This is a genomic window from Streptomyces sp. BK79, assembly GCF_044142145.1.
GTDB lineage: Bacteria > Actinomycetota > Actinomycetes > Streptomycetales > Streptomycetaceae > Streptomyces.
Window position 1 is genome coordinate 1 of record NZ_JBHVOC010000003.1, and the last position, 230,686, is coordinate 230,686.

Here is a 230,686-nt window from a genome sequence, read left to right on the forward strand (position 1 = left end):
GGGCGTGGGGGGGGGGGGGGCGGGCGGGGCGCCGCCCCCCCCCCCCCCCCCCCCCCCCTGGACAGGCACCTGAGGGGTACTCAGGACATCAGGGAAGCCGTCGGTTCGGGACTGGCACGGGTGGGCCCGGACATGAGTCATCTCCTCAGGGGTTGCCGGTGGGGGGTCGCACGGGCGTGGGGGGCACGGGGGTCTCGGGACAGATCCCCGTGTGCCCGGGCGAGCGGCACGTGCTCACGCTAGAACCGGCGGCGGGGAGCGCCCAATGAGGGGAGACCCTAAGGGAGCCGGGCAGGGAAAACCCTCGGTTTCCGCTCGGTAAACCCCGTGCTTCTCAGCCGGGTGGCCGGCCCGCCGCCAGCCGGACGAGGTCGACCCGGGAGCGGATCCCGAGCTTGCGGTAGACCCTGGTCAGGGTCGCCTCGACGGTCTTGACGCTGACGAACAGGCGGGCGGCCGCCTCCCGGTTGGTCGCGCCGTCCATGACCAGCGCGGCCACCTGACGCTCCATCGAGGCGAGCCCCGCCAGCCCGTCGGGCACGGCGGCCGGCCCGGGCCGGGGTCCGGCGGCCCGCGCCACGGCGGCCGCCTCCACCTGCCGCAGCCAGGGCAGTGCCCGGCAGCGCCGGAACAGCCGCGCCGCCTCGTCGTACGACGCCGCACCCGGCGCCGCTCCCGCACGTCCGGCGTGCAGCGCCGCCAGCGCGAACGCGGCCCGCGCCTCCTCCAGGCCGAAGCCGAGCCCGGCGAGGCGGTCCCGCGCCGACGCCAACCGGGTGACGGCGGCCCGGTGTTCGCCGCGCGCCGCCCGCAGCTGCGCCTCCGCGCGGTCCAGTACGGCGAGCACGCTCTCCCGCCCGAGCCGCAGCGCGTGCGCCCGGGTGGCCTGGATGACGTCCTGGGCCTCGGCCGCCTCCCCGGTGCGCACCAGCGCCTCGGCGAGGTCGCCCTGCCACCGGCCGCGCGCCGGGTCGGTGATGCCCGCGCCGGTCTCCAGCTCCCGCACCCGGCGCAGCGCGCCCACCGCGGCCGGCGCGTCGCCCGCCACCAGGCTCGCGTGGCCGAGCGCGGCCAGGGCCCGCGACAGGTACACGGCGTCGCCGTCCTCCTCGGCCCGCCGCACCGCCTCCCGCGCCAGCGCCAGCGCGCGTTCCACGTCGCCGCCGGCGGCCTCGGCGAGCGCGGCCTGCATCGCGCCCGCGCCCTCCCCGATGCCCGCGTCCCGGGCCAGCGTCAGGCTCTCCCGGGCCAGTTCCAGCGCCCGGCCGCAGTGCCCGGAGTGCAGTTCGGTCTCGGCGAGGAAGCGCAGGTAGTGGACCTCGCTCTCGGCCATGCCGCGCCGGCGCGCCTCGCGCAGCAGCGCCGTGGCGGTGGTCCGCGCCTCGGCCAGCCGGTCGCTCATCACCAGCCACCGGAACCGGGAGGATCCGGCCCCGTTGTGATGGCACGCGACCCGCGCGTCCTGCGGCTCCTCCAGGGCCCGCCGGATGGTCGCCGGGGCGTCCGGGTGCCCCATCAGCGTCTCGGCCTGCGCCTGGAAGGCGAGCGCGAGCAGTTCGGTGCGCCGGTCCCCGGCCCGCGCCGCCAGCCGGGCCGCGTGCGCGGCCTCCTCGCGGCCCTGCGCGAAGTCGCCCTGCACCACCAGCCCGCGCCAGGCCAGCTGGTAGTGGACGAGGGCGAGCAGCCGCGGGTCGTCGCCGGCGTCGGCCAGGGCCTGCGGGAAGACCGCGTCGACCTCGCCGATGGCCTGCCCGGCCGCCTCGATCACCACCATCCAGGCCCGCACGCGTTCGCCCGGTGAGGCGGCCCGGGTCAGCACCTCGCGGGCGATGTCCCGGGCGAGGTCGGGCTCGCCCGCGGTGATCGCGTCCTCGGCGGCCGTCAGCCGGCGCTCGTCCGGGGCGGGTGTGCCGTCCGCCGGGGTGTGCCGGGCGGCGAGCAGCCCCAGCGACGCCGCCACCGAGGGCGCCCCGCGGTCCCGGGCCAGCGCGGCCGCTCCGGCCAGCCGGGCCGCCACCTCGGGGTCGGTGCCGGTGGAGGCGAGGGCCAGGTGGCGGGCGCGCTCGATCGGGTCGCTCGCCGCCGTGGACAGCGCGGCGTGCGCGGCCCGCCGCTCCGGCGCGGGGGCCTCGGCGTACAGCGCGGCCGAGATCAGCGGATGCGCGAACCGTACGGCCGGACCCTCCGGGTCGGGCGCGAGCAGTCCCAGCGCCATCGCCTGGGCGGTCTCGGCCTCGGCGTTATCCCGGCCGGCCGCGTGCAGGAGGGCGGGGGTGGGGCGGGCGCCGGCGCTCGCGACCAGCAGGGTGCGGCGGGCCTCGTCCGACAACATCTCCAGGCGGGTCAGGACCAGGGCGCGCAGCGAGGTCGGCACCGGCAGGGGCTCGCCCGGCCGGGGCGGTGTGGGGCCCTCGGCGAGGGCCCGGCCCAGCTCCAGCGCGAACAGCGGGTTGCCGCCGCTGGTGCGGTGGATCTCGCGGACCGTGGGGCGGGGCAGGCCCGCGTAGCCGCGTTCGTCGAGCAGCGCCGCGACCTGCGGCCGGGTCAGCGGGCCGAGCCGGACCGCGCGGGTGTCCGGCGGGGACGCGCGCAACTGGCGGTCGTACGCCGCGTCCCGCCCCTGCGGTTCCCCGGTCCGCACCGCGCACAGCAGCCGTACCGGGGTGTCGCCCAGGCGCCGCGCGGCGAAGCCGAGCAGCTCCGCGCTGGCCGGATCGAGCCACTGGAGGTCGTCGGCGACGACGAGGACGGGTCCCTCGGCGGCGAGCGCGCGCAGCGCGCCGAGCACGGCCAGGCGCAGCGCGAGGCCGTCGCGCTGGAGCGTGGACTCGCCGCGGCCGGTGAGCGCCGACTCCAGGGCGGTGCTCTGCGCGCCGGGCAGGGCCGGCGCCACCTCGCCCAGGACCGGGCCCAGGAGGTCGGCGAGGGCGAGGAAGGGGAGGTGGGACTCGGACTCGGTGGCCGAGCAGCGCAGCACGGTGCGTGCCGTTGGGGCCTGCTCGGCGGCCAGGGTCCGCAGCACGGTCGACTTCCCGATCCCGGCGGGTCCGTGCAGCAGCACGCTCCCGCCCCGGGCGAGCTGTTCCCGCGCCGCGTGGAACGTCTCCTCCCGCCCGATGACCAGGTCGGAACGGCACCCGGCAGACTCCGCGAAGTCCCGTCGCACGGTGACCGCTCCCCTCCGCATGTCGTGTCCCGGCCAATATTAGGCACCCACCGACCACCCCCACCCCGCCGCTGCCCGGCCGGTCCTCCGGCCGCATCTCATCCCGCCCACCTCGACGCCACCCGCCCCACCCCCGGGCCGCCGGGCCGCCCCGCCCCCGGGCCGCCGGGCCGCCCCGCCCCCGGGCCGCCGGGCCCAGCTCGCCCCGCACCGGCCGCCCCGCTCCCGGCCGCCGGGCCCAGCCCGCCCCGCCCGTCCCACCACCCGCATCGGTGCCGCCCGGCCGTCCCGTCGCAACCTGGCATGCCGAGCCCGCCTCGCCACAACCCGCCCCGCACCGGCCGCCCGCACTCAGCCGCCGGGCCCAGCCCGCCCGGTCCCAGTACGCCACTCGCCTCGCCGCCCGGTCCGCACCGGTCGAGTCGTTCCCGGTCGGCGCGCCCGGCGAGTGCCTCGGCACTCCGTCCCACCGCCCGCCTCGCCGCAGCCCGGCCCGCACCGGCCGACTCGCACCCAGCCGCCGGGCCCAGCCCGGCCCCCGCAGCCCGTACCGACCGCCTCAACCCGACCCACTCACCCAGGCCACCCGACCCACTCACCCAGGCGCGACCGACCCACTCACCCAGGCCACCGACCCGCCCCCGCCCTGCGCCCGGCCCCGTGTCCCGGCGTACGGGCTACGGCAGCCAGCCCGCTCGGCGGGCCGCGGCGACGGCCTCCCCGCGGGTGTGGGCGCCGAGCTTGCGCATGGCCGAGCGGAGGTAGCTCTTGACGGTCTCCGGCCGCACGGCCAGCCGTTCCGCCGCCGCCGCGTTCGTCGCGCCCGCCGCCACGCAGGCCAGGACATCCAGCTCGCGGGGGGCCGGCCGGGCCTGGTGGGCGGGGCCGCCGTCCGCCGCCAGCAGCCCGCACGCGCGCAGCACCTCGTCCCGCAGCGCGGGGTCCGCGATCCTGGGCGCCAGGGCCCGCAGCGCCGCGTGCGCCTCGCGCACCCGTTCCCACGCCGCGTTGTCCGCCGGGTCGCCCGCCGGCCGGGGCCGGGCCGCCGCCGGCGGCTCGCCCGCCCGCTCCCACAGAACCAGCGCCTGTTCCCGCAGCGTCCGCGCCTGCTCGCGCAGCACCAGCGCCTGCTCCACGTCCCGCGCCGCCGCCACCGCCGCGTCCAGCGTGCGGTCGCCCAGTGGCTGGGCCGTGCGCAGGGCGCCGTAGAGCACTCCGCGCACCCGGCGCCGTACGACCACCGGGACCGCCAGCACAGAGCGCAGCCCCTCGGCGGCGACGGGCAGGTCGTACTCGTGGCTGATCTGCCGGGAGACGGAGTAGTCGGTCACCGCGCACGGCCGCGACAGCGCGACCGCCTTGCCGCCCAGGCCGTTGCCGGAGGTCACCGCGAGGGCGCTCAGCGCGGCCGTGGCGGTGCCGCTCAGCTCGCTGATGCGCACCTGGTGCCGCCCGGACTCCACCAGCCCGCCGAAGGCGACCGGCAGCCCGGTCGTCCGCCGCAGCCGCGCCAGCGCGCCGCGGATCTCCACGCCGTCGGCCGCGTCCACCACCACTCGTCCGCCCTCCTTCGCGCCCGTCCGCGGGGCGCACACCCCCGTTCGGGGGTAGTGAGACCTCCGTCACGGATTAGACGATGGCACCGAGCCGCCCGGCAAGGTCCGGCACGAAGGAGGACGGATGACGACGGCCACGGAGCTGTTCCGCAGCGCACGGGACTTCCTGCTGGAACACCGTGAGGACTACACCGCCGCGTACGAGGGATTCCGGTGGCCCCGGCCCGAGTACTTCAACTGGGCGCTGGACTGGTTCGACGCCATCGCCGACGGCAACGGACGCACCGCCCTGCACATCGTCGAGGAGGACGGCTCCGAGGTCCGCGTCTCCTTCGCCGAGATGTCCGCCCGCTCGAACCGGGTGGCGAACCGGCTGCGCGCCTGGGGCGTCGGCCCCGAGGACCGCATCCTCGTCATGCTCGGCAACCAGGCCGAACTGTGGGAGACCGCGCTCGCCGCCATGAAGCTGCGCGCCGTCGTCATCCCGGCCACCCCATTGCTCGGCCCCGCCGACCTGCGCGACCGTGTCGACCGCGGCCGGGTCAAGCATGTGATCGTCCGCTCCGAGGACACCGGCAAGTTCGCCGACGTGCCCGGCGACTACACCCGTATCGCGGTCGGCGGCACCACGGCCCCCGGCTGGCAGCCCTACGAGGACGCGTACACCGCCTCCGACGCCTTCACCCCGGACGGCCCGACCGCCGCCGACGACCCGCTGATGCTGTACTTCACCTCGGGCACCACCGCCCGCCCGAAGCTGGTGGAGCACACCCACACCTCGTACCCGGTCGGGCACCTGGCGACCATGTACTGGATCGGCCTGAAGCCCGGCGACGTCCACCTGAACATCTCCTCGCCCGGCTGGGCCAAGCACGCCTGGTCGAACCTGTTCGCGCCGTGGAACGCCGAGGCGACCGTCTTCCTGCACAACTACACCCGGTTCGACGCGGCCCGCCTGATGGCCGAGATGGACCGGGCCCGGGTGACCACCTTCTGCGCCCCGCCGACCGTGTGGCGCATGCTCATCCAGGCCGACCTGACGCAGCTCGCCACCCCGCCGCGCGAGGTCGTCGCCGCCGGCGAGCCGCTCAACCCCGAGGTGATCGAACAGGTCCGCCGCTCCTGGGGCCGCACCGTCCGGGACGGCTTCGGGCAGACCGAGACCGCCGTCCAGGTCTCCAACAGCCCCGGCCAGGTGCTGAAGACCGGCTCGATGGGCCGCCCCAGCCCCGGCTACCGCGTCGAACTCCTCGACCCGGTCACCGGCGCGCCCGGCGCCGACGAGGGCGAGATCGCCCTGGACCTGTCCGAGCGCCCCGTCGGCCTGATGACCGGCTACCACGGCGACCCCGACCGCACGGCGGAGGCGATGGCGGGCGGCTACTACCGCACCGGCGACATCGGCGCCCGCGACGCCGACGGCCACCTCACCTACGTCGGCCGCGCCGACGACGTCTTCAAGGCGTCCGACTACAAGATCTCCCCCTTCGAGCTGGAGAGCGCCCTGCTGGAGCACGAGGCGGTCGCCGAGGCGGCGGTCGTCCCGGCCCCGGACGCCCTGCGCCTGGCCGTGCCCAAGGCGTACGTCGTGCTGGCGGCGGGCTGGGAGCCGGGCGCGGACACCGCGAAGGTGCTGTTCGAGCACTCCCGCGAGGCCCTCGCCCCCTACAAGCGCATCCGGCGCCTGGAGTTCGGCGACCTGCCCAAGACCGTCTCCGGCAAGATCCGCCGCATCGAGCTGCGCGAGGCCACGGCGGCGGGCTCCGACGCCGAGTACCGCGAGGAGGACTTCCGGTGAACTCGTACACCCACGGGACCGGCGACACGCCTCTGCTCGGCGACACCATCGGCGCCAACCTGGACCGCGCCGTCGCGGCCTGGCCGGATCGCGAGGCGCTGGTCGACGTGCCGTCCGGGCGGCGCTGGACGTACGCCCAGTTCGCCGCCGACGTCGACGAGTTGGCGTACGCGCTGCTCGCGAGCGGGGTCGCCCGGGGTGACCGGGTGGGCATCTGGGCGGTCAACTGCCCCGAGTGGGTGCTCGTCCAGTACGCGACCGCCCGGATCGGCGCGGTCATGGTGAACATCAACCCGGCCTACCGCACCCACGAGGTCGAGTACGTCCTCAACCAGGCCGGTGTCTCGCTCCTGATCGCCTCCCTCAGCCACCGGACCAGCGACTACCGGGCGATGGTCGGCCAAGTGCGCGGCAGGTGCCCGCGACTGCGGGAGACGGTGTTCATCGGGGACCCGAGCTGGGAGGCGCTGATCGCGCGCGGGACGCCGGTGCCGTTCGAGGAGCTGTCCTGCGACGACCCCGTCAACATCCAGTACACCTCCGGGACGACGGGCTTCCCGAAGGGGGCGACGCTCTCCCACCACAACATCCTCAACAACGGTTACTTCGTCGGGGAGTCGATCGCGTACAGCGAACAGGACCGGGTGTGCATCCCGGTGCCGTTCTACCACTGCTTCGGCATGGTGATGGGCAATCTCGCCGCCACGTCCCACGGCGCCTGCATGGTGATCCCGGCCCCCTCGTTCGACCCGAGGGCCACACTGGAGGCCGTCCAGCGGGAGCGCTGCACGTCCCTGTACGGCGTCCCCACCATGTTCATCGCGGAGCTGAACCTCCCCGACTTCGCCTCCTACGATCTCACCTCCCTGCGCACCGGCATCATGGCGGGCTCGCCCTGCCCGGTGGAGGTGATGAAGCGGGTGGTCGCGGAAATGCACATGCGCGAGGTCTCCATCTGCTACGGCATGACCGAGACGTCGCCCGTCTCCCTCCAGACCCGGATCGACGACGACCTCGAACACCGCACCGGCACCGTCGGCCGGGTCCTGCCCCACATCGAGGTGAAGGTCGCCGACCCGGTGACCGGGGTGACCGTGCCGCGCGGCGAGGCCGGGGAACTGCGCACCCGGGGCTACAGCGTGATGCTCGGCTACTGGGACGAGCCCGAGAAGACCGCCGAGGCGATCGACCGGGGCCGCTGGATGCACACCGGTGACCTCGCGGTGATGCGCGAGGACGGGTACGTGGAGATCGTCGGCCGCATCAAGGACATGATCATCCGAGGTGGCGAGAACGTCTACCCGCGCGAGATCGAGGAGTTCCTCTACGCCCACCCGAAGATCGCGGACGTCCAGGTGGTCGGCGTCCCGCACGAGCGCTACGGCGAGGAGGTCCTCGCCTGCGTCATCCCGCGCGACGCGGCCGACCCGCTCACCCTGGAGGAACTGCGCGCCCACTGCGAGGGGCGGCTGGCCCACTACAAGGTGCCCAGCCGCCTGCAAATCCTCGACTCCTTCCCGATGACCGTCTCCGGGAAGGTCCGCAAGATCGAGCTGCGGGAGCGGTACGGCGCGTAGCCGTACGGAGGTGACACGTCAGCCGGCCGTGGCGTCCAGCGCCACGGCCGGTGCGTTGACCGGGCGCGGCACGCCCGTCGGCTCGAGGACGAAGAGCGGGACGCCCAGCAGGTCGGCGCGGGCGCGCGCCTGTTCGGCGTACCCGGTCAGGGAGAAGTAGACGCAGCTCGCGGACTCCGCCATGGCCGTCAGCCACAGGCACTCCACGTCCCGCGCCGAGGCCGGGCCCGCCGTCGGGTCGACCTGGACCACGATGCCGGGTGCGGCCAGCCCGACGCCCGCCACGGGCCGCTGGTCGGCGCGGCGCACGTCCCGGTGGCCGAGCCCGCGCAGGTACAGGACGGCGGCGGTGACCGCGTCGCGGGCGGTGCGGATCGGCACGGCCCGGTGAGCGGGCACCCGTGAGCCCGGCGTACGTCCCGAGCGGCCCGTGGCCGCGCGGTCCACCGGCACGCACAGCACCGTCCCGCACGGGCAGCCCACCTCCGGCCGCGGCCACCGGCTCTCGGTCCCGCAGGCCGCGCAGCGCACGCCGATCCACTCCTCGTCCCACGCGCGGTGGGTGACCGCGGTGACGGTCCCGCGCGGATCGAGCGCGGGGGCGACGGACGCCCCGCAGGCGCAGGGGTACGACGGTGCCGTGTAGCGGTGCCGGCGCCCGCAGGCGGTGCAGCACACCGGGACGGTCTCGGACATGACCCCCATCGTCCTCTCTTGACGGCCCTCGGCCACCCCCTTACATTACTTCCAGATCGTAGAAAACAAATTTCGCTATACGGAAGTTGCTACGGAAGAAGCTCACCGCGGGGCGCGACGGGAGTGCGAATCCGACAGCCGACAGCAGGAGTACTCGATGGCTCGTATGACCGCTGCCCGAGCGGCAGTTGAGATTCTCAAGCGCGAGGGCGTCACGGACGCGTTCGGCGTGCCGGGCGCGGCGATCAACCCCTTCTACGCCGCCCTCAAGGCATCCGGCGGCGTGCAGCACACCCTCGCCCGGCACGTCGAGGGCGCCTCGCACATGGCCGAGGGCTACACCCGCACGCACGCCGGCAACATCGGTGTCTGCATCGGCACCTCGGGACCGGCCGGCACCGACATGATCACCGGCCTGTACTCGGCGATCGGCGACTCGATCCCGATCCTGTGCATCACCGGCCAGGCGCCGACCGCGGTGATCCACAAGGAGGACTTCCAGGCCGTCGACATCGCCTCGATCGCCAAGCCGGTCACCAAGATGGCCGTCACCGTCCTGGAGGCGGCGCAGGTCCCCGGCGTCTTCCAGCAGGCGTTCCACCTGATGCGCTCCGGCCGTCCCGGCCCGGTCCTCATCGACCTGCCGATCGACGTCCAGCTCACCGAGATCGAGTTCGACCCGGAGACCTACGAGCCGCTGCCGGTCTACAAGCCGGCCGCGAGCCGCGCCCAGATCGAGAAGGCCATCGGCATGCTCAACGCCGCCGAGCGCCCGCTGATCGTGGCCGGCGGCGGGATCATCAACGCCGACGCCGCCGACCTCCTGGTCGAGTTCGCCGAGCTGACCGGCACCCCGGTCGTCCCGACCCTGATGGGCTGGGGCCTGCTCCCCGACGACCACGAGCTGAACGCCGGCATGGTCGGCCTGCAGACCTCGCACCGCTACGGCAACGCGACCTTCCTGGAGTCGGACTTCGTCCTCGGCATCGGCAACCGCTGGGCCAACCGCCACACCGGCAAGCTCGACGTCTACACCGCCGGCCGGAAGTTCGTCCACGTCGACGTCGAGCCGACCCAGATCGGCAAGATCTTCGCCCCGGACTACGGCATCGCGTCCGACGCCAAGGCCGCCCTGGAGCTGTTCGTCGAGGTCGCGAAGGAGCTGAAGGCGGCCGGCAAGCTGCCCGACCGCTCCGACTGGGCCGCCTCCGCGCAGGAGCGCAAGGCCGCCCTCCAGCGCCGTACGCACTTCGACGACATCCCGATCAAGCCGCAGCGCGTCTACGAGGAGATGAACAAGGCCTTCGGCCCGGAGACCCGGTACGTCTCCACCATCGGCCTCTCGCAGATCGCCGGCGCCCAGATGCTGCACGTCTACCGCCCGCGGCACTGGATCAACTGCGGCCAGGCCGGCCCGCTGGGCTGGACCGTCCCGGCCGCGCTCGGCGTCGCCAAGGCCGACCCGGACGCCCAGGTCGTGGCGCTCTCCGGCGACTACGACTTCCAGTTCATGATCGAGGAACTGGCCGTCGGCGCGCAGCACAAGATCCCGTACGTGCACGTCCTGGTCAACAACTCCTACCTGGGCCTGATCCGCCAGGCCCAGCGGGCGTTCGAGATCGACTTCCAGGTCAACCTGGAGTTCGAGAACATCAACTCGCCCGAGCTGGGCGTCTACGGCGTCGACCACGTCAAGGTCGCCGAGGGCCTGGGCTGCAAGGCGATCCGGGTCACCGACCCGGGCGAGCTGGGCGCCGCCCTGGAGCAGGCCAAGAAGCTGGCCGCCGAGTTCCGGGTGCCGGTGATCGTGGAGGCGATCCTGGAGCGCGTCACCAACATCTCCATGTCGGGCACCAACGACATCAGCAACGTCGTGGAGTTCGAGGAGGTCGCGACCGAGCCCGGACACGCCCCGACGGCGATCCGGACCCTGAAGGTCTGACCCGCACAGGACGTAACGAGGGCGGTCCGTCACCGACGGGCCGCCCTCGCGCGTGTCCGGGGCCGCTCAGTCCCCGCCACCCCCGCCACCCCCGCCGCCCCCCGAGCCGCCGGTGCCCGCGTGGCCCCCGTGACCGGCGCCCCAGTCGCCCGAGACCGAGTCCTCGTACTCGTCGCGCCACCTCAGGAACCTGCCCCGGCCCAGGGAGAAGCGCCCTGCCCCGGCCGGGGCACCCGGCTCCGTCAGCCCGGCGCGCAGCGCGAAGCGCGGCAGGAGCACGCGCAGCGCGGCATCGCCGTGCAGGGCGACCGCGAGCAGCGTGCCGTCGTCCGACAGCCCGTGCCCGACCGCCGGCAACGGGTACCGCGCCCGCCAGAACTCCACCTGCCTGCGGGCGCCGCGGGTCGGCCCCAGACGGGGATAGCGCAGCAACCCCTCCTCCGCGAGCGGGATGCGCGTCAGGGCCACCGCCAGGCGCACGTCGGGATGCCGGACCAGCTCCCGGGCGGTGCGCGGCTCGCGCAGACAGTCCAGGACGGTCCCCTCGAAGGGATGCAGTCCGTCCGGCTCCGGCCCCGTCGCGCACAGCGTCCTGCGCGGACCGGTCTCGACGGCGCCCTTCAGATGCAGGGCGACCACCGCCACCGTGACCGCGCCCCGTGGCCCGCCGCCCAGCAGCGCGACCTCGTGCGGCTCCCGTCCGGTCTCCGTGCCGGCGTCCATGGCCTCACCCCCGTGTGCCTGGGGATGTGCCCGCCGACGGGGGCGCCTACGCCCGCTCGTCAGCGCTCGTGGTGCTCGTGCAGTCCCGGCCAGTCGTCCGGCCCGCCGCCCTGCCACTCGACCAGGTCGCTCTCCTCGACGTCGGTCACGTAGAGGTCGGCCAGGCGCAGCAGCTCGGCGACGTCGTCGACGTGCGAGGCGACGCCGAGCGTCTCGTCGCCCGAGGTGACCCGGCGGGAGCCGTCCAAGGCGGGGGAGTGGACCACGATGTGCGGGTGCTCGGGTGGGTGTGCCGTTGCCATGCCTCCAGGCTGCTGCGCGGGCGGCGGATCCGCACCCCGTGCGGGCCGGGGGATGCCGGTGGACGCCGAAGAGCGCCGGATGCGGGACCGTCCGCATCCGGCGCTCTCCGGCCGGTGAAGGTTCTTCACATGGTGCCCGTCCGGCGGCGCGAGGCTGGGCGCGACAGGTCGTTCGCGCCGCCGGACGGAGTTCTGGGGCCCCCGGGAAAGGGGGGCGGGTGATGGCTGGGACCGCGGCGGTGCGACGGGTCCGGAACGGCTCCTCCCCTCAGGTCGTAGGAGAAGCCTCCGGGCCCTTCACCACCGCACTGGCTCGCAGGCCGCCGCGGTCCTCGCCCTGCCCGCGCCTGCTCCGTGCGGTCACCCCTCATCCGGGCCGCTCCGGTGCCTGCGCGGGCCGCGCACACGGTCCCGGCCTCCCCGCCGGGGCCCGTGCGCGAGCTTTCTCGCCGGTCAGTCCTCGCGCAGGGCGCGGACCGCCTCCTCCACGCGCTTGCCGTACTCCGTGTCGGCGGCGTGGAAGTGCGCGAGGTTCCTCTCGACCACGTCATTGCGGGAGACCTGGGACAGGCCGCCGGCGATGTTCGCGATCAGGCGCTTCTTCTCGTCCTCGGACATCAGGCGGAACAGCTCACCGGCCTGGAAGAAGTCGTCGTCCTTGGTGTGCTGCGGCGCCTCGTGGGTGCCGGTGTGGCCGGACACCGCGAGCGGGGCGGCCAGCGGGCGGCCGGTCTCGACCGGGCCGTCGTACGAGTTCGGCTCGTAGTTCTTGGCGTCCCGGCCCTGCCCGTTGGAGGCCATGAAGCCGTCCCGGCCGTAGTTGGCGGCGCCGCCGGGAACCGCCTTCGGGGCGTTCACCGCGAGCAGGGTGTGGTTGACGCCCAGGCGGTAGCGGTGCGCGTCCGCGTAGGCGAACAGACGGCCCTGGAGCATCTTGTCGGGGGAGGGGCCGATGCCCGGAACGAAGTTGTTCGGGGAGAACGCGGCCTGCTCGACCTCGGCGAAGACGTTGTCCGGGTTGCGGTCCAGCACCAGCCGGCCCACGCGCTTGAGCGGGTAGTCGGCGTGCGGCCACACCTTGGTCACGTCGAACGGGTTGAAGCGGTAGTTCGCCGCCTCGGCCACCGGCATCAGCTGCACGTGCAGCGTCCAGGACGGGTGCACGCCCCGCTCGATGGCCTGCACCAGGTCCGTCTGGTGCGAGGTCGGGTCCTCGCCCGCGAGCTTGGCCGCCTCCTCGGCGGTCAGGCAGCGGATGCCCTGGTCCGTCTTGAAGTGGTACTTGACGAAGAACGACTCGCCCTTGGCGTTCGTCCACTGGTAGGTGTGCGAGCCGAAGCCGTCCATGTGGCGGTACGACGCCGGGATGCCGCGGTCGCCCATCAGCCAGGTCACCTGGTGCGTGGCCTCGGGGGAGTGCCCCCAGAAGTCCCAGACGTTGTCCGGCTCCTGGCGGCCCGAGAACGGGTCGCGCTTCTGCGAGTGGATGAAGTCGGGGAACTTGATCGGGTCCTTGATGAAGAACACCGGGGTGTTGTTGCCGACGAGGTCGTAGTTGCCCTCCTCGGTGTAGAACTTCACCGCGAAGCCGCGCGGGTCGCGGACCGCGTCCGCGCCGCCGAGGGAGTCGGCCACGGTGGAGAAGCGCAGGAAGACCTCGGTGCGCTTGCCGACGGTGCTCAGGAAGTCGGCGTGCGTGAAGCCGGTGACGTCGTCGGTCACCTCGAAGTGGCCGTAGGCGCCGGAGCCGCGCGCGTGCACCACGCGCTCCGGGATGCGCTCGCGGTTGAAGCGGGCGAGCTTCTCCAGCAGGTGCTGGTCCTGGATGAGGAGGGGGCCGCCGATGCCGGCGGAGGCGGAGTTCTGGTTGTCTGCGACCGGGGCGCCGGACTCCGTGGTGAGAGTCCGCGTCGTGAGCACGCGCTGCGACATCGGGGACCTTCCGTGCGAGGGGTCAGCGGAAAACCATTTCCGCTTCGTGGAGCCTAAGTTCGGGTGACGAGCACGTCAACAGTTTGTTGAAGTGGTTCCGGGCGACGCCGCCGCTCGGGCGCGACAGGACAGGTGTCAGCGGCGGTGCCGCCCGGAGGTCTCGGGGGGTGCCTGCGGTCAGACCTGGGCGCCGGACAGGCGCTCCACGGCCCGCAGCAGGGCCGAGTGGTCCAGGCCGCCGTCGCCCTGGGCGCGCAGCGAGGCGACCAGCTGGGCGACCACGGCGCCGACCGGAAGCGCGGCGCCGACGTTGCGGGCGGCGTCGGTGACGATGCCCATGTCCTTGTGGTGCAGGTCGATGCGGAAGCCCGGCTTGAAGTCGCGGGCCAGGAAGTTGTCCTTCTTCCGCGTCAGGACGGTCGAGCCCGCCAGGCCGCCGTTGAGCACGTCCAGGGCGGCCTTCAGGTCCACGCCCGACTTCTCCAGGAAGACCACGGCCTCGGCGCACGCCTGGATGTTCACGGCGACGATGAGCTGGTTGGCGGCCTTCACGGTCTGGCCCGAGCCGTGCGGACCGCACAGCACGATGGTCTTGCCGAGCGCCTCCAGGAGCGGCTTGGCCTCGTCGAAGTCGGCCTGCTCGCCGCCGACCATGATGGACAGCACGGCCTCGATCGCGCCGGCCTCGCCGCCGGAGACGGGGGCGTCCAGGACGCGGATGCCCTTGTCCTCGGCGGCCTTCGCGAGGTCCACCGAGGTCTGCGGGGTGATCGAGGACATGTCGACCAGCAGGGCGCCGGACCTCGCGTTCTCCAGGATGCCGTCGGGGCCGTAGGCGATCGCCTCGACCTGCGGCGACGCGGGCACCATGGTCACGACGACGTCGGCGTCGCGCACGGCCTCGGCGATCGAGCCGGCCACGGTGCCGCCGGCGGCGGACAGGCGGTCCAGCTTCTCCTGCTCCAGCGTGTAACCGGTGACCTGGTAACCCGCCTTGATCAGGTTCTCCGACATGGGGGAGCCCATGATGCCGAGACCGATCCAGGCGACCTTGGGAAGCGTGCTCATGATGGGTACCTCTCTGAAAATCTCTGGGACGTTCCTGCGGTGCGGCGCTCAGCGGGCCGCGCGGGCCTCGGCCGGCAGCCAGGAGAAGGACTCGGCGCTGGGGGCGTCGCCCGGCTTGTACTCCAGGCCGACCCAGCCGTCGTAACCGGCCTTCCTCAGGCGGTCGAGCAGGTCCTCCAGGGGGAGGGAGCCCGTGCCGGGGGCGCCGCGGCCGGGGTTGTCGGCGATCTGCACGTGGCCGGTCTTCGCGGCGTACGCGTCGATCACCTGCTGCAGGTCCTCGCCGTTCATGGACAGGTGGTAGAGGTCCATGAGGAACTTGGCGTTGCCCAGCCCTGTGGCCTCGTTGACCTTGTCGACGACCTCGATCGCGGCCGGCGCCGACACCAGCGGGTACCGCGGCGACTCGGGCTCGTTGAGCGCCTCGACCAGCAGGACCGCGCCGATGCGGTCGGCCGCGCGGGCGGCGAGGACCAGGTTCTCCAGCGCGAGCCGGTCCTGCTCGGCGGGGTCCACGCCCTCGACGCGGTTGCCGTACAGGGCGTTGAGCGCCGTGCAGCCCAGGGACTTCGCGAAGTCGGCGGCCACGTCGACGTTGGCGCGGAACCGGTCCGACTCCTCGCCCGGGACCGACAGGGCGCCGCGGTCGGGGCCCGGCAGCTGTCCGGCGTAGAAGTTCAGCCCGGTGAGCTGGACGCCCGCGTCCTCGATGGCCTGCTTCAGGGCGTCGAGCTCGGACCGCTCGGGGGTGGGGGAGTCGATCCAGGGCCACCACAGCTCGACCGCGGTGAAGCCGGCCGCGGCGGCGGCCGCGGGACGCTCCAGGAGCGGGAGTTCCGTGAAGAGGATCGACAGGTTGACGTTGAAGCGCTGATCTGCGAAGCCCATCGGGTGCCGCGCTCCCTTCCGTTTCGATCGATGTTCCGCATTACGGAAGTTCGTTTCTGCGTAATGGAAGATTGCCGTCGGCCGGTGGAGCTTGTCAAGAGGGGGCGGCGGAAAACGGTCACCGCGCGTTAGGTTGACCGGGTGCGATTGAGAGTGGAGTTCACGACCGAGCCCTTCGACCTGGACGAGGCCCCCGCGCACGCGGTGGTCGCCCGGGAGGTCGTCGAGGCCGCCGCGCTGGACGAGGTGGACGTCGGCCCGTTCGGCAACACCGCCGAGGGCGGCGCCGACGCGGTGCTCGCCGCCGTGGACGCCCTCCTGCGCCGGTCCCTCCAGGCGGGCGCCACCCGGATCTCCCTCCAGGTGAACGTGGTCGAGGCGGGCGAGCGGTGACCGGCCCGGGGGAGGAACCCTTCATCGCGGCCGTGAAGCCCCTGGTCGACGCCATCGGCGGCGAGATGCTCCCGCCGGACGAGGCGGACCAGGACGACGTCGTGCTCTCCTGGGAGGGCGCCGACGTGGTCGCCGTACGCCTGCCGCAGCTCGCCGACTCCCTGGACCACATCCTGGCCGCCCTGGAGCGCCGGCGGGGCAGGCCGCTGGCGGAGCTGGACCGCAGGGCCAAGCAGGAGGTGGTGCGCATGCTGGAGGCGCGCGGCGCCTTCTCGGTGCGGCACGGAGTGGAGACCGTGGCGAGCGCGCTGGGCGTCAGCCGCTTCACCGTCTACAACTACCTCAACCGCGAGAAGGGCACCTGACCCGGGACCGCCTCCCTGACCAGGCACGACTCCCTGAACAGCAAGCCGCCGTCCGGTGACCGGACGGCGGCTTTCGTTACCCCGAATTTTCAACAAAGTGTTGACGCGTTGTTTCCGAGGGCGTTAGCTATCGGCACGCCCGTTCAGCACAAGGCCACGGAGGCTCCCGTGACGTCCACTTCCGCGTCGGGCCTGGCCCGTTTCAACGCATCCGAGGAGTCCGCGGCGCTCGCCGAACTCCACAAGGCGTGTGCCTCCACGGCGTGGGCCCGGCGACTGCTCGAAGCCCGCCCCTTCGCCACTGCCGAGGACCTGTACGCCGCCAGCGACGCCGCCATGGCCGAGCTGACGGCGGACGACCTCGCCGAGGCGATGGCCGGGCATCCGCCGATCGGCCGCCCAAAGCCGGGCGACCCGACCTCCTCCCGCGAGCAGGCGGGCATGGCCGGCGCCTCGGAGGACCTCAAGGCGGAGATGCTCGAACTCAACCTGGCCTACCAGGACAAGTTCGGCCACGTCTTCCTCATCTGCGCCACCGGCCGGACCGGCGAGCAGATGCGGGACGCGGTCAAGGAGCGGATCGGGAACTCGCCCGAGCAGGAGCGGGAGATCGTCCGCACCGAACTGGGGAAGATCAACCGCATCCGCCTGAACCGACTCGTCGAACAGGACGCCTGACCATGAGCACCAGCACCACCGCCTCCGTGTCCACGCACATCCTGGACACCAGCGTCGGCCGTCCCGCCGAGGGCGTCGCCGTCCACCTCGCCGCCCGCTCGGGCGGCGATGCGGACTGGCAGAAGCTCGGCGGCTCCGCGACCGACGCGGACGGCCGGTGCAAGGACCTCCCGGCACTGCCGGAGGGCACCACCCACGTACGGCTCGACTTCGACACCGAGACGTACTTCGCCAAGAAACAAGCCGCGGCCCAGCAGGACGCCCCCGCGCTCCGGGACAGCGAGAACGGCCGGCCGGTGTTCTTCCCCGAGGTCACCATCACCTTCGCGGTGGTGCCCGGGGAGCACTACCACGTTCCGCTGCTGCTCAACCCGTTCGGCTACTCCGTTTACCGAGGGAGCTGACCGACACATGACCCGCTTCGTCCTGGGACAGAACCAGTACGGCAAGGCAGAGAACCGCGTTGTCAAGATCACGCGTGACGGCGACACGCACCACATCAAGGACCTGAACGTCTCCGTCGCCCTCTCCGGCGAGATGGAGGAGGTCCACCGCAGCGGCTCCAACGCCAACGTCCTGCCGACCGACACCACCAAGAACACGGTGTTCGCCTTCGCCAAGGAGCACGGCATCGAGAGCGCCGAGGACCTCGGCGTCAAGCTCGCCCGCCACTTCGTGGACAACAACGAGCCGATCCACCGCGCCCGCATCCGCATCGAGGAGTACGGCTGGGAGCGGATCGAGACCTCGAAGGGCGGCGCCCGCTTCGTCGGCTCCGACGAGATCGCCCACTCCTTCGTCCGCAAGGGCCAGGAGACCCGCGTCGCGCAGATCACCTACGACGGCCACGGCATCCAGGTGCTCTCCGGGTTCAAGGACCTGACCGTCCTGAACTCCACCAACTCCGAGTTCTTCGGCTTCCTGAAGGACAAGTACACCACCCTCCAGGAAGACTACGACCGCATCCTCGCCACCACCGTCTCCACCTGGTGGCGGCACAACTGGGACGGCGTCGACTCGCACGCCCCCGACTGGGACCGCTCCTACAGCGGGGTGCGCAAGCACGCGCTCCAGGCGTTCGCCGAGACCTACTCGTACTCGCTCCAGCAGACCCTCTTCGAGATGGGTGTGCGGGTGCTGAACTCCCGCGACGAGGTCGACGAGATCCGCTTCTCGATGCCCAACAAGCACCACTTCCGCTCGGACCTGTCGCCCTTCGGGATGGACAACGAGGCCAAGGACGGCGCCGTGTACTACGCCGCCGACCGCCCCTACGGCCTGATCGAGGCCACCATCCTGCGCGACGGCGCCGAGCAACTCATCCCGGTCGACATGACCAACCTCTGACGCGGAACGCGCGCCACCGGCCCGGCCCCACGGGCCGGCGGCGCGCCACACCGGAGGAAACACCATGGCACTGCCTGCGAAAGGGCCCGCCGACGGCCTGGGTTCCACCCCGCCGGTGCACACCGAGGACGCCGTCACGTCCGTGCATCCGGTCGACGAGAAGCTCCACCCCTCGCGGCTCGTCCCCGCCGCGCTCCAGCACATCGCCGCCATGTACGCGGGCGTCGTCACTCCTCCGCTCATCATCGGCCAGGCCGTCGGCCTCGACATCGAGGGCCGCACCCGGCTGATCGCCGCGAGCCTGCTCATCGCCGGCATCGCCACCCTGATCCAGACCATCGGCGTCAAGGGCTTCGTCGGCAACCGCCTGCCCTTCGTCAACGCCGCCTCCTCGGCCGGCATCGCCCCCATCCTCGCCATCGCCGAGACCAACGGCGACGGCAGCCAACTCCCCGCCATCTACGGCGCGGTGATGGTCGCCGGCGTCTTCTGCCTCGCCGTCGGCCCCTTCTTCGGCCGGCTCCTGCGCTTCTTCCCACCCCTGGTCACCGGCGTGGTCATCACCCTCATCGGCGTCACCCTGATGCCGGTCCCAGTCGGCTGGGCCCAGGGCGGCGACAAGACCGCCGCGGACTTCGGCTCGATGCGCAACCTCGCGCTCGCCGCGTTCACCCTCGGCGTCATCCTCGTCATCCAGCGCTTCGGCAAGGGCTTCCTCAAGCAGGTCGCCCTCCTCTTCGGCCTGCTCATCGGCACCCTGGTCGCCATCCCCTTCGGCATGGCCGACTTCAGCGGCCTGAAGTCCGCGCCGGTCGCGGCCCTGCCCACGCCGTTCGCCTTCGGCGCCCCCGAGTTCCAGCCCGCCGCGATCCTCTCCCTGTGCATCGTGATGCTGGTCCTGATGACCGAGTCGGCCGCAGGCATGCTCGCCCTCGGCGAGATCTGCGACCGCCGCGCCGACTCCAAGGTCATCACCCGCGGCCTGCGCACCGACGGCCTCGCCACCCTGGTCGGCCCCGTCTTCGGAGGCTTCCCCACCTCCGCCTTCGCCCAGAACGTGGGCGTCGTCTCCCTCACCCGGGTGCGCAGCCGCTACGTCGTCGCCGTCGCCGGCGCCACCCTGCTGGTCCTCGGCGCCTTCCCGGTCCTCGGCGCGGTCGTCTCCCTGGTCCCGATGCCGGTCCTCGGCGGCGCGGGCATCGTCCTGTTCGGCTCCATCGCCGTCAGCGGCATCCGTACGCTGTCCGAGGCCGGCCTGGACGACAGCTCCAACATCATCCTGGTGGCCGTGGCGCTCGGTGCGGGCATCATCCCGCTGGCCGCGCCCACCTTCTACGCCGAGTTCCCGGCCTGGGCGCAGACCGTCCTCGGCTCCGGCATCAGCGCCGGGGCGCTCGTCGCGGTCACGCTCAACCTGTTCTTCCACCATCTCGGCACCCGGAGCCGCCCGACGGCCCCGGCACTCAAATCCTCCTAGGGTCCTGCCGTGCCCTCCCCGTGGGTACTCACCCCCGCCCACGGGCCGAACTGAAAGACAAGGAAGCAGCATGGCAGCATCATCGGCAGCCGAGCGCATCGTCATCGAGAACTGTGCCGTCGCGACCGTCGACGCGGGAGACACCGAGTACGCCTCGGGCCACGTCGTGATCGCCGGCAACCGGATCGAGTCCGTCGGCGCGGGGCAGGCACCCGAGGGCCTGGAGAACGTCGTACGCCGGATCGACGCGACCGGTCACCTGGTCACCCCCGGCCTGGTCAACACCCACCACCACTTCTACCAGTGGATCACCCGGGGCCTGGCCACCGACCACAACCTGTTCAACTGGCTGGTCGCGCTGTACCCGACCTGGGCGCGCATCGACGAGCCCATGGCGTACGCGGCCGCCCAGGGCTCCCTCGCCATGATGGCCCGCGGCGGCGTCACCACCGCCATGGACCACCACTACGTCTTCCCCCGGGGCTCCGGCGACCTGTCCGGCGCGATCATCCGCGCCGCCCGCGAGATGGGCGTCCGCTTCACCCTCGCCCGCGGTTCCATGGACCGCGGCGAGTCCGACGGCGGGCTGCCGCCGGACTTCGCGGTGGAGAGCCTGGACGGCGCGCTCGCCGCCACCGAGGCCACCGTCAAGGAGCACCACGACTCCTCCTTCGACGCCATGACCCAGGTCGCCGTCGCCCCCTGCTCGCCCTTCTCCGTCTCCACCGAACTGATGCGCCAGGGCGCCGAACTGGCCCGCCGGCTGGGTGTGCGGCTGCACACCCACGGCTCGGAGACGGTGGAGGAGGAGAAGTTCTGCCACGAGCTGTTCGGCATGGGCCCCACCGACTACTTCGAGTCCACCGGCTGGCTCGGCGAGGACGTGTGGATGGCGCACTGCGTCCACATGAACGACTCCGACATCGCCGCGTTCGCCCGCACGAGGACCGGCGTCGCCCACTGCCCGTCCTCCAACGCCCGGCTGGCAGCCGGAATCGCCCGCGTCCCCGACATGCTCGCCGCCGGCGTCCCGGTCGGTCTCGGCGTGGACGGCACCGCCTCCAACGAGTCCGGCGAACTCCACACCGAACTGCGCAACGCCCTCCTCGTCAACCGCCTCGGCGCCCACCGCGAGGCCGCGCTGAACGCCCGCAAGGCGCTGCGCCTGGGCACCTACGGCGGTGCGCAGGTCCTCGGCCGGGCCGCCGAGACCGGCTCCCTGGAGGCGGGCAAGCTCGCCGACCTGGTGCTGTGGCGGATGGACACCCTCGCCCACTCCTCCATCGCCGACCCGGTGACCGCCCTGGTCTTCGGCGCCGCCGCCCCGGTCACGGCATCGTTCGTGAACGGCCGGCAGATCGTCGAGGACGGCAGGCTGCTCACGGCCGACGAGGACGCCATCGCCCGCTCCACCCGCGACGAGGCGCAGCGGCTGGCGAGGATCGCCGCGCAGGCCTGAACGACCTACGACCGCAACGACGTACGACCGAACACCACTTGATCTCCGGCCGAGAGGGACGGCTTTCGGCCGGTAGCCGTGGACCCGAGCGGGGTCCATGGCGGCCGTCTCCGGGGGCGTGCGTCCATACGCACGCCCCGGGAGCGGTCACCGTTTCCCCAGAACGGTCCGTCACGGTCCCGCACGACCGTCACCACCAGCACCACCTCCCTGACACCCACGTCAGAGCTGACGTGTACCCGACCGGAGGAACGCCGCCGTGGCCGACCACCCTGTAGACGAGAAACTCCCGCCCCTCAAGATGGCGACGACCGGCCTGCAGCACGTGGCCGCCATGTACGCCGGAGTAGTCGCACCACCCCTGATAGTCGGCGCGGCCATCGGGCTGTCCGCCACCGAACTCACCTTCCTCACCGGCGCCTGCCTGTTCACCGCGGGCCTGGCGACCTTCCTGCAGACCCTGGGCATCTGGAAGATCGGCGCCCGCCTGCCGTTCGTCAACGGCGTCACCTTCGCCGGCGTCGCCCCCATGACCGCGATCGTCGCCTCCACCGAGGACAAGGACGACGCGTTGCCGATCATCTTCGGCGCCGTCATCGTCGCCGGACTCCTCGGCTTCCTGTTCTCCCCCGTCTTCTGCAAGGCGATCCGCTTCTTCCCGCCGGTCGTCACCGGCACGGTCATCACCCTCATCGGCATCTCCCTGCTGCCCGTCGCCTTCGGGTGGGCACAGGGCTCCAGCCCGGCGGCGGACGACTTCGGCTCGGCGACCAACCTGGGCCTGGCCGCGATCACCCTGGTGATCGTGCTCCTCCTGCGCCGCTTCACCCGCGGGTTCGTCAAGCAGATCGCCGTGCTGCTCGGCCTGGTCGCGGGCACGATCATCGCGATCCCGTTCGGTGTGACCGACTTCGGACCGGTCACGGAGGCGAGCGTCGTCGGCTTCCCGACCCCGTTCCACTTCGGCGCCCCGCAGTTCCAGCTCGCCGCGATCCTCTCCATGTGCGTGGTGATGGTGGTCTCCATGACCGAGTCCACCGCCGACATGCTCGCGCTCGGCGAGATCGTGGACCGCAAGGCCGACGAGAAGACCATCGCGGCCGGTCTGCGCGCCGACACCCTGGGCTCGGCGATCAGCCCGATCTTCAACGGCTTCATGTGCAGCGCCTTCGCGCAGAACATCGGCCTGGTCGCGATGACCAAGATCCGCAGCCGCTACGTCGTCGCCGCGGGCGGCGGCTTCCTGGTGCTGATGGGCCTGTGTCCGATGGCCGCCTCGCTCATCGCCGTCGTGCCCCGCCCCGTGCTCGGCGGCGCCGGCGTCGTGCTGTTCGGCTCGGTCGCGGCCAGCGGCATCCAGACCCTGGTCCGGGCGAGCCTGGACAAGGACAACAACGTCCTGATCGTGGCGGTGTCCCTGGCCGTCGGCATCATCCCGATCGCGGCGCCGGAGTTCTACCACTCGTTCCCGGAGAACGCGAAGATCATCCTGGACTCGGGCATCTCGACCGGCTGTGTGGCCGCCGTCCTGCTCAACCTGGTCTTCAACCACATCGGCAAGGGACAGGACGCGGAGGACGTGACCCATCCGATGGAGGCCGGGGAGGAGATCACCGGGGCGTCCCGCGCCCCGGCCACCCCGTGAGTCCGGCACCGGGTGAACCCCGGGCGTTACCGGGGCCGGCGCCTCCACCACAGGCGCCGGCCCCACATGTGTCCGGCGCGGAGCCGGGACGTCGGCGTCACGCGTCGAGCAGCGCCGGGTCCGTGGCCAGTTCCTTGAAGCGCTGCCGCGGATCGGCCACCAGCCGGCGGGCCGTCAGGTCCATCAGCCCGCCCACCGCCTCGATCTCGGCCGCGACCGTGCCGTCCGCCTTGCGGACGGTCTGCCGGATCCGGAACGTCTTGCCCTCGCCCCACTCGAACGCGCAGCTCACCTCGACCTCGTCACCGGCGAGCAGCTCCCGCCGGTAACGGATCGTCGTCTCCAGGGCGACGGGGCCCACGCCCCGGGACACGAGGTCGGCCTGGCGGATGCCGGCCGCGCGGAGCAGCGACCAGCGGGCGTGCTCGGCGTAGTTGAGGTAGACGGACTGGTTCAGATGGCCCTGCGTATCGGTCTCGTACCCGCGGACCGTCACGGGTACGGAAAACGGCTCGCTCACCGCTGCTGCCTCTCCTCGTGGACGTACGGACCCCTCGATCCTGGCACGGGGCGTCACACCTTCCGCGGGGAGGCCAGCAGGTAACGGGCCCGGGTACGCGGCTCGGTGTGCTCCCCGACCTGCCAGCCCGCCCGCTCCAGCGTCGCCGCGCAGGCCCGCAGCGCGGTGCCGTCCGGCTCGTACACGGCGACGGCCTCCGGCTGCGGTGTCGCCCGCACCCGGTACCCGTCCGTGCCGGCCGGGCCCGCCGGACGATGCCCGGCCGCCTCCAGGGCGAGCGCGGCGGCCCGCACGAGATGCGTCCGCTCCCACCCGCAGGGCCGGTCCGTGCTCCCGTCGGGATGCGTCATCCGGCGCAGCTCCAACAGCCCCTGCCAGGCGCCGCGCACCTCACGCAGCCGCGCCGGTCCGGCCTCGCCGGGCACCGGCTCCTCCCCGCCCACGCGAGCGGCGAAGACGCCCCCGTCGGCCGGTGCGGAGGTCCCACCGGCCGGTGCGGAGGTCCCGTCGCCCGACGGGCGGGTGCTGGCGGAGGCCGTCGGGGCCTGCCCGGCGGGGGCCTCCCGTATCCGGTGCCCGGCCGGGGTGAGGAAGTGGTCGTGCGGCGGACGGTGGTGCCGGAAGGCGAGCCCGCGCTTCACCAGCGCGGTGAGCTGGGCCTCCGTGCCCTTCAGCCGGCCGGTCACGGGGTCGGCGGCGGCGATGAGGCGCCGCTGCGCCGCGGTCGGCGACAGTGCCACGGCGTCCTCCTTCCGTCGGCCCGCACGCCCTCGAAGACAGCTCTGCGAGACTGCCCTCGAAGACTACGACGGAGGTCTGACATTCCACGCGGCGATCACCGGCCGCCCGTGCTCCGTGCCCAGCCGGCACAGCGTCCCCGTGCCCAGCTGGAACAGCGCGCCGTGCGACGGCGGCAGCCCCAGGTGCCGTGCGGTCAGCACCCGCAGGAAGTGTCCGTGCGCCACCAGCACCACGCACCCCTCGGTGTCGGCGAACGCGGCCTCCACCCGGGCCAGCACCCGGTCGGCCCGCTCGCCGACCTGCTCCGGCGTCTCCCCGGGGTGGTCCGGCGGCCCGGGCTCGACCCCGTCCGTGAACAGGAACCAGTCGGGCCTGGTCCGGTGGATCTCGACCGTCGTGATCCCCTCGTACCCGCCGTAGTCCCACTCGTGCAGGTCCGGATCGATCCGGACCCCGTGCAGTCCGATCAGCTCGGCCGTCTCCCTGGCCCGCTGGAACGGACTGACGAACGCGGCCCCGATCCGGTGCGAACGGATCAGCGGCACCAGACTCCGCGCCTGCTCCCGCCCGTTGTCGGTCAGCGGCACGTCCGTCAGCCCGGTGTGCCGCCCGGACCGCGACCACTCGGTCTCCCCGTGCCGCACCAGAAAAAGATCACCCATGCCCCCAGACTACGGCCGGGGTTCGCCCCGGGCCGATTGTCAGTGGCGTCTGCTTCAGTGATCCGTATGAGCGACCACTACCTGACGGTGATCCCGACCGACCCCTGGTGGCAGCCCGGCGAGGAGGCCGCCGGCCGTGCCGCCGCGGTTTTGGCCGGATTCCTGCCGGACCACGACCGCCTGGGGGAGGACGAGGTCAAGTGGCACGACATACCCCGGGTCGTCGTCTGCGGGGAGAATTTGCAGGGGATCAGGTGCCCGCGGTGCGGGGCGGACCTGTACACCGGCGAGTGGTTCGGGAAGGAGGTGACGGCCCGGCATGAGGAGGGTTTCGCCACCCTGGGGACCACGACGCCCTGCTGCGGTGCGCGGACCTCCCTCAACGACCTGGTCTACGACTGGCCGTGCGGCTTCGCCCGGTTCGAGATCGACGTGCTGTACCCGGAGCGGGACTGGCTCTCCGAGGAGGAACTCGCCCGCGTGGCCGAGGCGCTCGGCCACCCGGTCCGCCAGATCCTTTCCCACTGGTAGGCCGAAGCCCTCCGGGAGAGCCGGGCCGGGACTACTGCCGGTACCCGCCGAGGAACCGTCCGATCCGCCCCATCGCCGCCTCCAGGTCGTCCGCGTGGGGCAGGGTCAGGATGCGGAAGTGGTCGGGGGCGGGCCAGTTGAAGCCGGTGCCCTGGACGACCTGGATCTTCTCCCGCAGCAGCAGGTCCAGGACGAACTTCTCGTCGTCGTGGATCCTGTGCACCGCCGGGTCGAGGCGCGCGAACGCGTACAGCGCGCCCTTGGGCTTCACGCAGGACACGCCGGGGATCTCGTTCAGCTTCTCCCAGGCCACGTCCCGCTGTTCGCGCAGCCTGCCGCCCGGGGCCGTCAGCTCGCGGATCGACTGCCGGCCGCCGAGCGCGGCCTGGATGGCGTACTGGGCGGGCGCGTTGGCGCACAGCCGCATGGAGGCCAGCATGGTCAGGCCCTCCAGGTAGTCGCGCGCGTGCTGCCGCGGCCCCGTGACGACCAGCCAGCCGGAGCGGAAGCCCGCCACCCGGTACGTCTTGGACAGGCCGCAGAAGGTGAGGACCACCAGGTCGGGGGCGAGGGCTGCGGCCGAGTGGTGCACGGCGTCGTCGTACAGGATCTGGTCGTAGATCTCGTCGGCGAAGACCATCAGACCGTGCCGGCGGGCGAGGTCGAGGATGCCCTCGACGATCTCCTTGGGATAGACGGCGCCCGTGGGGTTGTTGGGGTTGATGATGACGACCGCCTTGGTGCGGTCGGTGATCTTCGACTCCATGTCGGCCAGGTCCGGGTACCACTCCGCCTGCTCGTCGCACAGGTAGTGCACCGCCTTGCCGCCCGCGAGGGTGGTCACCGCCGTCCAGAGGGGGAAGTCGGGGGCGGGGATCAGGACTTCGTCGCCGTCCTCCAGCAGGGCCTGTACGGCCATGGAGACCAGCTCGGAGACGCCGTTGCCGAGGAAGACGTCGTCCACGCCCACCTCCAGGCCGAGGGCCTGGTAGCGCTGGGCGACGGCACGGCGGGCGGAGAGGACGCCGCGCGAGTCCGTGTAGCCGTGCGCCTGGGGGAGCATGCGGATCATGTCCTGGAGGATCTCCTCCGGCGCCTCGAAACCGAAGAGCGCCGGGTTGCCCGTGTTCAGGCGCAGCACGCTGTGCCCGGCCTCCTCCAGCGCGTTGGCGTGCTCGATGACCGGGCCGCGGATCTCGTAACAGACCTCGCTGAGTTTGTTCGACTGCCGGAACTCCATGCGGCGCTTCCCCTCCGGTGATCTGGTGATGCTTGGTTTTACCAAGTAGGAGCTTGGAAAGTCCAACAACTTGTCTACACTGCGTCGCATGTCACCTCGCCGAAGCTACGACCAGTACTGTTCCGCCGCCCGCGCGCTCGACTCCGTCGGCGACCGCTGGACCCTGCTGATCGTCCGGGAGCTGCTGGCCGGCCCGCGGCGCTACACCGACCTGCACGCCGACCTGCCCGGCGTCAGCACGGACGTCCTCGCCTCGCGGCTGAAGGACATGGAGCGCGACGGGCTGACGAACCGGCGCCGCCTGCCCCCGCCGGGAGCGGCGTACGTCTATGAACTCACCCCGCGAGGCCGCGCGTTGCTGCCGGTGCTGGAGGCGCTCGGCGCGTGGGGCGCCGGTGAGCTGGGGGAACGGCGGCCCACCGACGCCGTACGGGCGCACTGGTTCGCGCTGCCCCTGCGGCGCGCGCTGCGGGAGGCCGGAGCGGGCGAGGGGGTCGTGGAGGTCCGGCTGGAGGAGGGGGAGTTCCACCTGCACGCCGGTGCGGACGGCGGGGACGCGGTGTACGGCGACGGTCCCGCGCCGGGGGAACCCGACGCCCGCCTGGTGCTGGACGCCGGGACGTGCGCGGCGCTCAGCCGCGGCGAACTGGGCCTGCGGGAGGCGGTGCGCGACGGCCGCGTCGAGGTGACCGGCGAGGGCGCGGCGGCCAAGGAGCTCAGGGAGGTGTGAAACATCAGGAGGCCCGCCGTCGGCGGGCCTCCTGACCGGTGCTCAGGCGCCCGGCGGCACCCGCGACGGGCGTCCGGAACCGCGCGTCAGCGCGTACCCGCCGATGCCCGCGAGCGCGGCCAGCACGGCACCGATCCCGGTCCACACCCACCGGTCGGACCACCAGCCCGACGACCAGCCGTCCTCGGGCTCGATCTCGGACAGCACCGCGGCGCGCTCCGCGTCGTCGTCCTGTCCGGACGTCATCGCGACGCCCGGCACCAGCGGCTCGGACAGCGAGCCGTCCACGGCGGCCGCTCCGCCCATGTCCTTGGAGTCGACCCGCACCTCGGCGCCGACCGGCACGCCGAGGTCGGACGTCGGCAGGCCCACCACCGTCAGCCGGACGTAGTACGTGCCGGGCAGCGGGTCGTTGGCCCACGGCTCGGACCAGGCGCGGACCGTGCGCAGCACGCACGCCAGCTCCACGGAGGGCGTGCCCTCGGCCGCCGTGCGCGTCTGGGCGCCCCACTGGCAGGCCTGGCGGCGGCGCAGACCGTCGTACACGTCGATCCGCCACGTCTGGGAGGCGTGCGCCCCGGGCAGCTTCACCGTGGCCTTCACGGTCGGCCGCTGCTCCGCGTCCGCGGGGAACGACCAGTACAGGTAGTCGCCCGCGGAGCCGCTCGCCGTGGCCCGCTGACCCTGCTCGATCTCCGTCGCCGTACGGAAGGACGTGCCCGCACTGGTCGGCGCGCCGCCGTCCTCCGACGGGCTCGCGGAGGGCGTGCCCTCGGCCGCCGCGGGTGCGGCGGCGAGACCGAGCAGCAGCAGCGCGGTACTCAGCACTCGGGTGATACGCATCAGTGGGTCCTCCAGACCGCGAACCGCCAGCGCGACAGCCAGCCCCACAGCAGACCGGCGAGGAAACCGACGAGCACCAGCACGCCCAGCAGCCACCAGCCGCGTCCGAGGCCGAAGGCGGCCACGTCGTCGGCCTGGTTCGGTCCGTCCACGACGTCGACCGTCAGCTCCAGCGGCAGACCGGGGGTGGTCTTCACGCCGGGCGCGGCGGAGAAGGAGTTGGTGACCTGGAGGCAGACGGGCTCCGCGGCCGGCTTGCCCGCGTCCGCGTCGTCGATCTCCGGCTTCGGGTAGCGCAGACCGGTCGAGACCACGTCCGTGCGGCCGTTGCCCGCCGCCTCGCCGCGCACGATCTCCCGGCCGTGCGCCGTGACCGCCCGCAGCAGCACCCCGTAGGACGGGCTCACGGCACGGTCGGCGCCCACGCTCACCGAGGCGCGCAGTTCCTGTCCCGGCAGCACGTCCACCCGGTACCAGCGCTGCTGCCCGAACTCCTCGCGGTCCGTGTACAGCCCCGACTCCAGCGTCGGCGCCTTCGCGCACGCGTCGGCGCCCTCGGTGGCGACCGGCGTCACCACCGGGTCGGCCGCCCGGTCCACCAACTGGTTGACGCGGTCGGTGAGTTCGTCGGTGTGCTCGATGGAGGTGTAGGTCCCGCCGGTCGCCTCGGCGATGCAGCTCAGCTGCTGCCGCATCGTGGCGTTGGGGACCAGGCCCAGCGTGTCGATGGTCAGCCCGATGCCCTTGGCCGCGATCTCGCGGGCCACCTCGCACGGGTCGAGCGGCGCGCAGGTGTCCTCGCCGTCGCTGATCAGGACGATGCGCTTGGAGCCGTTCCCGCCGTCGAGGTCGTCGGCGGCCTTGAGCAGTGCGGGCCCGATCGGCGTCCAGCCGGTGGGCGCCAGCGTCGCCACCGCCGTCTTGGCCTCGGTGCGGTCCAGCGGGCCGACCGGATAGAGCTGCGCGGTGTCCTCGCAGCCCCTCCTGCGGTCGTCACCCGGGTAGTTCGCGCCCAGGGTGCGGATGCCGAGCCGTACTTCCTCCGGCGTCGCGTCGAGCACCTCGTTGAACGCCTGCTTCGCCGCGGCCATCCGGGTACCGCCGTCGATGTCCCGCGTCCGCATCGAACCGCTGACGTCGAGCACCAGGTCGACCTTCGGCGCGTCCTGGCCCGTGGGTTCGCCGGCGGTCGCCGGGGCCGGGAAGGCTATCCCGGCCGCCAGCGCGGCGAGCAGGGCACAGGCACCCGCCGCCAGCCGTGTTCTTGTGATCATCGGCGGATCTTATGGATCACTGGTGCCGGGCTCCAAAACGAGACCCCGCGCCGCGCGAACCTCACGCCCACCGCAGTGGGTTGGGCAGCCGGGCCCACTGGTCCCCGGTGCCCTCCGGTGAGGTGCGCATCAGCGTGAGCGCCTTCACCGGCAGCGGCTGTTCGCACAGATCCACCAGGTCGGGTGAGCGCGGCAGTTCCCGTACGGCCGCCCCCAGCGCGTCCCGCAACGCCGCCCCCGTGCCCGCGGTGGCCGCCAGCGCACCCCCCACCAGCGAGCCGAACAGCTTCCGGCGCAGCACCGCGGGGTCGTCGGTGAGCATCCGCGCGGGCAGCTCCGGAGCCGCGATGCCGTACCGGGCCAGCCGTGCCGGACTCACCCGGATGTCGGCGAGGTCGCGGTAGACCAGGCGCACGGGATCGCCGGCCGGGGACAGCACCACGAGGAGGTTCTGGCCGTGCGCCTCCAAGGCCACCCCCCGCTCCAGCGCGCGCAGTCCGACACCGAGCGCGAGCCGGGCGAAGGCCGCCAGCCACTTCGGGGACCGGGGCAGCGGGGTGGTCGCCAGCGCCGCCACCGGCACGACGTGCTCGCCGGCCGAGCCGTGGGCGCCCGGCGACTCGCGCAGTACGGCGGCCAGGTCGGGCGAGTGGGCGGTGGCCGCGCCCAGCGCGCGGGTCACGTGCAGCAGGCCCCCCATGCGGGCCGCCAGCTCCTCGCCGAACGACGAGAGGGCCGCCGACGCGGCGACCGACGCGACCGAGATGTCCCGCACCGACGACGTCAGCCGGGCGCTCAGCGCGGTCTTGACGTGCGGGCCGCCGGGCACGGCGAGCGTCCGCAGGGACATCAGCGGGTGCGCGGCGATCCGCTCCTCGCACGGCCGCTTGAGCACGTGCGCGGCCTGCCACGGATGCACCGGGAGCAGGATCCGCGTCCCGTCCCGCAGGTCCCCGGGCCACACCCCCGACACCAGGCACCCGTCGGCCGGTACCGGCACCAGGCCCAGCCCCACCACCGGTCCGTGCTCGGGCCCGTAGGCGAGCTGCTCCGCCACGGAGAAACCCGGCCGGGAACGGCAGTTGGGGTGGTACGGGTGCCCGTCGACCACCCGCCGCTCCCACGCCCAGTCGCTGTCCGGCCACTCGTCCGGGTGATTCTCCCGCGCCCCCGCTTCCCGTGCCCTCTCTTCCCACGCGGCGCGCGACAGCGCCAACGATGCCACGCTGTGCCCGAGTTCCGCGGCGAACCCCGCCGAGTGCGGCACGGCGAGGTCGCCCACCAGGCGCGCCGGGTCGTCGTACCCGGCCCCGTCGAGCCGTACCCCGCGCACATACCCGTCCGTGCGGTACGGGTCGGCCGCCGGGCCCGCCAGGGTGCGCCCGTCCCGCAGGCGCAGGACGAGTCCGTCCCGCACGGCTTCCCGGCCCGCGATCCACGGCAGGGGTTCGTACGCGAACGCGCGCCACAACCGGGACAGCACGGCCGCGCGGGCGCCGGGCAGCTCCCGCGCGAACCGGGCCACGAGACCGGGCCGGACGGCCGCCAGCTCCTCGGCGACCTCGGCCTCTGCACTGGGGGAACGATGCACGGGCGGGCTCCTCGGGTACGAGTAGGACGTCACGGCTCGGGCGCGACGACAGACATACTGATCGTCCCCGCCGACTCCGCCATGGACAGACCGTAGGGAACGAGTGGAACGCGTGGATTTCCTGCCCCCGCCCACCGGCGCCGACGCCGCAGAACCGGACGACATCGCCCCGCGGGACGAGGCACGCCGGGACGACGCACGCCGAGATGACGCACGCCGGGACGACGCACGCCGGGACGGCATCGCCGAACGCGCCGACGCCTGCGCGGCGGTGCCGCTGCTGAACTGCCTGCTGCGCGAGGTCGCCGAACCCGTGCCGCACCCCGGGACCCGGCCGGTGTACCGCCTGCCCGGCGGCAGACTGCTGCGCGTGCGCGCGGGCCGCCGGCCCGCCGAACCGGAGGTCCGCGCGGCGGACGGCTGGCACCGCCTCGGCCACCCCGAGCTGGTCGAACTCGTCGCGGAGGAGCTGCGCCGGCACACCGGCCTGCCCAACCACGAACTGCCCACGGAGATGACCGACAGCCGGGACGCGGTGGCCGCGCTGCTGGCGGCGCGCGCCCGGGCGACCCGGCCCGACGACCCCTACCTCCGCTCCGAGCAGTCCCTCCTCACCGGCCACACCCACCACCCCGCCCCCAAGGCGCGCGGCGGTGGCCCCCAGGCGGGCTGGCTGCCGTACGCGCCCGAGGCGCACGCCCGCTTCCCGCTGACGCTGCTGGCCGTGCGGGAGGACACGGTCGTCGACGAGGGCGACACCACCGCGCTGGACGCCCTCGGCCAGGCCCCGCCCGGCTACCGGCTGCTCCCCGCCCACCCCTGGCAGCTCGGCCTGACCGCCGCCGCCCTGGCCCCGGCCTTCGCCGACGGCCGGCTCCTGAGGCTCGGCGAGACCGGCTTCCTCGCCTGGCCGACGGCCGCGATCCGCACGCTGTACGCGCCCGCGTACCTCCCGGGCCGCGACCTGTTCCTCAAGTTCAGCCTCGACGTGCGCGTCACCAACGACATCCGGCGCCTGTGGCGCCACGACCTGATGCGGCTGCGCCGCACCGACACGGCGGTCACCGAGGCCTTCGACGCGCTCGGGTCCCCGGCGGCCTGGCTCTCCGACCGCGGTCACCGCACCGCCGACTTCGCCTTCGAGGAACTGGCCGTGGTCGTCCGCGACGGTCTGCGCGGCCGGGTCCTGCCCGGCGCCACCCCGCTGCTCGCCGCCGCCCTGGTGGAGGGCTTCCCGGGCAACCCGCTGGCGGGCACCGGGGATCCGGCCGCCTGGTGGGAGGCGTACCTCGCCGCCGTCGTCCCGCCCGTGCTGACCGCCTTCGCCGACGACGGCGTCGTCCTGGAGGCACACCTCCAGAACACCCTGGTCGCCGTGGACGCCGCCGGGACGCCGGTCCAGGCCCTGTTCCGGGACGCGGAGGGCGTGAAGCTGCTGCCGGAGACCTCCCGGCCGGCGGGCTGGGAGCGCCTGGTGTACTGCCTGGTCGTCAACCACCTCTGCGAGATCGCCGCCGCCCTGGCCGAGCACCACCCCGGCCTCGACCCCTGGCCCGCCGCCCGCCGCGCCCTGGCCCGCCACGACCTGCCCGAGATCCCGGCCCTGCTCGCCTCGCCCACCCTCCCCGCCAAGACCAACCTCCTGCTCCGCTGGACGGGCGCCGACGGCGCCGACGCCCGCTACCGTCCGCTGCCCAACCCGCTGCGCGCGACCTGATCCGCGCCGGGCGGGCCGATATTCGGTGCCGCCCCCGGCGGTGAGGGTGCACACTCGCTGCATGGCGGACATGGAGGCGTTCCGGGACGAGGTCACCCGCTGGGCGGCCGGCGGCCCCGGCGCCGCGGCGGGGGAACTGGCCACGCGCCTCGGAGTGCGTACGGCGGTGCTGCTGGAGGGGGCCAGCGACCTCGCGGCGGTCGAGGCGCTGGCCGCGCGGCGCGGCCGGGACCTGGCCGCCGAAGGCGTGGCCGTCGTGTCGATGGGCGGCGCGATGAGCGTCGGACGCTACGCCGGCCTGCTCGGCCCGCCCGGTCTGGGCCTCGGCCTGACGGGCCTGTGCGACGTGCGGGAGCAGCCGTTCTACGAGCGCGCCTGGCAGCGGGCCGGGGCGCCGCGGGCGTTCTTCGTGTGCGTGGCGGACCTGGAGGACGAACTCATCCGCGCGCTCGGCCCGCAACGGGTGGAGGAGATCATCCGGTCCGAGGGGGAGCTGCGTCCCTGGCAGACCTTCCTGGGCCAGCGGGCCCAGCACGGCCGGCCCCGGCAGCAGCAGCTGCGGCGCTTCCTCGGCACCAAGAAGGGCCGCAAGATCCGCTACGGCCGTCTCCTGGTCGAGGCCCTCGGCCCCGACGAGGTACCGGCCCCGCTCGGCGCGCTCGTCGCGAGCCTGTGACCGGCAGGTCCGGTTACCATGTGTTCTTCGTACCGGAGCCTTGAGGGGGCTGGAGAACCGGATGCCAGGGACATGCTGACCGAGGTCACCGCCACCCGCTACGTCGAAGCCCTCACCTCCGGAGGGTCCGTCCCCGCCGTCGTCGAGGCGGACGACCTGGGTACGTACGTCGTGAAGTTCACCGGCTCCGCGCAGGGCCGCAAGGCGCTGGTCGCCGAGGTGATCGTCGGTGAGCTGGCCCGCGCGCTCGGACTGCGCGTCCCCGAGCTGGTCCTCACCCACTTCGACCCGTCGATCGGCGCCGGGGAACCGCACCAGGAGGTGCGGGACCTGATGAACGCCAGCGCGGGGCTGAACCTGGGCATGGACTACCTGCCGGGCGCCGCCGACTTCACCCCCGAGGTGGCCCGGACGTTCCCCGTGGACTCCCTGGAGGCCGGCCGGGTCGTCTGGCTGGACGCCCTCACCGCGAACGTCGACCGCACGGTGCACAGCTCCAACCTGATGGTCTGGCCCACCTTCGGCGCCGTGCCACCGAGGCTGTGGCTCATCGACCACGGGGCGGCCCTGGTCTTCCACCACCGCTGGGACACCTCCGCGCCGGAGCGCGCCTACGACTTCCGCCACCACGCCCTCGGTCACCACGCGCCCGACGTCCGCGCCGCCGACGCGGAGCTGGCGCCGCGGGTGACACAGGAGCTGCTGCGCGAGGTGGTGGCGCTGGTGCCGGACGCCTGGCTGACCCTCGAGGCCGGCTTCGACACCCCGGACGAGGTGCGGGCCGCCTACGCCGGCTACCTGCACGCCCGGGTACGGGCCTCCCGGCACTGGCTGCCCACCGACTTCCCGACCCGCGAGGAACTCGCCGCCGAGCACGCCGCCCGCGCGGAACGCACCCGGCGCGGCCGGCCCGACTGGCTCAAGCGCGTCCCCGACCTGCACGGCAAGCCGCCCGCCGCACAGGACTGGTCCGCGCACCTGGGCTGACGCGCCCCGCCCGGCGTACCCGGCCCGGCGCACGACCGCGTCCCCGGTGCTGTGCGGTACCGGGGACGCGGACGCCTCTGCGCGGGGCGGGGCTCAGCCCTTGAGCTGCTCGTACGCCGGCAGCGTCAGGAAGTCGGCGTAGTCCTCGTCGAGCGACACCGTCAGCAGCAGGTCGTGCGCCTGCTGCCAGTTGCCGGCCGCGAAGGCCTCGTCGCCGATCTCCGCGCGGATGTTCGCCAGCTCCTCGGCGGCGACCTTGCGGGCCAGCTCGGCGGTGACCGGCTCGCCGTTGTCGAGGACGACACCGGCGTTGATCCACTGCCAGATCTGCGAGCGCGAGATCTCCGCGGTGGCCGCGTCCTCCATGAGGTTGAAGATCGCGACCGCGCCGAGACCGCGCAGCCAGGCCTCGATGTAGCGGATGCCGACCTGGACGGCGTTGACCAGGCCCGCGTACGTCGGCTTGGCGTCCAGGGAGTCGATGGCGATCAGGTCGGCCGCCTCGACGTCGACGTCCTCGCGCAGGCGGTCCTTCTGGTTCGGCTTGTCGCCGAGGACCTTGTCGAAGGACTCCATGGCGATCGGGACCAGGTCGGGGTGGGCGACCCAGGAGCCGTCGAAGCCGTCGCCGGCCTCGCGGTCCTTGTCGGCGCGGACCTTCTCGAAGGCGACCTTGTTGACCTCGGCGTCCCGGCGCGAGGGGATGAAGGCCGCCATGCCGCCGATCGCGTGCGCGCCGCGCTTGTGGCAGGTGCGGACGAGGAGTTCGGTGTACGCGCGCATGAACGGGGCGGTCATGGTGACCGCGTTGCGGTCCGGCAGCACGAACTTCTCGCCGCCGTCACGGAAGTTCTTGACGATGGAGAAGAGGTAGTCCCAGCGTCCGGCGTTCAGCCCGGCGGCGTGGTCGCGCAGTTCGTAGAGGATCTCCTCCATCTCGTACGCGGCCGTGATCGTCTCGATCAGGACGGTGGCGCGGACGGTGCCCTGTGGGATGCCGACGTAGTCCTGCGCGAAGACGAACACCTCGTTCCAGAGGCGGGCCTCCAGGTGCGACTCCGTCTTGGGCAGGTAGAAGTACGGGCCCTTGCCGAGGTCGATCAGGCGCTGGGCGTTGTGGAAGAAGTACAGGCCGAAGTCGACCAGGGCGCCGGGGACGGGGCGGCCGTCGACCTGGAGGTGGCGCTCGTCGAGGTGCCAGCCGCGCGGGCGCATGACGACCGTCGCCAGCTCCTCGTCGGGACGCAGGGCGTACGACTTGCCGGTGCGCTCGTCGGTGAAGTCGATGGTGCGGGTGTAGGCGGCCATCAGGTTGAGCTGGCCCAGGACGACGTTCTCCCAGGTCGGCGCGGAGGCGTCCTCGAAGTCCGCGAGCCAGACCTTCGCGCCCGAGTTGAGGGCGTTGATGGTCATCTTGCGGTCGGTCGGGCCGGTGATCTCGACCCGGCGGTCGTTCAGCGCGGCCGGAGCGGGGGCCACCTTCCACGAGTCGTCCGCGCGGATCGCGGCGGTCTGGGGAAGGAAGTCGAGCGTGGAGGTGCGGGCGATCTCGGCGCGGCGCTCCGCACGGCGGGCGAGGAGCTCGTCACGCCGGGGCGTGAACCGCCGGTGCAGCTCGGCCACGAAGGCGAGCGCCGCATCGGTGAGGACCTCCTCCTGCCGGGGCAGGGGCTCGGCGTCGACGATGGCCAGCGGGGACGGCGCTGGTGCGGACATGAGCTGTCACTTCCTTCAGCGGTGGCACCGGGTGCCAACGGGCACGTATGGGGCATAGCGCACTCGCTGTGCGGTCGAGTGCTTCTGGTCAGTGGATAGTAGTTTCCTCATCGTGGAACTTCAATGGTTTGTTGATGTCGAGATTCTCTGAGTCGAGGGACAGTGGCGCCCAGTGCCACGGCCCTCACTCAAGGTGGCGCAGGTCGGCCACGGTGTCGATGTCGTACGGCTGTGCCACGTCGGCGCATTCCACGAGGTCGATCTCCGCCTCGTGGTCCCTCAGGTAGGCGCGTGCCCCCCGGTCCCCGGTGGCAGTCACGCTCACGCCCGCCCAGTGGGCGGCGCCGAGCAGGACGGGGTGCCCGCGCACGCCCGCGTACGCCGCCGAGGCGAGCGTCGTCTCGTCGCGGTAGGCGCCCCGTACCCGCGCCAGCGCCCGCCCCCCGATGCCGGGCTGGTCCACCAGCGAGACCAGCGCGGCGCCCGCCCCCGTACCGGTCAGCGAATCCAGCCCGGCGCGCAGGGAGGACCCCATGCCCCGCTCCCAGTCGGGGTTCTCCACGAGGACGCACCCGTCGAGGGACGCCCGCGCCCGTACGGCCTCCGCGCGCGCCCCCAGGACGACGTGCACGCGGGCGCAGCCGGCGGCGCGCAACGCGTCGACCGCGTGTTCGACGAGTGGATGTCCGCGATGTTCGAGCAGTGCCTTGGGGCGTCCGCCGAGCCGCCGCCCGCCCCCGGCGGCGAGCAGCAGTCCCGCCACCTGGTCTTCGGTGTCCGTCATGCGTCCTGCATACCCGACCGCCCGCCGAACGCTCCGGCGTGCGCGGGGTTTCGGGAGGCTGAATTTCGGTCCGCGCGGTGGCGCGTGGCGTCCGGGGTGGCGTTTACTGGCCCGCGTCCCCGGCGCCCGGCCAGCGCCTCGGGGGCGCTCGGCGCGTTCGCCACGCAGGGGCGCACGACGGGGTGCGAGGGGGAGGGCTGTGGTGCGGAGCTTGGGGCAGAGGCGAGTGACGGTCGGCGACGAGGACGTGAGGGTGGCCGCACTGCGGACCGCGGTGGCCCGCCTGCGCCGCCAACTGGCCGTGCTGCCCGCCGACTTCCCGGACCGGGCGATCGCGGAGGACGAACTGGCCGACCTCGCCGCGATGACGGGTCACGGTGTCCCCGAGGTGCCGCGGCTGCACCGCTCGCTGCTGCTGATAGCCGGCGCGATCGGATCCGTCAGCGCCCTGTCGCCCGGCCTGACGGACGTCCGCCACGCGGTGGAGCTGTTCGGCGACCCTCCGGGCCGCTGAGCCCCGGCCGGGGGCGGGTGGGGCGCGCGCCCCACGCACCGCCGGGGCGCGACCTCAGGCGGCCGGGGTGCCGTTCGAGGTGAGCAGGGCCTGGGAGAGTTCCGCCGCCACCTGCTGGAGCAGCGGCACCATCCGCTCGGTCGCGGCCTCCGTGACCCGGCCGGCCGGGCCGGAGATCGAGATCGCCGCCGCGGTGGGGGAGTTCGGCACCGAGACGGCCAGGCAGCGCACCCCGATCTCCTGCTCGTTGTCGTCGATCGCGTAGCCCTGGCGCCGCACGTCCTCCAGCGCCGCGATGAAGCCGTCCGCCGTGGTGATCGTCTTCTCGGTCGCCGCCGGCATGCCGGTGCGGCCCAGCAGCGCCCGCACCTCCTCCGCCGGGAAGTCCGCGAGCAGCGCCTTGCCGACGCCGGTCGAGTGCGGCAGGACGCGCCGGCCGACCTCGGTGAACATGCGCATCGAGTGCTTGGACGGCACCTGGGCGACGTACACGATCTCGTCCCCGTCGAGCAGTGCCATGTTCGCCGTCTCGCCGGTCTCCTCGACCAGGCGGGCCAGGTGCGGGCGGGCCCAGGTGCCGAGCAGGCGCGAGGCGGACTCGCCGAGCCGGATCAGGCGCGGGCCGAGGGCGTAGCGGCGGTTGGGCTGCTGGCGTACGTAGCCGCAGGCCACGAGCGTGCGCATCAGGCGGTGGATGGTCGGCAGCGGCAGCCCGCTGCTCGCGGAGAGCTCGCTGAGGCCGACCTCGCCGCCCGCGTCCGCCATCCGTTCGAGCAGGTCGAAGGCGCGCTCCAGGGACTGGACGCCGCCTGTGGCGGACCTGGCGGAGTCGGTGGTGCTGGCGCTGGACGTCGGCACGGCACGTTCCTTTCGGGGCTGGCGGGAGGAAAGAAGCGTACCCGGCAGCCGGTTGACTACCGGCTTGTACGTAGCTACGTTCTGCTTGCTGGAATTCTAATTCCGCTTTGTGGAAACGTCCAGGGTGGACCGGAGGGCATGCCCGCACAAAGGGTGCCTCTTGACGGCCCGGAAGCGGGAGTGAAGACTCCTTCAACAGAACGTTGAATTCGGTGGAAGAGAGGGGTTCGGGTGTCCGAGGCTGAACTGGTGCTGCGCTCGACGCGCGTCGTCACTCCCGAGGGGACACGCGCCGCGTCCATCGCGGTGACCGGGGAGAGGATCACGGCCGTCCTGCCATACGACGCCCCCGTCCCGGCGGGCGCGCGGCTGGAGGACGTCGGCGACCACGTCGTCCTGCCCGGCCTGGTCGACACCCACGTCCACGTGAACGACCCCGGCCGCACCGAGTGGGAGGGCTTCTGGACCGCCACCCGCGCCGCGGCGGCCGGCGGCATCACCACCCTGGTCGACATGCCGCTCAACTCCATCCCGCCGACCACCACGGTCGACAACCTGCGCACCAAGCGCGAGGTCGCCGCCGACAAGGCCCACATCGACGTCGGCTTCTGGGGCGGCGCCCTGCCCGACAACGTCAAGGACCTGCGCCCGCTGCACGAGGCCGGGGTCTTCGGCTTCAAGGCGTTCCTGTCGCCGTCGGGCGTGGACGAGTTCCCGCCCCTCGACCAGGAGCAGCTCGCCCGGTCCCTGGCGGAGATCGCCGCCTTCGACGGCCTGCTCATCGTGCACGCCGAGGACCCGCACCACCTGGCCGCCGCCCCGCAGCAGGGCGGCCCCAAGTACGCCCACTTCCTCGCCAGCCGCCCGCGCGACGCCGAGGACACCGCGATCGCGGGCCTCCTGGCGCAGGCGAAGCGGTTCAACGCCCGCGTGCACGTCCTGCACCTCTCCTCCAGCGACGCCCTGCCGCTGATCGCCGAGGCCCGCGCGGACGGCGTCCGGGTGACGGTGGAGACCTGCCCGCACTACCTCACCCTCACCGCCGAGGAAGTGCCGGACGGGGCCAGCGAGTTCAAGTGCTGCCCGCCCATCCGCGAGGCCGCCAACCAGGACCTGCTGTGGCGGGCGCTGACGGACGGCACCATCGACTGCGTGGTCACCGACCACTCGCCGTCCACCGCCGACCTCAAGACCGACGACTTCGCCACCGCCTGGGGCGGCATCGCCGGCCTCCAGCTCAGCCTGCCGGCGATGTGGACCAAGGCCCGCGAGCGGGGCCTCGGCCTGGAGGACATCGTGCGCTGGATGTCCGCGAACACGGCCCGCCAGGTGGGACTCGACGGCCGCAAGGGCGCCATCGCCGCCGGCCACGACGCCGACTTCGCGGTCCTCGCCCCCGACGAGACGTTCACCGTCGACCCGGCCGCCCTCCAGCACCGCAACCGCGTCACCGCGTATGCGGGCAAGACCCTGTACGGCGTCGTGAAGTCCACCTGGCTGCGCGGAGCGCGCGTCGTGGCGGACGGCGCGTTCACCGAGCCGAAGGGACAGCTCCTCACCCGGACCTGAACCGTCCGGACCTCCTGAATCCAGACATCACCTCGAACGACCCGGAAGGAACACCTGATCACCGTGACGGCCCAGCAGAACCCCTCGTTGGCCAGCTTCACCGGAGACGCGAACCCCTACGGAGGCGGCGACCCGTACGCGGACTACCGCACCGCCGACCTCCCCTTCACCCAGTACGCCAACCTTGCCGACCGGCAGCTCGGCGCGGGTGTCGTCGCCGCCAACGACGAGTTCTTCGCCCAGCGCGAGAACCTGCTGGTGCCCGGGCCCGCCGAGTTCGACCCCGAGCACTTCGGGCACAAGGGCAAGGTCATGGACGGCTGGGAGACCCGCCGCCGCCGTGGCGCCTCCGCCGAGCACCCCTGGCCCACCGAGGACGACCACGACTGGGCGCTGATCCGCCTCGGCGCCCCCGGCGTCATCCGCGGCATCGTCGTCGACACGGCCCACTTCCGCGGCAACTACCCCCAGGCCGTCTCCGTCGAGGCCACCTCGGTCGCCGGCTCCCCGTCGCCCGAGGAACTCCTCGCGGACGACGTGAAGTGGACGACCCTCGTCCCGCGCACGGCGGTCGGCGGTCACGCGGCCAACGGGTTCGCCGTCTCGGCCGAGCAGCGCTTCACCCACCTGCGCCTCAAGCAGCACCCCGACGGCGGCATCGCCCGCCTGCGCGTGTACGGCGAGGTCGTCCCGGACCCGGCGTGGCTCGCCGCGCTCGGCACCTTCGACGTGGTCGCCCTGGAGAACGGCGGCCAGGTCGAGGACGCCTCCAACCTCTTCTACTCGCCGGCCACCAACACCATCCAGCCGGGCCGCTCCCGCAAGATGGACGACGGCTGGGAGACCCGCCGCCGCCGCGACCAGGGCAACGACTGGATCAGCTACCGCCTGGTGGACCGCGTCCAGATCCGCGCGATCGAGATCGACACGGCCTACCTGAAGGGCAACTCGGCCGGCTGGGCCTCGGTGTCCGTGAAGGACGGCGAGACGGGCGAGTGGCGAGAGATCCTGCCGCGCACCCGGATGCAGCCCGACACCAACCACCGCTTCGTCCTGCCCGAGGCGGCCGTCGGCACCCACGCGCGCGTGGACATCTTCCCCGACGGCGGCATCTCCCGGCTGCGCCTGTTCGGTTCCCTGACGGAGGACGGCGCGGCCCACCTCGCCGCCCGCCACCAGGAACTCGGCGGCTGACCCACCGAACGGACCGCCGGCCACCAGGAGTCCGGTGGCCGGCCCGCGAACGGACCGGCCGCCCCACCGGAACGGGGTGGCCGGTCCTCCAGGACCCGCGGGGCGCGCCGGCCGGACAGCACCGGCGCGCCCCGCGCTCACGCACGGGGGCGGGCGCGGCGCCTACGCCGCGTGCCCGCCGTCCACCGCGAACTCCGCTCCCGTCACGTACGAGGCGCTCGCCAGGTAGGCCACCGTCGACGCCACCTCGTCCGCCGTGCCGAAGCGGCCCAGCGCGGTCATGGCCGCCTGCCCCTCGGCGTAGGGGCCGTCCGCCGGGTTCATGTCGGTGTCGATCGGCCCCGGGTGGACGATGTTGGCGGTGATGCCGCGCGGCCCCAGCTCCCTGGCCAGCGCCTTGGTCAGCCCGATCAGCGCCGACTTGCTCATCGCGTACAGCGTCCCGCCCGGGCCGGGCACCCGCTGGGTCATGCAGGTGCCGACCGTGATGATCCGCCCGCCCTCGGTCATCCGGGACGCGGCGGCCTGGGAGGTCAGGAAGACGCCCCGGACGTTCACGGCCAGCAGCCGGTCGACGTCGGGGCGCGACAGACTCTCCAGCGGTCCGAGCAGGCCCAGTCCCACGTTGTTCACCAGTACGTCGAGGCCGCCGAGCGCCTGTGCCGCGCGCTCCACCGCCCCCGCCGCCTCGTCCGCGTCGCCGGAGTCCGCCCGCAGGGCCACCGCCCGGCGCCCCAGTGCCTCGACGGCCCGTACGACGTCCTCGGCCGCGTCCTTTCCGTTCACGTAGGTCAGCGCCACGTCCGCGCCCTCCCGTGCCAGCCGCAGCGCGGTCGCCGCGCCGATGCCGCGGCTGCCGCCGGTCACGAGGGCCCTCCGGCCGGACAGGGGGGCCGGGGAAGGGGTGGGGGAGTGGGTGAAGGAATTCGTCTCCGTGTTCATGGGTCCATCCCAGCGGGCCGGGGCCCCGCACGCTGGCGGTGAACGGACCCCGACCTGCCCGGCGGGGCACCGGGTGGCGCGTGAACGCGCGGAAAACACACGGGACGTCCCGGGGAACTCCATCGTCTTGTCATTGACATGCCACTGTCTACGCGCGTCATCATGAGGTCATGCGATTCCCCCCACGCGTCGCTCGGTTCGGCGCAGCCACCGCAGTCCTGTCCGCCCTCCTCGTGGGCGGCACCGTCTCCGCGACCACGGCGGGCGCCGCGCCCGCGGCGGTCGGCGACATCTGCTACAGCGCCCTGCCCCCACAGGCCCACGACACGCTCGACCTGATCGAGCAGGGCGGTCCCTATCCCTTCGAGCAGGACGGGACCGTCTTCCAGAACCGGGAGGGCATCCTCCCCAGCCGGTCCACCGGGTACTACCACGAGTACACGGTCATCACCCCCGGCGCGGACACGCGCGGTGCCCGCCGCATCGTCACCGGGGAGGGCCACCAGGAGGACTACTACACGGCCGACCACTACGCCTCGTTCGACCTCGTCGACCACGGCTGCTGAGGACGGCCGCCGCCGGCCGGAGGCCCGGGACACCCGGGCCTCCGGCTCCGCGTGGTCCGGGCCTCCGGCTCCGGGCGGCGGCCGCCGGTGGGCGGGGCGGACCGCTCACACCGCCGCGGACGCCCCGCCCCCCGGGATCTCCGCCAGCCGCACCGGTCTGCGCTCGCGCCGGGAGACCTCGCACGCCTCGGCGATCCGCAGGGCCTGGAGCGCCTCGCGTCCGTCGCACGGGTTGGCCCGCTCGCCGCGCACCACCTCGACGAAGGCGGCCAGCTCCGCCTCGTAGGCGGGCCCGAACCGCTCCACGAACCCGGTCCACGGCTTGTCCGCGGCCGGCGGTCCGGTCGGTTCCGTCGAGGCGATCGGCGTACGGTCGTCCAGGCCGACGACGATCTGGTCCAGCTCCCCGGCCAGTTCCATGCGCACGTCGTACCCCGCGCCGTTCAGCCGCGTCGCGGTCACCGTGGCCAGCGTGCCGTCGTCCAGCGTGAGCAGCGCCGCGCCGGTGTCCACGTCGTCCGCCGCGCGGAACATCGGCGGCCCGGCGTCGGACCCGGCGGCGTACACGTCGGTGATCTCCCGGCCGGTCACCCAGCGCAGCACGTCGAAGTCGTGGATCAGCGTGTCCCGGTAGAGCCCGCCGGACTGCGGCAGGTACGCGGCGGGCGGCGGCGCCTGGTCGCTGGTCACCGCCCGGACGGTGTGCAGCCGCCCGAGCCGCCCGGACCGCACCGCCTCACGGGCGCCCGTGTAGCCGGCGTCGAAGCGGCGCTGGAACCCCATCTGCAGAATCGTCCCGGCCGTCTCCACCTCGGCGATCGCCTGGAGCGTGCCGGGCAGGTCAAGGGCGATCGGCTTCTCGCAGAACACCGGCAGCCCCGAACGGGCCGCCCGGCCGATCAGTTCGGCATGGGCCGACGTCGCGGTCGTGATCACCACGGCGTCCACGCCCCACCGGAAGATCTCGTCCACTCCCGGCGCCGCCGTCTCGCCCAGCCGGTGGGCCAGATCCTGCGCCCGCGCGAGGTCGGAGTCCGTGAGGATCAGGGACCCGACGTCGCGATGGCGGCTGAGTGTGTTGGCGTGAACGGTGCCGATGCGGCCCGTACCGATGACCCCGATGCGCATGGAATCAAAGTGGGCTCACAGTCCGCACCCTGTCAATGCGTATGTCCGGACAATCGGACTACACAACTTCCCGTCATCAGCGCACGGAGCTACGCTCGCCCCGTGCCGAAACCAGAAGTGGACCCGACCGTGGCGCTGGACCTCAGCGTGGATCGCAGCAGCCCCGTGCCGCTGTACTTCCAGCTGTCGCAGCAGCTGGAGGCGGCGATCGAGCACGGCGGACTCACCCCCGGCAGCCTGCTCGGCAACGAGATCGAGCTCGCCGCGCGGCTCGGTCTGTCCCGGCCCACCGTCCGCCAGGCCATCCAGTCGCTCGTCGACAAGGGCCTGCTCGTGCGCCGCCGGGGCGTGGGCACCCAGGTCGTGCACAGCAAGGTCAGGCGCCCGCTGGAGCTGAGCAGCCTCTACGACGACCTGGAGGCCGCGGGCCAGCGACCCGCCACGAAGGTCCTGGTCAACACCCTCGTCCCGGCGACCGCGGAGGTCGCCGCCGCCCTCGGCGTCGCCGAGGAGAGCGACGTGCACCGCGTGGAGCGGCTGCGGCTGGCGCACGGCGAGCCGATGGCGTACCTGTGCAACCACCTGCCGCCGGGTCTCGTCGACCTGGACACCGGCCGGCTGGAGGCCACCGGGCTGTACCGGCTGATGCGCTCCGCCGGGATCACCCTGCACAGCGCCCGCCAGTCCATCGGGGCCCGGGCCGCCACCGCGGCCGAGGCCGAGCGGCTCGGCGAGGACGCGGGCGCCCCCCTGCTCACCATGGAGCGCACGACGTTCGACGACACCGGGCGCGCGGTCGAGTTCGGCACCCACACCTACCGGCCGTCCCGCTACTCCTTCGAGTTCCAGCTGCTCGTACGCTCCTGACCCGCGCCCGCCGCGCCCGCCGCGCCCGCCGCCGGGCCGCGGTCCGCCGTCGCGCTCGCCGTGCGGGCCGCGCCCCTTGTCCGGACAATGTGACCGGCGTCTGCTCCCCGGCGCCGAGTGATCGTTCGCCATGTCGGACAATGGAGCGTTTGGGGTTTCGAGAACCCGGCTCGGGTTCCGCGGAGCCCCGGCACGCACAGCACAGCACGGCACAGCAAGAAGGGCACGGCCTCGTGGCACGGTTTCGGACATGGGTGGGCATCGCGCTGGCGGGGGCACTGTCGCTGTCCCTGGCCGGGTGCAGCAGTACCGGGGGCAAGCGCGCCGAGGACGCCCGCAAGGCCGCGTCGGCCCAGGGGAAGGCCGCGGTGAACACGCCCCGCTGGACCTTCGCGATGATCACGCACTCGGGTGACGGCGACACCTTCTGGGACATCGTCCAGAGCGGCGCCGAACAGGCAGCGGTCAAGGACAACATCAACTTCCTGTACTCCCACGACGACGAGGCCCAGCAGCAGGCGCAGCTCGTGGACGCGGCCGTCGACAAGAAGGTCGACGGGATCATCGTCACGCTCGCCAAGCCCGACGCGATGAAGTCCGCCCTGGCCCGCGCCCGGAAGGCGGGCATCCCGGTGATCACCGTGAACTCCGGCTCGCAGGAGTCCAAGAAGTTCGGCGCCCTCAGCCACATCGGCCAGGACGAGACCATCGCCGGCGAGGCGGTCGGCGACGAGCTGAACGAGCGGGGGCGCGAGAAGGCGGTCTGCGTCCTGCACGAGCAGGGCAACGTCGGCCACGAGCAGCGCTGCGACGGCGTGGAGAAGACCTTCGACGGCACGGTCCAGCGGCTCTACGTGAACGGCACCAGCATGCCGGACGTGCAGTCCGCCCTGGAGGCCAAGCTCCAGACGGACAAGTCCGTCGACGCCGTCGTCACCCTCGGCGCGCCCTACGCCGACACCGCCGTGAAGGCCAGGCAGGGCGCCGGCAGCAAGGCCGAGATCGACACCTTCGACCTCAACGCCAAGGTGGCCGCCGGGCTGGAGGACGGCACCCTCGGCTTCGCCGTCGACCAGCAGCCCTACCTCCAGGGCTACGAGGCGGTCGACCTGCTGTGGCTGTACAAGTACAACGCCGACGTCCTCGGCGGTGGCCGCCCGGTGCTCACCGGGCCGCAGATCATCACCGAGGACGACGCCGCCGAGCTGGCCGAGTACACCAAGAGGGGCACCCGATGAGCGCCGGCACGGACGCGGCGACCGCCGACGAGAGGCTGCTGCGGACCTCGCCGTTGCGGAAACTCCTCGGCCGGCCCGAGCTGGGCTCCGTCGTCGGGGCGATCGCGGTCTTCGTGTTCTTCGCGTTCTTCGCCGACAGCTTCCTGCGCGCCTCCAGCCTCAGCACGGTGCTCTACGCCGCCTCCACGATCGGCATCATGGCCGTCCCCGTGGCGCTGCTGATGATCGGCGGCGAGTTCGACCTGTCCGCCGGTGTCATGGTGACCTCGTCGGCCCTGGTGTCGTCGATGTTCAGCTACCAGATGACCGCCAACGTCTGGGTCGGCGTCGGCGTCTCCCTGCTGGTCACCCTGGCGATCGGCGCCTTCAACGGCTTCATGCTCACCCGCACCAGGCTGCCCAGCTTCATCATCACGCTCGGCACCTTCCTGATGCTGACCGGCATGAACCTGGGCTTCACCAAGCTGATCGGCGGCACCGTCTCCACCAAGACGATCGCCGACATGGAGGGCTTCGGCTCCGCCCGGGAGGTCTTCGCCTCCACGCTCACCGTCGGCGGCGTCGGCTTCAAGGTCACCATCCTGTGGTGGCTCGCCCTGGTCGCCGTCGCCAGCTGGATCCTGCTGCGCACCCGCGCGGGCAACTGGATCTTCGCGGTCGGCGGCAACAAGGACGCCGCCCGCGCGGTGGGCGTCCCGGTGACGAAGACCAAGATCGGCCTCTACATGGGCGTGGGCCTCGGCGCCTGGATCTCGGGCCAGCACCTGCTCTTCTCGTACGACGTCGTCCAGTCCGGCGAGGGCGTGGGCAACGAGCTGATCTACATCATCGCGGCCGTCATCGGCGGCTGCCTGATCACCGGCGGCTACGGCAGTGCCGTCGGCTCGGCGGTCGGCGCGTTCATCTTCGGCATGACCAGCAAGGGCATCGTCTTCGCCGAGTGGAACCCCGACTGGTTCAAGTTCTTCCTCGGAGCGATGCTGCTCCTCGCGACCCTGCTCAACGCCTGGGTCCGCAAGCGCGCGGAGGCCACCAAGTGACCGGGACCCCAGCACGTACGGCGCTCGTCGAGCTGTCCGGCGTCAGCAAGAACTACGGGAACGTGCGCGCCCTGGAGGGCGTGTCGCTCCAGGTGCACGCGGGCGAGATCACCTGCGTGCTCGGCGACAACGGCGCCGGCAAGTCCACGCTGATCAAGATCATCTCCGGGCTGCACCAGCACGACGGCGGCACCCTCGCCCTCGACGGCGAGGAGACCCGCCTCGCCTCCCCGCGCGAGGCCCTGGACCGCGGCATCGCCACCGTCTACCAGGACCTGGCCGTCGTCCCCCTCATGCCGGTCTGGCGCAACTTCTTCCTCGGCTCCGAGCCGCGCAAGGGCGTCGCCCCCTTCAAGCGCATGGACGTCGACCACATGCGCCGCACCACCCGCGCGGAACTCCTGCGCATGGGCATCGACCTGCGCGACGTCGACCAGCCCATCGGCACCCTCTCCGGCGGCGAGCGCCAGTGCGTGGCGATCGCCCGCGCGGTGCACTTCGGCGCGAAGGTCCTGGTGCTGGACGAGCCCACCGCCGCGCTCGGCGTGAAGCAGTCCGGCGTCGTCCTCAAGTACGTGGCGGCGGCCCGCGACCAGGGCCTGGGTGTTGTTCTCATCACCCACAACCCGCACCACGCGTACCTGGTCGGAGACAGGTTCGTGCTCCTGAAGAGGGGCACGATGGTGGGCAACCACGAGCGCGAGGACATCACCCTCGACGAGCTGACGAGGCAGATGGCGGGCGGGAACGAGCTGGACGATCTCCGCCACGAACTGCAGCGCACCCCGGGGCGCGGGACCGAGTGAGGTGCGCCTCCGTCGCCTGGGCGCGGGGAACCACGCCGCGCCCGCACCCGGCGACGAACCGTCCATGCCACCCTCCGTCCCATTCGGCACCCGGCACAGCCGTGCGGCACAATCGCACCCGATGAGCACCTACCGCGACTTCACCGCCCCCATCGGATCCCGCCGCGCCCCGGTCCTGCGCACCGTGGGCACGAGGGAACGCCGCTCGCACCTGACGGCGCCCCGCGTGCCCACGGTCGGCATCGACATCGGCGGCACGAAGGTCATGGCGGGCGTGGTCGACGCCGACGGCAACATCCTGGAGAAGCTCCGCACGGAGACCCCGGACAAGTCCAAGAGCCCCAAGGTCGTCGAGGACACCATCGTCGAGCTGGTGCTCGACCTGTCCGACCGGCACGACGTGCACGCCGTCGGCATCGGCGCGGCCGGCTGGGTCGACGCCGACCGCAACCGGGTGCTGTTCGCCCCCCACCTGTCCTGGCGCAACGAACCGCTGCGCGACCGCATCGCCGGCCGCCTCGCGGTCCCCGTCCTGGTGGACAACGACGCCAACACCGCCGCCTGGGCCGAGTGGCGCTTCGGCGCCGGCCGCGGCGAGGACCACCTCGTCATGATCACGCTCGGCACCGGCATCGGCGGCGCGATCCTGGAGGACGGCCAGGTCAAGCGGGGCAAGTACGGGGTCGCCGGCGAGTTCGGGCACATGCAGGTCGTCCCCGGCGGCCACCGCTGCCCCTGCGGCAACCGCGGCTGCTGGGAGCAGTACAGCTCGGGCAACGCCCTGGTCCGCGAGGCCCGCGAGCTGGCCGCCGCCGACTCGCCGGTGGCGTACGGGATCATCGAGCACGTCAAGGGCAGCATCGGCGACATCACCGGCCCGATGATCACCGAGCTGGCCCGCGACGGCGACGCCATGTGCGTCGAGCTGCTCCAGGACATCGGCCAGTGGCTCGGCGTCGGCATCGCCAACCTCGCCGCGGCCCTCGACCCGTCCTGCTTCGTGATCGGCGGCGGGGTCAGCGCCGCCGACGACCTGCTGATCGGCCCCGCGCGGGACGCCTTCAAGCGCCAGCTCACGGGCCGCGGCTACCGCCCCGAGGCCCGCATCGTCCGCGCCCAGCTGGGACCCGAGGCCGGCATGGTGGGCGCCGCCGACCTGGCCCGCCTGGTCGCCCGCCGGTTCCGCCGCGCCAAGCGGCGCCGGGTCGAGCGGTACGAGCGCTACGAGCGGTACGCCGAGGCCCGTCGCACGTCCGGGGAGTCGCTGTGACGGACACGCTGCCCCAGCAGGCCGGCTCCCCGGAGCAGCCCGGCGAGGACCGCCGGCACATGATCCGCCGCCGGTCGCTCACCCTGCTCATCATCGTGCTGCTCATCGGCATCCCGGCCGGCTACCTCATGATCTCCGCCAACCAGAGCCGCGACAGCGGCCGGGAGAAGGAGGCGAAGTACGCGGCGACGGGCATGACCGAGGGCTGGCCGTCCAAACTCCAGCGCCGCATCTACGAGGTGCCCGTCCCGGTCCCGTCCGAAGAGGTCGCGTACTACGAGACGAACAACTGGAAGACCAGCCGCCTCTACGTCCAGTTCGAGACCACCGGCGCGGGCCTGGACGCCTTCCTGGCGGGACTGGGCGTCGACCGCGACGCGCTGAAGCGGGACAAGGTCGCCATCAGCGACCGGGCCCAGCGGGTCACCGGCTGGGAGTTCAGCGGGCCCGGACCCTGGTGGGGGCTGGTCAACGAGCAGCGGAACCCGGCGCCCACCCAGGACGTGATGGTGGACATGGAGAACCCGGACTACCCGATGGTGTACGTCGTCTCCCGCACGGTTCCCTGACCGGTTCCCTGACCGCGCCGCGCCGCGCCCGTGCTCGTGCCCGTGGCCGCGCCCGCGCCCGTGCGGCGAGCGGGCCCGGGCAGGCCGCCGGGGCCGATTGTCAGACCCCGCCCTTAGAGTCGAAGACAGCTGATCCGACGGACGGGGCGGGAGGTGACAGAACGTATGCGTGACGTGGCCGTGCTGGGGCCGAGGGACGCCGGACGAGTGGAGCGGCGCGGGCCGGTGAGCGGGCCGGCGACCGGCCCCGGGGAAGCCGTCGCGCCCGTGCCCGTCGGGCTCGCGGCCGTTTTCCTGCCCGCGCCGCTCCCGCGCGACGGACGGATCGCCTTCTGGGACCCCGACGGAGGCCCCGTCGCCACCGTTCTTCCTCCCGGGCACGGGGTGCCCACCGCGTCGGCGGAGGGCGAAGCCGCCACACCCCAGGACCCCTCGGCCGTCGCCGTTCCGGGAGACGGTGGTGGGAGCACCCCCTCCTCGCCTCCCGGACGGAGCGCCGGTCCCCCCGAGGCCACGGAGCTGACCGTCGTACGGCGGCATGGTGCCGGTGTGCGGCGCCGGACGACACCGGCGCTGTCGCTGCCGCTCGCCGAGGCGTTGCCCCTGCTGGTGCGCGCCCGGCACGACCCCGCCGCCCACCCGGCGACCGCCTGCTGGGGCGCCGCCGCCCTGCACGCCCTGCGGCTCACCGCGCGCGGCCGGCTGCTGCCCGGCCTGACCGCGACCGGACACGACGCCTGGCGGGCCGGCCCGCTCGACCCCGACGACATCGCGCACCTGCGGGCCGTGGCCGCCGCCCTGCCCCCGGAGGGCCACGCCGTCCCGCTGGACGGCCCCGGTCCGATCCGGCTGCCCGAGCCGGAAGCACTGGTCCGCGCCTTCCTGGACGCGGTCGCCGACACCCTGCCCCGCACCCCGGCCGCGCCCCACGCCTCGGGCCGCCCCTTCGCGGCGCGCGGCGCGCAGCACCTGCCCGACGCCCACGACTGGGCCGCGGAGGTCGCCGCCGGCATGGACGCGGGCCTGCGGATCTCGCTCCGCCTGGACCTGTCGGCGTTCGACCTCTTCGACGGCGACACGGACGAGGGCGGCGGCACGCGCAGCGCGGGGGCGGCGATCGTGCAGGTGCACAGTCTCGCCGACCCCACCCTCGTGGCCGACGCGGCGGACCTGTGGTCCGGGGCGGCCGACGCCGCCTTCGGACCCCGCGCGCGCGTGGACGCCGCGCTCGCGGTGCGGCGCGCGGCGCGGGTCTGGACGCCGCTCGACCGGCTCACCGAGCAGGACGTGCCCGACGTGCTCAGCCTGTCCGAGGAGGAGGTCACCGACCTGCTCGGCGTGGCGGCCGGCCGGCTCGCCGCCGCCGGGGTCGCCGTGCACTGGCCGCGCGACCTCGCCCAGGACCTCACCGCGACCGCCGTGGTCCGGCCCGCGCCCGGCTCGGCGACGGACGGCACGGGCTTCTTCGAGAGCGAGGACCTCCTCCAGTTCCGCTGGCAGCTGGCCATCGGCGGCGATCCGCTCACCGAGGCCGAGATGGACACCCTCGCCGAGGCCCACCGTCCCGTCGTCCGGCTGCGCGACCGCTGGGTCCTGGTCGACCCGGCCCTCGTCCGCCGCGCCCGCCAGCGCGACCTGGGCCTGCTCGACCCGGTCGACGCCCTGTCCGCCGCCCTCACCGGCAGCGCGGAGGCCGACGGCGAGACGGTCGAGGTGGTGCCGGCCGGCGCCCTGGCCGCCCTGCGCGACCGCCTCACGGCAGGGGTGCGGCCCACCGAACCGCCGCCCGGCCTGCACGCCACCCTCCGCGAGTACCAGCTGCGCGGCCTGGCCTGGCTCGACCTCATGACCTCCCTCGGCCTCGGCGGCTGCCTCGCCGACGACATGGGCCTCGGCAAGACGGTCACGGTCATCGCCCTGCACCTCAAGCGGGCCCGCACCGCGCCGACCCTGGTCGTCTGCCCGGCCTCCCTGCTGGGCAACTGGCAGCGGGAGATCACCCGCTTCGCCCCCGGCGTCCCCGTCCGCCGCTTCCACGGGCCCGACCGCACCCTGGACGACCTGACCGGCGGCTTCGTCCTCACCACGTACGGCACGATGCGGTCCGCCGCGGCGACCCTGGCCGAGCAGGAGTGGGGCATGGTCGTCGCGGACGAGGCGCAGCACGTCAAGAACCCGTACTCGGCGACGGCCAAGGCCCTGCGCACGATTCCGTCCCCCGCGCGCGTGGCGCTGACCGGCACACCGGTGGAGAACAACCTCTCCGAGCTGTGGGCGCTGCTCGACTGGACCACCCCCGGTCTTCTCGGCCCCCTGAAGTCCTTCCGCGCCCGGCACGCCCGCGCGGTGGAGAACGGCGAGGACGAGGAGGCCGCGCAGCGCCTCGCCCGGCTGATCCGCCCCTTCCTGCTGCGCCGCAGGAAGTCCGACCCGGGCATCGTTCCGGAGCTGCCGCCGAAGACCGAGACCGACCACCCCGTCCCGCTCACCCGCGAACAGGCCGCGCTGTACGAGGCGGTGGTGCGCGAGTCGATGCTCGCCATCGAGACGGCCGAGGGCATCGGCCGCCGGGGGCTGGTGCTCAAGCTCCTCACCTCGCTGAAGCAGATCTGCGACCACCCCGCGCTGTTCCTGAAGGAGGACCACCCGCCGGCCGGGCCCGACCGGCTGACCGCGCGCTCCGGCAAACTCGCCCTGCTGGACGAACTGCTGGACACCGTGCTCGCGGAGGACGGCTCGGCACTCGTCTTCACCCAGTACGTCGGCATGGCCCGCCTCATCACCTCCCACCTGGCCGCCCGCGCCGTCCCCGTCGAACTGCTCCACGGCGGCACACCGGTCCCGGAGCGCGAGCGCATGGTGGACCGCTTCCAGAGCGGCGCGACCCCGGTTCTCGTCCTGTCGCTCAAGGCCGCCGGAACCGGCCTGAACCTCACCCGCGCCGGCCACGTCGTGCACTTCGACCGCTGGTGGAACCCGGCCGTCGAGGAGCAGGCCACCGACCGCGCCTACCGCATCGGCCAGACCCAGCCGGTCCAGGTCCACCGCCTCATCACCGAGGGCACGGTCGAGGACCGCATCGCCGAGATGCTCGAGTCCAAGCGCGCCCTGGCTGACGCGATCCTCGGCGCAGGGGAGTCGGCCCTCACCGAGCTCACGGCGCGCGAACTGTCCGACCTGGTGTCCCTGCGGAGGCCGTCATGACCCCCCGCCCCGCCGACGAGGCCCGCCGCGCCCTGCGCGAGGCGCGCGAGCGCGGTGAGGGGCTGCCGGGCCGCCCCCGCGATGCCGACGGGGCCGCCGACCCCGGGGCGGACACACGTGCCTCCACCGGCCGGGACCCCGCTGAACACGACGCGGGGCGTGAGGAGCATGGCCGGGGCCCGGAGCACGGCCGGGGGGAGGAGACGGGCCGGGATCAGGAGAGCGGCCAGGACCAGGAGAGGGGCCAGGACCAGGAGAGCGGCCAGGCACCGGATCAGGGCGGGGGCCGGGACCAGGACCGAGGCCGGGATCAGGACCAGGACCAGGACCAGGTACAAGACGGAGGCCGGAGCGCGGGCCGGGACCAGGGCGGGGGCCAGGACCAGCGTCGCGAAGGGGGCAGGGCCAAGGCCCAGGAGCCGGCCGGAAGGGAGTCCACCGGAGCGCGCCCCGGAGACATCGCACGGGCGGCACTGCGCCGTGCCCGGACCGCACGGCCCACGGGGGCAGACGAGGACGCGTCGGACACCGCGACGGACACCTCGTCGGACACCGCGACGGGCACCTCGTCGGGCACGCCGGGAGGCCCGGACGCGGAAGCGGACCGGTCCGTGGAACCCTCTCGTCTCCCACCGCCGGTCATCGCCGACGGCGCGGCGGCCGGCCCGACGCCCTCTTCGTCCGACGTGACGAGCCCGGCCGTCCGTCCCGGGGCCGTCGACGCCGAGGAGAGCCGGCCCGCGGACGTGGCACGCGAGGCGCTGCGGGCGGCACGTCGGCAGGCGTCGAGGGACACGGCGGCCACGGGAGCGGCGAAGATCCGTCCGTCCCGCCCGGCCCGAGGCACACGCGGACCCGCCGGTTCACCCACCGCCGACGCCCGCGCCCGCCTCGTACGGGACTTCGCCGCGGACGCGTTCCGTCTCCCCCCGGACGCGGACCTTGACGAGGAGACCGCGCCCGCCGGGGCCGAGGAGACCGAACCCCTCGTCGGGCCGGCGCCCTCGCCCACCCCGGCGTACGAACCCGCGCCGCCTCGGCACCGGGCGGCACCGTTCCACGCCGCTCCCCGCACGGCTGCCCGCTCGGCCCCGTACCAAGAGGCGTACGGCGAGGCGACCGCCGGACCGCGCGCGGCCGCCACCTCCTCCGCCCCGCACGACGGACCCCGCACCCCCCGTTCCATGGCCGACCCCGGCCGGGACGGTGAGCTGCGGCGGACCTTCCCCGCCCTCCCGCCCCGCTCGACGGGGGACCAGGGCTTCGCCGGGACGTGGTGGGGGAACGCGTGGGTGACCGCGTTGGAGGAGGGGGCCCTGGACGCCGCGCGACTGGCGCGGGGGCGCGGGTATGCCGAGCGGGGCCACGTCGACGCCATCACCGTGACGCCCGGCCAGGTCCTCGCCTACGTACAGGGCGGCAGACCCCGGCCGTACCGCGTGCAGGTGCGACTGCGCACCCTCGACGACGCCGACTGGGAGCGGTTCCTGGACGCCGCCGTGGAGCGGCCCGGACACATCGCCGCCCTGCTCGACAAGGAGCTGCCCCACTCCCTCGCCGACTGCGGCGTCCCGCTCCTGCCGGGCCCCGGCGACCTCGCACCGCGGTGCAGCTGCCCCGACTCCGGGCACCCCTGCAAGCACGCCGCCGCTCTCTGCTACCAGACGGCGCGCCTGCTCGACGCCGACCCCTTCGTGCTGCTGCTGTTGCGCGGCCGGGGCGAGCGGGAGCTGCTCGACACCCTGTCCCGGCTGAGCGCGGCCCGCGCCGCCCGCGCCGCCCAGGACAGAGGGCCCGCGCCCCTGCCCGGCGTCCGGGCCGGTGAGGCTCTGGCTCGGCGTACGCTGCCGCCCCTCCCGGCGCCGCTGCCCGCGCCCCCGCACCCCGAGCAGCCGCCGGCCTACCCGGCGGCACCGGGCGGTCCCGACCCGTTCGCGCTGGACCAGCTGGCCACCGACGCCGCCGCCCGCGCCCACGCACTGCTCACCACGGGCCGCGATCCGGTGGGCGGGCTGACCCTGTGGCAGGACGCCGTCCGCCACGCCGCGGCCCGCCTCGGCTCCGGGCTCACCGCGGGCACGCGCGCGCTGTACGCGTCACTCGCCGGGGCCACCGGCCGCGGCACGGGGGAGCTGGCGCGCGCGGTGGCCGCCTGGCGTCAGGGCGGGCCGGCGGGGCTCGAGGTACTGGAGGAGCCCTGGGACCCGCCGGCCGGCCGCTTCGACCGTGCCCGCCCCCTGCTGCTCGCCGCCGACCTGCCCGCGTTCCGGCCCTGGCGCAACCGCCTCACGCACCCCCAGGGCCACGTCCAGCTCCGTCTCGGCCGGGCCGGGCTCTGGTACGCGTACGAGTCGGAGCCCGGCCGCGACGACTGGTGGCCGCGCGGCACCCCCGACCTGGACCCGGTCGGCGCCCTGACGGGCCTGGCCGGCACCGGCGACCTCTGACCCGCCGGCGCGGCGGGCTTGTCATCGGCGGACCGGGGCGTGCCACCCACGGCCCGGCGGGGCGAGAACCCCGGCGCCCGCACGGCACAGGGCCCGCACGGCACAGGGGCCACACGGCCCGGCGCCCGCACACCCGTGCCCTCACGGCCCGGTGTCTTCCGCACCGTGCGTCGAGGCTCGCGATGGGTACCCGTGCCCGCGTCCCGGTACCCCGCACGAAAGGGGAGGGAGATGAGGGCCCATGGCTCCCCGGACCGCCTCGGACACCGTGAGGATCCCGTCGGGTCAGGCGGCGCTCGACGGCGACCTGACGCTTCCCGCCGACGCGCGGGGCGTGGTCCTGTTCGCGCACGGCAGCGGCAGCTCACGCCTCAGCCCCCGCAACCGCGCGGTCGCCGCCGGGCTGTGCCGCGCCGGGTTCGGCACCCTGCTGCCGGACCTGCTGACCGAGGACGAGGAGCGCGAGGACGTCGTCACGGCCCGGCACCGCTTCGACATCTCCCTGCTGACCCGGCGTCTGACCGACGCCATCGACTGGCTGGAGCGGCGCCCGGACACCGCACCGCTCGCTCTGGGCCTGTTCGGGGCGAGCACGGGAGCGGCCGCCGCGCTGGCGGCGGCGGCCGAGCGCCCGTCGCGGGTCCGCGCGGTGGTGTCGCGCGGAGGGCGGCCGGACCTGGCCGGCGGAGCGCTGCCACTGGTCATGGCCCCGGTGCTGCTCGTCGTCGGCGGCGCCGACACGACGGTGCTCACTCTCAACCGTGAGGCCGCCGAACGCCTGACGGCACCCCACCGGATCCACGTCGTGCGCGGCGCCACGCACCTCTTCCCGGAGCCCGGCGCCCTGGAGCAGGTCACCGATGCCGCCGCCGACTGGTTCCGCGACCACCTGCCCGCCGGGCGGACGGACGGCGGACGGGCGGACGGCGGACGAGCGGACGGCGGACCCACCGGCTGACGAACGCCGGAGTCCGGGGGGTCGGCGCGGGTGTCGCTGTTTCACCGGCGGCCGGCGGGAAACCCCGGACATGAGCGGCAGCTCTCCGCCCCGCGTGAGGAAGGCGGCATCCAGGCCATGCGTTTTCGTGATCGCGTCGAAGCCGGCCAGCAACTCGCCCTCCGGCTCATGGAATGGGCGTCCGACGGCGAGCTTCCCGACGCCGTCGTGATCGCGTTGCCCCGCGGCGGCGTTCCGGTGGCGGCCCAGGTGGCACGGGCGCTCGGCACGCGGCTGGACGTGCTGGTGGTCCGCAAGATCGGTGTGCCCGGCCGGCCGGAGGCGGGCATCGGCGCGATCGTGGGCGACGATCCGCCCCTGTTCGACTCGCGCGCCCTCCAGATGCTGGGCCTGAGCGAGGACCGCCTCGCCCCGGACGTGGAACGCGAGCGGGCCGAACTCCGCCGCCGCGCCCTGCTGTACCGGGGCGACCCGTCCACGCCCGACGTCGAGCAGCGGACCGTCATCCTCGTCGACGACGGTCTGGCCACCGGCGCGAGCGCCCGTGCGGCCCTGCGGCACCTGCGCCGCCGGCATCCCGCCAGGCTGATCCTCGCCGTTCCGGTCGGCGCGCCCGAGTCCTGCGTCGAGATGCGTGCGGAGGCCGACGACGTCGTCTGCCTGTACCAGCCGCGGGACTTCCAGGCGGTCGGCCTCTGGTACGAGGACTTCGAACAGGTGGGTGACGACGAGGTCAGGGGAATCCTCCGCGAGCACAGCGCCGCGATGCACGGCGGGTGAGGGAGGCAGGGCGCCCCGGGCGCGAGGGGAGGCCGCCCGCGCCCGGAGTCGCGCCCCCTGGATCTTGTCCGCACGAGGGCTCCGAGATCCGTTCGGCAGGGCAGAGAGGTGACGCTCCGGCGGCTCAGGAGCCCATGAGGGCGTCCACCACCGCTCGGGCGACCCTTTCGGCCCGCTCCGGCGTCCAGTGGGCCGGCTCCTCCATGGAGGAGATGTAGTAGCCGCGGGTCAGCAGGGACAGGACGTCGGCGGCGAGGCCGGCGTCGGGCACTCCCGCGGCGGCGGACGCGTCGAGGAACTCCTGGCGTGACTCGCGCGGTTCCTGGCGGTCGATGCCTCCCGGGTCGACGTGCGCCGACGAGAGCATCTCCACCCAGAGCGTGCGCAGCAGCAGGTCCTCGGGCTCCGTGCTGAGGTGCCACTCCACCGTGGCGCGCAGCCGGTCCGCGCCGATCAGGTCACCCAGGCGTGCTTCCAGATCGGTCCGCCACCGGGACTCGGCGGCCCGGACGGCGTTGGTGATCAGGGCCGTCCGCGTCGGCACGTAGTTCGTGACCATCGCCGTGGACCCGCCGAGCTCCTTGGCCACGGCACGGATGGTGACGGCCCGCGCACCGTCCCGGGCGGCGACAGCGAGGGTCGCCTGGGCGATTGCCTCGCGGCGCTGGACTTCGTCGACGTCGATCGGCATGGCAGCAACCTAGCTCAGAGGGGGGTTGACGTGGGACACAGGCGGATGCAACGCTGTTATATCACGTTGTTTTCTAAAGATTCGCCCCCGTGGAGGGCCGCATGAGCCTTGCCGTCCATCGCGTCACCCCGGAACCGGTCCCGCCCCACGCGCGGCAGCACATGGTGCGCATGCGCGACGGAGTGCGCCTGGCCACCGACGTGTACGGCGTCGGCGCCGACGCCGACCAGGGGGAGCCGGCACCGGCCGTCCTGGTCCGCCTCCCGTACGACAAGAACAGCCGGTACGCGTTCGCCGACCGATTGGCGGAAAGATTCACCGCGCGCGGCTACGTCGTGGTCGTCCAGGACGTCCGCGGCAAGTTCCGGTCGGAGGGGCGGACCCTGGGCTGGACCGGTGAGGTAGACGACGGTTACGACACCCTGGAGTGGATCACCCGCCAGCCCTGGTCCGACGGGATCGTGGGCATGTTCGGCGACTCGTACTACGGGTTCACCCAGTGGTCCGCGGTCTCCAGCCAGCACCCCGCCCTGCGCGCCATCGTCCCCCGCGTGACCTGCACGACGAACGCCCCCGGCATCGCCGCCCACGACCCCGGCTCCGGGCGGCAGCCCGTGTGGCTGGAGGGGACCACGTACCAGGCACAGGTGTGGACGGACCGCGACAGCTACGAGTTCCACGTCGACCTCACCCGGCGCCCGGTCGTCGCCGCCTACGAGGAGGCGTTCGACGCGATCGGCAAGCGCTCGCCGGGCTTCGACCTCGTCGTCGGGGGCATCCCCCTCGACGCGTACAACGGGCCGCATCCCTACGACGCGCGCCCCGTGCCGGTGCTGCACTGCGTGGGCTGGTTCGACAACCTCAACACCGCCCACATGCGCGACTACACGGAGCTGGCCGGGCGCCCCGGGTGGGCGGCCGTGCAGTACCTGGTCGCCGACGCGACCGACCACGAGAACTACGTCCTGGAGGACGCCCCGGCGACCCCCGCCACCGACCACCTGACCGACGACGCCGCCCTGGAGCGCATGCTGGACTCCTACACCGGTCCCGCGATCGAGTTCTTCGACGTCTTCCTCAAGGGGACCGCCCGGCCCGACGCACTGCCCCGGGTGCGCTGGAAGCTCGGCCACGACGGCTGGCGCACCTCCGCCGTCTGGCCGCCGCCCGAAGCCACGGCTACCGATCTGTACCTGGCGCGGCCGACCGCCGCGGCCGGCCCGGTCCCCGGCGGAACCCTCGCACCGCACCCGTCCGGTGTCCCGGAATCGGCGCGGTGGCGGTACGACCCGGACGACCTGGTGCCGTCCGCCGCGGCCGACACCTTCCTCCTGTTGCGCGACCACGCCGACGAGCGCCCCACCCTCGACCGGGACGACGTCCTCGTGTTCACGCACCCCGCCTCCGACCGTCCCCTCGACCTCGCCGGGCCGGTGCACGCGGTGCTGCACGTGGAGAGCACGGCGCCCACGTTCGACGTCTTCGTCCGCCTCCTCGACCTGGCGCCGGACGGCACGGCGCGCCTGGTCCTGCGGGGCTGCGCCCAGGCCGACGCGCCCGGCGAGGTGGAGATCGCCCTGGGACACACCGGCTACCGGGTGCGCCCGGGACACCGTCTCGCGCTGATGGTCGCCGGCAGCGACTTCCCGAACCACCTGCCCAACTCCGGCTCGCTGGAGAGCCCGTGGCTGACGACCTCGCCCAAGGCCAGCCTGCAGACGCTCCGGACCGGTCCCGGCCACCCCTCCCGCCTGCGCCTGACCGTCCTGCCCGAGAGCGGCGACCCGAGATGAGCGCGCGCTTCGCCGCCACGCGTCTCGGCATGCTCGTCGTCACCGTGCTGGTCTCCAGCCTGGCCATCTACGGGGCGATGTTCCTCACCCCGGGGGACCCCGCCACGCTGCTCGTCGGCGGCAGCCGCGACCCCGACCCGGCCGTGCTGGCGCAGATCCACCGCGAGTACCACCTCGACGACCCGTTCCTCCAGGGCTACTGGCACTGGCTGGGCAACTGCCTGCAGGGCGACTTCGGGAAGTCCCTCGTCTACCGCGACTCCGTCGCCGGGCTCATCGGCGCACGCGCCGGGGACACCCTGGCGCTCGTCGCCTACGCGGCCGTCCTCGTCCTCGCCGTCGGCACCCTCGTCGGCACCGTCGCCGCACTGCGCGGCGGCCGCACGGAGACGCTCGCGACGACCCTGACGGCGGGCGCGATGGCGGTACCGACCTTCGTGATGTCCGTCCTGCTGATCTGGCTCTTCGCCGTCCAGCTCCCCTGGTTCCCCGTCTACGGTTCCGGCGAGGGCTTCACCGGCACCCTGACGCACCTGACGCTGCCCGCCGTCGCGCTGGCGATGACCTGGATCGGCTACGTCGCCCAGGTGACGCGGACCACCGTCCGCGCGGAGATGCGCGCGGAGCACGTGGAGACCGCCCGCAGCCGCGGCGTCCCCGAGCGCACGGTGATCCGCCGCCACGTGCTGCGCAACGCCTCCGGACCCGTCTTCGCCGTCTCGGGTGTCGGCATCGCCGGCATCATCGCCACCGCGGCCGTCGCCGAGCAGGCCTTCGGCACCGGAGGGCTCGGAGCACTCATGATCGAGGCCGCCTCCAAGCAGGACATGGCCGTCGTACAGGCCGTGTCGCTGATCTTCGTGGTCGTGTTCGTCGTCATCAACACCACCGTCGACCTGGTCAGCGCGGCCCTCGACCCCCGGGCCGCGCGGAAGGGGGCCCGATGACCACCGCCCCGCTCCACCGCACCGCGCCCAAGGGGCGGGCCGTGCGCTCACGCGACTGGCTGACGCTCGGCTCCGGCTGCGTCGTCGCCCTGTTCGTCCTGCTGGCCGTGTTCGGTCCGCTGCTCGCCCCGCACGACCCTAACGCCGTCGACCCCATGAACGTCCACGCCGGACCGTCCGCCACCCACCTCCTGGGAACGGACGACACCGGGCGCGACCTCCTCTCCCGGCTGATGGCCGCGGCCCGCGCCAGCCTCGCCGCCCCCGCCGTGATCATCGCCGTCTCCACCACCCTCGGCACCCTCCTCGCGCTGACGGCCGCCTGGTACGGAGGATGGCTGGACCGGTTCGTCTCGGGCGCCCTGGACATCGTCTTCGGCTTCCCGGGGCTCATCATGGCCGTCCTCGTCGCCGCGGTCTTCGGCGCCGGACTCGCCGCCCCCGTCATCGCCCTGTCGGTCGCCTACCTCCCCCTGATCACCCGCGTCGTACGCTCCGCCGCGCTCAAGGAACGCCACCTGCCCTACGTCTCGGCGCTCCAGCTCCTCGGCGCCCCCACCGCCCGCATCTGGCTGCGGCACCTGCTGCCCAACCTGCTGCCGCTCGTCCTCGTCCAGGCCGCCATCGGCTTCGGCTACGCCCTCCTCGACGTGGCCGCGATCTCCTTCCTCGGCCTCGGCAGCCGGCCCCCGGACCCGGAATGGGGGCTGATGGTGGCCAACGGGGCTCCGTCCATCCTCGCCGGCCGGCCACAGCAGTCGCTGTTCGCGGGCGTCACCATCCTGGTCGTCGTCATCGCGTTCAACCTGCTGGGGACGGGACTGTCCCGACGGCTGCCCGGAGAGCGCGCATGAGCCCCTCACCCCTGCTCCAGATCAAGGCGCTCGGCATCGACCTGCCCCTGCGAGGGGAGCCGCGTGCCGTCGTCCACCGCGCCGACCTCGCCGTTCCCGAGGGGGCGGCGGTCGCCCTCGTGGGAGAGTCCGGGTCCGGCAAGTCGCTGACGGCCCGCTCCGTCCTCGGACTGCTGCCCCCGGGCGCCCGCGTCCGCGGAGACGTGCTGTTCGCGGGGGAGTCCGTCGCGCGGATGAGGCCCGAGCGCCTGCGCGCGTTCCGGGCGAGCGAGGTCGCCATGGTGTTCCAGGACCCGAGGGCCCACATCAACCCGGCCCGCGGCATAGGCGACTTCCTCGTCGAAGGGCTGACCACCGCACGTGGTGTCCCGGCCGCCGAGGCCGTCAGGAGGGTCACCGCCATCCTGCGGGAGGTCGGCATCGCCGACGCCGAGCGGCGCATGCGCCAACGGCCCCACGAACTGTCGGGGGGCCTGCTCCAACGCGTCATGATCGCCGCCGCGTTGGCGGCCGAGCCACGCCTGCTCCTGGCCGACGAGCCGTCCACCGCCCTCGACGTGACCACGCAGGAGGAGGTGATGGCCATCATCGGGGAGGCCCGCGAAGCCCGCGGGCTCGCCCTGCTGTTCATCACCCACGACCTGGAACTCGCGGCCGCCGTGACCGACCGGGTGGTGGTGATGTACGCGGGCACGACCGTGGAGGAACTCCCCGCCGCACTTCTGCGCGGGCGGGCCGCCCACCCGTATACGCGCGCCCTGCTCGCCTCGCGCCCTTCGGTCTCCGACCCCGGCGCGGAACTCCGCTCGATCCCCGGCAGACCCCTGTCCGGGTTCGAGATACCCGGCGGATGCGCCTTCGGTGACCGGTGCCCGTACGTCCAGGACCGGTGCCGCGCCGACCGGCCGGCCCCGGTCCCCGCCGGTGACTCCACGGTCGCCTGCCACTACCCTCGCACGTCCGCTCCCGAGGAGGCCGGCCCCCATGCTTGAGGTACGCGGTCTGCGCAAGACCTTCGGTGACTTCGTCGCCGTGGACGGGGTGAGCTTCTCGCTCCCGGAGCGGGGGTCGCTGGCGATCGTCGGCGAGTCGGGATCGGGCAAGACGACCACCGCCCGCATGATCGCCGGACTCGAGACACCCAGCGGGGGAGACGTCACGGTCACGGTCGCGGGCGACGAACGCGGGGAGGGCCGGCCGCGTTCACGGGCACGCCGTGCCCGGAGCCGGCGGATCCAGATGGTCTTCCAGGATCCCTACTCGTCCCTCGACCGTCGGCAGCGCGCCGGTGACGCCGTCGCCGAGGCCGTCGCGCTGCGCCGGCGCCTGCCCTCGCCCGCGCTGCGCGCCCGCGTGGCCGACCTGCTCGACATGGTGGGCCTCGACGACCGGCAGGCGCGTGCGCTGCCCAGGGCGCTCTCCGGCGGACAGCGCCAGCGCGTCGCCATCGCCCGCGCCCTGGCCGCCGAACCGCGCGTACTGATCCTGGACGAGGCCATCGCGGCCCTGGACGTGTCGATCCAGGCGCAGATCCTGACCCTGCTGTCCCGCGTCCGCGCGGAGACCGGAACCGCCCTGCTGTTCATCACGCACGACCTCGGCGCCGTCCGGCACATCAGCGACGACGTCCTGGTGATGCGGGCGGGGAAGGCCGTCGAGCACGGCCCGGTCGCGACCGTCCTCGACGACCCGCGGGACCCGTACACCCGGCGTCTCATCGCCTCCATCCCGAAGCCGGGTTGGAAGCCCAGGAGAAGAGCGGACAGGGACGCCCCCTGACGGGGCCGGCACGGCGTAGCGGCCGCCCCTGACGCGAGGACGCCTGACCGGCGAGCGGCCGGTCAGGCGTCCTCGCCTCATGCGTCGGCCACCGCCGCGTCGACTCCCGGCGCCCGGCTCTGAGGAGTACCGCCGCACCGCGGAAGGACCGGAACACCCCGGCGCCTTGACGGGCCGTGGGGCCGCGCGGCCACACGCGTCCGCGTGGGCGTGCGGGCGGACGGCGGCACGTGCGCGTGGTAGCCCGTCCGTCGCCCGTCGTCCGTCCGTCGCCCGTCGCCCGCCGCCCGTCCCCCCTCATGCCGCTTGCCCGGCCGTCCTCCGCGCGTCGCCCGCGCGTGCCGGGCCGGTCCCCGAGGGGGCGCCCGCCGCCCGGAAACGGCGTGCCCCTGGTGGTCGGTGGAGACCGCCGGGGGCACGCCGTCGGGGGTGGTGCGGGGGACGGTCAGCCGCTTCGCGGCCAGGAGAGGGCGGGCCGGCTGCGTGGCGCCCGGGCCTCGACGGCCGAGGCGACGTGCAGGAGCAGGTCCTCCTGGAAGCGTCCGCCGATCAACTGGACGCCGGAGGGCAGGCCGTCGCGCAGGCCGGTGGGCACCGACACGGCGGGGAGACCGAGCACCGGGACCACCTGCATCGGCCACTGCGCGGCCAGCAGTTCACCCATCCGGACATCGCCGGCGAGGTCGGCGTCCTGCTCGAACGGCGGCTCGGCGGCGACCGGCGTCAGCACGATCCGGTCCCGGCCCAGGAACCGCTGGAGCCGGCCGATCAGGGTGCCGCGGCGGGCGTAGCCCCGGATGTAGTCGGTGAGGGTGGGCTGCTCGCCCCATATCTGCGCGGCGGCCCGGAAGGAGGACGCCAGCGAGTCACGGACCGCGTCGTCACCGAACATCTCGATCTCGGACATCATCGTCCGCAGCTCCTGGTAGAGCAGGAGCGACCACAGCCGGGCGGCTTCGCCGAGCTGGGGGAGTTCGACCTCCTCCACCTCGTGGCCGGCCTCGGCGAGCCAGCGGGCGGCGTCGTCCACGGCGGCGTTCACGGAAGGGTGGGGCTTGACCACTCCCGCGTCGCGGACGACGGCGACCCTGACCCGTCCGGGCTCGCCCAGGGGCGGCCGCACCGGCAGACCGACGGGGTCGTCGAGGTCCGGCGTCACCATGGCGTGCAGTCCGCGCCGGACGTCGTCGACGGTCCAGCCGAGCGGCCCGTGGACCGCCATGGTCTGGAACGACAGAGGACTGTCGAACTCCTCCGCGCCTCGCGGTTCCACGCCGGACACCAGGCCCACGGTGGGGCGCAGGCCGACGGCGCCGCAGCAGTACGCGGGGAAGCGGACGGAACCGCCGATGTCGTTGCCCTGCGCGATCGGGGTCATGCCGGCGGCGACCGCCGCGGCCGCGCCCCCCGAGGAGCCGCCGGGGGTGTGGCCGGGGTGCCAGGGGTTGAGCGTCCTGCCGTGCAGGTCGTTGGCGGTGAACCACCGTACGGCGAAGGCCGGGCTGTTGCTGCGGCCCAGCAGGGTCGCGCCCGCCTCGCGCAGGCCCGCGACGCAGACGGCGTCGTCCGCCGCGACGGCGCCGGCCCAGGCGGCCACGCCGTGCGAGCTGGCGTACCCGCGCTGCGAAGTGTTGATCTTGGTGGACACCGGGACGCCGAGCAGCGGGGGAAGGTCCCCGCCCGCGGCGACCGCCACGTCGGCGTCGGCGGCCTGGGCGAGCACCTCCTCGGGCCGGACGTCCACGAGGGCGTTGAGCGCCGGGTTGGCCGCCTCGACGCGGGCCAGGAACGCCCGGGCCACCTCGGTCGCCGAGAAGTCCTTGGCGCGGATGCCGGCGGCCAGTTCGCCGGCCGAGTGGTCCCACAGGGGCCTGTCGCCCGTGGTGTCGGTCATCGTCGTCTCCAGAGGTGGGGAAGGGAGGTCACTTGCCGGTACCGCCGAGGTGGGCGGCCCACGGCATGCCCATGTAGGCGAAGGAGGCCGGTGCGCCGCTGATCCGCTCGTTCATGAACATGCGCTCGTGCGGGCCGGCCAGGAACACCGCCGGGGTGGCGGGGGTGAAGACGGCCTGGGCGTCGGCGTACGCCTTGGCCGACGCCGCCGGGTCGGTGGTGGTGCGGGCCCGGTCGAGCAGCCGGGTGACCTCGGGGTCCTCGTAGCCCGTCCAGTTGAAGATGCCGCGGGGCGTGACGCTCTCGGCCACGTAGGAGACCGGGTCGGGCATGGAGACGTAGCCGAAGGTGAGGACGAGGTCGAGGCCCTCGCGCACCGACGGGTCGTAGAAGAGCGACGACATCTCGGTGGGCTGGAGCTGCTTGATCTCGATGCCGACACCGATCTTCTCGGCGGCGGCCTGGATGAAGGTCATGGCCTGGAGGGAGCGCTGGTCACCGGCGGGAATGGCGGCCACCAGCGGACGCGGGACCGGACCGGCCCCGGCGACCAGTTCCTTCGCCTTCCCCGCGTCCGGCTCGGGTACGTCGGGCAGCGCGGCGTAGGCGGCGTCGAACCGGTCGGCCGCCGGGTCCCCGCGCCAGGTGAGCGGTGGGACGAGGGACTTGAGGGGGGTGGCGGCACCGCCGAAGACGTTCCTGATCAGCGCCTCCCGGTCGATGACCAGGGACAGGGCGTCCAGCACCCTGCGGTCGGCCGCGGGCGAGTCGGCGTTCGCGGGGATCAGCAGCACGTTCTGGGTCGAGGGGCCGAGGTGCACGGCGCCGTTGTCGGCCTTGGCGAGCGCGGTGGCACTGCTGGGCGGCAGCTCGTAGGTGCCGTCCACCTCGCCCGACAGCAGCGCACTGGTCAACGTGTTGTTGTCGGTGATGAACCGGAACTCGACCTGCCGGACCTTCGGCCTGAGCGCGGTGTCCCAGTAGGCGTCGTTGCGCTCCAGGGTGATGCCGCCGCCGGATTCCCAGGAGTCCAGCTTGAACGGACCCGTGCACATCAGGCCGCCCTTGGCCGTCCCGTAGGCGGGGCCGGCCTTCTCGGCGTACGCCTTCTGGCTGACCGCGCCGAAGGACGTGGACAGCGCCTTGGTCAGCGTCTGGTCGAACCCCTTGGTCCGCAGCGTCACCTGGTGCGGGCCGGTGACCTCGATGGACGTCACGGCGGCGAGGAAGTTCCCGTAGAGGGCCTGGTTCCGGGGATCGCGCTGGCGCTCCAGGCTGTGGACGACGTCCTCGGGCGTCATGGGGGAGCCGTCCCAGAACCTCACCCCGGAGCGCAGGTCGAGCACCAGGGCCCTGTCGTCGCTCCAGGTGGCCTTCTCGGCGAGTCCGGGACTCAGGGAGAAGTCGGCGTTCATGCGCGTCAGCGTGTCGCAGAGGTTCGCCTCGACCGTCTGCGGCGAGTAGTCGCCCACCTTCGCCGGGTCCAGGGTCGTCGGCTCACCGTAGGGAAGCGCCCAGGTCACGCGCTCGACCTCGGCGGTGCCGGGCACCGTGGTGGTGGTCAGGCGCTGAGGCTCGGCGCTCTCGCCGTTTCCGTCCGACGGGCCGCCGCACGCCGTGGCGGCCAGCAGCCCCACGCCGGTGAGCACCGTCAGCACCGTCTTCTTCACAGCCATGGCCGAGGCTCCTTGCCGAGAGAGGGGAGAGAGGAGAGTGGAGGCGCTCGCCATGGGGGGAGGAGGCGGGAACGTCGACGAGCCGTCGTAAACGAGTGTCATATAACGCTGTTGCATGTCACGCTTGCATCTGATGAGCTAAGGCGTCAAGAGCAGGACGCGACCATCTCGCGTCGTGCCCTCCCCGCTCGTCCCTCGCAGCGCTCCCAAAGGCCCTCCCTCACAGCACTCCCTCACGGAAGCGGAGAACCGCCCATGTCCTTCACCCCAGCCCTCGACTTCGCGTTCGAGATCCGCGCCGAGGTCTCCGACACGCTCCACATCGGCCACGGTGACGGAGAGGTCACCGAGTTCACCCCCATCACCGGAGGCAGCGTGGACGGCCCCCGGCTGCGCGGAACGGTCCTGCCCGGCGGAGGCGACTGGAGCAGCACCCGCGGGCCGGTGTGCGAGCTGGACGCGCGCTATCTCATCCAGGCCGAGGACGGCTCCGTGATCGACATCGCCAACCGCGGCTACTACCGGCCGAAGGCCGACGCCCCGGACCAGTTCGACGGCGACCTGCGGGTCTCCGAGACCGGCCACTACTACCGCACCTCACCGGTCTTCCGTACGGACGCCGCCGCGCACCGCTGGCTCGCGGAGACCGTCTTCGTCGGCCTCGCCCGCCCGGACGGCGACAACGCCGTACTCATCCGCATGTACGCGCTCAGGTGAGGGGGGCTGCGGAGTGGTGTGATGCCATGCTGCGGCAGACTGCCCGCCCGTTCGTCCAGGGGGACACGACATGATGAAGCCACCTCTACCTGCAGGGCCGCCTGGACCTCGACGCCTTCGTCGGCGGGACCGTCACCCTGGACGAAGTGGAGGACGCCTTCGCCGCTATGCGCAAGGGCGACGTTCCGCGCTCGGTGGTGCTCCTCGGATGACCCGCCGAGGCGTCACGCGGCTGCCTTGACGAGGTCGGCCGCCTTCTCCGCCGCCATGATCGTGGGCGCGTTGGTGTTGCCGCGCGGCACCGTCGGGAAGACGGAGGCGTCGACCACCCGCAGTCCCGGAACGTCGTAGACCCGCAGCTCGGGGTCGACCACCGCGCCGATCGCGCACGTCGATGTCGGGTGGTACAGCGTCTGCCCGGACCGCTGCGCCCAGGCGAGCAGGTCCGCGTCCGTGTGCGAGGCCGGCACGTCGAAGGGGCCCGTGACCAGGTCGGTCACCGCCGGCTGGGCGGCGATCTCCAGGGCGATCCGGATGCCCGCGACGATGACCGCCCGGTCCTGCGGGGTCGTCAGGTAGTTGTGCACGATCCGGGGAGCCGCGTCCGGGCGCGGGGAACGCAGCGTCACCGCACCCCGGCTCGTCGGGGCGACCACGCACGGGCCGAAGGAGAAGCCGTGCCCGGTCGGCGCGCCGAGCCCTTCCTGGTGGAAGAGCACGGGCGCGGCGTGGAACTGCACGTCCGGGGCGTCGAGTTCGGGTCGGCTGCGGAAGAAGCCGCCGGTCTCGCCGATGTTGGAGGACAGGGGGCCGCGCCCCTCGTTCTGCAACAGGGCCGCGTTCTCGGGACTCGCGGCGTTCATGAGTGACTCGGTGTCGGTGAAGAAGTTGAGCAGCGTCATGTAGTGGTCCTGGAGGCCCTGCCCGACCGGGAGGTCGCGTACGACCTCGATGCCGAAGGCGGACAGGGCGGGAGCGGGGCCGATGCCGGACAGCATCAGCAGCTTCGGGGACTCGTAGGCTCCCGCGGACAGGATCACCTCCCGCTCGGCCCGTACGACCTCGGTACCGCCGCCCCGCTCGACCTCGACACCCGTCGCGCGGCCGCCGTCGAGTATCACGCGGTGGGCGCGGGCCGAGGGGAGCACGGTGAGGTTCGGCCGGTCGAGGGCGGGGTGCAGGTAGGCGACGGCGGCGCTGCAGCGCAGACCGCCGCGCTGCGTCACCTGGTAGCGGCCGACGCCGAACTGCGTCTCGCCGTTGAAGTCGTCGTTGGCCTTGTGCCCGGCCTGTTCGGCGGCCCGCACGAACGCCGAGGCCAGCGGGTGTTCGGACCTGCCGTCGCTGACCGTCAGCGGACCGCCCGCCCCGTGGAAGAGGTCCGCGCCGCGCTCGTTGTCCTCCGCGCGCCGGAAGTACGGCAGCACGTCGGCGTACGACCAGCCGGTCGCCCCGGCCGCGGCCCAGCCGTCGTAGTCGGCGTGGCTGCCGCGGATGTAGATCATCGCGTTGATCGAGCTGGAGCCGCCGAAGACCTTGCCGCGGGGCAGGTAGGCGCGTCGCCCGCCGATGCCCGGTTCCGGCTCGGAGTCGAGGTCCCAGTCCAGTGCGGACTTGAGCAGTTGCGGGAAGGCGGCGGGGATGTGGATCTCCTGCGCGGTGTCGGGGCCGCCGGCCTCGATCAGCGCGACCCGCACGTCGGGGTCCTCCGAGAGTCGCGCCGCGAGGACACAGCCCGCGGATCCGGCGCCGACGATGACGTAGTCGTACATGCTCATCCCGTCCCTCGAACGAATACAGCGGTGAACGAATACAGCGGTGAACGAATACAGCGGTGAACGAATACAGCGGTGAACGAATACAGCCGTGAACGAATACAGCGGTGAACGAACGCGGCGGTGAACCGATGCAGCGTGGCCGGCGATCGAACAGAGGTCACTCTGCCCGGGGAGTCCGGCGTCGTCCCGGAAGTCGCGGAGAACGTCTTGGATCGAGGACGCCAAAGAGCAAAACAAGCCGATGGGCCGGACCGCGTGCCCGGTGCGAAACCGGTGGAACGCGTGGTGACGTGCCGCAGACGGCCGGCACCAGCGCCCGGCACGGCATGCGGCGTGCGGCAGTCGGCCGCGCGGTGGTTTCGCCCGGGGCGACGGGGAGCGTGAGGCGACGGGAAGCGGGAGCGTGCCGCGCTGGAACGCCTCGACCGGAGTGCGGCCGACCTGGAAACCGCGCAGGACGACGAACGGGCCGGCGTGCGCGGCGGCCGGCAGCACGCCTGGCAGGACCGCTTCGAGCAGGCGTGGGAGAACCTGAGCGACTCCGAGCGCGAGGAGGCCGCCGAGATCCTGCGGGCCCTGATGCGGACGCACGCCCCGGCCGCCGGAGCGGAGGCGCCCGCCGACGGCCCCACGACCGGCGGCAACGTGGACATCCCGGCCGATCACGGTTCCGCGGCGGCCGTGCGGATGGGGAGGTCGTCGAGCGCGTCTGCCACCGGGTGGCCGCCGGCGGCAAGCTCGCGGTGTGCGACGTCGCCGAGCTGAACTCTGAGTTCGACGTCGACTGGCGCACCGCCCGCGCGGGCGCCCGCCTGGTCCACCGGATGGCGACCGCCCTGACATGACCTGGGCGGGCCGGCCCGCCCAGCCCGCCTCCGGACAGCCGCCAGGCCATGCGGAGCCGGTCAGTGACCGGGCACGGGCTCCAGATGTACGACGGCCAGGACCCCGTCGACATCGAAGGTGCCGTCGTCACCCTTCGCCAGCAGGACCGCGTCGAGGTGGCCGAGGCGGACCTGCGCGGGCCGGAGGACGGCCGAACCGGCCAGGACGGCCGCCACGACGACCGTTCCGGCGGTCGGCCGCACCACGGTGGTGGAGCGCACGACGCGGACCGTGGCCGTCATCACGGAGCGCCGTACCATCACGTTGAAGTCGACGATCGGTCCACCGAGCAGCCGGCATCCCGTGACCGCGTCACCGGAGAAGGCGAACGGTTCGTACAGCGTGTCCAGACGGTGCGGGACGCCGTCCACGGTGAGTTCCATGCCCGGCCCGTCGACGACGGTGATGATCCTGTCGACTCCCGGGAACGCGGAGAACGGGCCCGCGCCGCCCACGTCGGCCACGCTGATCCGCCACAGGAAGTCTCCGGTTCCGGCGCCGGGCGGATCAGCTGCCACCTCCGAGGTCACGCCGCCGCCGTTTCTCCACGGTGCGGGCGTCCTGTCCTCGGCGCGCAGAATCTGGGGTGCCATGTCCGCTCCTTTCGGTCCCGGCACGAGGACCGGGAAGTCCGGAGGGTACGGGGTGACGAAGGTGGCGGCGACGACCGTCCGCCCTTCGGGCCACCGCTTCGGCTGTCTCCCGTGCGGTCCGGTACTCGCACGCCGTGTCGTCGTAAGCGAGGAGAAACGCCGTCCGTCCTACCAGGGCCGGATCGGCCGGACGCCGGTGCGCCGCCCGGCGCCGTCCAGCAGGTGCCCCATCCGTTTCACGGTGCGGGTGCCGAGGGCGCGCTCGGTGATGTGGAGGGCGGGCAGCTGGGCGCAGGCCGCCGTCTCGCGCTGCTGCACCGAGCCGATGTCGCGGAGCCAGTAGGTGGCGAGCACGTTGGCGCCTCCGGTGACCGCCGCCAGCAGCCGGCACTCGGGCAGTGTCGCGAGAGTGCGGTGCAGGCGGTTGACGTCGCCGACCGGGGCGTGGCCGCGGAAGGTGACGGACACGGGCAGCCCCGTGACCGCCGGAGCCACGTCGCAGCGAAACCCCACCACGCCACCGGCGGTGAGGCGGTGCAGGCGTCTGCGCACGGTGGCGGCGCTGGTACCGGTGAGGTCGGCCAGCTCCGTCAGCCGGGTCCGGCCGTCCGCCGCCAGCGTGTCGAGCAGAGCGTGGTCCAGGGCGTTCAGGACGAGGGGCCCGCCCGGACCGTCCGGAGTGCCGGCCCGGCCGAGCACGGAGAGCTGGGCGGCATCGAGCGAGCCGAGCCGCCATCGGGAGCCCTCCGCGTACAGCGATGTGGCGAAGACGCATTCGACGTCGAGGACGTCGGGCAGGGCGGCCAGTTCCCCGTCGACGAAACTCTGCACACTCGTGAGGTCGGGTGCCAGTACGTCCAGCATGAGGTCGGCGCGTCCCGGGGCGAGCAGTTCGACCGTCACGGCCTCCGGCAGCTCCGCGATGTGCGACGCCAGTCGCTCCCGGGCCGACGGGACGCAGCGAAGGAAGACGAAGGCGGTGCAGCCGCTGGAGGAGAACGCAGGTCCGGGGACCGCCGAAACCCAGGCCAGCCCCTCCTCGGTGAGCCGCTCCCAGCGGCGGGCCAGGGTCACCGCCGTCGCGCCGAGCAAAGGGGCCAGATCCGTCCACGCGGCGCGAGGCCGGACCTGGAGGGCGTGCACGAGGGCGAGATCCAGCTCGCTCACCGTGACCGAATCCAACACCGCAGCCCCGCTCCGCGCCGATTCTCTTCGTTTTTCGGCTCAGTTCCCTCAGTGGTCGCACTCTAGCCACCAGTCGCGTTCCAGCCAAGGGAAAGAGGGTGAGGCCATGACGAACGCCATCAGCCGGGGCCGGGGACTGATCGCGGTGATGATCGTGATCGTGGTCTGCAGCGGTGTCGTCCAGGGGTATCTCACACCGCTGCTGCCGGTCGTCGGCGCTCACGTCGGCATTGGCGGGGTGGGCCAGAACAACCTGTACCTGCTGTCGCAGATCGCCTTCACCGTGCTGACGCCGCTGCTGTCGCGCTGGGGCGACATGTGGGGGCACCGACGGCTGCTGCTCGTCGCCGTGACGATGGTCGCCACCGGCTCGCTGCTCATCGCGGCGCGGCCCACCACCGCCACGCTCGCGGTCGGCATGGTGCTCCAGAGCGCCGTGGTCGGCTTCTTCCCGCTGCTCGCCGGCATCCTGCGCTCACGCTCCCCCGAACACGGCCGGATCGGCATGTCGGTACTGGTCGGCGCGCTGCTCCTGTCCATCGGCACCGGCGGCTTCGTGGCCGGCACGCTCAGCGACGAACACGCCCTCGCCGGGCTGTGGACCGCGGTCCCCTTCGGCGCCCTGGCAGTCGCCGCCGCGATAGCCCTGCCGGCCAGCACGGCCCCACGCGCGGGCCGCTTCAACCTGCCCGCCGCCCTGCTGCTGACGAGCGGACTCGGCATGCTGATGCTGGTCCTGACCAGGGGCAAGTCCTGGGGCTGGACCTCGGCTTCGTCCCTGCTGACGGCGGTGGCGGCGGTGGTGCTGCTGGCCGCCTGGGTACAGGTCGAACAGCGCTCGTCGCATCCGCTGGTCAACCTGAGGATGCTGCGCGACCCCCGACTCGCGGCGGTCAGCGCGCACACCTTCTGCGTCGCCTTCGGCACGATCGGGTTCCTCGGCGCCAACGCCGTCTACCTCGGTACCGAGCCGGACGGCGACGGGTTCGGACTCGGACTCGGCGCACAGGCCATTTCCCTGGTGTCCCTGGCCATGGTCGCCGCCGGCTTCCTCGGCTCCACCCTGACTCCAGGGCTGGCCCGTCTGATCGGCGACCGGGCCGTGCTCGCGGCCGGCGGATGCGCCGGTGCGGCCGGCTTCCTGTGCCTGGTCCTCTTCCACTCCTCCGTGCCCCAGTACCTGGTGGGCGCCCTTGTCGTCGGCCTGGCCACCGGAATGTTCGAAGCGGCCACCCGGACCTTGTCGGTCGAGGTGGTGGACGAGGCTGAGACAGCGCTGTCCGTCGGGGTCAACGAGATGGCGCTCTCCCTCGGTGCCGCGATCGGCGCGGCCGTGATCGGCGCCCTTTGGACCTCCCACTCCACCGCCCAGGGAGCCGTCACCGGCACGGGTTATCAGTGGGCGTGGGCCGCGTGCGCGATGGTGGCGCTCGGCGGGGCCGGGGTCGCCGTCCTCTTCCGCTCCCCGCCCACCGCCCCCTCGCCCGAAGTCGCCGCCCCTGCCGGGAGGACCGCGTGACCAGCCTCGCCGCGCGCACCAGGGAGTGCGCCCGCACCGCCGCCACGGACGCCGTACGCGCCCACGCACGCGACCTCGTCGCACTGAGCCACAGCCTGCACGCAGAACCGGAAACGGCCCTGCGTGAGCACAGGTCGGCCGCCAAGATCACCCTTCTCGCCGAGGACGCCGGCTTCGACGTCACCCGCGGGGTCGCCGGCCTGCCAACGGCCTTCGTCGCCACCCACGGCAGCGGCGACCTGGTGGTCGCGCTGTGCGCCGAGTACGACGCGCTGCCCGGCATCGGCCACGCCTGCGGGCACAACGTCAACGGCGCCGCCTCGGTCGGCGCTGCCCTCGGCCTCGCCGCCGTCGCCGAGCGACTCGGCATCACCGTCAAGCTCATCGGCACTCCCGCCGAGGAGGACATCGGCGGCAAGGCGCTGCTGCTGGACGCCGGCGCCTTCGACGACGTGGCCGCCGCCTTCATGGTCCACGCCGCCCCGGAGGACTCGGTCGGCGCGGCTTCCCTCGCCGTCGGCGCCTGGGACGTCGTCTACACCGGCAAGCCCTCCCATGCCGCACTCGCGCCCTGGGAAGGCGTCAACGCCCTGGACGCCATCGCCCTCGCGCACACGGCCGTGGGCCTGCTGCGCCAGCAACTGCCCCCGGGCGTCCTGGTCCACGACGTCGTCTTCGAAGCCGGCCACGCCGTCAACGTCATCCCCGAAACCGCCCGCGCCCGCTACGAACTGCGCGCCCGCACCACGGAGGACCTCGCCCACGCCCGCCGCCGGGTCCAGGCGTGCCTGGAGGCAGCGGCCCTGGCCACGGGCGCCGAGCTGGAACTCACCGAGCACGGCGCCGACTTCGCCGACCTGCGCCAGGACGAGTTCCTCACCGCCGCCTACACCCGCGCGGCCCGAGCCCTGGGCCGCGACCCCGTGGACCGCCGAGGCGAGGTCATGGCCTCCACCGACATGGGCAACGTCTCCCACGTCCTGCCCGCACTCCACCCGACCATCGGCTACGACACCGAAGGCGCCCGACACCACACCGCGCCCTTCGCCCGCTACGGCAATTCACCGGGAGCCGACCGCGCAGTGATCGACGCCGCGATCGCCCTCGCTCACGTCGGCGTCGACCTCGCGACGGATCCGGCACAGCGCAGACGCTGCCTCGACCAACTCGCCGACAGGCGAGCAGCAACCGTGTCCCCTTGCGTGAACAGCCGACCGCAGCCCTGACGTTCTGCGGGGGCACCTTGAGAGGAGCCGTCCGCGAGCCGGGAGATGATGGACGGGTCAGCGCACAGCGGGAGCAGACCGACGGTCATGGTGGCCTTCATCCCGCCCCACGACACCGGGTGCGGGTCACCGGGACGGTGCTCCTCACGCTCGGACTGCGCGTGGCCTTGAGGGCGTCGCCTGAGGAGAGGTATTGCGGTGGGCTGAGTTTCTTGCCCGGTGGGGTGCCGGTGTGTGTCAGGTCCCCGGGCTCAACGAACGTCAGGCCTGGGGCATGGTTCCTCGTTCGTGGGGGAACGGCGGGAGCCCTCGGCACTTCCGGCGTCGCCGTGCAGCCGCGCGAGGTCCATCTCGTCGAGGGCGGCGACCGGATGGTCTGCCGGTACCAGGACGGTGGGGCGCGGGTCGGCGTACGACGACCCGCCATGCCATCCCATCGCCCCCGAGGGACAACCGCCACCTCCATCAACAGGCTCGGACGGCATACTGGCTGCCCTCAGTGGCATCCACGGCGGCCTACTGAGCGGATCCGTGAGACGGCGAAGCCGTACCGGAGCACTGTGGTGCGGCTTGGCCTGGAGATCGAACGCGCTGGCGTGCACGGTGCGATCGGTGCCTCGTTCGGTCCGTGCGCCTGTGACTCTCTCGCGGTGGGGGCGGGAAGTGGCGATCTTCGACCGAGGTGGTTTCTGACCGCTGCCTTTCTGAACCGGGATCGGGTAATCCGGCTGCTCAGCCCTGTGTGCGAAGAGACATGAAAAAGTCGTCGATATCCATGATCTCTTCGTCTGTGAGGGAGGGTGCGTGCCAATTCGTTCTCGCGCCGTGTTCCATGAACGCGGAAGGAAGGCGCGTGCCGTAGGTTTCCACGTACTCGGCTGTGTCGCGCCGCCAGTAATAGGTGCCGTCACTGTGAAGGGCGGATCCGCCCACGACCGAGAATTTCTGATCCACGACATCTTCCGTGTGTCCCATGAGCGCGATGATGCGTACGACGTGGTGTGGTCGGCCGGATCGGCGCCGGTGGCGTTGCCGCGCGGGTCCGTCTTCGTCAGGATCCGGCCGGCCTTGTCGTGAAGTCGCACAGGACAACGTGGATGTACCGGTTGTCGCCAGGCGTCTCTCGACCTGGTTTCCCATTTCCTGACGTCCGACGTCCGACGTCGTGCGGTGGGGCGAATCGCGCTCCGCAAGCGGTGTCCGCTCCGTGAATGCAGCCGGGCAGACCTCTCCCGCTCCCGGCCCAGACGATCACGGAGGCCGTGGCGCTGGTCATTGCAGCATTTTCAGCACGGACCGGGAGAGTCTGTCCGCGGTGGAGTGGGCATCCGCGCCAGGGAGGAGCAGGTGACTGATGGTCATCCGGACGGTGACGTCCGCCGCCATGTCGAGGAGTTCACCGTCCTGCTCGGGAAAGCGTTCGGCGAGCCACGCGCGCAGCAGACTCTGAGCCGTGTCGAAGACCGGGTCCGCCCGTGCGGTGAGGTAGGGCAACAGGCTGTCGGATCCCTGCCTGGACGCCAGGACCACAGCCCGTATGAGCGGATTGCGGTGGGCCTCGGTCAAAGCGAAGTGGACGGCCGCCTTCAGGGACGCGCCCGTGTCCGGAAGTCCCGGATACAGGGTCCGAGCCACGCTCTCCAGGAACTCGCGTGTCTCCCTGACGACCAGGGCGCGTCCGAGGCCCGCACGGTTGCCGAACTCCTTGTACACCGAAGGCCGTGACACTTCGGCGGCCTCGGCGACGGCCGACAGGCTCACACGGTCCCAGCCCGAGTCGCAGGCCAGCTCACGTGCGGCGTCCAGTACGCGCTGCCTCATGTGCTTTCGCCATGCGACGCGTGGTGGATCGGGTGCCGCTTCGCCGGTGTCATGGGAGTCCGTCCAGTTCGAGTGTGTGGGCATGCCACGAGTCTGGCAGGAGCGCCGTCGGGCCGCGGTCACACCGGTGGCGTGACCGGCCCGACGGCGCTCGGGGGACCGCTACCCGGGCGAGGGGCTGGGGGGCATGCCCGGGTAGCGGGGATCGGGGGGCGCCGTCAGGAGCGCTTGCGGCGGAGCAGGAAGATGATCGCTCCGCCGAGCGCCAGTGCCGCCGCGGCCAACCCGAGGGGGAGCGCCACGTTCGATCCGGTGTTGGCCAGCGGTTCGCTGGCACCGTCGGCCCGGACGTCGTTCGCCGCGCCGGAGTCCGGCTCGCTCGACGAACTCGTGTCCTGCCCTTCGGACCCTGCGGCCGCCTCGGCGTCCGGCTGGGCGGAGCCGTCGCTCTCGGACGTCCGCCGCCCGGGCCCGCTCGCCCCGGGGGAACCGGTGCTGGGGGCAGTGCCGTCGGTGGTGAAGGCGTACGCCCCCCGGTCGGGTGCGCCGGCGTCCCGGCGGGCCCCGGTGATGTCCGTGGTGACCTCGGGCAGATGCTTGCCGGAGCCGACCGCGGGAGAGCCCTCGCCGAGCGCGAAGCCGGTCCCGGTGCCGCTGCCGGCCGCGACGAACCGGGGGTCTGCGACGATGTCGTGCGGGCCCTTCACCTCGGGGGCCCGGCCGCCGTAGTAGACGTTGTAGTCGTAGGTGACATCGACGTTCCTGCTCTTGGAATTGGTCGCCTGGCCCGGTCGGCCGTAGGACACGTTGTTCAGGAGCCGGACGTCCCTGCTGTCGTGGGCGAAGATGTTGGCGTAGCTGTCCATGCGGGTGCTGCGGCCGTTCTGGTAGGCCGTGTTGTGGAGGATGTCCACGTGCTGGCTCTTGAAGGAGTGGATGCCCGAGCCGCCGTTGTTGTACGAGACGTTGTTGGCGACCAGGACCCGCCCCTGGTAGTCGGGCCCGCTCTCGCCCGCCTTGGCCTTGTCCTTGAGTGTGTCGATGATGATGCCGTTACCGTCCGAGTAGCACTTGCAGCGCTCCCACTTCACCTTCGTCTCGTTGTCGTGGACGACGTTGTCGGTGACGCGGATCTTGTACTTCCGGCCGTCGCCGCGGTCGATGTCCTGCGCGGCCAGGATCGAGATGCCGCTGGTGGCGTAGACGGTGTACCACGAGGTGGAGTGCACGTGGTTGCGGGCGATCGTCATGTAGTCGGCGCCGCGTGAGCCGATGCCCAGGCCGGGGCAGTGGTGCACGGTGTTGCCGACGATGTCGATGTGGTGGGGTCTGGCGCCCGACGACTTGTTCGGCTCGGCCCAGATGCAGTTGGTGTTGAACCTGCCGCTCTTGGTGCCGGCGCCGCGCTCGGCGTCGGCCAGGGAGATGCCGGCACTGTTGCCCTTGACCTCCAGGCCGCGGACGACGATGTGCGAGGCCCCGTTGATGCGGATGCCGTTCCATGCGGTGACGGGGTTGATGACGGGGTGATGTCCGGGGTGGGCCTGGAAGGTGATGGGCGCCCCGGGCCGGCCGGAGCGGGAGATCACCATGACGTCCGAGCCGCCCGGGCGCTCCTTGTAGGTGCCGTTCATGATGGAGACCGTGTCTCCGGGTGCGGTGCTGTCCGCGGCCTTCTGGAGCGTACGGAACGGGCTGGCCGGCGAGGTTCCCGGGTTCGTGTCGGAGCCGCTCGGGCTGACGTAGTACGTCCGGGACGCGGCCTGTGCCGTCTGCGCACCGGCGAGACCGAGAGGTATCGCCGATCCCAGAAGAAGTGCTGAAACTGCGTATGCGCCTGTGCGTTTCATTGCTGCCTTTTCGTTGAGGGCGCTCGCGCCGGCGACGCCTCGCCCCGGCCGGGCCCGGCGTTCGTCGGCGTGAGACCTCACGCGCGATCGAGGGGAGCAGACACCGCGTCACGTACCCGCGGCTCGAGGAAGCCGCGTCGGAACGGGTCGCAAGAGCCCGGCCGGAACCGGCTCGCGGGGTGTGGAGCGCCGACAGCACGAGTCGTCACCGGCTGCCGACTGCGGCGTCGCCCACCAACGTCGCTGCGTGGGGGGCGTGTTGCGTGTGTGACCGTTTCAGACTTCAGGTTCGGTTGCAAGGCCGGACTATCTGTAAATGTTCTGACTGGCCGTCAGGTAAGGCCGGGGTTTCATGAATATGACACCAGGGGGTTGCGCCCTGGCATCGTGGTATACCAGCATGCCGCCATGCCAAGCATCGAGTACGAAACCCCGAACACGGCGCCCACGGCCTCAACCGCACTCCCTCCCTTGGGACAGCCCGCTTCCCGCACGGACCGGGTACGCGACGCCCTGCGGCAGGCGATCCTCGACGGGGCGCTGCCCCCGGGCCGGGCCCTGGTCGAGCGCGAGCTCGCCGAGCTGTACGGCGTTTCGAAAACCCCGGTGCGCGAGGCGCTCAAACAGTTGCAGTCCACCGGGCTGGTGGAGATCAACGCCTACCAGGGCGTGAGTGTCCGCACTCCCGACGACAAACTGGTGCGGGAGCTCTACACCGCCCGGTGCACGGCCGAGCCCGAAGCGGTGCGGCTGGCCGCCGAACGGCTCGGAGCCGTGTCGTACCCCGCGGCGCGGCGCGCGCTCGCCGAGGCCGCAGCGCTGATCGGCTCCGGGGAGACACAGGGCCTCGGTGTCGCGAACCGCCGCTTCCACCGGGAGCTCTACACCGCCTGCGACAACAGCTTCCTGTGCGGATTCCTGGACCAACTGCAGGACCTGACCGCGTTCGTGGCCGGTCTGGGCTGGCGACTGCGGGCGACCTTCGAGGAGGAGGCCGCCGAGCACGAGGCCATCCTGGAGGCGATGGAGCAGGGCGACGCCGACCGGGCCGAGCACCTGACCCGCGCCCATATCCGCAAGGCCCGGCGGACCCTGGCCGGCGCCCTCGGGGACGAGCGATGAGGACCGAGATCTTCGCCCACCCCGTGTCGTTCCGCCGTGCTCCCCGCGCGGAGGCCGAGCGGCTGCGGGCCGCGGGAGTCGACCGGGTCCGCCTGGCGTACGCCTACCACGGTGGCCGCTGGCTGCTGACGACCAGCGATCCGGCGGCCGTCGTGGACTTTCCCGCCGGGCGCTGGTTCGCCCCGGGAGACCACGAGGACACGACGGGCCTGTCCCTGCCCGTGGTCGGCGACGAGGCCACGCTCGCGACGGACGCCCTGGTGGCCTCCGGTGTCGCCGTGACCGGCTGGCTGGTGGGACTCCACCAGTCGCACCTGGCCGGTGCCCGGCCGGATCTGGCCCTGCGCAACGCCTTCGGCCACCCCTACCGGCACGCCCTGTGCCCCGCCCAGCCGGAGGTGGTCCGCTACGCCCGGGACCTGGTCGCGCAGACCGCGCGGCAGCCGGGAGTGAGCGGTCTGGAACTGGAGGCGTTCGGCTATCTGGGCTGGCAGCACCAGAGCGCGCACGACAAGTACGGGGCCGAACTGCGCCCTGTGGACCGCTGGCTGCTCTCCCTCTGCTTCTGCTCCGCGTGCTCGGCCCTGTTCACCGAAGCCGGCGTCGACGGTGCCGAGGCGGCCGGCAGGACCCGCGCCGCAGTCCTCGCGCAGCTGGCCGATCCGCGGCCCGCGGACCGCATCACCGCGGACGCCTCAGCCGCGCTGGGCCAGGACCTGCACGACACGCTGCTGTCGGTCCGGGCCCAGGTGACCACCGGTCTCGTACGGGCCGCGGCCGAGGCTTCGGGAGGGCTGCCGCTCTCCGTCCGTGCCACCGACGACCCCTACGCGTGCGACGGGAAGTCCTCCGGCGACCTGCGGGCGCTCGCCCACGCCGCGGGTTCGCTCACGGTCACCAACCTGTCCGGGGACGGTACCGCCCTGCGGCGGGACCTCGTCGCCGCGGGCCGCACCGGCGCCCGGATCGCGGCGGGCTGGAACCTGGACGCCGCGCGGACCCGCAGCGAGGAGGAGCTCATGGACATCGCCCGCCAGGCCCGCTCGCACGGCGCGAGCTCCCTCGTGCTCTACGCCTACGATCTCGCCCCCGCACCGCGGCTGGAGTGGCTGCGCCGCCTGCCGCGGGACCCGGTGGGCGGCGACACGGCAACCCATGACAGCCCTCACCCAAGACAAACGGAGCCGGCAACATGACCGGATACCTGATACGCCGCCTACTCCAGCTGATACCCGTCGTCCTGGTCGTGTCATTGGTGCTGTTCCTCCTGCTGCGCCTGATGCCGGGAGACCCCACCCTGGACATCCTGGGGCAGGAGGCCAGCGCCGAGGACCGTGCGGCACTGCGCGCCGACCTCGGCCTGGACGCCCCCATGTGGCGGCAGTTCGCCGACTGGATCGGCGGCATCGCACGCGGCGACCTCGGCGCCTCCTGGCTCACCGGCGAGGAACTCGGCACCGTACTCGGCGAGCGGCTCGCCGCGACGGCCCAACTCGGCGTCATCGCCCTGCTCTTCGCCCTGTTCATCGGCATTCCGGCCGGGATACTCGCCGCCGTGAAGCGCCGCACCACCACCGACACCGCGCTCAACTCCGCAGGGCTCGTGGCCCTGTCCGCGCCGCACTTCTACGTCGCCGCCCTGCTCATCCTGGTCTTCGCGCTGTGGTTGAAGGTGCTGCCGGCGTCCGGGTACGTCCCGTTCACCGAGGATCCGGTGGAGAACCTGCGGCACATGGCACTACCCGCGGTCACCATCGGCTCCACCATCGCGGCCGTCACCATGCGCCAGACCCGCGCGGCCCTGCTGGCCTCGTTCAACGAGGACTACATCCGCACGGCGGAGGCGACCGGCCTGTCCCGCCGCCGCATCGTCGGCGTGTACGCCCTGCGCAACGCCATCGTCCCCGTCGTGACCGTCGTGGCCCTGCAGATCGGCGCCCTGATGAGCGCCACCGTGGTCACCGAGACCGTCTTCACCATCCCAGGCATGGGCACCCTCATCGTCAACGGCATCTTCAGCCGGGACCTGCCCGTCGTCCAGGGCGCCGTCCTGGTAGTCGTGATCTTCGTCCTCCTGGTGAACCTGCTGGCCGACCTGATCTACGCGTGGCTCGACCCGCGCATCACGTACTGACAGGAGCGACGATGGCCACCAAAACTCTCACCCCGGCCGCCGCGCGCCGCCCGGTCCTCGACCGGCTGCGCCGCGACCGACGCGCCCAACTCGCCCTGCCCATCCTTCTGCTGCTGGCGATGGCCGCCGCGGCCCGGCCCTTCATGACCGAGCGCATGCGCGCCACCGACACGGACAACCTCCTCGCCGGCCCCAGCGCACAGCACCTTCTGGGCACCGACGAACTCGGCCGGGACGTCCTGGCCCGCATCGTCGCCGGAGCCCTGGTGACCACGGAGGTCGCCACCGTCACCGTGGGCGCCGCCCTCGTGGCGGGAACCGTGCTCGGTCTCCTCGCCGGCTACCGCGGCGGATGGCTGGACTCCCTCATCATGCGGATGTCCGACGGACTGCTCGCCTTCCCGCTGCTCGTCCTCGCCCTCACCGTCGTCGCCGCCCTCGGCCCGGGCCTGCGCAACGCACTCATCGCCATCGCGGTCGTGACCACGCCCCGCTTCGCCCGGGTGGTCCGCGGGGAGGTGCTCTCGCTGCGGACCCGTGAATGGGTCTCGGCCGCCCGTATCGTGGGCGTGAAGCAGTCGGCCATCATGCGCCGCCACCTGCTGCCGCACCTGGCCGGCACCCTGCTGGTCTTCGCCGCCCTCCAGGTCTCCACCGCCATCATGGCCGAGGCCGCCCTCAGCTTCCTCGGCCTCAGCGTCCAGCCCCCCCAGCCCAGCTGGGGTGCCATGGTGGCCTCCGGGACCGACCATCTCAGCGCCAGCTGGTCGCTGAGCGTGTTCCCCGGTCTGGCCATCCTCCTCACCGTCGCCGCGTTCAACATGCTGGCCGACGCGCTCCGCGACGCACTCGACGCGCACAGGCCGCAGCTGACGCCACCGCGCTGACCCACCGGGCGCTCCCTTCACCGGCGCACGAGCACCCTCACACGCGCCGCGCCCCATCGGCCCGCACGCCTGGGCCCCTCGGGCGGGTCCCCTCATCGCCCGCCCTCAGCACCCGCCTTCCGCACCAGAAAGTGCTCTGCCATGCCCATTTCCTCCCTCGGCCTGCCACGCCGCGCCGTCCTGGCCGGAGCCGCCGCCACCGCGGCCGCCGCCGGCCTGCCCGCCCTCTCCGCATGCAGCGGCGGCTCCGGATCGTCCAGTGCCTCCTCCGGCACGCTCACCGCCGGATTCGACAACGAGCCCGTCACCCTCGACCCGGCACTGAGCGCCGCCATCTCCTCCGACCGCAACGTCCTCAATCTCTTCTTCGACGCGCTGCTGCGCCAGCGCCAGGACGGACAGTTCGAAGCGGCCCTCGCCACCAAGTGGGAGGCCGGTGACACCCAGGTCACCTTCACGCTGCGCGAAGGTGTGAGGTTCCACGACGGGACGCCCTGCGACGCCGAGGCCGTCGTCCTCAACCTGCGCCGGGTGATGGACCCGGCGACCCACTCCACCAAGGCCGCCGCGCTGGCCAAGGTGTCCTCCGTCGAGGCACCCGACGCCAGGACCGTGAAGATCACACTCAAGTCGCCCGACCCGCTGCTGCTCACCCACCTCGCGCACGAGACCGGGATGATCGCCTCTCCCGCCGCGCTCAAGAAGCACGGCGCCGACTTCGGACGCCGGCCCGTGGGCACCGGCCCCTTCACCTTCGCCCAGTGGCGGTCCAAGGTGCAGCTGACGGCCGAGCGCAACGGCAGCTACTGGAAGAAGGCCGCGGACGACAGCACCCTGCCGAAGCTGGACAAGGTCGTCCTGCGCTTCGTCACCGAGGCCAAGGTCCTGCGCGCCGAACTGTCCACTGGTGGCGTCCAGTTGGTGCGCGCCCTGCCGCCGGAGGAGTACAAGCAGCTCAGCGGCAACAAGCAGATCGTCATCAAGGACGGCGGAGTGCGCCGCGCCTACTACGTCGCCCTCAACGTCACCAAGGGCCCCTTCAAGGACCCCGAGGTGCGCGCCGCGTTCGCCCAGGCCGTCGACCGCCGCTCCGTGGGCAAGGCCGCGGCCGGTGGCGAATACGACATCGCCCCGTCTTTCGCGACCTCCTCGGACTGGTTCTACGACGGCTCCGTCGCGCCGCTCCCGCACGACCCGGCCAAGGCCCGCGAGGCCCTTCAGCGGGCCGGGCTGCGGGGCGAGGTGCCCATCACCGTCGTCGCCCGACGCCGTGCCCCCGACCCCACCATCGCGGAACTCCTGCAGAGCCAGCTCACCGCGGCCGGCTTCGCGCCCAAGGCCGAAGTACTGGAATTCCAGACGCAGCTGGAACGCATGAAGAACAAGGACTTCGACGCGGCGCTCCTGGTGGTCGACATCCCACGACTGGATCCCTCCCTGTCGTTCGACCCGTACTTCACCAGCGACGGACCCAACAACTGGTCCGGCCTCGACGACCGCGTCCTCGACGCCCTGCTCGCGGACGGAGCCGGCACCGGTGACCGGCCGGCGCGCAAGAAGGCGTACTCCGACGCGCAGCGCCGCATCATCGACAACAACTACTGGGTGTTCCTGCACCAGGCGAAGTCGCCCCTCATCCACAGCAGCAGGCTCAAGGGCGTCCAGCTCGACGTCGACGGCCAGTGGCGGCTCGCCGAAGCCCGCCTGGGGACGTGAGGAACGACCATGCCCCTTCTCGAGATCGAAGACCTGAGCGTCACCTTCAACGGCGGCCCCACCAGTCCACCGGTGCGCGCCGTGGACAGCGTCCACCTGAGCCTGGAAGCGGGCGAGACCCTCGCCGTCGTCGGCGAGTCGGGCTCCGGGAAGACCGTCACCGCCCTGAGCCTGCTCGGACTGAACCCGCCCGAGCCCGTCTCCAGCACCACCGGCTCCATCCGGCTGGACGGAACCGACCTGCGCACCCTGGACGGCAAGGAGTGGCGGGCCGTACGGGGCAGGCGGGTGGCCATGGTCTTCCAGGACCCGGGCTCCGCGCTCAACCCGCTGCTCACCATCGGCACCCAGATCACCGACGCGGTGCGCGCCCACGAGCGGCTCACCCGCGAACAGGCCCGGCGCCGCGCCGTCGAGGCCCTGGAGCAGGCCCGGATGCCGGAGCCGGAGAGCAGGCTGCGGCAGTACCCGCACGAGCTGTCCGGGGGGATGCGGCAGCGCGCAGCCATCGCCCTGGCCATCGCCGCCCGCCCCAAGCTGCTCATCGCCGACGAACCGACCACCGCCCTGGACGTCGCCGTGCAGGCGGAGATCATGGCGATGCTCCGCTCCCTGTGCGTCGACCTGGGCATGGGGCTGATCCTGATCACCCACGACCTCGGAGTGGTCGCCGAACAGGCCGACCGGGTGGCGGTGATGTACGCCGGCCGCGTCGTCGAGAGCGGCCCGGCCGCACGTGTCCTGAAGCACCCGAGGATGCCGTACACCCAGGCGCTGCTCGCGGCCACACCGCGGATCGACGCGGCGGCCCGCACCCGGCTCGTGTCCATCGAGGGGCAGCCGCCCCGGCTGCGGGAGCGGTCCTCCGGGTGCTCCTTCGCTCCCCGGTGCCCGGTCGCCGTGGACGACTGCACGGCGAGTGTTCCGCAGCTGACCGTCCACGACGGCGACCATGCGGCGGCCTGCCTGTTCGCCGACGCTCCGGTGGAACTGCCCGTACCGGCGGCCACCGCCGACCCCGCTCCCGCCACCACGACCGGTGCCGAGCCCCCGCTCGTGGAGTTCGACGCGGTGGACCTGCGGTATCCCGTACGTGGTGGGGCGCTGCGCCGGGTGACGGGCCACGTCCACGCCGTGCAGGAGGTCAGCCTGCAGGTCGAGGCGGGCCGCACCCTGGCACTGGTGGGGGAGTCCGGCTCCGGCAAGACCAGTCTCACGAAACTGCTGCTGCGCCTTGAACGCCCCTCCGGCGGCACCGTCCGCTACGACGGCATCGACGTCACACGTCCCGGCCCGGCAGCACTGCGGCGGCTCCAGCGCGAGGTGCAGGTCGTCTTCCAGAACCCGTACGCGAGCCTGGACCCGCGGCTGACCGTCCGGCAGATCCTCGCCGAACCCCTGCGCGTGCACGGACTCGACGCCGACGAGGACACCCTCACCGCACTCCTGCGGGACGTCGGCCTCGACGCCTTCGCCCTGGACCGCTTCCCCTCCGCCTTCTCCGGCGGCCAGCGCCAGCGCATCGCCATCGCCCGGGCCCTCGCCCTGCGCCCCCGGCTGATCGTGTGCGACGAGGCGGTCAGCGCCCTGGACGTGTCGATCCAGGCTCAGGTGCTCAACCTGCTCGCCGACCTCCAGGCCGAGCACGGCATGGCCTACCTCTTCATCACCCATGACCTGGCCGTGGTCCGCTCGGTCGCTCACCGCATCGCGGTCATGCGGCACGGCCGGATCGTCGAAGAAGGCACGGCGGAGGAGATCTACGCCGCCCCCGCCCACGAGTACACCCGTGAACTGCTGGCCAGGGCACCCGGCCGGCACACCGCAACGACCCCGCAGACCAAGGAACGGAGCCCACAGTGGCAAAGGTGACGAGGGTCCAACTGACCTCGATCAACACTCCCCGGCACAACAGCATCACCTGCGGCCACATCCTGGTCGAACTCCACACCGACGACGACTCCCTCGTCGGAGTCGGCGAGATGTCCGACCTCCAGCACCTGCCACGCTTCCACTTCGATGTCCCCGAGCTGGAGGCGACCCTCAACGAGATTCTGGTGGGCCTGGACGCCCTCCAGATCACGGAGGTCGAACGGCGGCTGGAGGCCAACTTCCCCCAGGCCGGGTACATCTACGACAAGAGCCGCGCCATCAAGTGCGGCGTCGACATCGCCTTCTGGGACCTGGCGGCGAAGCAGCTCGGGGTCCGCGTGTGCGACTTGCTGGGCGGCGCGGTCCGCGAGTCCGTCCCCATCGCGTACCCGATCTTCCGCCAGCAGCACGAGGAGGACGTCGACCGCAACCTCGCCATGGTCGAGCGGCGCATCGCGGAGGGCTTCGAGTTCTTCCGGGTGTACGTCGGGCGCCGGCTCGACCTGGACGAGCGGTTCCTGCGCACCGCCCGCGAGCGCTTCGGCGACCGGATCACCATCAAGTCGCTCGACTTCTCCAACCTGCTGGACTCCAAGGCGGCCTGCAACTTCGCCGAGAAGGTCGCCGACGTGGGCTTCGAACTGGTGGAGGCCCCGGCCCCCGACCACGACGTGCGCGGGCTGGTGTACGCCCGCAACCGCCTGCCCGTGCCGATCAGCGAGCACGTCTACGGCTTCCGGTGGGCTCTCGACCTGGTCGCCGCCGACGCGGTCGACGTCTTCAACGTCAGCGTCATCGCGATCGGCGGCATCACCCCGGCCCGGCGGATCTTCGCGATCGCCGAGGCCGCCGGGAAGTCGTGCCTGGTCGGCACCACGCAGGAACTGTCCGTCGGCACGGCCGCCGCGGCCCACGTCGCCATGGCGATGGCGCCGGTCACCGTGCCCAGCGACCCCGTCGGCCCGCTGCTGTACACCCGCGACGTGGTGACCGACCCGGTGCGCTACGTCGGCGGCCGGCTGCACGTGCCGTCCGGTCCGGGCCTGGGCATGCGATTCGACCCCGAGCTGGTGAAGGCGTCGGCGGGCCCGCTCACCTGGGCCGCCACCAGCGCCGCCGCCGTCGTCGACCGGCAGGAGGTCACGCGGTGACGGCTGCTCCCGCCGAACGGCCGCCCACGGACGGGCGGTTCGCCGGCAAGGTCGCCCTCGTCACGGGCGGCGCCCGCAACATCGGGCTCGCGATCGCCGTGCGGCTGGCCGCCGAGGGCGCCGCCGTCGCCGTCAACGGCCCGGACGAGCAGGAGGCGGAAGCGGCGGCGGCAGCGCTGCGCGACGGCGGGGCTCGTGCGGTCGCCTGCCCGGGAGACGTCTCCGACCCGGCGCAGGTCGACGCGTGCGTCGCCCGCACGGTGGAGACGCTCGGCGGACTGGACATCCTCGTCAACAACGCCGCCGCCGCGATGGTGGGGCGCGGCCACCTGTTCGACCTGGACCCCGCCGACTGGGACCGCAGCTTCGCGGTCAACGCCCGCGGCACGTTCCTGTGCACCGTCGCCGCGGCCCGGGCGATGCGGGCCGGCGCGGCCGTCGTCAACATCTCCTCCGTCGGCGCGACCCGCGCCCACCGCTCGGCCGTCGCCTACGACGCCTCCAAGGGAGCCGTCGAGGCCACCACCCGGGCCACCGCCCTCGAACTCGCCCCGCTGGGCATCCGCGTCAACGCCGTCGCACCGGGCCCCGTCATCAACGACCGCTACGAACTGCTGGACGCCGCCCAGAAGCGCGCCCGTATCCGGCCGGTACCCCTCGGCCGCATGGGCGACGGTTCCGACGTGGCCGCCGCCGTCGCCTTCCTGGCCTCGCCGGACGCCTCCTTCATCACCGGTCAGGTGCTCACCGTGGACGGCGGACTGACGGCCCAGATCAGACCACCGGGCGCCGACCCCGGCCTCGACCGACCCACCACCGATCCGGCGCACACCGACGCCGACCAGCGCTAAGGACCCGCACCATGACCGAGACGCCCCAGGCGCCGCTGAACCCCGACGACCTGGCCGCTCTCCGCGAGGCCAGCACCGCCACCATCACCACCCAGCTCTTCAAGCACGGCCTGCGCAACACCTTCCTCGCCGGACTCGCCCGCGTGACCCCCGGCGCACCGCGCATGGTCGGCGAGGCCTTCACCCTGCGCTACATCCCGGCCCGCGAGGACATCGACACCCTCGACGTGTACGACGACTACGACCACCCGCAGCGCGCCGCCGTCGAACAGGTCGGCCCCGGGCAGGTCCTCGTCATGGACTGCCGCGGACAGGGCCGGGCCGCCTCGGCGGGCAACATCCTCCTCACCCGGCTCTCGGTCCGGGGAGCCGCCGGGGTGATCACCGACGGCACCCTGCGGGACTTCGGCGACATCGCGCGGCTCCCGCTGCCCGTCTACGCCACCGGCCCGGCGGCTATGACCAACCTCGCCCTGCACCACGCCGTCGACCTCCAGGTCCCCGTCGGCTGCGCGGGAGTCGCCGTGTACCCGGGCGACGTGCTGGTCGGCGACTCCGACGGCGTGGTCTGCGTACCCCGCCACCTCGTCCCGGTGATCGCCCGTCAGGCGCGGGAACAGGAACGGCTCGAGGAGTTCATCACCGAGCGTGTCGCCGCCGGCGCCCCCCTCCGCGGCACGTACCCGGCGGACGCCGAGACGCTGCGCGCCTACGAGGCCAGCCGCCTCGCCCCGTCCGTGAGCGACTGACCCACATGCTCCGCGGCCGGCCGCCCCCGGCCGGCCGCGGGCCGGCCGACCGGCCGGACCAGCCTCCGAAGAAGAAGGCAGGAACACGTGAACAATCGTACTTCCCCATCCTCCATACGGCCGCTCGCGTTGGTGATGGCCGGCGCGCTCGTCGGCGGTCTGCTCTCCGTCGCCGCCGCCGGACCGGCGGCCGCGGCGGACGTCGACGGCGACTTCGACACCACCGCCCCCGGCACCACGCCCGCGGGCTGGTCCACCGGCGGTGCGGGCGGTGACGCCACCGTGCAGGACGTGCCCGGCACCGTCGACCGCAGTCTGCGGCTGCGGGACACCTCCACGGGCGCCGCGGTCACGGCGGGCACCACCTTCGGCACCACGTCCTCGACCGTCGTCGCCGGCTTCCGGCTGCGCACCGCCCAGACCTCGGCGACGATCGGCGTGCACCTCGACAGCAGCGGCGGGCACAGCGTCACCGTGGCCATGGGCGCCGACGGACGCATGTACACCTACGACGCGACCCGGCAGGTCGATCTGGGCGCCTACTCGGCCAACCGCTGGTACGACATCCGCGTGGTCGCCCACCCGTCCTCGGGAACCGCCGACGTGTGGGTGGACGGGTCACGCAAGGCCAAGAACCTGGCCTTCCGGACCAGCACGAGGGCCCTGGCCGGCATCCAGGCCGGCGTCTCCACCGCCGCCACCGGCACCGCCTGGCTGGACGACGTCCGCACCACCACCGAGAGCGCCCCGCAGGGCTGGCCCCTCCTCGGGTCCGTCGGCCCCCGCACCGCCTGGGAGGTCGGCACCTCCAAGATCATCATCGGCGCCGAGACCGTCGACCGGGACTACACCGACTACCGGGCGTACGCCCCCTACCTGGGCAAGCTCGGCGCGACCAGCACCCGGATCCAGGGCGGCTGGGCGAAGACGGAGAAGACCAAGGGCGTCTACGACTGGGACTGGCTCGACCACATCGTCGACGACGCCCGCAGCCGGGGCGTCAAGCCCTGGATCCAGCTGTCCTACGGCAACGGCGCCTACACCGGCGGAGGCGGCTCCGGACTCGGCGGCCACCTGCCCAGCTCCCCGGAGGCCCTGGCCGCGTGGGACGCCTGGGTGACCGCCATGGTGAAGCGGTACAAGGACCGGGTCACCGAATGGGAGATCTGGAACGAGCCCAACCTGGCCGGTATCCCGGTCGCCGACTACACCGACTTCTTCATCCGCACCGCCACCCGCGTCCGCGCCGAGCAGCCGAACGCGGTCATCTTCGGCCAGGAAGCCGGCATCGACGTCCCCTACGCCCAGGACTTCCTGATCCAGCTCTCCGGCAAGGGCAAGGCCGGCCTGCTCGACGGCATCTCGTACCACCCGTACAACCCCAACCCCGACGACGCGTGGACGTACGGGCAGGTGGAGAAGCTCAGAGACCTGGTGGACCAGTACGCGCCCGGCGGCGTCGTGCGGCAGGGCGAGAACGGCGCCCCCAGCACGCCCGGCAGCTTCGGCGCCCTGGGGGATCTGGACTGGACGGAACTGAGCCAGTCCAAGTGGTTCCTGCGCCGCGTGCTCAACGACCTCGGGCGCGACATCAGCACCAGCGTCTTCGGCATCTCCGACATGCACTACCCATGGGGGACGACCAACACCAAGGGACTGCTGCAGACCAACACCGACAAGAGCATCCGCTACGCCAAGCCCTCCTTCTATGCCGTCCAGACCTTGGCGTCGGTCCTCGCGGACACCAAGCCGCTGCCCGGCTACGGCTGGAGCGCGAACCCCTCCACCTCGCTCACCGTGCAGGCGTTCGCGAAGAACGACACCGGCCGGCAGATCGTCGGCGTCTGGTCCGGAGCGGGCAAGCCCAGTGAGAGCAACGCCCGCACCGCCACCGATCTCACCTTCACCGGCGGCAACTTCGCCGACCCGGTCCACGTCGACGTACGCACCGGAGCCGTCCACGACATCCCGGCCGCCAACTGGTCGGTCTCGGGCAGCACCTACACCTTCAGGGACATCCCGGTGTACGACTCGCCCGTGCTCATCGCGGACCGTTCCACCGTCAAGTTCTAGTGCCCGGCCGGTCCCCGCCCGCTGCGGGCGGGGACCGGCCCTGGAGGCGAACCGTGCAAGCCCCTGTCAGAGCCGCGCTGAAGTCGATCGTCGGCGACGCCCACTACCGCGAGACGGACGGCGACCTCGTGCCCTTCAGCCGGGACGCGACCCCTCTCTTCTCCGCCCGCCCCGATGCCGTCCTCTTCCCCGGCGACACGCAGGAAGTCTCCGCCGTCCTGAGCCTGGCCACCCGGCACGGGATCCCGGTCGTCCCGCGCGGCGCCGGCTCCAACCTGTGCGCCGCCACCGTCGCCCTGCACGGCGGCCTCGTTCTGTCGCTCACGCGCCTGAACCGCATCCTCGAAATCGCACCCGCCGAACTCCTCGCCCGCGCCCAGCCGGGCGTCACCAGCGCCGCGCTCGCCGACGAGGCCACCGGCCACGACCTGCTGTGGGCCCCCGACCCGGGCAGCCGCACCGTCGCGACGATCGGCGGCACCATCGCCACCAACGCCGGCGGACTGCGCGGCCTGAAGTACGGCGTCACCCGCGACCACGTCCTCGGCCTGGAGGCGGTCCTCCCGACCGGCGAAGTGGTCCGCACCGGCGGACGCCTGCACAAGGACGTCGCCGGATACGACCTCACCCGCCTGCTCACCGGCTCCGAGGGCACCCTCGCCGTCATCACCGAGGCGACCCTCGCCCTGCGGCCCGCACCCAGGAACTCGGGTACCGGAGTCGCCTACTTCCCCGATCTCGCCGCCGCCGGACGCGCCGTCGCAGCGATCATCTCCGGCGGCGTCCTGCCCGCCACCCTCGAATTCCTCGACCGGCCCTGCATCGACGCCGTCGAAGCCTTCGCCGGGCTCGGTCTGCGCTCCGACGCCGGCGCGCTGCTCCTGTTCGGCGACGACGGCGAACCCGACGCCGTCGCACACGCTCTGGCCCGCATGAGCGACGCCTGCACCACCCAGGGCGCCCTGGAGGTCACCAGGGCGGCCCACGTCGCCGAGGCCCAGGCGCTGCTCGCCGCCCGCCGGTGCACCCTCCCCGCGCTGTCCCGGCTCGGCGGGCTGACCATCCTGGAGGACGCGACCGTGCCCCGCCCGCGCATCGCCGAAATGGTCGAGCGCATCGACGAGATCGCCGGCCGGCACGACGTCACGATCGCGACCTTCGGACACGCCGGCGACGGCAACCTCCACCCCACCTGCGTGATCGGCTCCCGCGAGGACACCGAGAGCATCGCGCGCGCCGAACACGCCTTCAAGGACATCTTCACCACCGCCGTCGAACTCGGCGGCACCATCACCGGCGAACACGGCGTGGGAGCCGCGAAGCTCCCCTACCTCTCCGCGCAACTCGGCCCCGACCAGATCGCGTTGCTGCGCCGGGTCAAGGACGCCTTCGACCCGGCCGGAATCCTCAACCCCGGAAAGCTGGGTTCATGACCGACCCCGTCTTCGACCCCGACCTCCTGTCCCGGTGCATCTCCTGCGGGTTCTGCCTGCCCGCCTGCCCGACCTACGCCGCGACCGGCGACGAGGCGTCCTCGCCCAGGGGCCGGATCAACCTGATGCGCGCCCTCCAGAACGGCGACCTCGACCCCTACGACCCCACCCTCCAAGAACAGGCTTCCCAGTGCCTGGGCTGTCGCGCCTGCGAACCGGTGTGCCCGGCGGGCGTCCAGTACGGACAACTCCTCGAACAGTGGCGCGACCACCAGTGGAAGGGCCGCAGACAGCCCCTGCTCGCCCGGGCCCTGATGCTGGCCGCCGGCATGCGGCACCTCTTCCGCCCCCTCGGCGCGCTGCGCCGGACCGCCCGCGGCGCACCCGAGGCCGCGCCCACGCCCCCGGCCGAGCCCGTGTCACTCATGCTCGGATGCTTCGAACGCGTGCTGTTCCCATCCGTCAGCCGGGCGGCCCGCAAGCTCGCCCCCGAGTTGTCGGTGCCCGCCGGCCAGGGGTGCTGCGGCGCCCTGCACGCCCACAACGGCGACACGACGGCCGGTGAACGCCTCGCCCGCCGATTGGGAGAGGACCTGCCCGGCACCATCGTGACCACATCCGGAGGCTGCGCCGCCCACCTCGCCTCGGTCCTCGGCCAGGACCGGGTACGGGAACTCTCCGCCCACCTGGCCGACCGCGGCGCGGCGGGCGAACTCCGGGTGGACGGACGCCGGGCCAGAGTCGCTCTCCAGGACTCCTGTCACCTGCGCAACGGCCTCGGTGTGTGGAAGCAGCCCCGCACCCTGATCGGCCAGATCGCCGACTACGTGGAACTGCCCTCCGCGGCCACCTGCTGCGGCGCCGCCGGCACCTACTCCCTGCTCAGACCACGCGAATCCCGCCGCATCCTCGACGCCAAGATCCAGGAGATCGAGGCCGCGGGCGTCGACTACGTCGCCGCGGTCAACCCGGGCTGCCTGCGCCAGCTGCGCACCGGCCTGCGCCGCGCACGCTCCCGGGTGAAGGCCGTGCACATCGCCGAACTGCTGGCCCGAGCGGCGCAGCACCCACCCACGTGACGCGCGCCTCGCCACCCCATCGATTCCGTCCCACTCGCCGAGAGGTCACCCATGCCCGCCGCCCCCGCCCCGTCCCCGGACGGCGCCTCGCCACCCGCAAGCACCGCCGCTGACGCGTCGGCCCAGGCCGGCACGGCCGCGCCGGAACTCGCCGCGCTCCCCCTCTCCGTACGCGCCGGTCTCCTGCGCGCTCTGGCACGGACGCTGGGGGAGCACGCCGGCGTCCTGGTGGACGTGGCCGACGGCGAAACACGGCTCGGAGCGGAGCGTCTGAGCGGCGAGATCCGGCGCACACAGGCGCAGTTGCGGATGTTCGCCGACATCGTCGAAACCGGCGCGTTCCTCGACGTCATGATCGACCCGCCCGACCCCGCGGCGCAGCCCGCGCCCCGCCCCGACATCCGCCGCATGCTGGTGCCCCTGGGACCGGTCGCGGTGTTCTCGGCCTCCAACTTCCCCTTCGCCTTCTCCGTGCTGGGCGGTGACACCGCCAGCGCGCTCGCCGCGGGCTGCCCCGTGGTGGTCAAGGCGCACGAGGGGCACCCAGGACTCTCCGACCTGACCCGCGATCTGGCGGCCGGGGTGCTCCCGACGGGTGCCCTGACCGTTGTCCACGGCAGAGAGACGGGACGGGCCCTGGTCACCGACCCGGCCATACGGGCGGTCGGATTCACCGGCTCGACCTCCGGCGGCCGGGCCCTGTTCGACCTCGCGGGCAGCCGGCCCGACCCGATCCCCTTCTACGGTGAACTGGGCTCGCTCAACCCAGTGGTGGTCACTCCGGGGGCGTGCGCCGAGCGTGGGGCGGACATCGTCCGCGAGTACATCGCCTCGGTCACGCTGGGGCAGGGACAGTTCTGCACCAAACCCGGGCTGCTCTTCCTGCCGGCCGACCACGGCCTGGAGGAACTGCTGCGCCGGGAAATCGCCGCGGTGCCCCCGGCTCCCCTGCTCGGTGACTGGATCGGCACCGCCTACCACGCCACCCTCGAGGAACTCGTCACCCATCCCGCCGCGCGCACCCTGCATCTGACACCCGGCCACGACGATCCCCGCACCTCCGCACCCGCTCTCCTCACCACCACCGCCGAAGGGGTACGCGCCCATCCCGAACTGCTTCGGGAATGCTTCGGGCCCGCCTCCCTCGTCGTCACGTACACCTCGGCCGACGACCTGCTGGACACCCTGCACATCCTGCCCGGCGGTCTCACCGCGACCATCCACGGTCAGGAGCCGCAGGACGAGACTCTCGCCCACCGGCTGTCGGCCGCGCTGAGTGCCGGACGCCTCATCTGGAACTCCTGGCCCACGGGTGTGGCCGTAACGCACGCCATGCACCACGGCGGGCCGTGGCCCTCGGCCACTTCTCCCCTGCACACCAGCGTTGGCGGCACGGCCGTCGCCCGGTGGATGCGCCCCGTGGCCTACCAGAACATGCCGGAAGCGCTCCTCCCCGAACCCCTTCGTAGCACGAACCCGTGGAACGTCCCCCAACGAGTGAACGGTGAATTCCCTGGACAGTGGCGACCCGCCCGTGCGACGACGGTGAGTGAGTCCTGATCCCACCGACCGACCTGACTGCTCAGACCGACGAGAAGGCGGCGGCCGGGCAGGGGTACGAAGGCGGCGGCTACGTTCTCGTGGAGGGCGCTCAACGGTCCACCTCCTCGCCCGGTGGGCCGGCCACGCCGACGTCCGGACGATCGGGCCGCCGAGCTGCTGGTGGGCGGCGATCAGCAGGTCCTGGTAGTCGCGCCAGGAGAAGCTCTTGCGTCCGTCGCGCCGGCCGTCGTCGCGGCGAGGCCGGTAGATCAGTCGGGACCGGTGGCCGGGTCTGTAGCAGGTCAACGCTGCGATGGAGATGCGCCTACGGGACCGGCCGCGGACTCGCACCACTGGAGTGCGGCCGCGCTGTGACCAAGTCTTGGTTTGCGGCGGAGTCATGGAGAATCCGGCTTCGTCCTCGAAGACGAGCCAGGCTCCACTCACCGCCGCGAGTCTTCCGCGCAGGGCCATACCTCCTTAACCCACCCGGCCACCGCCTCGTCGTCGCGTTCCAGGGCCCGGCGAGCGGGGACCTGGCAGGACCAGCCATTGCGCACCAGCAGCTTGCGTACGCCCTGGACCGTGTAGGTCAGGTGGAAGCGCCGGCCGATCACCGTCTTCACACGGCTCAGGGTCCAGCGTTGGTCTTCCCAGCCGTGCGCGGCCGGCCCCTTGGCCAGCTCCGCTTCCAACTGCGCGAACTGCTTCTCACTCAGCCTCGGCGACGACGCCGGCCCCTGCGATCGCAGAGCACGCGGCCCGTCCTCTTCCCACGCCTGCCGCCATCGCTGCACCGACCGGACACTGACGCGCAGGTCCCTGGCGATCAACGAACTCGCCTCGCCCCGGGCGAACCCCTCGGCCGCCTTGAGTCGTAACTCCTCGCGCTACTACTGACGTTCGGCGGTCAGCCCGCCCCCTTGTGGATACCGCATGCCCCGGTGATACCGCAGAGGACTGCCGCCCGTCAGCCCCTACGACACCACGAGTTCAACCTCAGTAACTCCTGGTTTGCCAGACTCACTGGCCTGTCTTGTTGCTAGGTGGGCGGTCAGGGGGCTCAAGCAGACGACGGTGTTGGCCTGGTGTCACGCGCCGCCTTCACTGTCGGCTGTTTCCTTCGCATGGCCAGAAGGAGCAAGCCGGCCGCGCAGAACACCGCACCCGTCGTGACGTACAAGGCCAGCGGTGTCCAGCCCGCGTCCAGCAGCCAGCCCGCCGTGGTGGGTGCGATGATGGCACCCACGCGGCCGACACTGATCGCCGCTCCCACCCCCGTGGCCCGCAGTGGTGCCGGGTAGACGCTCGGGGTCAGGGCGTAGAGGCCGGCGATGCAGCCGTTGACCGCGACTCCGATGACGGCTCCGATGCAGAAGGCCGGACGAGTGTGTCGGTGGACGACGCGAAAGCCACGACGAGTGCTGCCGACACGAAGAGGTAGGTACGCAGGACGCTGCCGAGCGCGTACCGCGCGGCCAGTGCGCCCAGGAGTGCGGTGCCGAAGACGCCGCCCAGGTTGAGCAGCGTTCCGCCGGTCAGGCTCTGTGTCGCGGACATACCGGCCTGCACGAGCAGGGTTGGCGTCCAGCTCGTCACGAAGTAGAAGGCGGCCATGACGAGGAAGAAGGCACCCCACAACACCAGGGTGGGGCGGCGCAAGTCCGGTGCCAGGAGGCGGCGGAACCCGGCTGCGGAGGTGAGCGTCGTCGGTTCCTTGTCCGGGAGCGTGGACAGGTCTGGCTGCCCCATGCGGCGGGCCAGCTCGTTGACACGGCTCAGGGCGTCGGCCGGCCGTCTGTTGAGGAGGAAGTCGAGCGATTCCGGCAGAAGACGGAAGGCGAGAGGAATGACGGCCAGGGTGGCGAGTCCGCCGGCCAGGAACACCGAGCGCCACCCGTAGCGGTCGATGAGGGCGACCGAAGAGACGCCGCCGATCGTCGCTCCCACGGCGTATCCGGTGGAGTTGAGGCTCACGGCCAGACCGCGCCAGCGGCGGGACGCGAACTCACCGGCGATGACGTTGCTGCAGGCGAGAACGGCGCCGATGCCGACACCGGTGAGCACGCGCAGCGCCCCCAGCTGCTGCCAGTTCTGGCTGGCCGAGGACAGCAGCATGCCCGCGGCTGCGAGGGCCAGGCCGGCCAGGATGACAGGCCGCCGGCCGATCCGGTCGGCCTGGGGAGCGATGAGCAGGGCGCCCAACGCCATACCCGCCAGCCCGCTGCTCAGCAGCAGCCCGAGGGTACCGGAGTCGAGGTGCCACTCGCCGGAGACCGTCTTCCCGGTGAAGGACATGACCAGCACGTCGAAACCGTCAAGGGTGTTGAGCAGCACGCAGATGGCGATCGCACGCCACTGGAAACGGCTCATGGGCCCGTCGTCCAGGGCCTGCGTGAGGCGGGCGGTCACCGGACGGCCCGCGGTGCGGTGGGGCGGTGGGGGCACTTCTCCATGGCAGCACTCCGTTGTCGACTGCGGGATGGCCGAACCGGCTCGCCGCCGCCGTGCCGTGGGCGGCAGCCTCGGGTTCGGCAGTGGGAGCAGCCATGGTGCGAGCGGCGGTCTCGCGCGGCCAGGTGGTTTCCCGGATGCCGGGAAACAAGTGTTGCGGGCCGATGTCCTTCAGAGGTCGGGCGTGTCAAGAGCTCGTGAAATGGCGCGGCCGCATGAGCGGACCAGATCGGCGAGCGCTCCGACGGACGTGGACCCGTGCCGGACCACCACGGAGACAGCCGCGGTCACCTCGCCCTCGTCGGTGGTGACGGGCGCGGCGACGGAGAGGGTGTCGGTGGACAGTTGCCGGTCGCTGACCGCGTAGCCGCACGTGCGTGCCTGGGCGAGGACCGCCCTGAGCCGGCCGCTGTCGGTGAGCGTGAACGGGGTGTGCCGGGGAATCGTCCGCGCGAGAGCCTCCTCCTGAACGGCTGCCGGTGCGTGGGCGAGCAGCACCAGTCCCGCCGCTGTCGTGGTGATGCCCAGCCGTCCTCCCACTCGTGTCAGCGTGGGCACGGCACAGCTCGGCGCGATGCGTTCGATGAAGACCACCTCGCTCGCGTCACGGACGGCGAGCTGGACGTTCTCACGGACGAGGGAGGAGAGGTCTTCCAGGTAGGGCAGTGCGCGCTCGCGCAGTCCTTGACTGCGCGGAGCCAAGGACGCGACCTCCCACAGTCGCAGCCCGATGCGGTAGCGGCCTTGCGCGTCGCGTTCCAGAGCGCCCCATACGAGCAGGTCACCCAGCATGCGGTGCACGGTGGACACGGGCAGACCTGATCGCCGGGCCAGCTCGCTCAGGGACAGGTGAGGACGCTGTGCGCTGAAGGCACCGAGGATGCGCAGAGCCCGGCCGATGACGGGTCCTGTTGCGGTGGCGGGCGAGGATCCGGCTTCCTGCGGGGGACCGGAGGGAGGCGCGCTGCGCAGGGCGTGACGGGTCAAGGCGTGAGTCCTTCCTCGCTGCCTGGACGTCCCGCGCTTCACCGACTCACGGGCCGTCGCTGAGCGCCTCGGCGTCCAGCGACGCGATTTTGCGAAGGACGTCGACGGCGAGCTTGCGTTCGTCAGCGGGAAGCGCGTCGAGCAGTTGCTCGTTGACGGCTTCGGCCGGACGGATCAGGGAGTCGAGCAGTTCGGCTCCCTGATCGGTGAGGCTCAGCAGGGTCCGCCGACGGTCCTCCTCGTCGCGTACCTGACTGACGTAGTGCTGCTCGGTCAGCCGGCGGACGATGTGGTTGACCGTCGAACGGTCCAGTGAGGTGAAGCGCGCCAGGGTGCGCTGGTCGATGCCGGGGTCACGGCTGAGGGAGTTGAGGACGGCGAACTGCTGGGAGGTGATCTCCCTGGACACGTGCCGGTACCACAGGGCGGTGTGCACCTGTTCCGCGCGTCGGATCAGGTGTCCGACGTAGTTGTGCAGTTCCAGTGCGTGCGCCACAGTCTTCCGTCCGTCTGTCGCCGGGGTGGTGCCGGCCGGGTGCCGGCCGGTGTGGGGAGTCTACGAGTGCCGGCACCACCCCGGCGGCGACCGCGTGGTCAGCGGATGCGGCGGCCGGGGCGCCGGTCGTAGGGAAGGGCACGGGAGCCGTCGACACCGACCTCCAGGCGACCGACCTTCTCGATGTCCAGGACCACGCGGTCTCCGTGGCTGAGCGGTCCCACTCCGGCCGGGGTGCCGGTCGCGATCACGTCGCCCGGGTGCAGGGTCATGACGGAGGAGGTGTAGGCGATCAGTTCGCGGACGCCGAAGATGAGGTCCGCCGTGTTGGTGCGCTGCCGGGTGGTGCCGCCGACGTCGCAGCGCAGGTCGAGGGTGTCCGGGTCCGGGATCTCGTCGGCGGTCACGATCCAGGGGCCGAGCGGGGTGAAGGTGTCGAAGGACTTGCGGGTGGAGCGGTCCTCGCCGGAGCGGACGGTGATGTCCAGGACGCAGGTGTAGCCGAAGACGTGGTCCAGGGCTTCGTCCGTGCGCACGTGCGAGGCGGTGCGGCCGATGACGACGCCCAGTTCGCCTTCCTGGTCGGTGCGCTTGTCGGAGTAGGGGAGGAGGATGTCCTGGCCCGGGCCGATGACGGAGGAGTTCGCCTTGAGGAAGACGCCGAGGTCGGCGACCGAGGTGGTGTACTCCATCTCGGCCTTGTGGTCGAGGTAGTTGACCGGTGCGCCGATGATCTTCCCGGGGCGGGGGAGCGGGGCCTCCAGGACCGCTTCGGCCAGGGGGATGCGGGGCCGGCCGGCTGCTTCGAAACGGGCTGTCTCCCCGTCGGCGGCCGCCTCGACGTACTGCTGGAGCGCACCGGCGGGGCCGGCGGTGTCGGCTCCGGCGACCTGGTCGGTCACGTCGACGAGGTCGTCACCGACGACGAGTCCGAGGCGTCCCTTGTTGAACAGTGCCAGACGCATGCTGGCCTCCTTGTGGGTGTCGGGTGGGAGGGTCAGGCGCCGGGGTCGGCGTCTTCGGTGCGGTAGAGGCCGAGGGAGCGCATGACCGGCTCGTCGCTGTAGGAGAACAGGACGGCGTCCGCGGAGGCCGAGGTGTTGACGTGCCGGTAGGAGGCCCAGCCGGGGACGGCGAAGGTGTCGTGCTCGGACCATTCCAGCCGCTCGCCGTCGACGATCGTGGCGCCCTCGCCGCGGACGACGTTGAAGATGGTCGAGGCCGTGTGGCGTCGGCCGGCTCCCTCGAAGCCGGGGCGCAGCCGCTGGACGCGGCAGCCGATGGTGGGCATGACCGGGCCACCGGTCCAGGGGTTGGTGTACTCCAGGACGACGCCGTCGACGTCGCTGCCGTCGGCCGTGTCGGCGATGGCGTCCAGGGCGCGCTCCGTCTCCTGCCAGGTGTACCGGGTGACGGGGGAGTTGGGGCCGTCCTGGGTGAGCCAGGCGGGGGTGAGCCGGCCGTGCAGGAACTGGCGGCTGCCGGCGTCGTCGGGCTTGGTCACCGGCTGGAGCCGCTGCGGGTACTGCTCGTAGAAGCCGGCTTCCAGGGCGTTGACCAGGGGGTAGTCGAGTGCGTCGAGCCAGATCATCGGCGCGTCGCCCTCGTGGGTGTGGTCGTGCCAGTGCCAGCCGGGGGTGAGCAGCAGGTCGCCGGGGGCCATGAAGACCCGTTCACCGTTGACGGTGGTCCAGGCGCCGTCGCCTTCGAGGATGAAGCGGAAGGCGTTGGAGGTGTGCCGGTGGGCCTGTGCGGTCTCGCCGGGCAGGATGATCTGCAGGCCCGCGTAGAGGGTGTTGACCGTGGCCGGGGGGTCGGTGAGGCCGGGGTTGACGAGCATGAGGACCCGTCGTTCGGCCTCCTCCAGGGACAGGGTCTGGGAGAAGTGCAGGAGGTGCGGGCGGAGTTCGCGCCAGTTCCAGCGGTAGGGAACGGCGCGGCTCTTGGGCTGGGCGGGGAACAGGTTGCCGTAGAAGCGCCACAGCGGGGCGGCTCCCAGGCCCTCCAGGGCCTTGTAGGCGAGTTCGTCGGTTGTCATGGTGTCCTCCTACGCGAGCCGGATCACAGGGCGGGAGCAGGTGCGGGGGTGGTCCACACCCAGGAGATGTCGTCGAACGCCTCGGGACCGCGAGACGAGAGGAGCATGTTGCGCAGGGTGGCTCCCATGCCTTCCAGGTGGCAGATCTCTCCGAAGCGGCGGGCGTTGGTCTGGATGCGAGTCGCCCGTTCCCGACGCCGGTCCGCGTACGCGGCGAAGGCTTCGGCGGGGTCCGTGCTCCGGCCGAGGGCCTGGCCGAGTGCCACGGCGTCCTCCAGCGCCTGGCAGGCGCCCTGCGCGAGGTACTGGAGCATGGGGTGGGCGGCGTCTCCGAGAAGCGCGATCCGCCCGTGCACCCAGGTGCTGATCGGGGCGCGGTCGTACAGCGGCCAGCGACGGTCGCGGGAGACGAGCGGCAGCGCGTCGCGCACGGCCTCGCAGGCGCCGGCGAAGCGCTCCTCCAGCTCGGCCTCGGTGCCCCAGGCGTCGGAATCCGGCGTGTAGTGGTCGCTCTCGAACACGGCGACCTGGTTGTACAGCTCGCCGCGGCGTACGGGGTACTGCACCAGGTGCATGCGCGGCCCGGCCCACACCATGACCGCTTCCGAGGCGGCGTGCTGGGACATCCGGCCGGTCATCTTCCCGGTGGGCAGGGCGCCGCGGAAGGCGACGTAGCGCGAGCAGACCGGTTCCCCGTCACCGACCAGTACCTGGCGCAGGCGGGAGTGCAGTCCGTCCGCGGCGACGACCGCGTCGGCGGTCAGCCGAGCATGCCCCTCCGCGAAGTCCAGGTGTACGGCGGAACCGTCCTGTTCGGCCTCGGTGACGGTGTGTCCCGTGCGCAGCGTGACGGCGGGGTGCTCCTGACAGGCGGTCAGCAGTGCGGCGTGCAGGTCGGTGCGGTGGGTGACCAGGTACGGGTGCGCGAAACGGTCGGTGTAGGCCGAGCTGCGCAGATCGAGGGAGGTGACCTCGTCACCGGTCAGGGCGTCCATCATGACCAGCCGGGGCGGGGCTACGGCGGATGCCCGGACGGCCGGCAGTACGCCGAGTTCGTCGAGGGCGAGGGAGGCGTTCGGGGCGAGTTGCAGGCCGGCCCCGATCTCGCCGAAGCGGGCGGCCCGCTCCACGAGCGTCACACGATGGCCGGCGCGGGCGGTCGCCAGCGCGGCGGCCAGTCCGCCGATACCGCCTCCGACTACGGCGATGTGGAGTGGAGAGGTGAGGACGGGCATCTGGCCTCCAAAAGTCAGCTCGGGAGGACATCGGGAGCGGAGGCGGTCAGAACCCGTCCGATGGTCCGTACACCAATCATTGGCGTACGGAATATATTCCGAGAGTGTTTCCTCCGTGTCAATGGTTCGTGGGGAGACTCTCTCGGCCGCCGGTCGGCACGCGGCGGAGACGCTGTCCACCTCCAGGGCCGTGCCGGTGCGGGCGGTGATGTCCTCAACGGTGATCATTCACGTAACGGATGGAATCCATCCGTAACGTGAATGACGGTGGGGGTGGGCAGGGCCGCCCGGCAGGACGCATGCTCGGACGGGGCCCGTCGGTGCGCTCTCGCTCGACGTCTCTCTCCGACAGCCGGAGGTGATCATCGTCTCCGCGGTCGACCCTCCCGTACCGTCGGCCGGAGTCTCGCCGTGCTCGTTTTCCATGCCGTACCCGTCATCGCTCCCGCACGTGTTCCCCACGGCCCCGAGCCGGCCCCGTCAGCGCGCGGGAGCCGCCAGCGTCGACCGGCGTACGACCAGTTCGGGTTGCAGCACGACGTGGCGGTGTGTGTGCCCGCTTCCGTGGGCCGTGTCCTCGATGAGCAGTCGGCCGGCCTGCCGCCCCATGGCGGATGCCGGTCGTCGCACCGAGGTGAGCGGGACTACGGCCGACGCGGCGAACTCGATGTCGTCGTAACCCACCACAGCGATGTCGTCCGGCACCCTGAGGCCGGCCTCGTACAGGGCCTGCAGGACACCGAGGGCGAGCAGGTCGTTGGCGCAGAAGACGGCGGTGGGTCGCTCGGGCAGGCCGAGGACGCGGTGCCCGGCGTCCTTGCCGGCCGTCACGGTGAGGGTGTCGCAGGACAGTTCTCTCAGCGCGGTGGACGGCAGGCCGGACTCGCTGATCGCGGTGAGGGCGCCGCGACGGCGGTCCCTCACCTGCTGGAGGCGGTCGGGGCCGCTGACGTAGGCGAGGGAGCGGTGGCCCCGCTCGAGCAGGTGCCGTACCGCGGCCCGTCCGCCCGCCACGTCGTCGATGCCGACGGAGCATGCCGCGGGCTGGGGCGCGTACTGGTCGGCCACGACGAAGGGCACGGCGTTGCGGCGGAAGGCCGCGACGGTGCGTCCGACTCCTTCGCCGGAGGCCAGCACGGCACCGCGGACCTGGTGCGAAGTGATCAGCGACAGGTGGCGTGCCGCCTCTGCCGGATCGTGGGCGCCCGTGCAGACCATGACGCCGAGGTCCGCCTCGCGGGCGGCCTGTTCCACCCCGGAGGCGAGCGCGGTGAAGAACGGGTTCGCCATGTCGAGCACCATGACGGCGATCACCCGGGAGGCCCAGCCGCGCAACTGCCGGGCGCCCTCGGCCCGGACGTAGCCGAGGGAGTCGATCACTTCCAGGACGCGCGAGCGCGTTCCCTCGGACACGATCTCGGGCCGGTTGAGGACGTTGGAGACCGTACCGAGCGAGACGCCTGCCTCCCGCGCCACGTCCTTGATGCCGACCCGGGGACGTGGACGGCCGACAGGTCCGGCCACCGCCGTCGCTCCGCCGGAGCCACGTTCGCGGTGAGCTGGGGGAGTGGCGGTCGGTCGCCGGTCCACGGCCTAGCGTCCCTGCGGCGCGCCGGTGGTGGAGCGCACCACCAGACGGGGGGTCATCGTGGTCTGCATGGCTCTGTCCCTTCGGCTTTCGACGCGCTCGACGAGCATCCGGGCGGCGGCGGAGCCCATGGTGTGTCCCGCCTGGTCCACGCTGGTCAGCTGCACGGGGGCCAGGGCGGCGAGCGCGGTGTTGTTGTAGCCGACGAGCGACAGGTCCCGGGGGATGCGCAGGCCGAGTTCGTGCGCGGCGCGGTAGACGCCCAGTGCGGCGACGTCGGCACCGGTCATCACGGCGGTCGGCGGACGGTCGGCCGTCAGCAGTGTCATGCCCGCCTTGAAGCCGCCGTCGTCGGAGTAGGCGGTGTGGTGGACCCGCGCGAACCGGTCGAGTCCCTGCCGTTCCATCGCGTGCAGATAGCCCTCGCTCAGCACGGCCTCCGGTGTGCGCTTCCACTTGTTGGCCCGGGTGCCCGGGGCCGAGACCAGGGCGATGTCACGGTGGCCGAGCGAGACCAGGTGATCCACCACCAGACCGGCACCGAGGTCGTCGGCGTCGACGACCGAGTCGTAGGTGTCCGAGGCGTCGTGGTGCCCGATGACCACGGTCGGCGTCGAAGCGGCCGTGTCCAGCACCTCCGCGCGCGGTGTCCCCGGGGCGATGAGGATCAGTCCGTCCATTTGCCGGTCCACCAGGGAACGGATGGTCCTGGCCTGTTCCTCGGGGTCGAAGCCGGCCGCGCCGATCAGCACCGTGTAGTCGGTGTGGCGGAGTTCGTCCCGGATGCCGTCGAGGATGTCGGCGAAGAACGCGTTGCGGACGTTGTCCAGCAGTACACCGATGGTGTACGTCCGGCCGCGCATCCCTCGCGCCGCGGCGTGCGGGCGGTAGCCCAGGTCGTCGATGGCCGCCTGGACCTTCTCCCGCATGGCCTCGCTCACGCCGTAGGCATTGCGCATCACCTTGGAGACGGCGGCCGTGGACACCCCGGCGTGCCGGGCGACATCGGTGATGGTCACGCGCTTGTTCGGCTTGGCTGCGGAAGCCCCGTCCATGGTCCACGTCCCGAAGTGAGTAGTCGTAGGTATAACGGTCTACACGTTACTCCCCGCTATTCGTCAAGCCTTTGGTTCATCACGACGGTGTTACCCGCTTGTGTCTTGACGGTGGCGGGGCAGCGGTGCAGGGTGTTGCCCACTCGACGTGGAGAACGTTTTACACGCTCTGCCGGGTCGCTGCCCGCGTGCTGCCGGGCCCCGTACTTCGCCCCTGGCGCTGTTTCCCGCACCTCGCCCCGCTCGTCATGATCCTTGGGAGTCCTCCGTGCCCCTTCGTACCTCCCGCGCCCGTCGTGCGCGACTGAGCCTGCTCACCGCCGGCACCGCCTCGCTCGCGCTGCTCGCCACCGCGTGCGGCGGCAGCGGGGCCGGCGGCTCCTCCGCCGCCCCCGAGAACTTCGACTACCTGAGCGTCACCGAGAACACCACCGTGAAGACGGCGCTGACGACCATGTCCAAGGGCGAGTGCAAGGCCGCGAACGACGCCCTGCCGCTGAAGGTGGAGACCGTTCCGCAGGCGAGCCTGGACCAGAAGCTCCAGTTGCTGGCCGGCCAGGACGCGCTGCCGGTGCAGTTCGCGGCGGGCAACGCCCCGGCGCTCACCCAGCAGTTGGCCAAGTCCGGCAAGGTCGCCGACCTGGAGGCCAAGCTCAAGGAGCTGGGCGTTCTCGACCAGCTGGAGCCGGCCGCCGTCTCCACCATCAAGGCCCTGTACGGCGGAGAACTCCAGGTCCTGCCGTACGAGTACAACATCGAGGGCATCTTCTACAACAAGAAGGTCTTCGCGGACAACGGGATCAAGGTGCCGGGCACCTGGGCGGAGCTGGTGTCGGCCGCGGCGAAGCTGGAGGCGAAGGGCGTCCAGCCGTTCTCCGCATCCGGTCAGCAGGGCTGGCCGCTCACCCGTCTCATCAGCGGCTACCTCTACCGCAGCCTCGGACTCGACGCCCTGCAGAAGGTGGCGGACGGCAAGGCGAAGCTCACCGACCCGGAGTACGTGAAGGCCGCCGAGGAGGTCGCGGCCCTCGGCAAGAAGGGCTACTTCGGCAAGGGCGTCGGCTCCATCGACTACGACACGGCGATGAACCAGTTCCTCACCGGCAAGGCCGCCATGTTCTACATGGGCAGCTGGGCACTGGCGAACATCTCCGACGACAAGCAGAACAAGATCGGGGCGGAGAACACCGGCTTCATGCCCTTCCCGGCCGTCACCGGCGGCAAGGGCTCCGTCGACCAGTACCCGTCCAACGTCGGCCTGGGTATCACCTTCGCCTCGAAGTCCTTCGACAAGAAGACCGGCGACTGGGTGTCCTGCATCGCGAAGAACTACGGCTCCACCGCTCTGAAGGACCACGGCTCCATCTCCGGCTTCAAGGTGAACACCGAGGTCAAGGACGCCAACGAGGTCACCACCCAGGTGCGGGACACCATCAGCGCCTCGAAGCAGAACGTGCTGTGGTTCGAGGCCCTGTTCAGCACCAAGGCGACCACCGTCAGCCAGCAGAACGCGGCGGGTCTGGTCAGCGGCAGCACGAGCCCCGAGCAGTTCATGCAGACCGTTCAGGACGCGCTGGCCGCCCAGTGACCGGCCGGGGACGGCCCGCACGCCTGCCCGCCCCGCCGCGCGCGGGCCGTCCCCGTCCCTCCGAAGAAAGTGGACACCCACCCATGCACCGCGTACTCGGTGACCGCAGGGCCATCGCGCTCCTGCTCGGTCCCGCCCTCCTCGTCTATTCCCTGATCATGCTGGTCCCGATGGTGTGGTCACTCGGGTACTCCTTCACCAAGGGCAACACGATCAACGGCTTCACCGGAAACGGCGTCGCCAACTTCTCCCGCCTCCTGGACGACCCGGCCGTCCACGACGCCCTCTGGTTCACCCTCAAGTACGCCGTCGTCGTCACCGCCGGGCAGGTGGCCGCCGGGTATCTCCTGGCGCTCCTCTACGTCTTCTTCCTCAAACGCGCCTCGGCGCTCGTCCGTACCCTGGTGTTCTTCCCGGTCGTGCTGCCCACCGTCGCCGTCGGCCTGCTCTTCCAGAAGTTCTTCCAGGTCGCCCCGCAGACCGGCCCGGTCAACTCCCTTCTCAACGCCGTCGGCATCGAATCCGTCGACTTCTTCGGCAGCGCCGGCAGCGCCTTCTGGGTCCTGATCGCCATGGACATCTGGCGCTCCATGGGCTTCTACGCCGTACTCCTCTTCGCCGGCCTCGTCGACATCCCCGACGAGGTCCTGGAATCGGCCCGCCTCGACGGAGCCACGGGACTCAGGCTGGTCCGCCACATCGTGCTGCCGCTGTCCCTGCCGGTCCTGATGTCCTCGCTGATCTTCAGCATCAACGGCACCCTGAAGGTCTTCGACTCGATCGTCGCGTTGACCAACGGCGGCCCCGGCACGGGCACCACCCCGCTGACCCTGTACATGTTCCAGACGTCGTTCACCTACAGCGACTACGGCTACGGCAGCACCATCGCTCTGCTGCTGACCGTCGTGTGCCTGCTGGTGAGCCTGGTCGTCTACCGCGTCTCGCGGCGCGACCTCACGGAGGGCTGAGAGGCATGGCCACCATCGACACACCCGTGAAGACCTCCGCAGGCGGCTCCGGGCACGCGCCCGTGCGTGCCCCGCGGGCCCGGCGCGGCCGTCCGGGAAGCCGCCTCTGGGTCAAGGTCGTCGTCGCTCTCCTGCTGGTCGTCGAGGTCTACCCGATGATCTGGATGTTCCTCACCTCCCTGAAGTCCAACGACGACTACCTGAACAACTCCACCTGGAGCCTGCCCACCACCTGGGAGTGGGGCAACTACACCGAGGCGTGGACGACCGGCAACATCGGCCTCTACGTACAGAACAGCCTGCTCGCCGTCGTCCCCGCGCTCGCGCTGATGCTGCTGCTGGGCACCGCCGCCGGCTTCGCCCTGCAGGTCATGGTGTGGAAGGGCCGCAGCCTCACTCTGCTGGTCTTCCTCGCGGGCATGATGGTCCCGCCGCAGATGATCTTGCTGCCCCTGTTCACGGTGTACTTCCAGACCGGCCTGTCCGGCACCCTGTGGCCGCTGATCCTCACCTACACCGGCACGGGCCTGCCCCTGACCGTCTTCATGATGGCCACCTACTACCGCAGCGTCCCCCGCGAGCTGTTCGAGGCCGCCACCATCGACGGCGCCGGCATCCTGCGCGCCTTCTGGACCATCAGCCTCCCCCTGGTCCGCAACGCCCTGCTCACCGTCGGCCTGGTGCAGTTCTTCTTCATCTGGAACGACCTGCTCATCGCGCTGACCTTCACCAACAACCAGGACCTGCGCACCATCCAGGTCGGCCTGCTCAACTTCACCGGCGACTTCGGCGCCACCCAGTACGGCCCCCTCTTCGCGGCCATCTGCATCAACGTCTTCGGCACCCTCGTGATCTACCTCTTCCTCAACCAGAAGGTCATGAAGGGCCTCACCTCGGGAGCGTTGAAGGGCTGACCCGGTCCTCGCCCCGGCCTGCCGTCTCCCCGGCCCCCGGCTCCGGGGAGTTCGCCGCGCCCACCCGTCACGCTCCCGACTGTGACCACATGTGAAAGAAGGGTCGCCCCTTGCTCCCCCCTCAGCCCTCCCCGGTCAGCTTCGAACACCTGCCGGACGGACTCGGCATCGGAGTCGCCTCCCCCCGGCTGACCTGGACCTTGCCCGCAGGCACCGGCCGCCAGGTGTCGTACGAACTGGAACTCGAACGCCGTGGCGGCATCCGCCGCACCGGGCGCGTCGACAGCGCCGAGCAGGTCCTCGTGCCGTGGCCCGGCGACCCCCTGACATCCCGGGAACACGCCACCGTCCGCGTCCGCGTCTGGACCCCCGACGCCGCAGGCCCCTCGGAGTGGAGCACACCGGCAGCCGTCGAGGCCGGACTCCTCGACGCCGCCGACTGGCAGGCCGTACCCGTGGGCGCCGACTGGGACGAGGACCCCGAGGGCGAGCGCCGCCCCGCCCGCGTGCGCAAGGACTTCCGTCTCGACCGGCCCGTCGCCCGCGCACGCCTCTACGTCACCGCTCACGGCCTGTACGAGGTGGAGATCAACGGCCGCCGCGTCGGCGACGAGGCGCTCGCACCGGGTTGGACCGTCTATCCGCACCGGCTGCGGTACCGCACCCATGACGTCACCGCCCACCTCACCGAGGGCGCCAACACCGTCGGTGCCTGGCTCGGCGACGGCTGGTACCGCGGCAGGTACGGCTTCGACGGCGGCACCCGCAACATCTACGGCACCGACCAGTCCCTCATCGCCCAGCTGGAGGTGGAGTACGACGACGGCACCACGCAGGTCGTCGCCACCGACCGGACCTGGGAAGCGGCGCCCGGCCCGATCCTCACCAGCGGCCTGTACGAAGGGGAGACCTTCGACGCCCGCCTGCACGATCCCGCCTGGGCCACACCGTCTGCGGCCGGCACGGAGGACTGGACGCCGGTCCGCACGGGCGCACGAGACGCCGGCACCCTCGTCGCTCCTCTCGGACCGCCCGTGCGCTGCACCGAGGAGGTCACCCCGGTCACCGTCACCCGCACCGGCGACGGGCGTCACCTGCTCGACTTCGGGCAGAACCTCGTCGGCCGTCTCCGGGTCACCGTCGACGGACCGGCCGGTACCACCCTCACTCTGCGGCATGCCGAAGTCCTCCAGGACGGCGAGCTGGCCACTCGCCCCCTGCGCGAGGCGACGTCCGTCGACACCCTGATCCTCTCCGGCGCGGGACCACTGACCTGGGAGCCCCGTTTCACCCTGCACGGATTCCGCTACGCCGAGATCAGCGGCTGGCCGGGCGACCTGACGGCCGGGCAGGTGACCGCCCGCGTGTACCACACGGACATGCGCCGCACCGGATGGTTCGAGTGCAGCGATCCGCTCGTCAACCGCCTGCACGAGAACGTCGTGTGGAGCATGCGCGGCAACTTCGTCGACCTGCCCACCGACTGCCCCCAGCGCGACGAACGCCTCGGCTGGACCGGCGACATCCAGGTCTTCGCCCCGACGGCGAGTTTCCTCTACGACTGCGCCGGCCTGCTCGACTCCTGGCTCACCGACGTCGGTATCGAGCAGCTCCCGGACGGCACGATCCCGTGGTACGTCCCGGTCATCCCGGGCGAGCCGATGTGGACGCCGATCCACCCCGGTGCCGCATGGGGAGACGTCGCCACCCTCACTCCCTGGACGCTCTTCCAGCGCTTCGGCGACCTGGAACTCCTGCGCCGCCACTACCCCATGGCCAAAGCGTGGGTCGAGCTGGTCGAACGCCTCGCCGGTCCGACCCGCCTGTGGGACACCGGCGTCCAGTTGGGGGACTGGCTCGACCCGGCCGCCCCACCGGACGACCCGGCCGCAGGCCGTACCGACCGCTACCTGGTCGCCACCGCCTACTTCGCCCACTCCGTGCGACATCTCGCCCTGGCCGCAGAGGAGTTGGGGTTCGACGCGGACAGCGAACGGTACGCGGCAGTCGCCGCCGAGGCAGCCGACGCCTTCCGGCGACGGTACGTCCTGCCCTCGGCCCGCCTCACCAGCGACAGCGCCACCGCGTACGCGATCGCCCTCGCCTTCGACCTGCTCACGCCGGAACAGCGCCGACCGGCTGCCGACCGCCTCGCCGAGATCGTGCTCGCCGACGGCGCGCGCATCTCCACCGGCTTCGTCGGCACCCCGCTCATCTGCGACGCCCTCACCGACAACGGTCACCTCGACGTCGCCTACCGGCTGTTGCTGCAGACCGAGTGCCCCTCCTGGCTCTACACCGTGACCATGGGAGCGACCACGATCTGGGAGCGCTGGGACAGTCTGCGGCCCGACGGCACCCTCAACCCGGGCGGCATGACCAGCTTCAACCACTACGCGCTCGGGGCCGTTGCCGACTGGCTGCACCGGGTGGTCGGCGGTATCAGCGCCACCGCCCCGGGCTACCGCCGGCTTTCCTTCCGCCCCCGTCCGGGCGGCGGCATCAGCTGGGCCCGTGTCCGCCATGACACTCCCTACGGGACGGCCGCACTGTCCTGGGAGCTCACCGCCACCGGCATGACGGCCGACATCACGGTGCCGGAAGGCTGTACGGCCACAGTGGAACTCCCCGGCTGTGCACCCCTCGCCCTCGGGCCGGGCGACCACGTCCTGGACACCGCAGAACTCGGAGCGGCGGCCTGACCGTCTCCCATACGTGAAGAGGGACAGCCCGACGCATCACGCGATGCGTCGGGCTGCTATGTGTCTGCTATTTGTCTTGTGAATTCAGATCATCCAGGGCGTCGATGCCAGAGAATTCCATCGGTCCGTTCAATTGAAATTTCAGGGCGCCATTAAAATTCCAAGCAAGGAACCTGCTGGTCAGAGCCTATTTTAAAGAGGAGGTCCCGGAGGGTTGACCTTGCCTCGGAGGAGGCCATAGTTTCCAGCCTGCTGGGAAGAACTTCGTGGCTGAATACGGCCGTGGCGCCGAGAGCTCACCGTGGGACGCGGCGAGCACTCTGCCGCCGAGAAGTGAAAAAGGGAATGCGATCCCTCGCAGCTCCGCGACCACGCGGCTGCTCCCAGAGCCCCACCGAGCCGGGGCCGGCCGTGACCTGACCCCTCGGCCGGCCTCACCTCCCCCCAACCCGCGGCGGCGCGTCGTACTGCCGCCATCTCAGTCCGGAGAGCCGCTGTGAACCGACGAACGTTCCTATCCGCCGCAGCCTTCACGGCCCTGGCCGCAAGCATGGCCCCCGCGGTCACCGACCGAGCGGTCGCCGCGCCACGGACCGTGGCGCAGGACCGGGCCGCCGAACTGCTCGCCCGCATGACGGCCGGCGAGAAAGAGGCCCTCATACGCTGCGACTTCGCAGCCGTGGCCCACCTCGGCATCCCCGCCCTCACCATGGTCGACGCCTCCGCGGGGCTGCGCGGCGAGACGGGCGTCACGGCCTTCCCCGTACCCGTGGCCCAGGCAGCCACCTTCGACGAGGCGCTCGCCGGCCGGATCGGGAAGGCCATCGGCACCGAGGGCCGGGCCAAGGGGTACAACAACGCCCTCGGCCCCACCATCGACCTGACCCGCACCTGGCACTTCGGCCGTCAGGCCGAGGCCATGGGCGAGGACCCGGTGCTCGCCGGACGGCTGGGCGCCGCCCTCACCGTGGCGATCCAGTCCCAGCACATGGCGGCCACCCTCAAGCACTTCGCCGCCTACACCCAGGAAGTCAACCGCTTCTTCATCGACACAAAGGTGTCCGACCGCGCGCTCCACGAGTACTACCAGGCGCCCTTCCGCCGCGTGATCGCCGCCGCCCCCGCCACCTCGGTGATGATGGCGTACCCGAAGATCAACGGCACGTTCGCGACACGGCACACCGGCCTGTTCGACGACCTGAAGAAGAGCATGGGCCTCCAGGGCTACACCGTGCCCGACTTCTGGGCCGGGGACGACCAGGTCGCCGCCGCCCGGGCCGGCATGGACCTCGCCGGACTCGGCCCCGGCGGTGTCCAGATCCCGGCGGGTTCCCTCACCGGCGGCGCGATACCGGCCGCTCGGCTCGACGACGCCGCCCGGCGCGTCCTCGTCACCATGTTCGCGAACGGCCTCTTCGACCACCCCGCCCCCGCCCCAGCGGCCAACGTCAGCACCCAGGCGCACAAGGACCTCGCGCACGAAGCGGCCGTCGCCTCCACGGTGCTCCTCGCCAACCGTGCCGCGGCCCTGCCGCTCACCAGCGCGGTGAAGTCGCTCGCCGTCATCGGCCCGGCCGGGTCCGACACCTTCACCGGCGTGTCCGGCTCCACCTACGTCGACCCCGGGATCTGGACCACCCCGCTCGACGCGATCCGGGCCCGCGCCGGAAGCTCCGTCAAGGTCACCCACGCCCAGGGAACCAAGGGCGACCTCCCCCTCACCACGGTCCCCTCCACCGTCCTGCGCACCCCCACCGGGGCGGCCGGACTGAGGGCGAGCTACTACGCCGGTGCCGACGGCACCGGCACACCGGTCACGACCCGCACCGACACCACCGTCGACTTCACCACCGCCCCCGTCGAGGGCATGCCACAGGTGTGGTCGGCCAAGTGGACCGGCACGCTGACGCCGACCACCACCGGCCTGCACCGCTTCTCCCTGCTGCCGTCCGGGACGACCTCGCTGAAGATCGACGGTCGGACGGTCGTCTCCGGCACCCGCCAGATGGCGCGCTTCTTCCTCGGCCCCTACGACTACCCGCTCCAGGGCACCGCCGAACTGACCGCCGGACGCGCCGTCACCGTGGAGATCACCTACAACAACGCCACCGCCGAACCCGGAACGTGCGGCCTGACCTTCGGCTGGCAACCCGAGTCCCTCATCCCCGCCGCCGTGACAGCGGCCCGCACGGCCGACGCCGCCGTCGTCTTCGTCAACCGCGTCGCCGGCGAGGGCATGGACCACGACGGATACGCACTGCCCGGAGACCAGGACCAGCTCATCACCGCCGTCGCCGCCGCAAACCCCCGCACGATCGTCGTCCTCAACACCGACGGCCCGGTCGCCACCCCCTGGCTGAACGACGTGGAGGCCGTCGTGCAGGCGTGGTACGCGGGCCACGGTGCCGGCACCGCCATCGCCGCCGTCCTCTTCGGCGACAGCGACCCGGCCGGCCGCCTCCCGGTGACCTTCCCCACCGACGCCACCCAGGGCCCCGGCACCACCCCCGCCACCTACCCGGGCACGAACGGCACCGTCTCCTACGACGAGGGCATCGCCGTCGGCTACCGCTTCCACGACGCCAGGAAGCAGGAACCCCGCTTCCCCTTCGGCCACGGCCTGTCCTACACGACCTTCGCGCACGGCTCCCTGGAAGCCACCTACGACAAGGCCGCCCAGCAGGTCATCGTCGAGGTCACCGTGACCAACACCGGACGGCGCGAGGGCACAGAGGTCCTCCAGGTCTACGCCACGCTTCCCGCCTCGGCGGCGGCGGAGCCTCGCCGCCTGGTCGCGTTCCAGAAGGTCACCCTCCCCGCGGCCGGCTCCAAGCGGCTGAGCCTGACGATCCCGGTCCAGGACCTCAGCGTGTGGTCGTCGGGAGCGATGACGCTCACCCCGGGTGCTTACACCTTCGCCACAGCACGGTCGTCCCGCGTCATCACCGCGCAGCGTTCCCTCACGCTCGGCTGACCACCGTCAGACCTCCCGAGTCGTCGGCGGCTCGTGTGACCGCTGCGCGGTCGAGTGAACGTCACACGAGCCGCCACCGGCCGACCCAGCCCTGACACCCCACGCCTCGCTCCAGCCGACCTCACTACTCCTTCCCGCCCGGAGTCCGTCCGTGACACGCACCTCACACCTGCTCGGCCTCGCCATCAGCCTGGCGCTCACAGCCACCACGACGACCGGATGCGGCCCGTTCGGCACCGAACAGGACGGGCCGGTCGAGTTGTCCGTCAGGGCAAGCGCCACCGACAAGTCCGCGATGGACGCTGTCGTCGCCGAGTTCCACCGCCTCACCCCTGACACACACGTCACGGTCGACTACTCCGACGCCGGCGACCTCCAGCAGGAACTCCCGGGCGAGCTCCGCGCGGGTGATGGCCCCGACGTGTTCACCGTCTGGCCCGGCAACGGCAACCCCGCCTCCGTCACCGCGCTGGAGCACGACGACCTGCTGGAGAACCTGAGCCTTCGCCGCTTCAACCTCACGATGCCCATAGGCGTCAAACCGGTCACTGACGTGAACGGCAGCACGTTCGCGGTGCCCGTGACCTTCAGCGGCATCGGAACAGTCTTCTCCACGGGTGCGCTGGACGCCATCGGAGGAGCACCTCCCCGGACCTGGACAGAACTCCTGACCCTCTGCGACAAGGCCCGCGACCACGGCAAGGTCCTCCTCGCCCTGGGCAACGCCACCCCCTGGGTCACCCAACTCGTCACCTACGCCCTGGTCGCGACAACCGTCTACGCCGACGAACCGGACTTCGACAGCGACATGGAACTCGGCAAGGAAACATTCGCCAACTCCGGCTGGCGACCCGCCCTGCGTAAATACATGGAGATGGACGAGCGCGGCTGCTTCAACGCCGACCCACTGGACACCACGTACGAGGAAACGCTCGACCAGGTGGCCACGGGCCGGGCCGTGGGAGTCGTCCAGGTCGCGAGCGTACTGTCCGAGCTACGTGCCGCCGCTCCCGGCCTGACACTGCGCATGACCGCACTGCCCGCCACAGATGACCCCGACGACACACGGATGCCGGGTGCCGTATCGGCCGCCTATGGCCTCAACCCCGACACTCCACACCGCAAGGAGGCCCTCGCTTTCATCGACTTCCTGGGATCCGCTCGCGGACAGAACCTGTACAACCGCTCCGGCGCCACCCTGCCCGCCATCCCGAACGCCTCCTTCACCGTCGACCCCGCGATCAGGGAGGTCGCAGAGCGGCAGAAGTCCGGAACCACCGTTCCTTTCATGGATCAACGCTGGCCGAACTCCGCTGTTCAGCAAACACATTTTGCCCAGGTCGAAGCGCTCTTCTCCGGGACCACGGACATTGGAGGGGCCTTGGCCGCTCTCGACAAGGCTTATCGAGAGCGACGTTGACGCAGGCCCGAGAAGTGCATCCGTGAGGGCCAGTGAGCGGATATCGTCCAGACCTCGTCGCGACTCCACTCATTCCGGTTCGGCTTCCGATGAAATGTCGTGCCCGGCCATCACGACCAGCGCCCAGCCGTTCTTGTGCTTGAACGGAGTGACAGCCCCCCGCTGTACGCACGAGTCGATCGCCGCGGCGCCGAGCACGCACCGAGGCAAGGTTGAAGAGCGCGACCTGGATCACCGACTTCTACAAGATCAAACGGCGCCACAGCGCCGCCGGCGGGCTGCCGCCCGTCACGTTCGAGAACACCATCCGAGAAGCGTGTGGCTGCGACGCACACCGCGCGGGGTGGGGGGTCGAGCTTGTACCCCTATAAACCCGACCTGCCACGTCTGGCGCAGAAGCGGTTCCCTGGAAGCGCGCCTCGGTCACGACACCACCGACCGTCGCGCCTTTTCCCCGCCGATCGAATATGAGGTCCACCGAAATGGAACGTCGCAAAGCGCTCGGACTGATCGCCGCCACCGGCGCCGCCGCCGCCACCTCCTTCACGGCTCTGCCCGCCTTCGGTGCGGAGACCGGCCGCGCCGCGGGCACCGCAGGACAGGGCAGGGCCACGGCCAGGGGCGGCTACACCTTCGCGCTGGACAAGAACGTCAAGCGGACCCCGGTGCGGTTCAAGAACCGCTACGGCATCGAGGTCGCCGCGGACCTCTACGTGCCGAAGAATGCCAGGGGCAAACTGCCCGCCCTGGTGGTCAGCGGCCCGTACGGCGCGGTCAAGGAACAGTCCTCGGGGCTCTACGCCAACGAGTTCGCCCGCCGCGGCTACGTCGCCCTCGCCTTCGACCCCTCCTTCACCGGGGAGAGCGGCGGCGCGGTGCGCGACGTGGGCTCGCCCGACATCTTCACCGAGGACTACAGCGCCGCCGTCGACTTCCTCGGCCTGCAGAAGATCGTCGACCGCGAGCGGATCGGCGCGCAGGCCATCTGTGGCCTCAGCGGCATGGCGCTCACCGCGGCGGCCGCGGACAGCCGTATCAAGGCGGTCGCCACGGCCTCGATGTACGACATGTCGCGCAGCATGTCCCGCGGGTACAGGGACAGCTACACGCACGAACAGCGCCAGAAGGTCGTGGACTACCTCAGCCGACAGCGCTGGATCGACGCCGAGAACGGCACCTTCGCGCGGGGATCCCACGAGGTGCCCTTCGACGAGAACGGCAACGTCGCCCCCTCAAACCTCATCCTGCCCAAGACCCTCCCGGCGGACGCCGACCCGGTCACGAAGAGCTTCTTCGACTACTACCGGACCGAACGCGGCTACCACCCGCGCTCGATCAACTCCACCACCGCATGGACCGCGACCACGCCGATGTCGTTCTTCGCCTTCCCGCTGACGGCGAACATCGACATGCTGGCGCCCCGCAAGGCCCTCCTGGTGGCCGGCGCCGACGCGCACTCCCGCTACTACTCCGAGGACGTCCACGCGAAGGCCCCCGGCACCGTCGACCTCGTGATCGTCCCGGGCGCGGACCACGTCGACCTGTACGACCGCAAGCACCTCATCCCCTTCGACAAGCTCGACGAGTTCTTCACCGAGAACCTCGCCTGACCGGAAGCCCCCCGACAGGCCGGTACCGCCACCGGCCTGTCGGGGAGCACCCCACGGCGGAAGCGGCCTCTCGGGAATGGTCGGGACGGTCATCCCGCGGAGCTCCCCGATGCCATCGTGGTCAGCAACGGATTGCCTGCCTCGCGCACAGACTCGGTGGACCCGAACTAGGCAAGGGTCACGAACCGAACGAGGACGAGTCGTCCGGGTTGTCGTTCTCCACCTGATCGGCATGGGCGTAGCCGTCGGTATGTACAAGACCCTCGTCCTCGCCCCGTCGCCGACCCACAGGCCCCGGACGTCCCTGCGGCCGTCCGTCGACGCCCACGGCGAGGTAGACCGGCTTGGAGACGACCGATCCGTGGCGCATCCTGCTCCACAGCGCGTCGATGTAGATGATCGGCCAGATGGCGCCCAGCGGGCGGCGCTGCCAGGTGGCGAGCTCGTCGGCGATCGTGTCGGTCAACCTGCTGACAGGTTCGACGAGACCTCCACGCCGTACACTTCGGCCAGATGTGATCGGATGTCCCGCACTCCCGTTGCGGTTGTTGCCCGAGCCTCGGCCGGCCGGATCCTGCCTCTCATGGCCCTCGTCCGTCAGTTCTGCGCGGACCGACAGCGGATGCGACCGACCAGGTGGAGAACAAGGCAATGCGTATACGAGAACGAGACCCACGCCTCTCCAGCGTGCGAGTCGATGACTGCTTGCGTCCGCGCGCGCGGCTTCGGTTCGTCGTCCACGTGTTGGTATTGGGCCCGCTCTTGCTGAGCGCGACCGGGTTCGCGGTGACGAGTCTGCTGCCGGAGATCGCGGGGAGCCCGCACGTTGGTGTGGTAGAGGCAGGGGCGCCGAGTGCGGTCCTCGCGTTCAGTCAGGATCGTCTCGCGAAGGCCCTCACCGGGGGAGAGGTTGCGCACGGGGCGTTCTTCGTCGTCGGCCCCAACCCGGCCGTTTTGGCGACCCAACGCACACTGCGTCGAATCGGGGTGTCACGGGCCCGTATCCATCACGAGCGACTCACGATGCAGCAAACGCGCCGACGGCGTCCACCGATTTGACCCCGGCTCTTCAGCGGAATTGGCCGATCTGACGCCCCGACAGCAGAAAGGTGCCGCCGACCTGCAAGGGCGCGAGTGTCTAGATCGAATCCGGCGCAGGAGTCAAGGCACCTTGCTGGTGAGTGAGCGTACAGGGTGGGACCGCGGTCTGTCTGTGACGGCCGACGGGAAAGAGTAGGTCGGGCATGCCGGGGCGGTGCTGTTGCGCAGGCTCGCCGACTGCGTCGGCCTCACCGACGCGCTGGCGGGAGTGCTGCCATCGGGCACGACCTCGTGGTGGCAGGACCGGGCCACCGCGCTCGACGGCCTCGTCGTCGCGATCACGCTCGGCGCCACGAATCTGCTGGAGGCCGAGCAACTCCAGCTCCACCACGGCCCCCTGTTCGGACCGGCAGTGTCGGACTCCACGCTGCACCGGCTGCTGTCCACGACGAACGAGACGAGGCGCGCACAGATCGCGAAGGTACGACAGCGGGTGCGTCGCCACGTCTGGACGCTGCTGCACCTGCGGCCCGGCGGCTTCCCGTATCTGACCGTCGCGGGGCGGCATCTGAAGGGCTGCATCGTGCTCGACATGGCCGCGACGAGCCCGGTGACGGCCTCGTCACCGCCGGCCTCGCCCTCATCGAGAAAGATGTGCGCCGCGACAACGTCGCGGCCTTCGTCACCGCCGCATTGCACAACCCCGAGCTGAGCCGCACGATCGTCGAACTCACCGACGGCGCCACCCCCGTCGCCGACGCCGTCGCCGCGGTCGCAGCCGCAGTCGGCCCCCGTGCCTGACCCACCGCAGTCACCGAGCTGCTGAACCGCAGTCCGCGCTCGCGCACACCAACACCCTGCGCGTAGGGAGGTCGCTCGCCGAACCGGCCCGGGCCAAGAAACTGTCCGATTCAGGACCGCGTGGCTGACCCTGGTCAGATGACGTTGACGGAGTCGAGGAGAAGGGCGGCGAGTTCGGTATCCCCAGTGACGGTCACATCGTGGTCGCGCCATGATGACCGCTGGGTGCCCCAGTCGGGGAAGGTCAGTGCGGGGGCGGTGACGTGCGCGGCGACCGGGCCGTTGGACGGGGCCCGCACGCCTGCCTCGTCGATCCACCATGTTCCGCCGCCGGGGCCGGCGAGTGTCAGGGCGACACGGGTCTCGAGCCCGGTGACCGGCGCCTGCGCGATCTGATTGCTCAGCACGGCGAGCATCCACTGCAGCACAGCCCGCATCCGGTCGGCGTCGGTGGCCGGCGCGGGTCGGCCGAGTGCCGGCGCCATGTCGTGGCGCAGGTGCGTGTGGTGGTCGAAGACGAGGACGCCGCCGATCATCAACCCCAGGGGGTAGCACCCGAGTTCGACGAGCGGGATACGCAGCCGGGCAGCGGGGGTGCGTCGGACGAGGTCGAGGAGCGTGGTCGCTCGGCGGGTGGCGCGCGTGTACTCGGCCATGACCTGTGCCCGACTCCAGCCGCGTCGCCGGTCGACAGGGCCTTCGTTGAGTCGTTCGAGGCTGGTTGCGTGCAGTGCCTCTCGGGAGGGGGCAGTGTAGAAGTTCCGTGCTGTCGCGCCGATGTGGGCGACGACATCGGCGATGCGCCATCCCGCCGCGGCGCTGGGGGCCGCCCATTCGTTGTCGCTGAGGCTGCCGGTGAAGTCGAGCATCTCGGTGCGCTCGGCGCGCAGGGCGTCGACGAGGTTGTGCAGGTCCGCTGGGGGGAGGCGATCGGTCATGCCGTTCTCTTCTCTCAAATGCGGGTGCGGGGGTGAGCGGAGCTACGCGTGCATGGCGCGTCGTGCCATCCAGCCCATCCCCCGGACGACCAGGCGCCGCGGCAGGAACCTCCCGGCGAGGGCGAGGCGGCGGCCGTTGGTGATGACCGACGGCGGTGCGGAGCGCCGGTCGAGGGTGCCGAGGGCCGTCCGTACGACGTGGTCGACGCTGGCCCGTTTCGATCCGTAGTCGGCCGACTGGCTGCCGGCGGCGTCGTAGAACTCGGTCTGCACCGCACCGGGGCACACGGCCAGCACGTGCAGACCCGTGCCGCGGGTCTCCTCCCACAGTGATTCCGTGAAGCTGAGAACGAATGCCTTGGTGGCGCCGTAGACGCTCAGGTACGGGGTCGGCTGGAAACCGAGGAGGCTCGCGACGTTGATCAGGATGCCGTTGTCTGCGGAGGCCAGCGGGTCGATGTAGGCGCGGCTGAGGTCGACGAGGGCGGCGACGTTCAGCGCGATCATGCTCTGCAGGCGCTCGGGGTCCTCATTGCGGAAGGCGTCGTGGGTGCCGAAGCCCGCGTTGTTGACCAGTCCGGTGGCGTGGATGCCGCGGGATTCGAGCTGGGCGCGCAGGGCGCGGCCGGCGTCGGGCAAGCCGAGGTCGCGGGCGATGACGGTCACCGTGACTCCATGCGTGCGGGTGAGTTCGTCGGCCAGGCTCTGCAGTCGGTCCGCCCGGCGCGCGACGAGCACGAGGTTCGCGCCGCGGCGGGCCAACTGCTGTGCGAACTCCGCCCCGAGGCCGGAGCTGGCGCCGGTGACGATGACGGTGTGCCGACGATAGTCGATCCTTCTCATGGCATACACCTTAGGCATGATTTTGCACTGAGTGCAAAGTATTGCGTCGAGTGAATCCTTGTACCATCGGTGCATGGCCCAGAAACAGACGTCCATCCGTGAGCAGACCCGCTCCGTGGTCCGCTCCCTGCTCGCTCGGACCGCGATCGAACTGTTCGCCACCCACGGGTACGACAACACGACGCTCGATCAGGTGGCCGCCGCGGCAGGTGTCTCCCGGCGGACTCTGTTCAACTACTTCCCCAGCAAGGAAGACCTCGCGCTCGGCGGCCTCTCCGAGCAGGGCGAGGTGATCGCCGAGCGGTTCGCGCAGCGCCCGGCCGACGAGGACTGCTGGGCCTCGCTGCGCGCGGCGTTCCAAGCGATCGAGGAGATCGAGGCCACCCCCGAGCACCGGCTCGAGATCGTCACCCTGCTGTTCGGCAACGAGTCGCTGCGCGCCGGCCACGCCGAGAAGCAGGCTCGCTGGCAAGACCTGCTCGCACCACTGATCGAGCCGCGCTTGCCCGACTCCGACCACCGCGCCCTCCGGGCGCGCGCGATCGCGGCCGCGGCGATCACCTGCCTGCAGGCAGCGAACGAGGAGTGGGCGCGCCTCGGCGGGCGGGCCGACCTGTTCGACCTCTACGACACGGCTGTACAGGCCATCCGCCGGCCCGCCTGACGGAATTCGCGTCGGCGGGCCTGGGCCATCAGGGCAGGTCCCTGTCGCCGGTGGGTTCTGCTTCCTTGAGTCGGGTCGCCGCCCAGCTGGCGAGGAGCTTGAGCCGGTCCTCGTCGGGAGTGCCCGGCTCGGCCGTGTAGATGGTCAGAGAGTGTGCCTCGCGGGGGGAAATGGTCAGGTCCAACGGCTGGTAGACGAGTTTGAGAGGCCCGGCGTCAGGGTGCTGGAACTGTTTGATCCCACCGTGGTGGATGCGTACGTCGTGGGCGGCCCAACGGGTGCGGAACTCGGGGCTCGTCGTGGACAGCTCACCGATCAGTTCGCGCAGCGCATTGTCGTACGGATAGCGCCCGGCCTCGGCGCGCAGCAGAGCGACGGTGGCGCTGAGGGCGCCGTCCCAGTCGGCGACGAAGTCGGGTGCGCCGCGGTCGAGGAACCAGTACCGGGCGAAGTTCGGCCGACCGCGTGCGTCCGTGGTTTCACTTTCGAACAGTGGCGAGAACAGGGCGCGGGCGAGTGCGTTGGCGGCGACAATGTCCAGGCGGCCGTTGGTGACGAACGCCGCGGACAGGGTCATGGAGTCGAGCAGCCACTGGACGCGGGGCGGGATGTCGACGGCCTTGCGGCGGCGAGGCGTCCGGCTGGGCGGCTGTGCGGCCCTGGCCAGGTCGAACAGATAGATGCGTTCGTCCTCGTCCAGCTGCAGCGCGCGGGCGACCGCGTCGAGGACGTCTTCGGACACGCCGGCGATGTGGCCCTTCTCCAGCCGCGTGTACCACTCGGTGCTCACGCCGGCGAGGACGGCGACCTCCTCGCGCCGCAGCCCCGGAACCCGGCGCCGCCCGCTGGTGGGCAGCCCGGCCTGCTCCGGTGTGATCTTGGCGCGCCGGGTGGCGAGGAAGTCACGGATGTCGGCGCGGTTGTCCGGGAGGCGTTCCATGCCTTCCACGCTACGGCCCCCCACCCCGGGGAGGGGGGTCGAGCTTGTACCCCCCACAAATGCAGCCTCCCGCATGCACGGGAGAGACGGTTTCGTGGGAGACGTTCCCCTTCTCGATCCACCACGGAGACGCTGTATGACCACGCGAGGAGCAACCCTCCACGCCCCCACCGATGCCCGCGCCGGTGAGCTTGAGCGTCCACCCGTCCGGCTTCCCCTCGTCGTGTACGTGCTCTCCCTGGGCACGTTCTTGATGGGCACCACGGAGTTCGTGGTGGCGGGTCTGCTTCCGGAGATATCGGCTGACCTGCAGGTCAGCGTTGCGCAGGCCGGCCTGCTGATCACCGTCTTCGCGGTCGGCATGATCGTCGGCGCGCCGCTGATGGCGATGCTGACACTGCGGTTGCCTCAGCGGTGGACTCTGCTCCTGGCCCTGGGCATCTTCGCCGTCGGGCACGTCGTCGTGGCCGTCGGCTCCAGTTTCGGACTGTTGCTGGCCGCGCGGTTCCTGACCGCTTTGGCGACAGGGGCGTTCTGGGCGGTGGCCAACGTGGTGGCCACACACGCCGCCGGTCCCGCTGCGAGCTCCCGCGCGCTGGGCGTCGTGGGCGCCGGTGCGATGCTGGCCAATGTCGTCGGTGTACCGCTGGGTGCGTTCGCCGGGCAGCTGATGGGGTGGCGGGGGCCGTTCTGGGCGCTCGCAGCGCTGGGAGCCGCCGCCATGGTGCTCATCGCCCGGCAGGTTCCCCGCGATGCCGGCGGGGACCAGGCCGTCTCGGTCCGTTCCGAGCTGTCAGCTCTGCGCTCGGGGCGCCTTTGGCTCGCTCTGGTGGCCTGCGTGACCACCACCGGCGGCGTACTGTCGACGTACACCTACATCTCGCCGCTGCTGACCGACCGGGCGGGCTTGGCCGCCGGTCTGGTGCCGCTGATTCTGGTCGGTTTCGGTGTCGGTGCCCTGGCAGGCTTCCTGGTGGGAGGCCGCCTCGGGGACCGGCGTCCGTACCTGACGACGATCGTGGCCCCCGCGGTGACCACCGTCCTGCTGCTGGCGCTCTGCCTGCTGTCCGGACACGCCGCGCCCACGGTGGTGCTGGTCGCCCTGCTGGGGCTGTTCGGTCTCGGCGCCAACCCGGTGCTGATCTCCCTGGCCGTTCGCTTCGCCGGCAAGGCCCCCACCCTGGGGTCCGCCCTGACCGTGTCAGCGTTCAACCTCGGCACCGCCATCGGCTCCTTTGCCGCCGGCCGTGCCCTCGACTCCGCTCTGGGGGCCACGGGCCCGGCCGCCGTCGGCACCGCCGTCGCCGCGCTGACCCTGATCCCCACCATCGTCATCGCGCTGACCCGACGCCGCCGTCCCGCGTCCTCGTCCGCCTGATTACCGGCGGCGCCGACAGCGCCCCCCTCTCGGGCTGGTTACGCCCTTTCAGCGGGCTCGGCGGCGTAAGGCCCCGTACCCGAGGAAGCCGCGGGATGCCTGTGCCTTCCTGTACACGAACCGGCGCCACAAGCGCCAGCACACAGAACGAGGAGAATCCACCATGCGTGGAGTAGTGATGTACACCGCCGGCGACGTCCGGGTGGAGGACCGCGAGGATCCGAAGATCATCGAGCCCACCGACGCCATCGTGAAGCTGACCGCGACCTGCATCTGCGGCTCGGACCTGTGGCCGTACCGCGGCATCGAGCCCGCCGACCATCAGGTCATGGGGCACGAGTACGTGGGTGTCGTGGAGGAGGTCGGCTCCGCGGTGAAGAACGTCAAGGTCGGCGACTTCGTCGTCGGGTCGTTCGTCATCTCCGACAACACCTGTGAGATCTGCCAGGCCGGCTTCCAGTCCAAGTGCGTGCACGCCGAGTTCGTCGCGCAGACGATCGGCACCCAGGCCGAGAAGGCCCGCGTTCCGCACGCCGACGGCACCCTCGTCGCCACTCCGGGGCAGCCCGACCCGGAGCTGATCCCCTCCCTGCTGGCCGCCTCCGACGTGCTCGGCACCGGCTGGTACGCCGCCGTCGCGGCCGAGGCCGGGCCCGGCAAGACCGTCGCGGTCGTCGGCGACGGTGCGGTCGGCCTGATGGCGATCCTGGCCGCCAAGCAGCTCGGCGCGGAACGGATCATCGCCATGTCCCGTCACCCCGAGCGGCAGAAGCTGGCCCGCTTCTACGGCGCCACGGACATCGTCGAGGAGCGCGGCGACGAAGGTGTCGCGAAGATCAAGGAGCTGACGAACGGGCTCGGCGCGCACTCGGTGGTCGAGGCGGTCGGCACCCAGGAGTCCTTCATGCAGGCCGTCGGCGCCACCCGCGGCGGCGGGCACCTGGGCTACGTGGGCGTGAACTACGACGTCCAGATCCCCGGCATCGAGCTGTTCTTCGCCGGCATCCACACCCTCGGCGGCCCGGCCCCGGTACGCCGCTTCCTGCCCGACCTGGCCCAGCTCATCTGGGACCGCAAGATCGACCCCGGGAAGGTCTTCGACCTCACCCTGCCGCTGGAGCAGGCCCCCGAGGGCTACAAGGCGATGGACGAGCGACGGGCCACCAAGGTGCTCCTCACCTTCTGATCTGCAGATGTTCCTCCTCTCGGCCCCTCCAATCACCGCAGCGGACGGGGGGCTGAGGAGACCTCGTCCCCTAGAGCGTGTCTCTTTGACCGGTTAGTCAGTTGATCGGACGTGTCTGTCCGGTTAATGATCACTGATGCGATGTGGGGTCGGATCGAGCCGCTGATCCCGCCCGATCCGATCCGTGGACGGCGGTGGGCTGACCACCGCCGCACCCTTGAGGCCATCGCGTGGAAGTACCGCACCTGCTCACCCTGGCGCGACCTCCCCATCGAACTCGGGTCTTTTCGGACCGCTCACAAACGCCTAATCAGGTGGGCCGTGGACGGTACTTGGGAACGCATCTTGACAGCAGTCCTAACTGCGGCGGATGCGGATGACGAGGTCGGCTGGACGGTATCGGTGGACTCCACCGTCTGCCGGGCTCACCAGCATTCGGCCGGAGCGAGGAAAGGTGGGGCGCCCGGCCGGCCGGAGCCCGAGGATCACGCGCTCGGACGCTCCCGCGCCGGCCTTCGAGGTGGTCATGGCCAGGATCCGGATCCCGCGCCCCGGACTCGGGAGGGCGAGAACCCGCCCGGTGACTGTCCTGGCGGATCGCGCGCACTCGTCCCGCGCAATCCGTGCATACCTTCGGAGTCGAGGCATCCGGGCCGTCATTCCGCAGCCCGCCGACCAGATCGGTCACCGCCTGCGGCGCGGCCGCGCCGCAGGCCGCCCACCCGGCTTCGACGCCGAGAAGTACAAGGAGCGCAATGCCGTCGAGCGGTGCATCGCCCGACTCAAGCAGTGGCGCGGCCTGGCCCTGCGGACGGACAAACTCGCCATCGCCTACCAGGCCGCACTCCACGTCGCGTCCACCTTGATCTGGGTCCGGTGCTGAGCAGGTGGCTGGACCCGGATGTTCGGATCCTCAGTTACTGAGGGCCAGCCTGATACCGAAGACCCCGATGACGGTGCCGGTGATCCGGTCGAGCAGACGGCGAGCCTGGGGCTTGCGAAGCCACCCCTGCAGGACGCGGGCGAAGCCGATGAGGACGGCGGACCAGAGCAGACCGATCAAGATGTGCACCGTAGTGAGCAGGAGGCCCATGGTGAAGTGGCCGGCGCCTGGGGGGATGAACTGAGGCAGGACGGCGACGTAGAAGGCACCCATCTTCGGGTTCAGGAGGTTGGTGAGCGTCCCCTGCCGCCAACCGCCGCTGAGCGAGTCCGCGTCGGCGGCCGGAGCAGCATCGTCCGTGTCTGCCATGGGCAGCCCGCGGAAGGTGTCCCGGAGCATGCGGAACCCCATCCAGAGCAGGTAAGCGGCACCGATCCAGCGCAACGTGGTGTAAGCGAGATGGGAGGCCGTGAGAAGCGCGGTCACTCCGAGGGAGGTGAACGCCCCCCACACCAGAGTGCCGGTCTGGATTCCGAGGACGACGCCCCAGGCTCTCCTGCGCCGGCCGAGGGCCGAGGTACGCAAGATCAGCGCCGTGTCGAGTCCGGGAGTCAGAGTGAGAAGCCCTACAACTAGGGCGAAGGACCACAGGGCGGAGCTTATTGCCATGGAATGCCAGCCTACCTCGCCAGACCGCCTGCCTTACTGACGGGCCCGGTGGATCTTGCGCTGGTTTGCTTCCTCTCCAAGGAGACACGACCTAGACGGACCGTCCCGGGCCGTTGCGCGGCGTGCAGCGTGGGTGGTGGCAGCGCCCTGTGCATTGCGCCGCCGCGGCGCAGGCAGCCGCCGAGGCCAACGCGACACGCCAGCAGATCCACGAGCGATCTGAACCGCTCGGAGGTGGGAAGACGGCGCGGGTGAGAGCGTGCCAGCTTTCTCGAGGAAGGCTCTGATGCGCACCGTCATCGACGGAGAACACAAAAGTCGCGGAAAGTGAACGAAGAAGTCGGATGGGAGCGTGTGCCAGCCCTGCCAGCGTGGCCGGCACACGCTCGCGAGCCGATGGGATGCACCGTCTTATGGGCTGCTCAGGACCCGGCCATGCCAACGGTGAGCGGAACATAGACCGTGATCGCCGGTTGGCCAAACCGGCGATCACGGCGATCCTTGGAGGGGTTCGTCGGGCCCTGGGCTTGGTGTTCGGCATGTACGCGACCGTCAGCGCGAAGGTCCGCGTAGAAGCGCCTTCTCCTTCTCTTTGGTTGGCCCGACGACCATGGCGCCCCCGCCAATGGCCCATCGACTCCTCCGTTCTGCCTAAGGGGCTCCCACACACTCAAGGAAGGCGAGTAACCCTGTCTTACCCGATCAAGAAGCTAGCCCCCAATTGCTTCTCGGTCGGGAGGTGCTCGATCCTGTTCTCCTCGGACTTCGTACCCAGCCCCTCGCCGTCGCCGAGCAGGACGCTGTTCAAGCCGTGGGCTACGCGACGAATGAACGCCTGCAGCCCCGAGCGCAGGAGCTCGGGGCTGCGCCGGCCGTTGTGGGCCGGGCTGTCGTCCCAGTGTGTGGTTGTGCACCTGGATCAGTCGGTCATGTTGCCCATCTTCCAGACGGTCATGGACTTGACGGTGCTGCCGTCGCCGAAGAGGCGCAGGCCGAGGGAGTCCTGACGGAAGGGGTAGGCGCGGGTGGTGATGGACTTGTGGTTGTTCGCGTACGCCTCGAAAATCGAACGGTCGAGGAACACGTCGAGCGTCAGGGTGCCGTTGGAGAGCGCCAGCGGGCCCTTGTGGATGCCGAAGCCGGGTTCGGCGCTGGAGTTGTTCCCGGAGCGTGTCCGGTCGACGCCCAGCTGTCCGGCGGGGGCGTCGTAGAAGAGGCGGGTGCGTTCTTCGTCTCCGGGGCTGCGGAGCACGTCGAGGCCGAAGGTGTCGGCGCTGCCGCGTTCCAAGGTGAGCTTGATGTGGAGCATGTCCCCCTTGATGCCGGCCAGCCGGGTGTTGGCGTCGGTGAGAGAGGTCGGCGTGCTGATGTTCAGGAGCGGTTCGCCGGTGTGGAGGCGGGAGACCTCCTCCACGGGGCGGAATCCGAGGTCGCCGTCGGGTCGCATGGACAGTTCGATGGGCAGGCCCGCGTTGTGGGCCCAGCCGGCGTCGTAGTGGGCGCGTTCGGTGCGCCGGTCCTGGGCGATGCTGAAGACGAGGGAGCGGCCCTTGTCGTCCACCGTTCCGCTGGGGCCGGTGAAGTGGTCGCCGTAGTCCATGAGCCGGGGTTCGGTGGTGTCGGGGGTCCAGCGGCGGGCCTGGGCGTCCCAGGTGCCGACCCAGTAGTAGATGTACTTGCTGCTGTACTCGCCGGGGCCGGCGGGGAAGGCCGGGTTGACGAGCAGGGCCCGGCGTTCGCGGCCCTGGGCGTCCTTTCCGATGGGCAGGAAGGTGGGCAGCTCCCAGACCTGGCCGGTCTTGGGGTGGGCCGCCACGTCACCGGTCATCAGGGGGCCCGAGTAGGTCCAGTCGGTGAGGTTCTTGGAGGTGTAGAGGAGGGCGGTGCCGCCGACTTCCTTGCCGTCGGTGGTCTGGACGCCGGAGCCCATCAGTTGGAACCAGGTGTCTCCCTCCTTCCAGACGAAGGGGTCGCGGAAGTCGCCGAAGCGGACCTTGCGTCCGGCACCGACGTTCAGGTCGGCGGTCTGGCTGGTGACGAGGGTGGGGTGCATCTTCCACTCGACCAGGTCGCTGTCGTCGGGGTCGACGGGGCGGGCGAGGCCGGTCGCCTGGTTAGGGCGCCGGGAGTCGTTGCCGGCGGTGAACAGCAGGACGGGCACGCCGTTCTCGTCGTAGGCGGCGTCACCGGACCAGACCCCGTCAGGGGCCACGCTGTCCTCGGTGGGCGCGAGGGCGACGGGCAGGTCGCGCCAGTGGACCAGGTCCTCGCTCACCGCGTGTCCCCAGGCGATGTTGTGCCAGTAGGGGCCGTGGGAGTTGTGCTGGTAGAAGAGGTGGTACTTGCCCTTGTACTGGATGGGGGCGTGGGGTTCGTTCATCCAGTGGTTCGGGGCGGTGAAGTGGTAGCCGGGACGGTAGCGGTCACCGTCGTACCGGGAGCGGTCCATCTCCATCCGGGCCTTGGGGGTGGTTCCGCCCGCGAAGGTCTGTACGTCCTTCTGGTGACCGGCTGTGACCGACGCCGGAGTGAGGGCGCTGTTGTGGATCTTCACCTCGTCGATGAGCCCGTTGAACATGTTGACGGCGAACGTGCCGTTGATGATGGCGGGCTGGTTGTGACGGCCGATGATCAGGGGGACGTCGGCCTTGGCCAGCCGTGCGCCGGTGGGGACGGTGGTCTGGGCGACCTGTTCGCCGTTGAGGAAGAGCCTGATCGCTCCCTCGCTCGGAGCGAACACGGCGGACAGGTGCGCCCACTCGCCCGCGGCCAGGGCCGCCTGCTTCGGGACCGTCACCTCGTGCCATGCGTCGCCGGTTCCGATGCCGAACTGCCACCTGCCGTGCCGGCCGACACCGAGGGAGAAGCCCCGCTTGGCCGCCTTGTCGTGCTGGTTCACGACGGCGGACGGCTTGCCTTCGTCTCCCCACTCGAACGCACGCGGTGCGACCCACGCCTCGACGGTCAGGCCGTCGGTGGGCAGCTGCGTCTGGGCTGCGGCGCGGGTGACCCAGGTGGAGTAGCCGTCGAACAACAGGGCGCCGGAGAGCACGCCGTCGGCTTCGTCTTTCGGGCGCCAGAGCGGGTCGCTGTCGGGCTTGTACTGCGCGTCGTTGAAGACGTAGCTGATGGGGTCGGCGGCCTGGCTGACCTTCTCCCTGGTCGTGGTGCCCTTCCCCTCGCTGAAGTCCCAGTGGGCGGCGAGTCCCCGCTGAGAGGGATCGGGTGCGGGGTCGGTGCCGACGCGGACGTCGTCGAGGTTGATGTGGCCCCAGCCGCCGGTGGCCTTGTCCACGACGGTGACGCGCAGCTGCTTGCCCAGGTGCTCGCGGGCGTCCCAGGTGACGCGTCGGTACGCCTCGTCGTCGGTCCCGGTGGCCTTGTGCAGAATGGTTCCGTCGAGGGTTGTCAGGGCCGCGTAGAGGTCGTTCTCGTTGCGGCCGCCGGAGACCAGGACGCTGACCATGCCGGTACCGGTCAGGGTGAACGGCTCGGACGTCGCCGTCCCGGTGAGGGCGTCGCTGCCGGCGGCGAACCCCCACAGGTGGCGGGTGCCCGCGTGGTTGAAGCAGCAGCCCCAACCCCAGCCGGTCTTGTCCGTGACAGCACCGGCGAACGCGGTTCCGGTGGTGGTCCAGCCCTTGAGGTCGCCGGTCTCGAAGCCGGGGTTCGACAAGGTTGCCGCGGTGGGTGCGGGGTCGGTGCCGACGCGGACGTCGTCGAGGTTGATGTGGCCCCAGCCGCCGGTGGCCTTGTCCACGACGGTGACGCGCAGCTGCTTGCCCAGGTGCTCGCGGGCGTCCCAGGTGACGCGTCGGTACGCCTCGTCGTCGGTCCCGGTGGCCTTGTGCAGAATGGTTCCGTCGAGGGTTGTCAGGGCCGCGTAGAGGTCGTTCTCGTTGCGGCCGCCGGAGACCAGGACGCTGACCATGCCGGTACCGGTCAGGGTGAACGGCTCGGACGTCGCCGTCCCGGTGGCGGCGTCACCGCCCGCGGCGAACCCCCACATGTGGTAGGAACCCTGCTGGTTGAAGCAGCAGCCCCAGCCCCAGCCCGGGTCGTCGGTGACCGCTCCGGTGAAGGCGGTTCCGGTGGTGGTCCAGCCGCTGAGGTCGCCGGACTCGAAGTCGGGGTTGGACAGGCTGGTCTCGGCCGCTTCTGCGGTCTGCGTCATCAGGGGTGATGTCAGGCCCAGGCATATCGCGAGTGCGAGCAGCAGACGCACCAGACTGTGTCTGGTCGCGGCTCTCGATGGTGCACGGGTTCGCATGGGAACCTCCGTGGGTGTGGGGTTGGGTTGATCGGGCGGAAAGGACGTCGGCCCTCGGCGCGGCACGGTCCGCCCGTCGGCGCGTGCATCGGGCCGGAATCGGGGGTCAGGAGCGTCGGACGGGGACGTTGACGTCGGCGACGTTGATGTGACCCCAGCCTCCGTCGGCCCGGTCGACCACCTCGATGTAGACCCGGTCGCCGATGTGGGCGGAGAGGTCGAAGACGACGCGGCGGTACTGCTCGGTGCTGCGGCCGGTGGCCTTGGCCAGGATCTTGCCGTCGTCGGCGCGGACGGCCGCCGCGTAGAGCCGGTCGGGGTCGTTGCCGCCGGACACGAGCAGGTCGATCATGCCGTCTCCGCCGAGGACCACGGTGGCGGAGCGCAGGACGCCGGTGGCGCCGTCGCCTCCTGCGGAGGGGTTGAAGCCCCACAGATGGTGGCCTGCCGGGTCGTCTTCGGTCTCGGCCTGGTAGAAGGGGCCGCCCCAGCCCCAGTCGGCGCGGGTGGTGACGTTGGCGTCGCCGAAGGTCGTACCGGAGACGACGGTCCATCCGGTGAGGTCGCCGGTGGCGAAGTCGTGGTTGGGCAGTGCGTCGACGTCCGCCGGGCGCGGCGGGTCGTACGCGGCGGGCACGGCCGGCGTGTCGTAGGCGCCGTTCATGCGCCAGACGTCCAGCGACACGACGCGGGCCGATCCGCCCTCGCTGGTCAGCCGCAGGCCGGTGGCGTCCTCGCGGGTGGGATAGACGCGGCTGGTGATGCTGTGGGTGCCGTTGACGTACGCCTCCAGCATCGAGCGGTCGAGTAGGACCCTGAGCGTGAGGCGCCCGCCGTCGAGTGCGACGTTGCCCCCGTGGACGCCCTTGCGGACGTCCGGGTCGAGGCTGGAGCGACCGCGGTCGATCAGGAAGCGGTGCTCGGCCGTGTCGTAGGTCAGCAGGGTCTGTTCGGTGCCGTCGGCGCAGGCCCGTACTGCCAGGGTGATCGTGCGCGCGCCGCGCGGTTCGATGACGGCGCTGATGTCGAGCAGGTCGCCGGAGACTCCGGCGAGCCGCCGGTTCGCTTCCGCCACCGAGGTCTGCCGGATACGGGCGAGTCGCTTGCCCCGCAGACCGGCGGCCTCGGCGATCGGTTCGACCCCGAGGGCGCCGTCCTGGCGCAGGGAGAGGGACACGGGCATGCCGGCGTTGTGGGCCCAGCCGGACTGGGCGTGCTGCTGCTCGGTGCGGCGGTCCTGGGTGATGCTGAAGACCACGGAGCGGCCGTCGGGGGTGACGAAGCCGGAGGGGCCGGTGAAGTGCTCGCCGAAGTCGAACTCGCGGGGCTCGGCGTGGTCGGGCACGAAGCGGTGCTCGCGCTTGTCGAAGGTGCCGATCCAGTAGTACGTGTGCTTGACGGCGTTCGGGTTGAACCCCTCCCACCACGGACAGATCAGCAGGACGTGCTTTCCGGTGCGCCGGCCGCGGGGGCCGGGAAGCGGGAGGAGCACCGGCAGCTCCCACACCTCACCGGGCTCGGGCACCTTGGCGAGGTCGTTCCAGTGCAGTGGACCCTGGTAGGTCCAGGAGCCCTCGGGGCGGCGGGCGGTGTAGAGGAGAGCGGTTCCGCCGTGCTTGCGGGCGACCTGAGCGCCGTCGTAGTCGACGATGCCGCTGCCGACGAGCTGGTACCAGACCCCGTCCTCCTCCCAGACGAAGGGGTCGCGGAAGTTCTCCGCCCACGCGGTTCCCGGGCCGGCCGGCAGACCGGCCGGGGCTTCGGTGACCGGTTCGGAGCGCATCGTCCAGGTGGGCAGGTCGGTGTCACCGTCGGCCTGGTAGGTGGACAGGGCGAGGCCGGTGCGCTGGCGGTAGGGCAGGCGGTCGTCGCCACCGGTGAAGAAGAGGACCGGTCCGCGGTCGCCGTCGACGCAGGCGGAGCCCGACCAGATGCCGTCCGGGCCGGGCGAGTCCGCGGCGGGGGCGAGGGCGATGGGAAGGTCGCGCCAGTGCACCATGTCGGTGCTGACGGCGTGCCCCCAGTGGATCTGGCCCCAGAACGGTCCGAGCGGGTCGTGCTGGTAGAAGATGTGGTACTTGCCCTTGAAGTACACGGGCGCGTGCGGCTCGTTCATCCAGTGCCAGGGCGGCAGCATGTGGAACTGGGGGCGGTGCCGGTCGCCGTCGAAGCGGGTCCGGTGGGGGGCCAGGTCCGGGCGGGGCACGCGGTGACCGGGCAGGGCGGCGGTCTTCTCGGCGTGCTCGCGCTGCGCGGTCGCGTCGTCCAGGGCGCCCGGGCGGATGACGAGGCTGTCCATCAGGCCCATGTACATGTTGGCGTGGAACTCGCCGTTGAGCAGGGTCGGGTGGTTGTGCTTCCCGATGAGGAGGGGTTCGCCGGGCGCCGGTTCGGGGGCCTGGTCCGGGGTGGTGGCGGTGCCGATCAGGCGGCCGTCGAGGTAGAGGCGCAGCTGGTGGGCGGCCGGGTCGTAGGTGGCCGCGACGTGGCTCCACCGGCCTTTGGCGGCCGGACGGTCCGGGGCGCCCTTGACCTCGATCAGGTCGGTGCCGAAGCCGAGCTGGAAGACGATCTGCCCGAAGCGGCGCAGGCCGAGCAGGAAGCCGGTCCTGGCGCCCGGGTCGTGCTGGTTGACCAGGGCCTGGGGCTTGCCGTCGATGCCGTGCTCGTAGGCGTACGGGGCGATCCACACGTCCACGGTAACGCCGTCGGCGAGGTCGAGCTTGCCCGGCCCTTCGGCGGTGACGTAGGTGGAGCAGCCGTCGAAGTACAGGGCCCGGCCGCGTACGCCACGGCGGCGTACGGGGTCGCTGTCGGGCTTGTACCGGGCGTCGTTGAAGACGTACTCCACCGGGGTGGCCGATCCGGAGACCGCCTCGCGGGCGACCGTGCCGGACCGCTCGTCGAAGTCCCAGCGGGCGGTGGGCTTCTGCGGGCCGGACCGACCGCCGGTGGCGGCGAAAGCGGGCGAGAACGAGAGGGGCACGACGGCGCCGCCGACGGCGGCGGACACGACCGCGAGCGCGGTTCTTCTCCTCATGCTGGCTCCTGGGATGGGTGGCGGACGGCGACCTGACGGGTTGCCAATTCGATTTAGGTGATGGGTCGGCATGGTTCGCGCGCCGTCTCCGCTAAAGCAAGAGCTAACGCACACGGATCTCAACTTCGCGTTGCCCAACAGCAGATGAATTGGCATAAATCGCCACTGTTACGTAGGCGAGATGTCCGGGGTATTGACAGCGCATGACAGGTGGAGCACTCTCATCGCGTCCTGCTAATTCGATTTAGCCGAGCGGAGCTGATCCACTGATGTCCGAACGCCGCGTGACCATGGCCGACGTCGCCCGTGAGGCGGGCGTGTCGCCGACGACCGCGTCGTTCGCCCTGTCCGGCCGCACCGACATGCGCATCTCGGACGCTTCCCGGGAACGGGTTCTGGAGGCGGCCAGGCGACTGGGCTACCGTCCGAACGTCACCGCGCGCAGCCTCCGGACGAAGTCCACGCAGACCATCGGACTCGTCTCGGACCGGATCACCACCACGCCGTTCGCCGGCGACGTCATCCGCGGCGCCATGGAGGCCGCCCGCGAGCAGGACCACCTGCTGTTCATCACCGAGGCCGGCGGCGACCGCGCCGCCGAGTCGTCCTTGGTCCACGCCCTGCTGGACCGCCAGGTCGACGCCGTGATCTACGCGTCCATGTTCACCCGCTACGTGACCCCGCCGAAGGAGCTGTTCGGCCGCCCGGTGGTGCTGCTGAACTGCCTGGCCCCGGGTTTCGACGCCCCCTCCGTCGTCCCGGACGAACTGGAGGCCGGCCGGGACGCGGCCCGCGCCCTGCTCGCGGCCGGCCACACCGGGGGCATCTGGGCGATCGGCGGCCACCAGGCCGTCCCGGCCACGCCGGAGGGGATCATCGCCGGCAACGAGCGCATGCGCGGCCTGGAGGAAGTACTGCGCGAGGGTGGCGCCCACCTGGACGGCGTCATCGAGTGCGACTGGGACACGCTGGACGGCTACCGGGAGGTCTCCGCCCTGCTGGCGGCTGGGACCCGTCCCCGGGCGCTGGTGTGCCTGGCCGACCGGGTGTCCTTCGGTGCCTACCAGGCGCTCGGTGAGGCGGGGCTGTCGGTGCCCGGTGACGTGTCGGTGATCTCCTTCGACGACCAGGACATCGCGTCCGTGCTGCGTCCGGCCCTCACCACACTGAAGCTGCCGCACTACCAGCTCGGACGCCTCGCCGTGGAGCTGATCCTCCGCGGCGGGCCGCTCGAAGCGGCCGTACACCGCGTGCCCATGCCACTGCGGGAGCGCGCCTCCCTCGGTGCCCCCGCCGGGGAGTGACACCGGCATCCGAAGACGGCCGTCCCGCCGCCCGCTCCGATGATTCCGGCGCGGACGGCGGGACGGCCACCAAGAACGGCGACCGTCGCAACCGGTCGCCAAGGGCGGGTCCGGCAAGACCCGCCTCCGTGAGATGGAGGAACCTCGTGGTGTTCAGAAGAAGGCGCCTCGCGCTGGCGAGTGTAGCCGCCGCGGCGGCTACCGCGCTCGTCGCCGGGTGCGCGTCCGGCAGTGGCGGGAGCTCGTCGGGGGCCAGCGGCGACACGCTGACCCTGTGGACGCACAACGCCGGCAACTCGGCCGAACTCGATGTCGTCAAGAAGATCATCGAGGACTTCAACGGCTCCCAGGACAAGTACACGGTCGAGCTCCAGTCGTTCCCGCAGACCGACTACAACAACTCCGTCGTGGCCGCCGCCTCGGCCCGCAAGCTGCCCTGCCTGCTCGACGTGGACGGCCCCAACGTGGCGAACTGGGCCTGGGGCGGCTACCTGGCCCCCATCGACGTCTCCGGCAGCGAGGTGCCGGTGAAAGACCAGCTCGCCAGCACCGTCGGAACGTACAAGGACCAGCTGTACTCCTTCGGTTTCTACGACGTCTCCCTGGCCTTCTTCGCCCGCAAGTCCGTCTTGAACGAGCACGGCATCCGCGTCCCCACCATGGACAAGCCCTGGACCAAGGACGAGTTCGACGCCGCGCTGGCCAAGCTGAAGAAAAGCGGAAAGTTCGCGTACCCGCTGGAGATGGGCACCGGTGGCAGCGGCGAGTGGTGGCCGTACGCCTATTCCCCGCAGTTGCAGAGCTTCGGCGGCGACCTCATCGACCGCAACGGCTACAAGACCGCCTCCGGCAGCCTCGACGGCAAGGAGGCCGTCGAGTGGGGCAACTGGTTCCGCTCGCTGGTGACCAAGGGGTACATGGCGAAGAAGTCAGGAGCCGACCCCAACAAGGACTTCCTGGCCGGCAAGAGCGCCATCCAGTGGGACGGCAGCTGGAACGCGGCCAAGAACGCCGACAAGCTCGGCGACGACCTGGCGATCATCCCGCCGGTCGACTTCGGCAACGGGCCCAAGATCGGCGGCGCCTCCTGGCAGTGGGCCATGAGCTCCACCTGCTCCAACAAGGACGGCGCCCAGGAGTGGCTGAAGTTCTCCCGCCAGACCAAGTACTTCGTCGACTACGCCAAGGCCACCAGCACCATCCCCGCCACGGACGCCGCCGCGCGGCAGATCGCGGACTACCAGCCGGGCGGCAAGTTCGAGGTACTCGTCCAGTTCGCGCGCGAGTACGCCACGGTGCGACCGGTCACCCCGGCCTACCCGTACATCTCCACCGAGTTCCAGAAGGCGGCCCAGGACATCCTGGCCGGCGCCGACCCCGAGGACGCTCTCGGCCAGGCCGCGAAGAACATCGACAACAACCTGAAGACGAACAACAACTACGCAGGCTGACCCGCCCCGGTCCGGTTCGGTCCCCGACCGCGCCGCCCGAACCGGACCGGCTCCCTGGAGATACCGTGACCACCAAGACCGCAGCCCCTCAGCGGCTGCGCCCGGTCCGGCGAACCCGAACGACCAACACCCGTCGCCGTGAGAGCCTCACCGCCCTCGGCATGGCCACCCCGGCCGTCGTGCTGCTGATCGTCTTCCTCGTCGTACCGGTCGCCCTCGCCTTCGCCCTGGCCTTCACCGACGCGAGGCTCATCTCGCCCACCCCGGCCCGCTTCGTGGGCCTGCGCAACTTCACCCGGCTCTTCGAAGACCCGGTCTTCTACAAGTCCCTGCGCAACACCGCGTACTTCGCCGCCGTCGTCGTCCCGCTCCAGGCCGGCCTCGCCCTGCTCCTGGCGCTGCTGGTCAACGCGAAAGTACGGGGCGTCAACTTCTTCCGCACCGTCTACTTCCTGCCCGTCGTCACCTCGATGGTCGTGGTGTCCCTCCTGTGGACCTTCCTCTACCGCAAGGACGGCCTGGTCAACCACGTCATCTCGACACTCACCCTCGGCCACTTCCAAGGCCCGGACTGGCTGGGCGACCCGGCCACCGCGATGCCCGCCATCATCCTGATGTCGGTGTGGCAAGGCGTCGGCTTCCACATGATCATCTGGTTGGCCGGCCTGCAGACCATCCCCGCCGAGCTGTACGAAGCCGCCGAGATCGACGGCGCCACACCCTGGCACCGCTTCCGCCACGTCACCTGGCCGGGGCTGCGCGCCACGCGCACCTTCGTGCTCGTGACCATCACGATCGCGGCGTTCAGCCTCTTCACCCAGATCAGGGTCATGACGCAGGGCGGTCCGCTCGACTCCACCACCACCGTCGTCTACCAGGCCGTACGCACCGGCTACGACCAGCAGCAGACCGCCTACGCGGCAGCCATCTCGCTGGTCTTCTTCGTACTCGTCCTGACCGTGTCGCTCGTCCAGCGCTTCCTGACCCGGGAGAAGGACTGACATGACCTCCCTCCTCAAGTGGTTCGGCGGTCACGCCGGCCGCATCGTGCTGGCCCTGGTCTTCGCGCTGCCGCTCCTCTTCATGCTGGTCTCGTCGTTCAAGTCGGACGACCAGATCTTCGGCGACCTGGGCTCACTGCGCGCCTTCCTGCCGGTCGGCGCCCTCTCGCTGGACAACTACACCGGCATGTTCGAGCGTGTCCCGGCGGCACGGTTCCTGCTGAACTCCGTGCTGATCTCGTCGGTCACCGTGGTGCTCGGCATCGTCGTCAACAGCCTGGCCGCCTTCGCGCTCGCGCGGATGCGGTGGTCGGGCCGCAAACTCGTCCTGACGACGGTCATCGCCACCCTCATCGTGCCGTTCGAGACCTTCGCGCTGCCGCTGGTGTGGTGGGTCAACCAGCTTCCACTGCTGCGCGTGAACGGCTTCCAGCTCGAGTGGACCACCGGCTGGATGGACACCTACCAGGTGCAGATCCTGCCGTTCGTCGCCAACGCCTTCTCGATCTTCTTCTTCCACCAGTTCTTCCAGAGCATCCCCAAGGAACTCGACGAGGCAGCGATCATGGACGGCGCCGGCTGGTTCACCATCTACCGGCGCATCGTGATGCCGCTGTCCGGCCCAGCCGTCGCCACCGTCGCCATCCTCACCTTCCTGCCCGCCTGGAACTCCTACCTGTGGCCGCTGATGGTCGTACAGAGCGAAGAGCTGCGACCGGTGATGGTCGGCATCTCCTACTTCTTCCAGCTGAACGTGGGCTGGGGCCAGATCATGGCCTACTCCTCCATGATCACCGTGCCGATCCTCGCCCTGTTCGTGGCGTTCCAGCGGTCGTTCGTCAACAGCATCGCCTCCACCGGCGTCAAGGGCTGACCCCCGCACCGCACTTGCGATCCCGCCTCGTCCTCATGACTTCCGTGCGCTTCGCACGCCCTGAGAAAGGCCCCGTGTGTCCACGTCGCCTGCCGACCCCCACCTGCCCACCGTCCATCTGCGACCGCCCCGCAACTGGATCAACGACCCCAACGGCCTGGTCTTCCACGACGGCCACTACCACGTCTTCTTCCAGTACAACCCGCACGGCCCCCGGCACGCGAACATGCACTGGGGCCACTACCGCAGCCCCGACCTGATCACCTGGGAACCCCTCCCCGTCGCCCTCACCCCCACACCCGGCGGGCACGACGCCGACGGCTGCTACTCCGGCAACGCCGTCTCCACCGGCGGCCGCATCCTGGCCTTCTACTCCGCCCACCACAACGACCGCTGGTGGCAGCCGATCACGACCGCCGAGTCGCACGACAACGGCCGAACCTGGACCAAACGTCCCCACCTGCTCATCCCCGAACCGCCCGCCGGCACCACCATGTACCGGGACCCCTACGTCTGGCGGCAGGACGAGCGCTGGAGGATGCTGGTCGGCTCCGCCCTCGACGACGGCCGCGCCGCGGCGCAACTGTACGAATCCGACGACCTGGAACACTGGACCTACCGCGGCCCCTTCCACACCAGCGACGCCACGACCGGCACGGGCCCGGTCGGCTGGGAATGCCCCCAGTACGCCACCTTCGGCGACCAAGGTGCTCTGATCCTCAGCGACTGGACCCCGCAGGGCGGCCCCAGCCACACCAGCGTCATCACCGGCCAGGAGAAAGACGGACGCTTCACGGCGGCCACGGCCCCCGTGCCGCTGGACCACGGACCCGACTTCTACGCCCCCGCCCTGCTGAAGGCCCCAGGAGAAGACCGCTGGCTGATGTGGGGCTGGGCCTGGGAAGCACGGGACGACGCCTGGGCGCACGAAGCGGGCTGGGCAGGCGTCCTCACGCTCCCCCGAGAGGTCAGCCTCACCGCCGACGGCACGGTCGCCCAGCGCCCCGCCCGCGAACTGCTGGCCCTGCGCGGCCCGCGCGTCCTGCACGGAACCGGACACGTCATCCGGACCGAGCCCGCCGAACTCGGCCAGCTCAGCCACACCTTCGACCTCACCGCCACCCTCGTCCCGGACACCACCGGTACCAGCGGGCTGCGCCTGATCACGTCGACCGACGGCTCCGAGTACCTCGACATCAGCCTCGACCCCGCGGCAGGCCGCCTCGCCGTCGACCGCACCCACGCCTCACCGGACACGCGGGCACGGGGAGGGGCCTACACCGCACCGTGCCCGGCCGCACGCCCCGGCGCCCCCGTCGAACTCCGCGTGATCGTGGACCGCTCGATAGCCGAGGTCTACCTGGCCGACGAGCAGGTCCTCACCCTGAGGTTCTACCCCTCCACCGACGGACCGTGGCGGTTGCAGGCCCGTACGACAGGGTCAGGGCGCAGCGAGTTCGCCGTCGCGGCCTGGAACCTGACCCCGCAGGACATCAGGCAGGAAGCCCAGCCGGCGCCCCGGACAGCACAGCGTGCTTGATGCCCTGGGCCGCACGCGGTCCGAAGGCTGACCCACCCGCACACTGACACGTCCCGTGACCTCGCACCGTGTGCGGCAGACATGGCCATCGCAGCACCCCACGCCCTTACGGGCCCGCGGGCTGCGTTCCGTGGCGCGGGGCTACGGCCCCGCGCCCTACCTGAGAGGCAGACAGTCACCATGGCCCGACCCGGGTCCCCCGGCAGCGTCGACGTCCTCGGCGAGTGCGTCGCCGACATCTTCGAGGACCGCGACCGGTCCGATCCCCACGGTCTGGCCCTACGGGCGCTGGCCGGTGGAGGCCCGGCCAACACCGCCGTCGCCCTCGCCCGGCTCGGCACCCCCACCCGCTTCCTCGGACGCTTCTCCAACGACGCCTTCGGCACCCTCTTCCGCGCCCGCCTCAACACCTCCGGCGTCAACTTGACCAGCAGCGTGACCACCTCCGAGCCCAGCACGCTCGCCGTCGCCGACCTCGACGCGACCGGCCAAGCCACCTATGGCTTCTATGCCGACGGCGCCGCCGACTGGCAGTGGACCGACCGCGAACTCGCCGCGACGCGGAACGACGACGCGGTCTGCCTGCACACCGGTTCTCTCGCGCTGATCCGCCGGCCCGGCGGCAGCCGAATCGAGGAACACCTCGCTCAGGTGCGCGAGCGCACCACCGTATCCATCGACCCCAACGTCCGCCCCCTGCTCGTACCGCCCTCCGCCTACCGCGAACGGCTGCACCACTGGTGCGCCGTCGCCGACATCCTCCGCCTCAGCGAAGACGACTGCACCTTCCTGGCGCCCGGTGCCGGCCTCGAAGAAGCCTGCGACACCTGGCACACCGCAGGCGCCCGCCTCGTCGTCATCACCCTTGGCGGACGCGGCGCCCTCGCGTCCCTCGACGGTGCGCGCGTCACCGTCCCAGCCCCTCCTGCGGTGGTCATCGACACCGTCGGTGCCGGCGACTCCTTCACCGCGGGCCTGCTGCACCGCCTTGCCGGTGCCGGACACCTGGGTGGCCGCCTCGACGAACTGACCCTCGAAGACGTCGCTGATGCCTGCTCGTTCGCCGCCCAAGTCGCCGCCCTGACGGTTTCGGTCCCCGGTGCGAATCCACCCTGGGCGGACGATCTCGCCACTGCGGTTCGACGCTGACCGCAACGTTGGCGCCGTTCGCCGGCAACGCAGCTGACCGTGACCCGGCCCCGGTTCGAGATGTTTCCGCTCACCGGGGGCGATGGTGCGGCCCACCCGGTAGGGCGCCGGCACTGTGACTCCGGGAAGGGCTGCCTGCCGTCCACCCCCGTAGCAGCGGCCTACGCCCCAGCAGACACCACCTACTTCCCCGCCCCGGGCCCGCCTCGTGAGGGAAACAGCTATTGCTCGTCGAGGACTCCGGGGGTGTCGTGCAGGACCACACTCTGTTGCAGCGGGATGCGTCCCATGCCGATGTCGTACATCGGTGACGTCTTGTCGCCGATGCCGAAGGAGATGCCGAAGAGCAGCTTGAGGTCGTCTCGGACGCCCAGCGACGCCCGGACCGTGTCGGCGTACACGCCGAGGACGGCCTGCGGGATGCCGTGGAAGCCTCGTGCGGTCAGCGAGAGCAGGAAGTTCTGGGCGTACATGCCGATGTCACCGGCCGTCCGGACCCCGTCGCCGAGTTGTGGCATGAAGAGCAGGGCGACGTGGGGCGCATCGTAGAAACGCAGGTTCTCGCGGATCACTTCGTTCCTGCCCTCCATGTCGGAGCGCGCTATGCCCCGCGCCCCGTAGACACGGGCGCCGTGCTGATAGGACCGCTCGAGGTAGACGCCGTCGCCGTAGTCGCCGGTGAAGTCCGCCGAGTCCCGGCCGTCTTCGTACGCCTTGAGCAGTTCCTTGCTCAAGGCGTCCCGGGCGGCACCCGAGACTACGTGCACCGTCCAGGGCTGGGTGTTGCTGTTCGAGGGGGCGGTCTGCGCATCCTCCAGGACGCCGCGGATGTCCGCAGGGGACAGCGGCGTCGGCCGGAACTGCCGCGGGGAGTGTCTGACGCGTACGAGTTCGGTGAACAGGGAGGCGGTGGTGGACAAGAGGTTCCTTTCCAGAGGGCGGCTCGGGGTGGCCGGAGGGGCGGGCGTGTCAGTGGCGAGGGGAGTGGTTGGTTCCACGGTCTCCTCGAGCGTGGGCGTGGAGGTGAGAGCGGCGAAGCGTGGCGTCTGGCGGTTCCTCGCCGGTGTGTCGGCGCCTGCGCCGGGGTTGTCAGTCCGTGGCCGACGACACTGTCGACACTGCGGTGGCATTGACGGGAACGTTGCTCGGTGGAGACGCCGGCGGCTGGGGGGTGGCTGCGGTTCTGCGGACCCAGAGGGTGCCGACGATCGCGAGGCAGCCGATGACCGCCGCCGTCGTGAAGGCGGCTTGTGCCGCCGAGACGGACTGGGCCAGGTTCAGTGCTCCCGCGTCCTTGGCGTGGGAGCCGATGGTGTAGGCCGAGATCAGGACAGCGCCGCCTGCGCCGCCGGCCAGCTGCTGGGCGGTGTTGAACGCCGCGGTACCGTGCGGGTAGAGCTCGGTGCGCAGCGAGGACAGCGCGGCCGTCGTCATCGGTGCCCACATGAGGGCCTGGGAGGCCGACAGGACGAGGTAGGCGGCCAGGAGCGCTGCGACTCCGGTGTTCTCGTCGGCTCGGCTCAGGAACCACAGGGAGCCCGTCCAGATGATCGATCCGGGGATGGCCAGGGGGCGCGGTCCGTAGCGGTCGTAGATGCGTCCGCCGAGGGCCGAGACGAGGGCGATCAGGGCTCCGCCGGGGACCAGGAAGAGGCCGATCTGGAGCGTCGTCAGGCCCGCGACGTTGGTGAGGACCAGCGGCAGGACCATCGTGGTGCCGAAGCCGACCAGCGCGACGACGAGCATGACCAGCAGCGGCACGGTGAACGACGGGGTGCGGAAGATCCTCATGTCGAGGAAGGCGTTGTCGCTGCGCTGCAGCACGGTCTGCCGACGGACGAAGACCGCCAGGGCGAGAAGCCCGATGATGATCGGGATGTAGGGGGCTATCGGTGCGTGGCCGGAGGCCGACTCGCCGATGGTGGACAGGCCGTAGACGAGGGCGCCGAATCCGATGGCGGACAGGACGAGGGACAGCACGTCCAGCCTGACCGGTTCCGGAGTGGTGATGTTGCGCAGCTTGGCGGCGCCCAGGGCCAGCCCGGCCAGGACGACGGGCAGGACCAGGATGAACAGCCACCGCCAGCTGAGCTGGGAGATCACCAGGCCGGACACCGCCGGGCCGACCGCGGGTGCCACCGCGGTCAGACCGGTGACCAGTGCCATCGTCCGGCCTCGCCGGTGCGGGGGCACCAGGCGCATCGTCGTGGCCATCAGCAGGGGCATCAGGGCGGCAGTGCCCGCCGCCTGGATGATGCGTCCGGTGAACAGCACGCCGAACCCGGGGGCGACGGCGGCGATCGCCGTGCCCAGGGTGAACAGGGACAGCGAGCCGAGGAAGATCGTACGGAGGGTGAACCTCCGTAGGAGGAAGCCGGTGGCCGGGATGAGGATCGCCAGGGTCAGCAGATAACCCGTCGTGAGCCACTGTCCCGTGGTGGGAGTGATGTCGAGATCGGTGATCAGGGTGGGGAGTGCGACTCCCAGCAGCATCTCGTTCAGCAGGACGGTGAACGCGGAGACCATCAGGATCCCGATGACGAGGACGTCTTGGGAGGCCAGTCTGTCGTCGTTGCGGGTCGGTGGCGGTGCGTCTGCGGCGGTCGGCGCCGGAGTCTTGTCGGGGGACATGTGATCTCTTCCGTGATGCTGGGTGTAGGGCTGTACGCGTTCCATGCCGTCGGTGCGCGCCGGTGGGGTCCGGCTGCACAAGCCCAACCCGGTGGGGCCTCGGCCGGGGAGCTGTCGCGTGGGGTGTGCCGCCCCGGTGGCCGTCGGCACGGAACGCCTGTGTGCCGCGCCGGGCTGCCCTGGGAGCAGCGGATGCCTGCCGAGGCCGGCGGTAGCATCGGAACCGATAAGGAGATAGTCTCCGTTTCACGGAGACGATACGGAGACGGTCTCCGCATTGTCAACGGGAGGTGCAACGACATGGGTGAGGCAGCCACCGGCGAGCGTCGGCAGCGGACGGACAAGCAGCGCAACCGCACGCACATCCTCGAGGTCGCTGAAGAGTTCTTCGCCGAGCAGGGCATCACCGGCTCCATGGACGCCATCGCCAAGCGGGCCGGTGTCGGTCCGGGCACCCTCTACCGGCACTTCCCCAACCGGGAGGCGCTGCTGGCTGCCCTGCTGCAGGCCCGCGACGAAGAACTGGAGGCCCGACGGGACGCCATCCGGCGCGAGGTGACCGACTCCCGCGCCGCGCTCGCCCAGTGGCTTCAGGCACTGAGTGAATGGGTGACCGCCTTCGACGGCCTGCCCGAACCCCTGCGGGCCGCACTGACCGAAGACGCGTCCCCGCTGGCGATCACCTGTCAGGGATTCATCACGACCACCGAGGACTTCCTCCGCCCCGCCCAGCGAGACGGCGGCGCCAAGCCCTGGGTGCGGGGACGCGACCTGTTTCTCAGCACGCTGGCCACCGCCTGGGCCCGTGGCGCTGCCATGGCCGACGAATCTTCCCCCGACGCGCTCGTTTCCCTCATGCGCACCGGGTGGGAGACGCCCGCGACGGGAACAGCTCCCGGGAGCGGCGAAGACCCCGCGTAACCGCAGGCACAAGCGTGGCGCCATTGCGCGCGGGGGGCTCTCCCGAGAGCTCACCGCTGGACGCCCCGTCGGGCGCGCGGCCTGCGGGCTGGGCTGCCACTGGGACACCGCGGACGCGGCGTCGGCGGCCCCTCGCGACCGAACTCGAGGCAAGGAGAAACATCGTGAAGATTGGCATTCTGGGCGTAGGGCATATCGGGAAGACGCTGACCCAGCGGCTGGCCGCGGCAGGGCATCAGGTGAAGGTGGCCAACTCGCGCGGCCCGCACACGATCGAGGCTGACGTCCTCTCCACGGGCGGGCGCGCGGTGACGGCGGCGGAAGCCGTCGAGGACGTCGACGTCGTGATCCTCTCGATTCCCTTGCACCGTCTTCCGCAGGTCGCGTCACTGATCGCCGACGTGCCGGCCGACACGGTCGTCATCGACACGTCGAACTACTACCCGGCGCGGGACAGCCGGATCGAGGCCATCGACGCCGGTCAGGTCGAGAGCCTGTGGGTTACCGAACAGCTGGGCCGGCCGATCGCCAAGGCGTGGAACGCGATCGGTTCCCACTCGTTCGCAGGCAAGGGCAGGCCCGCGGGGAGCCCCGGCCGTATCGCCATCCCCGTCGCCGCCGACCGTGATCGGGACCGTCAGGTGGCCATGGCACTGGTCGAGGACACCGGGTTCGACGCCTTCGACGCCGGAACGCTCGCGGACTCGTGGCGGCAGCAGCCGGGTGCGCCGTGCTACTGCACCGACCTCACCCGCGAGGAGATGCCGGGTGCGCTGGCGGCCGCGGAGGCCGAGCGCCTGCCCAAGCGGCGCGACCTTTCCGTCGCCGCGATCCAGGAAAGGGTCGGGGACGCCCGGACCAACCCCGACGCGGAGTACGGCGTCCGCCTGAACCGGGCCCTGTTCATGTGAGCCCCTCCGGGGGTGCCCCGACTCGCACGTCGACCGTCGAGCAGCACGCCTCCCACTCCCCATACCTTGGCCCCGACGTCGGCGACGTCGGGGCCAAGGTATGGGGGCGGCGCAAGGTGTTACGGCGCTGCCCGGATACGCGCTGTCAGAAGGTGCGCGCGGCCACCTTCACCCGCTGGGCCGTCCGCAGCGCCTCCTGGAGCTTGCCGGCGGGCAGCGGCGCCGCAGGGGCCTGCATGATGCGCTCGGTCGGCACATCGGGATCTGCCAGGTAGATGTGGGTGTAGGCGCCGGCCTCGGGCTCGAAGCGCCAGCTCTCGTCCAGGGTGCCGGCGTCCACCGTGTCGAAGCCGAGCCGACCGATCAGCTCGGCCGCCCGGACCTTCGCGTCGGGGTCGTTGCCGGCGATGGGCAGGGCGCTACGGTCCGGAGCTCCGGCGGGCCGAGCCAGCTGGGGGATGTGGTGGGCCAGGATGTTGTTGAACGCCTTGACCAGCAGCGCGCCGGACAGGAGCTGCTGCTCCAGCTCGGCCGTGGTCACTTCATCGGAGTCGAGTTCGGCGATCCGGCCGTCGCGGTGCGGATAGTAGTTGCCGGTGTCCAGCACGGTCCTGCCCGTCAGGAGGCCGGCGGGCAGGTCGTGGTACGCGGTCAGGGGAATGCTGAGTACGGTCGCCTCTCCGGCGCGGGCGGCCTCTTCGAGGGTGCCGGCCGTGGCACGCGGCCCCAGTTCCCCGACGAGATCTGTCAGGCTTTCGGGGCCGCGTGAGTTGGCGATCACCACGTCGATGTCCGCGGCCACCGCCAGTCGTGCGATCGCGGCCCCGATGTTGCCGCTTCCGATGATTCCCAGGGTCGGCATCGTTGCTCCTTGCTTCGTTGGTGTGCCCGGTACCGAGCGGTCCGGTCAGGTTCTCGGTGATGATCGTCCGCGGCGCTGCGTGCTGGACGCAGCAGGGCACGCAGCGCCGCCCCATGCCCAGGGCCCGCGATCAGGCCCTGTATCCCATGCCTTCCTCGACGTGCCGCACGGTCACTGGGTCAGCGGTGTGTGGGTGCCGAAGGAACGCCGGTGATACGTGAGCGGTCTCAGGGATCCCTCGCCCGGCTCCGCGGCCGTCACGTGGGCGAGCAGGACGGTGTGGTCGCCGGCGTCGACGCAGTCGGCCACCTCGGCGGCGATCCATGCGGCGGCGCCCGGCAGCCGTGGCAGTTCCCCGCTCGGCGCCCAGTCGATTCCGTCGAACTTGTCGGGTGCGGAGCGGGCGAAGACGGAGGCCAGATCGGCCTGGTGCGCACCGAGGACGTTGACGCCGAAGCGGCCGCTGCGGCGGACAACCGCCAGCAGACGCGAGCGTTGGTCCAGCGACACCAGCACCATGGGCGGCGTCAGGGACAGGGACGCGAAGGCGCTGACCGTGGTGCCGTGCGGGCGGCCGTCGTCCAGGGCGGTGACCACGGCGACCGGAGACGCCACGGCGGCCATGACGTCCCGGAACGCCTGCTGCGCCGTGGCGCCGGATCGCAGAGACGCGCTGGTGGACATCACCGGGCAGCCGTTTCCGAGACGCGCGTGTCGAGACCGTACTGCTCGCGGGCGTGGAGGTGGTCGCGCAGGGTGGGGCCTTCGTAGTCGAGGTGGAACAGGCCGCGTTCCTGCAGGAGGGGGACGACCTGGTCGACGAAGGCGTCGACGCCGTCGTGGTAGCCGTCGATGGCCAGGGAGAAGCCGTCGCAGGCCCCGGCCTCGAACCACTGCTGCATGTGGTCGGCCACGTCCTCGGCGGTGCCGGCCACGACCGGGTGGTAGTCGATGACGCCGTGGGCGAGTACGTCACGCAGGGTCCAGCCCTCCCGTGCCACCTGAAGGGCGCGGGCGGAGCGCGGGTCGTGCGGGCTGGGTACGGCGTCGGCCAGCTGGCCCGCGGTCAGCGGCTCGTCGATCTGCCCGTGGTCGAGCGGCAGGCCGATCATGGCGCCGAGGTAGCGGACGCGTTGGCGCAGGTCCACGGACTCGTCCAGGAACCGCCGCCGGTCGAGGGCGGCCCGGCGGGAGGCGGCGATGGCCGGCATGAAGCCGGCGAACATCTTCACCTCGTCCGGGTCGCGTCCGGCGCGCTCGGCGGCATCGCGCAGTGCCTGGCGCTGGGCCCGGCCGTCCTCGATGGTGTAGGGGTTGGCGTAGACGCCGTCGGCGTAGCGGCCGGCCAGCTCCAGGCCGTGGCTGCCGCCGCCCGCCTGGAAGATGACCGGCTGGCCCTGCTCGGAGGGCGGGATGGGCAGTGGGCCGCGGGAGGCGACGTGGCGGCCCTGGAGATTCACCGGCTGGATCTTGTCCATGTCGGCGAACCGCTTGCCGTCCACGTCCAGAACCCAGGCGTCCTTCTGCCAGCTGCCCCACAGCGCCTGCACGATCTGCACGACCTCGTGGGCCCGCTCGTACTTCTCAGCCCGCGGCGGGACAGCGCGGCCGAAATTCGCCGCGGCGGCGGGGTCGGAGGTGGTGACCGCGTTCCAGCCGGCCCGGCCGTGGCTGATCACGTCCAGCGCCTTGAACTGGCGGGCGAGGTTGTAGGGCTCGTTGAAGGTGGTGGAGGCGGTGGAGACCAGCCCGATCCGCTCCGTCTCCCGCGCGATGGACGTCATGACCAGCAACGGATCGATCGCGAAATGCGGGACCTGTTGTTCGAGGTCCACATCCAGAACCGGAGTGTCCGCGAAGAACAGCAGCTGAATCTTGCCTCGCTCGGCTGTCTGCGCGTACCGCACGAACTGGTCCATGTCCGTATAGCTGCGCAGGTTCGCCCCAGGAAGACGCCACGCCCCGGGTTCGGCTCCGTAGCCGCTGGTGAACTGCATGCACAGGAGCATCTGACGGCTTGACACGACTGGCCCTCCAGATGAGACATAAAACGGAGAGCATCTCCGATTAGGCTCCGACGATACGGAGACTTCCTCCGTATTGTCAAAGCGGCCAGGCCGGCCAAGAAGGGAGCAGCCGAGATGCAGGAGTCCTGGGTGTACAGGCCAACGACGTCCCTCTGGGCCCGAGTGGCGAGGGTGGCGGGCAGTGGTGTCCCTGGACTCGATCGCCGACGCTTGCGAGTCAGCCGGAGGGCCGCGGCGTGCGGTGCCGGAAGGGGGGCCGCCGAAAGTGTCCTGGAGGTGGCAGCGGAGAACGTATGGGACCCCGGCGGGTGAGACCCGCCAACAGTCATAACCTTCATCGTTCGCATGGTCATCGTGCCGGCGATTCCGACTCGTCTCATTGACCAGATGAAGGCGGCGGCGGTGTGGAGTCCAGTCAGACCGTGCTTTGGGTTGGGCGCCGGTTCGGACGAAGTCATCCGGCTGTGGTCGGAGCACGTTGGTGTGCCGGAGGCGATGGGACGGTTGTGTAGCTGAGCTCTGCGGGGTCGACGGGAAACGTGTACGGCACGGCGTGCCCTCCCATGAAGGTGGCCGGCGGGACATCCTCACCGCATCCCGGCACGGCGGGTTCCGATCGAGCGCGACGGTTCAGCAGGCGACCCTGTGGATCGGGGCTTCGGTGTGGGATACCAGCTCCTCGACGGTGACCCCGAGCGCCGTTTCGATCAGAGCGAGGCCGGCATCGGTGATGTCGAGGACGCCGAGGTCGGTGATGATGCGATGGACGCACCGTTCGCCGGTGAGTGGGAGGGTGCAGTCCTTGAGGACCTTCGGGGAACCGTCCTTCGCGATGTGCTCCATGAGGACGATCACCGTCGGGCGCCGTGGACCAGGTCCATGGCACCGCCCATGCCCTTGACCATCTTCCCGGGGATCATCCAGTTGGCCAGGTCGCCTGAGGCGGAGACCTGCATGGCACCGAGGACGGCGGTGTCGATGTGGCCGCCGCGGATCATGCCGAAGGAGAGGGCGGAGTCGAAGAAGGAGGCGCCGGGCAGCACGGTGACCGTCTCCTTGCCGGCGTTGATCAGGTCGGGGTCGACCTTGTCCTCCGTCGGGTACGGGCCGGTGCCGAGGTTGACGTAGGAGCCGTCGGTGAGCTCGGCGGCGGCGCGGGCGGCCATCTGGTCGCGGGTCCATGCCGTCAGGAACGTACCGTCCTCTTCTCGATGTGCTTGGCGGCGGCTTGTTCTGGAGTGAGCCGGATGACTCTCTGCACGAAGATGCCCGGAAGGTGGATGGTGTCCGGATCCAGCTCGCCGGGTTCGACGAGTTCTGCGACCTCGGCGATCGTGATCCGACCGGCCGTCGCGGTGAGCGGGTTGAAATTGGCGGCGGCGCGACGGAAGACCACATTGCCGTGACGGTCGCCGCGCCAGGCCCGGACCAGGGCGTAGTCCGTGGTGATGCCCTCCTCCATGACGTGAGGTCTACCCCGACGTCGACTCCGCGACGGACGTCGCCAACGTCGTCGCCACCTCTCAGCTCGCCTTTCCGGCCGACATGCTGGGCAAGGCCTACGGCCTCGACGGCTGCTTCGGGTCCAGCGAGAACATGGCCGGCGTCGGCACCCGTGTCTCCGACGACGACATCTTCGGCGAGGGGGACTGGAAGCTGCAGGTGCCCACCGTGTCCGGCGACGCGGGCTCCGGCTATGTCGCGAAGCTGGATGTCGGTGTCGACACCGACACTCAGCCCACCCGCGGCGGCGCCGGTCAGCCGCCCGGCGGCCGGGGGGTCGCAGCCCCCCCCGGGTACCCGCCGGGCGGTGCGACGTCGGGCAGCACGCGCGGCTGACCGGCGTTTCGCAGCGGGGCCGCCGGCCTGCCGGGAGGGCGAGGAGGTTCGCGCTGCCCTCCCCGGCCACACCGCCCGGTCCTGGTGAGGAGTCGGGAGTGGCTCTGCCGGCGCGTGCCGCCGGCGCCCCGGCCATGGCGCTGACAGAGTGCCCGACGAGCACGGCCCGTTCCAGGTCGAGTGCCTCGCAGACCTCCGCTGCGTCGCGGGCGTAACCCTCCAGGGACGAGTACCGCTCGCGGCTCCAGGCCGACAGGTCCGATCCGTCGGAGCCGACGTAGCCGAACAGCACCACGCGGTGCCGCTTCGCGAGGCCGGCACGGCCAGGCGCCACATGTTCCGGTCACACTCGAAATCGCGCGGCAGCAAGAGCGCCACTCCGTCGCCCTGTCCGACGACCGTGACGTCGTCACTGCGGGGCATGTCCATTCCGGCCATTGCCCCATTCCTGTGCGAGCGGGCCCAGCGGAGTCCGGAGAGAGCCTTGCGGCACCCGGATTGGACGACGGGTTCGCTACCGGTTGGCCCGGGCCCGTTCCGGGGGCGGGCCGACAGCGATTCCGTCTTCGAAGCGCGGTTCGGCTCCGGCGTACACGGGTGTCCGGTGGTGCCACCTGGTGGTGTCCGGAGCGGCCGGGCCTTCACCCAGCGGACGTACTTGAGTTCGGCGAGGCCCCCGACCATCGTGGGCCCGGCGGTCGTCAGCGCGTCACGTCCCCGGTGCTCAAGCGGTGGGGGAGGGCGAGACGCCCGGCGGAGTGCCTCCCCCGGCATGCCACCGCGCGTGTGAAACAACGGCCACTTCCAGCCGATCCCGGCCGGCTCCGCCCGCCGTCCAACCGTTGCCTGTCCGAGGTTCCGCCGTATCTTGGCCGGATCGGTTCCCCTCGGAACGAGAACCGATCACATGCCACGCACGAGTGCCTGGTCTGCGACCGGTCAGGGGCAACGGTCGCGGACCAGGTCCCGTTGAGACGCTGGTCTGTACAGCCGACGACTTCATGCCACGGCCGTCCCCTGCGGGAGCCGGCTGCGCCTCTTCGAAGGTTTCTGGTCGCCCTTGCGGCGCGGGCGGTTCCGACGTCGCCTTCAGTACGCCCGAACGCCTCGTCCGGCAGATCCGACGCGGCGGGGGCTTCGCTATTTGGTGGCCCCCTGGGCGAAGCCGTTGTAGATGTAGCGCTGGAGGAACAGGAAGACCACCAGGGTCGGCACGATGACGAGGACGGCTCCCGCGGAGATGTTCTCCCAGTGCGCCCCGAACGGCCCCTTGAACCGGAACAGGGCCGTCGACATGGTTCCGAGATCCTCTTTGGGCATGTAAAGGAACGGGATGTAGAAGTCGTTGTACGTGGTGATGCCCTTGATGATGACCACCGTCGCGATAGCCGGCTTCAGCAGCGGGAAGATGATCTTCCGGTAGATGGTGAAGGAGTTGGCGCCGTCGAGCCGTGCCGCCTCGTCGAGGGACCTGGGGATTCCGCGGATGAACTGCAGGAAGATGTAGATGGCCACGATGTCCGTGCCCATGTACAACAGGATCGGGGCCCACCGGGTGTTGAACAGCCCGAAGCTGTTGACCACCTGGAAGGTGGCCACCTGCGTCGTCACGGCGGGCACCAGCGTGGCGATCAGGAAGAGAGCCATGACGAGCTTCTTGAAGCGGAACTCGAAGCGGTCGATCGCGTACGCGGTCATCGAGCCGATGATCACCGTGCCGGTGATGGAGAACAGCAGGATGAAGGCCGTGTTGCCGAAAGCCTGCAGCATGTGGCCGTCGTTGAACGCCGTGGCGTAGTTCGAGAAGTTGAGCCAGTCGTCCGGCAGGGCCAGCGCGCCCTGGCCGTCGGAGATCTCCTCGTAGGACTTCAGCGAGGTCAGGAAGACCACGGTGAGCGGCAGCAGCACCACGAGTGAGGCGACGACCAGCGACAGGTACGTCAGGGCGGTGCTGACGCGCGGGCGGCGGCGCGTCTGCTCCTGCGCGCGGCGGGTCGGGGCGGTGAGGGTCATACGAGGTCCACCTTCTCGTCGGGCACGAGGCGGCGCTGGATCCAGGTGATCAGCAGGATGATCGCCAGCAGCACCACCGCGCAGGCCGAGGCCAGGCCGGTCTTGTTGAACTGGAAGGCGTACTTCACCGTCTGGATGACGAACGTAGAGGTTTCCGTCGCGCCGCCGGTCATGATGTACGGGATCTCGAAGACGGAGAGCGAGCCGGAGATCGCCAGGATGACGCTCAGGCTCAGCACCGGGCGGATGCTCGGGGCGATGATGTGCCGGAACTGCTTCCAGCGGCTCGCGCCGTCCAGTTGGGCGGCCTCGTAGAGTTCACCGGGGATCGACTGGATCGCGCCGAGGAACAGCACGAAGTTGAGGCCGGTGAAGCGCCACACGGACACGCCGGCCATGGAGGTGTTGGCGGACTCCGGAGAGCCCAGCCAGGCGTGGTCGGTGTCGGCGCCGAACCAGGACAGGACCGAGTCGAGCGTGCCGCCGTCCTGGAAGAAGTACAGGAAGACGAAGCCGATGGCGACGCCGTTGATCAGGTATGGGAAGAACAGGATGCCCTTGAACAGGTTCCTGAAGCGCAAGTCGAAACTGAGGACGGCGGCGAAGTACAGGGCGATGACGATCTGAACGACGGACGCCGCCAGGTAGTAGAAACTCACCGCGAACACCCGGAACAGCTCGGGCCGGGTGAAGATCTCGGTGTAGTTCTCCGTGCCGACGTAGTTGCGGGTGGGGCTGACGCCGTCCCAGTCGGTGAAGCTGTAGTAGATCATGTTGCCCACCGGCACGTAGGTGAACGTGATCAGCAGGGCGAGGGGGGCCAGCAGGAACAGCCACGGGGTGAGTTTGCGCAGCGGCCGGTCGCGCCACGACGCGTCGGCCCGCGCGCGATGCCGGGTGGGTTGCTCGCCGGTCGGGCCCGTCCCGGCGGCCGGGTTGGGCGGTGAAGCGGTGGAAGCGGTTCGGGTCATTGCGGAGCCAGGGCCTTTCGTCGTCCGCTGAGGGCACTGGGCGCCGGGTCCCGTTCTCCGGGGAGGCGGGGAGGGGACCCGGCGGGTGCGGGGTTCAGACGGGTGCCGGGGTCAGGAGCCGACGGTCTGCCTGGCCTCGGACCAGCGCTTGTTCAGGTCGTCGAAGTAGCCCTCGAGTGTTCCGTCCGTGACACCGCGGGCCATGTCGATGAGCTTCTTGCGGTAGTCCGGCTTGTTGAGTCCGATCTCGGAGGCGTTGTCGATGGCGTCGACCTCGGCCGTCCGTGCCGCGGAACGCTCAATCATCTTGACATCGTTGTCAACGTAGTCCTTGAGGGTCTCCGGCATCCCCTCGGACTTCAGGGCGGAGACGGCGCCTTCCTTGGCCGCGTAGCCGGACTTCTCGGTGAACCAGTCGATCCACGCCCGGGCGGCTTCCTTGTGGTCGGAGTGGATGTTGACGGCCTGCTGGTAGTCGGAGACCAGGGTGGAGCAGAACGTGCCGTCCTTCTGGGCCGGGAGGGGCATGAAGCCGATGTCGTCGGGGTTCTGGCCGGCCTTCTCGGCCGCGTCCCGCATCTGGTTGATGGCCCAGGAGCCGAGCACCATGCTGCCCACCTTGCCCTTGGCCAGGAGGGTCTTGGAGCTCTCCCAGTTGGTGGTGGCCGGGTCCTTCTCCGACAGCTTCTGATGGACGATGTCGTAGAGCAGGGTGTCAAGGGTGTTGAGGTCGTTGCCCTTGGCCCAAGGCTTGTCCATGTCGGCGAGCTTGTCGTGGCCCTGGGTGTCGCAGCTGATGGAGCCGACGCTGTTGGTCCAGGGGCTCTCCAGCGGCCAGCCGTCCTTGAAGTTGGTGTAGTACGGGGTCGCCCCCGTCTTGTCCTTGACGGCCTTGAGGTCGGCGAGGAACTGGTCGGTGGTGGTGGGCCAGTCGGTGATCCCGGCCTTCTTCCACAACGCCTTGTTGTAGGCCAGGCCGTTGGCGGTTCCGAAGGTGGCGATGCCGTAGGTCTTGCCGCCGACGTCGGTCTTGTCGGTGAAGCGGTAGGTGGGCTTCATCGAGGAGGTCTCGCCGAGCGGCGCGAAAAACTTGGGATAGTCGCCCTTGGCGACCGCCGACGGGATGAGCAGGACGTCGCCGTAGTCCTCCGTGTTCATGCGGATCTTCACCTCGCCCTCGTAGTCGGTGAGGCCCTCGAACTCGACCTTCACGTCGGGGTAGGTTCTGTTGAACTCGGCGGCGTACTTCTTCATCGTCCCGTCCTCTACAAGGTCGGTGCGATTGGTGAGCACGGTGATGTCCCCCGAGACGCCGTCCGGGTTCACCGGCGCGGCGGCGGTCTCGCCGGCGTCCGCGCTTCCCCCTCCGCTGCACCCCGCGACGGTCATCATCGCGGTGGCAAGCAGTGCGACGCTCAGCGTCCTCTTCCCCATGTGCCCAGCTCCTTTCCAAGGATTACGGCTCGGGCTCCGGTGGTGGTTGACGGCGACTATGTCAGGCACTCGTGAACCGGTAAAGCTGCCCAAACCTTCGCGATACTCAATCGTTACCTGAGGTGAGAGGCCGAGTCGGGCTATTGATGCGCCAACTGTGCTTCGGCGTGGACTCCTGGCAAGGAAGGAGGGCTAGACCGGTTTACTTCTGTGGGGTTAGGTTGAGCCGCGTTCATACGACACCGGGCCCGTCCCGCCGAAGGAGCCGTACATGAAGGAAGTCCTCCCGCTCACCGAGGGCTGGAGCCTGAGCTACAGCGACAACCTGCTGCCCGCCCAGGTCCCCGGCTGCGTCCACACCGATCTGCTCGCGGCCGGGCTGATCCCGGACCCCTTCCTCGGCGTCAACGAACCCGCTGTTGCCTGGGTCGGACAGCGGGCCTGGACCTACGCCCGCGACCTGCCGGCCTCCGACACCACCGGGGAGGAGCACGAGCGGACCGACCTGGTCTTCGACGGACTCGACACCGCCGCGACCATCACCCTGGACGGACGGGAGCTGGGCCGCACCAGGAACATGCACCGGCGCTACCGCTTCGATGTCACCGGTCGCCACGGGCGCCTGGAGGTGGACTTCGCCTCCGCCTACGACGAGGCGGCCTCGGTGCGGGCGCTGACGGGGGAGCGCCCCAACGTCTACCCGGAGCCGTTCCAGTACATCCGCAAGATGGCCTGCAGCTTCGGCTGGGACTGGGGTCCCACCCTGGTGACTGCAGGGATATGGCGCCCGGTCCGGCTGGAACGCTGGTCAACGGCCCGGCTGGCCGACGTACGCCCTCTGGTGACGGTCCACGACGGCACGGGCCGCGTCGAGGTACGCATCGAGATCGAGCGGACCGCGCAGGGGACGGCCCGCCCGCTCACCGTACGTGCCGCCGTCGGGGACGGCCTGGCCGAGGCGCGCGGCGTGGTGGAGGGGAGGCACGCCGTACTGACGATGGAGGTGCCCGACGCTGCCCTTTGGTGGCCTCGCGGATACGGTGACCAGCCCCTGTACGACCTGAAACTCGAGCTCACCGAGGAAGCTGCAGGTCCGGGCGCCGAAGAGCGGCCCCTCGACTCCTGGCACCGGCGGATCGGCTTCCGGACCGTGGAACTGGACCGTTCCGCGGACGAGCACGGCACCGGTTTCACCCTCGTCGTCAACGGCGTACGGATCTTCGCCCGAGGGGTCAACTGGATCCCCGACGACGTCTTCCCCTCCCGCGTCACACCCGAGCGTTACCGCACGCGGCTGCGTCAGACGGCCGACGCGGGCGTGGACCTGGTGCGGATCTGGGGCGGCGGCATCTACGAGGACGACGCCTTCTACGACGCCTGCGACGAGATGGGCCTCATGGTCTGGCAGGACTTCCTCTTCGCCTGCGCCGCCTACCCCGAGGAGCAGCCGCTGCGCGCAGAGGTCGAGGCCGAGGCCCGCGACAACGTTGTCCGACTGATGCCCCACCCCTCGCTCGTGCTGTGGAACGGCAACAACGAGAACCTCTGGGGCTTCCGCGACTGGGACTGGGAGCCCGAACTGCGCGGCGACTCCTGGGGCGGCGGCTACTACCTGGACCTGCTCCCGCGGATCGTCGCGGAACTCGACCCCACCCGCCCCTACACCGCGGGCAGCCCCTGGTCCGGCTCCTGGGACCACCACCCCAACGACCCGGCCCACGGCACCCACCACTCGTGGGAGGTCTGGAACCGCCGCGACTACGCCGAATACCGCGACTCGGTGCCCCGCTTCGTCTCCGAGTTCGGCTGGCAGGCGCCGCCCGCGATGGCGACCCTGCGGCGCGCGCTGCCGGGCGAACGGCTCGCGCCCGACTCGCCCGGCATGCTGCACCACCAGAAGGCCGAGGACGGCAACGGCAAGCTGAACCGGGGCGTGGAGCGCCACTTCGTGCTGCCCGAGGACGACTTCGACCGCTGGCACTACCTCACCCAGGTCGTGCAGGCCCGCGCGATCGCCACCGGGATCGAGCACTGGCGCTCGCACTGGCCCGTGTGCGCCGGGACCATCGTCTGGCAGATCAACGACTGCTGGCCGGTCAGCTCCTGGGCGGCCATCGACGGCGACGGCCGCCTCAAGCCGCTCTACCACGAGCTGCGCCGGGTCTACGCGGACCGCCTCCTCACGCTCCAGCCGGGCGACGGCGACGACGGCCTCCCCGTGCTCGCCATCGTCAACCAGTCCGCCGAGCCCTGGCAGGCACACATCAGACTGCGACGCCTGCGGGCGGACGGTACCGAGGTGGCCGAGCACGTGATCGACGTGACCGTCGCCGCCCGCGCGGTGCACCGCCGGACCGTGCCGCAGGACCTGGCCCCCGCCCAGGGATCCGCCAAGGAGTTCCTCGTCGCGGACAGCGAGGATCTGCGCAGCGTGCACCTGCCCGTGACGGACCGCGAGTTCACCTATCCGGTCCCGCACTACGACGTGGCCGTGGAGTCCCCGATGGGTGCCGGGACGGGTAATGTCGAGGTCGTGGTAACCGCACACACCCTCGTACGCGACCTCCTCCTGCAGGCCGACCGGCTCGGGCCGGACGCGGTCTGCGACACCGGACTGCGCACCCTCCTCCCCGGCGAACAACTCCGCCTGCGGGTCACGGGTGCGACCGACACCGGGGCCAATGCCGTCCGGGCGGCACTGTTCTGCGTGGAACCGGCGTGAGCGCACCGTCCGTCCGCGTCACGATCAAGGACGTCGCCGCGGCGGCCGGCGTCTCCAAGGGAGCCGTGTCCCTGGCGTTCAACGACAAGCCGGGGGTCTCCGACGCCACCCGGGAGCGGATCTTCGCGGCGGCCCGGCAACTGGGCTGGGCCCCGAACTCGTCGGCCCGCAGTCTGTCGCGGCAGTCCGTCGACACCGTGGGGCTGGCGATCTGCCGGCCCGCCCGGCTGCTCGGCCTGGAGCCGTTCTACATGGAGTTCGTCTCCGGCATCGAGAGCGTGCTGGCCGAGCGCGACTGCTCGTTGCTGCTGCGCCTGGTCGGCTCGCTGGAGGAGGAGATCGGGCTGCAGGAACGCTGGTGGCGGGAGCGGCAGATAGGGGGCTCGATCCTCGTCGACTTCCACCAGGAGGATCCGCGGATCGCCCCGCTGCGGCGCATCGGTCTCCCGGCCGTGGCGGTCGGCCACCCCACCCTCACCGGCGGGTTTCCGTCGGTGTGGACCGACGACGACGCGGCCGTCGCCGAGGCGGTGCGTTACCTGGCGGTGCTGGGGCACCGGCGCATCGCGCACGTGGGCGGTCCCCGAGGGCTCGGTCACAGCGCCATCCGGACGAGCGCGTTCGAACGGACCATGAGCGCACTCGGCCTCGAGGGCGGTCCGCACGTCGAGACGGCCTTCTCGGGCGAGGACGGTGCGCGGGCCACCCGCTCCCTGCTGCTGTCCGCCGAGCGGCCCACGGCGATCCTCTACGACAACGACATCATGGCGGTCGCCGGACTCGGTGTCGCCGCCGAGATGGGCGTCTCCGTGCCGGACGACCTGTCACTGCTGGCTTGGGACGACTCCCAGTTGTGCCGGCTCACCCATCCGACGCTCTCGGCGATGAGTCACGACGTGCACGGCTTCGGTGCGCAGGTCGCACGGGTGCTCTTCGAGGTGCTGGCGGGCCACGACGCGACCTCCGGGCCCGTCGCGACGCCCTCGCTGGTACCGCGGGCGTCGACCGCGCCGCCCCCGTCGTAGAGCGGCGGGCAGTGACGGTCCAGGGGCGCGGCGTCCTGCCGCGCCCCTTCGCGTGTCACCGAGAGCTTCGCTGTGGAAATGCCACCCGGAGCGCGGCAATTCCAGCGGAATTTCACCCGGGGGTACTACAAATGAGAGCGAAGAGCTGCCCCGTGAGCCGCACGGCTCCAGCAGTGTCACGAAACCGGTTAAGCACTGGTTTCGTGAACGACGGGCGATGCCGCCCCGCCCCCTTCGACGAACTGTTGCCGGGCCGCCGCCGCACCGATGAGCCCGGCGTCCCGTGCCAGAGCGGCGGGACGCACCTCGAGATCACGCACGAAGTCGAGGACCGCGAACGCGCGCAGATGGCGGCGCAGGGGCGTGAACAGCGTCTCGCCCGCCTGTGCGACACCGCCTCCGATGACCGCGACCTCGATCTCCAGCAGCGCCGCGCTGCCCGCGATCGCGGCGGCCAGCGCCCGGGCCGAACGGTCGTAGGCAGCCAGGGCACGCTCGTCGCCCTCGCGCGCGGACGCGGCGACCGCGGCGGCCGAGGGCTGCGAACCCGGCCCCGGCGACCAGCCCGTCCGCACGGCGTAACGGGTGATGGCGGTGCCACTGGCGTACCCCTCGACACATCCCCGCGCCCCGCAGGCGCAGGGCGGTCCGTCGATGCCGACGGAGATGTGACCTATGTGCCCGGCGTTGCCCGAAGGGCCGGGATGCAGTCGGCCGCCCAGGACGTATCCGCCCCCGACGCCCGTCGAGACGACCATGCACAGGGCGTTGTCCACGCCCCGAGCAGCCCCCAGCCAGTGTTCGGCGGCGGCCATGGCCACGGCATCCCCGAGCAGGACCGGTTCGAGGCCGGTGAAGAGCAGCGGATGGGCGCGCACACTCTCGACGAGGGGGAAGTCCCGCCAGGCGGGAATGTTCACGGGGCTGACCGTGCCGGCCGCTGTGTCGACGGGGCCTGCGCTGGCGATGCCCACACCCCGCACGGTGCCCCAGGCGGGGGCGGCCGACAGGGTGTCGATCACGGCGTCGATCGTCCGTGCCATGCGTTGGGCGGACTCCCTCGCGGGCGTGGGGAGTTCGGCTCGGTGGACGACGGACCCCCCTTCGTCCACCAGCGCTCCCGCGATCTTTGTCCCTCCGATGTCCAGGGCGGCGTACACCGATGTGGTCCTTTCTCCAGTCGGTCACCGGAAACCTCGAAGCGTGATGTGAACGCGACGAGGAAACCGGTGATGCGACAACGTTGTCATTGCAGCGAAGCGAACGAATTCTGGGCGATCGCGCCGTGATCTTCCGGGAGCAGGCCCACGGCGGCCACGAACAGCGTTCCTTCGCCCTCGACCAGGACTTCCTCGTCCGAAGCGGGAAGGAAGCAGGAGGCGCCGGGGCCGAGGCGCAGCGGCTCGGTGTCCCCGGTCCTCGTGCTCAGTCGGGCCGATCCGTCCGCACAGAAGGCGATACGGGGGCCGGACGCGGGTACGAGGGGCCCGCTGGAGCCGTCGAGTTCGGTCCTGTAGAGAGCGAACTCCGCCACCGGGCAGTCGTACAGCCAGGTTGAACCCGGCCCCGGGACGCTTTTCGGCACGACCACCGGCACGCGCACCGTCGGGTCGGTGATCCGTAGCAGCTCCGGCACGTTCACCTCCTTGCTCGTCAGTCCCGCGCGCAGCACGTTGTCCGAGTTGGCGAGCAGCTCCAGGCCGACCCCGTGCACGTAGGCGTGCAGTCCGCCCGCCGGCATGAACAGGGCGGTACCCGGCTCCAGAACCCGGTGGTCCAGCAACAGGGAAGCCACCAGGCCGAGGTCTTCGGGGTGATGCCCTGACATGCGTTCCACCGCTGCGTACGCGGCCGCATGAGGGTGCGCGGACCGCGCCAGGCGCCGGCTCGACGCCACGACGGCGGACACCAGCGGCGCGCGATCGTCCGGTGCCCGTTCGAGCAGGGCGCGCAGGGCCTCGGAGAGGGCTTGCTCACCGGTGCCGGCTCGCAGCAGTCCGATCACCGGGCGAAGGCCGTCTATCCCGAGGTTCTCCAGGAGGTGTGCGGCCTCCTCGCGGTCGCGGAATCCGGCCAGGACCTCGAAGCGGCTGAGCGCGTAGAGCAGTTCAGGCTTGGGCCAGTCGTCCGCGTAGGGGCCGTGACCGCCGCGGGCCTGCTGGGCGGCGAACGCCGAGCGGGCCTGGTCCCGGTCCGGATGCACCTGGATGGACAGCGGCTGCTCGGCGGCCAGCACCTTCAGCAGGAACGGCAGCCTGCCTCCGAACGTCCGGGCGCAGGCGCCCCCCAGCTCCCCGTCCGGATCGCCGGCCACGGCGTCCAGGAGTGTCGTGGCCCGTCCGTCGCGGGTCAACCCCGCGGGGCCGGACGGATGCGCGCCCATCCACAACTCTGCCTCCGGCCCGGCCGACGGGGTGTCCCTCCCCTGCAGCCGGGCCAGCGCGTCGCGTGAACCCCATGCGTATGGCTTGATGATCGGTTGAAGTAGATCCACGGTCGTACGTTAACCGTGTCTGAACAGATTCCGTGAGCTGCCCGGGTCCCGTTATTGAACCGGTATAGTTAGTACGGTCCGCTTTCCGTCACGCTGACGAGCAGGATGTTCCATTCAGCGTGAAGGAGTCCGGAACGCCGTTCGTGCCGGCTTGCGAGGCGCCGCTGAACCCGAAGTTCACAGTCGCTCCGGGTGCGATGGACGTGTTGTAGCCCGAGGGGTGGGTCACGGTCACGCTGCGACCGTCCTGGACGCGGGTGGCGTTCCAGATCTGCGTGACGGACTGGCCGCCGGGGAAGGTGAACGACAGCTCCCACCGGTCGACCGCCGTGCTGCCGGTGTTGTGGATCGTGACGTCCGCGTTGAAGGTGGTTCCCCAGTCCGACAGCCGGTAGTCGACCCGGCATGGTGTGCCGACCGTGGGGGACGCGGTGGGTGTGCCGGTCGGGTCCGGTGTGGTGGTCGGCTCGGGGGTCGTCGTCGGCTCTCCGGTGGAGGGCGAGGAGGTCGGGGTGCCGGTCGGGGAGGTGTGACCGCTCTTGGCGGCCATGCGGGCGGAGTGGGCACGGAACACGTCGAGTTCCGGATCGCCCTGGGTGACGCCGAACTTCCCGTCGATCTCGCGGTCCTGGTACCACCAGAAGGCGCTGCCGTCACCGCCGGCCGCCTCGAAGTCGGCGTAGATCTCGCTCCACCAGGCCGCCCGGTCGACGTTGTGGACGTTGAACTCACCCATGAAGAAGGGCTTGCCGACCTTCTCGTGCGAGTCGGTGATCCAGGCCCGGACCAGTTCCTTCGTCTCGTCCAGGGTCAGGTCGGCCCAGTATTCGGTCGGGTAGGGATGCGCCGAGGTGAAGTCCAGGTAGGGCGACTGCTGGAGGTGGACGAAGGGGTTGCCCTCGTCGCCGCCGAAGCCGTACTGCGTGCCGTGTCCCTCGATGCCGGCGCCGAGCAGGTGGTTGGGGTCGATCTCCTTGACGAAGGCCCCCATCTCGTCGACCCAGGCTCGCAGTGTGGTCCCCTCGACGTTCTCCTCGTCGCTCTGGCCTTCGTAACGCGGCTCGTTCATCAGGTCCCAGGCGAAGATGGTCGGGTCGTCCTTGTACTTGACACCGCTGTAGTGGTTCGTCCGGTTGAGGGCGTGGCTCACGTAGTTCTTGTAGGACGTGAAGCACCCCGGGCAGCGGTCCTTGTCGAAGAACGCGGCACGGGCGGGTTGCCCACCGGACAGTCCCTCCCAGCCCAGGCGCGTGTCGATGCCGCCGTATGCCTCCCAGTAGTTCTCGAAGACCGGCATGAGGCGCAGCCCGTGCGTCCTGGCGGACTCGATGACGTAGTCGAAGAGCGCGAACTGCTGCTCGTCGTAGACGCCTTCGGACTTCTCGAAGCCGTGCCAGCTCTCGTGGCCGAACATCCACAGCCTGACGACGTCGACACCGTCGTCGCGCATGCGTGCCATGTGGGCGTCGATGCGTTCCTTGTCCATGTACTGCGTCTCGGTGTCGCCGGAGCCCGAGCCGAAGGTGAACAGGTCGTAGGCGTTGGCGCCGGCGACGTAGTACTCCTCGCCGTCGAGGCAGAAGCGGATCCCGCAGCGCGTGACGAAGGAGTCCTCGGCTGCGGCCGAGGCCGGGGGCGGGCGCATGAGCGACGGACACGCGCCCGCCAACGCGGCCACGAGCAGGAGCACCAGAGGCGTCACATACCGTCTGGATGAGGGGAGGGGGTGACCATGCATAGCGGCTCTCTCGTTCGGAGGTGACTTGCATGTACCGGTTAATCGGGGAGGAACGTAGGGGCGTCTACTTCGACTGTCAATCAATCGCGCAGAGTGCGTTCTTGCTGGTAACTGCCCACTCGTGACCGTCTCTTGGTGCTGGGCAGCGCGTTTAGCGGTTTAGTACGCGAGGGCTTCTCGACTTGCTGAGGCGAATCTTGAACCGTCTATTGACATGGATGGAACATCCGGTGCCTCATGGTGTGGCGCTGGGTGGTCCGCAGCCCCTCCCGCTGCCTCGTCGTCCCCGTCACACCGCTAGTCCGGCGCCTGCTCCGCAACCCCCGACGCCTGTGAGGGCCTGTGTCGGGCGGCCCCTCCCGCCGTCTGACATCGTTGTCATCCGCATGCGCCGGCACCGCGCGCCCAGCGCACCCGGTCAGGTGCCGTCACCCCGTCCCACTCACCCCCGAGGAGACACATGCGAAAGCCAGGAAGCACACTCATCACGACGGCGGGGATGGCGTTCGCCGCCGTCCTCGGCCTGCTGCTCTCACTCGCCGGGCCGTCAACCGGCAAGGCGGAGGCGGCGGACGGCGGTATCCACGTCAGCGACGGACGCGTCGTCGAGGGCAACGGCAACGCATTCGTCATGCGCGGCGTCAACCACGCCTACACCTGGTACCCCGAGCAGACCAGCTCCATCGCCGACATCGCGGCCAAGGGTGCCAACACCGTCCGCGTCGTGCTCGGCAGTGGCGGCCGCTGGACGAAGACGAACGCGTCCCAGGTCTCCACGCTCATCGAGCAGTGCAAGGCGAACAAGGTCATCTGCGTCTTGGAGGTGCACGACACCACCGGCTACGGCGAGGACGGTGCCGCGACCAGCCTGGACCAGGCGGCCGACTACTGGATCAGCGTGAAGAGCGCCCTTGAGGGCCAGGAGGACTACGTCGTCGTCAACATCGGCAACGAACCCTTCGGCAACACCAACTACACCGCGTGGACCGACGCCACCAAGGCGGCCATCACCAAGCTCCGCGGCGCCGGCATCGACCACGCCCTCATGGTCGACGCACCCAACTGGGGCCAGGACTGGTCCGGCACGATGCGGTCCAACGCGGCCTCGGTCTTCGCCTCCGACCCCGACCGCAACACCATCTTCTCCATCCACATGTACGGGGTCTACGACACCGCCGCCGAGGTGCAGGACTATCTCAACGCCTTCGTCGGCAACGGACTGCCCATCGTCGTCGGCGAGTTCGGCGACCAGCACAGCGACGGCAACCCCGACGAGGACGCCATCATGGCGACGGCCCAGTCCCTCGGTATCGGCTACATCGGCTGGTCCTGGAGCGGCAACGGCAGCGGGGTCGAGTACCTCGACATGGTCAACGGCTTCGACCCGAACTCGCTGACCAGCTGGGGCGACCGCTTCTTCAACGGCAGCAACGGCATCGCTGCCACGTCCAAGACGGCCACCGTCTACGGCGGTGGTGACGACGGTGGCGGTGACGACGGCAGCACGGGCGGCACCGCTCCCAACGGCTACCCGTACTGCGTGAACGGCAGCGCCTCCGACCCGGACGGCGACGGGTGGGGCTGGGAGAACAGCCGCTCGTGCGTGGTCCCGGGCGGGCTCGCGCCCAACGGGTACTCGTACTGCGCCAACGGCAGCGCCTCGGATCCCGACGGTGACGGGTGGGGCTGGGAGAACAGCCGGTCCTGTGTCGTCCGGGGCGGCGCGGCGGATCGCTGACCGGCGGATGCGGTAGTGCCCCGCCCAGGGGAAGTCCCAGGGGGCGGGGCATTCGGCCGTACGGCGACGCCAGGCGTTGGCCACGGACGTGAGATTCCGAATTCGGGCCGCCTGGGTGCCGCTTCGTCCAGCGCGACCAGGAGCCTCGGCATCCCTTGAGTGAACGCCTCGGAGGTGGGTGCCTTCGATGCTGCGATGAAGGGCGACCGCCTGTTCGCGCTGCTGCTGTCCGTGATGGGGCTCCGTTGGGCGGCGGTCTGCTGCCTGCGGTGGTCGGACATCGACCTGGACGCTGCCACGCTCAGCATCGCCAACACCCGGACCATGATAGGGCGCCGCACGGTGGTGGAGAAGGATACGAAGAGCATGGCGGGGGAGCGTATGTTGCCGCTCCCGAGCCTCGTACGGGAGGCGCTGAAGAGGTTCCGCGCCACGCAGGCAGTGGAACGCCTGGCGGTGGGTGAGGGGTGCGAGTGCGGTGGGTATGCGCTCGTGGATGAACTTGGGTGCGCGCTGAACGGTCGGCAGCTCCGAACGCGGGCCTACAAAATAATGGATGCAAACGGCCTTCGAGGGTCCGTCTGTACGATGCTCGGGCGTCTTGCCTCACCTACCTCGCCAACAACGGGGTGCCGGATCACCCGCTCGCCATGTGGGCCGGGCACACCAACGTGAAGACGACGAAGAAGTGGTACGTGAAGCCGGACGTGGCGGACCTGCTTCCGGCGGCGGAGGCGTGGCGAGGTCTCGCAGGGGGCGTGTGACAGATCGTGACAGATGAAGGTGTGAACCCGTGACCGAAGGCAAGACCGAGACGCTGCAATACCGCTTTGACGGGCCAGAACACCTACCAGTCCTGATCCTGGGGCCGTCCCTCGGTACCACCTGGCACATGTGGGACCGGCAGGTGCCCGAGCTGGCGCAGCAGTGGCGGGTCTTCCGGTTCGACCTGCCCGGGCACGGGGGCGCGCCCGCCCACCCGGCCGGGTCCGTCGCCGAGCTCACCACGCGGCTGCTGGCGACCCTCGACGGGCTCGGCGTGCAGCGCTTCGGCTACGCCGGCTGCGCGTTGGGTGGCGCCGTCGGCATCGAGCTGGCCCTGCGCCACCCCGAGCGGCTCGCCTCCCTCGCGCTGATCGCGGCCTCGCCGCGCTTCGGTACGGCGGACGAGTTCCGCCAGCGCGGCGTGATCGTGCGCACCAACGGGCTCGACCCGATCGCCCGCAGCGCGCCGGAGAGGTGGTTCACCGGAGGGTTCGCCGCCGCCCAGCCCGCGATCACCGAATGGGCCGTGCAGATGGTCCGGACCACCGACCCGGGCTGCTACATCGCCTCCTGCGAGGCGCTCGCCGCGTTCGACGTGCGCGGCCGGCTCGGGCAGGTCGGCGTCCCCACCCTGGTCCTGGTCGGCTCCGACGACCAGGTCACCGGTCCCGCCGAGGCCCGCACCCTGGTCGCCGGCATCCCGGACGCCCGCCTCGCCGTCGTCCCCGGCGCCTCCCACCTGGTGCCGGTCGAGCAGCCCGCGGCCGTCACCGACCTGCTGGTCCGGCACTTCAGCACCGCCTGGCAGATCGCCCACGACGCCGCCACGGGCCAGATCGCCGTCCCGGCGGCCCACGCCGCCCCTCCCGCCGCCCCCGTGGTCCCGGGACCGCCCTCCTCCGCCCCCGTCCAGCCGGCGATGGCCCCGCCCCCGCCGCAGGCCGGGCCCATCGCCGAGATCGCCCCGGCCGCCGCCGTACCGCCGCAGGCCACGGCGCAGGGGCGGCCCGACCCGTACGACGCGGGCCTCAAGGTGCGCCGCGAGGTGCTCGGCGACGCGCACGTCGACCAGGCGCTGGCACGGGCGGACGAGTTCTCGGGGGACTTCCAGGAACTGCTCACCCGGTACGCGTGGGGCGAGATCTGGGACCGGCCGGGCCTGGACCGGCGCACCCGCAGCTGCGTCACCCTCACCGCCCTCGTCGCCGGCGGGCACCTGGAGGACCTCCCGGCCCACCTGCGGGCCGCCCTGCGCAACGGCCTCACCCCGGACGAGATCAAGGAAGTACTGCTCCAGGCGGCCGTCTACTGCGGCGTGCCGGCCGCGGGGGGCGCCTTCCGGGTGGCGCAGCAGGTCATCCGGGAGGAGACCACCCCGCCGGAGTGAGTCCCGCCGGGCCGCCGTCCCGCCGCCGGTGGCGGCAGGATGGAGTCATGAAGCTCACCAAGAAGTCGCACGCCTGCGTCCGCCTCGAGAAGGACGGGCGGACGCTCGTCCTGGACCCCGGCGGGTTCAGCGAGGAGGACGCCGCGCTCGGCGCGGACGCGATCCTCGTCACCCACGAGCACCCCGACCACTTCGACGAGCCGCGGCTGCGCGCCGCGATGGAGGCCGACCCGGCCGCCGAGATCTGGACGCTGAAGTCCGTCGCGGAGAAGATCTCGGCGGCGTTCCCCGGCCGCGTGCACACCGTCGGCCACGGCGACACCTTCACCGCCGCCGGTTTCGACGTACAGGTGCACGGCGAGCTGCACGCGGTGATCCACCCGGACATCCCGCGCGTCACCAACGTCGGCTATCTCGTCGACGGCGGCAAGGTCTTCCACCCCGGCGACGCCCTCACCGTCCCCGACCACCCCGTCGAGACGCTGATGCTCCCGGTCATGGCGCCGTGGAACAAGATCTCCGAGGTGATCGACTACGTCCGCGAGGTGAAGCCGCGGCGCGCCTACGACATCCACGACGCGCTGCTCACCGACCTCGCCCGGCCGGTCTACGACCGCCAGATCGGAGAGCTGGGCGGCTCGGAGCACCTGCGGCTGACCCCCGGGGACTCCGCGCGGGTGTGAGGCGACCGGGCCCGGGGCGGGGAGGGGCTGTCAGTGCCGCCCGGTAAGTTGTGGGACATGCGCATCGCGACCTGGAACGTGAACTCGATCACCGCCCGCCTGCCGAGGCTGCTCGCCTGGCTGGAGAGCAGCGGCACCGACGTGCTCTGCCTCCAGGAGGCCAAGGTCGCCGAGGAGCAGTTCCCCTTCGACGCGCTGCGCGAGAAGGGCTACGAAGCGGCGGTGCACGCCACCGGCCGGTGGAACGGGGTGGCGGTGCTCTCCCGCGTCGGCATCGAGGACGTCGTCAAGGGCCTGCCCGGCGACCCGGGCTACGAGGGCCTCCAGGAGCCCCGCGCGATCTCCGCCACCTGCGGCCCGGTCCGCGTCTGGTCGGTGTACGTGCCCAACGGCCGCGAGGTGGCGCACGCCCACTACGCCTACAAGCTCCAGTGGCTGGAGGCGCTGCGCGCGGCCGTCGAGGGCGACGCGGCCGGGAGTCGCCCGTTCGCGGTGATGGGCGACTACAACGTCGCCCCGACCGACGACGACGTCTACGACCGCGCCGCCTTCGACGACTCCACCCACGTCACCCCCGCCGAGCGCGCCGCCCTCGCCTCCCTGCGCGGCGCCGGCCTGTCCGACGTGGTCCCGCGCCCGCTCAAGTACGACCACCCCTTCACCTACTGGGACTACCGCCAGCTCTGCTTCCCCAAGAACCGCGGCATGCGCATCGACCTGGTGTACGGGAACGAGCCGTTCGCCAAGGCGGTCACCGACTCGTACGTCGATCGCGAGGAGCGCAAGGGCAAGGGCGCCTCGGACCACGCACCGGTCGTGGTGGACCTGGACGTCTAGGCGGCGTCCCGTCCGCCTCGCCGCCCTCGTCCTGCCCGCTTCTGCGTGCCCTGTGGTGTGCGAGGCGGTACGAATGACAGTCTGGAGGTATGAACTTCCCCTTCCTGGGCAAGCGGCGCCACGATCCTCGGGCTCATGACGCCGAGGGCATCGGTGAGCTGCTCGCCGACTGCGACCTGCTGCGTTCGCGGGCGCTGCGGGAGGGGGTCGGACTCGACGACTCCGCCCTCTCGTTGGAGCAGCTCGACCAGGTGCTGCCGCGCTGGCGCGGCGACGAGGACGTCCTCACCTGGCTCGGCAACGACGCGGGGCTCTACCTGGGCACCGTGATCGTGCGTACCGTCCCCGGCGCCGCCTGGACCATCCGCTCCGACGGGCAGCCCGTCGTCCGGCTCGCCTCCGGCCGGGAGTTCGACGTGGTGGCGTCCGGTCACGCGTGGGCGGCGACCGGGGTGCCCGAGCTGTCGCAGCTGTACGGCGAGGTCGCGGAGGCGTGATCCTCCGGCGGGCCCCTCCCGCGTGGCGCTCCGGCCGTCCGTGCCACCGGCCCCGGCCGTCCGTGCCCCCGGCCCCCGGCCGTGCCCCCACCGCTGACGTCGGGGCCGGCCCTGCCAGGGAAGTCCCCGACTGTCCGGGCGGCGCCCGGCAGGGGATCATGCGCCGGTGACCACAGAGTTCCCCGCCCTGTCCGTCCGTCCCGCGCGCGCCGCGGACCACCCGCGCGTGGTCCGGGCCCTCGACGCCTGGTGTCCGGGGCCGCCCGGCGCCGGCGCGCACCCGGCCAGGTCGCGGCTCCTCTTCGAGGACATCCTCGCGACCTGCTGCACCGCCGAGGACGCCGACGGCGCACTCGTCGGCCTCCTGATCGGTTCCCTCTCCCAGACCGACCGGCGCACGGCACACCTGCACCACGTCGCCGTCGCCCCGAGGGCGCGCCGGCGCGGTGTGGCGACCGCGCTGTGCGAGAGGTTCTTCTCCGTGGCACGGGACGGAGGCCGGCGCCTGGTCCGCTGCGAGACGGCCGTCGGCGCCGGCGCGGCCCTCCAGGCGCGGCTCGGGTGGGTGCCGTCGCCCGGCACGCCCCACGCGGTGCTCGACCTCGGCACGACCCCGCCGGACGGCGGCCCGGGCCCCGCCGGCGCGATCGGCACGGGTTCCGCCCTCCGGCTCAGGATCCTGGGACCCGTCTTCGCGCTGGAGCACCGCGCGGACCTCCGGGAGCCCGCCGACGCGGACTGGCACGCCCTGGTGCGGGCCCCGGAGGGGCTCACCGTCATCCGGGAGGCGTCCCCGGCGACACCCGAGGAGGAGCGGTGGACCGGGCTGTACGACGCCGACGCCGGCCACGGGCTGGACGTCCCGGGACTGCTGGCCGCGGTGATCACGCCCCTGGCCGGCGCGGCCGTGCCGGTCTTCGTCGCCTCCACCTACCACGCGGACCTGGTGCTGGTGCCCCGATCGCTGCGGCAACGGGCGTACGCCGCCCTGCGGAGCGCGGGGCACCAGGTTCTCGGCCCGGTGCCCTGAGTCTTCGGTCCGCGGCGAAGTCACGTCCCTCACCTGCGACTTCACGCCGGTTCGGCGCTTCCGGTGGCGGTTACCACCGGGTTCGGCAATGATCGCTCGCATGGTGGCTTCGGTGACGAACATGACCGTGGACTGTGCGAACGCGTACCGACTGGCCCAGTTCTGGAGCGAGGTGACCGGCCGTCCGCTGGACGCCGAGGACGAACCGGACGACCCCGAGGCGGAGATCAAGCTGGCGAACGGCCTGGCGCTCCACTTCAACGAGGTGCCCGAGCCGAAGGCGGGCAAGAACCGGCTGCACCTGTGCCTGCGCCCCGACACCTCGCGCGAGGCGGAGGTCGAGCGGCTGCTGGCCCTGGGCGCCACCCTGGTGGACGACCGGCGGAAGCCGAACGGCTGGGGGTGGGTCGTCCTCGCCGACCCCGAGGGCAATGAGTTCTGCGTCCTGCTGTCTGAATCGGAACGCTCCGCGCTGCCCCCCGCTTCCTCGGAGTAGCGCATGGGGTTGATACCGCGTCACCGATCGATCATTGCCGTGACAATGGCCTGAACTGGCTTTTCCGTGGGTGATGTTGACAACGGGTGCTCGCGATCTCAGGATCTAAGACGGCGTCACCGGCGGCCGACAGGCCCGACCCGAGCGTGATGCCCGCGCAGGTGAATCGTTCACCCGGTGCGCGACTGCCGTAGTGCACGGCTGGAATAATCGTCTAACGGGGAGAATGTCGTGAACGAGAACGACAGCGAGATCACGTACACCGTGGTGGTCAACGACGAGGAGCAGTACTCCATATGGCCCACGGGTCGTGAGGTTCCCGACGGTTGGCGCGAGGTCGGTGTGACGGGCACGAAGCAGGAATGCCTGGCCCACGTGGAAGAGGTCTGGACCGACATGCGCCCGCTGAGCCTGCGCAACGCGATGGCCGAGTAACCGGCCGACGATCGACCAGGGGCCGGCCGCGGCCCCGCGACGGGGGACCGCGGCTTCCTGCTCCTTTTCCGTCTTTCCGCACGATCCGCCGATCGTTCCCCAAGAGAACGAGGTCGGCCCATTCGTGCGCGATTCAACAATTGCACGCCCAGAAGCAGGTAAACCGAAGCATCATCGGTAACGGGGGATCGGCATTGTCCGACACACGCTTCACCGGACGGCAGGAAGAACTGACCACCCTCGCGGGAGCCCTCAGAAATCGGCGGGACCGGCCCGGACTCATCAGAATTCCGGGAGAAGCGGGAGTGGGGAAGACCCGCCTGCTGACGGAATTCCTGGACCTCGCCACCGAGATCCCGGACGCCACCGTGGTGGCCTGCACCGCGGCCGAACGCCAGCAGGGCCCCTTCGAATCCCTCACCTCGCTCCCGCCGCTGCGTGAACTCGTCGGCCCCGGTGGCCTGATGCTGCTGGTCGACGACCTGCACGACGCCACGCACCGGATCAACATCGCCCTGGAGCAACTGCTCCGCCACTCGCCGCGCACCGACATCACCCTGGTACTGGCGTACCGGCCCCGGGGCATCGCCAACCGGCTGCTCGCCGCACTCGGGGGCGCGCAGGCGCAGTGGGACGTCGACGAACTCCCGCTCACCGGTCTGAGCCGCGAGGCGGCCGAGGAACTCTTCCCGGACCACCTGTGCGGACGCCACCAGATGACGCTGCACCAGGAGAGCGGCGGCAATCCGCGCTACCTGGACCTCCTGACGTCGCTCTGCCGGGGCCCCGGCTGCCGCGGGGAGTCCCTGCTGCGGACCGAAGCCGAGATCCCCGTCGAACGCGCCGCGCCCGTGCTGATGGACCTCGACCGGGTCTCCGACACCGCCCGGCTCGTCGCCCAGGCCGCCGCGGTCGTGGGGGACACCTTCGAACTCGAAGTCGCCTCCGCCGTAGCCGAGATGGACCACCCGACCGTGCTGGTCGCCCTCGACGAACTGCTGGCCCGGGACCTGGTCCGGCCGGACTCCGTGCCCGCCCGCTTCGTCTTCCGCCACTCCGTCGTACGCGGCGTCATCTTCCGCACCACGCCGGACGGCTGGCGGCTCGGGGCACACGCCCGGGCCATCGACGCGCTGCACAGCCGCAACCAGCCCGCCGTCCGCATCGCCGAGCACGTGGAGCGGGTCGGCGGCGAGGGACCGGAGCGCGGCGCGGCCCTGACCGCCGCCGCCCGGGCCATCGAGCTGAGCGATCCGGACACCGCGGCCGCCTGGTACCGCACGGCACTGCGGCTCACCGGCGACGGCTCCGAGCACCGTGAGCGCCGGCGCGTCCTGCTCTCCGCACTGGCCCGCGGCGCCGTGCTGACCGGACGCCTCGGCGACGGCTGGGAAGCGCTGCGCCGGCGCGACGCGCTGACCGAGTCCGAGGCCGGGGCCGACGCGGACGCCGGTGCCGACGCGGCCGTGGCGATCGAGTGCCGGGCCGTCCTCGCCCAGTACGCCGGCCGGTACACCGAGGCGCGCGCCATGCTGCACCGCGCGGTCAGCCGCAGCGACACCCCGGTGGGCGCCAGCCGGCTGCGGCTCGCCCTGGCGGCCACCAGCGTCTGGGACACGGGCTGGGAGTGGTCCGAGGACGCGCTGCTCGGAGCCGTGGGCAGCGGCGACCAGATGCTGCAGTCGCTCGCCCTCGCCATCCACGCCTCCACCGCGCTGGCCAGGGGAGCCTCGGTGACCGCCGGGCGCAGCGCCGCCGAGGCCGCCCAGATCCTCGACCGGCAGACCGACGACCAGCTCGCCCGCGGCCTCGACGCCGTGTGGCAGCTCGGCTTCGCCGAACTGCACCTCGAACACCTCGCCCCGGCCCTGCGGCACTTCTCCCGCGGCCTCGCGCTCAGCAAGGCCTACGGCCAGTGGCAGTCGACGATCCCGCTGCTCGTCGGGCTCGGTACCGTCCACCTGCGGCAGCGGCGGCTGGAGAGCGCCCAGAGCCACGCCGAGCAGGCGATCCAACTGGCCCGGAGCCCGGGCTGCGAGGACCTGCTCGCCATGGCCCTCACGCTGCGCGCCCAGACGGCGCTGGCGGAGGGCGCGGTGCTCAACTCGCTCGCCGACAGCCGTGCCGCCTGCGAGGCGGTCACCCCGGACAGCCCCACCTGGCGCCACGCCCGGCTGGCGCAGGCCGCGACGCTGCTGGCCCACGGCGACCCCGCCGACTGCCTGGCCGCCGTGCTGGACGCCGGGGGCGGACCGGCGCTCCCCGAGCTTCCGATGTGGTGCCACCCTCGCGCCTACGACCTGCTGGGCCGCTCCGAGCTGGCCCTCGGCCGGCGGGAGCAGGCCCGCGCCTACGTGGCCCGGCTGCAGGCCGCGGCCGAGGCCGTGGACCTGCCGGGCAGCGCCGGAGCCGTCGCCACGGCCCGGGCCAGGGTCGCCGACGACCCCGCCGAGGCACTGGCCCACGCGCTGGAGGCCATCGACGCCGGCACCGCGGGCGAACAGGTGCTGGAGGCCGGCACCGGGCACCTGCTGGCGTCCCGGGCCCTGCTGGCACTCGGCGTACCCGCCGGGGCCGAGAAGCACCTCGACGCCGCCGAGGCGGTGGTCGAGGGCAGCGGCGTGCGCGACCTCGCGGCGTGGGTGCGGGAACTGCGCGCCGAACTGGAGACCGCCACCGCGGCGGGCGCCGGTGCCCCTGAGGAGCAGTTCATGCTCAGCCAGCGGGAGTTCGAGATCGCGAGTCTGGTCAGCCAGGGCCGCACCAACCGGCAGATCGCCCGCCAGCTCGACGTCAGCCACAAGACCGTGGAGACCCATCTCGGCCGCATCTTCACCAAGCTGAACGTCTCCTCGCGCGCCGAGATCGCGAGCATGGTCGGCCGTTCCTCGGTGATCGCCCGCCCCCGGCGGACCGCCGCCGTCCGCTGACCGACCCTCCCGTGGCGGACGCCGGTCCCTCTCCGGCGTCCGCCGCAGTCATGCCCGCACGCGGGCGCTCCACGGTACCGGCGCGGTGGTCGCGCTCCCTTCGCGCGGGACAGTCAGGGCAATGACCGACAGGTCCGACGGCCTCGGCGGTGACAGGCTGGACGCAGACTCTGAGGGCCGTCCCGACCCGCAACGGGCCCGGCATCACACAGGTTTCGATCCAGCGGAGGGATCTATGGGGGCCGTCGGCGTGGCCGCGAGCGACTTCATGGAGGACCGGATGAAAGGGCTCGCCGAGGAAACGGTCCGGGACGGCTTCGCCGTACTGCCGGGTGCGCAGGTGCGCCCGCTGCTCGCCCAGGGCGAGCTCACGGAGTTCGCCCGGTTCTGGACCGACCTCCCGCTCGACACGACCCTGCACGACGGCGGACGGTACCGGCAGCGCCGCTACGGCAGGCTGCGCGTCGAGATCCGCGACGACGGCACCGAGTTCGAGGTCCTGCCCCACACCACCTTCCGGCAGGACGGCATCCCGCTGTGGAAGGGCGCCGACCGCTCGTTCGCACCGGCCGGCGAGGACGCGCTGCTGCACCCGGCGATGACCGCCCTGGTCGGCTTCGACACCGGTCTGGCCCACACCATCACCGGCGGGCGGAGCTGGGAGGTGGGCATCCACCAGATCCGGATGATCGCCCACGCCGGCGAGGAGGGCCTGCCGACCCCCGAGGGCCGGCACCGCGACGGGCACTGCTACATCGGCATGCACCTGATCCGCCGGGAAGGCTGCGTGGGCGGTGAGTCGACGGTCCACCCGGACCGCGGCGAGGCGGTGCGGCTGACCCTCACCGAGCAGATGGACTCCCTCTTCGTCGACGACCGGCTCGTCACCCACGAGGTGTCGCCGACCCGCGCGGTGGGCGAACGGGCCGTGCGCGACATGCTGCTGGTCGACATCAACCCCATCGGCAGCGACGCGTGACCCGCCCGGCCGGCGTCGACGAGACCGAACTGCTCCGCTCCATGGTGGCCGTCCCGTCCTTCTCCGGGCAGGAGGCGGAACTGGCCGCCCTGCTCACCGAGCGGATGGCGGCCGCCGGCTTCGACACGCACGTCGACGCCGTCGGCAACGTCCACGGAGCCGTCGGCGACCCGGACGGGCCCGAGGTGATGATGCTCGGGCACATGGACACCGTCCCCGGGACCCTGCCGGTGCGCCGGGACGGCGACGTGCTCACGGGCCGCGGCTCCGTCGACGCCAAGGGCCCCCTGGCCGCCATGATCTGCGCCGCGGCCCGGCTGGCCGACCGCGTCCCCGGACGCCTGGTCGTGATCGGCGCCGTCGGTGAGGAGGCCACCTCGCACGGCGCCCGGCACCTCCTGCACCGGCCCGCCCCCGACGCCCTCCTGATCGGCGAACCCAGCGGCGCCCACTCCATCGGCATCGGCTACAAGGGCGTGTTCCGGTTCCGGACGGACTTCACCCGGCCTCCCGCCCACACCAGCTCCGACCAGCCGACCGCGGCCGAGGCGGCCTTCGCCTTCTGGCAGTCGCTGCGTGCCGTCCTCGCCCCCGACGACGCGGAAGCCCCGCTGTTCGAGCGCACGCTGCCCACCCTCGTGGCGACGGCCGCCGACCTGGAGCGGGCCACGGTCGAGGTCTCCTGCCGAACCCCGCTCGGCTTCGACGCCGCCGCTCTGACGTCCTGGCTCGCTGCGGTACCGGACAGCAGGGTCACGGTGATCGAGGAGGTGCCCGCCGTACGGGCCTCGCGGTCGAACCCGGTGGTGCGGGCGCTCGGCACGGCCCTGTCCCGCCGGGGGCGACGCCCCGTGCCCAAACTCAAACTCGGCACCTCCGACTGGAACGTGGTCGCCCGGCACTGGCCGGTGCCGACGGCCGCCTACGGCCCGGGCAACTCCCGGCTCTGCCACAGCGACGACGAACACATCGAGATCCCCGAGTACCTGGCCGCCGTCGACGTGCTGACCGACGCGCTGCCCCGGCTCGTCGACTCGCTGCGCTCTGCCCGGACTCACAAGGATGCCGCGCGCATGGGAAAGGGAGCGTCAGACCGTGACCGCACAAGCCAAGAAGCTGGCCGTCCTCACATCGAGAGTGCGACTGGAGGAGCGGCTGCTCCTCGCTGAACTCCGCCGCCGCGACATCGACTTCGAGCAGGTCGACACACGGAGGTTCCTCGTGCGGCTCGACAACGGGCAGCCGCTGCGGCTGCCCTACAGCGGCGCGCTCAGCAGGGAGATCTCCCACACCAGGAACCTCTACGCCTGCCGCCTCCTCGAACACGCCGGTGTCCCCGTCGTCAACAGCTCCCGCATCATCGGGCTGTGCGGAGACAAACTCCTCACGACCCTCGCCCTGCGCGACGGCGGACTGCCCACGATCCCCGCCCTGGCCGGGATGACCCCGGACGCCGTCCTCGACGAGCTGGACGGCTTCGGCTACCCGGCGGTCGTCAAGCCGCTCACCGGCTCCTGGGGCCGGCTGGCCGCGCGGATGCACGACCACGAGCAGGCGGAGGCCCTGCTCGAACACCGGGCGGCACTGTCCGGACCGCAGCACCAGATCACCTTCGTACAGCAGTACGTGGACAAACCCGACCGGGACATCAAGGCCTACGTGTTCGGCGGCGAAGTAGTCGGCGCCATCTACAAGGTCCGGCACGACCACTGGCGCACCAACACCGCCCGCGGCGGCCGCGCCGAGGTCTGCCCGCTCACCGACGACCTGGTCAAGGTGCTGCGGTCCACCGCCGACGCGATCGGCGAGGGCGTCCTCGGCGTGGACGTGATCGAGGACCGCGACGGCCGCCTCCACGTCAACGAGGTCAACCACACCCCCGAGTTCCACGGGGCGATCGACGTGCTCGACGTGGACCTGGTCGGCGCCTACGTCGACTACGTCATGAGCCGGCTCGAGCCGGAGGACGGCCGGTGAACCGGCTCGTGCCCGTCCCGGTCGCCGCCCCGCTGCCGTGCGCCGGGCAACTCCTGGAGGTGCCCGAGGGACGGTACGACTGGCTGCGCATCGAGGTGGGGGCCCCGGACCACGCCGAGACCGTCGGCACGGCGTGGCTGCACTACGCGCACGGCGTCGACCCGGAGCACTTCGTCGTCCCCGAAGGCGGCACCGGCCCCGTCTGGCTGCCGGTGCCGCGCAGGGACGCCCTGCGGGCCGTGCGGCTGCCGGCCGCCCCGGACCTCACCGTCCGGTCGATGACCGCGGTCGTCTCGCAGCACAGCACCGAGGAACGGAGGGCGGGGGCATGACCGACGCAGGCAGACTGGCCATGTTCGGCGGCGACCGCGTGGTCGGCAGACAGGACGCCACCAGGGAGCTGGTGGGCTGGCCGGTGGTGACCGACCGGGAGCACGAGGCGCTGCGCGGCGTCCTGGACGGCGGCCTGTTCACCTCCAACGACGCCGGCCGCGGCGAGGTCAGCGCGCTGCAGCGGGACTGGGCCCGCTACGTCGGCACCGCGCACTGCGCCGCGGTCGCCAACGGCACCGCGGCCCTCGAACTGTCCCTGGCGGCACTGGACATCGAACCCGGCGCGGAGGTCCTGGTGCCCGCGCTGACGTTCATCGGCAGCGCCGTGCCCGTTCTCCAGCGCGGCCTCGTACCCGTCTTCGTCGACATCGACCCGGTCACCTACACCATCGACCCCGTCGCGGCGGAGAAGGCCGTGACCGGCCGGACCCGAGCGGTCATCGCCGTGCACCTGCACGGGCTGCCCTGCGACATGGTCGCGCTGCGCGCCCTGGCCGAGCGGCACGGGCTGCACCTGGTCGAGGACGCCGCCCAGGCCCAGGGTGCCACCTACCACGGCCGGCGGACCGGCTCGCTCGGCGACATCAACGCCGTGAGCCTCAACGTCGTCAAGAACCTGCCCACCTGCGGCGAGGGCGGCCTGGTCACCACCGACGACGAGACACTGCACGAACGGGTCGTGCTCCACCGGCAGTTCGGCGAGGACCTGCGGGCCGGCCGGGAACGCGACTACCTCTCCCGGGTGCCGGCCGGCAACGAGAAGATGAGCGCGGTCCAGGCCGCCTTCACCCGCTGCCAGCTGGAGCGCCTCGACGACGACTCCGCCGCCCGGGACCAGGTGGTGCGGCGCTTCCTGGCGAGGCTCGACCGGCTCCCGGGAGTGACGGTGCCCACCTGCCCCGACGACCGCACCCACGCGTGGCACATCCTGCGGCTGCGCTTCGACCCCGTCGCCGCCGGCCGGCCCGGTCTGCCGGCCGGCGCGTTCCGGGCGACCGTGCAGCGGGCGCTGCGCGCCGAGGGCGTACCGGTGCAGCCCTACCAGGTGGTACCGCTGCCGGGACAGCCCGCCTTCCGCGGCCTGGACGTCCCGATCGACGCCTACGAGGTCAGCCTCGCCGTGATCGACGACTCGGTCACCCTCCAGCGCTGGCATCTCAACCCGCGCTGCGCACCGGTCCTCGACCTCGTCGCGCTGGCCTTCGAGAAGGTGTGGGACCGGCTGGACGACCTGGCTCCCGTGGCCGCCGCGATGGACCACCGGCCGCCGTGGCACCGGGTGACGAGCGGAGCCGCCCGATGAGCGCCGGAACGGACCCGGGCACCACCGCGAAGGACCGGACGGCGGCCGACACCGCCTACCGCGTCCGCGAACACGTGCTGCGCATGGGAGCCTGCGAGCACGGAGCGCACATCGGCGGAAGCCTCTCCTGCGCGGACGTCCTCGTGCACCTGTACACCGAGGTGCTGCGGCTGCGGCCCGACGAGCCCGACTGGCCGGACCGGGACCGGTTCGTGCTCAGCAAGGGACACGCCGCGCCGGCGCTGTACGCAGTGCTCGCCGAGACCGGTTTCCTCGACCCCGCCGAGCTGGAGACGTACACCCGGCCGGGCAGCCGGCTGGCGGGCCACCCCCTGGGGCGGCTGCCCGGCGTGGAGTTCCCCACCGGATCGCTCGGCCACGGGCTGTCGCTCGGTACCGGTGTCGCGCTGGCGATGCGCCGGCTCGGCCGCGACAGCCGTGCCTACGTGCTGCTCGGCGACGGAGAACTGCAGGAGGGCTCGGTGTGGGAGGCGGCGATGCTGGCCGCCCAGTACCGGCTGGGCAATCTGGTCGCGGTCGTGGACCGCAACAGCCTGCAGATCACCGGCGGCACCGAGGACTGCGTCGCGCTGGAGCCGCTCGCCGAACGGTGGCGCAGCTTCGGCTGGCACGCCGTCGAGGTGGACGGGCACGACCACACGGAGCTGCGCGCCGTCTTCGGGGCACCGCCCGCCGCCGACGGCCGGCCCACCGTGGTCATCGCCCGCACGGTCAAGGGGCGCGGTGTCGCCCTGTTCGAAGGAAAGAAGAAGAGCCACTCCGTCCAGCTCACTCCGCGGCTGTACCAGCGAGCGAGGGCGGGTCTGAGGGCAGGCAGGCAGCCATGAGCGAAGTGATCACCGACGCACCCGTACCGGCCCGGCCGGAGGCGGCCGAGCGTTACGCCGTCCCCACCCGGGAGGTCTACCGGCGCACCCTGCTCGAACTGGCCCGTGCCGATCCGCGGATCTTCTGCGTCGACTCCGACATGGGCGGACTGGAGGACGGCTTCGGGAAGGAGCTGCCCGGCCAGTACGTCAACGTGGGCATCGCCGAGGCCAACCTCATGGGCGTGTCCGCGGGGCTGGCCCACTCCGGGCTGCTGCCCTACGCCAACACCATCTCCTCCTTCGCCGCGAGCAGGGCGGCCGAGCAGGTGAAGATCGACGTGGCGGGCAACAACCTGCCCGTGCGCATCGTCGTGACCCACGCGGGGGTGTCCGCCGGGCACTACGGCCCCACACACCACGCGCTCGAGGACATCGCGCTGATCAGGCCGCTGCCCCACATGACCGTCGTCGTCCCGTGCGACGCGGCCGAGACCGAGGCCGCCGTCCGCGCCACCGCCGCCCTGCCGGGCCCGCTGTTCCTCCGGCTCGGCCGGGCGCGCACCCCGTCGGTCACCACGGAGCCGTACGGGTTCCGGCTCGGCGAGGCGCGTCTGCTGCGGGACGGGGACGACGTCACCCTGGTCGCCACCGGCCCGTACCCCGTGGTGATGGCCCTGGAAGCCGCCGAGCTGCTGGCCGGCCAGGGGTGCGAGGCGCGGGTGCTGAACATGCACACCGTCAAGCCGCTGGACGTGGCGGCACTGGGACTCGCGGCCCGTCAGACGCGGGGCCTGGTCACCGTGGAGGACCATGTGCGGGTCGGCGGGCTGGGGGCCGCCGTGTGCGAGGCGATCGCCGAGGACCACCCGTGTCCGGTGCGCCGGATCGGAGTACCGGACGGCTACCTCGACTTCGTCGCCGACGAGCGGAGCCTGCTGGAGCACGCGGGAGTGAGCCCCGAGCGGATCGCGGCGGCGGCGCACGACGTCGTCCGGCGGCGCGGGTGACCCCGTCAGCCCCCGGCAGGGGACTGGTGGCGCACCGCCGGGCCGCGCCACCAGGCCAGCAGTCCGGGATGGGCCTCGCGCGGCACGCGAAAGGCGTCGACGCGGGACGCGGGCCGGTCGAAGAACACCTCCCCGTCCCCGGCGGCCCGCCCCTCCTTCAGCAACGTCTCGCGCACCAGGGCCAGTTCGGCCGCGCCGGCGGCCGGCCAGTGATCGGCCCCCAGAGCGCCGCCCAGGGTGCGCACGGAGGCGGCGCCCGTCAGCAGGCGGGGGCGGCAGACGGTGCCGCCGCGCGCCGCCCGCCACTCGACCAGCAGCCCGGGGCCGGCCGGGGCGGCGGCGTGCGGGACCGGGGCCGCGGCCTCGCGCGGGTCACGCTCCATGTGCACCTCGGACAGCGGTTTGTCACCGGCCGGGAAGTGCCGCACGGCGCGGTACCCGACACGGGCGTAGAACGGCGGATTGCCCCGCTCCACCACCGCGTCGAGCACCACCCGGCGCACACCCCGGGCCCGTGCCTCGGCCTCCAGCCGGCGCAGCAGCGCGCGGGCGGCCCCGGAGCGCCGGCAGGCCGGGTCGACCGCGAGTCTGCGTACCTCCCACACCCGCGGAGCCGGGCGCACCGCTCGCACCGTCCCCACCACCCGGCCCTCCTCCTCGGCGACCCAGAGCAACTGCCCGGCGGCCACGTCGTCGAGGAGTTCACCGGGGCCCGCCCGGGACCCGTCGGCGGCCGGCAGGCCCGGCACCAGGTCCCCCGCGCGATAGGCCGCCCTCACGAGCCGGGACACCGCTTCGGCCAGATTCTCTGAAACGGAACTTATGAGGTTCACGTGCATTCCCGAATGATAAGCACCGTCATCGATGTATCGGCGGCCTGTGACAATCTCGGTATCGCGGGATCCGGTGCCGGTGATGCCTACGGATTCAACATCTGGCGCAATACCTTTCCCGCCGAGGACCTGCCCGCCCCGGGCTCCTCGGTGACGGTCGCCGGAGTGGAATTCGAGTTCCCGGCGCGGGCCGGCGGCAACGGGGACAACATCCGCTGCCGCGGCCAGGTCGTCGCCCTGCCGTCGGGCCGCTACGACTGGCTCTACCTGCTCGGCGCGGCCGAGCGGCGCACCGAGGACGACGTGGAGCTGCGCTACGCCGACGGCGCCCGGCGCGCCGCGTGGCTGCGGATGTCGGACTTCTGGCCGGAGACGAACGCCCGGTTCGGTGAGCCCGAGGCGTTCCGCACGCGGGGCCTGCGCTATCCCCGGCACACCCAGCACGGGCACCGGCCCGCCATCTGGCAGCAGCGCGTCCCCGTCACGGTGCCCGGCGAACTGGTCGCCCTGCGGCTGCCGGACAACCCGGCGATGCACGTCTTCGCGCTCACCGCGGTGACCGACCCGGAGGTGCGCCGTGCGGGTTGAGCTGGACGGGGTCCGCCCGTGGCGGCACGAACTGGGCCACTGCCTGCACACCACCGCCGGGGTGCTGCTCGCCCAGCGCGGAGCGGATCCGGTGGAGGTCCTCGGCGCCGCCTGGGGGTTCCACTACCCGGGCGACCTGCGACGCGAGGAGTACTACCTGCCGGGCTTCGCGGACTCGCTGTTCAGCGGCCTGGCGCCCTATCACGGGATCACCTCGCGCTGGCACACCCCGGCCGACGCCGAACAGGGCTGGCGACAGGTGCGGGCCGAGGTGATCGCCGGGCACCCCGTCGCCGTGGCCGCCGACAACTTCCACCTGCCGTTCCGGCCCGCGTACCGGGACGTGCACACCAACCACCTGCTCGTGGTCCACGGGTTCGACGACGAGCGGGCGGAGGTCCTCGTCACCGACCCGGTGCCACCGGCCTTCCAGGGCGCGATCACGCTGGACGCGTTCACCGCCGCCCGCGACTCCGGGAACCCCGTGCGGCACGACCGGGACCTGTTCTTCACGGCCAACCCCATCGGCAACCGCTGGCTGCGGGTCGACCACCCGGCCGAGCTGCCCGCGTGCGACCCGGATTTCGTCCGCCGGGCCGTCGCCGCCAACCTGCGCGGCCTCACCGCGCCCGACGACGCCACGACGTCCGGGCTGGCCGGACTGCGCGGTTTCCTCGCCGGCGCCTGGGAGCGGCTGCCGGACGCCGAGGAGGTCGTGGACGAGGTGTTCATCGTGGCCGGGCCGGTCCTCGCCGTGACCGGCCTGCACGCCGCCTTCCTCGAACGGGCCGGGCGGCGCTTTCGCGACAGCCGTCTGCTGGAGCTGTCGCGGCTGGTCGACACCGTCGCCCACCACTGGTCGGCGCTGCGGATCGCCGTCGCCACCGCGCGCCCGGACCGGGCCGGTGCCCTGACCGGTCTGCGACGCCGCTCGGCCCGGCTCGTCGCCGCCCACGAGGACGCGGTCCACGCCATGGCCGCGCACCTGTCAGGTGTTTCCCCTACTGTCCACGAGCTGCCGCTTTCGACAGCCTCTGGGCATGGAATGCGTACCCATGGGTGGAGGTAAGAGATGAACGTGGCCTGCCCCGAATGCGTTGCCACCGTGGAATTCACGGAGAAACCAGAACTCAACGAGATCGTCGAATGCGGTGACTGCGCGGGAGAACTCGAAGTAATCTCCCTCGAACCGCTGCTCGTCGCCGTGGCGCCGGAGGTCGAGGAGGACTGGGGCGAGTGATCAGTGTCGGGGTCGTCGGCGGCGCCGGCTACATCGGAGGCGAACTGCTCCGGATCCTCTCCGGACACCCGGAGGTGGACGTCACGGCGGTCACCTCGACCCGGCTGGCCGGCCGACGCGTGGACGGCAGCCACCCGAACCTGCGGGGCCGGGTCGGTCTGACGTACCTCGCGCCGGACCGGCTGCCCGAGTGCGACGTGCTGTTCCTGACCGGCTCGATGGGCACCGACGCGCAGGGGCGCCGCACCCTGGTCTCCCGCGCCAAGCACGTCTACGACCTCAGTCCCGACCTGCGCCTCACCGACCCCGCCCGGTACCGGGAGTTCTACGGCGAGCATCCCGCGCCGGAGCTGATCGCGGGGGCGGTCCGCGGACTGCCCGAGACCGACCGGGCGGCCCTGCGCACGGCCGACTCCGTCAGCGTGCCCGGCTGCATGGCGACCGCCGCGATCCTGGCGCTGCGGCCGCTGGCCGACGCCGGGCTGCTCGCACCGCGGGTCACCGTCGACGGCCGGGTCGGCTCCAGCGGCTCGGGCGCCTCGGCCGGCGAGATGAACCTGCACGCCGAACGCAGCGGCGTCCTGCGGGTGTTCGCCCCGCTCAACCATCGCCACCAGGCCGAGATCGCGCAGGCGACGGGCCTGGACGTACGGATGACCGCCACCGGCGTCGACGCCGTGCGGGGCGTCCAGGTGCTGTGCCGGGCCACCGCGAGCCGTGACCTCACCGAGGCCGATCTGCGGGCCGCCTACCGCACTGCCTACGCGGCGGAGCCGTTCGTCCGCGTCGTCACCTACCGGCGCGGCAACTACCGGCTGCCGGAGCCGAAGATCCTGATCGGCTCCAACCACTGCGACGTCGGCTTCGCCCTCGACCCCGCCGACGGTCAGCTGCTCCTCGTCGGCGCTCTCGACAACCTGGTCAAGGGCGGTGCCGGGAACGCCGTCCAGTGCCTGAACATCCGGATGGGCTGGGACGAGACGCTCGGGCTCGACTTCCCCGGACTGCACCCCGCGTGAGGTGGTTCCATGAGTGACGAGATCACGGTGGTCAAGTGCGGCGGCGGGCTCACCGACGCCCACGAGGAGATCTGCCGCGACCTGGCGGGCCGGCCGGCCGGCCGCACGGTCCTGGTGCACGGCGGGGCCGCCGAGGTCGACCGGCTCGCCGAACGGCTCGGTGTGCCGCAGCGCCGGCTCACCACGCCGAGCGGTTCCTCCAGCCGCTACACGGACCCCGCCACCCTCGAACTGCTGCTGATGACGCTCGTCGGCAAGGTCAAGCCCGCCCTGGTGGCCGCGCTGGCCCGGTACGGTGCCCGCCCGGTCGGACTCACCGGGATGGACGCGGCACTGGTGCGGGCCGAGCGCAGCGCCGCCCACCGCGCCGTCCTCGACGGACGCACCGTCGTCGTGCGCGACGACCACAGCGGCCGGATCCGCGAGACCGATGCCGCGCTGCTGCTCACCCTGCTGGAGGCGGGCTGCCTGCCGGTCGTCTCCCCGCCCGCCCTCGGCGCCGACGGGCCGGTCAACGTGGACGCCGACCGGCTCGCCGCGGCCCTCGCCGGCGCGCTGGCCCGCACCCGGCCGGTACGGCTCGTCCTGCTGACGTCCGCGCCGGGCGTACTGCGCGACCCCGCGGACGCGGGTTCCCTGATCCGGTCGATCGACCTGTCGGACGATCCGGTCACCGAAGCGGCCGTGGGCGGCGGGATGACCGCCAAACTGCAGGCCGCCCGCAAGGCGCTGGACGCCGGGACCGGCACGGTCGTGATCGCCGACGGCCGCGTCGCCGCCCCGGTGAGCGCCGCCCTCGGCGGAGCCGGCACCACGGTCAGGTCCATCGCTACGCTCAGGAGTCTGTGACATGCCCGATCCGGCCGACAACGGCGGCAGGAGCCTCGCGGAGACCCGCAAGAACCTGCTCGCCCTGCGCGCCCGCCAGCGTGCGGGGGTCCGGGGCACCGGCGAGCGCGTGGTCCCGGTGCCCCGCGACCGTGAACTGCCCCTGTCCTTCACCCAGCAGCGGCTCTGGTTCCTCGACCGGCTGGACCCCGGCAAGGCCGTCTACAACGCCCCGATCGTCCTCACGCTCCGGGCCGACCTCGACGACCGGGCCCTGGGCAGGGCTCTGAACGCGCTGGCCGACCGGCACGAGATCCTGCGCACCCGCTACCCCCTGCGCGACGGCGTGCCCTACCAGGACATCGCGGCACCCGGCACCCCCGTGCCGTTCGGGCGGACGAACCTCGTCGGCGCCACCGAGCAGGAGGTCACGGATCTCCTGCTCGGCCTGGTCCAGGAGCCGTTCGACCTGGAGAAGGGCCCGGTGCTCCGCGCCCACCTCGTGCGCACCGGGGAGCGCGTCCACGTCCTCGTCCTGGCCCTGCACCACATCGCCAGCGACGGATGGTCCCTGCCCGTCGTCGTCGGCGAGCTGTTCGCCCTCTACGAGGCGGAGCGCTCCGGCACCCCGGCGCCGCTGCCCGAACTGCCCGTGCAGTACGCGGACTACGCCGTCTGGCAGCGCGGCCGGATGACCGGGGCCACGCTCGACGAGCACCTGGTGTACTGGAAGGACCGGCTCGCCGGCCTGCCCGCCCTCGACCTGCCGACGGACCGGCCGCGCCCTCCCGTGCCCAGCGGCGCCGGCGCCACCGTCGACCGGCTGCTGCCCCCGGAGCTGGGCGCCGGCCTCAACCGGCTCGCCCGCGCCGAGCGGGTCACCCTCCTCACGGTGGTGCTGTCCGCCTTCATGGCCCTGTGCGACCGGTACACGGGCCAGGACGACATCGTGCTCGGATCGGTGTTCTCGGGCCGTGAGCGCCCGGAGATCGAGCCGCTGGTGGGCTTCTTCGCCAACACGGTGGTGCTGCGCTGCTCCACGGCCGGCGATCCGACCTTCCGCGCCCTCCTCGCGCGGGTCAACGACACGGTCCTCGGGGCCCACTTCCACCAGGAGCTGCCGTTCGGCCTGCTCGTCGACGAGCTGCGCCCCGAGCGCGACCCGAGCCGCAACCCGCTGTTCCAGACGTCCTTCACGCTCCAGCACGCGGGCGTGGAGTCCGCCGGCATCGCCGGCGTCGAGATCGCCGCGCACCCCGTCGAGGGCGAGACCGCGCGGTTCGACCTCGCCGTCCAGCTCACCGAGGTCCCGGAGGGTCTGCGCCTGTGGGCGGAGTACTCCACCGACCTCTACGACGCCGACCGCGTGGAGCGGCTCTTCGGGCACTACGAACGGATCCTCACCGCGGTGGCCGCCGATCCCGGCCTGACGCTGAGCCGGCTGCCGATGCTCACCGAGCCGGAGCGCGCACGGCTGACCGCCGCCCTCCCCGGCGCCGCTCCCGCACCGGACGGCTGCCTGCACCACCTGTTCGAGTCGGTCGTGGACCGGTGGCCCGACGCCGTCGCCACCTCCTTCGAGGGCCGCCACCGGACCTACCTCGCACTCGACCACGACGCCAACCGGCTGGCCCGGGCGCTGCGCGCGGCCGGGACCCGCCCCGAGACGGTCGTCGCCGTCCTGCTCGAACGGGGCCCGGAGCTGCCCGCGGCCTTCCTCGGCGTCCAGAAGGCCGGCGGCGCCTACCTCCCGCTCGACCCCGACCACCCGGCCGCCCGCTGGGAGAGCGTCCTGACCGAGGCGCGCTGCACCACCGTCGTCACGACCACGGAACGGGCCGCCCTCCTGCCGGCCGGCGTCACCGCCGTCCGCGTGGACGACCCCGCCCTGGCCGAACTCCCCGCCGAGCGGCCGCGCGTCGAGACGCACCCGGACAACCTGGCCTACGTGATCTTCACCTCCGGCTCCACCGGCAGGCCCAAGGGCGTCCAGGTCCAGCACCGCGCCATCGTGAACTTCACCAGGGCGAGCATCGACATGTTCGGTCTGGGCCCCGGCGACCGGGTACTGCAGTTCGCCAATCCCGCCTACGACGTCAGCCTGTTCGACTTCTTCAGCGGTCTGTGCTCCGGAGCCCGGCTCGTGCAGGCGCCCACCACGACCCTGCTGGACCCGGCGCTGCTCGGCGAGCTGATGCGCACGGAGAAGGTCACGGTCACCGACCTGCCGCCCGCCGTCCTCGGACTGCTCGACGCGGACACCTTCCCCGACCTGCGCGCCCTGTTCGTGGGACTCGAGGCGTTCCCGGGCGAACTCGTCAACCGCTGGAACACCCCCGGACGCGCGTTCCACAACGGGTACGGACCCACCGAGGCCACCGTGGCCTGCGTCGACTACCTCTGCCCCGACGGCACCTACACCGCCATGCCGCCCATCGGCACCCCGATGGCGAACTACACGGCCCACGTCCTGGACCGGTACGGCAACCCGGTGCCGGACGGCATCCCCGGAGAACTCCTCATCGGCGGCGCCGGCGTCGCCCGCGGCTACGCCCACCAGCCCGCCCTGACCGCCGAGCGCTTCGTGCCCGACCCCTTCGGCGCCCCCGGGAGCAGGCTGTACCGCACCGGGGACCTCGTGACCCGGCGCGCCGACGGCAACCTCGTCTTCCTCGGACGCGCCGACGACCAGATCAAGATCCGGGGCCTGCGCGTCGAACCGGGCGAGGTGGAGCACGCCGTGCAGAGCCACGCCTGCGTCGACGAGGCCGTGGTGACCGTGTCGGGCAGCGGCGCCGACGCCCGGCTGGTGTGTTACGTGACGGCCACCGCCGGAGCGCAGATCACGACCGAGGAACTGCGTCGCCACCTGTCCGGCCGGCTGCCCTCCCACCTGGTCCCCGCCGTCTTCGTGGAGCTGGCGGAACTGCCCCGCGCGAGCAGCGGGAAGCTGGACCGCAGGCGTCTGCCCGAGCCCGGCACGTCCGCCGTGCGCACGGCGGTGCCGCCCCGCAACCGGACCGAGCGGATGCTCGCCGACATCTGGCGCGAACTGCTGGGGGAGAAGCTGGAGTTCGACGTGCACGACAGCTTCTTCGCGGTCGGCGGCAACTCGCTCAAGGTGACCCAGCTCGCCTCCCGGATCCGTGCGGCGTTCGGCGTCGAGATCGAGCTGCGGGAGCTGTTCGTCCGCTCCACCCTCGCCGACCTCGCCGAACTGGTCGAGTCCAGCGAACTGGACGACGCGTCCGACGACGAACTGTCCGCCGTACTCGCCCAGTTGGAGGAGACTCCGTGACGAGCACCGCGCTGTCCGCCGCCCTGGACCGGGACACCTTCCGCGAGGAGGTGCGCCGTTTCCTGCGCGGCCCCGAGGCCCGGCGCACCCTCGCCGCCGTCGCGAGCCACCGCCCCGACGAGGAGCCCGCCCGGCTGGACCTCTACCGCATGCTCGGCGAACGCGGCTGGCTCGCCCCGAACTGGCCCGTCGCCTACGGCGGTCTCGGACTCGGCGTCACCGAGGCGGCCGTGGTCACCGAGGAGATGACGCTCGCCGGTGTGCCCGACGACGTCCACGTCCTGAGCATCGACATCGTCGGCATGTTCCTGCTCAAGGCGGGCAGCGAGGAGCAGCGGCGCCGCCACCTGCCCGCCCTCGCCCGGGGCGAACGGACCGCCTCCGTGCTGTTCACCGAGCCCGAGGCGGGCTCCGACCTGGCGGCCCTGCGCACCCGGGCCGAGCCGGACGGAGACGGCTGGCGGCTGTACGGCACCAAGGTCTTCAACATGAAGACCCAGTTCGCCGACTTCTCCCTCGTCGCCGCCCGCACCAGCGAGGGCGCGGTCGGCATGCACGGCATCACCCTCTTCCTGCTCCCCGTGAAGTCGCCCGGGGTGCACATCGAACCGGTGCCCAGCATCCAGAACGACCGGTTCAACCTGGTGGTGATCGACGGGGTGCGGCTCACCGCCGCCGACGTCGTCGGCACCGTCGACGAGGGCTGGTGGCAGCTCGACGAACTCCTCCAGCTCGAACGCACGGGCATCGACTTCCACGGCAAGGCACGGCGCCTCCTCGACCTCGTCGTCCGCCGGGCCGCCGAGACCGGCCGGCTCACCGACCCCGCCTACTGCCTGCGCCTGGTCGAACTCGACGCCAGACTGCGGGCCGCCCGCTGCCTCGCCTGGGACACCGTCCGCAACCTCGCCGCCGACCGCCCCGACCCGGTCACCTCGGCCATGTCGAAGTGGTACGCGAGCGAGCAGATCCGCCCCGTACTGGACGTCGGCATGGAGATCGAGGGCGCCGGCGGTGTGCTGTCCGCCTGGGACGGCGAGGCACCCGACGCGGGCCTGCTGGAGGCCAACTACCGCCTCGGACCCGCGCACCGGCTGGCGTCCGGCACCTCCGAGATCATGCTCTACCTCATCGCGACCAACGGACTGGGTCTGCTGTGAACGTCGCCGAACTCTTCAACGAGGAACTCAACCCGGTACTGCGCCGCCTCGGCGCCCGTGCCAAGGGCGCGGGCCCCGTGCCGCCGGACGAGGAGGACACCGAGGTCCGCCGCGGCGTGTGGTCCACCCTCGCCGAACTGGACGGCCTGCTGCCCGCGTTGCCGCCCCGGCTCGGCGGACCGCCGGACGCCATGGCACGCCGGGTGAGCACGGCCGCGCTCATGGGCCTCGCGCTCTACGGCAGCCCGTACCTGGACACCATGATCACGGCCGATGTGCTGGCCGCCGACGGCCGTCACGACGCCCTCCTCACGTCGATCGCGTCCGGCGCCCTCACCTGCGCCCTCGCCGTGCGGGAGCGGGCGGCCGACGAACCCGGCACGCCCGTGCCCCTGGCGGTCGACCCGGCACGCGGCCTGGTCACGGGCGTCCGGCGCCTCGTCGCCTTCGCCGCCGACGTGGACCACCTGCTGGTCGTCGGTGAGGGGGGACACGCGCTCGTGGCGTCCGGCGCGCCCGGCGTACGCCACCACCGCCAGGACGACATCGGCCGCGGCGACCTCTACCGCGTCGACCTCGACGGCGCGGCGGCCGTCCCCGGCGGACTGCTCCCGCCGGGGCCGCCCTACGAGGCCGCCCTGGCCCGCGGACGGCTCCAGCAGGCCGCCCACCTGACGGGCCTGACCAGGGGCGCGCTCGAACTCACCGTCGAGCGGCTGCGGACGCGCTCCGCCTTCGACCGGCCGCTGGCCAAGCAGCAGGCCCCCGCCTTCCGGCTCGCGGCACTGGCCGCCCGCGCCACGGCCGTCGACAGCCTGGTGCGCGCGGTGGCCGCCGAGGCGGACGCCGGCGCGGAGATCCGCCAGACCGCGGCCCAGGCGCTGTTCCTCGCCGCCGACCTGGCCCGCGAGACCACGGCGGAGGCGGTGCACCTGCACGGCGCCGCCGGACTCACCGAGGAACAGGACGTGTCCGTGTTCTACCGATGTGCCGCCGTCGACTCCGTACGGCTCGGCAGCCCCACCCGGCTGCGCCTGGAAGCGGCCCGGCTGCTCGCCGCGGCGTACGCCCCGAACCCGGAGTGACCCATGGACTCCCTCGCGAACCCGGTGCCGCTGCTGCGGGACCTCATCCGCATCGACACCACCAACCCGCCCGGCAACGAGGTGGCCTGCGTCCGGTACCTGACCGAACGGCTCGCCCACCGCGACGACCTGGACGTCACCGTCCTCGGCCCGAGCGCCGACCGCGCGAACCTGATCGTCCGGTTCCCCGGGCGCGGGGTGGCACCGCCGCTGCTGCTGCACGGCCACAGCGACGTGGTGCCGGTCACCGGACAGGACTGGCGCCACCCGCCCTTCGAGGCCCGGCTGGTCGACGGCGAGGTGTGGGGCCGCGGCTCCGTCGACATGAAGGGCGGCATCGCGATGATGCTGTCGTCGCTGGCCCGCCTGCACGAGGCGGGGCAGCGGCCGGCCGGGGACGTCGTCCTCGCGGTGGTCGCCGACGAGGAGCACGGCAGCATCGCCGGGGCCCGCTGGCTGACCCGGGAGCACCCGGAGCTGTTCACCGGCATCCGCTACGCGGTGGGGGAGGAGGGCGGCGCGGGCATCGAACTCGGCGGCCGGCGCTTCCACCCCATCGTCGTCGCCGAGAAACGCGCCTGCTGGTTGCGGGCCACGCTCACCGGGCCCGGCGGCCACGCCTCCCGGCAGGCACCGGCGCACACCGCGATGGGCCGCCTCGGACACCTGCTGACCGCGCTGAGCGGCGTACGGCTGCCGCGGCACCGCGAGCCCGCCGCCGAGCGCATGCTGACCGAACTGGCCGGACACCTGCCCGAGCCGCTCGCCGGACGGCTGCTCGCGGTCCGGGACGACGCGAACGACGCGCCCCCGGCCGGGCTCCCCGAGGACCAGTCGCTGCAGATCGACTCGCTGCTGCGCAACACCGTGAGCCCGACGGTCGTGCGGGCCGGCGACAAGATCAACGTGGTGCCCGGCGAGGTCACCGTCGACCTGGACGGCCGCATCCTGCCCGGCGACCACTCCAGGGAGGAGTTCCTCGGCGAACTGCGCGCCCTGATCGGCCCCGACGTGCCGCTGGAACTGCTGGTGGAAGGGTTCCCGGTGGACCAGAGCCGCATCGCGGAGCCCGAGTTCGGCGGCTTCTACGAGACGCTGGCCGACATCACCCGCAAGGCCGACCCGGACGCCGCGCCGCTGCCCATGATGTCACCGGCCTCGACCGACGCCGGGTTCTTCGCCCAGCTCGGCATCCGCTGCTACGGCTGGCTGCCCCTGAAGGTGCCGGCGGGCAGCCCGTACCGCACGCTGCTGCACCGCGCCGACGAACGGATCCCCGTCGAGGCGCTGGAGTTCGGCACCCAGTGCATGACCGCGCTGCTGCGCGACCACCGGTAGCCGGCGCCGGCCGCCCAGGCCACCCTCACCCCGCGGGAGCCAAGATGACCGAAGACCTTTTCGTCCTGCCCGCCTCCTACGGCCAGCAACGGCTGTGGCTGCTGGAGCAGATCCAGCCGGACACACCGCTCTACAACGAGGCCGTGGGCCTGCGCCTGCGCGGACGGCTCGACCCGGACGCCCTGGCCGCCGCGATGACCGAGGTACTGCGCCGGCACGAGGTGCTGCGCACGGTGCTGGAACTGGAGGGCGCGGAGGTCGTCCAGGTGGTCCGCGCACCGGAGACGGTGCGGCTCATCGCCGAGGACGTGGACGGCGGTCCCGACGCCGCGCTCGCCGAGGCCCGGCGCCTCGCCGAGGCCCTCTTCGACCTGGCCCGGGGTCCGCTGCTGCGCTGCCGGCTGCTGCGGGTGGCGCCTGAGGAGCACCTGTTCGCCCTGGTGGTGCACCACGCGGTCGCCGACGGCTGGTCGCTGGGCGTCCTGCTGCGTGAACTGACGACGCTCTACCCCCGCGCCGCCCGCGGGGAAGGGCTCGACGTGCTGCCCGAATTGGAAGTGCAGTACGCCGACTTCGCGGCCTGGCAGAAGCAGCGCTGGGACGAGGGGGAACTCGCGGACCAGACGGACTACTGGAAGGAGCAGCTGGCGGACTGCACGCCGCTGCGGCTGCCCGTCGACCGCAGTCCGGGACCCGAGCCGGACCACGGGACCGTCCACGCGCCCCTCGCGCCGCCCGCCCTCATGATCCGCCAGCTCCGGGCCGTCGCCACGGACGGTGACGTCACCCCCTTCATGGTGCTCCTCGCCGCCTACGCCACCGTCCTCGCCCGCTGGACCGGGCAGAGCGACGTGGTCGTCGGACTGCCCTTCGCCGGCCGCACCCAGAGCGAACTGGAGCCGCTGGTCGGCTTCTTCGTCAACACCCTCCCCGTCCGCCTGGACCTGTCGGGCGACCCGGACTTCCTCGGCCTGCTCGGCCAGGTGCGGGAACGCTGCCTGGGCGCCTACCGGCACGCGGAGGTCCCCTTCGAGCTGCTGGTGGAGACCCTCAAGCCGCAGCGGCGCCCGGGCCGTACCCCGCTCGCGCAGACCATGCTGGCCGTGAACAACACGTGGCTGCCCCGGGCCATGGAGGCGGCCGGGCTGCGGATCGAACCGGTTCCGCTGCTCCAGGAACGCGCCCACTTCGAGATCACCGTCGACCTGGAGGGGACGGACGACGCGCTCACCGGATCCGTCGTGCTGCGGGCGGACCTGTTCGAGCAGGAGACCGCGGACCTGCTGGCCCGTTCCGTCACCGCCGTGCTGCGCGGCGCGGCGGCGAACCCCGGCGCGGCGCTGTCCGCGCTGCCCTGCCCGCTCACCGGCCGGGCCCCCGCGGCAAGCGGGGCCGAGGAGCCGGACGAGGTTCACGAGCCGGTGCGCGGCGCGGCGGGAAGCCGGCCCAGCACCCGCACCGAGGTGCTGCTGAGCCGGCTGTGGGCCGAGATCCTCGGCCTGGAGACCGTCGGCGTCGACGACGAGTTCTACGCGGCCGGCGGCAACTCGCTCAGAGCGGTACGCGTGGTGATGCGGGCCCGGGAGCTCGGCGTCGAGCTGCCCGTGGAGAAGGTGCTCGGGGAGCACACCATCAGGGAGCTGGCGGCCACCGTCTGACCCCGCGGCCGCGGCGGCCTCACAGCCGCCGCAGCCGCCAGACGGTGCGGTTGGCGACCGGGATCACCGACGCCAGCAGGACGACCGGCGCGAGCCACAGCGTCGTACGGGCCCCGGCGCCGTCCACCAGGACCCCGGCGAGGGCCGCGCCGATCGGGATCGTGCCGAAGTTCATCAGCCGGTAGGTGGCGTTCATCCGCGCGTGCATCTCGGGCGGGGTGACCTTCTGGCGCACCGTCACGGCGATGACGCTGCCCGCGGCCGAGCCCGCGTAGCCGAGGAAGAGCCCGACGGCGGCCGACCAGAAGACGGCCGTGTCCGAGGACGAGTACAGCGGCAGCAGGAAGTAGGCGTTGGTGGAGAAGCCCAGGGAGACCAGCAGCCCGGGCCCGTACCCGATGCGCTCGAACAGGTAGGGCGCGCCGACGGCGCCGCAGATCGCCCCGACGCCGCCGATCACCGTGACCAGCCCGTAGGCGAACGTACCCATGTCCAGATCGCGCACGAAGTACACCAGGAAGGCCACGTTGACCAGCGATCCGCCGGCGTTGTAGACGGCCGCGTGGACGGCGATGGCGCGCACCGGGGGGTTGCCGAACACCGACCGCAGTCCGTCGGTGAGTTCGCGGCGCAGATCCCGTTCGGCGGGCGGCGGTTCGGTCTTCTCCCGGTGGCGGACGGTCATCAGCGCGACCGCGGAGACCAGATAGCTCACGGCGTCGAGGAACAGCACGCTGGCCGGCCCGAAGGCCCCGGCCAGCCAGCCGCCGCCACCCGGGCCCATCGTCGCGCTCACCGCCTGGTCCGCGGTCAGTTTGCTGTTGGCCGAGCCCAGATGCTCGGGCGCCACAAGGCGCGGCAGGTAGGAGCGGGCGGCGATGTCGTAGACCACGCTGAGTCCGCCGACCAGCACGGCGACCACGTAGACGTGCGTCAGGGACAGCACGTCGAGGACGGCGGCCACCGGGACGGTCACGACGAGCACGCACCGGGTGAGGTCAGTGGCGATCATCACCGGCCGGCGCGCCCGGCGCTCCTGCCACACGCCGACGAACAGCGGCAGGAGGAAGAAGGGCAGGGTGTACAGCGCCTCCAGCAGCCCGATCTGGGTGGCGGAGGCGTCCAGCGTGCTCACCATCACCAGGGGGAGGGCGAACAGCGTCATCTCGGAGCCCAGCTGGGACACCACGTCGCCGGTCCAGAACAGGCGGAAGTCCCGCTGCTTCACGAGACCGCCCCGCGCCGGCGCGGTCTGCGTCATGACGCCCGCACCGGCGGGGAGGCGGGACCGATGTCGGCCGTGACGGGGCGGTGGCGGGACCTCAAAGGGGACTCCCGGGGACGTGGGCGGACGGTGGTCAGACCAGGGCGCGCCCATGGGTGCCGAACCGGCGGCCCGCCGAACCGCGGAGGTCAGCGGTCACGTTGATGCGCCGCAGCCAGCGGTCCGTGCCGTCGTAGCGGGCCCGGAACGAGCGCCGCCCGTGCACCGCCCGCTTGTTGTCGATGATCAGCAGCTCACCGGTGGCCAGCGCGACGTCCCGCATCCGGGCCTCGAAGGCGTCGATGACGCCCTGCAGGGCTCGTTCGGCGAGGGTGTCGCCCAGGTCGCGCCGCATGAACGCCGGGTCGATGCGCACGTAGGGCATCTCCGGGTCGCCGCCCAGGATCGAGATCCGCTCCGGCTCGTGGTTCATCCGGCGGATGCGTTCGAAGGCGGCCGCCGATCCGTCGTCGCTCTCGATCCCGGTGGTCGCGGCGTTGAACTGGGCGGTGTGCGACTCGTCGGGCAGGATCACGAACCGGTCCTCGAACAGGACCTTGCGGTGCTCCTCGTCCAGCTCCAGGTCCCGGGCCGAGGCGAACATGGTCGGCACGGCGTCCGGGTTGCGCAGGCACAGCAGCATGATCCAGTCCGCCCGGTGCGGGTGGAAGGCGTCCTCGTTGTGCCACTCGAGCAGGGTGGTGGAGCTGGACCCGAGCTGTTCGCCCTCGTGCCCCTCGATGGGGAACACGTCGAGCACCAGCTTGCCGCGCTGCTGCGAGAGGTAGGAGAACGGGTCCCCGAGCAGGGAACCGATCATCAGCAGCAGGGCCGTCGCCGTGGTCACCTCGTCGCCGGCCGGCTCGTCGGTGTAGTCGCGCGGCGTGGCGCCGACGGCCGGCTCGTCCACCGGCAGACCGGACAGCACCAGGCCGCCGTTGGGACGGCCGGTCAGCCGGAAGCCGTTCAGCACGTTGCGCAGCCGCTGAGGCGCGCGGTGGGCGTGCACGGCGATCTCGGCCAGCAACTGCTCCAGGTCGGCGGCGCGGACGGCGCCGAACTCCTTGACGAAGTCCGTGGCGAGCGCGCGCAGCTCCTCGGCCTCCTCCGGGCCGAGTCGCAGGCAGGGCATGCCCTCCCGCAGGCTCAGTGCGGCCTCGAAGTCCTGTGTACGGGTCCCGCCCACGCTTTCCTCCTTGGCCACGGGTCGTGCTGCTCCCTCGGGCAACGGCGTTCGTACCGAGAATGTGCGACCCGTCGGGACGGACACAGTCAGGAGGAATCCCTACGACGTGGAGTCGCCCGGTTCTGACAGGGTCGAGAGGCCGGCAGTGTCGACAGCACAGGGGGACGAGACGGTGGACCACGTCATCCACGCCGACGAGGACACGGCCGGGCTCTGCCTGCACCAGGTCTTCGAGCGGTGGGCCGGCCTCCGGCCCGGCGCCGCGGCCTGCCGCTTCGAGGGCCGGGAACTCGGCTACCGGGAACTGGACCGGCGCGCCAACCGCCTCGCCCGGCACCTGCACCGCCTCGGCATCGGCCGGGAGACGGTCGTGGGCGTCCTGCTGGACCGCGGCCTCGAACTCCCGGTGACCCTCCTGGGCATCCTCAAGGCGGGTGCCGCCTACCTCCCGCTCGACCCGCGGCATCCGGCGGGCCGCCTCGCCTACCTGACCGGGGACGCCGGGTGCGAGGTCGTCGTGACCACGAGCGAGGCGGCCGGCCGGCTGCCCGAGGACGTGCTGCCGGTCTGTCTCGACGACCCCGCCGTGGCAGCCGCGGTGGCGGCCCAGCCCGGGGAGTCCCCCGGCTACCCGGTCTCCCCGGACAACCTGGCCTACCTGCTGTACACCTCCGGTTCGACCGGCGCCCCCAAGGGCACGCTCGTCGAGCACCGCTCGGTCGTCAACATGACCGAGTACTGCCGGCACGCCTACCGCCTCGAGCCGCCGGACCGCGTCCTGCAGTTCGCCAACCCCTGCTTCGACGTCAGCGTCTTCGACTTCTTCGCCGCGCTGTGCAACGGGATCACCCTGGTCCAGGGGTCCCGGCTGACGCTGCTCGACCCGCGGGCGCTGACCGCGCTGATCCGTGACGAGCGGGTCACCGTGATGGACATCCCGCCCGCCGTGGCCCGCCTCCTCGACCCCGCCGAGTTCCCCGGCCTGCGCATGGCCCACATCGGCGGGGAGGCGCTCCCCGGCGAACTGGCCGACCGCTTCCAGGCGCCGCACCGGCAGGTCCGCAACACCTACGGGCCCACCGAGGTCACCGTCACGTCGACCGACTACCTGTGCCCGCCCGGCCTGCGCGAGACCAGGCCGCCGATCGGCGCGCCCATCGCCAACCTCCGGGCGTACGTGGTGGACGACGCCGGCCGGGAGGTTCCCGCGGGGGTGCCGGGCGAACTGCACATGGGCGGCGTCGGGGTGGCCCGCGGCTACCACGGACGCCCCGCGCTCACCGCGGAGCGGTTCGTGCCCGACCCCTACGGCCCGCCGGGCGCCCGGCTCTACCGCACGGGCGACCTGGTGCGGCGGCGGCCGGACGGCAACCTGGAATTCCTCGACCGGATCGACACACAACTCAAGGTGAACGGCCACCGGGTCGAACCCGGCGAGGTCGAGGCCGCGCTGGAGAGCCACCCGCGCGTCGCCGCCGCCGTCGTCGACCTGGCCGGTGACGGCGGCGACCGGACGCTCGTCGCCTTCCTGGTGCCCGTCGAGGGGGCAGGCACGGCGCCCGGCATCGAGGAGGTCCGGGGCCACCTGCGCCCGCTGCTGCCCTCCTACCTGATCCCCGCCCGGATCGTCGTGCTGGACGCCGTGCCGCTGACCGCGAACGGCAAGGTCGACCGGGCCCGGCTGCGCTCCCTCGTGGCCGACCCGAGCTGACGCCCCCTCACGCCACGGTCAGCCGCCTGTCGAACAGCGCCCGGTAGAACGGCTCGTGCCGGGCGCTGAAGGCCGCGAGCGCGGCGCTGGTGCGGACCGTGACCGCGTACTCGGTCGGCCGGGCGCGGAACCCCGAGCTGTTGCTGACGCCGGTGTGCCAGCGGTCGGTGCGCCGCCACTCCTCCCGGTTGCCGGGTTCCCAGTTCAGCGCCTCGGGCCGGGGCGGCAGGCCCACCGCCTCGCAGTAGGCGGCCATCGTCTCGGCCGGCCTGCGCACCAGGTCCTCGGAGTCGAGGACCACGGGACGCTGCCCGGTGGCGGCGACCGCCTCGTACAGCTCGTACATCTGCTCCAGCCCGATGTCCTCGGCTGTCATCTCCGGCCGCAGCGCGTAGTACGACGCGACGATCTCGTCGGGATGCCGGATCAGGAAGGTGTGCCGGGCCTCGCCGAGGAAGCGGTCGTCCGCGAGGACCTCGGGGCAGCGATGGTCGGTGGTGTCCTTGAAGAACACCGGCCGCCGTGCGGACAGGGCGCGCACCGCGTCGATGAGCTCGCGCCCGGTGCGTACGGTTCTCCCGTCGACGGTGGTCTCACCGAAGTCGGCGATGTTGCAGAACGGTTCGTGCAGCGCGGTCAGGTCGCCGCGCTCCAGGACGGAACGGAAGAACGCGGTGGACCGTGCCCGGGGGGCGCTCCACAGGGCGATGACGCGGGAGGTGTCCTGGCGGTCGTTCACGACGGCTCCCTCAGAGGTCGACGGTGCGGATACCGATGCTCTGGCCGAACCCGGAGGCCGTCCAGACGATCGTGTCGGGGCGGGGCGAGGCCAGCGCCGCGGACGGCACGTCGGCGGCGTAGGCCAGCAGGCGCACGGGCATCGGCGCGTCACCGCGCAGCCGCAGCACCACGTCGTAGCCGCCCGCCGGCGCCACCAGGTGGCAGCCCCACTTCCACGGGGCCGAGGTCGGCCGGTTCTGCCCGCCCGGCAGGCGCCTGCCCTCCACCGTGACGTCCAGCAGCCGCGTCCGGCGGGTGTCGGCGTACAGCGACAGCGCGGTCGCCGCCGTGTCCGAGGTGAGCCGCAGCCGCACCTCGCGCACCCCGCCGCCCAGGCCGCGCCGCCCGGTCACCTCGGCCTCGGGCACGGGCGCACGGCCTCCCTCGGCCGGCCCCCGGCGGTAGCCGCCGGGACTGATCAGTGCCGGGACCTCCCGCTCGGCGGAGGACCTCGCGCCCCGCGTGTGACGGTCCACCCAGGGCATGCCGGAGTCGGCGGCGCTGTACCAGGTGGCGGTCCCCGCGTCCGCGTCCTGGACGTAGAAGAGCCCCACCTGGGCCGGGTGGTCGCGGTCCACACCGTCCCGCGCGCCGCCGGCACCCACCAGGGCCGCGCCCGCCAGCGCCAGCGCGGTCACCGTCACCGGCACCGCCCGGCGCCGGGGGAGCGGCGCCAGAGCGGGCAGCAGCGGCAGGAGCAGCAGCGCCACCACCACGAGGGCGGCGGAACCGAAGGCGAGGCCGACGGTGGGGAAGAGGACCGCCGTGAGCGGCACGAACAGCACCAGCGCCGGGACCGCCGCGGCAGCGAGCGACGGCAGCCGCCAGAACGACTCCTCACCCACCCCGGTCGCGATGGCGAGCCCCGCCGCACCGGCGAGAGCCGGCCAGAGGAACAGGTACGAGGCGCCGGGCAGCACGACGGCCGTCAGCAGGGCCAGGGCCGCGAACCAGCACAGCACCGCGGCGCTCACCGCGAAGGCGTCGGTGCGCCGGCGCGTCCACAGCAGCCAGCACAGGCACGCGGCGACGGTCAGCACCACCAGACCGGCGACCGAGGGCCCAGGGCGGTACGGATCACCGAACGTGAACGCCGCGTAGTGCGGCCGGAACGCCACCAGCGCCGTCCAGCCCAGAAAACCGGCGAGGGCGGCGCCGGCCAGCGGCAGGGGCAGCGTCCCGGCGGCCAGGGCGAGCCCGCGCGGCCGCAGCACCCGGCGCCGCCGGGCCCGTACGAGCACCACCGCGACGGTCACCACGGCGAGCGCGGCGAGGACCGTGCCCAGCCACTGCGGGTAGCTCACCAGCAGCCCGAACACCGTGAAATACGTGCTGGAACCGGCGCCGGACGGGGAGATGTCCCGGCCGGCCAGGTCCCGGGCCGCCGCCAGCACCGTGGACCCCATGTCCTGGAGCGTCTCGCGGCGCTGCGCCGACAGGTCGTCCAGCTCGGTGTCGTAGCGGGCGCTGCCGCCGACCACCGCGAAGTTCATCCCCGTGAAACCGGCCTTCTCGAAGACCGTCAAGTCGGTGTCATTGGGCAGCAGTTGGTAGATCTCGTCGGACACCGAGGTGACGAACGGCGTGTCGTCCCGGAGCGACCGCACGAACGCCGCGTTGTCGTCACCGGTCTCGAACATCACCACCGGCCCCGTGGTGCCGCGCGCCTCCAGGTTCAGGATCACCGTGCGGCGCGGATCGCCCGCTGCCGCGGAGTCTGTGAAGGCCTTGGCGCCGAGGGACCCGGGCTCCTCGCCGTCGGTGAGGAGGAACTCCACGGTGTTGCGGGGCGCGGGGGAGGAGGTCAGCGCGCGGGCCGTCTCCAGCAGCGCCGCCACGCCCATGCCGTCGTCGGTCGCGCCCGGCCCGGTGAAGACCGAGTCGTAGTGCGCGACGATCAGGACCCGCCCCTCGCCCCCGGTGCCCGGGAGCGTGGCGCGGACGTTCACGGCCCGGCCGACGACGGAGGCGTGGTCCGGAAAGCTGTCCGCCGCGGTCGCCCGTTCCACCTCGGTGCGCAGGCCGAGCGCCCGCAACCGCTCGGCCAGGTACTCCCGGACCTCGGCGTTCGCGGCCGAGCCCATCGGCCGCGGCTCGGCCGCCACCCGGTCGACGTGCGGCTGGGCGCGCCCCGCGGAGAACCGGTCGGCCGGCGCGTCGGCACCGGCCGGGTCCGGACCGCGCAACGGCAGCAGGGCCAGCGCCGCGACGACGACGGACCCGAGTACCGTCAGCAGCATGCCGAGCCGGGCGGGCGCGAGGCGCGTGAACGGAGACAAGGTCCCTCCCAGGTGTCCCGGTCATCCTGCCTCCGGCGGCCGGGCCCCCGGCTGTCCGTCATTTGCCCGACTGCCGGGTGCCCCGGCGCGCTCCGCACCCTGAGGACGGCGCACTGTCGGCCGTGGTGGGAAGGAGCTTCATGCGCGAGGACCTTCGGGACAGGCTTGCCCGGCTCAGTCCCGCACAACGGGAGCGCCTGCTCGAGACCATGCGCACCGAGCGGGTCCGGCGGCGTGCCGAGGACACGATCCCGCCCGCCGGCCGGGACCGCCCGCTGCCCCTGTCGTACGCCCAGTCGCGCATGTGGTTCCTCGACCAGCTCGCGCCGGGCCTGCCGCTCTACAACACACCCCTCGCCATGCGCCTGCGCGGACCGCTCGACCGCCGGGCCCTGGCGGACGCCCTCGACAGGGTGGCGGCACGCCACGAGGTGCTGCGCACCCGGTACGTGGGGACCGAGGACGGCCCGCGGCAGGTGATCGACCCGCCCGGGCCGCTGGCCCTGGAGTACGCCGAACTGGGGCCCTGCCCCGAGGACGAGCGCCGTACCCGCGCCCTGCGGGTGGCCGCCGACGCCGGCGCCCGCCCCTTCGACCTCGCCCGGGGCCCCCTCGTGCGCGGCCTGCTGGCCCGCTTCACCGACGACGAGCACGTGTTCGTCCTCTCGATGCACCACATCGTGCTCGACTCCTGGTCGGTGCCCCTGCTGATGAGCGAACTCGCCGAGTGTTACGAGGCGGTCCGGGCCGGACGCGAACCGGGACTCGCACCACTGCCGGTGCAGTGCGCCGACTACGCCGTGTGGCAGCGCGAACGCCTCGCCGGCGAGGCCGCGGACGCCGACCTCGACTACTGGCGGACCACCCTCGCCGGGCTGGCCGTCCTCGACTTCCCGGCCGACCGGCCACGCCCGGCGGACCGCACCTGGACCGGCGGGCACCTCACCGCCCGCTACCCGGAGGAACTGCGGCGGGGCCTGGCCCGACTCGCCGAGCGCAGCGGGGTGCGGCTGCTGCCGGTGATGGTGGCGGGCCTCGCCGCCCTGCTGTCCCGCTACACCGGACAGCACGACATCGCCCTCGGGTCGGTCTTCACCGGACGCGGCCGGCCCGAGATCGAACCGCTGATCGGCTACTTCGCCAACACGGTGGTGCTGCGCACCGACACCTCCGGCGACCCCTCCTTCCGGACCCTGCTGGCCCGCGCCGACGACGTGGTCCTCGGCGCGCACTCGCACCAGGCCCTGCCCTTCGACCAGCTCGTCGAGAACCTGGACGTCCGCCGGGACCCGACGCGCAACCCGCTCTTCCAGTTCGCCCTCTTCCAGGCGGACACCGACCGCAGCGGAGCCCGGCTCGGCGACGTGCTCGTCGAGGAACTCCCCGTCGAGCTGGGCACCTCCCGCTTCGACATGGCACTCGGCTTCTCCGAACCGCCCGGCGGCGGCCTGCACCTGGGCATGGAGTACTCCGCCGAACTCTTCGACCGCTCCCGCATGACCCGGTTCCTCGACCACTACCAGCACGTCCTGCGGTCCGCCGTCGCCCGGCCCGACACGCCGCTCAGCGAGCTGGACGTCATGGCGCCCGCCGAACGCGAGCAGGTCGTGGCGGGCTGGAACGCGACCGCCCGGCCGACCCGGGCCCGCACCGTCTGCGACGCCTTCCGGGAGACGGTCGCCGAGCGGGGCGACGGACCCGCCCTGCGCTTCGGCGACCTGGACCTGTCCTTCGCCGCGCTCGACGCCCGCGCCAACCGCCTCGCCCACCTCCTCATCGCCCGCGGCGCCGGACCCGACCGCCGCGTCGCCCTCGCCATGCGGCGCGGCGACCACCAGCTGGTGAGCATCCTCGCCGTGCTCAAGTCCGGCGGCGCCTACATGCCGGTGGACCCCGACCACCCCGCCGAGCGGACCGCCTTCATGCTGGCCGACACCGACCCGGTGCTCGTCCTCACCACCACCGCCGACGCCCACCTGCTCCCCGAGGGCCACGCCGGCGCACGCCTCGTCCTGGACGACGAGGACACCGTCGGTGACCTCGCCGGCCGGCCCGCCACCGACCCCACCGACGCCGACCGCACCGCCCCGCTCGACCCGGCCCACCCCGCCTACGTCCTGTACACCTCGGGCTCCAGCGGCAGGCCCAAGGGCGTGATCGTCGAGCACCGGAACCTGGTCAACCTCCTGGACAGCCAGCGCCGCCACGTCTTCGACCCGGCCGAGGAGGCGCTCGGCCGCCCGCTGCGGTCCGCGCACGTGCTCGCGCTCTCCTTCGACGGTTCGTGGGACGGCCTGCTGTGGCTGGTCGCCGGCCACCCCCTGCACCTGCTGGACGACGAGACCCGCCGCGACCCCGCGGCCACGGCCCGGCTGATGACCGACCGGCGCATCGACGCCCTGACCTGCACCCCCTCCTTCGCCGAGCAGCTGATCGGCGCCGGCGTGCTGGACGACGCCGGCCACCGGCCCGCGGTGTTCTCGTTCGGCGGGGAGCGGGTCAGCGAGTGGATGTGGCAACGGCTGCGCACCACGCCGGGCCTGCGCGCCTACAACGTCTACGGGCCCACCGAGGCCACCGTCCTCGCCACCGTCGGCCCCTTCGCCGACTCCGCGCACCCGGTGATCGGCGCACCCGTGGACAACGTACGGGCCTACGTGCTCGACGCGCGTCTGCACCCCGCCCCGGTCGGCGTACCGGGCGAACTGTGCCTCGCCGGCGCCGGGGTGGCCCGCGGCTACCTCGGCCGGCCCGGGATGACCGCCGACCGGTTCCCGCCGGACCCCTGGGGCGGCGCCGGCGCGCGCATGTACCGCACCGGTGACCGGGCACGCTGGAACGACGCCGGACACCTGGAGTTCCTGGGCCGCGACGACGGGCAGGTCAAGCTCCGCGGCTTCCGCATCGAACTCGGCGAGATCGAGAACGCGCTGGCCGAACACCCCGGCGTCGCACAGGCCGTGGTCACCACGCACACCGCGGCCGGCCCCGGCGGCGAGCGGCTGGTCGCGTACGTCGTGCCCCGCCCGGACGCCGGCCTCACACCGGACGACCTGCGCGCGCACGCCGCGCGGCTCCTGCCGGCCCACATGCACCCCGCCGCGTACGTCGAACTCGCGGCACTGCCCCTGACGGCCAACGACAAACTGGACCATCAGGCCCTGCCCGCCCCGGAGTTCGCCCGGGCCCCCGACTCCCGCCCGCCGCGGACCGAGCGGGAGCGGATGCTCTGCACCCTCTTCGCGGACCTGCTCGGACTGCCCGCCGTCGGCCTGGACGACGACTTCTTCGCCCTCGGCGGGCACTCGCTGCTGGCCACCCGGCTCGTCAGCAAGGTCCGTTCGGTGTTCGGGGCGGAACTTCCGGTGGGCGCCCTGTTCGACGCGCCCACGGCGGCGGGGCTGCTCGTCCGGATCGACGCCGCCGCGGGCGCCAGGGCACCGCTGGTCGCGCGGGAACGTCCCGCGCGCGTCCCCCTCTCCTACGGGCAGCGCCGCCTGTGGGTGCTCAACCAGCTCGACCCGGCCGGCGGCGCCTACAACATGCCGACAGCGCTGCGCCTGACCGGCGCGCTCGACCACGGCGCGCTGCGCGCCGCCCTCGCCGACCTGACGTCCCGGCACGAGATCCTGCGTACGATCCTGCCCCAGGCCGACGGCGAGCCCTGTCAGCGGATCCTCGACGCCCGCGCGGGCGCACCGGATCTGCGGGTCCACGAGACGACCGCCGCCGCCCTGCCCGCCCTGCTGGAGGAGGCCGCCGCCGAGGGCTTCGACCTCACCGTGGACCTGCCCCTGCGGGCGCGCCTGTACCGGCTCGCCGAGGACGAACACGTCCTGTTCCTCGTGCTCCACCACGTCGCGGGGGACGCGTGGTCGGCCGTCCCCCTGGCCCGCGACCTTACGGCCGCCTACACCGCCCGCCTCGACGGCCGGGCCCCGGACCAGGCACCGTTGCCCGTGCAGTACGCGGACTACACGCTGTGGCAGCGCGACCTGATGGGCCCCGCCCACGACCCCGCGGCGCCCACGGACCCGGACCCGGACCCGGAAGCGGATCCGGACCCGGAAGCGGAGCGAGAGACGGCGGACGCGTCGACGGCCGCGCGCCAACTCGCCTACTGGCGGCGGCAGCTCGCCGGCCTGCCCGACGAACTGAACCTGCCCGCCGACCGGCCGCGTCCCGCGGTCGCCGGTCACCGCGGCATGCTCGTCGGCCTCGACATCGACGCCGGACTCCACGCCCGCCTCCTCGACGTGGCGCGGGCGCACGACGTCACCCTGTTCATGGTGCTGCAGGCGGCCGTGGCGGCCCTGCTGACCCGGATGGGAGCGGGCGACGACATCCCCCTGGGCACCCCGGTCGCCGGACGGACCGACGAGGCCCTCGACGACCTGGTCGGCTTCTTCCTCAACACCCTGGTGCTGCGCACCGACACCTCGGGCGACCCGGGCTTCGCCGAACTGCTGGCACGTGTGCGCGAGACCGACCTCGCGGCCTACGCCCATCAGGACGTGCCCTTCGAACAGCTCGTGGAAGTGCTCCGGCCGGCCCGGTCACTGGGCCGCCACCCGCTGTTCCAGGTGAGCCTGATGCTGCACAACAACGAGGAACCCGAGTTCGCGCTGCCGGGCCTGCGGGTCGACGCCGAACCCGTCGGCACCCGCTTCACCAAGTTCGACCTCACGTTCTCCGTGTCCGAACGCCGGAACGCCACGGGCGCGCCGGACGGCATCACCGGCGTGGTGGACTTCGCGACCGACCTCTTCGACCGGGAGAGCGTCGAGGCGCTGACCGTACGCCTGGTGCGGTTCCTGCACGCGGTGGCCGCCGACCCCGAGCGGCCCATCGGCTCCGTCGACCTCCTCGGCCCCGAGGAGCACCACACCCAGGTGGTGTGCTGGAACGACACGGCCGTCGAGCGTCCGCGCACCCGGTGGCTGACCGACCTGTTCGAGGAGCGGGCCGCGCGGGCCCCCGCGGCCACGGCCGTCCGGGGCGACGGCACCTCGCTCACCTACGAGGAGCTGAACCACCGCGCCAACCGGCTGGCCCGCACCCTCCTGCCCGCGGTCACCGGGCCCGAGCCGATGATCGCGCTGCTGCTGCCGCGCGGCACCGACCTGCCGGTCGCCCTGCTGGCGGTGCTGAAGGCGGGCGCCGCCTATATCCCGCTGGACACCGGATACCCCGCCGGGCGCATCCGCCAGATGCTGGACGACGCCGCGCCGGCCCTCGTCCTGACCACGGCGGCCCACGAGCACCTGCTGCCCCCGGGCGTACCGGCGCTCCGCTTCGACGAGGCGGAGCGGCAGGCCGCCGCCGCGCCGGCGAACGACGTGACGGACGCGGAACGCCCCGCGGCCCGGCACCCGGAACGCACCGCGTACGTGATCTTCACCTCGGGGTCCACCGGACGGCCCAAGGGTGTGATGGTCTCCCACGGCGCCCTGCTCAACCTGCTGCTCGCCATGGGGGACGCGACCCGGATCGGTCCGCGGGACGTCCTGGTGGCCGTGACGACCCTCGCCTTCGACATCGCGGCGGTGGAGATGTACCTGCCGCTGCTGACCGGTGCCACCCTGGTCGTCGCCCCGGCGGACACCGTGCGGGACCCGGCGGCCCTGTGCGGCCTCGTCAGGTCCGCCGGCGCCACGATCACCCAGGCCACGCCGTCCCTCTACCGGGCGATGACGTCCGCCGACCCCGACGCGCTGCGCGGGCTGACCGTGCTGGTCGGCGGCGAGGCCCTCCCCGCCGACCTCGCCGCCCGGCTCGTCCGGACCGCCGGGAGGGTCGTCAACTGCTACGGCCCCACCGAGACGACGGTGTGGTCCACGCTCGCGGCGGTCACCGGAGGCGAGCGGGCCCCCTCCATCGGCCGTCCGATCGCCAACACCCGCGTGTACGTGCTCGACGCGGCCCTGCGCCCGGTACCCGTGGGGGTGACCGGACGCCTCTTCGTCGCGGGGGACGGAGTGGCCCGCGGCTACCTCGGCCGGCCCGCCCTCACCGCGGAGCGGTTCCGTCCCGACCCCTTCGGTCCCGCCGGCTCCCGGATGTACGACACCGGCGACCTGGCCCGCTGGACCCCGGACGGGGAACTGCGCTACGCCGGCCGGGCCGACCAGCAGGTCAAGCTCCGCGGCTTCCGTATCGAGCCGGGCGAGATCGAGGCCGTCCTCGGCCGCCACGGGAGCGTCGCGGAGGCCGCGGTGGTCCTGCGCGAGGACCGGCCGGGCCTCCAGCGGCTGGTGGGCTACGTCGTCCCCGCGCCCGGCGCCGAGATCGACGCGGAGCGGCTGCGGGCCCACGCGCGCCGGGAACTGCCGGACCACATGGTGCCGGCCGCCCTGGTGACCCTGCCCGCGCTGCCCCTCACCCCCAACCGGAAGATCGACCGGAAGGCGCTGCCCGCCCCCGCTCACACCTCGCGCGGCCGCCGCGCGGACACCCCCGCCGAGCGCGGCCTGTGCGCGCTGTACGCCGACGTCCTCGGCTGCGGCGAGGCCGGCGTCGACGACGACTTCTTCGCCCTCGGCGGGCATTCCCTGCTGGCGGCCCGCCTCGTCGGGCGCGCCCGCGCGGAACTCGGCCTGCGCCTGACCATCCGCGACCTGTTCGAGGCGCCCACCCCGGCCGGTCTGCTGGAACGGTCGGCCGGCGGCGGCACGGACTTCCCGGTCCTGCTGCCGCTGCGGGAGGGCGGCACGGGAGCACCGTTGTTCTGCGTCCACCCCGCGGCCGGGGTGAGCTGGGGCTACCGCGGACTGCTGCCCCACCTGCCGGCCGACCGCCCCGTCTACGGGCTGCAGGCCCGTGGGCTCGCGGACCCGGACCACACGCCGGCGAGCACGGCCGAACTGGCGGCGGACTACCTCGCGGAGATCCGCCGGGTGCAGCCCGAGGGGCCGTACCACCTGCTCGGCTGGTCCTTCGGCGGTCTCGTCGCCCACGCCCTCGCCACCCTGCTCCAGGAGGAGGGGGAGCATGTCGCCGGGCTCACCCTGCTGGACAGCTTCGCCTTCACCGACGACCCCGGGCCCCTCTCCCACGGCCACCCGCAGCTCCTGACCGCCGTCGCCGAGTCACTGGGCCACCGCTCGGCCGACGGCGAACTCCTCGCGCGGTTCGGTGAGTCGGGCCTGCGGGCCATGGCCAGGGTCTTCGCCGACCACATCGACGTCCAACGGCACTTCACCCCCAAGGTCTTCGACGGCGACCTGCTCTTCTTCGCCGCCACGGCCGACCGCCTCCCCGGCGCGCCCGACGCCGCACAGTGGCGGCCGTACGTGACCGGCAGGATCGACGTCCACCCGGTGGACGCCGCCCACGGGGCGCTGACCGGCCCGTCGGCGGCGGCCACGATCGGCCCGGTGCTCGCCGCCCGCTTCGCGTCATGACGGCCGCCTTCCCCATTCACGGACGGAGCGAGGTTGCACGTGTTCACTGATCTTCCCGCGCTGGTGCGCGGCCACGCCGAACAGCACGGCGGACGCAACGCGCTGACCTTCGCCGCCACGACGCTCGGTACCCCGCGGACCGACCTGACGTACGCGGAGGTGGATCTCCGTACCCGCGCGGTGGCCGGCACGCTGCGACGGCGGCTGCGCCCCGGTGACCGGGCCCTGATCGTCATGCCCACCGTGCCCGAGTTCGCCGCGGCGTTCCTCGGGTGCCTGGCGGCGGGCGTCGTCGCCGTGCCGCTGCCCGTCCCGGTCGACGAGTCCTCCACCCAGCGGGTGCTGAACGTCGCCGAGGACTGTGCTCCCGCCGCTGTGCTGACCACGTCCCTCGTCCGCGGGTTCCTGGGCGACGCCCCCGTCGTGCGGCGGCTCGGGGCCTCGGCCGCCTGGATCGACGTCGACCTGGTCGAACCCGCCGAGGCCGACGACTGGCGGCCCGTGCCCATCACGGCGGACGACACCGCGTTCCTCCAGTACACCTCCGGTTCGACGAAGGCACCGCGCGGCGTCGTCGTCCCGCACGGCGCCCTGCTGCACAACGAGGCCGCGATCCAGCGGACCTTCAAGGTCACGCCCGGCTCGACCAGCGTGAGCTGGCTGCCGCTGCACCACGACATGGGACTCATCGGCGGCCTGCTGCAACCGCTGTACACCGGCGCCCGCGCCGTCATCCTCGACCCCCTCTCCTTCCTGCGACGCCCCGCCTCCTGGCTGGAGGAGATCTCCCGGGAGCGCGCCGAGATCAGCGGCGGCCCGAACTTCGCCTACGACCTGTGCGTCCGCAAGGTCACCGACGAGGAGAAGGCGGGCCTCGACCTCGGCTCGTGGCGGCTCGCCTTCAACGGCGCCGCGCCGGTGTCACCGGCCGGCCTGCGCGCGTTCAGCGAGGCCTTCGCCGGCACCGGCTTCCGCCCCACGGCCCACACGCCCTGCTACGGCCTGGCCGAGGTCACCCTGCTCGTGGCGAGTGCCGACGCCGACGCCGCCTGCGAGAGCGGCGACTTCTCCGTCCCCTCCCTGGAACAGGGCCGCGCACGGGAACACGACGGGGACGCGCCCGGCCACACGCCCGGCGGCGGGCGGACGTCGCGCGAACTCGTGGCCTACCGGCTGCTCGACCACGCCGCCGTGCGCATCGTCGACCCCGCCGGACGACGGACGCTGCCCGAGGGGCACGTCGGCGAGATCTGGGTGCACAGCGACAGCAACGGCGCGGGCTACTGGGGCGGCGGCGACCCAAGCCGCCCCGTCTTCGGCGTCGCGCCGTCCGACGCTCCGGCACTCGCCCACGTCCGCACCGGCGACCTCGGGTTCGTCCACGCCGGACGGCTGTACGTCACCGGACGGATGAAGGACCTCGTCATCCACCGGGGCCGGAACCTGCACCCCGAGGACCTGGAGATCGACGTCGCCGCGAGCAGTCCGTCGCTGCGCCCCGGCTGCGGAGCCGTCTTCGGCGTGGACACGGACGGCGAGGAGGAGATCGTCGTCTGCCAGGAGGTGCGCACCGGCGTCCCGGAGGAGCGGTACCCGGTCCTCGCGCGGGGCATCACCGACGCGCTCTCGCGCCGCTACGGCGTGGCCGCCCGCACCATCGCGCTGCTGCCGCCGGGGGCGATCCCCAAGACGTCGAGCGGCAAGGTCCGCCGCCAGGACACCCGCGCGCTGCACCTCTCCGGCGACCTGCCCGTGCTGTGGTCGTGGACGGCCCGCGAGGGCGCCGCCGGACCGGCGCGGCTGGCCGATCTGGTGAGCGCCCGGAGCCTGCGGGAGGCGACCGGCACGCGGCGCCGGGACCTGCTCACCGACGCCCTGTGCCGCTGCCTCGGGCAACGCCTCGGCGAGGACGGACCGCCGGACGGTTCCGCCTCCCCGACCTCACTGGGCCTCGACTCCCTCGGAGCCGTCACGCTGCAGCACGAGATGGAGGCCCTGCTCGGCACCCGCCTGAGGCCGAGCCTCGTGCTCCGGGCCGGCTCCCTCACCGAACTGGCCGGTACCGCGCTCGACCAGGCGGACGCGGCACAGGCGGCACCGGAGACGGGCGCCCCGGTCCCCGACGCCGGGCCTGACCCGGCCGGCGAGGCCGTGGAGTACCCGCTGACGGAGACCCAGCGCGCCCTGTGGTTCCTGCAGCGGACCTCGCCCGACAGCTACGCCTACAACGTCACCCGGGCCTTCGGCCTGACCGGCGACGTCGACGAGGAACGGCTGTGCGCCGCACTGACCGAGGTGGTGGCCCGGCACGCGTCGCTGCGGCTGGTCCTGAGCACGCACGACGGCGAACCGCGCGCACACGTCGCGCCCGAGGCCGAGGTGCGTCCCGAGCGGGTGGACGCGCGGACCTGGCCGGACGACGCGGTGCGGGACCGGATCCGGGAACTCGCCACCCGCCCCTTCGACCTGGAGCGGGACCGGCTGATCCGGGCGGCGATCGTCCGCCGCGAGGACGGCCGGGTGCTCGTGCTCTCCCTGCACCACATCGTCTGCGACCTCACCTCACTGGCACTCGTCGTCGCCGACCTGCGACGGGCCTACGCCGCGAACGGCCCCACGGGGGAACGGCCACCCGTCCTGGCCCCGGCCCGGTGGGAGCGGGCGATGCCGGCCGAGCGGGAGGACGAACTCACCGCCTTCTGGACCGAGCGGCTCGGGGGAGAGCTGCCCGTCCTGGAACTCCCCGGCGCCGGCCGGCACCGGGGCCACGCCGGCGCGACGGCCGCCTTCGAGGGGGACGCCGCCCTGCTGCGGGACCTGCGGCGCGTCGCCCGGCGCGAGGGACACACGCTGCACAACGTCCTGCTCGCCACGTTCCAGGTGCTGCTCCACCGCGTGACCGGACAGCCCGACCTGGTCGTCGGCGTCCCCGTGGCGGGCCGCACCCGGCCCGAACTCGCCGCCCACGTGGGCTACCTGGTCAACGTCCTGCCGATCCGCTCGCGCCTCGGCCGGGGCACCGGCTTCACGAAGTTCGCGGCGCGGACCCACGGCGACATGCTGGACGCGCTGGACCACCAGGAGCTTCCCTTCCCGGTGCTGACCCGCCGCCTCAACCCCGACCGGGGCTCCGGTGCGCCGCCCGTCTTCCAGGCCATGTTCAGCCACTACTCCGGCGCCCTGCCCGGCGGCCGTGCCGTGGCCGGAGCGGTTCTCGGCGACCCGGCCGCCGAACTGGACCTGGACGGGGCCGTGCTGCGCGGCTTCCCCGTCGAGGACCCCACCGCGCAGTCGGACATCGCGCTCAACGTCGTGGAACTGCCGGACGGACTGCGTTTCGGGCTGCAGTACGACACCGCCCTGCTGGGGCGGGAGCAGGCCCGCATGATCGCCGACGCCTACCGGACGCTGCTGTACGCCGTCGCCGCCGACCCGGACGCCGACGTGGCCGGGCTGCCCCTGGTGGACGCCGACGGTGCGCGGGACCTGCTGCGGACCGGACAGGGACCGCGCGTCCCCCGCGAGGAGCACTACCTGGCCGTCTTCGAACGTCAGGCGGCCCTCACCCCCGGGGCCGAGGCGGTGGACGACGGCACCGAACGGCTCACCTACGGCGAACTCAACGGTCGGGCCAACCACGTGGCGCGCCGCCTGAGCGCGGCCGGCGTCGGCCCGGAGACCCAGGTCGTCGTGTGCGCCGCCCGCACGGCCGGTTTCCTCGCGGCGCTGCTCGGCATTCACAAGGCGGGTGCCTGCTACGTGCCGGTCGGTCCGGCCGAGGCCCCGCGGCGGGTGGCGGACATGGCGGCCACCCTCGGCGCGCGCGGGGTGATCGCCGACCGCGCGGGACGGGACCTGTTCGAGCGGGCGCTCGCCGACCGGGCAGGCCTCGCCCGCCCGCACCTGTTCGACATCGACGAGGTCACCGTCGGCCACGTCGAGGAGAACCCGCACTGCCCGACGCCGATGCACGGCAGCGCGTACATCATCCACACCTCGGGTTCCACCGGTGTGCCCAAGGCCGCGACGGTCACGATGGGCGGGCTGACGAACCACCAGTGGCAGATGATCGAGCACTTCGGCGTCGGACCGGCGGACTGCGTCGGCCAGACGGCACCCGCCACCTTCGACATCTCGCTGTGGCAGTTCCTCGCGCCGCTGATGGTGGGCGGACGGCTGAGGATCGTCGACGACACGCGGGTCATGTCGCCGTCGAAGATCCTGGACGACGTCGTCGACAGCGGCACGACGCTGATGGAGGTCGTTCCCGTCATGGTGGCCACCCTGCTGGAGGCCGGCATCGGGCGGCGGCCGCACGCCCTGCGGGCGATGATCTCCGGCGGCGACGCCCTGAGCTGGGACACCGCGCGGGAATGGTTCGCCCAGTGTCCCGGGGTCGAGCTGTACAACGCCTACGGGCCGACGGAATGCGCCGACGACGTCACCATCCACCGGGTGACCGAGGACGCCGACCGGTCCCGGCCGGTGCCGATCGGCAGGCCGCTGGCCAACATGACCGTCCACGTCCTCGACGCCGGGATGCGGCCGGTGCCCCGCGGGATGGTGGGCGCTCTGTGGGTCGGCGGGATGGGCGTCGGGCGCGGCTACCTCGGCAACCCCGGTCGCACCGCCGAGGCCTTCGTCCCCGACCCCTTCGGCGAGCCGGGGGCGCGCCTGTACCGCACCGGGGACCTCGTGCGGTTCGCCGGCGACGGCGATCTCGAGTACATGGGCCGCGTCGACCGGCAGCTCAAGATGCGCGGGCTGCGCATCGAACCGGGTGAGGTGGAGCAGGCACTGCGCGAGATCCCGGAGGTGCTGGACGCGGTGGCCAAGGTGCACCGCACCCGGCAGGGCATGTCGCTGGTCGGCCACCTGGTCATGGCGGGGGAGGGGGAACCGCGTCAGCTCGTGGCCGGCGAGTACGAACACATCGGGCGGGCCCTCGCCGAGCGGCTGCCCCGGCACATGATCCCCACGGTCTTCGTGCGCCGCGCGGACCTGCCGCTGCTGAGCAGCGGGAAGATCGACTACGGCGCGCTCGACTACCGGCCCGCGGCGCCGGCGGGCGAGGTCAGCGCCGAACTGCTCAAGGACCCGGTGGTCGCGGCCGTCCGCGCGGTCTGGTCGGACCTCCTCGAACACGAGGGCGTGTCCTGGCAGGACAACTTCTTCCTGCTGGGCGGCCATTCGCTGCTCGCCCTGCGCATGATCGACAAGGTGGGGCGGCAGCTCTCGGTCGACCTGGAGATCGAGTCGGTATTCTCCCACCCCACCCTCAATGAATTCGTCGAAGTGGTGCGCGGGGCCAATCCCGTCACGCGGACCAGAACTCCTATAGGGAGAATTCCCCGAGTCTCCGCCGGAAGTCGGGAAGGGCGTGGTACGGAGTCGTAAAGCGCACTTCAGAGCTAGGGAACAAGCGTCGCGCGTTCCGTTGCCGCGGAGCGTGCCGACGCATTTCCTGCTGCCTCGAAAAGGGATGGAAAAGGGCTGGAAAACCGTCACGTATTCCTTCTTGAACGCCGATGGGTGCCGTGTTTAGATGACTGGGCAATTCGGTCCGTCACCCGTTGAGGGTACTTATCTGAGGAGTGAATATGCAGCACACCGAAACGCAGGACCTCGCATTCGAGATCCTCGTCGAGGACGAGTACGAGGCCGCGCAGCACTGTCTGATCCCCACCTGCGCCTGAGCGCACGGCCGCCGCCCGGGCCCGCCCGGGCGGCGGACCACTCATCGCCGAGGAGGCCGAACCGATGCGGGTACGCGTCTCGCGCCTGTTGATCTTCACGTGCAGGAACGGGCAGCTCGTCTGCGACGATCCGGTGGACCACCGCCAGTTCGCCCTGCGACCCGCGGTGTGGGCCCTGCTGCCTCGGTACACGGCGTGGCAGGAGCCCCAGGAGGCCGACACCCTCGTGGTCAAGCAGCTCCTGGAAGCCGGCCTGCTGATCGAGGAGGGCTCGCCCGAGCACCGGCGCGAGGAGACCCTCGGCCCCTGGCGCACCTGGGGCACCGCCGTCACCTACTTCCACCTGGCCACCCGCACTCACGACGACGAGCGCTTCGTCTCCGCGGCCGAGGACACCGCCCGGCTCCGCGAGAAGGGCGAACGGGAGCCCCAGCCCCAGCCGTTCAAGCGCTACGACACCGAACCGGTCGCCCTCCCCGCCCCGGACCCGCTGACCCTGGAACTCGGCCGGGCGCTGCGGCGCCGGCGCACCACCCGGCGCTTCGCGGCCGGCCACCCGCTGAGCGTCCGGCGGCTGAGCACCCTGCTCCACTGGACGGGCGGGGTCCAGCACCGCGTGGACCTGCCCGGCTTCGGCGTCTCCCTGCTGAAGGCGAGCCCCTCCGGCGGATCCCGCCACCCCGTCGAGATCTACCCGGTGATCCGCTCGGCCGTCGGCATACCTCCGGGCCTCTACCACTACGCCCCGGACATCCACGCCCTGGAGCCCCTGCGCGAGGAACCGCCGGCCGACGAGGAGATCCTGCACTGGTGCGGCGACCAGAGCTTCACCGCCCGCGCCCCCGTGCTGTTCCTGTACACGGCGGTCCTGGAGCGCTCGGCGTGGAAGTACCCGATGGGCAGGACCTACCGCGCGCTCTTCGCCGACCTCGGCCACCTCAGCCAGACGGCCTACCTCGCCGGCACGGCACTGGACCTGGGGGTCTTCTTCACCGCCGCGATCCGCGACGAGACCGTGGAACGCGAACTGGACCTGCACTGGAACAGCGAGATCCCCCTCGGTGTCAGCGGCTTCGGCGTCCCCGACCCCCAGGAGGCCGAACGGCAGACCGCGATGCTCGACGGTGGCCCCACGGGCTTCTCCTACCCTCGCGACGCCTGGGACGGCCTGGAGTGAACCGCACCCCCGACGACAGCCCCGTCCAGGTTTTGATCGACCTCGCCCGCGTCGACCGGAACCTGCGCCGGCTGCACACCCGGGCGGCCCGGCACGGCGTCCGGGTCCGCGCCCACGTCAAGGGACACCGCACCGCCGAACTCGCGCTGCGCCAGTGCGCGGCGGGCGCCGTGGGCGTCGCGGTCACGCAGCTCGCACAGGCCCGCCAGTACGTCGCGGCCGGCATCCGCGAGGTGGTGATCGCCCACCCGTGGCCCGAACCGTTCAGGTGGCGCGAGACCGCCGAACTGGCCCGCCACTGCCGGGTGTCCGCGCACGTCGACAGCGAGGCGGCCGTCGCGGGGATCGCCGACGCCGCCGACCGGCTCGGTGTCACCGTCGGCGTCCGGGTGCAGCTCGGCACCGGCCTCGACGCCACCGCCACACCCGACGACCGGATCCTCGCCGTGGCCCGGGCGGCGGCCGCCCGCTCCTCGCTGCGCCTCGACGGCGTCACCGCCTACCAGGCGCTGCTCACCGCCGCCGACGCCGAGGACCCGGCCGCGGTCGGCCGCGCGACGGCCGCCTACGCCGTACGGACCGCCGCACTGCTGCGAAGGGCGGGCCTGCCTTGCCCGGACGTCGCCGTCGGAGGCACTCCCACCGCCGAGGGGGCCCTCACCGAACCCGGCGTCACCGAGATCTGCTCGGGGGCGTACGCCCTGTACGACGGGGGCATGCTCGCGGCCGGCGCCTGCACCCCGCAGGACGTGGCCGTGACCGTCGTCGCGACGGACCGGGAGGCGGCGGACCGTGTGCTCGACCAGCACCCCTACCCGTGGCAGCGCGCCGCCGACCACCGGCGGCTCGCCGGCACGGCACCGCCGGGCACCCGGCTCGTCCCGCCGCACATCTGCGCCCTCACCCCGCAGATCCGCACGGTCACGGTGTACGAACACGACGAGGAACGGCACATCGGCATATGGCAGGTACTCAACGCCCAGGACGCGATACCGGCACCGCCGGCGGGGTCCGCCCCGCGGCGCGGGAGTTGAGCGGCACCGCCGCCCGCACCGGCGCCCTCGACGTGCTGCGCCGGCGCCCCTTCCGGCTGCTCTTCGTCGCCCAGGCCGGCTCGTCGCTCGGCGACTTCCTCGTCGCGCCCGCGCTCGCCTTCGCGGTTCTGGACCTCGGCGGCTCGGCCGCCGGCCTCGGGCTGATCCTCGCCGCCCGCGTGGTGCCCCTCACCATGTTCATGCTCCTCGGGGGAGTGCTCGCCGACCGGCTGCCCCGCCGCAAGGTGATGCTCGCCGGCGACCTGGCCCGGCTCCTGAGCCAGGGCGTCACCGCCGTCCTGGTGCTCGGCGGCGACGCCTCCCTGTGGCATCTGGCGGCCCTGCAGGCCGTGCACGGCACCGCCGGCGCGCTGTTCACGCCGGCCGTGACCGGGCTCGTGCAGGAGTGCGTCCCGCCGTCCCAGCGGCAGGCCGCCAACGCCCTGCGCGGCATGTCCCATTCGGCCGCCATGATCGCGGGACCTCTGCTGGCCACCCTGCTCGTCCTCACCGTCGGCACGGGCTGGGCCATCGCCGCCGACGCCGCGACCTACGCCGTCAGCGCCTTCTGCCTGGCCCGCCTGGACGTGGCCGGCGAGGCCACCGTCCCCGCCGGCCGCGGCGGGCGCATGCTCCGGGAACTGCGCGACGGCTGGCGCGAGTTCACCTCCCGCACGTGGATCTGGTCGGTCATCGTCACCGCCTCCCTGAGCAACATGCTGTACGCCGTCTTCACCGTCCTCGGCCCCGTCCTCAGCGAACGCGAACTCGGCGGACGCGGCGTCTGGGGTCTGATCCTCACCGCCTTCGGAACCGGAGCCGTCCTCGGCGGCGCCGGCGCCCTGTGGCTGCGCCCGCGCCACACGCTGCGCCTCGGCCTCCTGGCCACCGCCCTGTTCGCCGCGCCGCCCCTGGTCCTGTCCCAGGTCTCCGACGCCGCGTCCGCCGCGGCGGCGGCCTTCGTCGGCGGCGCCGGCCTCATGCTGTTCAACCCGCTGTGGGAGACCACCCTCCAGGCGGGCGTCCCCGCTTCCGCGCTGTCCCGGGTCAGCGCCTACGAATGGTTCGGCTCCTACGCCGCCCAGCCCGTCGGGCTGATGCTCGCCGGACCGGTGGCCGCCCAGGCCGGCACGCGCACCACCCTGCTCGCCGCCGGGCTGGCCCAACTGGCCGTCAGCCTCGCCCCCCTCGCCCTGCGCGACGTCCGCAGCCACACCGTCGAAAGGTAGGACACCGATGACCCGATCCCAGGGCTCACCTTCCGGAGCCGGTCAGGACCGCCCCTGGATGAACGCCCTCGGCCGCGGACGGGTGCCGGGCCCCCGGCTGCCCCAGCAGCGGGTCGTGGACGGCACCGGCCCCAGCACCCGCAGCGTCCACGCCGGCACCTACGAGGACCCGGTCACCGGCGCCGTCGGCACCCCGGTCTTCCAGACCAGCACGTTCACCTTCAGCGAGGACACCTACCAGGCCTTCGACCAGGGCCACATCAGGGACGTGCCGATCTACGGACGCTACGGCAGCCCCAACCAGTGGGCCGTGCAGGAGAAGATCGCCGCGCTGGAGAACGCGGAGAGCGCCCTGCTGTTCTCCTCCGGCATGGCCGCCATCACCACGACGCTGCTGGCCCTCACCAACCGGGGCGGGCACATCGTCTCCTCCCGCGACGTCTACGGCGGCACCTTCAACCTGCTGCGTGAGGACATGCACCAGCTCGGCCGCGAGGTCACCTTCACCGACCCGGTCGACATGGACGCCATCCGCGCCGCCGTGCGGGACGACACCCAGGTGCTGTTCTTCGAGACCCTGACCAACCCGCTCCTGAAGGCCGCCCCGCTCACCGAACTCGGCCGGTTCGCGCGGGACAGGGACATCCTGCTGGTCGTCGACGGGACCTTCCTCCCACCGGTGTGCCTGCGCGCCCTGGAACACGGCGCGCACCTCGTCGTGCACAGCGCCACCAAGTACCTCAACGGGCACAGCGACGTGACGGCCGGCGTCGTCGCCGGACCCCGCAAGTACGTCGACCGGATCTGGGCCCAGATGCTGAAGTTCGGCGGCTCGCTCGACGCGATGATGTGCTACCTGCTGGAACGCGGACTCAAGACCCTGGCCCTCAGGATGCGCCGGCACAGTGAGACCTCCACGGTCCTCGCCGCGTTCCTCGCCGGGCACCCCGCGGTCCGCGGGGTGCACCACCCCTCCCTGCCCGACTACCCCTACCCGTGGCTGCGCGAGATGGCGCCCGACGGCTTCGGCGGCATGGTCTCCTTCGAGCTCCACGGCGGCGACGAGGCCGCGCTCAAGCTCCTCGACCGGCTGCGCCTGCCCGTGGTCGCCACCAGCCTCGGCGGAGTGGAGTCCCTGGTCAGTCTGCCCTTCAACACCTCCCACAGCTTCCTGACCACCCGCCAGCGGGCCGAGGTCGGCATCGCCCCGGGGCTGGTGCGGTTCTCGGCCGGGATCGAGGACGCCGAGGACCTCGTCGACGACCTCGACCAGGCGCTCGGCGGCCTGTGACCCGGCCGCAGACACGCGCGACCCGCCAGGGAAAGGACCCAGCAGCATGCGCAACGGACTGAACGTCTCCGGAGTGTCGGAGATGGTGCACGAGATCCGGGAGATCCCCGAGGAAGCCGTCGCACGCTTCGCGGTGGGCTCACCCGCCGGGGCCCGGGCCCCGGGAACCGTCACCTCCCGCACCCTCACCGCCCGCAACGGCACCGTACGGGTGGCCCGCGACTTCCGGCTCGGACACCGCACCACCCTCCCCGCCGACGACACCGCGAGCCCCCTGCCCACCCCGTACGAGTCGGCGCTCGCCGCCGTCGCCGCCTGCGTCCTGGTGACCTCCGTCAACGGCTACACCGCGCGCGGCGTCACGATCGACGCGATGTCCGTCACCGCCCGCGCCGGCCTCGCGCTCGACGCGGCAGGCCGGCCCGTCCCCGGCCGACCGCTCGACGACATCGCCTGGCGGTGCGACGTCGACTGCGAGGCGGACCCCGACACCGCCCGCTCCATCAACCGCCTGGTGACCGCCTTCAGCCCGAACCACCGGGTCGTCCTCGACGAGGCCCCGCCCGACACCGCCGTCCTCCTCGGCCCCGACGGCCGGACCACCCCCCTCGCCCTCCCCGCGCCCGCGGCGCCGCCACCCCCGGCACCCGACCGGCGCACCACCGTCGAGGCCACCGTGACCTGGGAGTACGGATCCGAGGGCCGCTACGTCAGCACCGTCGGCGAGGCCGGCGCGCACGCCCGGTCGGGTCCCTGGGGAGTGGACCAGGCCAAACAGATGCTGGGCATCGACCGGGCCCCGAACTCGCAGGAGATCCTGCTCGCCGCGCTCTGCGCCGAACTGACCGCCCTCCTGCCCGCCGACGCCGTACGGCTGCGGGCCGCGGGGCTCCTCGACACCCGCGGCATGCTCAACGTCACCCGCGAGGCCCCCAGCCGCTTCCACGGCCTGACCCTGGAAGCCGTCGCCCCCGACCTGTCCGCGGCCGCCCTGTCCCGCGCCCTCGCGGACTCCGTGCTCCTCGCCACCCTCACCGCGCCCCGCACGGTCGACGTCGACCTGTGGCTCGCCGGACGCCACGTGGCCTCCGAGCGCTCCGTGACCGCCGACGCGGAGGCCGTCCGCGACGAACTGACCCGCAGGGCCCGGCAACAGAGCGGCCAGGACGACCGCCGGGAGGGCCGGTCATGACGACGCGGACCGGCGGACAGGGCGGCGCGGCGACCGGCCCGGTCTGCTCGTGCCGGCCCGGCGCCACGGTGTGGCTGACCGGTCTGCCCAGCTCCGGCAAGAGCACCCTCGCCCGTGAGCTGGCCGCGCTGCTGCGCGCGAGGGCCCGGCGGGTGGAGGTGCTCGACGGCGACCGGCTCCGCCGGGTCCTCTCACCGGACCTGGGCTTCAGCCGCGCCGACCGGGACACCAACGTCCAGCGCATCGGCGTGATGGCCGAGGTGCTCGCGCGCAACGGCGTCCTGGCCCTCGTCCCCGTCATCGCCCCGTACGCCGACAGCCGCGCCGCCGTCCGCGAACGCCACCGCGCCACCAACACCTCCTACCTGGAGATCCATGTGGCCGCCCCCGTGGAGGTGTGCGCGGCACGCGACGTGAAGGGTCTGTACGCCCGCCGGGCGGCGGGCGAGATCAGCGGACTGACCGGCGTCGACGACCCCTACGAGGCACCCGGCTCCCCCGATCTGCGCGTGCGCACCCACACCCAGTCCGTCCAGGAGTCCGCGGCCGCCGTGCACCGGCTGTTCGCCGAACGGGGGCTGGCATGACGGCCCCGCGCCCGCGGCGGGCGACGCCACGTCCGTACACGCTCTCCCACCTGGACTGGCTGGAGTCCGAGGCCGTGCACATCCTGCGGGAGGTGGCGGGCGAGTTCGACCGGCCCGTGATCCTCTTCTCCGGGGGCAAGGACTCCATGGTCGTGGTGCACCTGGCGCTCAAGGCGTTCGCCCCGGCCCCCGTCCCCATGCCCCTGCTGCACGTGGACACCGGACACAACTTCCCCGAGGTCATCGCCTTCCGGGACCGGGTGGCGGCAGAGCACGGCCTGGTCCTGCACGTGGCCCGGGTCCAGGACTGGATAGACCGCGGGCTGCTGCGTGAACGCCCCGACGGCACCCGCAACCCGCTGCAGACCCTCCCGCTGACGGAGACGATCCGCGCCGAGCGGTTCGACGCGGTGTTCGGCGGCGCGCGCCGGGACGAGGAGAAGGCCCGGGCCAAGGAGCGGGTGTTCTCGCTGCGCGACGAGTTCTCCCAGTGGGACCCGCGCCGCCAGCGCCCCGAGCTGTGGAACCTGTACAACGGCCGACACGCGCCCGGCGAGCACGTCCGCGTCTTCCCGCTCTCCAACTGGACCGAGCTGGACGTGTGGCAGTACATCGCGCGCGAGGGCATCGCGCTGCCGGAGATCTACTTCTCCCACAGCCGGAAGGTCTTCTCCCGTGCCGGCATGTGGCTGACGGAGGGAGCGTGGGGCGGTCCCACCGCGGACGAACCGGTGACGGCCCGCCGGATCCGCTACCGCACGGTCGGCGACATGTCCTGCACGGGCGCCGTCGACTCCCGGGCCGGCGACGTCCAGGAGGTCATCGCCGAGATCTCCCGGTCCCGGATCACCGAGCGCGGCGCGACCCGCGCCGACGACAGGCTCTCCGAGTCCGCCATGGAGGACCGCAAGCGCGAGGGGTACTTCTGATGAGCACCGTGCACACACCGCCGGACGTGGACACCCTGCGCTTCGCGACGGCCGGCTCCGTGGACGACGGCAAGTCCACGCTGGTGGGGCGCCTGCTGTACGACTCCAAGTCCGTCCTGGCCGACCAGTGGGAGGCGGTGACCCGGGCCTCGCGCACGGCGGCACCCGATCTGGCGCTGCTGACGGACGGACTGCGGGCGGAACGCGAACAGGGCATCACCATCGACGTCGCCTACCGCTACTTCGCCACGCCCCGGCGCCGGTTCATCCTCGCCGACACACCCGGCCATGTGCAGTACACCCGCAACATGGTCACCGGCACCTCCACCGCGGACCTCGTCGTCGTCCTGGTCGACGCCCGCAAGGGGGTGGTCGCGCAGACCCGCAGACACCTCGCGATCGCCGCGCTGCTCCGCGTCCCGCACGTGGTGCTGGCGGTGAACAAGATGGACCTGGCCGGCTACGCGGAAGCGGTGTTCGCCCCCCTCGCCGAGGAGTTCACGGCGTTCGCGCGGGCGTCGGGCGGGCCCGAGGTCACCGCCGTCCCGATCTCCGCCCTGGAGGGCGACAACATCGTGCGCCGTTCCGCCGCCATGGGCTGGTACGACGGCCCCACCGTCCTCGAACACCTGGAGACCGTCCCGGCCGGACACGATCCGGCACAGGCCCCGGCGCGCTTCCCCGTGCAGTACGTGATCCGGCCCCGCACGGCGGCCCACCCCGACTACCGCGGCTACGCGGGCCAGCTCGCGGCCGGCGTCCTGCGGACCGGCGACCCGGTGACCGTGCTCCCGTCCGGCCGCACCTCGACCGTGACCGGGATCGACCTGCTGGGCACGCCGGTCGACGAGGCGCGCGCCCCGCAGTCGGTGACCGTCCTGCTCGCGGACGACCTCGACATCGCGCGCGGCGACCTGATCGTCCCCTCCGCGTCCGCGCCGGCCACCCGCCGGGACGTCCGGGCGACCGTCTGCCACGTCGCCGACACTCCGCTCACCGTCGGGCAGCGGGTCCTCGTCCGGCACACGACGCGGACCGTGCGGGCGAGGGTCGAGGAGATCCCGTCCTGCCTCGCACCGGACGACCTGTCCCAGCGCCCGGATCCCGGACGGCTGCTCGCCAACGACATCGGCGGCGTCCGGCTGCGCACCGCCGAGCCGCTGGCCCTCGACGCCTACGCCGACTCCCGCCGCACCGGTTCCTTCCTCCTGATCGACCCGGCCGACGGCACGACACTCGCCGCCGGCATGGCGCTCGCCCCGCACACCGCCGACCCGGCCTTCGAGCGGGGAGGCGGCTGGAGGTAGGGACGGGCGAGCCGGCCATGGGCGCGCATGCCGGCGGGCGTCGGCACACCCGTGCCGACGGGCCGGGACACGCGTGCTTCCCGTGTGCTCCTGACGCGCCCATGACGATCAACTAAGCTGCCCGAACGGCCTTTCCCTGGAGGTGCGGATGCGTCGCCCTGTCGCACGGAATCTGACGGTCCTGGCGGTCTCGGCCGCCGTGGTGTCGGTGGGAGCGGCGGCGCCACCGCCCACGGCTCCCGGCGGGCCCGACACCGCACACCACGGGCCCGCCACCGCGAAGACCCCGGTCGCCGTCGGGCACGGCGGCGCGGTCGCCAGTGTCGACCCGGACGCCTCCGCGGCCGGCATCGAGGTGCTGCGCAAGGGCGGCAACGCCGTCGACGCGGCCGTCGCCACCGCCGCCGCCCTCGGCGTCACCGAGCCCTACTCCGCCGGCATCGGCGGGGGCGGCTACTTCGTCTACTACGACGCCAAGTCCCGTACCGTACGCACCATCGACGGCCGCGAGACCGCGCCGCTGAGCGCCGACGAGAAGCTCTTCACCGAGAACGGCAAGCCGATCGCCTTCGCCGAAGCCGTCAGCAGCGGCCTCGCCGTCGGCACCCCGGGCACGCCCGCCACCTGGCGGGCCGCGCTCGACGCGTGGGGCAGCAGCAAGCTCTCCTCCGTCCTGAAGCCCGCCGAGCGCCTGGCCCGCCAGGGTTTCACCGTGGACGACACCTTCCGCTCCCAGACCGCCGCCAACGAGCAGCGGTTCCGCCACTTCCCGGACACCGCCGAGCTGTTCCTGCCCGGCGGTGAACTCCCGGTCGTGGGCTCCACGTTCAAGAACCCGGACCTCGCGCGCACCTACAAGGAGCTGGCCCGCGAGGGCGTCGGCGCGCTGTACCACGGTGAGCTGGGCGAGGACGTCGTCGACACCGTCAACGAGCCGCCCGTCGATCCGGGCTCCGGCTGGAACGCCCGCCCCGGCGACCTGACCGCCGAGGACCTCGCCGCCTACGAGGCCAAGTTCCAGGCCCCCACCCGGACCTCGTACCGTGGCCTCGGCGTGTACTCCATCGCGCCCTCCTCCTCCGGCGGCACCACGGTCGGCGAGGCCCTCAACATCCTGGAGCGCACCGACCTCTCCACGGCGAGCAAGGCCCGCTACCTGCACCGCTTCATCGAGGCGAGCCGCATCGCGTTCGCCGACCGGGGACGCTGGGTCGGTGACCCGGCCTTCGAGGACGTACCGGCGAAGGAACTCCTGTCGCAGCGGTACGCCGACTCGCGCGCGTGCCTGATCAAGGACGACGCGGCGCTCACCAGCCCCCTCGCTCCCGGCGACCCCCGCGACCCGGCGCCCTGCGCGGGCGGCGGCACGGCGGCGCCGACGACGTACGAGGGCGAGAACACCACGCACCTCACGACGGCGGACAAGTGGGGGAACGTCGTCGCCTACACCCTCACCATCGAGCAGACCGGCGGCAGCGGCATCACCGTGCCCGGCCGGGGCTTCCTGCTCAACAACGAGCTGACCGACTTCTCCTTCGCCCCCGCCAACCCGGCCGTCCACGACCCGAACCTGCCCGGCCCCGGCAAGCGCCCGCGTTCGTCGATCGCGCCGACCATCGTCCTGGACGAGCACCGCAGGCCGGTCGTCGCGGTCGGCTCGCCCGGCGGCGCCACCATCATCACCACCGTCCTGCAGACCCTCACCGGCTTCCTCGACCGCGGACTCCCGCTGGTCGACGCGATCGCCGCGCCGCGCGCCAGCCAGCGCAACGCCGCGCAGACCGAGCTGGAACCCGGCCTCTACGACAGCGGCCTGCGCGGGGAACTGGAGGCCCTCGGGCACTCCTTCAAGGCGAACCCCGAGATCGGCGCGGCGACCGGCGTGCAGCGGCTGCCGGACGGCAGGTGGCTCGCCGCCGCCGAGAAGGTACGGCGCGGCGGCGGCTCGGCGATGGTGGTCAGGCCCGCCCGGTAGCGCGGGTCACAGCTCGGGGACGGGCCGCTCGGGCGTCCGGAACGCCAGCCGCCCGTCCTCGACGTCGACCGTCACCCGGCCGCCCTCCGCGATCCGGCCGTCCAGCAGCAGCCGGGACAGCTCGTTGTCGACCTCCCGCTGGATGGTGCGGCGCAGCGGCCGGGCGCCGTACTCCGGCTGGTAGCCGCGCTCGGCGATCCAGTCCACCGCCGCGTCGGTGAAGTCGACGGTGATGTCCTGCGCCTTCACCATGCGACGGGTCTGCTCGAGCAGCAGGCTGGTGATCTGCCGCAGCTGCTCGCCGCTGAGCTGGCGGAAGACGACGATCTCGTCGATGCGGTTGAGGAACTCGGGCCGGAAGTGCTCGCGCAGCGGGCGCATCACCTGCTCGCGCCGGGCCTCCTCGTCGGCCTCCGAACCGCCGGAGCCGAAGCCGATGCCCGCACCGCGCCGCGTGATCACGTCCGAGCCGAGGTTGCTGGTCATCACGACGACCGTGTTGGTGAAGTCGACCGTCCGGCCCTGCGAGTCGGTCAGCCGGCCGTCGTCCAGGACCTGGAGCAGGATGTTGAAGACGTCGGGATGCGCCTTCTCCACCTCGTCCAGCAGGAGCAGCGAGTACGGGTGCCGGCGCACCACCTCGGTGAGCTGGCCGGCCTCCTCGTGGCCGACGTAGCCGGGCGGGGCGCCGACCAGGCGGCTGACCGTGTGACGCTCCTGGTATTCGCTCATGTCGAGTCGCACCATCCGGTCCTCGCTGCCGAACAGCGCCTCGGCCAGCGCCCGGGCCAGCTCCGTCTTGCCGACGCCGGTCGGGCCGAGGAAGAGGAAGCTGCCGATGGGCCGGTCGGGGCTGGCGAGCCCGGCGCGGGAGCGCAGGACGGCGTCGGAGACGACCCGGACGGCCTCCTCCTGGCCGACCACCCGTTCGTGCAGGTGGGACTCCAGGCCCAGCAGCCGGTCCTTCTCCTCCTGGGTCAGGCTGCTGACCGGGATGCCGGTCTGCCGGGACACCACCTCGGCGATGGACTCGGTGCCGACCACCAGGTTCAGGCCCTCGTCGGCCTCGCCGCCTCCGTCGGCCTCGGTGATCCGCTGCTTCAGCTCGGTGATCCGGTCGCGCAGCTGCATGGCCTGCTCGTACTGCTCGTCCGCGACCGCCTGGTCCTTGTCCCGGATCAGCTGGTCCACCTCGCGCTCCATGGTCCGCACGTCCGTGCCCTTGGTCCGGGCGCGCAGGCGGACCCGGGCACCGGCCTGGTCGATCAGGTCGATCGCCTTGTCCGGCAGCCGGCGGTCGGTGAGGTAGCGGTCGGACATCTCCACGGCCGCGACCAGCGCCTCGTCGGTGTAGCGGACCTGGTGGTGGGCCTCGTAGCGGTCGCGCAGGCCGCGCAGGATCTCGATGGCGTCCGCGGTGGTGGGCTCCGGGACCAGGATCGGCTGGAAGCGGCGGGCGAGGGCCGCGTCCTTCTCGATCCGCCGGTACTCCTCCAGCGTGGTGGCGCCCACGATGTGCAGCTCGCCGCGGGCCAGGGCCGGCTTGAGGATGTTCCCGGCGTCCATCGAGCCGCTCTCGCCGCCGCCGCCCGCGCCGACGACGGTGTGCAGCTCGTCGATGAAGACGATCAGCTGGTCGGAGTGGGCGCGGATCTCGCCCACGATGTTGTTCAGGCGCTCCTCGAAGTCACCCCGGAAACGGGTGCCCGCGACCACGCCCGTCAGGTCCAGCGCGACCACCCGCCGCCCGACCAGCACGTCGGGCACGTCGCCGTCGGTGATGCGCTGCGCCAGCCCCTCCACGATGGCGGTCTTGCCGACGCCCGCGTCACCGATCAGCACCGGGTTGTTCTTGCCGCGGCGGGAGAGCACCTCGACGGTCTGCTCGATCTCGTCGTCGCGCCCGATCACCGGGTCGATCCGGCCCTGCTGGGCCAGGTCGGTGAGGTCGCGGCCGTACTTGTCCAGGGTCGGCGTGTTCGTGGTCCGGGCGCTGTCGGCGCGGGTCTTCCCGGCGTCCGGCGCGTCCGTCGGCAGGCCCGACGGCGCGAACCGGGCCTCGTTCAGGATGTGCCCGGCGGCCGAGTCCGGGTTGGCGGCCAGGGCGCTGAGCACGTGCTCCGGGCCGATGTAGCCGGTGCCCGTCTGCCGGGCCAGCTCGTGCGCGTCCAGCAGCGCGCGCTTGACGGCGGGGGTGAGCGAGAGCGACGTCGGCGGCGGGGCCTCGCCCGGCGCGTGCTGCACGGGACCGCTGCGCTCGTCGATCTGCGACGCCAGCGAGTCGGGGTCGGCGCCGGCCCGGCTCAGCAGACCCCGGGTCGGCTCGGTGGAGAGGGCGGCCCGCAGCAGGTGCTGGGTGTCCAGGTCCCGGCTGCCGTGCTCCGCGGCGTACTGGGCAGCGCCCCGCACCAGCTCCCGGGCCGGCTGGCTGAGCAGGCGGCCGATGTCGATCTGCCTCGGCCTGGGCCCGCCGAAGAAGCGTGCCAGGAATTCCGCGAACGGGTCGCCCTCCGGGCCCATGAAGCCGCTGGTCATCGTGTCCGGTCCTCCGCTGCTTCGCTGATCGACGTGCCGCGGCCGGGTAACCCGGTCGGGGTGGGGTCATGCCCAACATGACACGTTCTGTTCCGGCGGGCATGTTCACCGTGGGGCGGACGCGGCGCTGGAGGCGGGCGCGGACGGGGCCGCGCGAGCGCGTCGGTGCGCGGTGGGGCCGGCCGGGGAGGCCCGGTATTAGAATCACGGTATGGTACGCACCCCCCTGACCCCCGAAGAGCGTGAACGAGGCGAGCGGCTCGGAAAGCTGCTGCGCGCCGCCCGCGGCGACCGGAGCATGGTGGAGGTCGCGGCGAAGGCGGGCGTCTCCGCCGAGACCCTCCGCAAGATCGAGACCGGCCGCGCGCCGACCCCGGCGTTCTTCACGGTGGCCGCGCTGGCCCGTGTGCTGGGGCTGTCCATGGACGACCTCGCGGGGCTGTGCGCGCTCGCCCCGGCGTGAGGGCGTGGTGACGTCACCCGTCGAAAACTCCCCGTAGCCGCGCCGTAACACGGCTGGTGTTCCCTACGTGACCGGAGGGACCGGAGGGACCGGACCGGAATCCTCCCCAGTCGGGCGGGAGTCGAGCGATGGCCGTGGAGCGACGTCCGGTGCGGGTGCGGCAGTTCGCCCAGTACCTGACCGACCTGCTGACGCGCGTGGACCAGGGCGGCGGCTGGTGCGGGGTCTTCTGGCAGCGTGACCCCGACGGCATGCGGGCCTGCCTCGACGGGCGCGAGGTGCCGCCGTGGGACGTGGTGGAGGCGCTGCTCCAGGACTACGCCGGCCGATACGGCGCCCCGGCCGCCGCCGGGGAGGCGGACCGGGCCCGCGCCCTGCACGCCGCCGCGGTCACCGCCCACGACTCCCTGCCGGGGGCCCGGGACGCCCTCGGGGACCGGCTCGACGTGATGCTGCGCGAGCAGCGGTACGCCGCCGAGCGCCAGGCGGAACTGAGCCGCCTGCTCTCCTCGGCCGCCACCCCGGGGGCGGTCGGCCCGGGCACCGCCGACGCCCTCCGCCTCGACCTGGCCTGGGCCCGCGACGACCACGCCCGGGCGACCGCGCGGTGCGCCGAGATCCGGGCCCGGATGGCGGAACTGGACGCCGTTCCCGACGGGCCCGCGGCCCCGCCCACGGCCGTGTCCCCGACACCCGCCGGGCCCGGCGCGCCCCTGCCCGACGCCCCCGTGCCGCCCGTACGCCGGCCCCACCCGGCCCGGCCCGACGACTCCGCTCCTCCGGCGCCCGCGCCCCACGCACCCACACCGGCCGCTCCCCGAACCCCCGAGCCCGCCCCCGCCGCCCCCAAGCCCCGCAGGCGCCGTCGGGGCAGCGCCCGATTCGCCGGGGTCCTGGAGGAGGACCCGGCCCCCGTCGCCGACGCCCCCGGCCACGCGCCCCCGCCCCTCGCCGCCCCGCCGGCCGAACGCACCCCGCGCGGAGCGCGTTTCGCCGGAGCCGCCGAGACCGGGGCCGAGCAGCGGGCGACCCGGCACGAGCCGTCGGCCGCCGAGCCGACGGGGACGGAGCCGTCGGCGCCAAAGCCGTGGGGGAGCGAGCAGGTGGGAACCGCGGACCGCGAAGCGGTCGACCGGCTCGTCGAGGCGCTCGCGCGGCTGCGCGCCGCCGGCCGGAGCGGGGAGGCGCACGCCCTCCTGGCCGAGGCCGCCCACGGACCCGCCGCCCGTTTCCCGCTGCTCGCCGCGCGGCTGGAGCGCGCCGGGCTCGGTGCCGACTGGACGACCCTGCTGTGGGAGTCCGCCTCCCTGCCCGCCGAGCGCCTGGTGGCCGCCGCCGACGCCCTGACCGCCGCCGGACGCGGGGCCGACGGCGAGCGGATCCTGCGCCAGGGCGTCGTCCGCCCCGCCCCCGAGATCGGCGCGGCCGTCCTCGGCCTGGTCGCCCACGACCGGCACCGCGAGGCCCGGGCAATCCTCGACGCCTGCGTCCGCGCCCGCACCCCGCAGGACGCCGCCCGCAGCGCCGAACCCGCCCCGCCGGTCCTCGTGCCGCTGCTGCTGGAAGCGGCCCACGGAGTCTCCGAGGAACGCCACTGGGACCTCCTGCACGCCCTCCGCGTCGCCGGACTGACCGCCTGAGAACCGCACCACCGGCCCCACCGGACCCGCCACTCACCCCCTCGCTCACCCACAGGAGTGCGAATCGCGATCGACACCCCGGCTTGGCGACGATGGTCTTGGCAAGCCCGTCCGGCCAGGCTTACGTTCGTCCCTCTACGGCCCGCTCTACGGGCGTAGAGGCTCTGACGTCGCGTCGAAGGAGCAGCTCATGGCCCACGTCGTACGTGCCGCTCTCGTCCAGGCCACCTGGACCGGCGACACCGAGTCCATGGTGGCGAAACACGAGGAGCACGCCCGCGAGGCGGCCCGGCGGGGGGCCGGGATCATCGGCTTCCAGGAAGTCTTCAACGCCCCCTACTTCTGCCAGGTCCAGGACCCCGCGCACTACCGCTGGGCCGAGCCCGTGCCCGACGGCCCGACCACCCGCCGTATGCGGGCACTCGCGCGGGAGACCGGCATGGTGATCGTCGTCCCCGTCTTCGAGGTCGAGCAGTCCGGCTTCTACTACAACACCGCGGCCGTGATCGACGCCGATGGCACCGTCCTCGGCACCTACCGCAAGCACCACATCCCGCAGGTCGAGGGATTCTGGGAGAAGTTCTACTTCCGTCCCGGCAACCTGGGCTGGCCGGTCTTCGACACCGCCGTCGGCAAGGTCGGCGTCTACATCTGCTACGACCGCCACTTCCCCGAGGGCTGGCGGCAACTCGGCCTCGGCGGTGCCCAGCTGGTCTACAACCCGTCCGCCACCCACCGCGGCCTCTCCGCCCACCTGTGGCGGCTGGAGCAGCCCGCGGCGGCCGTCGCCAACGAGTACTTCGTCGCCGCGATCAACCGGGTCGGGCAGGAGGAGTACGGGGACAACGACTTCTACGGGACGTCGTACTTCGTCGACCCGCGCGGGCAGTTCGTCGGCGACACCGCCAGCGACACCGAGGAGGAACTCGTCGTCCGCGACCTCGACTTCGGCCTCATCGACGAGGTCCGCCAGCAGTGGGCCTTCTACCGCGACCGCCGCCCCGACGCCTACGAAGGGCTGGTGCGGCCGTGACCAGGGACCTGTTCGCGCGACATCGCGCCGTCCTGCCCGACTGGCTCGCCCTGTACTACGAGGACCCGCTGGAGATCACCCACGGCGAGGGCCGCCACGTCTGGGACGCCGCCGGCAACAAGTACCTCGACTTCTTCGGCGGCATCCTGACCACGATGACCGCGCACGCCCTGCCCGAGGTGACCAAGGCGGTGAGCGAGCAGGCCGGGCGGATCATCCACTCCTCGACCCTCTACCTCGACCGGCCCATGGTGGAGCTGGCCGAGCGCGTCGCCCAGCTCTCCGGCATCCCCGACGCCCGCGTCTTCTTCACCACCTCCGGCACCGAGGCCAACGACACCGCCCTGCTGCTCGCCACCACCTACCGGCGCGGCAACACGATCCTGGCGATGCGCAACAGCTACCACGGCCGCAGCTTCGGCAGCGTCGGCGTCACCGGCAACCGCGGCTGGTCCCCGACCTCGCTCTCCCCGCTCCAGACGCTCTACGTCCACGGCGGCGTACGCACCCGCGGCCCCTACGCGCACCTGGACGACCGGGACTTCATCGACGCCTGCGTCGCGGACCTGAAGGACCTCCTCGGCCACACCCGTCCGCCCGCCGCGCTGATCGCCGAACCCGTGCAGGGCGTCGGCGGCTTCACCTCCCCGCCGGACGGCCTGTACGCGGCCTTCCGCGAGGTGCTGCGCGAGCGGGGCATCCTGTGGATCGCCGACGAGGTGCAGACCGGCTGGGGCCGCACCGGCGAGCACTTCTGGGGTTGGCAGGCCCACGCGAGGAACGGCCCGCCCGACATCGTGACCTTCGCCAAGGGCATCGGCAACGGCATGTCGATCGGCGGTGTCATCGCCCGCGCCGAGATCATGAACTGCCTGGACGCCAACAGCATCTCCACCTTCGGCGGCACCCAGGTCACCATGGCGGCCGGCCTCGCCAACCTCACCTACCTGCTGGAGCACGACCTCCAGGGCAACGCCCGGCGCGTCGGCGGGCTGCTCATCGAGCGGCTGCGGGGCGTCGCCGCCCAGGTGCCGCACGTACGGGAGGTGCGCGGGCGCGGGCTGATGATCGGCGTCGAGCTGACCCGGCCCGGCACCGACGAGGCCGCGCCCGAGGCCGTCTCCGCCGTACTGGAGGAGGCCCGCGCGGGCGGGCTGCTGGTCGGCAAGGGCGGCGGCCACAGCACCAGCGTCCTGCGCGTCGCACCCCCGATGTCCCTCACCGTCGCGGAGGCCGAGGAGGGCGCCGCGATCCTCGAACGCGCTCTGCGGAGCCTGTGACGGCCGTGCGCCGAACCGCGCACCGAGCGGAGGTACCGCCGC

Annotated in this window: 179 protein-coding genes and 7 pseudogenes; 120 read left to right on the top strand and 66 right to left on the bottom strand. The window is 72.1% G+C overall.

What is annotated here, in order from left to right; genetic code table 11:
• Positions 1-334 precede the first annotated feature (334 nt).
• Both ACFIF2_RS03935 and ACFIF2_RS03940 read right to left on the bottom strand, forming a co-directional pair.
• A complete protein-coding gene (locus tag ACFIF2_RS03935) occupies positions 335-3,187 on the bottom strand; it encodes an ATP-binding protein (protein ID WP_395571050.1) in 2,853 nt (950 codons plus the stop codon).
• Between the two features lie 656 nt (positions 3,188-3,843).
• Complete coding sequence (locus ACFIF2_RS03940) at positions 3,844-4,722, bottom strand: response regulator transcription factor (RefSeq protein ID WP_395571051.1); 879 nt, start codon at positions 4,720-4,722, stop codon at positions 3,844-3,846.
• A gap of 124 nt (positions 4,723-4,846) precedes the next feature.
• Here ACFIF2_RS03940 and ACFIF2_RS03945 point away from each other — a divergent pair, with 124 nt between their 5' ends.
• Complete coding sequence (locus ACFIF2_RS03945) at positions 4,847-6,520, top strand: AMP-binding protein (protein WP_395571052.1); 1,674 nt, start codon at positions 4,847-4,849, stop codon at positions 6,518-6,520.
• Complete coding sequence (locus ACFIF2_RS03950) at positions 6,517-8,097, top strand: AMP-binding protein (protein WP_395571053.1); 1,581 nt, start codon at positions 6,517-6,519, stop codon at positions 8,095-8,097. The genes ACFIF2_RS03945 and ACFIF2_RS03950 overlap by 4 nt, the downstream gene beginning before the upstream one ends.
• Before the next feature lie 18 nt (positions 8,098-8,115).
• On the opposite strand, the gene ACFIF2_RS03955 is transcribed toward ACFIF2_RS03950, so the two are convergent.
• Positions 8,116-8,802 (bottom strand): hypothetical protein, encoded by a 687-nt coding sequence (locus tag ACFIF2_RS03955; RefSeq protein WP_395571054.1) that lies wholly within the window; start codon positions 8,800-8,802, stop codon positions 8,116-8,118.
• Between the two features lie 148 nt (positions 8,803-8,950).
• Between ACFIF2_RS03955 and gcl the strand changes: the two genes are divergently transcribed.
• On the top strand, positions 8,951-10,735 hold the full coding sequence (gene gcl, locus ACFIF2_RS03960; protein ID WP_395571055.1) for a glyoxylate carboligase: 1,785 nt from the start codon (positions 8,951-8,953) through the stop codon (positions 10,733-10,735).
• A gap of 66 nt (positions 10,736-10,801) precedes the next feature.
• On the opposite strand, the gene ACFIF2_RS03965 is transcribed toward gcl, so the two are convergent.
• The 5 genes from ACFIF2_RS03965 to ACFIF2_RS03985 form a co-directional block, all read right to left on the bottom strand.
• Complete coding sequence (locus ACFIF2_RS03965) at positions 10,802-11,458, bottom strand: TIGR04222 domain-containing membrane protein (protein ID WP_395571056.1); 657 nt, start codon at positions 11,456-11,458, stop codon at positions 10,802-10,804.
• A gap of 59 nt (positions 11,459-11,517) precedes the next feature.
• On the bottom strand, positions 11,518-11,760 hold the full coding sequence (locus ACFIF2_RS03970; protein ID WP_395571057.1) for a hypothetical protein: 243 nt from the start codon (positions 11,758-11,760) through the stop codon (positions 11,518-11,520).
• Positions 11,761-12,213: 453 nt separating this feature from the next.
• On the bottom strand, positions 12,214-13,692 hold the full coding sequence (locus ACFIF2_RS03975) for a catalase (protein ID WP_395571058.1): 1,479 nt from the start codon (positions 13,690-13,692) through the stop codon (positions 12,214-12,216).
• A gap of 177 nt (positions 13,693-13,869) precedes the next feature.
• On the bottom strand, positions 13,870-14,760 hold the full coding sequence (locus ACFIF2_RS03980; protein WP_395571059.1) for a 2-hydroxy-3-oxopropionate reductase: 891 nt from the start codon (positions 14,758-14,760) through the stop codon (positions 13,870-13,872).
• A 48-nt stretch (positions 14,761-14,808) separates the two neighbouring features.
• Positions 14,809-15,648, bottom strand: a complete 840-nt coding sequence (locus ACFIF2_RS03985) for a TIM barrel protein (RefSeq protein ID WP_395571060.1) — start codon at positions 15,646-15,648, stop codon at positions 14,809-14,811.
• Between the two features lie 141 nt (positions 15,649-15,789).
• Between ACFIF2_RS03985 and ACFIF2_RS03990 the strand changes: the two genes are divergently transcribed.
• From ACFIF2_RS03990 to ACFIF2_RS04025, 8 genes are all read left to right on the top strand, one after another.
• Positions 15,790-16,041, top strand: coding sequence for a hypothetical protein (locus ACFIF2_RS03990; RefSeq protein ID WP_395571061.1), 252 nt, complete (start codon positions 15,790-15,792; stop codon positions 16,039-16,041).
• Positions 16,038-16,406, top strand: a complete 369-nt coding sequence (locus tag ACFIF2_RS03995; RefSeq protein WP_395571062.1) for a helix-turn-helix domain-containing protein — start codon at positions 16,038-16,040, stop codon at positions 16,404-16,406. The genes ACFIF2_RS03990 and ACFIF2_RS03995 overlap by 4 nt, the downstream gene beginning before the upstream one ends.
• A 168-nt stretch (positions 16,407-16,574) precedes the next feature.
• The gene (gene uraD / locus ACFIF2_RS04000; protein ID WP_395571063.1) at positions 16,575-17,084 is read left to right on the top strand and encodes a 2-oxo-4-hydroxy-4-carboxy-5-ureidoimidazoline decarboxylase; all 510 of its coding nucleotides are present in this window, start codon (positions 16,575-16,577) and stop codon (positions 17,082-17,084) included.
• A 2-nt stretch (positions 17,085-17,086) separates the two neighbouring features.
• Positions 17,087-17,488, top strand: coding sequence for a hydroxyisourate hydrolase (gene uraH, locus ACFIF2_RS04005; RefSeq protein WP_395571064.1), 402 nt, complete (start codon positions 17,087-17,089; stop codon positions 17,486-17,488).
• Positions 17,489-17,495: 7 nt separating this feature from the next.
• Complete coding sequence (pucL, locus tag ACFIF2_RS04010) at positions 17,496-18,431, top strand: factor-independent urate hydroxylase (protein ID WP_395571065.1); 936 nt, start codon at positions 17,496-17,498, stop codon at positions 18,429-18,431.
• A gap of 64 nt (positions 18,432-18,495) precedes the next feature.
• Positions 18,496-19,908, top strand: coding sequence for a nucleobase:cation symporter-2 family protein (locus tag ACFIF2_RS04015; RefSeq protein WP_395571066.1), 1,413 nt, complete (start codon positions 18,496-18,498; stop codon positions 19,906-19,908).
• A gap of 70 nt (positions 19,909-19,978) precedes the next feature.
• Complete coding sequence (locus ACFIF2_RS04020; protein WP_395571067.1) at positions 19,979-21,367, top strand: 8-oxoguanine deaminase; 1,389 nt, start codon at positions 19,979-19,981, stop codon at positions 21,365-21,367.
• Positions 21,368-21,626: 259 nt separating this feature from the next.
• A complete protein-coding gene (locus ACFIF2_RS04025) occupies positions 21,627-23,012 on the top strand; it encodes a nucleobase:cation symporter-2 family protein (protein ID WP_395571068.1) in 1,386 nt (461 codons plus the stop codon).
• A gap of 97 nt (positions 23,013-23,109) precedes the next feature.
• Here ACFIF2_RS04025 and ACFIF2_RS04030 read toward each other — a convergent pair whose 3' ends face one another.
• From ACFIF2_RS04030 to ACFIF2_RS04040, 3 genes are all read right to left on the bottom strand, one after another.
• Positions 23,110-23,532, bottom strand: coding sequence for an acyl-CoA thioesterase (locus ACFIF2_RS04030; RefSeq protein WP_395571069.1), 423 nt, complete (start codon positions 23,530-23,532; stop codon positions 23,110-23,112).
• A 53-nt stretch (positions 23,533-23,585) separates the two neighbouring features.
• Complete coding sequence (locus tag ACFIF2_RS04035; protein WP_395571070.1) at positions 23,586-24,272, bottom strand: hypothetical protein; 687 nt, start codon at positions 24,270-24,272, stop codon at positions 23,586-23,588.
• A 63-nt stretch (positions 24,273-24,335) separates the two neighbouring features.
• Positions 24,336-24,935 (bottom strand): histidine phosphatase family protein, encoded by a 600-nt coding sequence (locus tag ACFIF2_RS04040; protein WP_395571071.1) that lies wholly within the window; start codon positions 24,933-24,935, stop codon positions 24,336-24,338.
• 66 nt (positions 24,936-25,001) lie between these two features.
• Between ACFIF2_RS04040 and ACFIF2_RS04045 the strand changes: the two genes are divergently transcribed.
• Positions 25,002-25,466 carry a hypothetical protein gene (locus ACFIF2_RS04045; RefSeq protein ID WP_395571072.1) on the top strand — a complete coding sequence of 155 codons (465 nt, stop codon included), beginning with the start codon at positions 25,002-25,004 and terminating at the stop codon, positions 25,464-25,466.
• 31 nt (positions 25,467-25,497) lie between these two features.
• Here the strand turns inward: ACFIF2_RS04045 and ACFIF2_RS04050 are convergent, their stop codons facing one another.
• Positions 25,498-26,706 (bottom strand): pyridoxal phosphate-dependent aminotransferase, encoded by a 1,209-nt coding sequence (locus tag ACFIF2_RS04050; RefSeq protein WP_395571073.1) that lies wholly within the window; start codon positions 26,704-26,706, stop codon positions 25,498-25,500.
• 88 nt (positions 26,707-26,794) lie between these two features.
• Here ACFIF2_RS04050 and ACFIF2_RS04055 point away from each other — a divergent pair, with 88 nt between their 5' ends.
• Complete coding sequence (locus ACFIF2_RS04055) at positions 26,795-27,436, top strand: winged helix-turn-helix transcriptional regulator (RefSeq protein WP_395571074.1); 642 nt, start codon at positions 26,795-26,797, stop codon at positions 27,434-27,436.
• 42 nt (positions 27,437-27,478) lie between these two features.
• On the opposite strand, the gene ACFIF2_RS04060 is transcribed toward ACFIF2_RS04055, so the two are convergent.
• The 3 genes from ACFIF2_RS04060 to ACFIF2_RS04070 all read right to left on the bottom strand — a co-directional run bounded on the left by ACFIF2_RS04060 (position 27,479) and on the right by ACFIF2_RS04070 (position 31,144).
• On the bottom strand, positions 27,479-28,279 hold the full coding sequence (locus ACFIF2_RS04060) for a hypothetical protein (protein WP_395571075.1): 801 nt from the start codon (positions 28,277-28,279) through the stop codon (positions 27,479-27,481).
• Positions 28,279-29,553: a VWA domain-containing protein gene (locus ACFIF2_RS04065; protein WP_395571076.1), complete on the bottom strand. Its 1,275-nt coding sequence runs from the start codon at positions 29,551-29,553 to the stop codon at positions 28,279-28,281. Before ACFIF2_RS04065 ends, ACFIF2_RS04060 begins: the two co-directional genes overlap by 1 nt.
• Positions 29,554-29,614: 61 nt before the next feature.
• Entirely contained in the window at positions 29,615-31,144 is a 1,530-nt protein-coding gene (locus tag ACFIF2_RS04070; RefSeq protein ID WP_395571077.1) for an IucA/IucC family protein, read from the bottom strand.
• A 241-nt stretch (positions 31,145-31,385) separates the two neighbouring features.
• Between ACFIF2_RS04070 and ACFIF2_RS04075 the strand changes: the two genes are divergently transcribed.
• The 3 genes from ACFIF2_RS04075 (at position 31,386) to ACFIF2_RS04085 (ending at position 34,524) form a co-directional block, all read left to right on the top strand.
• Positions 31,386-32,861, top strand: a complete 1,476-nt coding sequence (locus tag ACFIF2_RS04075; protein WP_395571380.1) for an IucA/IucC family protein — start codon at positions 31,386-31,388, stop codon at positions 32,859-32,861.
• 61 nt (positions 32,862-32,922) lie between these two features.
• Positions 32,923-33,537 carry a TOPRIM nucleotidyl transferase/hydrolase domain-containing protein gene (locus ACFIF2_RS04080; protein WP_395571078.1) on the top strand — a complete coding sequence of 205 codons (615 nt, stop codon included), beginning with the start codon at positions 32,923-32,925 and terminating at the stop codon, positions 33,535-33,537.
• Between the two features lie 72 nt (positions 33,538-33,609).
• On the top strand, positions 33,610-34,524 hold the full coding sequence (locus ACFIF2_RS04085; RefSeq protein WP_395571079.1) for a HipA family kinase: 915 nt from the start codon (positions 33,610-33,612) through the stop codon (positions 34,522-34,524).
• A 93-nt stretch (positions 34,525-34,617) separates the two neighbouring features.
• Here the strand turns inward: ACFIF2_RS04085 and aceB are convergent, their stop codons facing one another.
• Entirely contained in the window at positions 34,618-36,240 is a 1,623-nt protein-coding gene (gene aceB, locus ACFIF2_RS04090) for a malate synthase A (protein WP_395571080.1), read from the bottom strand.
• A gap of 184 nt (positions 36,241-36,424) precedes the next feature.
• Positions 36,425-37,024 (bottom strand): NTP transferase domain-containing protein, encoded by a 600-nt coding sequence (locus ACFIF2_RS04095; protein ID WP_395571081.1) that lies wholly within the window; start codon positions 37,022-37,024, stop codon positions 36,425-36,427.
• Between the two features lie 199 nt (positions 37,025-37,223).
• On the opposite strand from ACFIF2_RS04095, the gene ACFIF2_RS04100 reads away from it, so the two are divergent.
• Positions 37,224-37,538, top strand: a complete 315-nt coding sequence (locus tag ACFIF2_RS04100; RefSeq protein ID WP_395571082.1) for a DUF5955 family protein — start codon at positions 37,224-37,226, stop codon at positions 37,536-37,538.
• A 54-nt stretch (positions 37,539-37,592) separates the two neighbouring features.
• Here the strand turns inward: ACFIF2_RS04100 and allR are convergent, their stop codons facing one another.
• Complete coding sequence (allR, locus tag ACFIF2_RS04105; protein WP_395571083.1) at positions 37,593-38,396, bottom strand: allantoin degradation transcriptional regulator AllR; 804 nt, start codon at positions 38,394-38,396, stop codon at positions 37,593-37,595.
• Between the two features lie 231 nt (positions 38,397-38,627).
• Here allR and allB point away from each other — a divergent pair, with 231 nt between their 5' ends.
• Positions 38,628-39,965, top strand: a complete 1,338-nt coding sequence (allB, locus tag ACFIF2_RS04110; protein ID WP_395571084.1) for an allantoinase AllB — start codon at positions 38,628-38,630, stop codon at positions 39,963-39,965.
• A 63-nt stretch (positions 39,966-40,028) separates the two neighbouring features.
• The gene (alc, locus tag ACFIF2_RS04115) at positions 40,029-41,159 is read left to right on the top strand and encodes an allantoicase (RefSeq protein WP_395571085.1); all 1,131 of its coding nucleotides are present in this window, start codon (positions 40,029-40,031) and stop codon (positions 41,157-41,159) included.
• Positions 41,160-41,321: 162 nt separating this feature from the next.
• Here the strand turns inward: alc and ACFIF2_RS04120 are convergent, their stop codons facing one another.
• Positions 41,322-42,101 carry a 3-oxoacyl-ACP reductase family protein gene (locus ACFIF2_RS04120; protein WP_395571086.1) on the bottom strand — a complete coding sequence of 260 codons (780 nt, stop codon included), beginning with the start codon at positions 42,099-42,101 and terminating at the stop codon, positions 41,322-41,324.
• A gap of 170 nt (positions 42,102-42,271) precedes the next feature.
• Between ACFIF2_RS04120 and ACFIF2_RS04125 the strand changes: the two genes are divergently transcribed.
• On the top strand, positions 42,272-42,667 hold the full coding sequence (locus tag ACFIF2_RS04125; protein WP_395571087.1) for a ribonuclease domain-containing protein: 396 nt from the start codon (positions 42,272-42,274) through the stop codon (positions 42,665-42,667).
• Between the two features lie 105 nt (positions 42,668-42,772).
• On the opposite strand, the gene ACFIF2_RS04130 is transcribed toward ACFIF2_RS04125, so the two are convergent.
• On the bottom strand, positions 42,773-43,795 hold the full coding sequence (locus tag ACFIF2_RS04130) for a Gfo/Idh/MocA family oxidoreductase (protein WP_395571088.1): 1,023 nt from the start codon (positions 43,793-43,795) through the stop codon (positions 42,773-42,775).
• Positions 43,796-43,924: 129 nt separating this feature from the next.
• Here ACFIF2_RS04130 and ACFIF2_RS04135 point away from each other — a divergent pair, with 129 nt between their 5' ends.
• The 10 genes from ACFIF2_RS04135 to ACFIF2_RS04180 all read left to right on the top strand — a co-directional run bounded on the left by ACFIF2_RS04135 (position 43,925) and on the right by ACFIF2_RS04180 (position 56,974).
• Positions 43,925-44,662 carry a myo-inositol degradation transcriptional regulator gene (locus ACFIF2_RS04135; RefSeq protein WP_395571381.1) on the top strand — a complete coding sequence of 246 codons (738 nt, stop codon included), beginning with the start codon at positions 43,925-43,927 and terminating at the stop codon, positions 44,660-44,662.
• A 233-nt stretch (positions 44,663-44,895) separates the two neighbouring features.
• Positions 44,896-45,900, top strand: coding sequence for a sugar ABC transporter substrate-binding protein (locus ACFIF2_RS04140; RefSeq protein ID WP_395571089.1), 1,005 nt, complete (start codon positions 44,896-44,898; stop codon positions 45,898-45,900).
• Entirely contained in the window at positions 45,897-46,940 is a 1,044-nt protein-coding gene (locus tag ACFIF2_RS04145) for an ABC transporter permease (protein WP_395571090.1), read from the top strand. Before ACFIF2_RS04140 ends, ACFIF2_RS04145 begins: the two co-directional genes overlap by 4 nt.
• On the top strand, positions 46,937-47,746 hold the full coding sequence (locus ACFIF2_RS04150; protein ID WP_395571091.1) for an ATP-binding cassette domain-containing protein: 810 nt from the start codon (positions 46,937-46,939) through the stop codon (positions 47,744-47,746). Before ACFIF2_RS04145 ends, ACFIF2_RS04150 begins: the two co-directional genes overlap by 4 nt.
• Positions 47,747-47,867: 121 nt before the next feature.
• Positions 47,868-49,016 carry an ROK family glucokinase gene (locus ACFIF2_RS04155; RefSeq protein ID WP_395571092.1) on the top strand — a complete coding sequence of 383 codons (1,149 nt, stop codon included), beginning with the start codon at positions 47,868-47,870 and terminating at the stop codon, positions 49,014-49,016.
• Positions 49,013-49,585, top strand: a complete 573-nt coding sequence (locus ACFIF2_RS04160) for a sugar kinase (RefSeq protein ID WP_395571093.1) — start codon at positions 49,013-49,015, stop codon at positions 49,583-49,585. The genes ACFIF2_RS04155 and ACFIF2_RS04160 overlap by 4 nt, the downstream gene beginning before the upstream one ends.
• A gap of 165 nt (positions 49,586-49,750) precedes the next feature.
• Positions 49,751-52,789, top strand: coding sequence for an SNF2-related protein (locus ACFIF2_RS04165; RefSeq protein WP_395571094.1), 3,039 nt, complete (start codon positions 49,751-49,753; stop codon positions 52,787-52,789).
• Positions 52,786-55,236 carry an SWIM zinc finger family protein gene (locus tag ACFIF2_RS04170; protein WP_395571095.1) on the top strand — a complete coding sequence of 817 codons (2,451 nt, stop codon included), beginning with the start codon at positions 52,786-52,788 and terminating at the stop codon, positions 55,234-55,236. Before ACFIF2_RS04165 ends, ACFIF2_RS04170 begins: the two co-directional genes overlap by 4 nt.
• A gap of 241 nt (positions 55,237-55,477) precedes the next feature.
• A complete protein-coding gene (locus ACFIF2_RS04175) occupies positions 55,478-56,194 on the top strand; it encodes a dienelactone hydrolase family protein (RefSeq protein WP_395571096.1) in 717 nt (238 codons plus the stop codon).
• A gap of 117 nt (positions 56,195-56,311) precedes the next feature.
• Positions 56,312-56,974: a phosphoribosyltransferase gene (locus ACFIF2_RS04180; RefSeq protein ID WP_395571097.1), complete on the top strand. Its 663-nt coding sequence runs from the start codon at positions 56,312-56,314 to the stop codon at positions 56,972-56,974.
• A 124-nt stretch (positions 56,975-57,098) separates the two neighbouring features.
• On the opposite strand, the gene ACFIF2_RS04185 is transcribed toward ACFIF2_RS04180, so the two are convergent.
• Positions 57,099-57,665, bottom strand: a complete 567-nt coding sequence (locus ACFIF2_RS04185; RefSeq protein WP_395571098.1) for a TetR/AcrR family transcriptional regulator — start codon at positions 57,663-57,665, stop codon at positions 57,099-57,101.
• Positions 57,666-57,766: 101 nt separating this feature from the next.
• Between ACFIF2_RS04185 and ACFIF2_RS04190 the strand changes: the two genes are divergently transcribed.
• From ACFIF2_RS04190 to ACFIF2_RS04210, 5 genes are read left to right on the top strand one after another with little or no spacing between them, the layout of a single operon-like run.
• On the top strand, positions 57,767-59,458 hold the full coding sequence (locus tag ACFIF2_RS04190; protein WP_395571099.1) for a CocE/NonD family hydrolase: 1,692 nt from the start codon (positions 57,767-57,769) through the stop codon (positions 59,456-59,458).
• Positions 59,455-60,405 (top strand): ABC transporter permease, encoded by a 951-nt coding sequence (locus ACFIF2_RS04195; protein ID WP_395571100.1) that lies wholly within the window; start codon positions 59,455-59,457, stop codon positions 60,403-60,405. Before ACFIF2_RS04190 ends, ACFIF2_RS04195 begins: the two co-directional genes overlap by 4 nt.
• The gene (locus ACFIF2_RS04200; protein ID WP_395571101.1) at positions 60,402-61,259 is read left to right on the top strand and encodes an ABC transporter permease; all 858 of its coding nucleotides are present in this window, start codon (positions 60,402-60,404) and stop codon (positions 61,257-61,259) included. The genes ACFIF2_RS04195 and ACFIF2_RS04200 overlap by 4 nt, the downstream gene beginning before the upstream one ends.
• A complete protein-coding gene (locus ACFIF2_RS04205; protein ID WP_395571102.1) occupies positions 61,256-62,251 on the top strand; it encodes an ABC transporter ATP-binding protein in 996 nt (331 codons plus the stop codon). The genes ACFIF2_RS04200 and ACFIF2_RS04205 overlap by 4 nt, the downstream gene beginning before the upstream one ends.
• Positions 62,244-63,038 (top strand): ABC transporter ATP-binding protein, encoded by a 795-nt coding sequence (locus tag ACFIF2_RS04210; RefSeq protein WP_395571103.1) that lies wholly within the window; start codon positions 62,244-62,246, stop codon positions 63,036-63,038. The genes ACFIF2_RS04205 and ACFIF2_RS04210 overlap by 8 nt, the downstream gene beginning before the upstream one ends.
• 445 nt (positions 63,039-63,483) lie before the next feature.
• Here ACFIF2_RS04210 and ACFIF2_RS04215 read toward each other — a convergent pair whose 3' ends face one another.
• Complete coding sequence (locus tag ACFIF2_RS04215) at positions 63,484-64,932, bottom strand: amidase (protein WP_395571104.1); 1,449 nt, start codon at positions 64,930-64,932, stop codon at positions 63,484-63,486.
• 28 nt (positions 64,933-64,960) lie between these two features.
• Positions 64,961-66,607, bottom strand: a complete 1,647-nt coding sequence (locus ACFIF2_RS04220) for an ABC transporter substrate-binding protein (RefSeq protein ID WP_395571105.1) — start codon at positions 66,605-66,607, stop codon at positions 64,961-64,963.
• A 255-nt stretch (positions 66,608-66,862) separates the two neighbouring features.
• Between ACFIF2_RS04220 and ACFIF2_RS04225 the strand changes: the two genes are divergently transcribed.
• Positions 66,863-67,324, top strand: a complete 462-nt coding sequence (locus ACFIF2_RS04225; RefSeq protein ID WP_395571106.1) for a DUF3237 domain-containing protein — start codon at positions 66,863-66,865, stop codon at positions 67,322-67,324.
• An 83-nt stretch (positions 67,325-67,407) separates the two neighbouring features.
• Positions 67,408-67,536 (top strand): annotated as a pseudogene (locus ACFIF2_RS04230) (S-(hydroxymethyl)mycothiol dehydrogenase); the annotation flags it as partial.
• Between the two features lie 12 nt (positions 67,537-67,548).
• On the opposite strand, the gene ACFIF2_RS04235 reads toward ACFIF2_RS04230, so the two are convergent.
• A complete protein-coding gene (locus ACFIF2_RS04235) occupies positions 67,549-69,102 on the bottom strand; it encodes a GMC family oxidoreductase (RefSeq protein ID WP_395571107.1) in 1,554 nt (517 codons plus the stop codon).
• 474 nt (positions 69,103-69,576) lie between these two features.
• Between ACFIF2_RS04235 and ACFIF2_RS04240 the strand changes: the two genes are divergently transcribed.
• Positions 69,577-69,867 (top strand): hypothetical protein, encoded by a 291-nt coding sequence (locus ACFIF2_RS04240; RefSeq protein ID WP_395571108.1) that lies wholly within the window; start codon positions 69,577-69,579, stop codon positions 69,865-69,867.
• Positions 69,868-70,007: 140 nt separating this feature from the next.
• Here the strand turns inward: ACFIF2_RS04240 and ACFIF2_RS04245 are convergent, their stop codons facing one another.
• Together ACFIF2_RS04245 and ACFIF2_RS04250 are read right to left on the bottom strand one after the other, a co-directional pair.
• Positions 70,008-70,580: a HutD family protein gene (locus tag ACFIF2_RS04245; RefSeq protein ID WP_395571109.1), complete on the bottom strand. Its 573-nt coding sequence runs from the start codon at positions 70,578-70,580 to the stop codon at positions 70,008-70,010.
• Positions 70,581-70,748: 168 nt separating this feature from the next.
• Positions 70,749-71,747 (bottom strand): Lrp/AsnC family transcriptional regulator, encoded by a 999-nt coding sequence (locus ACFIF2_RS04250; protein ID WP_395571110.1) that lies wholly within the window; start codon positions 71,745-71,747, stop codon positions 70,749-70,751.
• A gap of 124 nt (positions 71,748-71,871) precedes the next feature.
• Between ACFIF2_RS04250 and ACFIF2_RS04255 the strand changes: the two genes are divergently transcribed.
• Positions 71,872-73,284, top strand: a complete 1,413-nt coding sequence (locus ACFIF2_RS04255; RefSeq protein ID WP_395571111.1) for an MFS transporter — start codon at positions 71,872-71,874, stop codon at positions 73,282-73,284.
• Positions 73,281-74,510, top strand: a complete 1,230-nt coding sequence (locus tag ACFIF2_RS04260) for an amidohydrolase (RefSeq protein WP_395571112.1) — start codon at positions 73,281-73,283, stop codon at positions 74,508-74,510. Before ACFIF2_RS04255 ends, ACFIF2_RS04260 begins: the two co-directional genes overlap by 4 nt.
• A gap of 732 nt (positions 74,511-75,242) precedes the next feature.
• On the opposite strand, the gene ACFIF2_RS04265 is transcribed toward ACFIF2_RS04260, so the two are convergent.
• From ACFIF2_RS04265 to ACFIF2_RS04280, 4 genes and pseudogenes are all read right to left on the bottom strand, one after another.
• Positions 75,243-75,485, bottom strand: coding sequence for a hypothetical protein (locus ACFIF2_RS04265; protein ID WP_395571113.1), 243 nt, complete (start codon positions 75,483-75,485; stop codon positions 75,243-75,245).
• A 297-nt stretch (positions 75,486-75,782) separates the two neighbouring features.
• Positions 75,783-76,331, bottom strand: coding sequence for a TetR family transcriptional regulator (locus ACFIF2_RS04270; protein WP_395571114.1), 549 nt, complete (start codon positions 76,329-76,331; stop codon positions 75,783-75,785).
• A 218-nt stretch (positions 76,332-76,549) separates the two neighbouring features.
• The gene (locus tag ACFIF2_RS04275; RefSeq protein WP_395571382.1) at positions 76,550-77,965 is read right to left on the bottom strand and encodes a right-handed parallel beta-helix repeat-containing protein; all 1,416 of its coding nucleotides are present in this window, start codon (positions 77,963-77,965) and stop codon (positions 76,550-76,552) included.
• 42 nt (positions 77,966-78,007) lie between these two features.
• Positions 78,008-78,181 (bottom strand): annotated as a pseudogene (locus ACFIF2_RS04280) (hypothetical protein); the annotation flags it as partial.
• A gap of 471 nt (positions 78,182-78,652) precedes the next feature.
• On the opposite strand from ACFIF2_RS04280, the gene ACFIF2_RS04285 reads away from it, so the two are divergent.
• The 13 genes from ACFIF2_RS04285 to ACFIF2_RS04345 all read left to right on the top strand — a co-directional run bounded on the left by ACFIF2_RS04285 (position 78,653) and on the right by ACFIF2_RS04345 (position 94,808).
• A complete protein-coding gene (locus ACFIF2_RS04285; protein WP_395571115.1) occupies positions 78,653-79,303 on the top strand; it encodes a GntR family transcriptional regulator in 651 nt (216 codons plus the stop codon).
• Positions 79,300-80,499, top strand: coding sequence for a hypothetical protein (locus tag ACFIF2_RS04290; protein ID WP_395571116.1), 1,200 nt, complete (start codon positions 79,300-79,302; stop codon positions 80,497-80,499). The genes ACFIF2_RS04285 and ACFIF2_RS04290 overlap by 4 nt, the downstream gene beginning before the upstream one ends.
• Entirely contained in the window at positions 80,496-81,437 is a 942-nt protein-coding gene (locus tag ACFIF2_RS04295; protein ID WP_395571117.1) for an ABC transporter permease, read from the top strand. Before ACFIF2_RS04290 ends, ACFIF2_RS04295 begins: the two co-directional genes overlap by 4 nt.
• An 11-nt stretch (positions 81,438-81,448) precedes the next feature.
• Positions 81,449-82,324, top strand: a complete 876-nt coding sequence (locus ACFIF2_RS04300; protein WP_395571118.1) for an ABC transporter permease — start codon at positions 81,449-81,451, stop codon at positions 82,322-82,324.
• 141 nt (positions 82,325-82,465) lie between these two features.
• Positions 82,466-84,040 (top strand): ABC transporter substrate-binding protein, encoded by a 1,575-nt coding sequence (locus ACFIF2_RS04305; RefSeq protein ID WP_395571119.1) that lies wholly within the window; start codon positions 82,466-82,468, stop codon positions 84,038-84,040.
• Between the two features lie 9 nt (positions 84,041-84,049).
• Complete coding sequence (locus ACFIF2_RS04310) at positions 84,050-85,912, top strand: ABC transporter ATP-binding protein (RefSeq protein ID WP_395571120.1); 1,863 nt, start codon at positions 84,050-84,052, stop codon at positions 85,910-85,912.
• Positions 85,909-87,063 (top strand): mandelate racemase/muconate lactonizing enzyme family protein, encoded by a 1,155-nt coding sequence (locus ACFIF2_RS04315; RefSeq protein WP_395571121.1) that lies wholly within the window; start codon positions 85,909-85,911, stop codon positions 87,061-87,063. The genes ACFIF2_RS04310 and ACFIF2_RS04315 overlap by 4 nt, the downstream gene beginning before the upstream one ends.
• Positions 87,060-87,914: an SDR family NAD(P)-dependent oxidoreductase gene (locus ACFIF2_RS04320; RefSeq protein ID WP_395571122.1), complete on the top strand. Its 855-nt coding sequence runs from the start codon at positions 87,060-87,062 to the stop codon at positions 87,912-87,914. The genes ACFIF2_RS04315 and ACFIF2_RS04320 overlap by 4 nt, the downstream gene beginning before the upstream one ends.
• 11 nt (positions 87,915-87,925) lie before the next feature.
• On the top strand, positions 87,926-88,663 hold the full coding sequence (locus tag ACFIF2_RS04325) for a ribonuclease activity regulator RraA (RefSeq protein ID WP_395571123.1): 738 nt from the start codon (positions 87,926-87,928) through the stop codon (positions 88,661-88,663).
• A gap of 87 nt (positions 88,664-88,750) precedes the next feature.
• Positions 88,751-90,736: a hypothetical protein gene (locus tag ACFIF2_RS04330; RefSeq protein WP_395571124.1), complete on the top strand. Its 1,986-nt coding sequence runs from the start codon at positions 88,751-88,753 to the stop codon at positions 90,734-90,736.
• Between the two features lie 53 nt (positions 90,737-90,789).
• Positions 90,790-92,169 (top strand): FAD-binding oxidoreductase, encoded by a 1,380-nt coding sequence (locus tag ACFIF2_RS04335; protein WP_395571125.1) that lies wholly within the window; start codon positions 90,790-90,792, stop codon positions 92,167-92,169.
• Positions 92,166-93,248 carry a (Fe-S)-binding protein gene (locus tag ACFIF2_RS04340; RefSeq protein ID WP_395571126.1) on the top strand — a complete coding sequence of 361 codons (1,083 nt, stop codon included), beginning with the start codon at positions 92,166-92,168 and terminating at the stop codon, positions 93,246-93,248. The genes ACFIF2_RS04335 and ACFIF2_RS04340 overlap by 4 nt, the downstream gene beginning before the upstream one ends.
• 51 nt (positions 93,249-93,299) lie before the next feature.
• Entirely contained in the window at positions 93,300-94,808 is a 1,509-nt protein-coding gene (locus ACFIF2_RS04345; protein WP_395571127.1) for an aldehyde dehydrogenase (NADP(+)), read from the top strand.
• Positions 94,809-94,946: 138 nt separating this feature from the next.
• Here the strand turns inward: ACFIF2_RS04345 and ACFIF2_RS04350 are convergent.
• Positions 94,947-95,192: pseudogene (locus tag ACFIF2_RS04350) on the bottom strand (IS630 family transposase); the annotation flags it as partial.
• 41 nt (positions 95,193-95,233) lie between these two features.
• Positions 95,234-95,668: pseudogene (locus ACFIF2_RS04355) on the bottom strand (winged helix-turn-helix domain-containing protein); the annotation flags it as partial.
• 249 nt (positions 95,669-95,917) lie between these two features.
• Between ACFIF2_RS04355 and ACFIF2_RS04360 the strand changes: the two are divergent.
• On the top strand, positions 95,918-96,094 hold the full coding sequence (locus ACFIF2_RS04360) for a hypothetical protein (RefSeq protein WP_395571128.1): 177 nt from the start codon (positions 95,918-95,920) through the stop codon (positions 96,092-96,094).
• 10 nt (positions 96,095-96,104) lie between these two features.
• Here ACFIF2_RS04360 and ACFIF2_RS04365 read toward each other — a convergent pair whose 3' ends face one another.
• The 8 genes from ACFIF2_RS04365 to ACFIF2_RS04400 all read right to left on the bottom strand — a co-directional run bounded on the left by ACFIF2_RS04365 (position 96,105) and on the right by ACFIF2_RS04400 (position 104,643).
• Positions 96,105-97,238, bottom strand: a complete 1,134-nt coding sequence (locus ACFIF2_RS04365; RefSeq protein ID WP_395571129.1) for an MFS transporter — start codon at positions 97,236-97,238, stop codon at positions 96,105-96,107.
• Positions 97,239-97,415: 177 nt separating this feature from the next.
• On the bottom strand, positions 97,416-98,231 hold the full coding sequence (locus ACFIF2_RS04370; protein WP_395571130.1) for an IclR family transcriptional regulator: 816 nt from the start codon (positions 98,229-98,231) through the stop codon (positions 97,416-97,418).
• Between the two features lie 46 nt (positions 98,232-98,277).
• Positions 98,278-98,727, bottom strand: coding sequence for a MarR family winged helix-turn-helix transcriptional regulator (locus tag ACFIF2_RS04375; RefSeq protein ID WP_395571131.1), 450 nt, complete (start codon positions 98,725-98,727; stop codon positions 98,278-98,280).
• A 98-nt stretch (positions 98,728-98,825) separates the two neighbouring features.
• The gene (locus ACFIF2_RS04380; protein WP_395571132.1) at positions 98,826-99,692 is read right to left on the bottom strand and encodes a fumarylacetoacetate hydrolase family protein; all 867 of its coding nucleotides are present in this window, start codon (positions 99,690-99,692) and stop codon (positions 98,826-98,828) included.
• A gap of 32 nt (positions 99,693-99,724) precedes the next feature.
• Positions 99,725-100,765 carry a cupin domain-containing protein gene (locus ACFIF2_RS04385; RefSeq protein WP_395571133.1) on the bottom strand — a complete coding sequence of 347 codons (1,041 nt, stop codon included), beginning with the start codon at positions 100,763-100,765 and terminating at the stop codon, positions 99,725-99,727.
• Positions 100,766-100,788: 23 nt separating this feature from the next.
• A complete protein-coding gene (locus ACFIF2_RS04390) occupies positions 100,789-102,000 on the bottom strand; it encodes an FAD-dependent monooxygenase (RefSeq protein WP_395571134.1) in 1,212 nt (403 codons plus the stop codon).
• Positions 102,001-102,480: 480 nt separating this feature from the next.
• Positions 102,481-103,524, bottom strand: coding sequence for a LacI family DNA-binding transcriptional regulator (locus ACFIF2_RS04395; protein WP_395571135.1), 1,044 nt, complete (start codon positions 103,522-103,524; stop codon positions 102,481-102,483).
• 69 nt (positions 103,525-103,593) lie between these two features.
• On the bottom strand, positions 103,594-104,643 hold the full coding sequence (locus ACFIF2_RS04400; RefSeq protein WP_395571136.1) for a LacI family DNA-binding transcriptional regulator: 1,050 nt from the start codon (positions 104,641-104,643) through the stop codon (positions 103,594-103,596).
• A 268-nt stretch (positions 104,644-104,911) separates the two neighbouring features.
• Between ACFIF2_RS04400 and ACFIF2_RS04405 the strand changes: the two genes are divergently transcribed.
• From ACFIF2_RS04405 to ACFIF2_RS04435, 7 genes are all read left to right on the top strand, one after another.
• Positions 104,912-106,231 (top strand): ABC transporter substrate-binding protein, encoded by a 1,320-nt coding sequence (locus ACFIF2_RS04405; RefSeq protein WP_395571137.1) that lies wholly within the window; start codon positions 104,912-104,914, stop codon positions 106,229-106,231.
• 83 nt (positions 106,232-106,314) lie between these two features.
• Positions 106,315-107,199 carry a carbohydrate ABC transporter permease gene (locus ACFIF2_RS04410; RefSeq protein WP_395571138.1) on the top strand — a complete coding sequence of 295 codons (885 nt, stop codon included), beginning with the start codon at positions 106,315-106,317 and terminating at the stop codon, positions 107,197-107,199.
• A gap of 5 nt (positions 107,200-107,204) precedes the next feature.
• Positions 107,205-108,113 (top strand): carbohydrate ABC transporter permease, encoded by a 909-nt coding sequence (locus ACFIF2_RS04415; RefSeq protein WP_395571139.1) that lies wholly within the window; start codon positions 107,205-107,207, stop codon positions 108,111-108,113.
• Between the two features lie 110 nt (positions 108,114-108,223).
• Positions 108,224-110,815 carry a family 78 glycoside hydrolase catalytic domain gene (locus ACFIF2_RS04420; protein ID WP_395571140.1) on the top strand — a complete coding sequence of 864 codons (2,592 nt, stop codon included), beginning with the start codon at positions 108,224-108,226 and terminating at the stop codon, positions 110,813-110,815.
• Between the two features lie 496 nt (positions 110,816-111,311).
• Positions 111,312-113,789, top strand: coding sequence for a beta-glucosidase (locus tag ACFIF2_RS04425; protein WP_395571141.1), 2,478 nt, complete (start codon positions 111,312-111,314; stop codon positions 113,787-113,789).
• Positions 113,790-113,940: 151 nt separating this feature from the next.
• On the top strand, positions 113,941-115,209 hold the full coding sequence (locus ACFIF2_RS04430; RefSeq protein WP_395571142.1) for an ABC transporter substrate-binding protein: 1,269 nt from the start codon (positions 113,941-113,943) through the stop codon (positions 115,207-115,209).
• 482 nt (positions 115,210-115,691) lie between these two features.
• Positions 115,692-116,819: an alpha/beta hydrolase gene (locus ACFIF2_RS04435; RefSeq protein WP_395571143.1), complete on the top strand. Its 1,128-nt coding sequence runs from the start codon at positions 115,692-115,694 to the stop codon at positions 116,817-116,819.
• A gap of 178 nt (positions 116,820-116,997) precedes the next feature.
• Here ACFIF2_RS04435 and ACFIF2_RS04440 read toward each other — a convergent pair whose 3' ends face one another.
• Entirely contained in the window at positions 116,998-117,285 is a 288-nt protein-coding gene (locus ACFIF2_RS04440; RefSeq protein ID WP_395571144.1) for a transposase, read from the bottom strand.
• Positions 117,286-118,074: 789 nt separating this feature from the next.
• On the opposite strand from ACFIF2_RS04440, the gene ACFIF2_RS04445 reads away from it, so the two are divergent.
• The gene (locus tag ACFIF2_RS04445; RefSeq protein ID WP_395571145.1) at positions 118,075-118,572 is read left to right on the top strand and encodes a hypothetical protein; all 498 of its coding nucleotides are present in this window, start codon (positions 118,075-118,077) and stop codon (positions 118,570-118,572) included.
• Positions 118,573-118,795: 223 nt separating this feature from the next.
• Here ACFIF2_RS04445 and ACFIF2_RS04450 read toward each other — a convergent pair whose 3' ends face one another.
• Together ACFIF2_RS04450 and ACFIF2_RS04455 are read right to left on the bottom strand one after the other, a co-directional pair.
• Complete coding sequence (locus ACFIF2_RS04450) at positions 118,796-119,599, bottom strand: maleylpyruvate isomerase N-terminal domain-containing protein (protein WP_395571146.1); 804 nt, start codon at positions 119,597-119,599, stop codon at positions 118,796-118,798.
• Positions 119,600-119,641: 42 nt separating this feature from the next.
• Positions 119,642-120,442, bottom strand: coding sequence for an SDR family NAD(P)-dependent oxidoreductase (locus ACFIF2_RS04455; RefSeq protein ID WP_395571147.1), 801 nt, complete (start codon positions 120,440-120,442; stop codon positions 119,642-119,644).
• A 73-nt stretch (positions 120,443-120,515) separates the two neighbouring features.
• On the opposite strand from ACFIF2_RS04455, the gene ACFIF2_RS04460 reads away from it, so the two are divergent.
• Positions 120,516-121,106, top strand: a complete 591-nt coding sequence (locus ACFIF2_RS04460) for a TetR family transcriptional regulator (protein WP_395571148.1) — start codon at positions 120,516-120,518, stop codon at positions 121,104-121,106.
• 28 nt (positions 121,107-121,134) lie between these two features.
• On the opposite strand, the gene ACFIF2_RS04465 is transcribed toward ACFIF2_RS04460, so the two are convergent.
• Positions 121,135-122,046 carry a helix-turn-helix domain-containing protein gene (locus tag ACFIF2_RS04465; protein ID WP_395571149.1) on the bottom strand — a complete coding sequence of 304 codons (912 nt, stop codon included), beginning with the start codon at positions 122,044-122,046 and terminating at the stop codon, positions 121,135-121,137.
• Between the two features lie 136 nt (positions 122,047-122,182).
• On the opposite strand from ACFIF2_RS04465, the gene ACFIF2_RS04470 reads away from it, so the two are divergent.
• From ACFIF2_RS04470 to ACFIF2_RS04480, 3 genes and pseudogenes are all read left to right on the top strand, one after another.
• A complete protein-coding gene (locus ACFIF2_RS04470) occupies positions 122,183-123,424 on the top strand; it encodes an MFS transporter (protein WP_395571150.1) in 1,242 nt (413 codons plus the stop codon).
• Positions 123,425-123,587: 163 nt separating this feature from the next.
• On the top strand, positions 123,588-124,610 hold the full coding sequence (locus tag ACFIF2_RS04475; protein ID WP_395571151.1) for a zinc-dependent alcohol dehydrogenase family protein: 1,023 nt from the start codon (positions 123,588-123,590) through the stop codon (positions 124,608-124,610).
• A gap of 126 nt (positions 124,611-124,736) precedes the next feature.
• Positions 124,737-125,493: pseudogene (locus ACFIF2_RS04480) on the top strand (IS5 family transposase).
• 30 nt (positions 125,494-125,523) lie between these two features.
• Here ACFIF2_RS04480 and ACFIF2_RS04485 read toward each other — a convergent pair.
• The 3 genes from ACFIF2_RS04485 to ACFIF2_RS04495 all read right to left on the bottom strand — a co-directional run bounded on the left by ACFIF2_RS04485 (position 125,524) and on the right by ACFIF2_RS04495 (position 133,472).
• Positions 125,524-126,162 (bottom strand): LysE family translocator, encoded by a 639-nt coding sequence (locus ACFIF2_RS04485; protein ID WP_395571152.1) that lies wholly within the window; start codon positions 126,160-126,162, stop codon positions 125,524-125,526.
• A 919-nt stretch (positions 126,163-127,081) separates the two neighbouring features.
• Positions 127,082-130,336: a GH32 C-terminal domain-containing protein gene (locus ACFIF2_RS04490; protein WP_395571153.1), complete on the bottom strand. Its 3,255-nt coding sequence runs from the start codon at positions 130,334-130,336 to the stop codon at positions 127,082-127,084.
• A gap of 202 nt (positions 130,337-130,538) precedes the next feature.
• Entirely contained in the window at positions 130,539-133,472 is a 2,934-nt protein-coding gene (locus tag ACFIF2_RS04495; protein ID WP_395571154.1) for a GH32 C-terminal domain-containing protein, read from the bottom strand.
• 269 nt (positions 133,473-133,741) lie between these two features.
• On the opposite strand from ACFIF2_RS04495, the gene ACFIF2_RS04500 reads away from it, so the two are divergent.
• From ACFIF2_RS04500 to ACFIF2_RS04525, 6 genes are all read left to right on the top strand, one after another.
• Positions 133,742-134,776 (top strand): LacI family DNA-binding transcriptional regulator, encoded by a 1,035-nt coding sequence (locus tag ACFIF2_RS04500; RefSeq protein ID WP_193777900.1) that lies wholly within the window; start codon positions 133,742-133,744, stop codon positions 134,774-134,776.
• Positions 134,777-134,922: 146 nt separating this feature from the next.
• Positions 134,923-136,227 (top strand): ABC transporter substrate-binding protein, encoded by a 1,305-nt coding sequence (locus tag ACFIF2_RS04505; protein ID WP_395571155.1) that lies wholly within the window; start codon positions 134,923-134,925, stop codon positions 136,225-136,227.
• Positions 136,228-136,292: 65 nt separating this feature from the next.
• On the top strand, positions 136,293-137,228 hold the full coding sequence (locus tag ACFIF2_RS04510) for a carbohydrate ABC transporter permease (RefSeq protein WP_395571156.1): 936 nt from the start codon (positions 136,293-136,295) through the stop codon (positions 137,226-137,228).
• Between the two features lies 1 nt (position 137,229).
• On the top strand, positions 137,230-138,102 hold the full coding sequence (locus ACFIF2_RS04515) for a carbohydrate ABC transporter permease (RefSeq protein WP_395571157.1): 873 nt from the start codon (positions 137,230-137,232) through the stop codon (positions 138,100-138,102).
• A gap of 76 nt (positions 138,103-138,178) precedes the next feature.
• The gene (locus ACFIF2_RS04520) at positions 138,179-139,642 is read left to right on the top strand and encodes a glycoside hydrolase family 32 protein (protein WP_395571158.1); all 1,464 of its coding nucleotides are present in this window, start codon (positions 138,179-138,181) and stop codon (positions 139,640-139,642) included.
• A gap of 180 nt (positions 139,643-139,822) precedes the next feature.
• Positions 139,823-140,791: a carbohydrate kinase gene (locus ACFIF2_RS04525; RefSeq protein ID WP_395571159.1), complete on the top strand. Its 969-nt coding sequence runs from the start codon at positions 139,823-139,825 to the stop codon at positions 140,789-140,791.
• Between the two features lie 221 nt (positions 140,792-141,012).
• On the opposite strand, the gene ACFIF2_RS04530 is transcribed toward ACFIF2_RS04525, so the two are convergent.
• Both ACFIF2_RS04530 and ACFIF2_RS04535 read right to left on the bottom strand, forming a co-directional pair.
• Entirely contained in the window at positions 141,013-141,711 is a 699-nt protein-coding gene (locus ACFIF2_RS04530; RefSeq protein ID WP_395571160.1) for a nitroreductase, read from the bottom strand.
• A 169-nt stretch (positions 141,712-141,880) separates the two neighbouring features.
• A complete protein-coding gene (locus ACFIF2_RS04535) occupies positions 141,881-143,422 on the bottom strand; it encodes a DHA2 family efflux MFS transporter permease subunit (RefSeq protein ID WP_395571161.1) in 1,542 nt (513 codons plus the stop codon).
• A 300-nt stretch (positions 143,423-143,722) separates the two neighbouring features.
• Here ACFIF2_RS04535 and ACFIF2_RS04540 point away from each other — a divergent pair, with 300 nt between their 5' ends.
• Both ACFIF2_RS04540 and ACFIF2_RS04545 read left to right on the top strand, forming a co-directional pair.
• Entirely contained in the window at positions 143,723-144,343 is a 621-nt protein-coding gene (locus ACFIF2_RS04540; RefSeq protein ID WP_395571162.1) for a TetR/AcrR family transcriptional regulator, read from the top strand.
• Positions 144,344-144,507: 164 nt separating this feature from the next.
• The gene (locus tag ACFIF2_RS04545; RefSeq protein WP_395571163.1) at positions 144,508-145,254 is read left to right on the top strand and encodes an NADPH-dependent F420 reductase; all 747 of its coding nucleotides are present in this window, start codon (positions 144,508-144,510) and stop codon (positions 145,252-145,254) included.
• A 145-nt stretch (positions 145,255-145,399) separates the two neighbouring features.
• On the opposite strand, the gene ACFIF2_RS04550 is transcribed toward ACFIF2_RS04545, so the two are convergent.
• The 5 genes and pseudogenes from ACFIF2_RS04550 to ACFIF2_RS04570 form a co-directional block, all read right to left on the bottom strand.
• Positions 145,400-146,116: an NADPH-dependent F420 reductase gene (locus tag ACFIF2_RS04550; protein ID WP_395571164.1), complete on the bottom strand. Its 717-nt coding sequence runs from the start codon at positions 146,114-146,116 to the stop codon at positions 145,400-145,402.
• 171 nt (positions 146,117-146,287) lie between these two features.
• Positions 146,288-146,800, bottom strand: a complete 513-nt coding sequence (locus tag ACFIF2_RS04555) for a flavin reductase family protein (RefSeq protein WP_395571165.1) — start codon at positions 146,798-146,800, stop codon at positions 146,288-146,290.
• Positions 146,800-148,113, bottom strand: a complete 1,314-nt coding sequence (locus ACFIF2_RS04560) for an NtaA/DmoA family FMN-dependent monooxygenase (RefSeq protein ID WP_395571166.1) — start codon at positions 148,111-148,113, stop codon at positions 146,800-146,802. The genes ACFIF2_RS04555 and ACFIF2_RS04560 overlap by 1 nt, the downstream gene beginning before the upstream one ends.
• Positions 148,114-148,773: 660 nt before the next feature.
• Positions 148,774-149,309 (bottom strand): annotated as a pseudogene (locus ACFIF2_RS04565) (3-oxoacid CoA-transferase subunit B).
• A 20-nt stretch (positions 149,310-149,329) separates the two neighbouring features.
• Positions 149,330-149,608, bottom strand: a pseudogene (locus tag ACFIF2_RS04570) (CoA-transferase); the annotation flags it as partial.
• An 80-nt stretch (positions 149,609-149,688) separates the two neighbouring features.
• Here ACFIF2_RS04570 and ACFIF2_RS04575 point away from each other — a divergent pair.
• The gene (locus ACFIF2_RS04575) at positions 149,689-149,982 is read left to right on the top strand and encodes a hypothetical protein (RefSeq protein WP_395571391.1); all 294 of its coding nucleotides are present in this window, start codon (positions 149,689-149,691) and stop codon (positions 149,980-149,982) included.
• A 1,140-nt stretch (positions 149,983-151,122) separates the two neighbouring features.
• Here ACFIF2_RS04575 and ACFIF2_RS04580 read toward each other — a convergent pair.
• The 3 genes from ACFIF2_RS04580 to ACFIF2_RS04590 all read right to left on the bottom strand — a co-directional run bounded on the left by ACFIF2_RS04580 (position 151,123) and on the right by ACFIF2_RS04590 (position 154,400).
• The gene (locus ACFIF2_RS04580; protein ID WP_395571167.1) at positions 151,123-151,995 is read right to left on the bottom strand and encodes a carbohydrate ABC transporter permease; all 873 of its coding nucleotides are present in this window, start codon (positions 151,993-151,995) and stop codon (positions 151,123-151,125) included.
• Positions 151,992-152,966 (bottom strand): carbohydrate ABC transporter permease, encoded by a 975-nt coding sequence (locus ACFIF2_RS04585; RefSeq protein WP_395571168.1) that lies wholly within the window; start codon positions 152,964-152,966, stop codon positions 151,992-151,994. The genes ACFIF2_RS04580 and ACFIF2_RS04585 overlap by 4 nt, the downstream gene beginning before the upstream one ends.
• 111 nt (positions 152,967-153,077) lie before the next feature.
• Positions 153,078-154,400, bottom strand: a complete 1,323-nt coding sequence (locus ACFIF2_RS04590; RefSeq protein WP_395571169.1) for an ABC transporter substrate-binding protein — start codon at positions 154,398-154,400, stop codon at positions 153,078-153,080.
• Between the two features lie 271 nt (positions 154,401-154,671).
• Between ACFIF2_RS04590 and ACFIF2_RS04595 the strand changes: the two genes are divergently transcribed.
• Both ACFIF2_RS04595 and ACFIF2_RS04600 read left to right on the top strand, forming a co-directional pair.
• Complete coding sequence (locus tag ACFIF2_RS04595) at positions 154,672-157,122, top strand: glycoside hydrolase family 2 protein (protein WP_395571170.1); 2,451 nt, start codon at positions 154,672-154,674, stop codon at positions 157,120-157,122.
• Complete coding sequence (locus ACFIF2_RS04600; protein ID WP_395571171.1) at positions 157,119-158,147, top strand: LacI family DNA-binding transcriptional regulator; 1,029 nt, start codon at positions 157,119-157,121, stop codon at positions 158,145-158,147. Before ACFIF2_RS04595 ends, ACFIF2_RS04600 begins: the two co-directional genes overlap by 4 nt.
• A gap of 188 nt (positions 158,148-158,335) precedes the next feature.
• On the opposite strand, the gene ACFIF2_RS04605 is transcribed toward ACFIF2_RS04600, so the two are convergent.
• From ACFIF2_RS04605 to ACFIF2_RS04615, 3 genes are all read right to left on the bottom strand, one after another.
• Complete coding sequence (locus tag ACFIF2_RS04605) at positions 158,336-159,307, bottom strand: ROK family protein (protein WP_395571172.1); 972 nt, start codon at positions 159,305-159,307, stop codon at positions 158,336-158,338.
• 86 nt (positions 159,308-159,393) lie between these two features.
• Complete coding sequence (manA, locus tag ACFIF2_RS04610) at positions 159,394-160,641, bottom strand: mannose-6-phosphate isomerase, class I (RefSeq protein WP_395571173.1); 1,248 nt, start codon at positions 160,639-160,641, stop codon at positions 159,394-159,396.
• An 88-nt stretch (positions 160,642-160,729) separates the two neighbouring features.
• Positions 160,730-162,343: a cellulose binding domain-containing protein gene (locus tag ACFIF2_RS04615; protein WP_395571174.1), complete on the bottom strand. Its 1,614-nt coding sequence runs from the start codon at positions 162,341-162,343 to the stop codon at positions 160,730-160,732.
• Between the two features lie 496 nt (positions 162,344-162,839).
• On the opposite strand from ACFIF2_RS04615, the gene ACFIF2_RS04620 reads away from it, so the two are divergent.
• The 17 genes from ACFIF2_RS04620 to ACFIF2_RS04700 all read left to right on the top strand — a co-directional run bounded on the left by ACFIF2_RS04620 (position 162,840) and on the right by ACFIF2_RS04700 (position 179,606).
• Complete coding sequence (locus ACFIF2_RS04620) at positions 162,840-164,117, top strand: cellulase family glycosylhydrolase (RefSeq protein ID WP_395571175.1); 1,278 nt, start codon at positions 162,840-162,842, stop codon at positions 164,115-164,117.
• Between the two features lie 159 nt (positions 164,118-164,276).
• Complete coding sequence (locus ACFIF2_RS04625; RefSeq protein ID WP_395571176.1) at positions 164,277-164,792, top strand: hypothetical protein; 516 nt, start codon at positions 164,277-164,279, stop codon at positions 164,790-164,792.
• A gap of 118 nt (positions 164,793-164,910) precedes the next feature.
• Entirely contained in the window at positions 164,911-166,269 is a 1,359-nt protein-coding gene (locus ACFIF2_RS04630) for an alpha/beta fold hydrolase (RefSeq protein ID WP_395571177.1), read from the top strand.
• Positions 166,270-166,316: 47 nt separating this feature from the next.
• Positions 166,317-166,952, top strand: a complete 636-nt coding sequence (locus tag ACFIF2_RS04635) for an MBL fold metallo-hydrolase (RefSeq protein ID WP_395571178.1) — start codon at positions 166,317-166,319, stop codon at positions 166,950-166,952.
• 57 nt (positions 166,953-167,009) lie between these two features.
• Positions 167,010-167,789 carry an exodeoxyribonuclease III gene (locus ACFIF2_RS04640; RefSeq protein ID WP_395571179.1) on the top strand — a complete coding sequence of 260 codons (780 nt, stop codon included), beginning with the start codon at positions 167,010-167,012 and terminating at the stop codon, positions 167,787-167,789.
• 89 nt (positions 167,790-167,878) lie between these two features.
• The gene (locus tag ACFIF2_RS04645; RefSeq protein WP_395571180.1) at positions 167,879-168,286 is read left to right on the top strand and encodes a DUF6278 family protein; all 408 of its coding nucleotides are present in this window, start codon (positions 167,879-167,881) and stop codon (positions 168,284-168,286) included.
• Positions 168,287-168,452: 166 nt separating this feature from the next.
• A complete protein-coding gene (locus ACFIF2_RS04650; RefSeq protein ID WP_395571181.1) occupies positions 168,453-169,316 on the top strand; it encodes a GNAT family N-acetyltransferase in 864 nt (287 codons plus the stop codon).
• Between the two features lie 100 nt (positions 169,317-169,416).
• Positions 169,417-169,812, top strand: a complete 396-nt coding sequence (locus ACFIF2_RS04655) for a VOC family protein (RefSeq protein WP_395571182.1) — start codon at positions 169,417-169,419, stop codon at positions 169,810-169,812.
• Between the two features lie 231 nt (positions 169,813-170,043).
• A complete protein-coding gene (locus ACFIF2_RS04660; protein WP_395571183.1) occupies positions 170,044-170,247 on the top strand; it encodes an MbtH family protein in 204 nt (67 codons plus the stop codon).
• Between the two features lie 305 nt (positions 170,248-170,552).
• Positions 170,553-173,177, top strand: coding sequence for a LuxR C-terminal-related transcriptional regulator (locus tag ACFIF2_RS04665; protein ID WP_395571184.1), 2,625 nt, complete (start codon positions 170,553-170,555; stop codon positions 173,175-173,177).
• A gap of 235 nt (positions 173,178-173,412) precedes the next feature.
• On the top strand, positions 173,413-174,156 hold the full coding sequence (locus ACFIF2_RS04670) for a 2OG-Fe dioxygenase family protein (protein ID WP_395571185.1): 744 nt from the start codon (positions 173,413-173,415) through the stop codon (positions 174,154-174,156).
• Positions 174,153-175,325, top strand: a complete 1,173-nt coding sequence (locus ACFIF2_RS04675; RefSeq protein ID WP_395571186.1) for a M20/M25/M40 family metallo-hydrolase — start codon at positions 174,153-174,155, stop codon at positions 175,323-175,325. Before ACFIF2_RS04670 ends, ACFIF2_RS04675 begins: the two co-directional genes overlap by 4 nt.
• Positions 175,252-176,133, top strand: coding sequence for a RimK family alpha-L-glutamate ligase (locus ACFIF2_RS04680; protein WP_395571187.1), 882 nt, complete (start codon positions 175,252-175,254; stop codon positions 176,131-176,133). Before ACFIF2_RS04675 ends, ACFIF2_RS04680 begins: the two co-directional genes overlap by 74 nt.
• Entirely contained in the window at positions 176,130-176,465 is a 336-nt protein-coding gene (locus tag ACFIF2_RS04685; RefSeq protein WP_395571188.1) for a hypothetical protein, read from the top strand. Before ACFIF2_RS04680 ends, ACFIF2_RS04685 begins: the two co-directional genes overlap by 4 nt.
• Positions 176,462-177,769: a DegT/DnrJ/EryC1/StrS family aminotransferase gene (locus ACFIF2_RS04690; protein WP_395571189.1), complete on the top strand. Its 1,308-nt coding sequence runs from the start codon at positions 176,462-176,464 to the stop codon at positions 177,767-177,769. The genes ACFIF2_RS04685 and ACFIF2_RS04690 overlap by 4 nt, the downstream gene beginning before the upstream one ends.
• Positions 177,766-178,617 (top strand): transketolase, encoded by an 852-nt coding sequence (locus ACFIF2_RS04695; protein ID WP_395571190.1) that lies wholly within the window; start codon positions 177,766-177,768, stop codon positions 178,615-178,617. Before ACFIF2_RS04690 ends, ACFIF2_RS04695 begins: the two co-directional genes overlap by 4 nt.
• Complete coding sequence (locus tag ACFIF2_RS04700) at positions 178,614-179,606, top strand: transketolase family protein (protein WP_395571191.1); 993 nt, start codon at positions 178,614-178,616, stop codon at positions 179,604-179,606. Before ACFIF2_RS04695 ends, ACFIF2_RS04700 begins: the two co-directional genes overlap by 4 nt.
• Positions 179,607-179,611: 5 nt before the next feature.
• Here ACFIF2_RS04700 and ACFIF2_RS04705 read toward each other — a convergent pair whose 3' ends face one another.
• Positions 179,612-180,385 (bottom strand): GNAT family N-acetyltransferase, encoded by a 774-nt coding sequence (locus ACFIF2_RS04705; protein WP_395571192.1) that lies wholly within the window; start codon positions 180,383-180,385, stop codon positions 179,612-179,614.
• Between the two features lie 66 nt (positions 180,386-180,451).
• Between ACFIF2_RS04705 and ACFIF2_RS04710 the strand changes: the two genes are divergently transcribed.
• From ACFIF2_RS04710 to ACFIF2_RS04755, 10 genes are read left to right on the top strand one after another with little or no spacing between them, the layout of a single operon-like run.
• Entirely contained in the window at positions 180,452-181,027 is a 576-nt protein-coding gene (locus ACFIF2_RS04710) for a hypothetical protein (protein ID WP_395571193.1), read from the top strand.
• Positions 181,017-182,096, top strand: coding sequence for a BtrH N-terminal domain-containing protein (locus ACFIF2_RS04715; protein ID WP_395571194.1), 1,080 nt, complete (start codon positions 181,017-181,019; stop codon positions 182,094-182,096). Before ACFIF2_RS04710 ends, ACFIF2_RS04715 begins: the two co-directional genes overlap by 11 nt.
• Before the next feature lie 3 nt (positions 182,097-182,099).
• Complete coding sequence (gene lysW / locus ACFIF2_RS04720) at positions 182,100-182,267, top strand: lysine biosynthesis protein LysW (protein ID WP_395571195.1); 168 nt, start codon at positions 182,100-182,102, stop codon at positions 182,265-182,267.
• Positions 182,264-183,286, top strand: coding sequence for an N-acetyl-gamma-glutamyl-phosphate reductase (gene argC, locus ACFIF2_RS04725; RefSeq protein ID WP_395571196.1), 1,023 nt, complete (start codon positions 182,264-182,266; stop codon positions 183,284-183,286). Before lysW ends, argC begins: the two co-directional genes overlap by 4 nt.
• A 9-nt stretch (positions 183,287-183,295) precedes the next feature.
• Positions 183,296-184,135: a [LysW]-aminoadipate kinase gene (locus ACFIF2_RS04730; RefSeq protein WP_395571197.1), complete on the top strand. Its 840-nt coding sequence runs from the start codon at positions 183,296-183,298 to the stop codon at positions 184,133-184,135.
• A gap of 1 nt (position 184,136) precedes the next feature.
• The gene (locus ACFIF2_RS04735) at positions 184,137-187,412 is read left to right on the top strand and encodes an amino acid adenylation domain-containing protein (protein ID WP_395571198.1); all 3,276 of its coding nucleotides are present in this window, start codon (positions 184,137-184,139) and stop codon (positions 187,410-187,412) included.
• A complete protein-coding gene (locus tag ACFIF2_RS04740; RefSeq protein WP_395571199.1) occupies positions 187,409-188,572 on the top strand; it encodes an acyl-CoA dehydrogenase family protein in 1,164 nt (387 codons plus the stop codon). Before ACFIF2_RS04735 ends, ACFIF2_RS04740 begins: the two co-directional genes overlap by 4 nt.
• Positions 188,569-189,657 (top strand): acyl-CoA dehydrogenase family protein, encoded by a 1,089-nt coding sequence (locus ACFIF2_RS04745; RefSeq protein WP_395571200.1) that lies wholly within the window; start codon positions 188,569-188,571, stop codon positions 189,655-189,657. The genes ACFIF2_RS04740 and ACFIF2_RS04745 overlap by 4 nt, the downstream gene beginning before the upstream one ends.
• A gap of 3 nt (positions 189,658-189,660) precedes the next feature.
• Positions 189,661-190,995, top strand: coding sequence for a M20/M25/M40 family metallo-hydrolase (locus ACFIF2_RS04750; RefSeq protein ID WP_395571201.1), 1,335 nt, complete (start codon positions 189,661-189,663; stop codon positions 190,993-190,995).
• 44 nt (positions 190,996-191,039) lie between these two features.
• Positions 191,040-192,653, top strand: coding sequence for a condensation domain-containing protein (locus tag ACFIF2_RS04755; RefSeq protein WP_395571202.1), 1,614 nt, complete (start codon positions 191,040-191,042; stop codon positions 192,651-192,653).
• A gap of 19 nt (positions 192,654-192,672) precedes the next feature.
• On the opposite strand, the gene ACFIF2_RS04760 is transcribed toward ACFIF2_RS04755, so the two are convergent.
• Entirely contained in the window at positions 192,673-193,914 is a 1,242-nt protein-coding gene (locus ACFIF2_RS04760) for an MFS transporter (RefSeq protein ID WP_395571203.1), read from the bottom strand.
• A gap of 97 nt (positions 193,915-194,011) precedes the next feature.
• Positions 194,012-195,121: a guanitoxin biosynthesis L-enduracididine beta-hydroxylase GntD gene (gntD, locus tag ACFIF2_RS04765; RefSeq protein ID WP_395571204.1), complete on the bottom strand. Its 1,110-nt coding sequence runs from the start codon at positions 195,119-195,121 to the stop codon at positions 194,012-194,014.
• A 127-nt stretch (positions 195,122-195,248) separates the two neighbouring features.
• On the opposite strand from gntD, the gene ACFIF2_RS04770 reads away from it, so the two are divergent.
• On the top strand, positions 195,249-196,814 hold the full coding sequence (locus tag ACFIF2_RS04770; RefSeq protein WP_395571205.1) for an amino acid adenylation domain-containing protein: 1,566 nt from the start codon (positions 195,249-195,251) through the stop codon (positions 196,812-196,814).
• A gap of 7 nt (positions 196,815-196,821) precedes the next feature.
• Here ACFIF2_RS04770 and ACFIF2_RS04775 read toward each other — a convergent pair whose 3' ends face one another.
• Complete coding sequence (locus ACFIF2_RS04775) at positions 196,822-197,553, bottom strand: sulfotransferase family protein (RefSeq protein ID WP_395571206.1); 732 nt, start codon at positions 197,551-197,553, stop codon at positions 196,822-196,824.
• Positions 197,554-197,563: 10 nt separating this feature from the next.
• Entirely contained in the window at positions 197,564-199,873 is a 2,310-nt protein-coding gene (locus ACFIF2_RS04780; protein ID WP_395571207.1) for a M20/M25/M40 family metallo-hydrolase, read from the bottom strand.
• Positions 199,874-200,013: 140 nt separating this feature from the next.
• Here ACFIF2_RS04780 and ACFIF2_RS04785 point away from each other — a divergent pair, with 140 nt between their 5' ends.
• From ACFIF2_RS04785 to ggt, 11 genes are all read left to right on the top strand, one after another.
• Entirely contained in the window at positions 200,014-207,276 is a 7,263-nt protein-coding gene (locus ACFIF2_RS04785; RefSeq protein ID WP_395571208.1) for an amino acid adenylation domain-containing protein, read from the top strand.
• Between the two features lie 39 nt (positions 207,277-207,315).
• On the top strand, positions 207,316-212,673 hold the full coding sequence (locus ACFIF2_RS04790; RefSeq protein ID WP_395571209.1) for an amino acid adenylation domain-containing protein: 5,358 nt from the start codon (positions 207,316-207,318) through the stop codon (positions 212,671-212,673).
• A gap of 363 nt (positions 212,674-213,036) precedes the next feature.
• Positions 213,037-214,149 (top strand): SagB family peptide dehydrogenase, encoded by a 1,113-nt coding sequence (locus ACFIF2_RS04795; protein WP_395571210.1) that lies wholly within the window; start codon positions 213,037-213,039, stop codon positions 214,147-214,149.
• Entirely contained in the window at positions 214,146-215,183 is a 1,038-nt protein-coding gene (locus ACFIF2_RS04800; RefSeq protein ID WP_395571211.1) for an alanine racemase, read from the top strand. Before ACFIF2_RS04795 ends, ACFIF2_RS04800 begins: the two co-directional genes overlap by 4 nt.
• A complete protein-coding gene (locus ACFIF2_RS04805) occupies positions 215,180-216,412 on the top strand; it encodes an MFS transporter (RefSeq protein WP_395571212.1) in 1,233 nt (410 codons plus the stop codon). Before ACFIF2_RS04800 ends, ACFIF2_RS04805 begins: the two co-directional genes overlap by 4 nt.
• A gap of 7 nt (positions 216,413-216,419) precedes the next feature.
• Complete coding sequence (locus tag ACFIF2_RS04810; RefSeq protein WP_395571213.1) at positions 216,420-217,703, top strand: trans-sulfuration enzyme family protein; 1,284 nt, start codon at positions 216,420-216,422, stop codon at positions 217,701-217,703.
• Positions 217,704-217,749: 46 nt separating this feature from the next.
• Positions 217,750-218,895: an OsmC family peroxiredoxin gene (locus tag ACFIF2_RS04815; protein ID WP_395571214.1), complete on the top strand. Its 1,146-nt coding sequence runs from the start codon at positions 217,750-217,752 to the stop codon at positions 218,893-218,895.
• Positions 218,892-219,482, top strand: coding sequence for an adenylyl-sulfate kinase (gene cysC, locus ACFIF2_RS04820; protein ID WP_395571215.1), 591 nt, complete (start codon positions 218,892-218,894; stop codon positions 219,480-219,482). Before ACFIF2_RS04815 ends, cysC begins: the two co-directional genes overlap by 4 nt.
• The gene (cysD, locus tag ACFIF2_RS04825; RefSeq protein ID WP_395571216.1) at positions 219,479-220,411 is read left to right on the top strand and encodes a sulfate adenylyltransferase subunit CysD; all 933 of its coding nucleotides are present in this window, start codon (positions 219,479-219,481) and stop codon (positions 220,409-220,411) included. The genes cysC and cysD overlap by 4 nt, the downstream gene beginning before the upstream one ends.
• On the top strand, positions 220,411-221,718 hold the full coding sequence (locus ACFIF2_RS04830) for a sulfate adenylyltransferase subunit 1 (RefSeq protein ID WP_395571217.1): 1,308 nt from the start codon (positions 220,411-220,413) through the stop codon (positions 221,716-221,718). Before cysD ends, ACFIF2_RS04830 begins: the two co-directional genes overlap by 1 nt.
• Before the next feature lie 148 nt (positions 221,719-221,866).
• The gene (ggt, locus tag ACFIF2_RS04835) at positions 221,867-223,693 is read left to right on the top strand and encodes a gamma-glutamyltransferase (RefSeq protein ID WP_395571218.1); all 1,827 of its coding nucleotides are present in this window, start codon (positions 221,867-221,869) and stop codon (positions 223,691-223,693) included.
• 6 nt (positions 223,694-223,699) lie between these two features.
• Here ggt and ACFIF2_RS04840 read toward each other — a convergent pair whose 3' ends face one another.
• Positions 223,700-226,228 carry an ATP-dependent Clp protease ATP-binding subunit gene (locus ACFIF2_RS04840; RefSeq protein WP_395571219.1) on the bottom strand — a complete coding sequence of 843 codons (2,529 nt, stop codon included), beginning with the start codon at positions 226,226-226,228 and terminating at the stop codon, positions 223,700-223,702.
• Positions 226,229-226,439: 211 nt separating this feature from the next.
• Between ACFIF2_RS04840 and ACFIF2_RS04845 the strand changes: the two genes are divergently transcribed.
• From ACFIF2_RS04845 to ACFIF2_RS04860, 4 genes are all read left to right on the top strand, one after another.
• On the top strand, positions 226,440-226,691 hold the full coding sequence (locus tag ACFIF2_RS04845) for a helix-turn-helix domain-containing protein (protein WP_395571220.1): 252 nt from the start codon (positions 226,440-226,442) through the stop codon (positions 226,689-226,691).
• Positions 226,692-226,819: 128 nt separating this feature from the next.
• Entirely contained in the window at positions 226,820-228,331 is a 1,512-nt protein-coding gene (locus tag ACFIF2_RS04850) for a hypothetical protein (RefSeq protein WP_395571221.1), read from the top strand.
• 190 nt (positions 228,332-228,521) lie between these two features.
• A complete protein-coding gene (locus ACFIF2_RS04855) occupies positions 228,522-229,364 on the top strand; it encodes a nitrilase-related carbon-nitrogen hydrolase (RefSeq protein WP_395571222.1) in 843 nt (280 codons plus the stop codon).
• Positions 229,361-230,644 carry an aspartate aminotransferase family protein gene (locus tag ACFIF2_RS04860; protein WP_395571223.1) on the top strand — a complete coding sequence of 428 codons (1,284 nt, stop codon included), beginning with the start codon at positions 229,361-229,363 and terminating at the stop codon, positions 230,642-230,644. The genes ACFIF2_RS04855 and ACFIF2_RS04860 overlap by 4 nt, the downstream gene beginning before the upstream one ends.
• Positions 230,645-230,686: the final 42 nt, after the last annotated feature.

What these genes read in the sequence shown, in the direction of transcription:
- ACFIF2_RS04655 (WP_395571182.1), top strand. Translation starts at nt 169,417, where the DNA reads ATGGTGGCTTCGGTGACGAACATGACCGTGGACTGTGCGAACGCGTAC.
- ACFIF2_RS04755 (WP_395571202.1), top strand. Translation starts at nt 191,040, where the DNA reads ATGACCGAAGACCTTTTCGTCCTGCCCGCCTCCTACGGCCAGCAACGG.
- ACFIF2_RS04700 (WP_395571191.1), top strand. Translation starts at nt 178,614, where the DNA reads ATGAGCGAAGTGATCACCGACGCACCCGTACCGGCCCGGCCGGAGGCG.
- ACFIF2_RS04050 (WP_395571073.1), bottom strand. Translation starts at nt 26,706, where the DNA reads ATGGAGTTCCGGCAGTCGAACAAACTCAGCGAGGTCTGTTACGAGATC.
- ACFIF2_RS04175 (WP_395571096.1), top strand. Translation starts at nt 55,478, where the DNA reads ATGGCTCCCCGGACCGCCTCGGACACCGTGAGGATCCCGTCGGGTCAG.
- ACFIF2_RS04500 (WP_193777900.1), top strand. Translation starts at nt 133,742, where the DNA reads ATGTCCGAACGCCGCGTGACCATGGCCGACGTCGCCCGTGAGGCGGGC.
- ACFIF2_RS04015 (WP_395571066.1), top strand. Translation starts at nt 18,496, where the DNA reads ATGGCACTGCCTGCGAAAGGGCCCGCCGACGGCCTGGGTTCCACCCCG.
- ACFIF2_RS04290 (WP_395571116.1), top strand. Translation starts at nt 79,300, where the DNA reads ATGAGGACCGAGATCTTCGCCCACCCCGTGTCGTTCCGCCGTGCTCCC.
- ACFIF2_RS03955 (WP_395571054.1), bottom strand. Translation starts at nt 8,802, where the DNA reads ATGGGGGTCATGTCCGAGACCGTCCCGGTGTGCTGCACCGCCTGCGGG.
- ACFIF2_RS04490 (WP_395571153.1), bottom strand. Translation starts at nt 130,336, where the DNA reads ATGACGCAGACCGCAGAAGCGGCCGAGACCAGCCTGTCCAACCCCGAC.
- ACFIF2_RS04415 (WP_395571139.1), top strand. Translation starts at nt 107,205, where the DNA reads ATGGCCACCATCGACACACCCGTGAAGACCTCCGCAGGCGGCTCCGGG.
- ACFIF2_RS04535 (WP_395571161.1), bottom strand. Translation starts at nt 143,422, where the DNA reads ATGTCCCCCGACAAGACTCCGGCGCCGACCGCCGCAGACGCACCGCCA.
- ACFIF2_RS04190 (WP_395571099.1), top strand. Translation starts at nt 57,767, where the DNA reads ATGAGCCTTGCCGTCCATCGCGTCACCCCGGAACCGGTCCCGCCCCAC.
- ACFIF2_RS04855 (WP_395571222.1), top strand. Translation starts at nt 228,522, where the DNA reads ATGGCCCACGTCGTACGTGCCGCTCTCGTCCAGGCCACCTGGACCGGC.
- cysD (WP_395571216.1), top strand. Translation starts at nt 219,479, where the DNA reads ATGACGGCCCCGCGCCCGCGGCGGGCGACGCCACGTCCGTACACGCTC.
- ACFIF2_RS04830 (WP_395571217.1), top strand. Translation starts at nt 220,411, where the DNA reads ATGAGCACCGTGCACACACCGCCGGACGTGGACACCCTGCGCTTCGCG.
- ACFIF2_RS04295 (WP_395571117.1), top strand. Translation starts at nt 80,496, where the DNA reads ATGACCGGATACCTGATACGCCGCCTACTCCAGCTGATACCCGTCGTC.
- ACFIF2_RS04840 (WP_395571219.1), bottom strand. Translation starts at nt 226,228, where the DNA reads ATGACCAGCGGCTTCATGGGCCCGGAGGGCGACCCGTTCGCGGAATTC.
- ACFIF2_RS04575 (WP_395571391.1), top strand. Translation starts at nt 149,689, where the DNA reads ATGCTGGGCAAGGCCTACGGCCTCGACGGCTGCTTCGGGTCCAGCGAG.
- uraH (WP_395571064.1), top strand. Translation starts at nt 17,087, where the DNA reads ATGAGCACCAGCACCACCGCCTCCGTGTCCACGCACATCCTGGACACC.
- ACFIF2_RS04220 (WP_395571105.1), bottom strand. Translation starts at nt 66,607, where the DNA reads ATGGCTGTGAAGAAGACGGTGCTGACGGTGCTCACCGGCGTGGGGCTG.
- ACFIF2_RS04360 (WP_395571128.1), top strand. Translation starts at nt 95,918, where the DNA reads ATGGCCAGAAGGAGCAAGCCGGCCGCGCAGAACACCGCACCCGTCGTG.
- ACFIF2_RS04515 (WP_395571157.1), top strand. Translation starts at nt 137,230, where the DNA reads ATGACCTCCCTCCTCAAGTGGTTCGGCGGTCACGCCGGCCGCATCGTG.
- ACFIF2_RS04095 (WP_395571081.1), bottom strand. Translation starts at nt 37,024, where the DNA reads ATGACGGACACCGAAGACCAGGTGGCGGGACTGCTGCTCGCCGCCGGG.
- ACFIF2_RS04730 (WP_395571197.1), top strand. Translation starts at nt 183,296, where the DNA reads ATGAGTGACGAGATCACGGTGGTCAAGTGCGGCGGCGGGCTCACCGAC.
- ACFIF2_RS04205 (WP_395571102.1), top strand. Translation starts at nt 61,256, where the DNA reads ATGAGCCCCTCACCCCTGCTCCAGATCAAGGCGCTCGGCATCGACCTG.
- ACFIF2_RS04255 (WP_395571111.1), top strand. Translation starts at nt 71,872, where the DNA reads ATGACGAACGCCATCAGCCGGGGCCGGGGACTGATCGCGGTGATGATC.
- ACFIF2_RS03975 (WP_395571058.1), bottom strand. Translation starts at nt 13,692, where the DNA reads ATGTCGCAGCGCGTGCTCACGACGCGGACTCTCACCACGGAGTCCGGC.
- ACFIF2_RS04645 (WP_395571180.1), top strand. Translation starts at nt 167,879, where the DNA reads ATGAACTTCCCCTTCCTGGGCAAGCGGCGCCACGATCCTCGGGCTCAT.
- ACFIF2_RS04345 (WP_395571127.1), top strand. Translation starts at nt 93,300, where the DNA reads ATGCCCGCCGCCCCCGCCCCGTCCCCGGACGGCGCCTCGCCACCCGCA.
- ACFIF2_RS03970 (WP_395571057.1), bottom strand. Translation starts at nt 11,760, where the DNA reads ATGGCAACGGCACACCCACCCGAGCACCCGCACATCGTGGTCCACTCC.
- ACFIF2_RS04620 (WP_395571175.1), top strand. Translation starts at nt 162,840, where the DNA reads ATGCGAAAGCCAGGAAGCACACTCATCACGACGGCGGGGATGGCGTTC.
- ACFIF2_RS03935 (WP_395571050.1), bottom strand. Translation starts at nt 3,187, where the DNA reads ATGCGGAGGGGAGCGGTCACCGTGCGACGGGACTTCGCGGAGTCTGCC.
- cysC (WP_395571215.1), top strand. Translation starts at nt 218,892, where the DNA reads ATGACGACGCGGACCGGCGGACAGGGCGGCGCGGCGACCGGCCCGGTC.
- ACFIF2_RS04055 (WP_395571074.1), top strand. Translation starts at nt 26,795, where the DNA reads ATGTCACCTCGCCGAAGCTACGACCAGTACTGTTCCGCCGCCCGCGCG.
- ACFIF2_RS04750 (WP_395571201.1), top strand. Translation starts at nt 189,661, where the DNA reads ATGGACTCCCTCGCGAACCCGGTGCCGCTGCTGCGGGACCTCATCCGC.
- ACFIF2_RS04065 (WP_395571076.1), bottom strand. Translation starts at nt 29,553, where the DNA reads ATGATCACAAGAACACGGCTGGCGGCGGGTGCCTGTGCCCTGCTCGCC.
- ACFIF2_RS04215 (WP_395571104.1), bottom strand. Translation starts at nt 64,932, where the DNA reads ATGACCGACACCACGGGCGACAGGCCCCTGTGGGACCACTCGGCCGGC.
- ACFIF2_RS04040 (WP_395571071.1), bottom strand. Translation starts at nt 24,935, where the DNA reads ATGGGTGATCTTTTTCTGGTGCGGCACGGGGAGACCGAGTGGTCGCGG.
- ACFIF2_RS04060 (WP_395571075.1), bottom strand. Translation starts at nt 28,279, where the DNA reads ATGCGTATCACCCGAGTGCTGAGTACCGCGCTGCTGCTGCTCGGTCTC.
- ACFIF2_RS04580 (WP_395571167.1), bottom strand. Translation starts at nt 151,995, where the DNA reads ATGACCCTCACCGCCCCGACCCGCCGCGCGCAGGAGCAGACGCGCCGC.
- ACFIF2_RS03980 (WP_395571059.1), bottom strand. Translation starts at nt 14,760, where the DNA reads ATGAGCACGCTTCCCAAGGTCGCCTGGATCGGTCTCGGCATCATGGGC.
- ACFIF2_RS04845 (WP_395571220.1), top strand. Translation starts at nt 226,440, where the DNA reads ATGGTACGCACCCCCCTGACCCCCGAAGAGCGTGAACGAGGCGAGCGG.
- ACFIF2_RS04200 (WP_395571101.1), top strand. Translation starts at nt 60,402, where the DNA reads ATGACCACCGCCCCGCTCCACCGCACCGCGCCCAAGGGGCGGGCCGTG.
- gcl (WP_395571055.1), top strand. Translation starts at nt 8,951, where the DNA reads ATGGCTCGTATGACCGCTGCCCGAGCGGCAGTTGAGATTCTCAAGCGC.
- ACFIF2_RS04595 (WP_395571170.1), top strand. Translation starts at nt 154,672, where the DNA reads ATGAAGGAAGTCCTCCCGCTCACCGAGGGCTGGAGCCTGAGCTACAGC.
- ACFIF2_RS04635 (WP_395571178.1), top strand. Translation starts at nt 166,317, where the DNA reads ATGAAGCTCACCAAGAAGTCGCACGCCTGCGTCCGCCTCGAGAAGGAC.
- aceB (WP_395571080.1), bottom strand. Translation starts at nt 36,240, where the DNA reads ATGTCCGCACCAGCGCCGTCCCCGCTGGCCATCGTCGACGCCGAGCCC.
- ACFIF2_RS04185 (WP_395571098.1), bottom strand. Translation starts at nt 57,665, where the DNA reads ATGCCGATCGACGTCGACGAAGTCCAGCGCCGCGAGGCAATCGCCCAG.
- ACFIF2_RS03965 (WP_395571056.1), bottom strand. Translation starts at nt 11,458, where the DNA reads ATGGACGCCGGCACGGAGACCGGACGGGAGCCGCACGAGGTCGCGCTG.
- ACFIF2_RS04340 (WP_395571126.1), top strand. Translation starts at nt 92,166, where the DNA reads ATGACCGACCCCGTCTTCGACCCCGACCTCCTGTCCCGGTGCATCTCC.
- ACFIF2_RS04460 (WP_395571148.1), top strand. Translation starts at nt 120,516, where the DNA reads ATGGCCCAGAAACAGACGTCCATCCGTGAGCAGACCCGCTCCGTGGTC.
- ACFIF2_RS04275 (WP_395571382.1), bottom strand. Translation starts at nt 77,965, where the DNA reads ATGAACGGCACCTACAAGGAGCGCCCGGGCGGCTCGGACGTCATGGTG.
- ACFIF2_RS04815 (WP_395571214.1), top strand. Translation starts at nt 217,750, where the DNA reads ATGCGCAACGGACTGAACGTCTCCGGAGTGTCGGAGATGGTGCACGAG.
- ACFIF2_RS04270 (WP_395571114.1), bottom strand. Translation starts at nt 76,331, where the DNA reads ATGAGGCAGCGCGTACTGGACGCCGCACGTGAGCTGGCCTGCGACTCG.
- ACFIF2_RS04130 (WP_395571088.1), bottom strand. Translation starts at nt 43,795, where the DNA reads ATGCGCATCGGGGTCATCGGTACGGGCCGCATCGGCACCGTTCACGCC.
- ACFIF2_RS04210 (WP_395571103.1), top strand. Translation starts at nt 62,244, where the DNA reads ATGCTTGAGGTACGCGGTCTGCGCAAGACCTTCGGTGACTTCGTCGCC.
- ACFIF2_RS04735 (WP_395571198.1), top strand. Translation starts at nt 184,137, where the DNA reads ATGCCCGATCCGGCCGACAACGGCGGCAGGAGCCTCGCGGAGACCCGC.
- ACFIF2_RS04085 (WP_395571079.1), top strand. Translation starts at nt 33,610, where the DNA reads ATGCTGACCGAGGTCACCGCCACCCGCTACGTCGAAGCCCTCACCTCC.
- ACFIF2_RS04265 (WP_395571113.1), bottom strand. Translation starts at nt 75,485, where the DNA reads ATGGGACACACGGAAGATGTCGTGGATCAGAAATTCTCGGTCGTGGGC.
- ACFIF2_RS04540 (WP_395571162.1), top strand. Translation starts at nt 143,723, where the DNA reads ATGGGTGAGGCAGCCACCGGCGAGCGTCGGCAGCGGACGGACAAGCAG.
- ACFIF2_RS04120 (WP_395571086.1), bottom strand. Translation starts at nt 42,101, where the DNA reads ATGAACACGGAGACGAATTCCTTCACCCACTCCCCCACCCCTTCCCCG.
- pucL (WP_395571065.1), top strand. Translation starts at nt 17,496, where the DNA reads ATGACCCGCTTCGTCCTGGGACAGAACCAGTACGGCAAGGCAGAGAAC.
- ACFIF2_RS04400 (WP_395571136.1), bottom strand. Translation starts at nt 104,643, where the DNA reads ATGGACGGGGCTTCCGCAGCCAAGCCGAACAAGCGCGTGACCATCACC.
- ACFIF2_RS04525 (WP_395571159.1), top strand. Translation starts at nt 139,823, where the DNA reads ATGGCCCGACCCGGGTCCCCCGGCAGCGTCGACGTCCTCGGCGAGTGC.
- ACFIF2_RS04435 (WP_395571143.1), top strand. Translation starts at nt 115,692, where the DNA reads ATGGAACGTCGCAAAGCGCTCGGACTGATCGCCGCCACCGGCGCCGCC.
- ACFIF2_RS04170 (WP_395571095.1), top strand. Translation starts at nt 52,786, where the DNA reads ATGACCCCCCGCCCCGCCGACGAGGCCCGCCGCGCCCTGCGCGAGGCG.
- ACFIF2_RS04455 (WP_395571147.1), bottom strand. Translation starts at nt 120,442, where the DNA reads ATGAGAAGGATCGACTATCGTCGGCACACCGTCATCGTCACCGGCGCC.
- ACFIF2_RS04695 (WP_395571190.1), top strand. Translation starts at nt 177,766, where the DNA reads ATGAGCGCCGGAACGGACCCGGGCACCACCGCGAAGGACCGGACGGCG.
- ACFIF2_RS04305 (WP_395571119.1), top strand. Translation starts at nt 82,466, where the DNA reads ATGCCCATTTCCTCCCTCGGCCTGCCACGCCGCGCCGTCCTGGCCGGA.
- ACFIF2_RS04585 (WP_395571168.1), bottom strand. Translation starts at nt 152,966, where the DNA reads ATGACCCGAACCGCTTCCACCGCTTCACCGCCCAACCCGGCCGCCGGG.
- ACFIF2_RS04495 (WP_395571154.1), bottom strand. Translation starts at nt 133,472, where the DNA reads ATGAGGAGAAGAACCGCGCTCGCGGTCGTGTCCGCCGCCGTCGGCGGC.
- ACFIF2_RS04785 (WP_395571208.1), top strand. Translation starts at nt 200,014, where the DNA reads ATGCGCGAGGACCTTCGGGACAGGCTTGCCCGGCTCAGTCCCGCACAA.
- ACFIF2_RS04670 (WP_395571185.1), top strand. Translation starts at nt 173,413, where the DNA reads ATGGGGGCCGTCGGCGTGGCCGCGAGCGACTTCATGGAGGACCGGATG.
- ACFIF2_RS04325 (WP_395571123.1), top strand. Translation starts at nt 87,926, where the DNA reads ATGACCGAGACGCCCCAGGCGCCGCTGAACCCCGACGACCTGGCCGCT.
- ACFIF2_RS04555 (WP_395571165.1), bottom strand. Translation starts at nt 146,800, where the DNA reads ATGTCCACCAGCGCGTCTCTGCGATCCGGCGCCACGGCGCAGCAGGCG.
- lysW (WP_395571195.1), top strand. Translation starts at nt 182,100, where the DNA reads ATGAACGTGGCCTGCCCCGAATGCGTTGCCACCGTGGAATTCACGGAG.
- ACFIF2_RS04020 (WP_395571067.1), top strand. Translation starts at nt 19,979, where the DNA reads ATGGCAGCATCATCGGCAGCCGAGCGCATCGTCATCGAGAACTGTGCC.
- ACFIF2_RS04125 (WP_395571087.1), top strand. Translation starts at nt 42,272, where the DNA reads ATGCGATTCCCCCCACGCGTCGCTCGGTTCGGCGCAGCCACCGCAGTC.
- ACFIF2_RS04690 (WP_395571189.1), top strand. Translation starts at nt 176,462, where the DNA reads ATGACCGACGCAGGCAGACTGGCCATGTTCGGCGGCGACCGCGTGGTC.
- ACFIF2_RS04165 (WP_395571094.1), top strand. Translation starts at nt 49,751, where the DNA reads ATGCGTGACGTGGCCGTGCTGGGGCCGAGGGACGCCGGACGAGTGGAG.
- ACFIF2_RS04710 (WP_395571193.1), top strand. Translation starts at nt 180,452, where the DNA reads ATGATAAGCACCGTCATCGATGTATCGGCGGCCTGTGACAATCTCGGT.
- ACFIF2_RS04235 (WP_395571107.1), bottom strand. Translation starts at nt 69,102, where the DNA reads ATGAGCATGTACGACTACGTCATCGTCGGCGCCGGATCCGCGGGCTGT.
- ACFIF2_RS03985 (WP_395571060.1), bottom strand. Translation starts at nt 15,648, where the DNA reads ATGGGCTTCGCAGATCAGCGCTTCAACGTCAACCTGTCGATCCTCTTC.
- ACFIF2_RS04640 (WP_395571179.1), top strand. Translation starts at nt 167,010, where the DNA reads ATGCGCATCGCGACCTGGAACGTGAACTCGATCACCGCCCGCCTGCCG.
- ACFIF2_RS04485 (WP_395571152.1), bottom strand. Translation starts at nt 126,162, where the DNA reads ATGGCAATAAGCTCCGCCCTGTGGTCCTTCGCCCTAGTTGTAGGGCTT.
- ACFIF2_RS04155 (WP_395571092.1), top strand. Translation starts at nt 47,868, where the DNA reads ATGAGCACCTACCGCGACTTCACCGCCCCCATCGGATCCCGCCGCGCC.
- ACFIF2_RS04310 (WP_395571120.1), top strand. Translation starts at nt 84,050, where the DNA reads ATGCCCCTTCTCGAGATCGAAGACCTGAGCGTCACCTTCAACGGCGGC.
- ACFIF2_RS04810 (WP_395571213.1), top strand. Translation starts at nt 216,420, where the DNA reads ATGACCCGATCCCAGGGCTCACCTTCCGGAGCCGGTCAGGACCGCCCC.
- ACFIF2_RS04410 (WP_395571138.1), top strand. Translation starts at nt 106,315, where the DNA reads ATGCACCGCGTACTCGGTGACCGCAGGGCCATCGCGCTCCTGCTCGGT.
- ACFIF2_RS04245 (WP_395571109.1), bottom strand. Translation starts at nt 70,580, where the DNA reads ATGGCACCCCAGATTCTGCGCGCCGAGGACAGGACGCCCGCACCGTGG.
- ACFIF2_RS04475 (WP_395571151.1), top strand. Translation starts at nt 123,588, where the DNA reads ATGCGTGGAGTAGTGATGTACACCGCCGGCGACGTCCGGGTGGAGGAC.
- ACFIF2_RS04450 (WP_395571146.1), bottom strand. Translation starts at nt 119,599, where the DNA reads ATGACCGATCGCCTCCCCCCAGCGGACCTGCACAACCTCGTCGACGCC.
- ACFIF2_RS04465 (WP_395571149.1), bottom strand. Translation starts at nt 122,046, where the DNA reads ATGGAACGCCTCCCGGACAACCGCGCCGACATCCGTGACTTCCTCGCC.
- ACFIF2_RS04145 (WP_395571090.1), top strand. Translation starts at nt 45,897, where the DNA reads ATGAGCGCCGGCACGGACGCGGCGACCGCCGACGAGAGGCTGCTGCGG.
- ACFIF2_RS04560 (WP_395571166.1), bottom strand. Translation starts at nt 148,113, where the DNA reads ATGCAGTTCACCAGCGGCTACGGAGCCGAACCCGGGGCGTGGCGTCTT.
- ACFIF2_RS04470 (WP_395571150.1), top strand. Translation starts at nt 122,183, where the DNA reads ATGACCACGCGAGGAGCAACCCTCCACGCCCCCACCGATGCCCGCGCC.
- ACFIF2_RS04795 (WP_395571210.1), top strand. Translation starts at nt 213,037, where the DNA reads ATGCGGGTACGCGTCTCGCGCCTGTTGATCTTCACGTGCAGGAACGGG.
- ACFIF2_RS03945 (WP_395571052.1), top strand. Translation starts at nt 4,847, where the DNA reads ATGACGACGGCCACGGAGCTGTTCCGCAGCGCACGGGACTTCCTGCTG.
- ACFIF2_RS04385 (WP_395571133.1), bottom strand. Translation starts at nt 100,765, where the DNA reads ATGACAACCGACGAACTCGCCTACAAGGCCCTGGAGGGCCTGGGAGCC.
- ACFIF2_RS04195 (WP_395571100.1), top strand. Translation starts at nt 59,455, where the DNA reads ATGAGCGCGCGCTTCGCCGCCACGCGTCTCGGCATGCTCGTCGTCACC.
- ACFIF2_RS04760 (WP_395571203.1), bottom strand. Translation starts at nt 193,914, where the DNA reads ATGACGCAGACCGCGCCGGCGCGGGGCGGTCTCGTGAAGCAGCGGGAC.
- ACFIF2_RS04850 (WP_395571221.1), top strand. Translation starts at nt 226,820, where the DNA reads ATGGCCGTGGAGCGACGTCCGGTGCGGGTGCGGCAGTTCGCCCAGTAC.
- ACFIF2_RS04225 (WP_395571106.1), top strand. Translation starts at nt 66,863, where the DNA reads ATGTCCTTCACCCCAGCCCTCGACTTCGCGTTCGAGATCCGCGCCGAG.
- ACFIF2_RS04390 (WP_395571134.1), bottom strand. Translation starts at nt 102,000, where the DNA reads ATGCCCGTCCTCACCTCTCCACTCCACATCGCCGTAGTCGGAGGCGGT.
- ACFIF2_RS04045 (WP_395571072.1), top strand. Translation starts at nt 25,002, where the DNA reads ATGAGCGACCACTACCTGACGGTGATCCCGACCGACCCCTGGTGGCAG.
- ACFIF2_RS04590 (WP_395571169.1), bottom strand. Translation starts at nt 154,400, where the DNA reads ATGGGGAAGAGGACGCTGAGCGTCGCACTGCTTGCCACCGCGATGATG.
- ACFIF2_RS04380 (WP_395571132.1), bottom strand. Translation starts at nt 99,692, where the DNA reads ATGCGTCTGGCACTGTTCAACAAGGGACGCCTCGGACTCGTCGTCGGT.
- ACFIF2_RS04080 (WP_395571078.1), top strand. Translation starts at nt 32,923, where the DNA reads ATGGCGGACATGGAGGCGTTCCGGGACGAGGTCACCCGCTGGGCGGCC.
- ggt (WP_395571218.1), top strand. Translation starts at nt 221,867, where the DNA reads ATGCGTCGCCCTGTCGCACGGAATCTGACGGTCCTGGCGGTCTCGGCC.
- ACFIF2_RS04300 (WP_395571118.1), top strand. Translation starts at nt 81,449, where the DNA reads ATGGCCACCAAAACTCTCACCCCGGCCGCCGCGCGCCGCCCGGTCCTC.
- ACFIF2_RS04550 (WP_395571164.1), bottom strand. Translation starts at nt 146,116, where the DNA reads ATGCCGACCCTGGGAATCATCGGAAGCGGCAACATCGGGGCCGCGATC.
- ACFIF2_RS04180 (WP_395571097.1), top strand. Translation starts at nt 56,312, where the DNA reads ATGCGTTTTCGTGATCGCGTCGAAGCCGGCCAGCAACTCGCCCTCCGG.